We start from the raw sequence: 222731 nt of genomic DNA, 5'->3' as shown, positions 1-222731 counted from the left end.
ACGGAGATTCCTGACCGTGGCGACGGACGTGCGCCGGTACTTGGACACGATGCGGGAGACGGTGCAGACATGGTCCGGCCGGTTCGCGAGATGGGAGGAGGGCACCCTGACCCCCCTGGAAAAGCGGCAGCTGGTGGAGGCGAGCTTCCCCGCGCTGACGCTCGTCAGGGAGCGCATGGAGAAGATGTCCGGGGAGCTGGCCAAGTACCGGCCCCAGTAGCCCCCCGGGGGCGGCGGCCGGCGTTCAGCGCGTGCCCGCCGTGCCCGTCCGCCGGGGGAAGCCGAACGCGTACGTCGCCAGGAACCCGGCCGCGTAGCCCGTCACCAGCCCGCCCGCGTACACCCCCGCCGCCACCGCGAGCCCCCGGTCCCCGGAGAGCAGCGGGAACAGGGCCCAGCCGGACGGGCCGATCGCCGTCGCCCCGGCCTCGGTGCCGAGCATCGCGAACAGGCCGACGAACGCGCCGCCCGCCGCGCCGCCCACGCAGGCCGTCAGGAACGGGCGGCCCAGGGGGAGGGAGACGCCGTAGATGAGGGGTTCGCCGACGCCGAGCAGGCCGGCCGGGAGCGCGGACCTGATCGTCGTACGCAGGGACGTGTCGTGGCGCAGCCGGACGTAGACCGCGACCGCCGCGCCGACCTGGCCCGCGCCCGCCATGGCCAGCAGCGGCAGCAGCACGGTGTGGCCCTGCTGGTCGATGAGGGTGGTGTGCAGGGGGATCAGGGCCTGGTGCAGGCCGAGCATGACCAGGGGCAGGAAGAGGCCGCCGAGGAGCAGGCCGGCCAGGACGCCCGTGGTCGTCAGCAGCCAGGTCGCCGCCGTGCCGACGGCGGACGCGACCTCGCCGGCCGTGTACATCAGGACGTACAGCGTGGTCAGGCCGGCGACCAGGACGGTCAGGGTCGGGGTGAGCAGGACGTCCAGGGTGCCGGGGAGGCGGGCGCGGCACCACTTCTCGACGTACGTGCCGAGCAGCGCCGCCGCCAGCGCGCCGAGCACCCCGCCCTGGCCGGGGGCGAGCGGGGCGCCGAACGCGGTCACCTGGGCGACGCCCGGATACACCACGACGGCGGCGACCGCGCCGCCCAGCACCGGGGTGCCGCCGAACTCGCGGGCCGTGTTGTGCCCGACGAACACCGCGATCAGCGCCATGAAGGCGGCGGACAGGGCGGTGAGGGCGGGGGTGAGGCCGGGCAGCCAGCGCAGGGTGCGCAGGAGGCCGGCGGCGCCCGCGAGCATGCCGCAGCCGATCAGGGCCGGGATGAGCGGGACGAAGACGTTCGCCACGCGCCGCAGGCCGCGCTTCAGCGGGGTGGCGTCGCGCTCCTTCTGCCGCGCCTTCAGCGCCGCGCCGCGCCGGGCGAGGGCGTCGGCCGTGCCGGCCGCACCCCTTTCCACGCCCTCGCTCCCGCCCGGCAGCAGCGCCTCGAACGCCTCCGTCACCCGTCCGACCACCCCCGGCCCCAGCACCACCTGGTACGCCTCCCCGTCCTCCACCACGCCGAGGACGCCGGGCAGCGCCCGCAGTTCGGCGTCCCGCACCCGGGCCCGGTCGGCCAGGACCAGGCGCAGGCGGGTCACGCAGTGGGCGACGGAGACGACGTTGGCGGGGCCGCCGACCAGGGGCAGGAGGGCGGTGGCGGTGGCTCGGGGGTCCTGGTGCACGCCCCGAGCCTGCGCGTCAGCGCGCCGTCGCGGCCAGCGCGGCGCGCAGCCGGCCGCCGGAGTCCTCCAGAAGGCGGGCGGCCGTCGGGCCGTCGACCCCGGCCAGCAGGATCAGCACGGCCTGCTTGACCTCGCCGCCGGCCGCGTCCAGCGCCCGCTCGATCTCCCCGTCCCCGGCGCCGGTGGCCTGCGCGACGATCCGGCGGGAGCGGGCGCGCAGCTTCTCGTTGGAGGCGCGGACGTCGACCATCAGGTTCCCGTACGTCTTGCCGAGCCGGATCATGGTGATCGTCGACAGCATGTTGAGGACCAGCTTCTGGGCCGTGCCCGCCTTCAGCCGGGTGGAGCCGGCGATCAGCTCGGGTCCGGTGACGACCTCGATGCCGTGCTCGGCGGCGGCGGCCAGCGCGCTGCCCTCGTTGCAGGCCAGCCCGACGGTGAGGGCGCCGAGCGCGCGGGCGTGCGCGACGGCGGCGACGGCGTACGGGGTCCGGCCGGAGGCGGAGACGCCGACCACCGTGTCGTCGGGGGCGAGGCCGAGCGCGTCCAGGTCGGCGCGGGCCAGCTCGGCGGAGTCCTCGGCGCCCTCGACGGAGGTGACCAGGGCGTCCGGTCCGCCCGCGATCAGGCCGACGACCTGCCCGGGTGCCGTGTCGAAGGTGGGCGGGCACTCGGAGGCGTCCAGCACGCCGAGCCGCCCGGCGGTCCCGGCCCCGGCGTACACGAGCCGCCCGCCGCGCTCCATCCGTGCGGCGACGGCGTCGACGGCGGCGGCGATCTCGGGCAGCCGCGCGGCGACGGCGGCGGCGACCCCGGCGTCCTCCCCGTTCATGAGCCGGGCGATGTCGAGGGTCGGCAGCCGGTCGATCTCGGCGAGGTCCGGCCGGAACGCCTCGGTGGAGAGGGAGTCCAGCTGGGAACGGAGGTCGGGGGTGGAGGTCATGGAGGCTCGGCTCTTTCTGGTTCCGATGTCGGTCATGTCCCTGGGGGCGCGGGGAACTGCGCGAGCGGCCACAACGGACCCGCGGCCGCCCCCGACGCTCACGTCCTGCGGCGCCCCGACCCGTGCCGGTGGGCCAACGCCTCGTAGGACGCCGACAACGCCGGCCCCGCCGCCTCGTACGTCCGCTGCGCCACCCCCACGAACAGACAGTCCACCACCAGCAACTGCCCCGTCCGGGAGGACATCGCCGCCGGCCGCAGCTCGCTCTCCCGCGCCGTGGACGTCGTCAGTACGTGGTCGGCGTACTGCGCCACCGGCCCGTCCGGCCGCCCCGTGACCGCCACCGTCGTCGCCCCGCGCTCGAAGGCGACCCGCAGCGGCTCGATGACGTCCCCGGTCGAACCGGAGTGCGTGATGGCGACGGCGACGTCCCCGGCGCGCAGCTGCACCGCGTTGGTGACGGCGAGGTGCGGATCGGAGTGCGCGTGGGCTATCAGCCCTATGCGCAGCAGCTTCTGGGTGAGGTCCTGGGCGACCAGCCCCGACGCCCCGATGCCGTACACGTCGGTGCGCCGGGCGGCGGCGAGCGCGGTGACCGCCGCGCCGAGCTGGGCGGTGTCCAGGCCGGCCGCCGTGTCCGCGAGGGTCTGCTGCTCGTCGAGGGCGAGCTTGGCGACGACGTCGGCGATCGGGTCGTCCACCGCGATGTCGGTGGTGATGGCGGGCGCCCGCCCGGACTGCTGCGCGGCGGCGAGCCCGGCGAGGGCGAGCCGCAGATCGCGGTAGCCGGGATAGCCGAGCAGGCGGGCGGTGCGTACGACGGTCGCCTCGCTGGTGCCGGTCAGCTCGGCGAGCCCGGTGACCGTGAGCGCGGCGCAGCCCGCCGGGTCCCGCGCGACGGCCTCGGCGACCCGTTGCATGGAACGGGTCATGGACGGCGCCAGGGTGCGCACCTTGGCCGCGAGCGCGGCGGGCACGGGCGGCACGGGCGGCAGCGGCACGGTCGGCACACCGGTAGTTTCCTTCACCCCGTCAGTCATGGGTGAAAGATATTTTCATTCCGGTGCCGGGGCAAGAGTGCGCACAATGGGTGCATGAACCCCATCAGCCCCCTGGAACAGGCGCTGCACGCCGCCCGCGCCCTGGTCCTCGCCGACCTCGTCGCGGGCGAGGTCGCCGAGGCGGACGTCGTCTCGCTCGTCGAGGAGTCCGTCGTGCAGCGGCGCTGGTGGGTCGAGCAGTGGCCGGACGGCGCACCGTTCGTGGCGGGCCTGGTCGCGCAGGACGTGCAGGACGCGCTGCTGGAGCGGTACGGCCGCTGGCCGCTGTGCCCGGTGTGCGGCTCCGGCGACCCGCACGCCCTGGACATCGAGCCGGAGCTGGGCCCCGACCCGCACTGGGTGTGCTCCGAGGCGGGCGTCAAGGTCGCCGCGGTGGGCTCGCTGGGCACGGCCCTCGGCGGCCCGGGGGCCTCCTCGTGACCGTCTACGTCGATCCGCCGTCCTGGCCCGGCCACGGGCGGATGTGGTCCCACCTGGTCAGCGACGTCTCCTACGACGAACTGCACGCCTTCGCGAGCCGCCTGGACGTGCCCCGCCGGGCCTTCGACCGCGACCACTACGACCTCCCCGCCCACCGGTACGCGGACGCCGTACGGGCCGGCGCGCTGGAGGTGAGCAGCCGCGAGGTGGTGCGGCTGCTGCGCGGGGCGGGGCTGCGCCGCCCCAAGCGCGGCGCGGGCGCGGCCGGGGGCCGGCCGGGTCGGCCCCGCAGCTCGTAGGCGATCAGCCCCGCAGTTCGTAGGCGATCAGCCCCGCAGTTCGTAGGCGAACAGTTCCGCGTCCGCCGGGTCCTCCGTCGGCACCCGGGTGAAACCGGCCCGCTCCAGCACCGCCTGCGAGGCGTGGTTGTCCGGCTCGGTACGGGCGAAGACGCGGTTCACGCCGGGCCGGGCCAGCGCCCACCCCGACAGCGCGCGCAGTGCCTCGGTGGCGTAGCCGTGGCCGCGCGCCGCCTCGACGAGGTCGTAGCCGACCTCCACCCGGCCGTCCTCGTCGGGCACCCCGTGGAAGCCCATCGCGCCGACCGCCAGGCCGTCCGTGCGGCGCACCAGCGCGTACATCCCCCACTCCGGCCGGTGCACGCCCCCTTCGTACGCCTTCACCACCATCCCGGCGCCCTCGCGCGTGCCGTCGACCGGCCGTCCCCCGGCCCAGGGGAAGCCGCCGTCGCCACCGAGGGCGAGGTCGTTCGCGGCGGCCGGGGTGATGCCCTCCAGGACGAGCCGCTCGGCCGGGAGCACCAGGTTGTTGCACCACTTCCAGCCGGTCACCGGGGCCCGGCCCGGCAACTCGCCCCGCCCCGTGGCCCACAGCAGCGTGCGCCAGGCGTCGGTGCCGGGCCGCACGTGCGGGAAGATCCGCGTCAGGACGTACGCGCACAGCTCGGCGGACGGCTCGTACGGCACGCCGAGGCCGGTGGCGATGTCGTGGGTGTGCAGCAGTACTTCGGCGACCCCCATGGCGGCGAAGCCGTCCCGGCCCGCGTCCCGGAAGGGGTACGGGTGGAAGGCGCGGACGTCGCGGGGCGTGGTGCGGACGGTGGCGGCGAGCAGCGCGCCGGTCGTCCGGACGACGTGGAGCAGCCCCTCGTTGCCGGTGCCCTCGTCCAGGGTGATCTCGAAGGGGACGTAGGCGTCGGCGGCCCGCCCGGCCAACTGGCCCGCGTAGGCGATGAGGTCGCCCGCGATGTGCGCCGCTGTCTCCCGGCAGCTCCACTCCAGCCGCCCGGCCCGCACCGCCTCCCAGTCCCGGTCCGCCACCGTGCCCAGTACCGCCACGGCGCCCGCGACGGCCGCCTCGACCTGTTCCCCGCCCAGCTCGCCCGTGTTCCGCATGGCGGGCAGGCTACGGGGCCGGGGGAGCGTCCGGCGACAGCATTTCCAGCTCTCCGGCGAGGTTGTACCGGGCGGTCGCCTCCCACGCGCGCCGCCCGTACGGCGTCCGGAACAGGCTGGGCAGTCCGAGGAGTTGACGCAGGACCGCAGCCCGGCCGGCGCGGAAGGCGTCGTCCGGCACGAAGTGGTACTCCTGGCGGACGGCCGCGGTGTAGGCGGCGTACGCCGCCGGCGGCGCGGCGAGGACCGCCAGGTCGGCGTCGCACAGCACCTGCCCGTTGCGGTCGTCGCCGGCCGGGTCGTGGGTGACGGTCAGCCGGACGAGGCGGGCCACCTCGGCGGTCTTCTCCGGCCCGACCCCGGCCTCGGGCAGGGCGCGCTCGGCGAGGCGGGCGGAGCGTTCCTCGTTGGCCGAGCGCTCGGGCAGGTGGACCGCGTCGTGGAACCAGGCGGCGAGGCGTACGACGGCCAGGTCGTCGGCGTACTCCTGGAGCGTGTCGATGTGGTCCAGGACCGCCGTCAGGTGCTCGACGGTGTGGTAGCGGCGCTGCGGCTCCGACCAGCGGCGCAGCAGCGCGTCGGCGTACCGGTACGGCTCGGGGAGGCAGGCGCCGTCCCGGGCCGGGAGCAGGGCGCGCAGCCAGCGGGCGCGGAGGTCGTCGAGATCGGCCATGCGTCCATTCTCCCGTGACGGTGACGGGAGGCCCCCAGCCCTTGTGGCTGTCCGGCGATTCCCGCCTGCCTCACGGGACGGCCGGCCGACGGCGCGGCCCGTGAACCGGCCGGGGCGCAGGAGCGGGAACTGGTCATCTTCGGGTGAGGTGAGCGGTGTGCGCCGGGGGCGCGCGGGCTCGGGCGCTAATCTGTCCCGTGATTGGACTAGACCTGTAGCCGCGCCGGTGGACGCCGGTGGACGCCGACGAATGGGGCCCCATGAGCAAGCGTGCAGTCCTGGAGGTGATCGCCCTCGACGTCGAGGACGCGGTCGCCGCCCGGGCCGGAGGCGCGGACCGCCTCGAACTGGTCACCGACATGGCGGCCGACGGACTCACCCCGTCGGCCGCGACCGTCGCCGCGGTCCGGGCCGCCGTCGACATCGACGTACGCGTGATGCTGCGGCTCGCGGACGGCTTCGCCGCCGGGACCGCCGAGGACGTGGAGCGGCTGGTGCGAGTCGCGGGGGAGCTGCGGGAGGCGGGGGCCGACCAGTTCGTGCTGGGGTTCCTCGACGCGGACGGGGACGTGGACCTGGCGGCGGTGGAGCGGCTGGCGGCGGTCCTCCAGGGGTGCCGGTGGACGTTCCACCGCGCCATCGACCGCGCCGCCGACCGGGCCGCCCTGCGCAAGCGGCTCGCGGACTTCCCCGGCCTGGACACGTATCTGACGGCCGGGTCGGCCGGCGGGGTCGACGAGGGACGGGACGTGCTGGTCGCCGAGGCGCGGCGGCAGGGCGAGCCCGGCTACGAGCAGCAGCTCCTGGTCGGGGGCGGGCTGCGGCTGGACCACGTGCCGCGGCTGCTGGACGCCGGGATCGACGGGTTCCACATCGGCGGGGCGGCTCGGCCGCGGGGGTGGGACGGTCCGGTCTCGGCGGAGGCGGTCGCGGAGTGGCGGCGGGTGTTGGGGGACTGAGCGTCTCCTGGACGGTGACCGGACTGCCGCTCGGGGGGCGGGTGGCGCGGCCCGCCGCCGGCCGGGTGCCGCCGCGCCCACCCGTGCCGCCCCTGGCGGCACGATCGCCCGCGGCTACGCCGAGAGTTGCCGCGGCAGCGGGGCCGTGTGCGTCACGATCAGCCCCGACACCGCCCGCGTGAGACACACGTACAGCCGCCGCAGTCCCGTCCGCTCGTCCGGCTCCCCGTCCACCACCGCCCGTGGCTCGTCGAGGACCACGTAGTCGTACTCCAGGCCCTTGGCCAGCGAGGCCGGGACCAGGGTCAGCCGGGCGCCCTCCGTGGTCTCCTCACCCGGCGCGAGGTGCCCGACGCCCGCGTCCGTCAGCTCCCGCGCCAGCTCGGGGACCCGGACATCGGCGGCGATGAGCCCGACCGACCCCTCCCGGCGCAGCAGCTCGCGGCAGGCCGCCACCACGTCGGCCGTACCGTCGGCGTCCCGGATCTCGAAGAAGCCGGGGTTCTCCCGGACCGACGCCACCGGCGTCAGCCCCGGCGCGATGTGCGGCAGCAGCCGTGAGGCGTACGCGATCACGTCCGTCGGCACCCGGAAACCGGCCGTCAGCTCCTCCACCACCGCCTCCTCCTTGCCCAGGTGGGCCAGCGCCTCCCGCCAGCTGCGGGTCGCCCACGGCGTGGTGCCCTGCGCCAGGTCGCCGAGGACGGTCGCGGAACCGGTGGTGCAGCGCCGGCCCACCGCCCGGTACTGCATGGGGGAGAGGTCCTGCGCCTCGTCCAGGACGACGTGCCCGAGGGAGTGGGTGCGCTCGATCAGATCCGCCGCCTCGTCGATCAGCACCGCGTCCGCCGCCGACCACTTGGCGGTCTTCACCGACCGGGCCGGCTTCGCCCACAGCACCGCCTTCCGCTCGTCCTCCGTGAGCAGCCCCTCGGCGTGCTCGGCGAGGAACTCCGGCTCCGACAGCAGCCGCAGCACCAGCCTGGCCGGGTCGACGGCCGGCCACACCGCCTTCACGCACGCCTTGACCGCCGCGTTCCGCGCCACCGCGTTCTGCACCCGGTCGTCCGGCGCCTCGCCCGCCCGCTCCATCTGCACCAGCACGGCGTGCGCGATGCGCTGCGGCAGGGCCTCGCGGGCGGCGCCGTACCGGATGCCCCGGTCCAGCAACTCCCGTACCAGCTCCTCCACTTCGTACGCCGCAACCCGCCAGCGCCGCGAGCCGCGCACGACGACGACCGGCTCGGCGGGCATCGAGACGTGCGAGTACAGCGCCCGGCGCAGCACCTCCGCCATCCGGGCGTCGCCCTTGACCACCGCCGTCGCCGCCTCGTCGGTGCCGCGCACCTCGACGTGGGCCACCAGGTCGTCGACGGTGGCCTGCCGGACGGTCAGCTCGCCGAGCGCGGGCAGCACCTGCTCGATGTAGTGCAGGAAGGACCTGTTCGGCCCGATGACGAGGGTGCCGGTGCGGGCGAGCCGCTCGCGGTGCGCGTACAGCAGGTACGCCACCCGGTGCAGGCCGACGGCGGTCTTCCCGGTGCCGGGACCGCCCTGCACGCAGACCGAGCCGGACAGTCCGGCGCGCACGATCTCGTCCTGCTCCGGCTGGATGGTGGCGACGATGTCCCGCATCGGACCGACGCGGGGCCGCTCGATCTCCCGCTGGAGCAGCTTGCTGGTGGCCGCCGCCTCCGCCGGGTCGGTCAGCCGTTCGTCCTCGTACGCGGTGATCTCTCCGCCCGTGTAACCGAACCGGCGGCGCAGTTCGACGTCCTTCGGGTCCTTCCTGGACGCCTGGTAGAACGGCTGCGAGACGGGCGCCCGCCAGTCGATGACCATCGGGTCGCCGTCCGCGTCGTGGACGTGCCGCCGCCCGATGTGCAGTGTCCGATAAGCGGCCTCCGGCCGCGGGCGCTCCCCCTCGGCCCCCTCCGCCCCCTCGGCCCGCTCCGCCCCCGGCGCGTGCGCGTAGTCGAGCCGGCCGAAGAACAGCGGGGTGTCGCTGAGGTCGGCCAGGGCCTTGACCCGGTCCTCGATCTGCCGCTCCAGGACGGCGGCGTTGACCCAGTTCGCGGTGACGTCGCTGATGTCGAGGGACTCGACGTCGGCACGCATGGCGCGCAGGGCCGCACGGGACGCGGCCAGGTGGGCGCGCTCCCGGGCGAGCGGGTCGGACAGGGGGCCGGACAGGGGGTCGTCGTGGACGGACGTGGACAAGGGGGTGCCTCCGGCGGACCTGGGATGGTGGGTGCGGATGCCGGCCGGTTTCCGTCCGGACGGCGGCGCTCCGTGAGGGAGGCGGGAAGAGCGGAGATTGTAGAGGAGCGCTCGGGCCCGGGGCCAACGGATTTCCCGTGCCCCTCAGGGGCCGTCTCCTCCCGCAGACGTACGGCGGGAGGAGACGGGTGGGTCGCAGGGTGGAGGCGACGGGCGGCGGGGTTCGGCCGGAGGGCCGATGTCAACGGCGGCCCGCCACCGCACCATGGACACATGAGCGCAGCAACCGTCTTCCCGACGACAGCCCCGGCACCGGGCCGCACGTCCGCTGCCCCGCACCCGGCCGCCGTCCACCGCCTGACCTACGCCCTGCGCGCCGCCAGGACCTTCGCCGGCGCCGCCTTCGACATCGTGCTCCTCGGCGAGTGCGACGACGAGGAGGCGGGCGTCCGCCGCCGGCGGTGAGCGTCAGCCCTCGGGCAGCAGGATGTCCGCGTCGTCGAAGATCCGGAGCATCACCAGCAGCAGCCGGCCCCGCGACACCATGTACTCCGCGACGATCTGCGAGGTGAGACGGACCTCGCGGTCCTGCTCACCGGGACCCACCGGGCGTGACACCTCGGTGTAGGGGTCGCGGGACAGGATCGAGACCGCCTTGTCGAAGGCGGCCCGGCGGACGGGATCGAGCCGGTCGCGGTCACGGGCCGCCGGCTCGGTGTACAGCACTTCGTAGACGTCCTCGTGAGGCATGGGCGCCCTTTCCGTTCCGTGACCGCCGTCCGTGGCCGCCGAGGCACCAGCGTAGCGATGCGTGAGCCGTCGTGAGCGCCCTCTCCTCACTCCCCCGCCAGCAGCTCGTCCGCGTCCATGATCCGGTACGCGTATCCCTGCTCGGCCAGGAACCGCTGCCGGTGGGCGGCGAAGTCCTGGTCGAGGGTGTCGCGGGCGACCACCGAGTAGAAGTGGGCCTGGTGGCCGTCGGCCTTCGGACGGAGCACCCGGCCGAGGCGCTGCGCCTCCTCCTGCCGCGACCCGAACGTCCCCGACACCTGCACGGCGACCGTCGCCTCCGGCAGGTCGATGGAGAAGTTCGCGACCTTCGACACCACCAGGACGTTGATCTCGCCCTGCCGGAACGCCTCGAACAGCTTCTCCCGCTGCGCGTTCGACGTCTCACCCTTGATCACCGGGGCGCCCAGGTGCTCGCCCAGCTCGTCCAGCTGGTCGATGTACTGGCCGATGACCAGGATCTGCTGCCCGGCGAACCGGCGCACGATCGCCTCGGTCACCTTCCGCTTGGTGGCCGTGGTGGCGCAGAAGCGGTACTTCTCCTCCGTCTCGGCGGTCGCGTACGCCAGCCGCTCCGACTCGGTCAGGTTGACCCGCACCTCCACGCAGTCGGCGGGCGCGATGTACCCCTGCGCCTCGATCTCCTTCCAGGGCGCGTCGAAGCGCTTGGGCCCGATGAGGGAGAACACGTCCGACTCGCGGCCGTCCTCGCGCACGAGGGTCGCGGTCAGGCCGAGCCGGCGCCGTGCCTGGAGGTCGGCGGTGAACTTGAAGACCGGCGCCGGCAGCAGGTGCACCTCGTCGTAGACGATCAGCCCCCAGTCCCGGGAGTCGAACAGCTCCAGGTGCGGGTAGACGCCCTTCCGCCGGGTCGTCAGCACCTGGTACGTGGCGATGGTGACCGGCCGGATCTCCTTCCTGGTCCCGCTGTACTCGCCGATCTCGTCCTCGGTCAGCGAGGTGCGCTTGACCAGCTCGTGCTTCCACTGCCGGGCGGAGACCGTGTTGGTGACCAGGATCAGCGTGGTCGACTTCGCCTGCGCCATCGAACCGGCGCCGACCAGCGTCTTCCCCGCCCCGCAGGGCAGCACGACGACGCCGCTGCCGCCGTGCCAGAAGTTCTCCACCGCCTGCTTCTGGTACGGGCGCAGCGCCCAGCCGTCCTCGGCCAGCTCGATCGGGTGCGCCTCGCCGTCGACGTACCCGGCGAGGTCCTCGGCGGGCCAGCCCAGCTTCAGCAGCGTCTGCTTGATCTGCCCGCGCTCGGAGGGGTGCACGGCGACCGTGTCGGGGTCGATGCGGGCGCCGACCAGCGGGGCGATCCGCTTCGACTTCAGCACCTCCTCCAGGACCGGCCGGTCGGTGGTGGTCAGCACCAGCCCGTGCGCCGGGTGCTTGGACAGGGTGAGGCGCCCGTAGCGGTCCATCGTCTCGGCGATGTCGACGAGCAGCGCGTGCGGCACCGGGTAGCGGCTGTACTCGACGAGCGCGTCGACGACCTGTTCGGCGTCGTGGCCCGCCGCCCGCGCGTTCCACAGGCCCAGCGGCGTCACCCGGTAGGTGTGGATGTGCTCCGGCGCCCGCTCCAGCTCGGCGAAGGGGGCGATGGCACGGCGGCAGTCGCCGGCCAGTTCGTGGTCGACTTCCAGGAGCAGCGTCTTGTCGGACTGGACGATGAGCGGACCATTCACGGGCGGCACCCTTTCGCGCGCGTACGGCCGACGGCGACTGGACGGATCGGCCAAACGTCCAGTGTGCCTGATCGGCCCGGGTGCGCGAGGGGCCGGTGGGCCGGGCGGAGAGAGCGGCCCACCGGTTCACTGGGGCGGACCGGAGTCCCGTCCTACTGGATGTCTTTTCATTCCAACGTGTGGTGTGAATTCCCTTCCCCCGGACGGCCCAGGAAAATAAGCGACCGTGCCCCCTGTGCAGAACACCCCGATGCCGACGCTCGGCTACGCCCTTTTCGCCACCCGCTGGCTACAGGCTCCCCTGTATTTCGGCCTGGTCGCCGCGCAGGGCGTGTACGTCTACAAGTTCTTCAACGAGCTGTGGGCCTTACTCCTGCGCTGCGTGAGCGGGCAGGCCAGCGAGACCTACGTCATGCTCGCCGTGCTCAAGCTGGTCGACGTCGTCATGATCGCCAACCTGCTGATCATGGTCATCGTCGGTGGGTACGAGACCTTCGTCTCGCGTATCGGCCTCCAGGGCCACCGGGACCAGCCGGAATGGCTGTCGCACGTCAATTCCAATGTGCTGAAGGTGAAACTGGCCACCGCCATCGTGGGCATTTCCTCCGTCCACCTTCTCCAGATGTTCGTGGACGTCCACCACACCTCCCGCCACGCGCTGCTGTGGGGCACGGTCATCCACATGGCGTTCATCGTCTCGGCGGCGATCCTGGCGTACATGTCGGGCCCGATGACCCGGCAGGCGGAACGCGCGCACCTGACCGAACGGCGACAGGAGCGGCCCCCGGCGGACACGCCGTCGCCCGGAACGCACGTCGCCCAGCTCTCCGCACCCCCGGTCCCCGCACCCGCACCCGTCCCCGCCCCCTTCCCGGCCCAGCGGCAGGCCGTGGAGGTGCCGCCCGCGCGGGCCGCGGCCGGGGCCGAGGACCGGATCGCGGAGGCCGGCTTCCCGGGGCGCAAGCTGCTGGAGGACTTCGACGAGAGCCACCCCCTCGCCTTCGACCGGGAGGCCGTGGCCCGGCTCGGCAAGCTGGACTTCGTCACCGCCCGGCAGAACGTGGTGTTCGCCGGCCCGCCCGGCACCGGCAAGACGCACCTGGCCGTCGGGCTCGGGGTGCGCGCCTGCCAGGCCGGGCACCGGGTGCTGTTCGCGACCGCCGCCGAGTGGGCCGCCCGGCTCACCGAGGCCCGCACGGCCGGGCGGCTCACCGAGGAACTGACCGCCCTCGACGCCTACCCCCTGCTGATCGTCGACGAGGTCGGCTACACCCCCTTCGACCCGGCGACCACGTCCCTCTTCTTCCGGCTCGTCGCCCACCGCTACGAACGTGGCTCGCTGATCGTGACCGGGGACCGTCCGCCCGCCCGCTGGGACGAGGTCTTCGGCGGCCCCTCCGTCCCGGCGATGGTGGACCGCCTGGTCCACCACGCCGAGCTGGTGCGTCTCGAAGGGGAGAGCTACCGCGCCCGCCGCGCTACCGCAGCGTGGACAGATTGACGGTGTTCACCAGCGGCCCCTCCACGGAGATCAGCTCGCCGTTGGCCAGGGTCTGTCCGCCCGTGCCCCCCAGCGGGAGCGGCAGCGCGGCGGCCTCGGGGACCAGCGCGGCGATCAGCGCGGCGGCGGTGACCAGGGCGGAGAGGGAGACGGCGAGGGCGGAACGGACGGAGACGGCGGTACGGGCCGTGGTGGACAGCTTGTAACCCATAGGACTTCCGGCCTTTCGCGGAGCGAGATCGTCAGTGCGCGGATGCGCGGATGCGCGGGCCGGCCCAGGGGTGGGGCCGGCCCGCTCAGGGAGGGGCGGGACGGGTCAGAGGGTGATGCCACCGCCCAGATCGATACCGACCGCGGCGGCCTCGGCGGCGAACACGGTGAGGAGCGCGGTGGTGGTGGTCAGGACGGCGGCGATACGACGAACGGCACCCATCGGAGATTCCTTCCGGTCTGGTTCAGGACACCCGGTGGCTGCCCGAGCCGGAACCGCCCGATGCGGTTTATGAAAAAAGCTCCCTCCGGGGTGGGAAAACCCCGGCGTGGCGCGCATGAACCGCCGCGTACGCCCGAAAGTGCGCGAAAAGACGGGGCAGGACGCCCGGCCGCGTAAAACGGGAGGGGTCACCCCGCGTCGTCGGCGAGTTCGGCGACCCCCGTGATCCGGTGCAGCGCGAAGGTGCGGACCTCGTCCGCGGTGTGGTCGTACGCCGTCACGAAGCCGCCCTCCACCCGCACCGGGGCGATCACCCGCTGACTGGCGGCGCCCTCGGCGTTCACGTACCCGATCCACACCGCCTCGCCGGTCAGCACGGCCGCCTGCACGGTGGCGAGCGTCTCGGCGGAACCAGTACGGGGCGGCTCCCCGCCCGCCGGCGCCGTACCGGCGTCCGGCTTGCGCGGTGCGGTGGCGGCCAGGTCACCGGCCCGGATGGCCCGGATCGCGGCCGTCAGCAGCGCGTCGTCCGGCACCGGCGGCCCCTCCGGGACCGGCTCGGGCGCCGTGCGCGGCGGGGTGCGGCGGGCGTCGGCGCGGGCGATCAGCACATCGCCCCCGGCGGACTCGGCGGCCGGCGCGAACCCCATCGCGCGCAGCCCCTCCAGCAGCCCCGCCGGGTCGGTCCGCGCGGCCAGCACGGTCGGCGCCAGGCGCCGCAGCCCGAGGCCGGCGGCCCGCTTGTCGGCGAGGATCTCGTCCAGCGTCGCGTCGTCGTCGCAGCGGACGTACGCGGAGGCCGCCCCGACCCGCAGCCGCCCGTGCCGGCGGGCCACGTCGTCGATCAGGTACGTCAGCGGCTGCGGCACCGGTGTACGGGAGTACCGGGCGAGGAAGGAGTGCAGGTCGGCGGCGGTCCGGCCGGAGTCCAGGGCCCGGCGCACCGAACCGGGCGTGAACCGGTAGACGGTCGCCCCGCCCTTGGACTCGACGTCCGCGACCACGTCGAGCAGTTCGGCGAGCGGCCGTCGCAGCGGTCCGGGCGCCACCGCCGTCAGGTCGGCCTGGAGCAGGACGTGGTCCAGCGGCTCGGGCAGCAGCGGAGCGAGCACCCGGGCGGCGGCGGCCGTCGCGGCGGCCTGCTCGGTGGGCGGCAGCGGCTCGGGCGCGGGCGGCGTGCGGTGCCGGAGGTGATGGACGGGAAGCTTGTCACCGGGCCCGCCGTCACCGCTCTCCCGCGCACGCGACTGCGACTGCGGCTGGGGCTGCGGCTGGGGCTGCGGCTGGGGCTGCGGCTGGGGCTGCGACTGGGACTGCGACTGGGGCTGCGACTGGGGCTGCGGCTGCGGCTGGGACGCGGGCGCGGGTACTCCGATCAGCGCCCGCCCCGGTCCCGCCAGCGCCCCCCGCCCGGTCACCCCCAGCAGCTCCGCCTCGGCCAGCGTCCACCGGGCGAGCCGGGCCCGCAGGTCCTCCGGGGAACCCTCGGCCCGTTCGTCCCGCCGCGGCCCCCGCAGCGGACGCTCCCAGCGCAGCCGGGCCAGCACCGACTCCGGGTCCGGCGCGGCCCCCTCGGGCAACCCCGCCAGCAGCGCCAGCACCCGGTGCCGTACCTCCGGCGCCGCCGACCGGTCGAGCCCCGCGCCCAGCGTCGACAGGGCGCGGTCCTTGGCGTCCCGGCTGCCGACCAGGCCGCTGGTGCGGGTCGCGAGCAGCCACGCCTCGGCCAGCCGCGCCCAGCGCTCGGCCCAGGGCAGCTCCCGCCACTCGTCGTAGGCCGGGGTCGCCGCGTACCGCTCGTCGGCCTCGCCGTCGGAGGCCAGCAGCCCGGCCGCGTAGGCCAGTTCGATCCAGAAGGCGGCGACCGGCTCGGGGACGTCCAGGGCGACCGCCGTCCGCTTCAGGTCGCGCACGCTCAGCCCGCCCGCGCGCAGCACGGCCGGGCCGCCCTCGGCCCAGTCCTTCAGCAGCTCGTCGACGGTGGCGAGCGCCGCCAGCGCCTGCCCGGCCGCGGCGCCGTCCACCACCTGCGGACGGTACGAGGCGGCGGCCGTCACCGGCGGCGGCACCGGCTCGGGCGTCCGGTGCGCCCGCCCGGACCGCAGCCGCAGGGCGACCTCGCGGGGCAGCACCACGGTGCCCGGCGCGGTCGGCAGCAGCAGACCCCGGTCGAGGAGCCAGCGCAGATGGGGCGCCGGGTCATGGGTGACCTGCCCGTACGGCGGCCCCCACACCAGCCGCTCCAGCACCTGGACGGACTCCGCCGGGGCCCCGGCGAGCAGCGCCGCCATCCCGTCCCGGTCGGTGAACAGCCCGGTCAGCGCGTCCACCGCGGAGACCGGATCGTGCGTCGAGGGCAGCCCGACGGCGCCGAGGACCTCCTGGAGCCGCCCCGGCGACATCCCCGCCGTGGCCTCCCGCACCGTCGGCCCCAGCCCGGTCGGCGACGGATGCTGCGGCGAGGGCACCAGCAGCTCCCGGGCGGTACGCACCAGCCGCAGCCGGTCGTCACCGCCCCACACCAGCGCCTGCTCCCGCAGCACGGCCAGCGCGCGCGGCAGCGCGGCGGCGACGGACGGGTCGCCGTCGTCCCCGGCCATCAGCCCGGACAGCTCCTCGTACGTCGCCGGATCGGCCGCCACGGCCAGCGCCTCGGCCGTCTGCAGCGTGAACCGGTCCAGCCGCTCCAGCGCCCGCACCACCGAGGCACGGGTGCCCGCCCGGGTGGCGAGCTGGGTGAGATCGGTGGGGACGGGGGTGACGAGGTCGGGGCGGCTGCGCAGGAGGGCGGCCAGGGAGGCGTCGTCCCTGCCGCGAAGGGCCTCCGCGAGGGACCGGAGTGGAGCGGGCTTCTCCTCGGTGCTCATCCGCCCCACGGTAGCGGGTCGCCCCCGGCCCACCGAGCCGTTCCCGGGCGCCCGCCCGGGGCGCGTCCCCGCCCGTTCCCGGGGGTTTCGCCGCCGGTGGGGGCGATTTCGCACCGCCACAACGGGTACGGTCGACCGACGGGGTATCACCAACGCACCGCCCCGGAGGGGTTGTGGGGATCGAGAGCGACCAGGTCGTCTACGAGTATCTGAGCCGCGTCGGTGACGTGGCTCAGCAGCAGCAGTTGCCGTCGGCCACGCGCATGCGTCTCGTCGCCGAACTGCGCAACGAGATCGACAAGCGCCGGTCGCGGACCGTCGTCGACTCCCCGGCGGCCGTCCGCCGCATCCTGGACCGGCTCGGCAGCCCCGACGAGGTGGTCGAGGCGGCCGGCGGCGACAACCGGGCCGCGTCCTGGGAGCCGCCGCCCGCCGTGCCCGTCCAGCCGGACGGCGAAACCCCGCGCAAGGAGCGCCTCAAGGAGCGCCCCGAGCCGGTCCCCAAGGAGCGCCCCAAGGGGCTGCGCCGGGTGGTCCCGCGCCCCCGACCCGCCGACCCGCCGCCCGCGCCCGCCGAGGCGCCCACCCCGCCGCACCTGGCCCAGGCCCACGAGCTGGGCGACAGCACCGCCCCGCGGCCCGACTGGTGGCGGACGGAGAGCGGCCCGTTCGGCGGCGGCGACAGCGTGCCCGGCTTCGTCGGCGGCATCGAGATCCCGGACCTGCTCAAGCCCCCGCCGCCCCGGGAGAAGCCGACGGCGGCACCGGAGAAGACCGAGGCGCGGGCCGCGGAGGCGGCAGCCGAGGGACGCCGGGTGTGGTGGCCGCGCAAGGGCGGCGCGGAGTCCGCCGCCGGACGCCGCCGCCTCTTCCCCGAGGGCAGCCGCCCCAACCCGCTCCTCCTGCTCGCCGCGGTCCTCCTCCTCGTCGGCGCGGTCCTCGGCAACCTGCTGCCGCTGGCCCTCGGCTGGGTCCTCGCGTTCCTCTCCCGCCGCCTCACCCCGGCCCAGGCCAAGTGGGCGGTCCTGGGCCTGCCCGGCCTGGTGGCGGCGGCCGGGGTCGGCTGGCTCTGGGGCCGCACGGAGGGCCGCTGGGGCGACCCGATCGCCGAGGGCCACATGAACGAGGCCCTCACCCAGACCTGGCCGTGGGTCCTGAAGGGAGCGGCCCTCGCCTCGGCGGCGTACCTGCTGTGGAGAGCCCGCCGCACCTAGGGCCTGTCGTTCGGATCACGCCGCAGACGCGGGGCCTGGCACGCGCATCTGCGGCGTTGTCGTCACTCGCCGACGCTCCGCGTCGACTCCCTCCTCCGCCTTGCGGCTGCACGCGCCAGGCCCCGCTCACCGGCATGGCCAAGTCCCGCCGATGCCCTGCGTCCTGATCCAAACGACAGGCCCCAGGGCCTGTCGTCACAATGGACCCCATGACTAGCCCCACCGTCGGCTTCGACCTCGACATGACCCTGATCGACTCGCGCCCCGGCATCCACGCCTGCTACCTGGAGCTCTCGGCGAGAACCGGCACCTACGTCGACGCCGACCTCGCGGTCACCCGCCTCGGTCCGCCCCTGGAGCAGGAACTGGCCCACTGGTTCCCGGCGGAGCGGCTCGCCGCCACCGCCGACCTCTACCGCTCGCTGTACCCGGAGTACGCCATCGCCGCCACCCCCGCCCTGGCCGGCGCGCCGGAGGCGATCGCGGCGGTGCGGCGGGCCGGCGGGCGGGCGATCGTCGTCACCGCCAAGTACGAGCCCAACGCCAAGCTCCACCTGGAGCACCTCGGCATAGAACCGGACGCGGTCATCGGCGACCTGTGGGCGGAGCAGAAGGCCGTCGCGCTGCGCGAGCACGGCGCCGACGTCTACGTGGGCGACCACCTCGGGGACATCCGGGGCGCCCGCGCCGCCGACGCGTACTCCGTCGCCGTCGCCACCGGCCCGTACGGCGTCGACGAACTGCGCGCGGCCGGCGCCGACACCGTACTGGCCGACCTCACACAGTTCCCGGCCTGGCTGGACTCCTACCGGGAGGGTTCCGCCGCGGCCCGCGCCTGACGCCGCCCCGCCGCGATCGACCGGAGCACCCCCGCCCCGGCGATCAGGAAGCCGAGCCCCATGAACATGCTCAGTCCGAACATGTACGTGGGGAACGGCGTCGTGCCGAGGAACAGCGGGGCCACCGTGACCATCGTGGCCACGGTGCCGACGAAGAAGACGATCGCACCGGCACGGATCAGCCGGTCGCCCGGCGCGGCGGAATTCGTTTGGGTTTGTTCACGCACCCGACCAGGGTAGTTCCCGACCCGAGGGAACGACCGGGGGACGTCTTGTCACCGGCCCGAAGACCATTAGCCTGGATACCGGCGGGTCCCATGACCCGCCCGAGTGCTATCAAGAGCAGTTTTCCGACGAGTACGAGGACGAGGACAGACGTGCCTACCGGCAAAGTCAAGTGGTTCAACACCGAGAAGGGCTTCGGCTTTCTCTCCCGTGACGACGGCGGTGACGTCTTCGTCCATTCCTCGGTCCTCCCCGCCGGAGTCGAGGCCCTGAAGCCGGGCCAGCGCGTCGAGTTCGGTGTGGTCGCCGGCCAGCGCGGTGACCAGGCGCTGTCCCTGACGCTGCTCGACCCGGCCCCGTCCGTCGCGGCGGCCCAGCGCAAGAAGCCGGACGAACTGGCCTCGATCGTCCAGGACCTGACGACGCTCCTGGAGAACATCACGCCGATGCTGGAGCGCGGCCGCTACCCCGAGAAGACGGCCGGCAAGAAGATCGCCGGTCTGCTGCGGGCGGTCGCGGACCAGCTCGACGTCTGACCTGTACGGGCCTTACGGGAAGCGCAGCGCGTCGGGGCCGAGGGCCGGCACCAGTCCCTCGGCCGCCGCCCGGGTCAGCAGCCCGCGGACCGCCGCGTAGCCGTCCTCGCCGAGGCCGGCGGTGAACTCGTTGACGTAGAGCCCGATGTGCTGGTCGGCGACGGCCGGGTCCATCTCCTGGGCGTGCTCCATGACGTACGGGCGGGAGACCTCGGGGTCGTCCCAGGCCGCGCGGACCGAGGTCCGGATCGCGTCGGCCAGCCCGGTCAGCGCCTCGGCGCCCAGCGACCGCTTGGCGATGATCGCGCCGAGCGGGATCGGCAGCCCGGTCGTCGCCTCCCAGTGCTCGCCCATGTCGGCGAGCTTGTGCAGCCCGTAGTTCCGGTACGTGAAGCGCGCCTCATGGATGACGAGGCCCGCGTCGACCTTCCCGTCCCGCACGGCCGGCATGATCTCGTGGAACGGCATGACGACGATCTCGCCGACCCCGCCGGGCACGGTGTCGGCGGCCCAGAGGCGGAACAGCAGGTACGCCGTCGACTTCTCGCTGGGCACCGCGACCGTCCTGCCGCGCAGGTCGGCACCGGCCTCGCGGGTCAGCACCAGCGGGCCGCAGCCCCGGCCCAGCGCCCCGCCGCAGGGCAGCAGGGCGTACTCGTCGAGGACGTACGGCAGCACGGCGTACGACACCTTCAGCACGTCGTACTCGCCGCGCTCGGCCATGCCGTTGGTGAGGTCGATGTCGGCGAAGGTGACGTCGAGGGCGGGGGCGCCGGGGACGCGGCCGTGGGCCAGGGCGTCGAAGACGAAGGTGTCGTTGGGGCAGGGGGAGTACGCGATCTGCAACGTGTCACTGCTCATGGGGGTTCCAACTCTGCGAAAGGGGGTGGAGCTTCCCGAAGGCGTCCGTCAGGGCCGCCAGCGCGTCGCCGATGCGCCAGGCGGCGCGGTCGCGGGGGCCGACGGGGTTGGAGACCGCGCGCAGTTCCAGCACGGGCGTGCCGTGCGCGGCGGCGGCCTCCGCGACGCCGAAGCCCTCCATGGCCTCGGCGAGGGCCCGCGGGTGGCGGGCGCGGAGCAGGCCGGCGCGGGCGGCGGTGCCGGTGACCGTGGAGCCGGTCAGGACGGTGCCGGGGCGGGCGCCGGTCGCGGCGGCGACCGTACGGACCAGGGCGGGCGGCGGGCGGTGGGTGACCGTGCCGAAGCCGAGGTCGGTGACCGGCAGGAAGCCGTCGGCGGTCTCGGCGCCCAGGTCGGCGGCGGTGATCTCGTCGGCGACGACGAGCGAGCCGACCGGCGCGTGCGGGGCGAACCCGCCGGCGATGCCGGCCGAGACGGCCAGGGCGTAGGGGCGGCCCGCCAGGGCGGCGGCGGTCAGCGCGGTGGCGGTGGAGGCGGCGGCGAGGGCGGGGCCGACGCCGGCGGCGAGCAGGTCCCAGCCCCCGGCCACGTGGTGCAGGGCAGCCGCGCCGGGCAGGGGCGTCTCCCGGACCGGGCCGGGAAACGCCCGGGCCACCGCGTCCCGTTCGGCGGGGACCGCGGTGGCCACCAGGATGCGTACGGCGGACGTGGTCAGTCGTCCTTCTTCAGCTCGAAGGCCCACACGCCGGTGAACGTCTGGCCGCCCTCCTTGCCGTTGCCGGCCACGACGGCGACCTTGGTGGAGTCGCCCTGCGCGCCGTACTGGGCGTTGAAGAACACGCTGCCCGGGACCGTGCGGTAGGTCTTCTTGCTGTCCTCGGTCAGCGGCTGACCGTTCATCAGGATCGTCCAGCGCTTGTCGGCGATGTCCGGGTCCACCCCGAAGCGCACCGTCTCGTCCGGGTCCACCGTGATCGTCTCGATGTCCTCGGACTGGAGGCACTTGGTCAGGTCGGCGGTCTTCAGGGCTTCGTCGCCCTCGCCGCCACAGGTGGCCTCGGAACTGATCGAGTCGCTGCCGACGGTGATGGTCGACATCGGCGTCGGCTTGTCGCAGGCCGACAGGACGAGCAGTCCGGCGGATACGGCGCCGGCGGCGGCGACGGCACGGCGGCGTCGCACAGCGCGGTGTCCGAGAGCGGCTGCGCCGCGGGGCAACGTGGTCATGGGCGAAGGTTATCGGGCCCTTGTCACCAGCCGCCCACCTGGGTACGGCGTGCCGTCCCCGCCGGTACGGCCCGCCGCGCTCACGCCACTCTCGACCGCCGGCCCCCGTACCGGGCCGAGTCGACCAGACCCCGTACGGTGCCCAGCCAGCCGGCGCCGACGATCGCGGCGCCCACCGCCAGGCCGAGGGTGCCGTTGAGCGGCAGGGCGATGCCGACCGCGCCGCCCACCACCCAGGCCATCTGGAGCAGCGTCTCGGCGCGGGCGAACGCGGAGGTGCGCACCAGCTCCGGCACGTCCCGCTGGATCAGCGCGTCCAGGGACAGCTTGGCCAGCGCCTGCGCGAACCCGGCGACCGCCGCCAGACACGCCACCAGTACCGCGCCGAAGAACACGGCGGTCACCGCCGCCGCGGCCAGCACACCCGCCAGGACGGTCACGATGATGATCTCCGGCGCGCGGGAGCGCAGCCAGGCTCCCACCGCCGTGCCCAGCGCGTTGCCGGCGCCCGCCGCGACGCCCACGATGCCCAGCGACACCGCCGCGCTCTGGCCGGTCATCGGGTGCTCGCGCAGCAGGAACGCCAGGAAGAAGATCAGGAAGCCGCTCAGACAGCGGACGGCGGCGTTGGCGGCCAGCGCGTGGGTGACGGCGGCGCCGACCGTGCGCAGCCCGGGGCGCTTGACCGGCCGCCGGTGCGGGCCGTGCAGATGGGCGCTGTCGGCGGCGAGCAGCGCGGTGGCCTCGCCCTTGGCCGAGTCGACCTCGCGGGGCAGCGTGAAGGAGAGGACGGTGCCCGCGGCGAAGATGACGAAGGCGCCGTACAGCGGCCAGCGCGGGCCGATCTGCTGGAGGCCGGCGCCGATGGGGGCGGCGACGCCGGTGGCGAGCAGGCCGCCGAGGGTGACCCGGGAGTTCGCCTTCACCAGCGAGAAGGCGGGCGGCAGCAGCCGGGGCACGACGGCGCTCCTGACCACGCCGTACGCCTTGGAGGCGACCAGCACGCCGAGCGCCGCCGGGTACAGCCCGATGCCGCCGCTGATCACCGCCCCCGACAGCACCAGGGCGAGCAGCGCGCGGGCCGCCATCGCGGTGGCCATCGCCGCCCGGCGGCCGTGCGGGACGCGGTCCAGGAGCGGGCCGATCACCGGGGCGAGGAGGGTGAAGGGGGCCATGGTGATGGCGAGGTAGAGGGCGACCCGGCCCCGCGCCTCGTCGGTCGGTACCGAGAAGAAGACCGTGGAGGCGAGGGCGACGGTGATCATGACGTCGCCGGCGCCGTTCACGCCGTGCAGCTCGATCAGCTTGCCCAGCCCCGACTCGCCCGCGCCGTGCGCGTGCGTCACCCGCCGGATGCCCCGGGCCGGCCCCGTCACCGGCAGGTGCAGCGCGCGCCCCACCGCGCGGAAACGCCCGGGACCGCGTCCCCGGCCCCCGTCCTTCACGTCCGTCCGTTCCGTGCGTGCGGCTGCCACCCCGTCATAGTGCCCCGCGAGACGGGGGAGTAGAGCTGTCATCGGGCGGATGGAGCTGATCGGGTCGGGCGGGGCGGCCGGGGCGGGGAGCGGGCGGCGGGCGGGCGATGGGCGGGCGGCGGGCGGGCGGCGGGCGGGAAACTCCCGCCGGTGTCCCCCGTCGGTGTAGGCCCAGCGAAGCTGAGCAGGTAGCGTGCGTAGCGCGTCGTGGCGAACGTTCTCGGCCGCGCGCCTCACAGTCATCCCGCAGAATGGATGACGTAGGTGCGCCCGAGCGCGTCGGGCGCGGACGTCGACGCGGTCCCCGGGTCCGCTCCGTCCGTCCCCCGCCGGCAGTGGCGCACCCGTGAGACGGCGTATGGAGAGAAGCGATACCTGTGAGCGCAGCGACAACGCGAAGCCGCACCCCTGACCGCCTCTGCGCCGAGGCCGTCGACCTCGCCAGGGCGGCGGCCGAGGAGGCCGCGGCGCCCGGCGTGGTCGGCGAACACGCCGGGATGGTCGCGGAGGGTGATCGCGTTGTCACGCACTACTTCGCGTGCATGGAGCTCGGGTACCGCGGCTGGCGCTGGGCGGTGACGGTGGCGCGGGCCTCCCGCGCCAAGATCGTGACGGTGGACGAGGCGGCGCTGCTGCCCGGCCCGGACGCCGTCCTCGCCCCCGAGTGGGTGCCGTGGAGCGAGCGGCTGCGCCCCGGCGACCTGGGCCCCGGCGATCTGCTGCCCACCGACGCGGAGGACCTGCGCCTGGAGCCGGGCTGGTCCGGCGAGGACGAGCCGCCGCCGAACTCCGCCGTCTCCGAGCAGGTGGCCGAGCTGGTGGAGGCGGAGGACGCCGAGGTCACCGGCGGTTCCCCGGCCGAGCAGGCGGTCACCCCGCCGCGCGGCACGATCGCGGCGGTCGCCGACGAGCTGGGGCTGCGCCGGGCGCGGGTGCTGTCGCGCTACGGGCTGCACACGGCCGCCGACCGCTGGGAAGAGGCGTTCGGCTCGAAGACGCCGATGGCGCAGGCGGCGCCCGCGGCCTGCGTGTCCTGCGGGTTCCTGCTGCGGATCGGCGGCTCGCTCGGCCAGGCGTTCGGGGTCTGCGCGAACGAGTTCTCGCCGGCGGACGGGCGGGTGGTGTCGCTGGCGTACGGGTGCGGGGGGCACTCCGAGGCCGCGGTCATGCCGAAGCCGCCGCAGCCGGCCGCGCCGGTGATCGACGAGACGCGGGTGGACCCCTTCCCGCTGCGGCCGACGGCCGACGCCGGGTCGGTGCCGGTCGCGGACGACGTGGCGTCGGCGGATCTGGGGCATTCGTAGCGGCGGGGCCGCGCCACCGGACCGACGTCGGCCTGAACGGCCTCGTCCTCGAACGCCGGACGGGCTGGAGAATGCCGGCCGGCGTCAAAAGGGGCCCGTCCGCGCTGGTGACCGCCGGGGTCACGAGCCCCCCGTCCGCGCTCAAGGGTGACGCCCCGCATCGGCGGGTGATCCGCGCGGTACCTTCGGACTCACGTCGTTGAGGGCCCCATGAGGAGAGATGAACGTGAGCAAGTTCGTGCGGCCCGCTGCCGAGGGCGCGGACCCGTTCGGTACGGCACGGCTGCGGCGCGGGGTGCTGGACGCCTGGGCGGCGAGCCCGGCCCGGTTCCGGGAGGACGCCAACGCCGAGGAGGACCTCGTCCTCGGCGGCTACCGCGACCGCCTCGTCGTGGAGCTCGCGCAGAACGCCGCCGACGCCGCCGCCCGCGCCGGGGTGCCGGGCCGGCTGCGGCTCACCCTGCGGGACGGCGTGCTGGTCGCCGCCAACACCGGCGCCCCGCTGGACGCGGCCGGCGTCGAGTCGCTGTCCACCCTGCGCGCCTCCGCCAAGCGGGACACCGCCGAGGGTGCCGTGGGCCGCTTCGGCGTCGGCTTCGCGGCCGTGCTGGCCGTCACCGACGAGCCCGCCGTCGTCGGCCGGCACGGCGGGGTGCGCTGGTCGCTGGCCGAGTCCCGGGAGCTGGCCGCCGACGTCGCCCGGCACAGCCCCGGCCTCGGCGACGAGATCCGCCGCCGGGACGGCCACGTACCGCTGCTGCGGCTGCCGCTGCCCGCCGAGGGCACCGCCCCCGACCCGTACGACACGGTCGTCATCCTGCCGCTGCGCGACACCGCCGCCGCCGATCTCGCCGAGCGGCTGCTGGACGCCGTGGACGACGCGCTGCTGCTGGCCCTGCCCGGCCTGGAGGAGGTCGTCGTCGAGCGGGCGGACGAGGACGTCGTGCGCACCCTGCGCCGCCGCCGCGACGGTGACGTGACCGTCGTCGAGGACTCCCGGGAGGGCGTCACCCGCTGGCGTACCGCCACCGCGTACGGGCCCCTCACCCCCGACCTGCTCGCCGACCGCCCGGTCGAGGAGCGGCTGCGCCCGCACTGGTCGGTGACGTGGGCCGTGCCCGTGGACGACGAGGGCGCCCCCGTCCGGCCCCGGACCAGCCCGGTGCTGCACGCGCCCACCCCCAGCGACGAGCCCCTCGGTGTCCCCGCCCTGCTCATCGCGTCGTTCCCGCTGGACTCCACCCGCCGGCACGCGGCGCCCGGCCCGCTCACCGACTTCCTGGTGCAGCGCGCGGCGGACGCCTACGCCGGTCTGCTCGCCGACTGGACCCCGGTCACCGCCGGGATCATCGGCCTGGTCCCCGGCGCGCTGGGCAAGGGCGAGCTGGACGGCACCCTGCGGCAGGCGGTCCTCGACCGGCTGCCCCGCACCGCCTTCCTGCCGCCCGCCGCCGTGCCGGGCGAGGACGACGACCCCGAGCTGCCCCGCTCGCTGCGGCCCCGGGACGCCGAGGTGGTCGAGGGGGCCGGCGCGGACACCGTACGGGTCCTGGCGGAGGTGCTGCCGACCCTGCTGCCCGCCGGTCTTGAGCGTCGGGTGGAGCTGCGCACGCTGGGCGTGGCCCGGCTGCCGCTGACCGACGCCATCGACCGGCTGGCCGGTCTGGAGAAGGAGCCCGGCTGGTGGCGGCGGCTCTACGACAGCCTGGCCGGGATCGATCCGGACCGGCTCTCCGGGCTGCCGGTGCCGCTCGCCGACCGCCGTACGGTCATCGGGCCGCGGCAGGTGCTGCTGCCCACGCCGGACGCCGCCGCCCTCGATCCGGAGGTGCTCGCGCGGCTCGGGCTGAAGGTCGCCCACCCGGACGCCGCCCACCCCCTGCTGGAGAAGCTGGGCGCGCTCCCGGCCTCCCCGCGCGCGGTGCTCACCACCCCGCAGGTGCGGGCCGCCGTCGCCGCCTCCCTGGACGACGACTCCGCGGCCGACTGGGAGGAGGACGCCCTCGACGCCGAGGAACTGGCCGACACCGTCCTGGGCCTGGTCCGCGACGCCGGTCTGGAGCCCGGCGACGAGCCGTGGCTCGGCGCCCTCGCGCTGCCCGACGAGGACGGCGAGCTGTCCCCGGCCGGTGAACTGGTCTTCCCCGGCGGGCCGTTCGCCCGCGTCATGCGGGAGGACGAGGTCGCGGCGGTGGACGCGGACCTCGCGGACCGGTGGGGCCCGGAGCCGCTGGCCGCCTGCGGGGTGCTCGTCGGCTTCGCCCTCGTCCGCGCCACCGACGTCGTCCTCGACCCGGACGAACTGGAGCCCCGGGAAGGGGACTTCGCCGAACCGGACGACGCCGGTCTGCTGGACGCCGTCGACGTGTGGTGCGAGGACATCCTCGACCGCTTCCCCGACACCCCCGTCCCGCCGGTCGCCACCGAGATCGTCGCCGTGCGCGACCTGGACCTGGTCGACGACGACAAGTGGCCCGAGGCGCTCGCCCTGCTCTCCCGGCCGCCGCTGCGCGACGCCCTGGTCCAGCCGGTGCGGATGCTGCTGCCCGACGGCACCCACGAGACCGTACGGCCGTACACGGCGTGGTGGCTGCGCGGCCACCCGGTGCTCGGCGGACGCCGCCCGGCCGGGCTGCGCGCGGCGGGCGGCGACCCGCTGCTGCGCGGCCTGTACGACGAGGCCGACGCCACCGGATTCGACGACGAGCAGGTGCTGCGGGCGCTCGGCGTACGGACGTCCGTCGCGGCCCTCCTCGACGAGCCGGGCGGCGCGGCCGAGCTGCTCGACCGCCTCGCCGACCCGGAGCGGCCCGTCACCGCCGCCCAGCTGCACGGCCTGTACGGCGCGCTGGCCGGCCTCGACCCCGACCAGGTGACCCTGCCGGACGAGGTGCGCGCGGTCGTCGACGGCGAGGTGCGGGTGGTGGACGCCGCCGACGCGGTGGTCGTCGACTCGCCCGACCTGCTGCCCTTCACCGACGGCGTGCCGCTGCTGCCGGTGCGGCCGGACCGGGCCGCCGAACTGGCCGAGCTGTTCCAGGTACGGCGGCTGAGCGAGTCCGTCACCGGCCGCGTCGACTCCGAGGGCGCCGAGCACGACGTACCGGAGCCGGTGCGGGTGCTGCTGGGTGCCCGGACCCCCGCCTCCTACGTCGAGCACGAGGAACTCGTCGTGGACGGCGTGGAGATCGACTGGCGGCTCACCGACGACGGCGTGCTGCACGCGGCCACGCTGGAGGGGGTCGCCGCCGGGCTCGCCTGGGCGGCGGGGCAGTGGCCGCGCCGCTTCGAGGTGGCCGCGCTCCTGGAGGACCCGTCCCGCACGGAGGAGCTGGCCCGGGACCGCTGGTTCGACTGACCGACGGCCGCGCAGGGAGGCCGTGGTCACATTTTCTTCATCTCCGTACAACCATTCGTTTCCCTTGTTGATCTGATCACGCGAGTCAACAGACTCCACGATCACTCGGGCCCCGGCGTGACACGAGCCGTTGGGGGGCGACGACCGCCGGGGCCCCCTTTCCCACTTGGGGATCGCATGCGTATGCGCGCCACCGTGGCCGCCGTCTCCGGCGCCCTGGCCCTGTCCGCTCTCGCCGTGCCGGCCGCCCAGGCCGACTCGACGGCCGACTCGCTGCTGCAGCGGCCGACCGCCGCCGACGTCTTCGGCGCCGAGGCCCACCGCTCCACCGCCCGTTCGGCCGCCGCCCTGCCCACCATCACCAGCGTGTCGGTGAACGGCGGCGAGGACGTGGTCGTCGGCACCACCAACGCCAAGACCTTCACCGTGTCGGTGACCGCCACGCACGCGAGCGGCATCACCGACGCCTTCGTCGAGCTGTGGCACGGCACCGACTTCGACACCTACGTCGACGGAGCCCTGACGCAGAACCAGGACTACGCCGCCTGCACGGCCGCCAGCGCCACCAAGTCCACCTGCAAGCTCACGATCACGGCCCGTCCCGGCTACGACGACGAGCTGGTCGGGTACCTCTACGACAACGCCCTGGCCGGTTCCTGGAAGGTGAACGTGGCCGTGCTGGCGAACGACGGCAGCGTCTACCAGGACACCGCCTACAAGACCGTCAAGGTCAAGCGGCTGTCCAAGCTGACGGTCAACGCCGCCCCGGAGCCGGTGAAGAAGGGGGCCACCCTCACGGTCACCGGCAAGCTGACCCGCGCCGACTGGGAGGCCGAGAAGTACGCCGGCATCCCCAGCGGTCAGTCGGTGGCGCTCCAGTACCGCAAGGCGAACAGCTCCGCCTACAGCAACGTCAAGGGCATCAAGACCACCTCGGGCGGCGCCCTGAAGACGACCGTCAAGGCCTCGGCCGACGGTTACCACCGCTTCACCTACAAGGGCATCACCAGCACCGCGGCGTCCGTCGCCGCGGGTGACTACGTCGACGTGAAGTGAGAAGGGCACAGCGGATGAGCAAGCGCACCCTCGGGGCGGCCGTCGTCGGCGCCCTGGCCCTGACCGCCCTCGCCGTCCCGGCCGCACAGGCCGCCGGGTCCGGCGACACGAAGATCACCAAGGTGGTCGTCGACGGTGACAACAAGGTGGCCGTCGGCACCTCCGGGCTGAAGACCGTCAAGATCAGCGTCACCGCCTCGGACGACTCCGGTATCGCGGGCGCCTCCGCGTTCACCCTGGAGGGGCCCGACTACGGGTTCTACCTGTCCGGGAAGCCGGCCTGCGCCAAGGTCAGCGCCACTACCTCGACCTGCTCGGCCACGGTGCAGATCGACCCCAAGGTCGACTACCTCTCCAACGCCAACGCCGGTACCTGGTACGTGGACGCGTGGATCGACGCCAAGGACGGCGACTACGTCTGGGAGGAGAAGGCCGGCTCCTTCAAGTTCCAGCGCGCCTCCAAGCTGACGGTCAACGCCACGCCCGAGCCGGTGAAGAAGGGCAAGACCCTCACCGTCACCGGCAAGCTGTCCCGGGCCAACTGGGAGACGCTCACGTACGCGGGCTACAGCGGCCAGTCGGTGAAGCTCCAGTACCGCAAGAAGTCCTCCAGCGCGTACACCACCGTCAAGACGATCAAGTCCAGCTCGACGGGCACGCTGAAGACCACCGTCAAGGCCACGGCGGACGGCTACTACCGCTTCGCCTTCGCGGGCACCTCGACCACCCCGGCGGTCAACGCCACGGGTGACTACGTCGACGTGAAGTAACTCGCCAGCCAGCACCGGCAGTTCACCTCCTGTACGCCAAGGTGAACTGCCGGTGTCGTCTGCACCAAGGCTTCACAGGGCGTACAACCAGTCACTCCCGCCGCGGATCAGACCCTGCGAGTCATCAGACTCCGCTGTCACTCTGTGGGGGATCCAACACATGCGTATACGTGCCACCGTGGCCGCCGTCACCGGCGCCCTGACTCTCTCCGCCCTCGTCGTGCCGGCCGCGCAGGCCGTCTCGACGGACGACGTGGTCCTGCAGAAGCCGAGCGGGGCCGAGGTCTTCGGCGCCGGTGCCGGCGCCTCCGGCCGGTCGGCCTTCAGCACCGCCGCCGCCGCCGAGCCCACCGTCACCAGCGTCTCGGTGAACGGGGGCAAGAACGTGGTCCTCGGCACCACCACGGTGAAGACCTTCACCGTGTCGGTGACCGCCACCCACGCCAGCGGCATCGCCGACGCCTACATCGACCTGTGGCACGGCTCCGACCCGGACACCGACCTCGACGGCTACCTGCCGCCGAACGAGGACTACGCCACCTGCACGGCCGCCAGCGCCACGACGTCCACCTGCAAGCTCACCATCACCGCCCGGCCCGGCCTGGACGACGACGGGATCGGTGAACTTTACGACAACGCCCTGGCCGGTTCCTGGCACGTGAGCGTGGGCGTGCTGGCGAACGACGAGAGCGCCTACTACACCGACTTCTACAAGACCCACAAGGTCCAGCGTCAGTCCAAGCTGACGGTCAACGCCGCCCCGGAGCCGGTGAAGAAGGGGGCCACGCTCACGGTCACCGGCAAGCTGACCCGCGCCGACTGGGAGACCGGCAAGTACGCCGGCATTCCCAGCGGCCAGTCGGTGGCGCTCCAGTTCCGCAACGCGGACAGCTCCGCCTACAGCAACGTCAAGGGCATCAAGACCACCTCGGGCGGCGCTCTGAAGACGACCGTCAAGGCCGCGTCCGACGGCTACCACCGCTTCAACTACAAGGGCATCACCAGCACGGCGGCGTCCGTCGCCACCGGTGACTACGTCGACGTGAAGTAGTCCCCGGCCTCACCCGACGGGAAAGCGGCGGTCGACCAGTCTCCACAGGAGTTCCAGGGCGGCCGCCGCCACCGCCGCGATGCCGACCGCGGCCCACGGCATCACCGTGCCCACCAGCCTCAGCGCGAAGAAGTCCTGGAGCCACGGCACGGCCAGCACCACCAGGAACCCGGCGCCCATCGCCGCCACCAGCCCGACCCGCCACCAGGTGTAGGGGCGGGCGATGATCGCCAGCACCCACAGCGAGATCAGGAACAGCGTCAGCGTCGCGGCGCTGGTCTCCGCCGCCAGCGCGTCCGGCCCGCTGTAGTGGTGCCGCGCCACCAGGTACGTCACGAAGGTCGCCGCCCCGGCCAGCACCCCGCCGGGGATCGCGTACCGCATCACCCGCCGCACGAAGTGGGGCCGCGCCCGCTCCTTGTTGGGGGCCAGGGCGAGGAAGAAGGCCGGGACGCCGATGGTGAGCGTGGACAGCAGGGTGAGGTGGCGGGGCAGGAACGGGTACTCCACCTGCGAGCACACCACCAGGATCGCGAGCAGCACCGAGTAGACCGTCTTGACCAGGAAGAGCGTCGCGACGCGGGTGATGTTGCCGATCACCCGGCGGCCCTCGGCGACCACCGACGGCAGTGTGGCGAAGCTGTTGTTGAGCAGCACGATCTGCGCGACCGCCTTCGTCGCCTCCGACCCCGAGCCCATCGCCACGCCGATGTCGGCGTCCTTGAGGGCGAGGACGTCGTTGACGCCGTCGCCGGTCATCGCGACGGTGTGCCCCCGCGACTGGAGGGCGCCCACCATCTCCCGCTTCTGCCGCGGGGTGACCCGCCCGAACACCGTGTTCTCGTCGATCGCCCCGGCCATCTCGTCCCGCTCGGCCGGCAGCCGGCGCGCGTCGACCGCCGTACCGCCGAGCCCGAGCTTGCCGGCCACCGCGCCCACCGACACGGCGTTGTCGCCGGAGATGACCTTGGCCCGGACGTTCTGCTCGGCGAAGTAGCGCAGGGTGTCGGCGGCGTCCGAGCGCAGCCGCTGCTCCAGCACGACCAGGGCGACCGGCTCGGCGCCCTCGGCCGCCCTCGGGTCGTCCAGGCTCCGCCCGTCGGCCCGGACCAGCAGCAGCACCCGCAGGCCCTGCTCGTTGAGGCGCCCGGTCTCCGCCAGCGCCGGGTCGTCCTCGGCCAGCAGCACGTCCGGGGCGCCCAGCAGCCAGGTCCGGGTGGTGCCGTCCGCCTCCTCGACGCGGGCGCCGCTGTACTTGCGGGCGGAGGAGAAGGGCAGGGTCCCGGTGGAGCGCCAGTCTCCGGCGCCGTCCGGGCAGGCGTCGATGATCGCCTGGAGGGAGGCGTTGGGACGCGGTTCCGAGGCGCCGAGCGCGCCGAGCACCCGCCGTACGTACCCCTCCTCCGCGCCGCCCAGCGGCCGTATCGCGGTGACGTCCATGCCGCCCTCGGTCAGCGTGCCCGTCTTGTCCAGGCAGACCGTGTCGACGCGGGCCAGGCCCTCGATCGCGGGCAGCTCCTGGACCAGGCACTGCTTGCGGCCCAGCCGGATCACGCCGATCGCGAAGGCGACCGAGGTGAGCAGCACCAGGCCCTCGGGGACCATGGGGACGATGCCGCCGACGGTGCGGGCGACGGAGTCGGCGAGGTCGTCGTCCTCGCGGACGAGCTGGCTGATGATCAGGCCGATCGCGGTCGGCACCATCATCCAGGTGACGTACTTCAGGATCGTGGAGATCCCGGAGCGCAGCTCGGAGTGGACCAGGGTGAACCGGGACGCCTCCTCGGCGAGCTGCGCGGCGTACGCCTCCCGCCCGACCTTCGTCGCCCGGTACGCCCCGCCGCCCGCGACCACGAAGCTGCCGGACATCACCTGGTCGCCGGGGCGTTTGACCACCGGGTCGGCCTCACCGGTGAGCAGCGACTCGTCGATCTCCAGCCCGTCGGTGTCGACGCACACGCCGTCGACGACCACCTTGTCCCCGGGGCCGAACTCGATCACGTCGTCCAGCACGATCTCGGAGGTGCCGATCTCGGTGGGCCGCCCGTCGCGCCGTACGGCCGGCCGGGCCTCGCCGATCAGGGCGAGCGAGTCCAGGGTCTTCTTCGCCCGCCACTCCTGCACGATGCCGATGCCGGTGTTGGCGAGGATCACGAAGCCGAACAGGCTGTCCTGGATCGGCGCCACGATCAGCATGATCACCCAGAGCACGCCGATGATCGCGTTGAACCGGGTGAAGACGTTGGCGCGGACGATGTCCAGCGTCGACCGGCTGTTGCGGACCGGCACGTCGTTGACCTGTCCCCGGGCCACCCGTTCGGCGACCTCCGCGGAGGTCAGTCCGGCGGCCGACCCGGGGAGCGGTACCGGGTGCACGGGATCGAGTTCGGCGCCCGCGTCGATGTGCGTCATGCGTTCGACGGTACGTGCGGACGCGGAGCCCCACACGACGGAAGAGCGGAAGTTCCGACCTGGGGAGGACGGCCTGGACGGAAAGTGCTGCCGTGGTACTACGCGGCGCCCTGGGCGCTCCGGTCCGGTGCCCCGCCGGCCGCGCGGGCCCGCTTGATGGCGGCGTCGCGCCTGCGGACGTACCAGATGCCGATCAGGCCGAGCCCGGCGCCGGCCAGGCAGGTCCACACCCACCACAGGTGGCCGTGGTCGTCGAACCAGCCGTAGAAGGGAAGCTGGACCAGGAAGAGGACGAACCAGATGACCGTGCCGCCGGTGATGGTGGCGACCACGGGGCCCTCCAGGGGCTCCGGCGCCTCGTGCTTCGGTGTCCACTTCGCCATGCGCACAGCTTACGAGGGCACGGCCGGGGCGCGTCCGGCACGCGGGTCTACGCGCGGAGATGGCTTTATTTCCCTCATACGTTCATACTGAAACCGTTTGTTCCTGACCGCTTTCATTCGTAGAAAACACCAAGAGGCCGTGTGGGGACCCGCTTGGTGATGAGGTCTCGCATGTCCACCCCGTCCACCCCGGCCCAGCCCCCGTACGGGGCTCTCGACCGCTACTTCAAGATCTCCGAGCGCGGCAGCACGCTCGCCCGCGAGGTCCGGGGCGGATTCGCCACCTTCTTCGCGATGGCCTACATCGTCGTGCTGAACCCGATCATCCTGGGCAGCGCGAAGGACATGTACGGCCATCAGCTGGACAACGGCCAGCTGGTCACCGCGACCGCGCTGACGGCGGCGTTCACCACCCTGCTCATGGGCGTCATCGGCAACGTCCCGATCGCGCTCGCCGCCGGTCTCGGCGTGAACTCGGTCGTCGCCCTCCAGCTCGCCCCGCGGATGTCCTGGCCGGACGCCATGGGCATGGTCGTGCTGGCCGGTTTCGTCGTCATGCTGCTGGTCGCCACCGGTCTGCGCGAGCGCGTCATGTCCGCCGTGCCGCACGGGCTGCGCAAGGCGATCTCCATCGGCATCGGCCTCTTCGTGATGATCGTCGGCCTGGTCGACTCCGGGTTCGTCACCCGTATGCCGGACGCCGCGGGGACCACCGTGCCGCTCCAGCTCGGCGACGGCGGCCACCTGAACGGCTGGCCGGTCCTGATCTTCGCCCTCGGTGTGCTGCTCACGCTGGCGCTGATCGTCCGCAAGGCGCCCGGCGCCATCCTGATCTCGATCGTCGTGATGACGGTCGTCGCGGTGATCGTCAACCTCGTCGCCGACGTCCCCTCCTGGGGCCTGACCGCCCCCGAGTGGCCGGGCAACCCCGTCTCCACCCCGGACTTCGGGCTGGTCGGCGAGGTCAGCCTGTTCGGCGGGTTCGAGAAGGTCGGCGTGCTGACCGGCGTGCTGTTCGTCTTCACCGTGCTGCTGTCGTGCTTCTTCGACGCGATGGGCACGATCATGGGCGTCAGCGACGAGGCGAAGCTGACCGACGCCCAGGGCCAGATGCCGGGCATCAACAAGGTCCTGATGATCGACGGCATCGCGGTCGCCGCCGGTGGTGCCAGCTCCTCGTCGGCCACCACCGCGTTCGTGGAGTCCACGGCGGGCGTCGGCGAGGGCGCCCGGACCGGCTTCGCCAACGTCGTCACCGGTCTGCTGTTCGCCGTCGGTCTCTTCCTCACCCCGATCGCCACGATGGTGCCGTCCCAGGCGGCCACGCCCGCGCTGATCGCGGTCGGCTTCCTGATCCTGGCGGGCTCGATCAAGCAGATCGACTGGGCGGACCACACGATCGCCGTCCCGGCCTTCGTGACGATGCTGATGATGCCGTTCACCTACTCGATCACCAACGGCATCGGCATGGGCTTCATCACCTTCACGGTGCTGCGCCTGGCGGCCGGACGGGGCCGTGAGGTGCCGGCGGCGATGTACGTCGTCTCGGCGGTGTTCGCCTTCTCCTACCTGATGCCGGCCCTCGGCCTCACGTGACCGGCCCGTAGAACCTCTCGGTCTCTTCCACGGCGGACTGGAACCGCTCGTCGAAGTCATCGCGGATGAGCGTCCGGACGACATAGTCCTGGACGCTCATCCCTCTTCTGGCCGCACGGTCCCGGAGCCGTTCGAGCAGCTCCCCGTCCATCCGCAGGCTGAGCACGCTGGTCCCCATGGGGACGAGGGTCACCCCGCGCTGTGGGGTGGCGTACGGCTTTCCGCACTTGCTCACTCGTACGAGTGAAGCGAGGGTGGAACGGGACCAGGGGGAGTGGTCAGGGTCACGGGCGCCCCCGCACGCCCCCGGTGGTCGTTCGCCAGTCTAATGAGTTAAGCTAAGGACATGCCGGACCTCACCCACGGCGACGACGCCGCCGCCGTGAACTCCCTGCGATCCGCCGTGATGCGGCTGTCCCGTCGGCTCAAGCACCAGCGCGTCGACGAGTCACTCAGCCCCACCGAGATGTCGGTGCTCGGCACCCTGTCCACCTGCGGCCGTGCCACCCCGGGCGAACTGGCCCGCAAGGAGCACGTCCAGCCGCCCTCGATGACCCGCATCGTGGCGTTGCTGGAGGCCAAGGGACTGGTCAGCCTGGAACCGCACCCCGAGGACCGGCGCCAGAAGGTCGTGACGCCGACCGAGCAGGCCGTGGTGATGCTCGACGAGAGCCGCCGCAGACGGAACGCGTTCCTGGCCACGCTGGTCGAGGGACTCGACGAGGACGAGTGGGCGAAGCTGCGCGCCGCCGCCCCCGTGCTGGAGAAGCTCGCGCACCTGTAAGCGGCATGGACGAGGAGGCGAACCCTTTTGAGTACGGGACCCGGAGCACACTCCGCCCCCGCACCTGACCCCCACGACGACCCGCCCACCCCCGACACCGACCGCAAGACCTCGATGTTCGCCTCCCTGAAGGTCAGGAACTACCGCCTGTTCTTCATGGGCCAGGTCGTCTCCAACATAGGCACCTGGATGCAGCGCATCGCCCAGGACTGGCTGGTGCTGAGCCTCACCGGCTCCTCCGCCGCCGTCGGCATCACCACCGCCCTCCAGTTCCTGCCGATGCTCCTGTTCGGCCTCTACGGCGGTGTCCTGGTCGACCGCCTGCGCAAGCGCCCCACGCTGCTGGTCACCCAGTCGGCCATGGCCCTGACCGCGCTGGCCCTCGCCGCCCTCACCCTGACCGGGCACGTCCAGGTCTGGCACGTCTACGTCGCCGCCTTCGTCATGGGCCTGGCGACCGTGGTCGACAACCCGGCCCGGCAGTCCTTCGTCTCCGAGCTGGTCGGCCGCGACCAGCTGCAGAACGCGGTCAGCCTGAACTCGGCCAACTTCCAGTCCGCCCGCCTGGTCGGCCCCGCCGTCGCGGGCCTGCTGATCACCGGGGTCGGCACCGGCTGGGCGTTCTTCCTCAACGGCGTCTCGTTCGTCGCCCCGCTCACCGGGCTGCTGCTGATGCGGGCCCGCGAGCTGCACACCGTCGAGCGCACCCCGCGCGGCAAGGGCCAGCTGCGGGAGGGCCTGCACTATGTCGCCGGGCGCCCGGACCTGCTGTGGACCATCGTCCTGGTCGGCTTCATCGGCACCTTCGGCTTCAACTTCCCGGTCTTCCTCTCCGCCTTCGCCGACGACGTCTTCCACTCCGGGGCGGGCACCTACAGCCTCTTCAACACCCTGATGGCGGTCGGCTCGGTGGCCGGCGCCCTGCTCGCCGCCCGGCGCGGCACGGCCCGGCTGCGGCTGCTGATCGCGGCGGCGATGGGCTTCGGCGCGCTGGAGATCGTGGCCGCCACGGCCCCGGAGCTGTGGCTGTTCGCGCTGCTCATGGTTCCGATAGGCCTGTTCAGCATGACGGTGAACGTCACCGCCAACACCAGCATCCAGATGTCCACCGACCCGGCGATGCGGGGCCGGGTGATGTCCCTGTACATGATGGTGTTCCTGGGCGGATCGCCGGTCGGGGCGCCGATCGTCGGCTGGGTCACGGACACCTACGGCGCGCGCGCCGGCCTCGCGGCCGGCGGCACGGTGGCCTTCCTGGCGGCGGCGGTGACCGGCGTGATCCTGGGCCGCCTGGGCAACCTGCGCCTCTCGGTGGGCTGGCACCACGGCCATCCGCAGGTGCGGTTCGTGCCACGCGGCGGCAGGGAGGAGCTGGCACCGGCGGCGTGACGCGTCAGTCCCGGGGGAAGTCGCCGGTCCTCATGACCAGACCGACGGCGGTGTCGGTGAGGTCGACGTCCTCCCCGAACCCGTAGCTGATACGCGCGTGGTACGTGCCGTCCTTGGGCATGGTGTGCAGGTGCCACTCGCCGGTGTACGGGTCGACGATCAGGTAGACCGGTACGCCGGCGGTGGCGTAGGTGTCTTTTTTGGGGCCGTAGTCGTTGGCGGCCGTCTTCCTGGAGATGACTTCGGCGACGAACTCGACGTCCTCGGGACGCCAGTGCCCCTTGTCGTCCTTCTCCGCCCCCTCCGCGAGGGCCACCACGTCGGAGGCGAACCCGTTGAGATACCCCGGGTAGTCCATGCGGACGTCGGACTTGACGCGCTTGCGCGGGTACTTGGCGCGCAGTTGGTCATAGATGTCCGCGATGATGTCCCAGTGGGTGTCCCGCTGCGGCGTCATGAAGATGTGACCCCCGACGATCTCGGTCTTGTAACCCTCGGGGACGGGCAACTTCTCAAGCCACTCGAACATGACGTCCAACGTCAGCTCGGCGCTCTCCTCGGCCATCTCGATCCTGTCTGCGAGGACGGTCATCGTGGCGCTCCTCCCCGGCCGCCGCTCGACAGGGGCAGCCGCGCAGTACAACGATACGCACGGTGACCAGGACACGCCGGGCAGACTGTGACCCATGAGACTCTTCGCCGCCGTGCTGCCGCCCGAGGACGCCGTCCGGGAGCTGGCCGCCGAGGCGGACCGGCTGCGGCGGCTGCCCGGCGCCGAGCGGCTGCGCTGGACCGGCCGCCCCGGCTGGCACTTCACGCTCGCCTTCTACGGGGAGGTCGACGACACCCTCGTACCGGAGCTGTCGGAGCGGCTGGCGCGGGCCGCCCGCCGCACGCGGCCGTTCGCGCTGGCCCTGCGCGGCGGCGGGCAGTTCGGGCGGGGCCGGGCCCTGTGGGCCGGGGCGGAGGGCGAGCTGAGCACCCTGCGGCTGCTGGCGGACCGCGCCGAGGCGGCGGGCCGCAAGGCGGGCGTGGAGATGGGGGAGCACCGCCGGTACACCCCGCACCTCACCGTGGCCCGCGGCCGGGACGCCTACGACGTACGCCCGTACCTGGAGGTCCTCGACGGCTTCGCCGGCCGTACCTGGCAGGTCACCGAGCTGGCCCTGGTCCGCAGCAACCTGCCCGTCTCCGGGGCGCCGGGCGAACGGCCCCGGTACGAGGCCCTCGCGCGTCTGCCGCTCGGCCGCGCCGGTTAGGCTCGTTCCCGTGGACCCGAAAACCCGGAACCGGATCATGGCCGGTGTGCTTGTGCTGATGCTCGTGGTGGTCGCGGTGGCGGCGGCGCTCGGCAACTAGCGCGCGCCCGTGCGCCGCCGTCGCCGTCGTCCTACCAGGCGAAGGCCTCCGGGGAGGGCCCGGGACCGGGGAAGATCTCGTCCAGCCCGGCCAGCAGCTCCCCGGACAGCTCCAGCTCGACGGCGCGCAGCGCGGACGCCAGCTGGCCGGCGGTGCGCGGGCCGACGATCGGGCCGGTCACGCCGGGCCGGGTGAGCAGCCAGGCCAGCGCGGTCTCGCCGGGTTCCAGCCCGTGCTTGTCGAGCAGGTCCTCGTACGCCTGGACACGGGCGCGGGCCGCGGGGTCGGCGAGGGTGTCGGCGGCCCGGCCGCTCGCCCGGCGTCCGCCCGTGGCCTCCTTCTTCAGGACGCCGCCCAGCAGACCGCCGTGCAGCGGCGACCAGGGGATGACGCCGAGCCCGTACTCCTGGGCGGCCGGGATGACCTCCATCTCGGCGCGGCGCTCGGCGAGGTTGTACAGGCACTGCTCGCTGACCAGACCGATGGTGCCGCCGCGGCGGGCGGCCAGTTCGTTGGCCTGGGCGATCTTGTAGCCGGGGAAGTTGGAGGAGCCGGCGTAGAGGATCTTGCCCTGCTGGACCAGGACGTCGACGGCCTGCCAGATCTCCTCGAACGGGGTGTTCCGGTCGACGTGGTGGAACTGGTACAGGTCGATGCGGTCGGTCTTGAGCCGCTTGAGACTGGCGTCGACGGCCCGCCGGATGTTCACGGCGGACAGCTTGTCGTGGTTGGGCCACACCTCGCCGTCGGCGCCCATGTTGCCGTACACCTTGGTGGCGAGGACGGTGCGGTCGCGCCGGTCGCCGCCCTGGGCGAACCAGTTGCCGATGATCTCCTCGGTGCGGCCCTTGTTCTCGCCCCAGCCGTAGACGTTGGCGGTGTCGAAGAAGTTGATGCCCGCGTCCAGCGCGGCGTCCATGATGGCGTGGCTGTCGGCCTCGTCGGTCTGCGGACCGAAGTTCATGGTGCCGAGAACGAGGCGGCTGACCTTGAGGCCGGTGCGTCCGAGCTGCGTGTACTTCATGGTCCCCAAGCCAACGGCTTGGAGTGCGCTCCAGGCAAGCGGGGGCGCGCGGTCAGTCGCGTTCCCGGGGGAAACCGCCGGTCGGGACCTCGGCGGTGGCCGGGGCACGGGCCCGGACACGGCTCACCCGGCGTACGGCCCGCCCAGCCCCCACCCCTGGTGCAGCGCCTCCGCGAACGCCCCGGCGATCTTGCGTTCGCCGCTCTCGCCGGGGTGGGTCCCGTCGTACGTGTCGCTGTCGATGTCGTACGCCGGCGGGACCGACGCCAGCAGCAGGGGGGAGCCGGGTTCGTCGAGGTCGGCGGCGGTCTTGGCGAGCAGGTCGTTGAAGAGGGCGACCTCGGCGCCGAAGGCGGGGTCCTGCCGGGCCCGTATGTTGGGGATGACCGGCAGGAGGACCATGCGGAGGCGGGGGCGGGCGGCCCGTGCCTCGGTCACGAACCGGCGGACGTTCTCCGTGGTCTGCCCGGCGTCGGTGTAGAAGCCGAGGTCGATCAGGCCGAGGGCGACGAGGAGCACGTCCGCGCGGTGCGCCCGGACCGCGTCCCCGATCAGCGGGGCCATGTGCAGCCAGCCCTCGCCCCAGCCGGCCAGGTGGGCCCGGGGGAAGCCGGGGTCGGCGTAGGCGAGGGAGACCGGCGCGTCGGCGGCCTGGTCGTAGAGCGTCTCGCGCGGGCCGACGAAGGTGAACGGACCGTCGTACTCCGCGCTCAGGTGCTGCCACAGCCGGTAGCGCCAGGTGTGGTCGCCCGCGCTCCCGATGGTCTGGGAGTCGCCGACCGGCATGAACCTGAGCATCCGTACATCATGGACGATCGCCGGACCCCTGACGACGTGAGTCCGGCCACCGTCACGAACGCCCGTCCGGGATGGCAGGCTTGGGCCCATGCGCCGATCCCTCGCCCTCCTCGCCGCGACCCTCCTCACGGGCGCGTGCGCCGTGCCCGCCTTCGCCGTCGACGGGGACGAGGGGTTCACCATCACGGACCCCCGGATCACCGAGTCCAGCGGCCTGGCCGCCTCCCGCCTCCACCCCGGCGTCTACTGGACCCACAACGACCAGGACACCGGCCCGTACCTCTACGCGGTGGACGGCTCCACCGGCAAGACGGTCGCCCGCGTCTCCCTCTCCGGCATCGGCACGCCCCGCGACGTCGAGGCGGTCTCCATCGGCCCGGACAACCGGATCTACGTCGGCGACATCGGCGACAACCTCGGCGGCACCTGGCCGCACGTGTGGATCTACGAGCTGCCCGAGCCGACGGAACTGAAGGACCAGACGGTCGAGGCGAAGCAGTACGTCGTCCAGTACGACGACGGCGCGCGGGACGCCGAGTCGATGGTGGTCCACCCGAAGACCGGCCGCGTCTACATCATCGACAAGAACGAGGACGGCGGGCACCTGTACGAGGGCCCGGCACAGCTGTCCACGTCCGGCACGAACGTCTTCACCCGCTCCGCGGCCGTCGACCTGTGGGCCACGGACGCGGCGTTCTCGCCGGACGGCGAGCAGCTCACGGTGCGCGGATATATGGGCGGGCTGTACTACGACTGGAACGACGGGAAGATCAAGCGCGAGGGCCGCATCAGCGTGCCGCTCGGCCAGGGCGAGTCCGTCACCTACACGGTCGACGGCAAGAAGCTGCTGCTCGGCATGGAGGGCGCGGGCAGCGCGGTGAAGGCGCAGGACGCGCCGGGGGGCGGGGGTGCCGGGTCGTCATCGGCGGAGGGGAGTTCGACGGCCTCCGCATCGGACGGGGGCGACGGGGCGGAGGACGGCAAGACGCTGAAGATCGGCGGGGCGGTCGGGCTGCTGGCGGTGCTGGCGCTGGTCTTCGGGGGGCGGCGGCTGTTCCGGCGGTCATGACGGCAGGGGACAGCACAGCTCCGGGCGGGTGCGGTGCGGGGAGCAGGTGATGAGGGTGAGGGAGAGGTAGGCGGGACGTTCGAGGTAGAAGCCGAGCGTCACGTCGCCGCCGGCGGTGAGGCGTTCGGTGGCGGCGGTGACGTGGGCGGTCAGGCGGTCGGGCGAGCGGTACGCCTCGGTGGCGAACCGGGGCGCGTACTCGGTGAGACGGTCGTGCAGCCAGGCTGCTGCGGCCTTGGCCTCGTTCCAGGTGCCGTGGATCAGGGCGGGCGGTTTGAGCAGCCAGTACGCCGGTTCCAGCGGTGGCAGGTCGGAGGTGGGGAACGCCGTGGCCACTTCGCGGTAGCGCTGGATCAGTTCGGGGCGGCTGTCGGGTGGGGGCGGGTCGGGACGCGGTGGGCGGCGGAGGGCTTCTTGGTCGAAGCGGGACTTGGGGCCGGTCCAGAGGTAGGCGTGGTGGTGCACCGGGGTGAGGAGTGAGTGTCAGAGGGGCAGGCCGAAGCGGGTGGGGTCGACGCCGGCGACGGCCAACTCCTCCGTGGTGAACCGCAGGGGCGGAAGGTCGGGGCGCTTGCTGTCTCCGAGGGCCCAGGCGTCCACGCCGATGCGGGCGAGAGTGAGACAGCCTTCACTGCACGGGCCGCCGCATGCCTGGACGAAGGTGGCGGAGGTGATGTCGAGGGCGTAGAGGTCGGGGGTGCGGGGCATGGGAGTGCCTTCCGTCTGGCCCTGGTAGGGGCGGGGGCTGGTCGTCTGGCGATGACCGTAGGAGGGAAGGGCGTGGCACCAGGCCGAATATTCTCGACTATTCTCACGTGGTCACTCTGAATGCATGGACTTTCACTCAGAGTTCCCAGGATGCTGGGCGCGCACGGAATTCGTCGACACCCAGGGGGTGGTTGCGCGTGGCGCGCAGGTTGCGGTTCAACGGGACGGGGAGCGACGGTGACGGGTGTCCGGCCGTACATGAGGACCTGGACAGCGGAGAGGTGATCGTGCAGGGAGCTCCCCTGACCGATGCGGAGGACGTGGCGCAGCTCCAGTGCCTCTCAGAAGGTGAAGTCGCGGTGGTGGTGCCGCGTGAGCTGCTGGTGGACTGGACGCCGAAAGAGCGGACGCGGCAGGTGAGGACGATCGGACTGGAGGAGTTCGGTGGTCTCTTCCGTAAGTTCGAGCACACCGCCTGGCGCCTGGAGACGCGCCGGCGTTACGCGAGCGACGAGGCCGGTGACCGCTGGGAGCGGTTCATCGAGACCGGGTCCGTTGTCGAGGACTGGCCCGCCGACGCGCCGGTGAGGTCTTTTCGCGACACGATCCGCGAGCAGACCGGGCTGGGCAAACGAGTCGAGCGAGTTCGTATCGTGGACGAACCGCCGACCACCGGGCAGCGTTACCTCCTCGACGGCGCCAGGTGGAACATCGCCTCTGGCGAAGACATCCGCAACATGCGGCGTGTCGACGCCGACCGGCTCCGGCTGCCTGCCGAGGACTTCTGGCTGTTCGACAGCCGTCTCATCGCGCTTCTGCGTTTCGATGACGACGATCAGCTCACCCACGTCGACCTGGTCACGGAGCCCGCCGAGGTGGTGCGGTGCTCGATGATCAGGGATGCTGCTTGGCATTACGCCGTGCCGTGGGAGGAGTTCACGGCCGGAATGTAGGCGACAGAGCGGGTAACCGGTGAGCACGGACTATCAGAGAGCGCGTGAGGAACTCGGACGCAGACTGCGTGAGTTGCGCACCGAGCGCCCTGATGGACGGCTCACCGGTGTCCAGCTCGCCCAGCGGCTGGGGTGGCGACAGTCGAAAGTCAGCAAGCTGGAGAACGGCCGACAGACTCCTACGGTCGACGACCTGCGGGCATGGGCAGAGGCCGTGGGCCAGCCAGCCGTCTTTCCGGAACTGCAGGCGAGGCTGAAGGGCTTCGAGAGCCACATCCGTTCCTGGCGCCGTCAGCTCACGGCCGGACACGCCCCTGTCCAGGAAACCTGGAACGCCCTCGTGTCCAACACCACTACCGTGCACGCGCTGAGCAACGCCGCCGTCAACGGCATGCTGCAGACAGCCGACTACGCCCGATGTCTCTTCGAGCGGCATGCCACGCTCCGCAAGACACCGAGAGACACGGAGGACGCGGTGCGGGCCCGCATGAAGCGGCAGGAGTGGCTGTACCGGCCGGGCAGAAGGTTGAACCTGCTCATGCCCGAGAGCGTCCTGTGGGGACGGATCTGTCCACCGGAAGTGCTGGCCGCCCAACTCGACCGGCTGAGCGGCGTGGTGGGCATGGACACCGTGAACCTGGGAATCCTGCCCTTGGACGGCACGCTTCCGCTGGCGATGGGGAACTCGTTCAATGTGCTGGACGAGCGTATGGTCGTCGTCGAGGACTGGCACGCCGAGCTCTGGCTCGACGACGCGGACACGATCGCTCTGTACCGGCGGGTCTGGGACACCTTCGCCGAGTCGGCCGTCTTCGGGGCCGATGCTCAGCAGGTGATCGCCCGGGTGCGCCGGAGTATCAAGGTCTGAGGCGTGCCCCTCAGTCGAGGCAGAACTCGTTGCCCTCGACGTCCTGCATCACCAGGCACGACTCGTTGAACTCGTCGGCGCGCAGCAGGCGGACGCGGGTCGCGCCGAGGGCGGTGAGGCGGGTGCACTCGGCCTCCAGGGCGGCGAGGCGCTCCTCGCCCACGAGGCCGGTGCCGACGCGTACGTCGAGGTGGACGCGGTTCTTGACGACCTTGCCCTCGGGGACGCGCTGGAAGAACAGGCGCGGGCCCACGCCTTCGGGGTCCACGCAGGCGAACGCCGAGCCCTGGCGCTCGGGCGGCAGCGAGCGGTCGAAGGCGTCCCAGCTGTCGAAGCCCGGCGGGGGCGGCGGGACGACGTACCCCAGCACCTCGCACCAGAAGCGGGCGACGCGCTCGGGGTCGGCGCAGTCGAAGGTGACCTGGATCTGCTTGATCGACGTCATCGGGTCACCATAGCGAGGGAGTGGGCCGCTGCCGCGGGCGCCCTGTCCGCCGACCGCCCCCGGGGCGTTACGCCGACGCCTCCGTCAGCATCGCCGTCTCCGCCTCCGTCAGGGTGACCTCGGCGAGCGCCAGCAGCGCCGGGAGCTGCTCCACCGTCCGCGCGGAGGCGGTCGGCGCGATGACGGTCGGGCGGGAGGTGAGCCAGGCGAGGGCGACCGTGGCGACCTCCACCCCGCGCGCGCCGGCGATCTCGTCGAGCACCTTCAGCACCCGTGCGCCCCGTTCGGCGTCCACGAGCTGGGCCACGCGCCGCGCGCGCAGTGAGTCCACCGTCGCCCCCGGCCGGTACTTCCCCGTCAGGAAGCCCGACGCGAGCGCGAAGTACGGCACCGCGGAGAGGCCCGCTTCCTCGGCGACGTCCTGGAGGGCGCCCTCGTAGGTGTCCCGGGAGACCAGGCTGTAGTGCGGCTGGAGGGCGACGTAGCGGGCCAGGCCCTCGCGCTCGGAGAACTCCAGCGAGGCGCGCAGCCGTTCGGCCGAGATGTTGGAGGCCGCGATGTGCCGTACCTTGCCCGCCTTCACCAGCCCGTCCAGCGTGCCGATGATCTCCTCGACGGGCACGTCGGGGTCGTCGTAGTGCGTGTAGTACAGGTCGATGTAGTCGGTCTGGAGCCGCCGCAGCGAGGCGTCGGCCGCCGCCTTGATGTTGTCGGCGGACAGCCCCGGATATGCGGGGTGGCGGCCGACCTTGGTCGCGAGGACCACGTCGGAGCGGTTGCCGCGCGCCGTGAACCACTTGCCGAGGACGGTCTCGGACTCGCCGCCCTTCATGCCGGGGGCGAACGCGGAGTAGCCGTCGGCGCTGTCGACGAAGTTGCCGCCGGCGGTCAGGTAGGCGTCCAGCACGGCGAAGGACGTGGGTTCGTCGGCGGTCCAGCCGAAGACGTTGCCGCCGAGGCAGAGCGGGGCGACCTTGAGGTTGGTTGAGCCCAGGGGGCGAAGAGACATCATTTAACAACGTTAAGGGGATGGCCTCCTCGATTGTCACGCCGACGGGTCGATCCGGCCAATATCTGGCTGATACTCGATCAATATGCCGTCGCGCCCGGTTCGGCCGAGTCGCCGCGCTGTCGCGGAGCAGGCGGAACACGGGTTTCCCGCCTTGCCCGTACGTACTTCGTGTACCGCTCCTGCCGGCATCCCCAGGAGTCGGCCAGTGCCGCCACGAGGGCGAGTCCGCGTCCGCCCTCCTCGTCCGGAGTGGGGGTGTGGAGGCGGGGGAGCCGGTCGAGGTCGGGGTCGGAGACCTCCAGGAGCAACTCCGTTCCGTCGAGGGCGAGTATCACCCGGACCTGAGGGTGGGAGGCGCGGCAGTGGGTGACGGCGTTGGTGACCAGTTCGTTGGCCAGCAGGGTTACGAGTTCGGTCTGTTCGTCGCGGAGGGCGGGGCCTCGTACACGGCCATCCTCTGGGAAGCGGTTGTCGCGCAGCCGTTGGTGAGCGCCGACATCCACCGGGAGCAGCTGACCGCGATCCTTGACGTGGCGCGGCGCAAGAACGTCACCGTTCAGGTCCTTCCGTTCAGCGCTGGCACCCTGGCCGGTTATTCACCGGCTTTCTACTCCTTCAGCTTCGACGAGGAACCCACGGTCCAAGCGGTCGCCATGGACAATCTGCGGGGCACATCGGTCCTGGAGGGGCCGGAAGACCTCGCCGCTTATGCCAATGCCTATGACCTACTACGATCGTCAGCGTTGGCACCGGACGCGAGCGCGAAGCTGATCCGGGGCGTTCTGCGGAACTTGAGGGAAGACACGTCGTGACCGAAGTCATAAGTCCGTTCCGGAAGTCCTCCTACTCGAACCAGGAGAACGCCTGCGTTGAAGTAGCCGACACGGCCGACCTCGGCCGGGCTGTCCGCGACAGCAAGCAGCAGGACGGACCGCTGATCACGATGTCCCGGAAGAGCTGGGGCGCGTTCCTGCGCCAGTTTGCCTGACGCGTCTCAAAAGCCGTTCAGCGCGACGGTCAGGTCGGACACGAACGTTCGCCAGGACGGGATCTCACCGACCGGGCCGTCGCGGTCCAGCAGGCCGAGGAGCCGGTGCCGGTTGCGAGGGAAGCGCTGGTGCAGTTCGGACAGGCGCCGGCCCTTGCAGCCGCTGGCTTTCGCGAGCGTTTCCTTGAGGCGTTGCTTGGGGTCGGAGATCCGCTCCACGGCCCCCGGTTTCGGCAGATCCAGTGGCACGCGGCCACGCGGATTGCCGGCCACCTCTCGGATGGCCTGCTCGTCGAGAAGCAGCCACGCCTCAAGCATGCGTACGGGGACGACCGGGACGTGGGCCAGCCCGGGCCACTCCGCGCGGACGGCCTCCGCGATCTCTGTCCTGCGGACCTCCGGCGGGCCGTTGTCCGCGTCGCGCTGGATGACCGCCAGATCGTAGTGGCCGTCGAGGTCCCTGGTGGTGCGGAGCTTGTCGGCGACGGAGTGCCCTGCGGGCAGCCGCAGCCAGCGCAGGTCAGGCGCGCTCACTGTGACCGGCACGCCCTGGTCGGCCGCGATGCCCTCCACATGGGCCACCAGTCCCTGGTCGCTGCTGCCCTCGCTCAGGAACAGCACCCGCACCGTCATGCCGCACGTCCATCCAGCTCCAGGGTGAGCTGCGCGTCCGGCGGAGCCTCCAGGTAAGGGAGGATGTCCAGCTTGGTGACGTAGTCGCCGGCCGCCTCCGACGCCCGCCAGGTCCCGGCCAAGGGGCGCAGCCGCAGGCGCCGGGTCACCTGGCCGTCGGCCGTCCGATGGGCGGAGGTGTCTGCGAACAGCAGGTCCTGGGCGTCGACGAGTTGGACGACACCAGGTGAGTGGGTGTTGATGAGAACCTGACGGAAAGGGTTCTCGTCGCCCGGAGTTTCCTGCGGGTCGACCGCTAGGTCCCGTACGAGCTCCACCATCGCTGAGAGGTTCGCGGGATGAATGCCGTTCTCCGGTTCCTCCATGCACACCAGACCTCGGATCTCAGGGTCCTCCAGCAGGACGCACAGGGCCAGGAACCGCAACGTTCCCTCGGACAGGCTCCGGGCGGGCAGCACCATCCCGCTGATTTCGTGCAGCCGGATGGTGAGCAGTTCCCGTACGTCGTCCTCCTGCACGTCGAGCGTGCGTACCTGAAGGCCGGACAGATCCGACAGACGGCCGGCCACCTGTGAGTAGAGTCGGGCGGGGTCCTCGGGTGATGTGCGCAGCGCGATGCGGAACAGGGTGCCGGGCAGGTGCAGTCCGTCAGGCCCCATCGACCGGGGCCCGGTGTAGGCGTCCGAGCTGCGCAGCGCGGACGGTTCGAGGGCGAGTCGGCGCCAGGACTGCATCTCGCGGCGGACGGCCAGGATGGTCGGGTCGTCGCTCGTGTTGACCGTCGACACGACGGTGGCACGGGCCCGGGAGGCGGCGGCCGGCCGGGGCTGGCCCCGGCTTCCGCCGTCCTGGTGGATGCGGATCACCGACTCGGCGCCCTCCACCGTGGTCGAGATGTACGAGACGCCCGAACGCCGGCCGGTGACCACCGCGTCTCGGAACCGCGCCTTGGAGTGCGGGAAACGCAGACGTGACCGCGCGTCCCCCTGTTTGATGTGCCGCAGACTCTCGTGCACCAGGGACAGCCGACCGATCTTCTCGGCGCCCTTGGGGGGCTCGTAGCCGAGTTCGAGTTCGTAGCGCAGGAACGATGTCGTCGGCCGGGCAGGGCGGCCGAAGTCGTCCTCGACCTCTTGCGGCGGTACCAGCATCTCCGCCGCGAACCGCATGCGGTGCGTGCCGTCGTCGTACCCGTTCCAGAACAGGTCCCGGGCGTCGCCGTGCCGTTCACCGTGAGTGCCCCGGACCTCCTGGGCCGCCTCCATCAGCGGCCGGTCGGCGAGCAGGCTCAGGAACTGGATGGCGTCGAAGACGTTCGACTTGCCCGTGCCGTTCTCGCCCGCGATGCAGGTGAACGGGCCCAGCTCGACCGTCAGGTCCAGGAGGTTCTTGAACCCGTCGACCTCTAGCCGTGTGAGCATCCGTCCTCCCGGGCGATGCGGCCGGTCGGTCCCTGCACCGGCCGGAACAGTGTCTTCAGCAGCATAGGTGCCGAAAGGGCGCCCGGCGTGCTGCTCTGCCGGGCGCCCTTTCGAGCGGTGTACGCCGAGCAGTCAGAGCTTCTCGATGACGTAGTCGACGCACTTCGTCAGGGCCTCGACGTCCGCCGGGTCGATCGCCGGGAACATCGCGACGCGCAGCTGGTTGCGGCCCAGCTTGCGGTACGGCTCCGTGTCGACGATGCCGTTGGCGCGCAGGGCCTTGGCGACGGCCGCCGCGTCGATGTCGTCGGAGAAGTCGATCGTGCCGATGACCTGGGAGCGCTGGGCCGGGTCCGAGACGAACGGGGTCGCGTACTTCGACTCGTCGGCCCAGGAGTAGAGGCGGGTCGAGGAGTCCTTCGTACGGGACGTGGACCAGGCCAGGCCGCCCTGGCCGTTCAGCCACTCCACCTGCTCGTTCAGCAGGAACAGGGTGGCCAGGGCCGGGGTGTTGTACGTCTGGTTCTTGCGGGAGTTGTCGATGGCCGTGGGGAGGCTGAAGAACTCCGGGATGTGGCGGCCGGACGCGTGGACGCGCTCGGCGCGTTCGATCGCGGCCGGGGAGAAGACGCCGATCCACAGGCCGCCGTCGGAGGCGAAGGACTTCTGCGGGGCGAAGTAGTAGACGTCGGTCTCCGCGATGTCCACCGGGAGGCCGCCGGCGCCGGAGGTGGCGTCGACCAGCACGAGGGAGCCGGCGTCGGCGCCGGGGACGCGCTGGATGGGCATGGCCACGCCGGTCGACGTCTCGTTGTGGGTGTACGCGTAGACGTCGACGCCGGACTCGGCCCGGGGGGACGGGTGCGTACCGGGGTCGGAGGAGACGACCGTCGGGTCCGCCAGCCACGGGGCCAGCTTGGCCGCCTTGGCGAACTTGGAGCTGAACTCGCCGAAGGTCAGGTGCTGCGACTTGTTCTCGATCAGGCCGTGGGTCGCGATGTCCCAGAACGCGGTGGAGCCGCCGTTGCCGAGGACGACCTCGTAGCCCTCGGGGAGGCCGAACAGGTCGCCGATGCCCTCGCGGACCTTGCCGACCAGGTTCTTCACCGGGGCCTGGCGGTGGGAGGTGCCCATGAGGGAGGTGCCGGTGGCGGCGAGGGCGTGCAGCGCCTCTGTCCGCACCTTGGAGGGACCCGCGCCGAAACGTCCGTCCGCGGGCTTGATGTCAGAAGGAATCCGGATCTCAGCCACGTGGCCGAGGGTATCCGGTGCGGGAAACCTGGGCGAAACGTCGTCCGTCGGGTGAGACGGTCACCCGAGGGCGCCTCCCAGCGGGGGCGTCGGGGCGAACTTCACCGGGAGGTCCGTCAGTCCGCGCAGCCACGGGGACTCGCGGCGGCGCAGGGACGAGGCCGGGACCGTCAGGTCGATGTCGGGGAGCCGGTCCAGGACCACCTCGATGCCGGTGCGGGCGATCACCTCGGAGATCTCCTGTGCCGGGAACGGGCAGCGGTGCTCCCCGTGGCTGAAGGAGAAGTGCGCGTTGTTGCCGCCGGTCAGGGACGCCGCGTCGGTACGGACCTGGGGGTCGGAGTTGGCCCCCTGGAGGCCGAGGATCAGCAGGTCACCGGCGTTGATACGGCGTCCGCCCAGGTGGGTGTCGCGGGCGGCGTAGCGGCCCGGCATGTTCTGGGTGGGGGTCTGCTCCCACAGCACCTCGTTCATCGCTTCCGAGACGCTGCTGCGTCCGCCGAACATGGAGGCGGCGAAGCGGTGGTCGGTCAGCATCAGGTGCAGCGAGGTGCCGATCCAGTCGGCGGTGGGCTGGTGGCCCGCCGACATCAGGATCATCAGGTCCTGGACGATCTCCTCGTCGGTGAAGTCCGACCGGCCGGCGATCATGCGGGAGACCACGTCGTCGGCGGGGTCCGCCAGGCGTTCGGCGACCAGGGCCCGGCAGGAGTCGTGCAGGTGCTTCTGGCCCGCCAGCGCCCGGTCGCCCGCGTTGATCATGTCGGTCATCGACGTGACCAGGGCCAGGCCCTCGTGGTCCGACCAGCCGTAGAGGTGCGCCAGGACGCGGACCGGGAGCAGCATGGCGTACTCGTTGATCAGGTCGGCGGTGCCGCGGGTGCAGAAGGCGTCGATCAGCTCGTCCGCGAAGCGCTCGGAGTCGGCGCGCAGGACCGCCGGGTCCACGCCGTCCAGCGCGTCGCTCAGCATGGCCGAGCGGCGGCGGTGGCGTTCGCCGACCGTGTAGAGGATGGAGGGCTGGCCGCGGTTGATGACCGGGCGCAGCGGCCAGTCGTCGGGGACGTTGTCCCACTGGTTCCACAGCTCGGAGTCCCGGCTGAACAGGTCCGGGTCGCCGGTGACCTGGTGCAGCTCGCGGTAGCCGATCACCAGCCAGGCGGGGATGCCGCCGTCCAGGACCACCGGGGCCACGGGACCGTGCTTGCGCCGCATCGCCCGGTACAGCTCGGCCGGTTCCTCGTGGGATCCGGGTCCGCGAAGGGGGAGGGGGCTCACACCAGCTCCTGTGTGGGTCGTGCGGGTTGTGCGGGGGCGGTGGCGGCGGTCTTGGCGTAGCGGGCGTAGACGTGTTCCACCAGGGTGATCAGGATTTCCTTGGCCGACTCGCGGGAGCGCGCGTCGCAGCGCAGCAGCGGGACGTGCGGGTCCAGGTCCAGGGCCTCGCGGATCTGGGCCGGGGCGAAGTCGGGGCCGCCGAAGTCGTTCAGGGCGACGACGAACGGCGTGCCGCTGCGCTCCAGGCGGTCGATGGCGTACCAGGAGTCGTCGATGCGCCGGGTGTCGACCAGGACGACGGCGCCCAGCGTGCCGTAGAAGAGGCGGTCCCAGAGGAACCAGAAACGTTCCTGCCCCGGGGCGCCGAACAAGTACAGGACGTTGCGCGCGTCGAGCGTGATGCGGCCGAAGTCGAAGGCGACCGTGGTGGTCGTCTTGCCGTGCACCCCGGTCAGGTCGTCGACGGAGGCGCCGGCCTGCGTCATCGTCTCCTCGGTGTTGAGGGGCCGGATCTCGCTGACCGAGCGGACCAGGGTCGTCTTGCCGACACCGAAGCCGCCCACGATCACGATCTTGAGGCCGTTGTCGGCGGCGGCGCCGAGCGGCGCGCTCGCTCTAGAGGTTGCGGAGTCCAACGAGCACCTGCTCCAGGATTTCGGGATCGGGTAGGGCTTCCTGACGGGGGTGGCGGGCGCTGACGCGTCCGGTGTCCAGGAGGTCGGTCAGCAGGATCTTGGTGATGCCGACGGGCAGCCGCAGTTCGGCGGCGATCTCCACGACCGCCGTCGGACGCTCGGTCATCCGCAGGATCGCGGCGTGCTCCGACTGCATACCGGGGACCGGGTCGCACTCGGCGACGACGAGCGTGACCAGGTCGAACGGGTTGTCCGAGCCCGTACGGCTGCGCCCGCCGGTGAGGGTGTAGAGGCGGTCGGGAGCGTCGTCCCGGCCGGGCCTGCCGCCGGGCTGCGTCATGACGTGCGGGGCCGGGCGGTCAGGTGCTCGCCGAGTTGCTCGACGAGTTCGCTCATGTTGTGGCCGACGAGCCCGGCGTCCGCGTCCTCGGCGGTGACCACGGCCAAGTGGGCGCCCTCGCCGGCCTCGACGATGAACAGCACCCCGCCGTAGAACTCGGCCATCGCCGACCGGACGCCGCCGGTGCCGTCGCCGAACTCCACGGACGCGCCGTGCGACAGGGACTGGATGCCGGCCGCGATCGCGGCGAGCTGGTCGGCCTGGTCCGCGGTCAGCTCCGGGGTGCGGCACAGTTTGAGGCCGTCCCGGGAGAGCACGAGGGCGTGCCGCGTGCCGGGGGTGCGCTGGAGCAGGCCCTCAATCAGCCACGTGAGCTTGTCGTCGGCGGTCGTCGTGCCGGTCATGAGCGTGGTGTCGCCTTCCGGGTGGGAATTACGGGTGGGAAGGGGTGCCGGGGGCCGCCGTGTCCTCCGGGGCGTCGGGGGTGTCGGCGGGGTCGGCGGGTGGGGTGGTCGAGGTGGCCGGGGCCGCAGGGGCGGCCGGGGCCGGGGTGCCGCGTACGGCCTGGCGGAAGCTGCTGAAGCGGGCTACGCGGGCCATCGACTCCTCGCGGGTCGGAGGGGCGGGCGGCGTGGCGGAGTGCTGCGCCGCGTGCGCGCGTTCGGCTTCGGCGAGGGTGCGTCCGCGGCGGCGGCGGGGGAGTCCGTGCGGGAGCGTGGACTCTTCCGGGGCCGGTGCGGAGGAGAGGGCGGGGGACGAGAAGAGGGCGGCGGAGTCGGAGTGCGCCGGGCGCTCCGTGGTGTCCCGGTGGTCCCTGGCGCTTTGGTGGTCCCCGGCGCCTTGGTGGTTCCTGGCGTCCTCGTGGTTCCTGGCGTCCTTGTGGTTCCTGGCGTCCTCGTGGTCCCTGGCGTCCTTGTGGTCCCTGGCGTCCGGGCCGGTCGTACCGTCGGTGGCCGTGGTGTGCCGCCTCCCGGCGTCCTGGCCGGGGCGGGCCGCCGGGGAGGAACCGTGGCGCTGCGGGAGCCGGGGGGCCGCGGACGCGGTGCCGGCCGTGCCGGTCGCGTCAGCCGTCTCGGCCGTCTCGGCGCCGTCGGCCGGAGCCGTCCGGGCGGACGGGGCCGCCGAACCCTGCCGCGGGAGGGCCGCTGTCGCCGCTCCCGCCCCGGTGCCGCCCGCGGCGGGAGCGGGCAGGGCGCCCGTCGCACCGTCCGCCGGGACCAGCAGGTCCTGCGGGATCAGCATCAGCACGCCCGTGCCGCCCCGGGCCGACGGACGGAACGACACCTTCAGGCCGTACCGCTGGGCCAGCCGCCCCACCACGGTGAGTCCCAGCCGGGTGCCGGTCAGGCCGCCCAGCCCGGCGGTCTTGCCGGACACTGCGCGTTCGGCGCGGCGCAGCTGGACGTCGCCCATGACGAGACCGCTGTCCTCGACGGACACGATGGCGCCGGCCGGGACCTCCTCGACGTAGACGTGGACCTCCGCCGTCGGCGGGGAGAAGTTGGCGGCGTTGTCCAGGATCTCGGCCAGCGCGTGCATCACGCCCTCGGCGGCGTGTCCGGCGACCGCGGTCTCGCTGGTGGAGTGGACGCGGACCCGCTGGTAGCCGCTGATCCGGCCCATCGCGCCGCGCAGGATGGACTCCATGCCGATCGGCCGGGCCCAGCGGCGCCCCGAGCGGGCCCCCGCGAGGACGGCGACGGAGTCGGCGAGCCGTCCGGCCTGGGCGGTGCGGTGGTCGAGCTGGAGGAGGTCGGCGAGTACGTCCTCGTCGGCGTGGCGTTCCTCCATCGCGCGCAGGTCGGCGAGGGTGGCGGTGGCCAGCGCCTGGAGGCGTCCGGCGACGTTGGCGGTGGCCGAGACCGCGGCGGTGCGGCGGGCCTCGGACTCGCGGAGCTTCTTGGTGAGCCGGGCGATCTCCCCGGTCAGCCGGGCCCGTTCCGCGGTGTGCTCCTCGACGAGCCGGTCCCGGTCCGCCTCGTACTCCCCGGTGAGCCGGGCGCGTTCGGCGGCGTGCTCCTCGGTGAGCCGGGCGTGTTCGGCGGCGTGCTCCTCGGTGAGCCGGGCGTGTTCGGCGGCGTGCTCCTCGGTGAGGCGGGTGCGCTCCTGGGCCAGTTCCGCCGTCGCGCGGGCGCGTTCCTGGGCCAGTTCGGCCGTCAGCCGGGTGCGCTCCCGGTCCAGTTCGCCGCTGAGCCGGGCGCGTTCCTGGCGGCCCTCCTCGGCGGTCCGGACGCGCTCCTGGAGCAGCCGCCCCATCTCCTGGTTGACGGACTCCAGCCGGCGGCGGGCCGCTCGGGCCGCCCGGACGCCGTACACGGCCACGGTGACCGCCACGCTCAGCAGCAGGCCGGCCCCGCCGCCGCCCAGCGCGAGCGGGACCCGCGCGCTCTCGGGGGCGGCGACGACCGCCGCGGTCACCGCGAGCCCGGCCGCCACCGCGGTGACCAGGAAGGCGGGCAGGAGACTGGATATGGCGGGGCGTTCGCCGGGAGACGGGGGGGAGGTCATCAGTCGGTTCCTCGGTCGGGTCCGCGGGCGTTCACCGGGCGGGGCGGCGGCCTGCGGGATGGTTCCTCAGGTGGTGTCGTCGGGGGCGTTCCGTGGGGGAAGTGAGGGGGTTTCGTGGTCTGTTTTCGGCAGTCTTCTCCGGTGCCGGACAACACCTTCGGCTACCTGACGGTCACTATAAGAGACTCCGTGATCGCGTTGGGCACATTAGTGTCACGTTCTTAGCATCAGATCACAGGAACAACTACGGCAAACATGCCGGGCGTCAACGCCCCGCCCCCGGTGGCGCGAAGCCGTCCTCCGCCCGGCCGGGCATGCTGAGGGCATGACGGATGCAGCGGAAGCCGGGCCCGGGGTGCGCAGCGCGCTGCGGGCGGCCGTGCGCGGCGAGGTCTCCTTCGACGCGACCGCCCGGGCCCTGACCACCATGGACGCCTCCAACTACCGCCGGGTCCCGCTGGGCGTGGTCGCCCCGCGCGACGCCGACGACGTGGCGGCCGTACTGGAGGTGTGCCGGACCCGGGGCGTGCCGGTCGTGGCGCGCGGCGGCGGCACGTCGATCGCGGGCCAGGCGACCGGGACCGGCGTGGTCCTGGACTTCACCCGGCACATGAACCGGCTGCTCTCCCTCGACCCCGGGGCCCGTACGGCCGTCGTACAGCCCGGCCTCGTCCTGGACCGGCTCCAGGAGGCCGCCGCCCCGCACGGCCTGCGCTTCGGCCCCGACCCCTCCACCCACAGCCGGTGCACGCTCGGCGGCATGATCGGCAACAACTCCTGCGGCTCGCACTCGGTGGCCTGGGGGACGACCGCCGACAACGTCGCCGGGCTGTCGGTCCTCACCGCGCGCGGCGAACGGCTGCGGCCCGGACCGGAGTGGGCCGGGGCGCCCGCCGGCCTGCGCGCGCTGGTGGAGCGCGAGTCGGCGCGGCTGCGCACCGGCTTCCCCGACCTGCCCCGCCGTATCTCCGGCTACGCCCTGGACGCCCTGCTGCCGGAGCGCGGCGCGGACGTCGCCCGCTCCTTCTGCGGCTCCGAGGGCACGCTGGGCGTGCTGACCGAGGCGGTCGTCCGGCTGGTCGAGGCGCCGCCCGCGCGGGCCCTGGCGGTACTCGGGTACGGCGACGAGGGCGCGGCGGCCGAGGCGGCGGCCGGCCTGCTGCCGCTGGGGCCGCTGACGGTGGAGGGGATGGCCGCCGACCTGGTGCCGGACCCGGCCGGACTGCCCAGGGGCGGGGCGTGGCTGTTCGTGGAGACCGGCGGCGCCACCCCGGCCGAGGCCCGCGCGCGGGCCGAGGCGGTGGTCCGGGCCGCCGACGTCGTGGACGCCCGCGTGGTGACCGACCCGGCCGGGCAACGGGCGCTGTGGCGGGTACGGGAGGACGCGTCCGGTACGGCGACCAGGATGCCGGACGGCACCGAGGCCTGGCCCGGCTGGGAGGACTGCGCGGTGCCGCCCGCCCGGCTGGGCGCCTACCTGCGCGACTTCAGGGCGCTGCTGGCGTCCCACGGGCTGCGCGGCACGCCGTACGGGCACTTCGGGGACGGCTGCATCCACGTCCGGATCGACTTCGACCTGCTGACGGACGCCGGCGTCGCCCGCTTCCGGCGCTTCTCCGAGGAGTTGGCCGACCTGGTGGTGGCGCACGGCGGTTCGCTGTCGGGCGAGCACGGCGACGGGCAGGCCCGCGCGGAACTGCTGCCGCGCATGTACGGCGCCGGGACGGTCGCCCTCTTCGAGCGGGCCAAGGCCGTCTGGGACCCGGACGGCCTGCTCAACCCCGGCATGCTGGTGCGCCCGGCCCCCCTCGACGCGGACCTCCGCTTCGCCGTCCTGCCGCGCGAGCCGGTCGACGTCGCCTTCGGCTACCCGGCCGACGGCGGCGACTTCACGGCGGCGGTCCGGCGCTGCGTCGGGGTCGCCAAGTGCCGTACGACGGTGGCGGCGGGCGCGTCCGTGATGTGCCCGTCGTTCCGGGCGACCGGCGAGGAGGAGCACTCGACGCGCGGCCGGGCCCGGCTGCTGCACGAGATGCTCGCCGGCGAGGTGATCACCGACGGCTGGCGCTCCATGGAGGTCCGCGACGCCCTCGACCTGTGCCTGTCCTGCAAGGGCTGCCGCTCGGACTGCCCGGTCGGGGTGGACATGGCCACGTACAAGGCGGAGTTCCTGCACCACCACTACGCGGGCCGGCGCCGCCCCGCCGCCCACTACACGATGGGGTGGCTGCCGGTGTGGCTGCGCTGGGTCTCCCGTACCCGGGGCGCGGCCGCCGTCAACGCGCTCGCCGCCGTGCGCCCGGTGGCCGCGGTCGCCAAGCGGCTGGGCGGTATCGCGGCCGAGCGGGAGATCCCGCGACTGGCCGGTCAGACGTTCAGCCGGTGGTGGCGCGGGCGGCGACGGCCCCCGGGCGACGGCGGTGACCTGGTCGTGCTCTGGCCCGACACGTTCACCGAGCACCTGTCACCGTCCGTGGGACGGGCGGCCGTACGCGTCCTGGAGGCGGCGGGGCTGCGGGTGGCGCTGCCGCCGACGCTGCGGCCGGGGCGCGGGGCGGCCGGCGACGGCCGGACCCGGTCGCCCGCGGCCCTGCTCACGGCCCGGCGCGGCCGGGTCTGCTGCGGACTGACGTACGTCTCCACCGGGCAGCTCGACCGGGCCCGCGCGGTCCTGCGCCGCACCCTCGACCTGATGGAACCGGTGCTCGCGACGGCCGCCCCGGTCGTCGTCCTGGAGCCGAGCTGCGCGGCGGCCCTGCGCGCCGACCTGCCCGAGCTGCTGAACGACGATCCGCGTGCCGCCGCCCTCGCCGGCCGCGTCCTCACCTTCGCCGAGGCGCTGGAACGCCACGCCCCCGACTGGACCCCGCCCGCCCTGAACCGCCCGGTCACCGGCCAGACCCACTGCCACCAGCACGCCGTCCTCGGCGACACGGCCGACCGCCGGCTGCGCGCCGCCGCGGGCCTCACCGGCGAGCCGGCCGGCGGCTGCTGCGGGCTGGCCGGCAACTTCGGCTTCGAGGCGGGCCACTACGAGGTGTCGGTGGCGTGCGCGCGGGACCGCCTGCTGCCCGCGGTGCGCGAGGCACCGGACGGGGCGGTGGTCCTGGCGGACGGCTACTCCTGCCGCACGCAGCTGGAACAACTGGCCGGGACGCGGGGCCGCCATCTGGCGGAGGTGCTGGCGGAGGGACTGGGTCAGGCAGAAAGCGAGGACACTACGGCCAGGGGTGTCATCGACCCGCTCACTTGAGCGACGTGATGACACCCGGAACGCTTCTGTCACCTGCTTTCCGCCGTGCCACCTCACCCTGGCCGGAACAGGGAGCGCGGGCGCCCCGCCCGGCTCAGCAGCTGGTCTCGCCCCGGACCAGCGGACGGCACACCGGCTGGATGTCCTCCGGCAGCTCGTCGGGCCGGCACCAGCGGGCCTCCAGGATCTCGAACGGGTCGATGTGCAGCTCGCCGCCGAGCAGCCGGGCCTCGTAGGCCACCTCCAGTCGGGTGCGGAAGCCGCTGTTCAGCATGACCAGCCGGCCCGCCTCCACGTCGAGGCCGGTCTCCTCCTTGACCTCGCGGACCACGGTCCGCCGGAAGTCCTCGCCCTTGTGCGCGAAACCGCTCGGCAGGCCCCACTGGCGGCCGGGCGGCCACATCCGGTGCCGGAGCAGCAGCACCCGCCCCTCGCCGTCGCGCACGACGCCGGTCACACCGACCACGAACTTCGGGTTCAGCAACCACACCAGGCGGCTCTGCACAGGGCGCAGGGCGCGCCAGAGTCGGGCGAGGAGTCGGCTCACGGGGCCTCCGGGACGAACGGGAACGGAAGGGGAACGGAAGGGGGGTGGAAGAGGGTCGGGAGAGGGGCGGAAGAGGGTCGGAAGAGGGTCGGAAGAGGGTCGGGAGAGGGGTGGACGGGCCGGGAACGCTACCCGGCGCGGGGGGCCGGTCCGCGCGCCGGGCGCGCGTTGACAGCCGCGTACCCGGCCCAGGACAGTTGCATGGCGGGGCCGCACGGCTGACCGAGTCCAGCGCCCTGTACCGCGCAGTACAGTGAGATGGACGCACGTCCGTCCGTCGCCTCCGCCGGTCGCCGTCACCGTCATCACCCGCCACCACCGTCCCCGGAGCCCCCGTGAACACCCCCAGCGCCGAGCCCGGCATACCGACCCAGGCCGCCCCCGCGACAGGCGGCGCGCCCTCGACCGGGGGAGCCCCCGGCCGCCGGGGCGCCCTCGGACCGGTCGGCCTGGTCCTCGCCGGCGGGCTGTCGGTGCAGTTCGGCGGCGCGCTGGCGGTGACCCTGATGCCGAGGGCCGGCGCGCTCGGCATCGTCACGCTGCGGCTGGCCGTCGCCGCCGTGGTGCTGCTCCTGGTCTGCCGGCCCCGGCTGCGCGGCCACTCCCGCGCCGACTGGGGCACGGTGATCGTCTTCGGGGCCACCATGGCCGGCATGAACGGCCTCTTCTACCAGGCGGTCGCCCGTATCCCGCTCGGCCCGGCCGTCACCCTGGAGGTCCTCGGCCCGCTCGCCCTCTCCGTGCTGGCCTCGCGCCGGGTGGTCAACCTGCTCTGGGCCGGGCTGGCCCTCGCCGGGGTGTTCCTGCTCGGCGGCGGGGGCTTCGACGGCCTCGACCCGGCGGGGGCCGCGTTCGCGCTGGGGGCGGGCGTCATGTGGGCGGCGTACATCGTGTTCAGTGCCCGTACCGGCCGCCGCTTCCCGCAGGCCGACGGGCTGGCGCTGGCGATGGCGGTGGGCGCGCTGCTCTTCCTGCCGATGGGCATCGCCGAGTCGGGCGCGAAACTGGCCGACCCGGTGACGCTGAGCCTGGGCGCGGCGGTGGCGCTGCTCTCCTCCGTCCTCCCCTACACCCTGGAACTGCTCGCCCTGCGCCGCCTGCCCGCCTCCACCTTCGCGATCCTCATGAGCCTGGAGCCCGCCCTCGCGGCCGGGGCCGGTTTCCTCGTCCTCGGCCAGGCCCTGTCCGCCACGGAGGCGGCCGCGATCGCCCTCGTCATCGCCGCGAGCCTGGGCGCGGTACGCACCCAGGTGAGCCGGGGCAGACCCCCGGTCCCGGAGGTCTGACGCCGCCCGGCACGTCGAGGCCGGGGCGCGGCCGGTTCCCGGTGGCGGGCCGGTCCACCGCGGGGTGAACCGGTTCCGGAAAACGCTCGTTTCAGCGCGTATACCGGCCGTTCCGCCACCGCGGCTCACGCGGGGGTGGTGGCGACCACGAAATTGCCGACCTCGAAGGTTGCGATGCGCGTCCACGAGACCACCACCCGCCGCGACGGCGCCGAGCCCGGCCGTTCCGCCGCCCGCCCGCCCGTGGGAGCGCCGGCTCCCGGCGCCGCGACGCCCGCACGGGCCCTGCTGGCCCAGCAGGGCGCCGCGGGCAACGCGGCGGTCGTCCAGATGCTCCGGCAGACGGGGCACTCCTGGGCCCAGCACCAGCACCAGCACCAGTCCCCACCTCAGTCCCAGCCCCAGCCCCAGGTCCAGCGCCGGCGCGGCACCGGCGCGTGGCCGGTGCAGCGCATGCTGCGCTACGACCCGGTCAAGATGAACGCCGGGTACGACGCCGACCTGTCCGACCAGTCCGGTTCCGAGCGGGGCCGGAGCCGCCCGCCGGGCCCGCGGGCCGCCCGGCCCGCCTCGACGCCCCGGCAGGTGTCACCGCCCGCGACGTCACCCGCCCAGACGGCCCACGCGGCCGCGTGGAACATCGCGTTCCGTATCTGCGGACCGGCACCGGGAGCGACAGCCCAGGAAGTGGACGCCGTCACGCAGTTCCTGCACAACGCGGCGGCATGGGCCGCTCACGAGGTGAGCACCATCGAGGTCGTACCGCGGTCGAGGGAAGCGGTGGAGTTCGAGCACACGTTCCGCTCCACGTACGCGAGGGTGCTTGAGGAGCAGTTCGCCACCCATGGCTGGGCTGTCGGGACCGCCGTCGAGTCCGCGCGCGAGGCGGCCCGGGACGCGCGTGCCGCCGTGGGCCTCGAAAGGCGGATCTCCGGCGGCCCTGGCATGTCCGGCGTCCCCGACCTGCCCATGAACGAACTGATCGCCCCGCTGCGCACCTTCCTCAGGAAGAGCGTGGCCGACGGCGAGGAGGACTCGTACAAGGTCACGGTCAAGGCCGACCGCGGCCAGCCCTGGACCAGTCCGGGGTTCTACCGCGAGTTCGAGGTGGGGCACGTCTGGATCCAGGTGGAGACCGGCAGGGGAAAGCGCACCTCGTTCGGCTTCTACCCGGAGGCCGGCGCCGGGCCGGTGCAGAGCGTGCCCGGCATGATCCGCTGCCCCGAACCGCACGTCAGGTACACCGACAAGATCTCCGAACGCGTTCCGCTGGAGAATGTCGTCCGCGGGTACATGGTCGCCCACCGGCGGTCCAACGAGCCCTACAACTTCCTGCGCTACAACTGCACCAGCTTCGCGGCCGAGGTGTGGCAGGCCGTGACCGGGCAGGGGCTGCCCCGAGGGCTGGTGGTCTCCAACCCCGCCTCCGCCGGCAGCGGCATCTACGACGCGTACCAGCGGGCGGGCCGGCGCAGGGCGGGAGGCGGCGCCACCGGTCCGTTCCCGTACAGCGACTCCGAGGCGAACCGCGACTGACCCGTCCGGGTGGCGCGGGCCTGCCGACAATCAAAGCAAGCATGCTTGCTTGTTTGTGGCGCCGCTGCCATGCTCCTCTGGCATGGCCGACCCGACGCCCGTCCTCGACGACCTACGCGCCGAAAGCGCCGAACTCGACTGCCTGGTAGCCGAGTCGGCCCCCGCGCAGTGGGCCCTCGCCACCCCCGCCCCCGGCTGGACCATCGCCCACCAGATCGCCCACCTCGCCTGGACGGACCACTCCGCCCGCCTCGCGGTGACCGACCCGGAGGCGTTCCGGCCCCTGGTCGACAAGGCGCTCGCCGCACCCGGCTCCTTCGTGGACGACGGGGCGGCGGACGGCGCCCGCCTCCCGCCCGCCGAACTGCTCACCCGCTGGCGCGACGGACGCGCCGCCCTCGACCGCGCCCTGCGCGCGGCCCCGCCCGGCGCCCGTTTCCCCTGGTACGGGCCGCCCATGTCGGCCGCCTCCCTGGCCACCGCCCGTCTGATGGAGACCTGGGCGCACGGCCTGGACGTCCGCGACGCGCTCGGCGTCCCGCACACCCCCACCGACCGGATCCGGCACATCGCCTTCCTCGGGGTCCGCACCCGCGACTTCGCCCACGGCGTCCACGGGCTCCCCGCCCCCGCCGACGCGTTCCGCGTCGAACTGCGGGCCCCCTCCGGCGAGCGGTGGACCTACGGCCCCGAGGGCGCCGCCCAGCGCGTCACCGGCCCCGCCCTCGACTTCTGCCTGCTGGTCACCCAGCGCGCCCACCGCGCCGACCTGGCCCTGCGCGCCGAGGGCCCGGACGCCGACCGCTGGCTGGATCTCGCCCAGGCGTTCGCCGGACCGCCGGGAGCGGGACGCCCGCCGAAGGGGGACGCCCGGTGACCGCCCTGCGGATCGGCAACGCCTCCGGCTTCTACGGCGACCGCTTCGACGCGATGCGCGAGATGCTCACCGACGGCCCGCTGGACGTCCTGACCGGCGACTACCTCGCCGAACTGACCATGCTGATCCTGGCCCGGGACCGGCTGAAGGACCCCGGCGCCGGCTACGCCCGCACCTTCCCGCGGCAACTGGAGGAGTGCCTCGGCCTCGCCCGTGAACGGGGCGTCAAGGTCGTCACCAACGCCGGCGGACTCAACCCGGCCGGACTCGCCGACGCCGTACGGGAACTGGCCGGCCGGCTCGGCATCCCGGTGCGGGTCGCGCACGTCGAGGGCGACGACCTCACCGCCGGCCACCCCGGCGCGCTGGCCGCCCACGCCTACCTCGGCGGCTTCGGCATCGCCGCGTGCCTGCGGGCCGGCGCCGACGTGGTCGTCACTGGCCGGGTCACCGACGCCGCCCTGGTCACCGGGCCCGCCGCCGCGCACTTCGGCTGGGGACCGGCGGAGTACGACCGGCTCGCGGGGGCGGTCGTCGCCGGGCACGTACTGGAGTGCGGGGCGCAGGCGACCGGCGGCAACTACGCCTTCTTCCGGGACGGCGACGTCCGCCGCCCCGGCTTCCCGCTCGCCGAACTCCACGCCGACGGCTCGTCCGTCGTCACCAAGCACCCCGGCACCGGCGGCTTCGTCGACACCGGCACGGTCACCGCCCAGCTCCTGTACGAGACGGGCGGCGCCCGGTACGCCGGGCCGGACGTCACCGCCCGACTGGACACCGTGACCCTGACGCCGGACGGCCCCGACCGGGTCCGGATCACGGGCGTACGCGGCGAGCCCCCGCCGCCCGCGCTCAAGGTCGGCGTGAACCGCCTGGGCGGCTTCCGGGGCGAGGTCGTCTTCGTCCTCACCGGCCTCGACATCGAGGCCAAGGCGGCCCTCGTCCGAGAACAGCTGGAACCCGCCCTCGGCAAGGTCGCCGACGTCCGCTGGGACCTGGTGCGCACCGACCGGCCCGACGCCCCGACCGAGGAGACGGCGAGCGCCCTGCTGCGGCTCGTCGCCCGCGACGCCGACCAGCGCGCCGTCGGACGGGCGCTCAGCGGGGCGGCGGTGGAGCTGGCCCTCGCCGGCTACCCCGGCTTCCACCTCCTGGCACCGCCCGGGAAGGGCGACCCGTACGGCGTCTTCGAGGACGCGTACGTCCCCCAGGGCGCCGTCGGCCACGTCGCCGTCCTCCCCGACGGACGCCGCGTCCCCGTACCGCCGCCCCCGCACACCGCCGCCCTCACCGGCGTACCGGAGCCGCCGCTGCCCGAACCCCTGCCGCCCGGCCCGGTCAGGAACGCGCCCCTCGGCCGGATCGCCGGCGCCCGCAGCGGCGACAAGGGCGGCGACGCCAACGTCGGCGTCTGGGTCCGCTCCGACGGCGCCTGGCGGTGGCTCGCGCACGAGCTGACCGCCGACCGGTTCCGCGAGCTGATCCCCGAGGCCCGCGACCTGCCGGTCACCCGGCACACACTCCCCGGCCTGCGCGCCCTGAACTTCGTCGTCGAAGGCCTCCTCGGCGAGGGCGCCGCCGCGCGGGCCCGCTTCGACCCGCAGGCCAAGGCGCTCGGCGAATGGCTGCGCGCCCGGCACCTGGACATCCCGGAGGTCCTGCTGTGACGGTCCTCGAATCCGCCCTCGACACCACCGGCCCCGACCACCGCGCGAACCGCGAGACCATGCTCGCCAAGCTGGCCGAACTGGACGCCGAGCACGCCAAAACCCTCGCGGGCGGCGGCGAGAAGTACGTCGCACGGCACCGCGCACGCGGCAGACTCCTCGCCCGCGAGCGCGTCGAACTCCTCCTCGACCCCGACACCCCCTTCCTGGAACTGTCCCCGCTGGCGGCGTGGGGCAGCGAGTACGCCCTCGGCGCCTCCCTCGTCACCGGCATCGGCACGGTCGAGGGCGTGGAGTGCCTGATCACCGCCAACGACCCGACCGTGCGCGGCGGCGCCTCCAACCCCTGGTCGCTGAAGAAGGCCCTGCGCGCCAACGACATCGCCCTGGCCAACCGGCTGCCCTGTATCAGCCTGGTCGAGTCGGGCGGCGCCGACCTCCCCTCCCAGAAGGAGGTCTTCATCCCCGGCGGCGCGGTCTTCCGCGACCTCACCCGGCTGTCGGCGGCCGGCATCCCCACCGTCGCCGTCGTGTTCGGCAACTCCACGGCCGGGGGCGCGTACATCCCCGGCATGTCCGACCACGTGATCATGGTCAAGGAGCGGGCCAAGGTCTTCCTCGGCGGCCCGCCCCTGGTCAAGATGGCCACCGGCGAGGAGAGCGACGACGAGTCCCTGGGCGGCGCCGAGATGCACGCCCGCGTCTCCGGACTCGCCGACCACTTCGCCGTCGACGAACCCGACGCCCTGCGCCGGGCCCGCCGGGTCGTCGCCCGCCTCGGCCACCGCAAGGCCCACCCCGACCCGGGACCGGCCGAGCCGCCGAAGTACGACCCGGAGGAACTCCTCGGCATCGTCCCCGCCGACCTGCGCACCCCCTTCGACCCGCGCGAGGTGATCGCCCGGATCGTCGACGGCTCCGACTTCGACGAGTTCAAAGAGCTGTACGGGACCAGCCTGACCACCGGCTGGGCCACCCTGCACGGCTATCCCCTCGGCATCCTCGCCAACGCGCGAGGGGTCCTGTTCTCGGCGGAGTCGCAGAAGGCCGCCCAGTTCATCCAGCTCGCCAACCAGCGTGACATCCCGCTCCTCTTCCTCCACAACACCACCGGCTACATGGTCGGCGAGGAGTACGAGCAGGGCGGCATCATCAAGCACGGCGCCATGATGATCAACGCGGTCGCCAACTCCCGCGTCCCGCACCTGTCCGTCCTCCTAGGCGCCTCCTACGGCGCCGGCCACTACGGCATGTGCGGCCGCGCCTACGACCCCCGCTTCCTGTTCGCCTGGCCCAGCGCCAAGTCCGCCGTCATGGGCCCGCAGCAGCTCGCCGGCGTGCTCTCCCTCGTCGCCCGCCAGTCGGCCGCCGCGAAGGGACAGCCGTACGACGAGGACGGCGACGCGGCGCTGCGCGTCATGGTGGAGCGGCAGATCGAGTCCGAGTCGCTGCCGATGTTCCTGTCCGGGCGGCTCTACGACGACGGGGTCATCGACCCGCGCGACACCCGCACCGTCCTCGGCCTGTGCCTGTCCGCGATCCACACCGCCCCCTACGAGGGCGCGCGCGGCGGCTTCGGCGTCTTCCGGATGTGAGGAGCCACATGATCACCTCGCTACTGGCCGCCAACCGCGGCGAGATCGCCTGCCGGATCTTCCGCACCTGCCGCGAGGCCGGCGTCCGCACGGTCGCCGTCCACTCCGACGCCGACGAGGGGGCCCTCCACACCCGGCTGGCCGACGCGGCGGTACGGCTGCCGGGGACGGCGTCGGCCGACACCTATCTGCGCGGCGACCTGATCGTGAAGGCCGCGCTCGCCGCCGGCGCCGACGCCGTCCACCCCGGCTACGGCTTCCTCTCCGAGAACGCCGCCTTCGCCCGCGCCGTCACCGACGCCGGCCTGACCTGGATCGGCCCGCCCCCCGACGCCATCGAGGCGATGGCGTCCAAGACCCGCGCCAAGCGACTGATGGGCGTCGAGCCCCTCGGCGAGGTCACCGAGGCCGACCTGCCGGTGCTGGTGAAGGCGGCGGCCGGCGGCGGCGGACGCGGCATGCGGATCGTCCGGAGCCTGGCCGGCCTCGACGCCGCCCTGACCGCCGCCCGCGCCGAGGCGGCGAGCGCCTTCGGGGACGGCGAGGTCTTCGTCGAGCCGTACGTCGAACAGGGCCGCCACGTCGAGGTGCAGCTCCTCGCCGACACCCACGGCACGGTGTGGACGCTCGGCACCCGCGACTGCTCCCTCCAGCGCCGCCACCAGAAGGTGATCGAGGAGGCCCCGGCGCCGGGCCTCACCGACGCCCTGACCCGCGAGCTGTACGAGCGGTCGGTGCGCGCCGCCCGTGCCGTCGGCTACGTGGGCGCCGGCACCGTCGAGTTCCTCGTCGCCCCCGACGGCCGGGCGCACTTCCTGGAGATGAACACCCGCCTCCAGGTCGAACACCCCGTCACCGAGGCCGTCTTCGGCCTCGACCTGGTCGCCCTCCAGCTCCGCGTCGCGGAGGGCCACGCCCTCGCCCCCGAGCCCCCGCGCCCGCGCGGCCACGCCGTCGAGGCCCGCCTGTACGCCGAGGACCCGGCCGCCGACTGGGCCCCGCGGACCGGCCGCCTGCACCGCCTCGCCGTCCCCGGCACCATCCGCCTGGACACCGGCTACAGCGACGGCGACGACATCACCGTCCACTACGACCCGCTGCTCGCCAAGGTGATCGCCCACGCCCCCACCCGAGCGGAGGCGGTCCGCCGCCTGGCCGACGCCCTGGAACGCTCCGTGATCCACGGTCCCCTCACCAACCGCGACCTCCTCGCCCGCTCCCTGCGCCACGACGACTTCACGTCCGCCCGTGTGACCACGGCCTTCTACGACCGGCACCTCCCCGCCCTCACCACCCCCGCCCCCGACCCCCTCGCCCCCCTCGCCGCCGCCCTCGCGGACGCCTCGGGCCGCTCCCGCTTCGGCGGCGCCTGGCGCAACCTGCCCTCCCAGGACCAGGTGAAGCGGTACGCCGTCGAAGGCGAGGAACACGAGGTCCACTACCGCCACACCCGTACCGGCCCGGAAGCCGACGGCGTCCGGGTCGTCCACACCGACCCCCGCCTCGTCGTCCTCGAAACGGACGGCGTACGGCGCCGCTTCGAGGTGGCGTCCTACGGCGACGAGGTCCACGTCAACGCCACCCGCCTCACCGCCCTCCCCCGCTTCCCCGCCCCGGAGCCCGAACATGCTCCCGGCTCCCTCCTGGCCCCCATGCCGGGCACGGTGGTCCGCGTCGCGGAGGGCCTGGCCGAAGGCTCCCCGGTCGAGGCGGGCCAGCCCCTCCTCTGGCTGGAGGCCATGAAGATGGAACACCGCGTCACCGCCCCGGCCACCGGCACCCTGACGTCCCTGCACGCCGTGACGGGACAACAGGTGACGGTGGGTTCTCTGCTGGCGGTAGTGGAGGCGCCCTGAAGAGGCGCGGGACTGCGTCAGTCATGCGGCTCCGCCGCGTGAGCGCGAGCAACCACCACGAAACCCGCACCCGAAGGAGCACAGATGCCCCCCGTCCTCCTCGAATCCGACGAACACAAAGCCCTCCGCCAAGCCGTGGCGACCCTCGGCGAACGCCACGGCCGCGACCACGACCGCGAGTCCCTCTGGCAAGAGGCCGGCAGACTCGGCTACCTGGGCGTCAACCTCCCCGAAGCCTACGGAGGAGGCGGTGGCGGCATCGCGGAACTGTCGATCGTCCTGGAGGAACTCGGCGCGGCGGGCTGCCCGTTGCTCATGCTCGTCGTCTCCCCGGCCATCTGCGGCACCGTCATCGCCCGCTTCGGCACGGACGCCCAGAAACAACGCTGGCTCCCCGGCCTCGCCGACGGCACCCGCACCATGGCCTTCGGCATCACCGAACCCGACGCCGGTTCCAACAGCCACCGCATCACCACCACGGCCCGCAAGGACGGCGGGGACTGGGTCCTCACCGGCCGGAAGGTCTTCGTCTCAGGCGTCGACATCGCCGACGCCACCCTCATAGTCGGCCGCACCGAGACCGTGTCGTCGAAAGAGGGCCGCACCGGCAGGCTCAAGCCCTGCCTGTTCATCGTCCCGAGGGACACCCCCGGCTTCGAGCGCCGCCGGATCGACATGGAACTGCACGCCGTCGAGAAGCAGTTCGAGCTGACCCTCGACGACGTACGCCTGCCCGCCGACGCGCTCGTCGGCGACGAGGACGCCGGCCTCCTCCAGCTCTTCGCCGGCCTCAACCCCGAACGCGTCATGACCGCCGCGTTCGGCATCGGCATGGGCCGCTACGCCCTGACCCGCGCCGTCGAGTACGCCCGTCAACGCACCGTCTGGAACGCCCCCATCGGCGCCCACCAGGCCATCGCCCACCCTCTCGCCCAGGCCCACATCGACCTCGAACTGGCCCGGCTGATGATGGGGAAGGCGGCCCACCTCTACGACGCCGGCGACGACACGGGCGCGGGCGAGGCCGCCAACATGGCCAAGTACGCCGCCGGGGAGGCGTGTGTGAAGGCCGTCGACCAGGCCGTGCACACCCTCGGCGGCAACGGCCTCACCCGCGAGTACGGCCTCGCCTCCCTGGTCACCGCCGCCCGCGTCTCCCGGATCGCCCCGGTCAGCCGCGAAATGATCCTCAACTACGTCTCCCACCAGACCCTGGGCCTGCCCAAGTCGTACTAGCCGGACCGCCGTCCCTGGAGGCACCGTGTCCCCCCTCACCCGCGCACACCTGGACCGCTTCCACCGCCGGGTCGCCTTCCGCGACGGCGTGCCCCGTGCCGCCGCCGGCGGTGAGATCCGGCGCCGAGAGCCGAGGGACCGCCCGTGACCCTGACCGTCCACCCCTGCGCCCGGGGCGTGCGGACCCTCGCCCTGGACGCGCCGCACCGCCGCAACGCCCTGTCCGCCGCGCTGGTGGCGGAACTGTCCGCCGCCCTGACCGCCTGCGGCGAGGACCCCGGCGTCCGGGCCGTCGTCCTCACCCACACCGGCACCGCCTTCAGCGCCGGCGCCGACCTGCGCGACCCGCCCGACCCGAAGGCCCTGACCGGCCTGCTCCGGCAGCTCGTGGAGCTGCCCAAGCCGGTCGTCGCCCGGGTCACCGGCCACGTCCGCGCGGGCGGCCTCGGCCTGCTCGCCGCCTGCGACATCGCCGCCGGGTCCACCACGTCGACGTACGCCTTCACGGAGGTCCGCGTCGGCGTGGCCCCCGCCCTCATATCCCTGCCGCTGCTGCCCCGCACCGACCCCCGCGCGCTCGCCCGTTACTGTCTCACCGGCGAACGCTTCGACGCCGCCGAGGCCGCCCGCGTCGGCCTGCTCACGGCGGCGGGCGACGACGTGGACGCCGTACTGGAACCGGTCCTCGACGGGCTGCGCAAGGCCGCGCCGGGGGCCCTGGCCGAGACCAAACGGCTGCTCACGGCTAGGGTGCTGGAGACCTTCGACCGGGACGCCGACGCGCTCGCCGCGCTGACGGCACGGCTGTTCACCGCCGCCGACGCCCGGGAGGGGATGACGGCCTTCCTCGAACGACGGGATCCCGCATGGGTGCTGTGACCACGACCGGCCCCGACCCTGCCCCGGAACAGAACCGCGCCCCCGCACCGGACCGCGCCCCGAAGCAGGACCGCAGCCGGGCCACCCGGCAGCGGCTGCTGGCCGCCGCCGTGGCCTGCCTCGCCGAACACGGCTGGGCGGGCTCCACGGTCTCGGTCGTCGCGCTGCGCGCCGGTGTCTCCCGCGGTGCCGCACAGCACCACTTCCCCACCCGCGAGGACCTGTTCACCGCCGCCGTCGAGTACGTCGCCGAGGAACGCTCCCTCGCCCTGCGCGCCCTCTTCCCGGAGGGCGCCGGAGACCGCCGTGCCGTGGTCGCCGCCCTCGTCGGCCTCTACACCGGCCCCCTCTTCCGCGCCGCCCTCCACCTCTGGGTCGCCGCCTCCAACGAGGAGCAGCTGCGCGGCCGGGTCACCGAACTGGAGGCACGCGTCGGCCGCGAGGCCCACCGCATCGCCGTCGGCCTCCTGGCCGCCGACGAGACCCGCCCCGGCGTCCGGGAGACCGTCCAGGGCCTGCTCGACATGGCCCGCGGCCTGGGCCTCGCCAACCTCCTCACGGACGACACGGCCCGCCGGGAGCGGGTGGTCGCGCAGTGGGGGGCCCTGCTGGACGCGGCGCTGGACCCGGCACCGCCCGCCACGGCCTGAGCGCCGTCACGGACCGAGCCGCTCCACCCGCCAGCCCCCGCCGTCCCCGCCGTCCCCGCCGTCCCCGGCGGCGACGTACCGGAGCCGGTCGTGCAGCCGGTTCTCCCGGCCCTGCCAGAACTCCACCGTCCGCGGCACCACCCGGAACCCGCCCCAGTGCGGCGGCACCGGCACCTGCTCGCCCTCCGGGTACCGGGCGGCCAGCTCGGCGTAGGCGGCGTCGAGCGCGGCCCGGGAGCCGACCACCGCCGACTGGGTGCTGGCCCACGCCCCGAGCTGCGAGCCGTGCGGCCGGGTCCGGAAGTACGCGGCCGTCTCGTCCCGCCCGGTCCGGGCCGCCGTACCCGTGACGATCACCTGCCGGGCCATCGGGTGCCAGGGGAAGAGCAGCGAGACGTACGGGTTGGCCGCCAGGTCACGGGCCTTGCGCGAGCCGTAGTTGGTGTAGAAGACGAAGCCCCGCTCGTCGAAGTGCTTCAGCAGCACCGTGCGGGAGCTGGGCCGACCCTCGGCGTCGGCCGTCGAGACGACCATGGCGTTCGGCTCGAAGAGGCCGCCGTCCGTCGCCGCCTGCTGGAACCAGCGGGCGAACTGTTCCACGGGCGTGGCGGCCAGCTCGGTCTCCCCGAGCCCCTCGGCCCGGTACTGCTGGCGCATCGAGGCGAGATCCAGCGCGGCGGCGTGTGCGTCGGTCACGTTGTCATCTTGCCGTATCGGTACGGCCGCACGGTGTCCTTCGTCACGCCGTGGCACCCAGTGCCGCAAGCCCTCCCCGGAGGTGGCACTCAGGGATATCGTGCCGCGTACGGGGCATCACAGGGGTGGCCGCCGGGGACCGCGAGCCGGGGACGACGACCGCGGATTCCACGGGGCGGCGAACGCCCCTCACCCCACCAGGACCACGATCACGAGGAGCCGCCTGATGTCCGACTTCGTACCCGGGCTTGAGGGAATCGTCGCGTTCGAGACGGAGATCGCCGAGCCCGACAAGGAGGGCGGCGCCCTGCGCTACCGCGGCGTCGACATCGAGGACCTGGTCGGGCGCGTCTCCTTCGGCAACGTCTGGGGCCTGCTCGTCGACGGCGCCTTCAATCCCGGCCTGCCGCCCGCCGAGCCCTTCCCCATCCCGGTCCACTCCGGCGACATCAGGGTCGACGTGCAGTCCGCGCTCGCCATGCTGGCGCCGGTCTGGGGCCTCGAACCCCTCCTCGACATCGACGCCGAGCAGGCCCGCGCCGACCTCGCCCGCGCCGCCGTGATGGCCCTGTCCTACGTCGCCCAGTCGGCCCGCGGCCAGGGCCTGCCGATGGTCCCGCAGCGTGAGATCGACAAGGCGCGGTCGGTCGTCGAACGCTTCATGATCCGCTGGCGCGGCGAGCCCGACCCCAAGCACGTCGCCGCCGTCGACGCCTACTGGACCTCCGCCGCCGAGCACGGCGTGAACGCCTCCACCTTCACCGCCCGCGTCATCGCCTCCACCGGCGCCGACGTGGCCGCCGCCCTCTCCGGAGCCGTCGGCGCCATGTCGGGCCCGCTGCACGGCGGTGCCCCCTCCCGGGTCCTCGGCATGATCGAGGAGATCGAGCGCACCGGCGACGCCGAGGCGTACGTCAAGCGGGCCCTGGACCAGGGCGAACGCCTGATGGGCTTCGGCCACCGCGTCTACCGCGCCGAGGACCCGCGCGCCCGCGTCCTGCGCCGCACCGCCCGCGAACTGGGCGCCCCGCGCTTCGAGGTCGCCGAGGCCCTGGAGAAGGCGGCCCTCGCCGAACTCCACGCCCGCCGCCCGGACCGCGTACTGGCCACCAACGTCGAGTTCTGGGCGGCCATCGTCCTGGACTTCGCCGAGGTCCCGGCGCACATGTTCACGTCCATGTTCACCTGCGCCCGCACGGCCGGCTGGTCGGCCCACATCCTGGAGCAGAAGCGCACCGGCCGCCTGGTCCGCCCCTCCGCCCGCTACACCGGCCCCGGCCCCCGCGACCCCCGCGAGATCGAGGGCTACGAGTCGCTGTAGCACCGGTGGGGGCCCCGTACACGCAGACGACCCGCGAGTCGGGTTCCTCCGTGGAGGAGCCGGCCGGACGTACCGGCGACTCGCGGGTCGGGTGACTGCTGGAGATTGGGCCGGCTGCGCGCTCGACTCACGCGCTGGTCCGGCACCGCACTGGGTGTGGTGACGGGCCGCTAGCCCGCAGCCACCTCACGCGTCCGGTTTCCATACATCTGCCGAACCACCTCCTCTCTCGTGTGCACCACACATTAGGAAGCGTCCGGCAGGCGCTCAACCCATTTTCCTGTGACGCGTTCCTGTGACGCGTTCCTGTGACGCGGGAGACAGGGCGGGACGGATTTCCGGCGTGCAACGATTCCTGCATTATTGCGAGAACCAGGTGTGCCCTGGGTCACGTTCGAGTTGAATGAAGGCCAGTACCGACTTGAATGAAGGCCAGTAAGAGGCCAGTACCGACACAGCCTGCAGGGGGGTTCGGGTGAGTGCTTCCCGGCACAGTGGGGCCACCGACGAGCTGGGGCCGGACGGGCCCGAGCCGCCCGAGCGGGAGGGCGCGGACCTGCTGGCCGCCCTGCTGGACGGGATGGACGCGGCGCTGTGCGCGTTCGACGCGGACGGCGTCGTCACCCACTGGAACCGTGAGGCCGAGCGCATCCTCGGCTGGACGGCGGCCGAGGCGGTGGGCCGCAAGGGCTTCGCCGGGTGGGCCGTGCGCAGCGCGGACGCCGAGGAGACCGAGGGCCGGCTGCTGGCGGCGATGCGCGCGCCGGGCCGGCAGGTGCACGAGTTCGCGCTGCTGACCAAGGACGGCGGACGGGTGCTGGTGCGCACCCAGTCCGCGGCCGTACGCGGCCCGGACGGCGAGCCCGCCGGGCTGTACTGCGCCTTCAGCGAGGTGCACACCCAGATCGACCTGGAGCGGTCGATCGCGCTGAGCGAGGCCCTGTTCGAGGACGCGAGCTGGGGTGTGGTGCTGGTCGACGCGGACCTGCGCCCGGCCGTCGTCAACGCGCACGCCGCGCGGGCCTTCGGCACGGGGCGTACGTCCGTACTGGGCCGGCCGCTGGGCGATCTGATCGCCCAGGGCGTCGAGGAACTGGAGAGCGCGCTGACCCACGTCCTGGCCCAGGGCGCGCCGCCCGCGCCCGCCGAGCTGTGGGTGAGCGTGCGCACCCCGGACGGGGAGCGGCGGCGGTGCTGGAGCAGCGGGTTCCTGCGGCTGGCGTCGCCGCTGGCGGAGGAGCCGGTGCCGCTCGGCGTGGGCTGGCTGTTCCAGGACGTCACCGAGTCGCGGCAGGCCGAGCAGGAGGCGTCGCTGCTCAGGTTCCGCACCAACCAGCTGCACCGGGCGGCGCGGGCGGCGGCCGAGTGCGAGGACCCGGCCGAGGCGGCCACCGTCCACCTGGACTTCGCGCTGGCCGGGTTCGCCGACCACGCGCTCGTCGATCGGGTGGCGGGCGCCCCGCTCACCGGCACGGAGTCGGCGGAGCCGGTCCGGCTGGTCCGGTTCGCGGCCACCCCCTCCGGCACGCCGGGGCCGAGCGTGCGCGGCGGTGCGGCGGGGCTGCCGGTCCGCTACGACCAGGGGCATCCGGCGGTGCAGTGCGTGCGGCGGGCCGGTCCGGTGCGGGCGAGCGCCGGCACGATGTCCGGCGACCGGGCGCGCGCGTGGGCGCGGGCCCGCCAGTGGCCGGAGGGCACGGTGCACGCCCTGTGCGCGGTGCTGCGCAGCCGCGGGCGCACGCTCGGTGTCGTGACGTTCCTGCGGAGCACCGGCCGCGGCGCCTTCGAACGGTCCGACGTGGCCCACGCGGAGGACGTGTCCCTGCGCATCGCCGCGACGCTGGACCTGGCCGGGGCGGTGGGGGAGCGGGACCAGTAGACCGGCAGGCCCGGTGACCGGCCCGCCGCCGGTTCAGCGGTGGGGGAAGACGCCGGTTCAGTGGTGGTAGAAGATGCGGTCCCCGTACCGCTCCAGGATCCGGTCGTTCCAGTCGTGGCCGCCGTCCACGTTGCCCGAGCGCAGCAGCGGCGGTTCGACGCCGCGGTCGGCGAGGACGGCGGCCGTCGTGGCCAGCAGGGCCTGCATGAGCGCGGCCGTGACCACCGTGGACGCGGGGGCGAACGGCGCAGGGACGGTGTCCAGGGTCAGCTCCGCGTCCCCGACGGCGATCTTGGAGTCGAGCACGACGTCGCAGTGGTCCTTCAGAAAGGTGCCCGAGCGGTGCCGGGGCCGGGTGCCGGTGGCGTACGCGACCGAGGTCACGCCGATGACGCGGATGCCCCGCGCGCGGGCGTGCAGGGCCATCTCCACGGGCAGCGCGTTGCGCCCCGACAGCGAGACGATCACCAGGGCGTCGCCCTCCCGCAGCGGCGAGGAGTCCAGCACGGCCCGGGCGAGGCCGTCCACGCGCTCCAGGGCGGAGCCCAGCGTGGCGGGCCGCACGTCGACGCCCACGACGCCCGGCACCGTCAGCAGGTTCATCAGGGCCAGACCGCCGGCCCGGTAGACGACGTCCTGCGCGGCCAGCGACGAGTGCCCCGCGCCGAAGGCGAACAGCCGGCCGCCCCGCTCCACGGTGTCCGCGAGCAGCGTGCCCGCCGCCTCCACGGCCGCTCCCTCCTCGTCCCGGACCCGGTGCAGCAGATCGACCGCCGCGTCGAGGAACTGGCCGGCCGGCTTGCGGTCGCTCATGCGGAGCCCCTTCGCTGTGGCCTTCGGTGTGGCCTTCGGTGTGGCAGTGGCGCGGTGCGGCGCGCTGTGACGTACGGTGCAGCGCCTCACGGTGCGGTCCGGACCAGCGCGGTGTCAACACGGAGGACACGCGGGCAAGGGCCCGGGCGGTACGCTCGATACCCCGTTCGGCCCTTCTCCTCGGCGCGGCACGGTTGTCAGCGGTATGCGTCAGAATTGATGGCAGGGCCAGCGCACGCGCCGGAGAGCCGTCGAGCCTCCGGAAGATCTCATCAAGGGGCACGTATGTCCGGACTGATCGACACCACGGAGATGTATCTCCGCACCATCCTCGAGCTGGAGGAGGAAGGTGTGGTCCCCATGCGCGCCCGGATCGCGGAGCGGCTCGACCAGAGCGGTCCGACGGTCAGCCAGACGGTGGCGCGGATGGAGCGCGACGGCCTGGTCTCCGTCGCCAGCGACCGGCACCTGGAGCTGACCGACGAGGGCCGCAAGCTCGCCACCCGCGTGATGCGCAAGCACCGGCTCGCGGAGTGCCTGCTCGTCGACGTGATCGGTCTGGAGTGGGAGCAGGTGCACGCCGAGGCGTGCCGCTGGGAGCACGTGATGAGCGAGGCCGTGGAGCGCCGCGTCCTGGAGCTGCTGCGCCACCCCACCGAGTCGCCCTACGGCAACCCGATCCCGGGCCTGGAGGAGCTGGGCGAGACGGACGTCGCCGACCCGTTCCTCGACGCCGGCCTGGTGGCGCTCTCCGACCTGGAACCGGGCGCCGAGGGCAAGTCGGTGATCGTGCGCCGCATCGGCGAGCCCATCCAGACGGACGCCCAGCTGATGTACACGCTGCGCCGGGCGGGCGTGCAGCCCGGTTCGGTGGTGAGCGTGACGGAGTCCGCGGGCGGCGTGCTGGTGGGCAGCGGCGGCGAGGCGGCCGAGCTGGAGTCGGAGGTCGCCTCCCACGTCTTCGTCGCCAAGCGCTGACCCGGCGCCAAGCGCTGACCCGGCGCAGCGCGCCGCTCGGCGCGCCGCAGTGACCGGCGCCGATGTTGCGCCGGGGTTTCCATCCCGTCGAATGCCGAATTCGGTCCGGCCGAACGGCAGCGTCCTCGCGGTTGGCGTGCGAGGCTGTCGCTGAGGCATATGACGAAGGCTCGGGGCCGCGAGGGGCAGTCGCGGTTCGGAGAGGGGGAGGACGTGCCGCGCAGACGACAGAGGGCCCCGGCGCCGTGCGGCGCCGGGGCCTGCCCTCCCCTGTGCTGACCCGGAGCCCCGAGCTCTCAGGGTCATCCCCTCGGACCGTTTTCCCCGAGCGGTCCGCCTCCCGCTGAAGATCTCCCCTCGACAGCGGCGGCCAATCCCCGGAGGGTGTCACTCGAACGAGGGGTATTGCCCGGCAGGACGGTTTTTTCGAATAACCATTCGATACCCTGCGGCGGCAGCACACGCAGGACACGCAGGACGAGTACGACCAGCACGGCAGGCAGATCAGGTCCGAGCGGATCTTGGGGGTGCCAGGACCATGGCGCGGCGTATCGACGTGACCGGGGCGGGCGGCGTACGCCTCGCGGCCTGGGAGTTCGGCGACCCACCCAAGACCGACCCGGCGCCCGGCCCGGCCGCCCCGGGGGTCCTGCTGCTGCACGGCCTGATGGGCCGCGCCTCGCACTGGGCGGCCACCGCCCGCTGGCTCTCCGGGCGCCACCGCGCCGTCGCCCTCGACCAGCGCGGCCACGGCCGCAGCGAGAAGCCCCCGCAGGCGTCCTTCACCCGCGAGGCGTACGTCGAGGACGTCGGCGCCGCGCTCGACCAGCTCGGCCTCGCCCCGGCCGTCCTGATCGGCCACGCCATGGGCGCGCTGACCGCCTGGCAGTTCGCCGCCAAACACCCCGACCTGGTCCGCGGCCTGGTCATCTGCGACATGCGGGCGTCCGCGCTGGGCGCCGCCTCGCAGCAGGAGTGGACCCAGTGGTTCCGGTCCTGGCCGGTCCCCTTCGCCACGCTCGCCGACGTACGCACGTGGTTCGGCGAGGACGACCCCTGGACGGACCGGCCGAACCCGGCCCGCGGCGCCTACTACGCCGAGGTGATGGCGGAGTCGGCGGACGGCTGGCGCCCGGTCTTCGATCCTGAGCAGATGCTCAGCTCCCGCGAGACCTGGATCCACGACGCCCACTGGGACGAGCTGGCCCAGGTCGGCTGCCCCACCCTGGTCGTCCGCGGCCTCGACGGCGAGCTGGGCCGTGCCGAGGCGCAGGAGATGGTCCGGGTGCTGCCGCGGGGCCGGTACGCGGAGGTCGCCGACGCCGGCCACCTGGTCCACTACGACCAGCCGGAGGCCTGGCGCGCGGTCGTCGAACCGTTCCTCGACAGCCTCCAGGACTGAGCGGGCCGGCCGCGCGGCCTCACCCCTTGCTGACGGCCGTCAGGATCTCCGGCAGCCGCCCGGCCGTCAGCGGCGCCGCGAACCTCAGCCCCAGCACGACCAGCACGGCCCCGTACACCGCCCCCACCGGCAGCACCACCCACGTCCACGCGTCCCCGCCCGCGCTGACGCTCAGCCACACCGTCAGCGCGATGACGGGCGCGCACAGCAGGGCGGCGGCCACCATCCCACCGAAGATCGAGACCCAGGCGAGCCCGGCCTGACCGGGGACCACGTTCTTGTAGCCCTCCTGCGGAATGGAGTACGGAAAGCGCGCCGAGGCCCAGGCACCGGCCGCCAGCATCGCGCCGAGCAGCGCCAGGGACAGGCCCAGGGCCTGCGGCAGCCGCGCCCAGTCGTCGAGCAGCGCCGTGGTCAGGACGGTGACGAGAGTGGCGTACGGCAGGCTGATCAGCAGCAGGGCGAAGGTCCGCGCGCGCAGCTCGACGTAGGCGTCCCGGGGCGAGGAGATGGTCATCGCGACCATCCAGAAGGCGGAGGTGTCCTGCCCGAACTGGTTGAACATCTGGAGGCCGAGCATCCCGGCGGCGAAGCAGGCGAAGTAGAGCGAGCCGCTGCCCTGCAGGGCGTTGAAGACCGGCACGATCAGGCCGATCGCCAGGGAGGTCACCCAGGCCGCCTTGGTCTTGGGGTCGCGCCACACGTACCGCAGGCTGCGTTCCATGACGGTGCCCGTGCGCCCCGCGGGCAGCAGCCGCGCCGACCCGGCGGACCCGCGCTCGCGCGTCGTACCGCCGGACGGGAGGGTCGACCCGTCGGGCGTGGTCATCAGCCGGGTCAGGTGCCGCGCCCACACCGCCAGCAGCAGTGCCAGCAGCGCCGCGCACAGCGCGAGCCGCGCCAGCGCCGTCCCGTACGCCCCCTCGCTCGCCGCCCGCACCGCCCCGACCGCCGAGGCGGGCGGCACCCAGCTCAGCACGTCGGAGACGGGCGCGAGTTCCGCGAGTCCGGACGAACCGAGCCGCTGCGCGCCGAAGTTGACGACCTGCGCCCCGACCGCGACGACCAGCCCGCTGAGCACCGCGAGGTCCCGCCCCTTGCGGCTGGTCAGCAGCCGTACGTTGGCGGCGGCGACGGCGCGGGCGAGCGCCACGCACACCAGCAGCGCGAGCACCGCGCCGACGACCCCGACGGCGTACGCCGCCCAGCCGTGCGCCAGCGCGATCACCGAACCGGCCGTCAGGCACAGCGTGAACAGCGGCCCGATGCCCACCAGCGAGGCCGTCAGCAGGGCCCGTACCAGCGGCCGGGGCCGCAGCGGCAGCATCACCAGCCGGGTCGGGTCCAGGGTCTCGTCGCCGCCGGGCCAGAACAGCGGCATCACCGCCCAGCCGACCGCCAGCACCGCCGTCAGCAGGACGACCAGCGCGTCCGCGTGGGCGTGCCCGCGCAGCGCGATCAGGCCGATGAGCTGGAGCGCGGCGAGGAGCAGCACGACGACGGCCGAGGCGACGTAGGCGGCCCGCCGGCCGGCGGACTGCCGCAGCCCGTTGCGCAGCAGCGACAGCTTCAGCCGCACGAAGACGGACGTGACGGACGTGGCGGACGCAGCGGACGGGACAGCGGCGGGGGGCACGGCGGGGGTGGCGGCCGACGCGGGCTCGGCGCTCACCGGGAACCGCCGCCCAGCCAGTCCAGGTCGCTCCCCGCGTCCCGGCCGCCCGCGCCGACCAGTTCCAGGAACGCCCGCTGCAACGAGGGCGCCTGTCCGCGCACCTCGGCGAGCGGCCCGGTGGCCCGGATGCGCCCGGCGGCCAGCACGGCCACCCAGTCGCACAGCGACTCGACCAGCTCCATGACGTGGGAGGAGAAGACGACGGTGGCGCCGGAGGCGGTGTACCGCTCCAGGACGCCCCGGATGGTCTGCGCCGACACCGGGTCGACGCCCTCGAACGGCTCGTCCAGGAACAGCACTTCGGGGTTGTGCAGCAGCGCGGCGGCCAGCCCGATCTTCTTGCGCATCCCGGTCGAGTAGTCGACCACCAGCTTGTGCTGGGCCCCGGCCAGGTCGAGGACGTCGAGGAGCTGGGTGGCCCGCTTGTCCACCTCGCCGCCGGGCAGCCCCCGCAACCGCCCGGTGTAGCCGAGCAGTTCCCGGCCCGACAGCCGCTCGAACAGCCGCAGTCCCTCCGGCAGTACGCCGATCCGGGCCTTCACCTCCACCGGATCGCGCCAGACGTCGTGCCCGACCACCTCGACCGTCCCCTGGTCCGGCCTGAGCAGCCCGGTCACCATCGACAAGGTGGTGGTCTTCCCGGCCCCGTTCGGCCCGACCAGCCCGATGAACTTCCCGGCGGGCAGGTCGAGATCGATCCCCCCGACAGCCACCTGCTGTCCGAACCGCTTCCAGAGCCCTTGTACGCGTACGGCTGAGGTCATACCCCGAACCCTACGGCGGGACGAGCGCCGCGAAAGAGACCGCGGTGAACCCGCACGCGCCGGACGACCGCGCCCGGCGGACGAGCAGCGCTACCGTTCCCGCCCGCACGCGTAGGCGAGCGGCGGCAGCAGTTCCGCCACGTCCGGCAGCCACCGATTGGTCCGGGTCGGCGGGCACGCCCACTGCACGGCCCCCCGCGTCCCGTACCGCGTGGGCGGCGCCGCCACCCACTCCCCTTCGCCCAGTGCCGTCAGATCCAGCGTCACCGGCGACCAGCCCAGGCTCCTGACCAGCTCCGGCACCTTCACGGCGGCCCCCGGCAGGACGAAGAACCGCATCCGCCGGTCCGGGGCCAACGTGACCGGCCCCAGCGTCAGCCGCATCCGTTCCATGCGGGCCAGCGCGAGGAACCCGGCCGTCTCCGGCACGTCGATCGCGTCGAACGCGCGCCCGGTCGGCAGCAGGATCGACGCCGCCGGCTGCTTCTGCCACAGCCGGCGGGCCACGGTCGCGCTGCCGGTCGCCTGGCCCGCCCAGTCCGCGCGCGCCGGGTGCGCGCCGGGGACGGCGCACGCCGGGTCCGCACAGGAGCAGCGTTGCTCCCCGTCGACGGCTTCCAGCCAGGTGCCGGGGAACACGTCCCAGTGGCGCTCCTCGGCGTAGCGAACGGCGGCTTCCAGCAGGGATGCGCCGCGCTGCTGGGGAATCTGTGCGGTCTCGGTGCCGGGGATCGTCTCTTCCACGTGGATCTCAACTCCCGTGCCCACCGCGGGTTACGGCCGGTGCGCGCGCGGGGGAGGAGCACCGGCTCCGCGGTCGGGGCGCATGGGTGCACCTCCGGGGGCGCGCGCGAGGATCCCCGGCGGGAGTTGGGTAGCCAGGGGCAGGGGGACACGGCGACGGCCGTTTACCCGGCAAACCTCGCAAGCCTCGCATTTTCCGCATGTCAGCGGGGCACTGATCTCCACGGCCGGTTCCTTTCGGTCGGCCGCGGAAGTCACGTCAACTCGGTGCACGGGCAGGCACCCGAGCCATGAAGCAGGGGGTACGCCATGGCCGCAAGGCCTCTCGTCGCGCGGCAGCCGAACGAACGGCTGCAGGCGCTCATCCAGGAAGCGGGCTGCTCCAACGCGGGGCTCGCCCGCCGGGTCAACATGTGTGGCGCCGAGCACGGTCTCGACCTGCGGTACGACAAGACGTCGGTGGCCCGCTGGCTGCGCGGACAGCAGCCGCGCGGCCGGGCACCGGCGATCATCGCGGAAGCGCTGGGACGCAAACTCGGCCGGACGGTCACGATCGACGAGATCGGCATGGCCAACGGCAAGAACCTCGCGTCCGGCGTCGGCCTCCAGTTCTCGCCGACGGTACTGGGAGCCATCGAGCAGGTCTGCGAGCTGTGGCGCAGCGACGTGGGGCGGCGGGACTTCCTGTCCGGCTCCTCCGTCGCGGCGTCCGCGCTGGTCGAGCCCAGCCGGGACTGGCTGATCTCGGCGCCCGACGCGCAGGTGGCGCGCGCGGCCGGGCCCCGGGTGGGCCAGTCCGACGTGGCGGCGGTGCGGGCGATGACACAGGCGCTGGTCGACCTGGACCACCAGTACGGCAGCGGGCACGTGCGCCCGGTCGTCGTGCACTACCTCAACAGCGTCGTCTCCGGGCTGCTCGCCGGCTCCTACCGGGAGGCGGTCGGCCGGGACCTGTTCGCGGCGGTCGCCCGGCTGACCGAACTGGCCGGGTACATGGCCGTCGACACCGGCCAGCCCGGCCTCGCCCAGCGCTACTACATCCAGGCGCTGCGGCTCGCCCAGGCGGCCGGCGACCGCGGTTACGGCGGCTATGTGCTCGCCGCGTCGATGAGCCACCTCGCCGCGCAGCTCGGAAACCCGCGGGAGATCGCGCAGTTGGCGCGCGCGGCGCAGGAGGGGGCACGGGGGCGCGTCACACCGCGCGCGGAGTCGATGTTCCACGCCGCGGAGGCCCGCGGGCACGCCCTGCTCGGCGACGCGCGGGCGGCCCAGGACGCGGCGGGCCGGGCGGTGGCCGCGCTGGAGGCCGCCGACCGGGACTCCGGGGACGACCCGGCCTGGATCGCCCACTTCGACGAGGCCTACCTCGCCGACGAGTTGGCGCACTGCCACCGGGACCTGGGACAGGCCGACGCGGCGGCGCGGTACGCCGAGGAGTCCCTGGCCCGCCACCCGAGCAGCCGGGCCCGCAGGCGGGCCATCGGGTACGTCCTGCTGGCCAGCGCCCAGGTGCAGCGGCGGGAGATCGAGGAGGCGTGCGGTACGGGCACCAAGGCGGTCGAACTCCTCGCCACCCTGCGCTCCAACCGGGGCGCCGAGTATCTGGAGGACCTCCAGCAGCGGCTGGAGCCCTACCGGGAGGAGGCGGTGGTACGGGAGTTCGGGGCCCGGGTCGATCTCCAGGCCGCCGCGTGAACACCGGCCCGGACAGCGGGTGAACGGACGGCGAACGAGGGGGCGGACGGGAGCGCGGGACGTCAACGGAGCACAGGGGACCGGTTTTGTAATCGCGGTCACAGGGAAGGAGGTCACGCCCTGTGCGGCGTGGCAGCGGGTTCGGGGGACCCGGTAGCGTGAGCCGACGATTCCGAAGGTCCCCCATTCGTAGGAGTCCCGGTGACACAGAGTGGACAGGGCGAGGAGCCCTCGCAGCGCCCGGCGCGCGAAGGCATCGTGCTGCCCTCCGACGGCGGCGAGCCCCTGTTGCCGGGCATGACGGGCGTAGCCGCCGGTCCGCCGTCCGGCCCGCCCGCCCCGCCCCCGCCCTCCGCCCCCGACGGCGGACAGGCGTGGAACCAGGCGTGGGGCCCCGGCGGGCACCAGGTCCCGCCCGCCGGCCCCGGTTCCTGGGGCGCCCCCGGCGCTCCCGGACAGCAGGCGCCGGGCGCCTGGCCCGACCGGACCCCGCCCGGCCCACCGCCGCAGCCGGGCCCGGGCCCGCTCCCCCCGGAGGGCGCCCAGGCCCCGGCCTACGGCACCCAGCAGGGGTACGGCGCCCAGCCCCCGGCGTACGGCGACCAGCAGCCGGGGTACGGGAGCCGGCCTCAGGCCTACGGTTCCCAGCCCCAGGCCTACGGCGCCCAGCAGCCCCCGTACGCCCCCCAGAGCGCGCAGGGCGCGCACGCCGCGCACGGCGCACCGGGCGGCAGCCCCGCCGCGCCCCTGCCGCCCGCGCACGCCCAGGAGCAGGCCACCCAGTACCTGCCGCCCGTGCCGGCGCAGGCGCTGCCCGCCGCCGACGAGGGCGCCACCCAGTACATACCGCACATACCGCCCGCGCCCGCCGACGAGGGCGCCACCCAGTACCTGCCGCCCGTCGCGCCCGGCGCGCTGCCGCCGGAGCAGCCGGCTCAGCACCACGCCGAGCAGACGCGGTCGCTCGGCGTGGTGAAGCCCGCCGCGCCGGGGCCCGGTCCGCTGCCGCCGCCCGCCACCGGTTCCGACGCGGAGGCCACGCAGTACATCCCGCCCGTGCCCGGCCGGCCCGCGGGAGCGCCCTTCGGCGGCGTACCCGGCGGGACCGGCGCACCCGGCGTGTCCGGCGCACCCGGCGTGTCCGGCGGGGACGCGGGACGGCAGCCGCCCGCAGAGTTCGACAACCTCTTCCGCGGCGCCCCGGCCGCCGACGGCCCGTCCGGCTCCACCCAGCAGATGCCCGTCGTCGGCGGCCCGCAGCCGCCCCGGCCCGGCGCCGCCCCGCACGGCTACGCCCCGCAGGACGCCGGCGGTGGCCGGCGCGGCGGCGGCCGGGGCGGGCGGACCGGCTCCCGGGTGCCGCTGATCGCGGCCGTCGGCGTCGCCATCGCCGTCGTCGGGATCGGCACCGGCGCGCTGCTGGCCGGCGGGGGCGGTGACGACGACGCCGACAAGAACCAGACCGTGTCCGCCACGGCCCCCGCGACCGAGGGCTCCCCGTCGGCGTCCGCCGACCCGGCCCGGGAGCAGGCCGTCGCGCTGGACGCGCTGCTCGCCGACAGCGGCGACAGCCGGCAGACGGTGATCGACGCCGTGGCGGACGTGAAGTCCTGCGACAACCTGTCCCAGGCGGCGCGGAGCCTGCGCGACGCGGCGCAGCAGCGCACCGAACTGGTCACCCGGCTCTCGCAGTTGTCCGTGGACCAGCTGCCGGGCAACGCGGAGCTGACCGCGGCCCTGACCAAGGCGTGGCGGGCGTCGGCGTCGGCCGACGACCACTACGCGGCCTGGGCCGACCAGGCGGCCGGCAAGAAGGGCTGCAAGAAGGGCCAGGCCCGCACCACCGGGCAGACCGCGGCCGGCAACAAGGAGAGCGGCGTCGCCAGCACGGAGAAGGCCAAGGCCGCCAAGCTGTGGAACGTGATCGCGAAGAAGTGGGGCCTGACCGAACGCACCCCGGTGCAGCTCTGAACGACGGCACGGGCGGGCCCCGGGCGCAGGTGCCCGGGGCCCGCCCGGTTCCGGTCCGCCCGGTCCTCGCCGCCTCAGGTCACGTCGGCGTTCCGCAGCGTCTCGACGGTGTCGAGGAAGCCCTGGCGGGCCGACACCAGCCGTCCCTCCCGTACCACCTGGAGGGTGACGTGGGTGTTCACCAGCCGGGGGAAGCCCACGGAGGCCAGTTCGGCGGCGAACGTCCAGTGCAGCGTCGGGGTGAGCCCGCCGGTGTCGATCTTCAGTCCGTCGTCCAGGGCGCCGGTGATGGCGTCGGCGGTCACCTCGCCGTCGCCGAGCGAGGCGACGACCTGCTTGAGCACGGTGTACGCGATCCAGGTGGTCTGCACCCCGGCGTCCGCCGCGTCGACGCGGTTGTCGCCGAAAGCTTTCTCCTTGATCACTTCCTTCATCGGGTCCCAGAGCTTGTCGGTCTCCACCGGGTACCAGCCGGTGACGTACGACCCCTCGTACGGGCTCGACGCGCCACCGGTGGCGTTGACCGTGGACTGGTCGACGCTGCCCAGCACGGTCGCGGTGCGCACCTCGGCGTAGTCGTCGCGGGCCCGCCGGAAGGAGTCCATGAAGGTGTCGGTGCGGTCGCCGAGCACCGGGACCACACAGCCCGGCTCCGTCGACCCGGCCTCGGTGGAGCGCTGCAGCGCCCGGTCGGCCTGGCCGCCGTACTCGGTGGCGTCCTCCGCCGCCCGCTGGTCCTGGGCGCCGGTGTGCCCGCCCGCGGTGAGACCGGAGTCCAGCAGCGGGGCGAGCTGGTCGCCGGCGATGGTGTCGGGCCGGACCAGGGTGACGGGCCCGCAGCCGTCGGCCAGCGCGGCGCCGAGGCCGGCCAGCAGCGCGGGCTGGCCGCCGTTGACGGGGTAGGAGAGCGGGCTGGTGAATTCCTCGCTGGTGATGCCGTAGCCGCCGATGTAGGGGATGCCGGCGCCCTCCAGCACGGGGAGGAAGGAATCGGCGTACTGGCTGTAGGAACCGACGACCGCGACGACGTCCTCCTGGACGGCACGCCGGGCGCACTTGGCGGCGGCCACGCTGTCGTTGTGGTCGTTGCAGGTCAGAACCTTGAGCTGGTGGCCGGAGAGCCCTCCGTGCTCGTTGACCCAGCGCGCGTAGGCCTGGGCGAGGGCGGGCATGCCGGGTTTGTTGGTGGCGTCGGTGTCCTGGGGCGCCCAGGTCATGACGGTGATGGTGTCGTCCCCGGAACCCCCCGTGACCCCGGGGACGACCCCGCAGCCGGCGGCGAGCGACGCGCACGCCGCGAGTGCGCCCAGGGACAGGGAGGTTCTGCTGATGCGTCGCCTGCCGGTCATGAAACCGTACGATTCCGTCACAGGGCTAACCTGGGGGCGCCCTCCGGTCGACGGACGGTGTCCTCGTGGTGAATTGCGGGTGCCTGTGAGGCAAGCATGGAGAGGAACGTACGATCGATGACCGTGCAAGGTTCGGAGAACTCTTCCCGTCGCGGCCGTCGCTCCTCCACCATGGGCGGCATGCCTCTCAACGACATGCCGTGGTGGCGCTGGCGCAGCAACGTGCGGTCGGCGCTGCACATGCTCTCCGACCCCGCCTTCCAGCGGGACGTCTGGCTGGCCGGGACGGACGGGTACGGAGACGTCACCGACGCGGTGTACCGGCTGGTGGAGGACACCTGGCTGGACCACTGGTCCGCGGAGAAGTACGTCGGCACGATCTTCCGGGACTCCCAGGAGGCGGCGCTCGTCGACACCGCGGTCCTGCGGGTCCTGCGGATCATGCACCAGGTCGGGCCGGACGCGCCGGTGGCGGCCTACCTGGAGCACGCGGCCTGGCCGGACGCGGTACGGGCGGCCCGGGACGCGCACGTCCGGCTGGCGGCCAGCGACGGGGACGACCCGGACACGGCGCCGCGCAGCCTGGAGGTGCTGAGCATCATGGTGCGGTCGGCGTGACGCGGTCCGTCTAGCGGGACGGCCGCCGGCCGGGGGGCCGGATATGGGACCCTGTCCGGCATGAACGAGCAGTCCACCCGTCCCGCGGCCCCCGCCGACCAGTACGTCCTCACCCTCTCCTGCCCCGACAAGCAGGGCATCGTGCACGCCGTGTCGAGCTACCTCTTCATGACCGGCTGCAACATCGAGGACAGCCAGCAGTTCGGCGACCACGACACGGGCCTGTTCTTCATGCGGGTCCACTTCTCGGCGGAGGCGCCGGTGACCGTGGACAAGCTGCGGGCCAGCTTCGCGGCGATCGGCGACTCCTTCCAGATGGACTGGGAGATCCACCGGGCCGACGAGAAGATGCGCGTCGTGCTGATGGTCAGCAGGTTCGGGCACTGCCTGAACGACCTGCTGTTCCGCACCCGGATCGGGGCGCTGCCGGTCGAGATCGCCGCGGTCGTCTCCAACCACACCGACTTCGCCGAACTGGTGGCCTCCTACGGCATTCCCTTCCACCACATCCCGGTGACGAAGGACACGAAGGCCCAGGCCGAGGCGCGGCTGCTGGAGGTCGTGCGGGAGGCCGACGTCGAACTGGTCGTCCTCGCCCGGTACATGCAGGTGCTCTCCGACGACCTGTGCAAGCAGCTCAGCGGCCGGATCATCAACATCCACCACTCCTTCCTGCCGAGCTTCAAGGGCGCCAAGCCGTACCACCAGGCGCACGCCAGGGGCGTGAAGCTGATCGGGGCGACGGCGCACTATGTGACGGCGGACCTGGACGAGGGGCCGATCATCGAGCAGGAGGTCGAGCGCGTGGGGCACGACGTCACGCCGGACCAGCTCGTCGCGATCGGGCGGGACGTGGAGTGCCAGGCGCTGGCGCGGGCCGTGAAGTGGCATGCGGAGCGGCGGATTCTTCTGAACGGGCGGCGGACGGTGGTGTTCGCCTAGGGGGGCGGGGGTTCTGATGCGGGTGCGGGTGCGGGTGCGGGTGCGTGGTGGCTGGTCGCGCAGTTCCCCGCGCCCCTGGAGGTACGTTGACTGCACGTGCCTTCAGGGGCGCGAGCGACCACGACGTGCCCGCAGCCGCTCCGCGACGGACCGGCCCCCTACATCCGGCTCAAGCTCGCCGCGGCGAACAGGACGTCCCTGATCGCCTCGCGGTCCCCGGACTGTCCCGCCGCCGCTTCCTCCGGAGGGATCCGGCCCGCGGCCAGGCGGCAGAACTCCACGTCGTCCAGGGCGACGTACGCCACCTCGTGCTCGGCGGAGCCCACCGCCGCCGGCGAGTCCAGCGGGATGTACCACTGCCCGCCGCCCGATCCCTCGATGTCCAGCCGCAGACTGCGCCCCGGCGTCCCCGCCGTCACCAGGTGCCGGTGCGCACCCGGCGCGGCCCTCCCGCTCCGGCGGCGCTCCGCGAGCGCGGTCGGCAGCAGCCGGGCCGCGAGGTCGATCATGCGGTGCAGATGGCGGGCCGAGGGCGGCTCGTAGGGGTAGTTCACCGCCTCGGCGATGTCCTCGGCGTGCACCCAGCACTCGAAGGCCCGGTCCAGCATCGCGTCGCGCAGCGGCAGTTCGCAGTCGCCGTACGCCACCGGCATCCGGCCCGCGCCCGAGTCGCGCCCCGACGCGCCGCCACCGGTGAACGCCGTCGTCCGGATCAGGGCGTGGCTCTGCTCCCGCCAGGGCGCGCGGACCGCACGGGTGGGCGGAAGGTGCGAGGCCCGCCAGTACGCCTCGGTACGGCCCGCCGGGGCCGGAACTCGCGGCGTGATGTCGCCGAGCGGGTCGGCGAGGCCCAGGGCGACCGCGACCAGGCCGTCGACCGCGAGCAGGTGGGCGATGACGCCGGCGACGGTGGTGCGGCGGCTGGCCGTCTCGTCGTCCGAGAACCAGCGCAGCCGCACCGGGGCGTGCCATTCCGCGTCACCGAAGTCCTGGAGCAGGGCGTCCAGGCGGGCGGTCTCGGCGTCGTAGGGCATGGCCCACTCGGGCACCGGGATGCGCGGCGGACGCCGTTCGAGGCAGAGGTCCAGGACCCGGGTGCGCAGGGCCGGGTCGGGGTCGAGGGTGTCCGGGGGCTGGAGCAGCCCGACCGCCTGGCGCAGCCGCCGGCCCTCCTCCGCGCAGGCCCCGCACTCGCCGAGGTGCCGGTCGACGGCGGCGGCCTCCTCCCGGGAACAGGCGGACAGCGCCCAGGCGCCGAGAAGCGACTTCAGCACGGGGTGCTCCAGCGCGAGGGGCGCGGGGCCGGGGTGCGGCAGGGCGGGCAACGGCAGCCCGCTGTCCTCGACGGAGATCCGCGGCAGCGGTATCCGGGGACGGCCGCCCCCGGCTCCCCGCGAGTCGGACCCACCGGCGCCGGGTCCGCCGGCGCCGGGCCCGGCGCCTGGTCCACCCACGCCTGGTCCACCCACGCCTGGTCCACCCACGCCTGGTCCACCCGCTCCGGGTCCGCCGGTTCCTGGCCCACTGGTTCCGGGTCCGCCGGTTCCGGGTTCGTAGGCCCCGCCGCCTTCCCGCGGCCTGGCCGGGCCCTCCGGCTTCTCGGGGCGGCCCTCCGGTTCCTCCGGTACTTCCCGCCCGTCCGGTGCTTCCCGCCTCTCCGGTACTTCCCGCCCCTCCGGTCCGTCGGGCCTGCCCGATCCCGCGGCGGCGTCCGTCCGGTCAGGGCCACCGGCTGCGCCGGGTTTCATCGTCCCGTGGGTCCCTTCACCCGAGTCCGTCAGGCGACGTCCGCCGTACACCCCGTACCGTTCCGCCCCGGCGCTCATGCCGCTCATGCCGCACCTCCGTAGCCGGGCGGGGCCCCGGGCGTGCCGGGGGCCGCCGTGTCGTGGGCGGTGGAGAGGAGCTGGAGGCCCAGCCGGAGGCGGCGGCGGGCCTCGTCCTCGGTGATGCCGAGGTCGACGGCGGTCTGGCGGTAGTCGCGGCGCTGGAAGTAGGCCCGCTCCAGGGCGGACCGCAACGGCGCGGGCATGGACTGGACGATGTAGTCGGCGCGGGCGGCGACCGACGCGTGGCGCACCCTGCGCTCCAGGTCCTCGGCGGTGCCGGGGCCGCCGCGGGCGAGGGCGGCCGTCCCGGCGGCCCGCAGCCGCCGCACGGCCAGCCGGTGCGTCAGCCCGGCGATCCACGTGCGCATCGGTCCCTGCTTGGGGTCGTAGGTGTCCGGGTGCTCCCAGACGTGGGTGAAGACCTCGCGGGTCACGGCGTCGGCGGCGCACTGCTCGTCGAGCACCCGGTGGGCGAGACCGTGCACGAGGGAGGAGAACCGGTCGTACAGCTCGCCGAGCGCGGCGGCCTCGCCGCGCGCGAGCCGCTGCTGCATCTTGCGGTCCCAGCCGAGCGGTGTGTCCTGCGTCGCCATACGGCCCCTTCACCCCCTGCTCGTGTCTGACGGGCCGGCCGGCCGACCGGTCCCGACCGGTGTCCAGCCGGCGGCCATCGCCTTCTCGAATGTAGTCGGCACGTATGACCACGCACGCCCCTTTGCGCCAATGAGAGCCCCCGAAGCGCCCCGGATGGTAAGGGCCCGCGACGGCCGACGGCCGACGGACCGAATGAGATCGGGAGGAACGGAAACCGGCCGCTTCTGACCGTTTCTTGTTTTCCTGGGCGCGTTTGCGGGAACGGCCGGTGGGCAGGCGCGCGCCCAAGAAGCGTAGGCGTGGCTTCCGTTTCGTGCGAGGGAAGGAGGGCTTGGTGGTGGCGTTCCAGGTGAACGGGGACGAGCGGGGCGGATGGACCGTGGTCCAGGTCTCGGGCGAGCTGGACCTGGTGTCGTCGCCGGCGCTGCGCCAGCGGGTGCACGACGCCGTGGCCGAAGGGCGCCACAGTCTGGTCCTCGACCTCTCCGACGTACTGTTCTGCGACTCCAGCGGCGTGGGCGTGCTGATCGCCTCCCGGCGCCTCATACGGTCCTGCCAGGGCCGGCTGCGGCTGATACTGCCGGCCCAGGGTGCCGTCGACGGCTCCCACGTCAACCGGGTCCTCACCGCGCTGGGGGTGCGCAGGCTGTTCGACGTCCACCCCGACCTCGCCTCGGCGACCGGCGACGAACCGCGCCCGCTGTCGGCGTAGCGCCGCCGCACACGTCATCGTTTCGTCACACCGTTGTACCGGTGTTCGCCCGTTCTTGGTGTGGACGTCACTTTTCGGTGCGGGGGTACCCGTCGCCGTCGTACGCTCCGTGCGTGACATTCAAGACATCCCCACCCGACGTAACGACGTAAGGCGGCCGGAGAAGAGATGGTCAGCAGCGAGAACGAGCGCAGGATCGCCGAGCGGTTCGCGACCTTCGACCAGAACGGCAACGGCTGCATCGACCGCGAGGACTTCAGCGAGGCGGCCAAGGCCCTGCTCGACGAGTTCGCCGTCGCGGCCCGTTCCGACAAGGGCCAGGCGCTGTACGGCGGCGCCGAGGCGTTCTGGCAGGGCATGGCCGGTATCGCCGACCGCGACGGCGACCAGCGCATCACCCGCGAGGAGTTCGTCACCGGCGCGGTCAAGCGCCTGCGGGACACCCCGGACCGGTTCGCCGAGATCGCCCGTCCCTTCCTGCACGCGGCCCTCGCCGTCGCCGACACCGACGACGACGGAGCCGTCACGGTCGACGAGGCCGTACGGCTGCTCACCGCCCTCGGGGTCCCCGCGGAGACCGCCCGCCCGGTGGCCGGGGCGCTCGACGCGGACGGCGACGGGAAGGTCGTCGAGGAGGACGTCGTGCCCGCCTTCGCCCGCTACTTCACGGTGGGGGAGTGAGGCGCCCCGCGCATCCCGTCCGGGACGTCGCCGATCGTGGCATCCGGTGATCACGGAGCGTTTTCGCCGGGCTTCGCCCCGGACGTGACCCGTCACGGCCCGCAGTCGGCGACGGGCTCCGGTACCTTGTCCGGAACGCGCGTGGCGCCGGGCGCGAACCGTTTCGGCGCCACCCCCGCGGAGGCTCCGGAACCGGGGGCTTCCGCCGCCTGTTCGACTGCTCGCGGCGAGCGTCGCACAGTATGGCGCACGGGTACTCCTTCGCGCTGGAATATGCCCGAAGCGCTTGTTGACGTGACTTTACGTCAACCATGCTGTCCCACAACGGAATCACGGTCAGTGATCCCGGTCCCGGCCGTAGTTCCGGCCATGCAGAAGCTGGCCACGATCGTGGCCCTCGCGAGGCGCACGTCCAAGTGTCCGCCGGTTCGGATGGTGTGAGCGGTGCAGGTGCTTCAAGTGCAGCTGGAGATCCGGCCCGACCCCGCTGAGGTCGGGCGGGCCCGCAGATGGGCCCGTTCGAGACTGACGGGGGCGGGGATACGGGACGACGAGCCGCTCGCCGAGACCCTGGTCCTGCTCGTCTCCGAACTGGTCACCAACGCGGTCGTGCACACCGGCCGCCCGGCCGTGCTCCGGCTCTGCCTGCCCGAGAAGAAGCCGGAGGCGGCGGAGGACGCCACCGTCCGGCTGGAGGTGGCCGACACCAGCGGGCGCGCCCCGGTGTTCCGCTGCGCGGACGGCGACGCGACCGGCGGCCGGGGGCTGGCCCTGGTCGACGGGCTCGCCGACCGCTGGGGCTGGAGCCGGGACGGCACCGGCAAGCGCATCTGGTGCGAGCTGGACCGCTGCGCCCAGAACGAGGAGTCCGGCGCGGACCGCGCCGCGGCGGCGGAGTTCGAGGGGCTGACGGCGTACGAGGCGGTGTGAAGCCGGGGGAGCGGGACCGTCGCCCTCCGATCCCCGACGCCGGCCCCCAGCCTCCGGCCTCCGGTCCCCGGCCCCGGCCTCCGGTCCCCGGTCCCGGCCCCGGCCTCCGGCCTCCGGTCCCGGTTCCCCGGTCCCCGGCCTCCAGCCTCCGGCCTCCGGTCCCGGTCCCCGGCCCCGGTCCCCGGTCCCAGCCCCGCAGTAGGGGTGCGCCCCGTTGCGCCCGGCCGTGCTCCCGTGCGCTTGAGGAGCGAAACGGGATGTATCCACGCGAACGCCGCCCCGGAATGTTGACGGTATGTGACCGCGCGTTCACCCTGGTGGTCAGCGATTCGCCGCGAGGGGACGGCGAGGGCCCCCCGGCGGGAGTCCTCGGCGAGCGTGGGTCGTGACGCGACGGCGATCCCCTCGCGGCTCCGGGGCCGAGGCGGACCGTCGGGTCGGGCGGCGGTGCGCGGGCGTGGTCTCGGGGTGGGGGCGCCGCACCGCCGCCCGGTCGCGGACGGCCCCCCGGTAGTTGTCCACAGGCTGTGGAGAAAAAGTGGGGGCGGAAGGACCGCGTTGTCCACAGGTCCGGAAATCGGCTGGGGCGTTGTCGGACCCCGGCCCTACCGTCCTGGCATGACCTACCGCGATGTGGCCACCCGGCCGGTGCTGATCTGGGCCTGCACCGCTCTCGGCGCCCGTATGCCGGTGGCCATGGCGCCGCTGGCCCTGGTCTTCCTGGTCCGGGACCGCCCGGGAGGCTACGCGCTGGGCGCGGTCCTGGCCTCGGTGTACGTCATCGGGGAGATCGTCGGGGCTCCGCTGCTCGGCCTGCGGCTGCGGCCCGACCGGGCCCGGCGGCACCTGGCGGCGGGCCTGTTGGCCGGCGCCGCAGGTTTCGCGGGGCTCGGGGTGCTGCCGCAGGCGCCCGCCGCGCCGCTCGCCGCCTTCGCGTTCCTCGCCGGGGCCGCGCCCGCCGCCGCGGCCGGCGGACTGCGCACCCTGCTCACCGCACTGGTCCCGGAGCGGGCCGTCGCCCAGGCGCTCTCCGTCGAGTCGATGCTGATGTCCGGCGTGTGGGCCATCTCCCCGGCGGCCGTCACCGCCCTCGCCCTCGGCGTCGCCCCGCACGTCCCGCTGCTGCTCGCGGCCGGTTCGATGGCCGTCTCCGTCGCCGGGCTGCGGCTGCTGCCCGCCGGCTGGGGCGGCAAGGACACCGGCACCGCCGGGTCGGACCGCGAACCGGCGTGGCGCGTCCTGACCGCCGCCTGGCCGGTGTACGTCACGGGCGCGGCCGGTCTCACCCTCCTCGGCCTCGCCGAGATCGTCCTGCCGGCGCTGCTGGAACAGCGCGGCGTGGGCGTCGGCTGGGCCGGTCCGCTGCTCATGGGCATGGCGGTCGGATCGGGCGCCGGCGCCTTCCTGTACGGGCTGCGCTCCTGGCCGGGGCGGCTGCGCGACCGCAGCGCGGTGCTGCTGTGCGGGACGGCGGCGTGTGTGGTGGGGGTGGCGCTGATACCCGGCCCGGCCGCGATCGCGACGGGCCTGGTCCTCGGCGGCACGCTCCAGTCCTGCGCGCTGCTCACCCGCAACCTCGCCCTGCGCGAGGCCCTGCCACCGGGCGCCCTGGCCGCCGGGTACGCGGTGATGTACGCCGCCGCGGGCGCCGGGTACGCGGCGACGGGCGGCCTCGCCGGTGTCCTGCTGGAGGTGGCCGCCCCGTCCACCGCGATCCTGGCCGGCGTCGGGCTGACCCTCGTCCTCACGGCCGTGGGCTGGTGGGGAGAGGTCCGGCGGGACGCCCGTTCAGCGGGCCGCGGCCCGCTCGCGCGGCCCGGACCCGCTGCGGAACGTCCGCCGGTACGCGGTCGGGGTGACCCCGAGCGTCGCCTGTAGGTGCTGCCGCATCGACTGGGCCGTGCCGAACCCGGCCTCCCGGGCCACCTGGTCCACCGACAGACCGGTCGACTCCAGCAGGTGCCGGGCCCGGTCGACGCGCTGGCGGGTCAGCCACTGGCCAGGACTGACCCCGACCTCCTCGCGGAACCGGCGGGTGAACGTCCGGACCGACATGGCCTCCCGCTCCGCCATGTCCCGCAGCTGGATCGGCTCGTGCAGCCGGTCCAGGGCCCAGGCGCGGGCGGCGGTGGTGGACGCCTGCTGCGGATCGGGCACCGGCCGCTCGATGTACTGCGCCTGCCCGCCGTCGCGGTGCGGCGGCACCACGGTCCGCCGGGCCACGTCGTTGGCGACGGCGGCGCCGTGGTCGCGGCGTACGAGGTGCACGCACAGGTCGATGCCGGCCGCGACCCCGGCCGAGGTCAGCACGTCGCCGTCGTCGACGAACAGCACGTCCGGGTCGACCCGCACCTCGGGGAACAGCCGCTGGAAGTGCTCGGCCGACGCCCAGTGGGTGGTCGCCGGGCGGCCGTCGAGACAACCGGCGGCGGCGAGGACGTAGCCGCCCGTGCAGATGGCGACCAGCCGGGTGCCGGGGCGGATCAGGGCGAAGGCGGCGGCCAGTTCAGCGGTCAGCACACCCTCCTCGTAGACCGGGCCCAGCTCGTAGGAGGCGGGCACGACGACCGTGTCGGCGGTGGCCAGGGCCTCCGGTCCGTGCGCCACGAGGATCTCGAAGTCGGCGTCGGTGAGGACCGGGCCGGGCGGCCGGACCGAGCAGGTGACGACCTCGTACAGCGCGCGGCCGTCGGTGTCCCGGCCCTCGGTGCCGCCGCCCGCGACGCCCCGGGCGCGGCCGAAGATGCGCTGGGGGATGCCCAGTTCGAAGGGGAGCACGCCGTCCAGGGCGAGGACGACGACCCGGTGCGGGCGGCTCGGCGGCCGGTCGGACGTCATGGCCCGATCCTAGCGAACCATGTCCCTCGGGCCACTCGATCCGGCCCCGTCCCATGACGCACTCTGCATGACGTGACCCAGACAACCGACGCCGACGCCGCAGCAGCCGCCGTACCGGGGACCGGGGCCGCCCCGCCCCGCCGCCGGGTGCACCGTGCCTGGTTCGTCGCCGCCGTCACCTTCGTGACAATCGTCGGCGCCGCCGCCTTCCGCTCCGTGCCCGGCATCCTCATCGACCCGCTGCACCAGGAATTCGGCTGGTCCCGCGGCACGATCGGCGCCGCCGTCTCCGTCAACCTCGCGCTCTACGGCCTGACCGCCCCGTTCGCCGCGGCGCTCATGGACCGCTTCGGCATCCGGCGGGTGGTCGCCGTCGCCCTGACGGTGATCGCGCTCGGCTCCGGACTGACCGTCTGGATGCAGTCGGCCTGGCAACTCCTGCTCTGCTGGGGCCTGCTGGTCGGCCTCGGCTCCGGCTCGATGGCGCTGGCCTTCGCCGCCACCGTCACCAACCGCTGGTTCACCACCCGGCGCGGCCTGGTCAGCGGCATCCTCACCGCCGCCTCCGCCTCCGGACAGCTGATCTTCCTGCCGCTGCTGTCCTGGATCGTCGAGCACCACGACTGGCGCCCGGCCGCCGTCACCGTCGCCCTCGCCGCCCTCGCCGTCGTCCCCTTCGTCTGGCTGCTGCTCCACGACCACCCGGCCGACCTCGGGCAGAAGCCGTACGGCGCCGAGGAGTTCGTACCCAAGCCCGCGCCCGTCACCGGGGCCGCGCGCCGCGCCCTCGCCGTCCTCTTCTCCGCCGCGCGCACCGGCCCGTTCTGGCTGCTGGCCGGCACCTTCGCGATCTGCGGCGCCTCCACCAACGGCCTGGTGCAGACCCACTTCGTGCCCGCCGCGCACGACCACGGCATGCCGGTGACGGCGGCCGCTTCGCTGCTCGCCGTCATCGGCGTCTTCGACGTGGTCGGCACCATCGCCTCCGGCTGGTTCACCGACCGCTTCGAGGCCCGCCGTCTGCTCGCCGTCTACTACGCCCTGCGCGGCGTCTCCCTCCTCTTCCTCCCGATGCTCCTCGCCCCCGCCGTCCACCCCCCGATGATCTTCTTCATCGTCTTCTACGGCCTCGACTGGGTCGCCACCGTCCCGCCCACCCTCGCCCTGTGCCGGGAGCGGTTCGGCGACGACAGCGCCATCGTCTTCGGCTGGGTCCTCGCCTCCCACCAGGTCGGTGCCGCCCTGGTCGCCTTCCTCGGCGGCGTCGCCCGCGACGCCTTCGGCTCCTACGACGTGGTCTGGTACGCCTCCGGGGCGCTGTGCGCGGCGGCGGCCCTGATGGCCCTGGTGATCCGCCGCCGCCCGGCCGACGCGGGCGGGCCCGCCCCCGTACTGCCGTAGGGGCGGGCCGGTCACGTGCTGCCGGTCGTCGGTCAGGCGGTCAGGCGGCCTTGTACCCGGCCGTCCTGGCGATCCACGCGATGAAGTCGCCGGCGTCCTCGTTGGCGCCGTGGCCCGCGTCCCAGTAGTAGAGGTGGCTGACCTCGTCGCCCAACTGGTGCGCGGCGGCGGCCAGGTTGGCGGAGACAGCGTGCGAGGTGTCGGAGTCGGCCGCGCCGAGGCGGATCCACCAGTGCTTGGAGCGACCGGCGTTGACCTTGTCGACCAGGTGGTACATCGGGTTCATCAGCCGCAGCTTCTCGGGGATGTCGCTCGCCAGGCGGGCGCTGCTCCCCTTGTCCTCGCGCAGGCTGTAGAGGGTGAAGTGGCGGTACTGCTCGGTGCCCTTGCCGAACTCGTTGTTGATGTCCCCGGCCATCGCGTCGGAGGAGTCGGTGGGGAAGGCGAACAGGTCGAAGGCGGGGGCGTCCTTCTTCCGGGCGCCGACGTGGGTGAGGTAGTCGGCCCAGGTGAAGGTGGCGTTCTTCCCGTCCCAGGTGATGAAGGTGTTCTTCGCCAGGTACGTCTCGCGGTCCGCGTCCGAGAGGGCCGCGAGGTACTTGGCGGCCGACGGCCGCATGTACGTCGTGAGCAGGTACTCGTCGTAGTTGCGGGCGGTGAGCGTGCCGAAGCCGCCCAGGCCGCGCAGCTTCAGGCCGGCCTGGTACTCGGCGAACTGGGACTTCAGCTCCTTCGACACGGTCTGGTCGACCTGCTCGCCGGTGCTGAGCTTGTTGGTGCCCCAGTTCCACTCGTAGGCGCCGTCGGCGTGCTCCAGGTCGGTGATCGGGCACCAGGCGCCGGTCGCGAAGATCGCGTCGGAGGCGTCGGCGGCACCGATCTCCTTGAGGTACTTCTCGTAGACCGGGCTGTCGCCGGACGCGCCGAGCAGCGCGGACAGGGCGCCGCCGGCGCTGGTGCCGGTGGAGAAGATCCGGTCCACGTTGCCGGGGACCCGGCCCTTGTTGGCGCGCAGGTAGCGGACGGCGGCCTTGAGGTCGACGATGGCGGCGGGGGCGGTGCCGTAGTACTCGCCCGCGGAGTTCTTCAGGGTGCGGCCACGGGCGCCCGGCTCCACGACCACGTACCCGGCCGCCAGGCCCAGCTGCGGCAGGCTGACCATTTTGCCGCCGCTGAGCTGGGCGGAGCTGCCGGACTCGGTGCCGCTGGAGGAGGAGGCCGACGCGGAGGGGGCGGCCGAGGCGGACGCGGCGCCGCTCGGGGCGGCCCCGCCGCCGCCCATGCCGCCGCCGCCCACGCCGGTGGCCTCGGCGACCGACGAGGGCATGTAGCCGCCGACGGAGTTCGCGAAGAGGATCGGGGCGCCGGTCGCGTCGACGGTCTTGCCGTCGATCTTCACGGGGAGGCTGATGTTCAGGCTCTGGTACGTCTCGTCGACCGGCTTGGCGACGTAGGTGATCGCCTTCCAGAAGCGGTACGTCACCTCGTGCTCGTCGCCGGCGGCGTCCGTGACGGTCGTGGTCAGCGTGGTGTAGGCGTCCTCGTCGAAGACCAGGGCGCCGGACGCGGAGGAGCCGCCCTTTTTGCTCTCGGCCTGCGCGCTGAGGGCGATGCCGCCCACCGCGGCGACGCCGGCGGTCACGCCGATCCCCATCACGACGCTCCTGCGCTTGACTGCCCTGTGCTTCACGGTGACGCCCTCCTGGGTCTGTACGGGCTTGCGTCTGTGAACGTAAGTCAAGTGCCGACAAGATTGCCAACAATCTGTGCGCGAACCGGCCGATTCACGGGGAACGCACAGTTTCACGGGTGACTCACAGGGGAGCACGGGCGTGATCGTGTGGCCGGTGCACATATCGCGGTGACCGTGTGGACGTACCGGTGTGGAATGACCGCATGTCCCGAACGGCGTCAGGCGGCTGCTGGTCTGCGACACCTCGACGGTGCTCCGGACCGCCGCTCAGGTCCCGGAGTTCACTGTCGCGATCGTCGTGGTGAACTCCACGGTCTACGGCGGCAGCGACGGCTCCGTCGCCACGTACTCCGCGTACTGCGCCGGCGGCAACGAGACCGGGCGCGACCACCACCCGCCCGATGAGCCGGCCGAGCCGGACGCCACGTTGAACACCGACCGCGCCACCCTGGAACGGGGCTGGGCGGTCGCCCTGCCCGCGATGCCCAACCCGACTGCGCGACGGTGGACACCCGGCCGAGCGCGGTCCCCGCCGGAACGGTCGGCTGCGTCGAGGGCGCGCACTACTGCCATTGCCGCTGCTTCCGGCCCGAACGCAACCGCAGAGTGCGGGAGTTGAGCAACCCGTCCTGCCAGGTGTGCCGTCAGCGATCCGGGCCCGGACGAAGGTGGCCAAGAACGTCTGCGCCCTGACTCCGGGCCCGGACGCCGTCCACCGGTATGACGGCTCCGAACTTTCCTGGACCCGGATCGGCGACGCCGCGCACTCCGTCGTCGCCGGCGGCGTGTGGCGGTACCCCGGTTCGCCGCGCCCCGCGCACACCCACCGCGTCCGGTCACGAAACGGCGCGGAGGCGCGCGCCGCGGAGTCCGTGCCGCGCCGTCGGCCGCCGCGGCGACAGCGGGCGGATCCGTCCAGGTCCACCGGCGCCTGTGCTCGTCGGCGCCGGCCTCGGACGCCGGCTCGGGCCCGGGGCCGGACCCGCAGGCTTGGTCACCCGGCGTCGGAGGCGCGGTCGCGCAGCAGGCGCAGTGCGGCGTCCAGGGACCGCGCCAGCCTCTCGACCGACCGGGACGCCTGCATCAGCACGAGGCCCCCTTGCACGACGGACAGGACGGACGCCGCGAGCGGTCGCACATCCGTGTCCGGCGCCAGGTCTCCGTTGCGACGCATGGTGTCGATCCCGCGTTCGAATGCGTCGGTCCAGGCGTCGAACCCGGCCTCGATCAGGTGCGCGGCGACCGGATCGCTCTCCGCCATCTGCGCGACCAGCGAACCCAGGGGGCACCCCCCGGCCCCGCCGCGAGCCGTATGCACCGCGAGCAGATGGGTGCGCCACCGCTGCCAGGACTCCCAGGAGTTCAGCGCGTCGAGCTCGGGCCCCTGGTCGTCCAGGGCCTGTCGCGCCTGCCGTTCCACGACGGCTCTCAGCAGCTCGGTCCGTCCGCCGGGGAAGTAGTGGGCGATCTGACCGTGGCTCGTGGAGCTGGCCGCCCGCACGTCATTGATCCCGACCGATGTGAGACCGCGCTCGTAGATCAGTTTCGCGGCCGCGTCGATGATGCGGGCCCGAGTGGCGGCCCCCTTCGCCGTCCATCCTTCCGAGGCCATGCGGCGCCACCTCCCATGGTCAGCGTGACGAATTTTCTGGTGTTGCCTCACCAGAATCATAGGCGTAGCTTTCTGGGTAGCTTGACCCAGAACTGAGAGGGGCGGTTATGCCCAAGATCGACGTGCACACGCACTTCCTGCCGGAGCCCTACATCGAGACCCTGGTCCGGCACGACATCAACTGGACAGGTGGAGTCGACCTCGCCCCATGGACCCCGGAAGCCCACCTCCGGTTCATGGACGACTGGGGAATCGATGTCGGGGTGCTGTCCTGCCTGGCCGAGACCGGGGTCTACTTCGGGGACCAGCGGGAAGCCAGCGAACTGGCGCGGAACGTCAACGACATCGGCGCCGACGTCGTGCGGCGGCACCCGGAGCGGTTCGGCGTGTTCGGCGCGGTTCCACTGCCGGACGTGGACGCCGCGCTGGCCGAGCTGGACCACATCTACGACGACCTCGGCCTCGACGGGGTGTACCTGGTGTCCCAGGTGGACGGGACCTATGTGGGGGACCCGAAGTGGGAGCCGGTGTACGAGGCGCTCGACAACCGGGGGGCCACCGTCCTCCTCCACCCCGTGGAACCGAAGCAGACACCGGACCTGCCCTGGCAGCACTGGATCGGCGAATACGTCTTCGACACCACACGCGTCTTCATGACCCTCGTCTTCAACGGTGTGCTGGACCGCTACCCCCGGATCAACTGGATCCTCTCGCACGGCGGCGGCACCGTGCCCTACCTCAGCCACCGGCTCGCCGCCGCACCCCGGGTCGTCGAGGCCTACCGCGAGCTCGTTCGCCGTCCGATCCCGGAATACCTGCGCTCGGTGTACTACGACGTGGCGGTGGCCGACTCCCAGGTCCAGATCAACACCATGGCCGACGCCGTCGGCACGGACCGGATGCTCTTCGGCACCGACTGGATCTACGCCGACAAACTGTTCGACCACGCGCGGACCGGAGAGCACGACCTGACGCACCTGCTCGGCGCCCACGCCGCGCGACGCGTCGCGAGCGACAACGCGCTGCGCATCCTCCCCCGCCTCGCGGAACGCCTCGACGCCGGCCAGAGCTGACCCCGGGTCACGGCATCCCGCGCGGATCCGCCACCCGCACCCTCGCCCGGACCGGGGCTGCCGGTCCTCCGACGCCGGCGCGTCCGTCCGCCGGAAGCGAGGGAGCGGACTTAGCGGGGCCGGGCAGGCTGGAAGCTCCCGGCCCCGCCCCCGGGCACGTCGACGGCGAGTCGCCCACGAGAAGTCCCCCGCTGCTCGGGACTCTTCCCCACGACAGGAGGCCCCCTCCATGACCCCGGACCGCACGATCACGCTTCGTGGGCGTCGCACACCAGCGGTACGCCCGATCCTGACAGCGCTCTACGCGGTAGCGGCGGTCGTGGGCGCGGCCCTCGGTACGACCGCGGCCGCTCGGGGCGCCGCTCTCCTCTCGGCGTTCGCCTGCGCGGCACGCCTCGCCCTGGCCGGCCGACGCCCACGCCGCTCGCGCGGTCCGCGAGAGGCCGGGGCCGGCGGCGCGTACCGGGAACGGCCGTCTCGCCCGCTACGGTCATGGGAGCCGTCGGGGCCGCCGGAGTCACCGGAGCCCCCAGAGCCCCCGGAGCCGTCGGGGTCACCGCGGCCGTCGGAGTCGCCGGAGCCGGCCTGAGGGGTCAGGGCCACAGCAAGCCCCTGCTCCAGCCCTCCCCCGACCGCCGGTAGGCCAGCCGTACGTGGCGGCGGTGCGGGTCGCCCTGGAAGAACTCCACCTCGTCGGGGTCCAGCCGGTACAGGGTCCAGGTCGGCGCCGGGGTGTCCGGGGCCCGGCGGGCCCGGTCCCAGGCCGTCGCCGACGCGTGGGCCAGGTCGTCGAGCGAGGCCAGCGGCTCGCTCTGCCGGCCGGTGAGGGCGGCGGCCAGCGCTCCCGTCGAGCGGGCGTGCAGATCGGCCTGGGCCTGTCCGGGCGGCGCGGCGGTGACCGGGCCGCGCACCCGCACCTGGCGGCCGAGGACCGGCCAGTAGAAGGCGAGGGCCGCGTCCGGGCGGGCGGCGAGGTGGCCGCCCTTGCGGCTGCCGGAGTGCGTGGCGAAGGACCAGCCGTCGGCGTCCGCGCCGTGCAGCATCACGATCCGCACGTCCGGCCGGCCCGCCGCGTCCGCCGTCGCCAGCGACACGGTGTGCGGCTCGCGCTCCCCGGCCGCCACCGCCTCGGCGAACCACCGCGTGAACAGCGGCAGCGGCTCGGCGGGCGCGGCGTCCGGGTCGAACGGCGGCAGCTCGGTCACCGCCGGGTCCCAGACCCGCAGCGACCGCAGCAGCGCGTGCGTGTCCGTTTCCACTCAGACCGAGCCGAGGTCGGACGACACCCACCGCTCGGGCCGCAGGTGGACGATCAGCTGCTCCCCGTGGTTCGCCCAGGCGAACTCGACGTAGCCGTCGACCTTCTCGGCCGGCAGGTAGCGGGCCGCGACCTCCCGGAGCCGCTCACGGGTGGCGGGTTCCGTCCCGACGACCGGCCCCTCCACCGAGACGTACCGGATGGTGGGTTCCACCCGGTCGACCAGCAGCGAGAACCGACCGGCCGCCTTGATCAGCTCGTACTTGCGCGACGTGGTCCCGGTCATGATCCATACGTCGCCGCCGGGCGCGTACTGGTACCAGATGGGCACGGTCAGCGGGGCCCGCCCCGCGCCCGCGTCGACCGCCAGCGCGGCGATGTGCGGTTCGGCCAGGAACTGTTCACGCTCGGCACGGGTCAGGGTCATGTCGGTCTCCTCCAGAGACAAGGGAGATGCCGGTTCCAGTCTGCCGGAAACGGCGCACGGCGGCCCACCGGAGTGGACCGCCGTGCGCCGGACAGGGACAAGTGCAGGAAGGTTACTTCGCCGGCTTCTTGCCGGTGATGCCCAGATGGACCAGCAGCGCCAGGCTCGGCTTCAGCTCCGCCTGCTTCACGCCCCAGGAGGAGACGCCCTTCTGGTGAGAGGCCACGGCCGCCAGCATCGCGACCAGGGAACCGGCGATCGCGGCAGGGTTCACGTCCTTGCCGACCTTGCCCTTGGCCTGCAACTCGGCGACGGACTCCGCCAGCGAGCCGTTCACCGAGCTGAGGATCTTCGTGCGCAGCTTGTTGAAGCGCTTGTCGCCCTCGGCGGCAGCGAGGTCGACGACCCGGAGGATGGCGTCGTTCTTCCGCCAGAACTCCAGGAATCCGTCGACGAGTTCCTGCGCGGTCTGCCAGCCGGCCCGGCCCGTCCACGAGCGGCCCTCGGCCAGCGCGGTCAACCCGGAGGCGTCGGCGGCCGTTTGCTCGGCGATCTCCAGGACGGCGCCCTCGACGTCCGGGAAGTACTGGTAGAAGGTCGCGGGCGACGTGCCCGCCCTGCGGGCGACATCGATGACTTTGACGTCGCGGTACGGGGAGGAGCTGAGCATCTCGCTGAGGCAGTCGAGCAGCTTCTGCCGGGTCGCCTGCCCTCGCCGGCCGGCCACCCGCCCGTCGACGGTACGCACTTGTCCTGTCATGCCCGTCAGCTTACCGAGGGGTGATCAGGGCGCGATTCGGCCGACTGCAAATGGGGTGCGGGGGTGCCGGGGGACAGGTGTGCCTGGTCTGCGCGGTGCGCGCGACGCGGTTACTTTGGCGGCATGGCCGAAAATAAGGCATCCGCGCGCGCCGGGGATCACGCCGAGGAGTACACCGAGGGCACCCCCTGCTGGGTGGACGCCCAGCTCCCCGACGTGGCGGCGGGCAAGCGGTTCTACGGCGGGCTCTTCGGGTGGGAGTTCGCGGACGCGGGGGCGGCGGACCGCCCGGTGTGGGCCCGGCTGCGCGGCGCCCCCGTCGCCGCGCTCACGCCCAAGACCGACGGACGGATGCCCACCGTGTGGACGGTCCACTTCGCCACCGCCGACGCCCGTGCCCTGGCCCGCCGGATCGAGGCGGACGGCGGACAGCTCCTCACCCCGCCCCGCCCGGACGACGGCCTCGGCACCACCGCCCTGGCCGCCGACCCGCAGGGTGCCGTCTTCGGCCTCTGGCAGCCGGGCCGCCACGCCGGTTTCGGCAGGCGGCACGAGCCGGGCACCTTCACCTGGGCCGAGCTGTACACCCGGGACACCGAGGCCGCCGACGCCTTCTACGGCGACCTGTTCCACGACGCCCTCTTCGGTCCAGGCGCCGAACCCGACTTCGGCCGGGCGCCGCTGACCGGCGTCTTCCCCGCCGAGATGCCGTCGCACTTCCTCGTCCACTTCCTCGTCGGCGACTGCGAGGCGGCCCTCGGCACGGTGGTCCGGCTCGGCGGACGGGTCCAGGTTCCGCCATTCGAGACGTCCTACGGCGGCGTCGCGGTGGTCACCGACGACCAGGGAGCCTCGTTCGCGCTGCTGCAACGCTGACCCGGTGGCGGAATTTGCCCGGGATTGCCGTGAGACACCCTGATTGGCCGTGGGTTCGCCACCAAGGCTTCGGACAGGAAGAATCGGGGTGCGTGCCGCCGCGGCGGTGTGGTGGTGAGACGCTGCACTTCGGTCGCGTACATATGTGGGTGGCGCGGCTCGTACGGGGAGGTGGCAGGCAAGTGGTGGATCAGCTGACGCAGCACGATCCGCGGCGGATCGGGCCGTTCGAGGTGCTGGGGCGGCTCGGGGCCGGCGGCATGGGGCTGGTCTATCTCGCGCGCTCGGCTTCGGGGCGGCGCGTGGCGATCAAGACCGTGCGGACGGAGCTGGCCGAGGACCAGCTGTTCCGGGTCCGCTTCACCCGCGAGGTCGAGGCGGCCCGCGCGGTGTCCGGGTTCTACACGGCGGCCGTGGTCGACGCGGACCCGCGGGCCGCGGTGCCGTGGCTGGCGACCGCGTACGTGCCGGCGCCCTCGCTGGAAGAGATAGTGAACGAGTGCGGGCCGCTGCCGGCCCAGGCGGTGCGCTGGCTGGCGGCGGGGGTGGCCGAGGCCCTCCAGTCGATCCACGGCGCCGGGCTCGTCCACCGCGACCTCAAGCCCTCCAACGTCCTCGTCGTCGAGGACGGCCCCCGGGTGATCGACTTCGGGATCGCCTCCGGTGTCTCCAACACCCGGCTGACCATGACCAACGTCGCCGTCGGCACCCCCGCCTACATGTCCCCGGAGCAGGCCAAGGACTCGCGCAGCGTCACCGGCGCCAGCGATGTCTTCTCCCTCGGCTCCACCCTGGTCTTCGCCGCCACCGGGCACGCCCCCTACCACGGCGCCAACCCGGTCGAGACGGTCTTCATGCTGCTGCGCGAGGGCCCCGACCTGGACGGGCTGCCCGAGGAACTGCGCCCGCTGATCGAGTCCTGCATGCAGATGGAGGCGCACGGCCGCCCCAGCCCCGCCGACCTCCAGTCCCAGCTCGCCCCGCACCTGTTCGGCTCCGGCTCCGACGACAGCGGTACGGCGTCGGCGTGGCTGCCCGAGCGGGCGGTGAGCCTGATCGAGTCCCGCCGCGGCGGCCGGCCCGCGATCCGCCCCGCGGCCACCGCGGCACGGCCCGCCCCCGCCGCCCGGGTCCCGGCCCCCGTCCCGCCCCCGCCCGCGCACGACCCTGTCGTCCCCGGCCGGCCCGTGCCCGTCCCGGCCGTCCCCGCCCCCGCGGGCGCCCCCGACACCGGCCCGGTGCGGCTGGCCGGCGCGGCCGTGCCCATCGGCCCCGGCCCCCGGGTCGCCGACACCCGCGCCGCCGTGGTCAAGGCGCCGCCCCCGGAGGCCGCCCTGTCCGGTCACTGGGCCAAGCCCCGCCCCGGCGCGGGCGGCGCCGACCCCGTCGTACCCGCCGTACCGCCCGCCCCCGCGGCGCCCCCCGGCGCACCGCCCACCGCGCCGCCGGACCCGGCGGCCTCCGGCTGGCGGCCCTGGCGGTTCCGGATGTCCAACGACGTCTGGGGCACCCCGTCCGTCGCCGGCGACCTGGTCTACGTCACCTCCTTCGAGGTGCACGCCCTGGACGTGGCCACCGGCCGCCGCCGCTTCAAGACCCGGGACGTGGCCTGGTCGAAGGCGGTCGCCGACGGCCGTATCCACGCCTCCGACGGACCCACCCTGTACGCCCTGGACGCCCGGGAGGGCGCCGACCTGTGGCGGATCCAGACGGACGCCTGGGTGTACTCCCTCAAGGCCGAGCGGGGCACTGTCGTCACCGGCACCCGGGGCGGCGGCGTCCAGGCGTGGGAGGCCGCCACCGGACGGAAACTGTGGGAATCCGGCGGCTGCCAGACCGACTTCGAGTCCCCGGAGGCGGGCCCGGCCCTGCACGACGGCACGGTCTACGTCTGGCAGAACGCCCGGCTGCGCGCCCTGGACGCCCGCACCGGCGACGAGCGCTGGTCGTACCCGATCGGCGACGCCGCCTCCTGCGGCGGGGTGCCGGTACGGGTGGGCCGGGCGCCGGACGGCTGCGTGTACGTCTGCGCCGGTACGCGGGTCCTCGCCCTGGACGTGGCGACCGGCCACGTCCGCTGGCACTTCGAGGCCCCGGCGGTCTTCCTCTCCCCGCCGGCCTTCGTGCCCGGCCCGGCCGTCACCGGCGGCGGTGTCTACCTCGCCGACTACCTCGGCACGGTGTACGCCCTGGACGCCGCCGACGGCCGCGACCGCTGGCGGATCGCGACCGAGGCCCGCAGCGCCACCGAGCCGGTGCTGGTCGCCGCGGGCCACGTCCATGTCGGCAGCGGCAAGGGCCTCTACACGCTGGACGCCGTCACCGGCACGCCCAAGTGGCGGTTCCAGGCGGGCGGCGACATCGTGGGCGCCCCGGCGGTGGCCGAGGGCCGCATCCACTTCGGCTCCACCGACCACCTCCTCTACACGCTGAAGGCGGACGACGGCCGGCTGCGCTGGAAACTGGCGACCGGCGGCGAGATCACCGGCACCCCGGTGGTGCGGGACGGCATCGTCTACGCCTGCAGCAAGGACCGGTGCGTGTACGCGCTGGACGCGGAGAAGGGGACGGGGACGGCGCGGAGCGCTTGAGTGTCTGCGCGCCTGGGCGGTACCTGGGCGGTGCCTGAGCGCGAGACCACCGGCCGCCGGGCCGGGACGCGCGGCGGCCGCGGCGGCTCCCCCTCCGTGCCGCCGCGGCCGTTCCCCTGCGCGGGTCTGGGTCAGATCCCGTACGGGTCCCCGTGCGGGCCCGTGTCAGACCTGCTCACCGGTGGCGTGGTTGTCCAGCGGCGCCACGGTGCCGCCCGTCGCGTGGTTGTCCAGCGCGACGGCCTCCCCGCCCGTGGCGTGGTTGTCCTGCGTGGTGGCCTCGGTCTCGGTACCCGTGGCGTGGTTGTCGAGCGGCTTGACCACGAGGTCCTTCTCGGCATCGGCCATGACCTGAACTCCTGTCCATCGATCGGCGAAGCCCGTCCGGCGGCTCCCCCGAGACCGCCGGACGGGCATGTCAGGGTCGTTCACCCTAGCGGCGACGATCACCGCTGATCCGTCTGCCCCCCGACGCGACGGACCGACTACCCGAGCGTGCCGCCGGGCGATAAACGAACGATGAACGCCGCCCCGCCGCCCCGCCGCCCCGCCGCCTCGCCGCTCAGGCGACGGCGGCCGGGCTGAGCAGCAGGCGCACGTCGGCGGCCTCCGGTGAGCCCAGCCGGTCGAAGGTGGTGAGGGCCTCCTGCCAGCAGGCCCGGGCCCGGCCGGTCTGGCCCAGCGCGTCGAGGGCGCGGCCCAGCACGGTCAGCACGTTGCCGCGCCGCCACTCGCCGCCGATGCCGCGCAGCACGGCCAGCGCCTGCTCCGCCAGGGCGGCGGCGCCCGCCGGCTCCCGGCCCGCCAGCCGCGCCTCCGCGAGCCGGAACAGGGTCATGCCCTCCCAGAGCCGCTGCCGGCTGTCGCGGAAGACCACCAGCGCCTCGTTCAGCCGCTCGACGGCGTCGTCCAGGCGGCCCTGCCCGGTGAGCGCCAGCCCCAGGGCGTAGCGGCCGTTGGCGCCGCGCAGGGCGTGCCCGAGCCGGTCGTAGATGGCGATGCCCCGCCGGGCCAGCTCGACCGCACTGGTCACCCGCCCCATGGCCAGGTGGATGCGGGAGAGGTTGCACAGGGCGCTGGCCTCCCCGGCGAGGTTCTCGTCCGCGCGGAAACTCTCGATGGCCTGCCGCAGATACCCCTCGCCCTCGGCGTTGCGCCCCTCGTACAGCGCGATGATGCCCCGGTCGTTGGCGGCCCAGCAGTGCGGTGCCGGGTCCCCGGCGGTCCGGGCCAGCTCCATGGCCAGCCGGGCCTGCTCGTCCGCCTCGCGGAAGCGGCCGGCCACCAGGTGGACGTTGGTCAGCGTGGTCAGCGCCCGGCTCAGCACACCGGGGTCGCCCGCCCGCTGCGCCGCGGCCCGCAGGGCCAGCGCGACCACCTCGTACTGCTTGGCGTTGGCGCCGGACTCGGCCAGGTCCTTGGCCGCCCACAGCAGATCCACGGCCCGCGCCAGGGAGGGCCCGCGCGCGCTCTGCTGCACGCAGGCCAGCAGCACGTGCGCCTCGGCGTACAGCCAGTCCTGGGCCGCGTGCCGGTCGGGGAAGGCCAGCCCCGGGTACGTGGTCGGCGTCAGGTGGTCCACCAGCCGGTCGCCGGGCCGCTCGATCGCGTAGACGCCGGCCGCCGTCGCCAGGTAGAAGTCCAGCAGCCGGGAGAGGGCCGCCGCCCGCTCGCCCGGCGTCCGCTCGTCGCGCTCGGCGCACGCACGCGCGTAGAGCCGCACCAGATCGTGGTACCGGTAGCGGCCCGGCGCCGCCGACTCCAGCAGCGAGGTGTCGACGAGCGACTCCAGCAGGTCCTCGGTCTCCCCGACGGGCAGGTCCAGTACGGCCGCGGCCGCCGCCAGGGAGATGTCCGGCCCGTCCGCCAGCCCCAGCAGCCGGAACGCCCGCGCCTGGTCCGGCTCCAGCTGGCCGTACCCCAGCTCGAAGGTGGCCTTCACGGCGAGGTCGCCGGCCCGCAGTTCGTCCAGCCGGCTGCGCTCGTCGGCGAGTTTGGCCGCCAGCACCGCGACCGCCCAGGTGCGGCGGGCGGCCAGCCGGGAGGCGGCGACCCGGATCGCCAGCGGCAGGAAGCCGCACGCCGCCACCACGTCCAGCGCGGCCTCGCGCTCCGCGGCCACCCGCTCCTCGCCCACGATCCGGGTGAACAGCGCCAGCGCCTCCTCCGGCGCCATGACGTCCAGGTCGACCAGGTGCGCCCCGGCCAGCCCCGCCAGCCGCACCCGGGACGTCACCAGCGCCGCACAGCCCGCCCCGCCCGGCAGCAGCGGACGTACCTGGGCGGCGTCCCGGGCGTTGTCCAGCAGGACCAGCACCCGGCGGCCGTCCAGCACCGAGCGGTACAGCGCCGCCCGTTCCTGGAGCGAGTCGGGAACGGCCGAGTCCGCGGTGCCCAGCGCCCGCAGGAAGGCGCCCAGCACCGTCTCCGGCTCGGCCGGCCGCGCCCCGGTCCCCTGGAGGTCGACGTACAACTGCCCGTCGGGGAACGCCGGCCGGGCCTGATGCGCGACGTGCACCGCCAGCGTGGTCTTGCCGACGCCGCCGATCCCGGCGACGGCCGACAGCGCCATCACCCGGCTCCCGTCCCCGGACGCCGCGCCCAGCACCTCGCTCAGTTCCCGTACGAAGGCGGCCCGGCCGGTGAAGTCCGGCACCGTCGCCGGGAGCTGGGCCGGGCGGAGGGGGGCCGGCACGGGCCGCTCGACCGGTCCGGGGGGCTCCGCCAGGTCCGGGTCGGCCCGCAGGACCCGCCGCTGGAGCTCCTGTAGCTCCGGGCACGGGTCGACGCCCAGCTCCTCCGCCAGCAGACGGCGGGTGTCGGCGTAGACCGCGAGTGCCTCGGCCTGCCGCCCGCTGCGGTACAGCGCCAGCATCAGCAGCTCGCGCAGCCGTTCGCGCAGCGGGTGGGCGGCGGTCAGCGCGGTCAGCTCCGAGACGGCCTCCGCGTGACAGCCCTGCTCCAGGTCCATGTCCAGCCGCGTCTCCAGGAGTTGCAGCCGCCACTCCTCCAGCCGGACCCGCTGCGCCCGCGCGTGCGGGCCCGGTACGCCGGCCAGCGCCTCGCCGTCCCACAGCGCCAGCGCGCGCCGGAGCGCCTGACGGGCGTGGCCCAGGTCGCCGGCGCCGCGCGCCTTCTCCGCCTCGGCCGCCAGGTCCCGCGCCGCGGAGAGGTCCAGCGCCCCGTCGTCCGGGCCGCGTACCGAGTACCCGCCCGACTCGCTGACCAGCACCCCGGCGCCGAGGACCTTGCGCAGCCGGGACGCGTACGTGCGCAGCGCCGCCAGCGCCCGGGGTGGCGGCTGCTCGCCCCACAGGGCGTCGATCAGCTCCGCCGCCGTCGCCGTACGGCCCTCGCGCAGCAGCAGGACGGCGAGCAGGGCGCGTTGCTGGGGCGAGCCGGTGGCCAGCGGTTCGTCACCGCGCCAGGCGCGCACCGGACCGAGCACACCGAACCGCAGGGCGGCCGTCTCCGCAGGGAAAGCCGTCTCCGCCGGGGAAGCCCTCTCCGCCGGGGAAACCGACCGCCGCTGCCCCGGCACTCGCGGCACACCGTCCATCCAGTCCCCCTAGGTATCCCGAGCGATCCCGTCAGTCTGCCCTGTCCGTACCGTCCCCGTCAGCCGGGGGACGCGCGGATCACCGACGGCGCCACACCATGGCACCGAGCCCTCACACAGTCTCCGCAATCGTCCGTTCCGGCAACGAGAACTGACGGGGCGTCCGTTCCCGGAGCGTCGCCCGACGGTCATGTTCGCCGGACAGCCTCAGCGGGAAAGCGAGGATGTGCGAGAGACGGGTGATGCGGTCGTGCGGGTCGTGACCTGGAATCTGTGGTGGCGGTTCGGGCCCTGGGCACAACGGCAGAAGGCGGTCCTCGCCGTGCTGCGGGAGCTGCGCCCCGACGCGGTGGGCCTCCAGGAGGTGTGGGCGGCGGACGACGGCGGCAACCTCGCCGAGTGGCTGGCCGGGGAACTCGGCCTGCACTGGGCCTGGGCGGCCTACGGCGCCCCCGAGCGCTGGCAGCGGCGGATCGGCGACGACCGGGTCGTCATCGGCGCCGCGGTGCTCAGCCGCTGGCCCGTGCTGGAGCAGGCGGCGCTGCGGCTGCCGGCGCCCGCCGCGCTCGACGACGGGCGGATCGCGCTGCGCACCACCCTGGACGCCCCCGGCCACCCGGTCCCGTTCTGCACCGTCCACCTGACCTCTGCGCCGCACGCCTCGGCCGTACGCCACCACCAGGTCACCGCCCTCACCGACTTCGTCGACCGGCGCATCGACCGGCGCGTCGACCGGACCATCGGCCGGCCCGACGACCCCCACGACGACCGCCACGACGACCGCCACGACGGCCGGCCCGACGACCGTCACGACGGCCGGCGCACGCACCGGCACCGGCGTGGCAGCGCGTACCCGCCCGTCCTCACCGGGGACTTCAACGCCGGCCCCGGCACCGACGAGATCCGCCTCCTGACCACCCGGGGCTACACGGACGCCTGGGACCTGGCCGACCCGGCCGCCCCCTCCGCCACCCTGGACCCCGCCAACCCCCACATCACCGGCGACGGCCCGCCCCAGCGCGTCGACTACGTCCGCCCCGGCCCGCCCGGCCCCGGCGGACTGGGCCGGGTCCGGGCGGTGCGGCGCGCGGGCGACGCCCCGGTGGACGGCGTGTGGCCCTCGGACCACTTCGCGGTCGTGGCGGACCTGGAGGGCCCCTGAGCGGCTAACGCTCGCCGAGGAAGACGGGGTTGGTGAACGCCGCCAGCGCCCCCGGCAACGCCCCCGCCGCCACCTCGTGCCGCACCTCGGCCCGCACGTACGCCGCGTACGAGGCGGTCGTCCGCCACTCCACGACCCCCTCGCCCGACACCGGCAGCGGACCGCTGGTGTGCAGCACCCCCTGGTCGGTGACGAACCGGACGGTGCAGCGCGGGGCGCCGCTCACCGCCAGGCGGACGGTGACCGGGGTGTCGTCGGCCACGGACAGCCGCTCCCCGATCCCGGCATGCTCCCCGCGCCCGCCGGACGCGGTGAACGCCAGCGTGACCTTCGCGGACTCGGCGACGTAGGACCGCCCCGCGCGGATGCCCTCCTGGATCGCGCGCCGGGTGAGGTCGTCGGCGAGGACGACGGTCTGCGGCGTCCCGACCGGGTCCGGGTCGCGGTGCGCGTCACTGCTGCCCATCGCCGGGATCCAGACCCGCCCGTCCCGCACGGACGCGACCAGCATGCCGTCCCAGTCGGCCAGCGCCACCTCGTCCTCGGGCGAGTACGACCCGTTCCACACCTCGACCGCGTCCGCCTCGTCGAAGCCGAACTTCCAGTTGCAGCCGATGCAGGTGGCGTGCGGATGGGCCGGCACCACCAGGCCCCCGGCCCGCCGGATCTGCCGCGCGAAGCGCCCGAACCGGTTGTCGCGGGCCCGGTACCGCCAGTCCACGAACGTCCCCGGGTCGGTGCCGACCGCGACCACGTGCCCGTTCCGCGTCGTCACCTCTTCCCCCACCATCACCAGCAGGTCGTCCCCGGCCGCGTCCGCCCAGTGGGCGTGCGCGGAGTGCGTGTTGTGCTCGGAGGAGTTGATGAAGTCGAGGCCCGCCGCCCGCGCCAGCGCCGCGATCTCCGCCGGGGTGCGGCGCCCGTCGGAGTACCAGGAGTGCAGATGGCAGTCCCCCCGGTACCAGGCCCGCCCCCGCCCCTTCGCCCGCTCCGGCGGATACACCGGCCGCACGGCCTCGCCGGGCTCCCCGTGGGTCAGCGTCACCGTGATCTCGTACGACAGCCCCTGCGGGGCCACCGTGTACGGGCCGAGCGCGATGTGCCACGTCCCCGCCCGCACCGGCCCCGGGATGTACCCCGGGGTCGCCTCGTCGGTCCGGACGAAGAACTCCGTACGCGCCCCGCCCGACCAGCCCCGGAAGCCCCGGCCGCCCAGCCCGGTGCCGCGCTCGTCGAAGAGGCCGATGTCGAGCGCGTTGCCCGCGGTGCCGGACGGCACGGCGGGCCTGTCGTAGGAGTAGGAGACCCGGAACTCCCGGACGCCCGACGGTACTTCCACGGGTACGTACACGAAGTCCGGCGACCCGGTGGGCAGGGTGCCCCGGATCGTCTTGGTCTGCCGGCCGTCGGCCGCCGACGCGAAGCTCACGGTCGTGAGCGTGAGCGCGGCGGCGGCGCCCGTCACGAACACGGCGCGTCTGCCGATGCCGTCCTTGATGTCCTCGCACATGCTGCTGCTCCCAGGGGTGGTCCGACAGTCAGGGGTGGTGCGGGAAGTGACGCCTCAACGCTCGTATCAACCCATTAACTGCGGGACACGGGAAGGCGGTCGGCAGCTGAATCAACGGAACAGTGCCGACCGGTCGGTATGGACAGGTGGCCCGGCCCCCGGTACAGATGGTCCATGCGCATCGCCGTGACGATCTTCCTCACCGACGAGACCATCACCCCCGTCCGGCTCGCCCGGGAGCTGGAGCGGCGCGGGTTCGCCGGCCTCTACCTCCCCGAGCACACCCACATCCCCGTCGAACGCGCCACGCCCTACCCGGCCGGCGGCGACCTGCCCCGCGAGTACGGCCGTACCCTCGACCCCTTCGTCGCGCTCGGCCAGGCCGCCGCCGTCACCGACCGCCTCGGCCTGGGCACCGGCATCACCCTCGTCGCCCAGCACGACCCGATCGGCCTGGCCAAACAGGCCGCGACCCTCGACCACCTCTCCGGCGGCCGCCTCACCCTGGGCGTCGGCTTCGGCTGGAACGTGGAGGAGGCGGCGGACCACGGCGTGCGGTGGCCTGCCCGCCGGGCCCTGGTCCGGGACCGGATGGGGGTGATGCGGGCGCTGTGGTCCGCGGAACCCACGGCGTACGAGGGCGAGTTCGCGAGCGTGCGGGCCAGCCACGCCCACCCCAAGCCGGTTCAGCGTCCGGGCCCCCGGGTCCTCGTCGGCGGCGCGGCGGGCCCCCGCCTCTTCGCCGACATCTGCGCGTACGCCGACGGCTGGCTGCCGATCGGCGGGCGCGGCCTGACGGACTCCCTGCCGGCCCTGCGCGCCGAGTGGGCGAAGGCGGGCCGCGACCCCGAGGCCCTGACGGTCGTCCCGTACGCGGTCCGCCCGACCCCGGGCAAGCTGTCCCACTACGCGGACCTGGGCATCGAGGAGGTCGTCCTCCAGCTTCCGCCGGCGGGTGAGGCGGACGTACTGCGGACACTGGACGCGTACGCGGTGTACGTCTAGCCCCGTCGGGGGCGCACGTACCCTCGAAGGATGCCTACCGAGAACTCCCTGCGCCGAGCCCTCAAGCGCGCCCGGGACGGCGTCGCCCTGGACGTCTCCGAGGCCGCCGTCCTCCTCCAGGCCCGCGGCGAGCACCTCGCCGACCTCACCGCCTCCGCCGCCCGGGTCCGCGACGCGGGCCTGGCCGCGGCCGGACGCCCCGGCGTCATCACGTACTCGAAGAGCGTCTTCATCCCCCTCACCCGCCTGTGCCGGGACAAGTGCCACTACTGCACCTTCGTCACCGTCCCCGGCAAGCTCCGCCGCGACGGCCACGGCATGTTCATGTCCCCGGACGAGGTGCTGGACATCGCCCGCAAGGGCGCCGCCCTCGGCTGCAAGGAAGCCCTCATCACCCTCGGCGACAAGCCCGAGGACCGCTGGCCCGAGGCCCGCGAGTGGCTCGACGCGCACGGCTACGACGACACGATCGCCTACGTCCGCGCCATCTCGATCCGCGTCCTGGAGGAGACGGGCCTGCTCCCGCACCTCAACCCGGGCGTCATGACCTGGACCGACTTCCAGCGCCTCAAGCCCGTCGCCCCCTCCATGGGCATGATGCTGGAGACCACCGCGACCCGCCTCTGGTCGGAACCCGGCGGCCCCCACCACGGCTCCCCCGACAAGGAACCGGCCGTCCGGCTGCGCGTCCTGGAGGACGCCGGCCGCTCCTCCGTCCCCTTCACCTCCGGCCTGCTCATCGGCATCGGCGAGACCTACGAGGAGCGCGCCGAGTCCCTCTTCGCCCTCCGCAAGGTCGCGCGCGCCTACCACGGCATCCAGGAACTGATCATCCAGAACTTCCGCGCCAAGCCGGACACCGCGATGCGCGGCATGCCCGACGCGGAACTCGACGAACTGGTCGCCACGGTGGCCGTCGCCCGGCACATCATGGGCCCGAGCGCCTGCCTCCAGGCACCCCCCAACCTCGTCGACGCCGAGTACGAACGCCTCATCGGCGCCGGTATCGACGACTGGGGCGGCGTCTCGCCGCTCACCATCGACCACGTCAACCCCGAACGCCCCTGGCCGCGCATCGAGGAGTTGGCGGCCACGTCCCGCACCGCCGGTTTCGAACTGAGGGAACGTCTCTGCGTCTACCCGGAGTTCGTCCAGCGCGGCGAACCCTGGCTCGACCCGCGCCTGCTCCCGCACGTCCGCGCCCTGGCCGACCCGGAGACCGGACTCGCCCGCCCGGACGCCACGGTCGAGGGCCGCCCCTGGCAGGAACCGGACGAGGTCTTCCAGCCCTCCGGCCGCACCGACCTGCACCGCACCATCGACACCGAGGGCCGCACCGCCGACCGCCGCGACGACTTCGACGAGGTCTACGGCGACTGGTCCGCCCTGCGCGAGGCCGCCGCCCCCGGCATGGCCCCCGAACGCATCGACACCGACGTACGCGCCGCCCTCGCCACCGCCGCCGACGACCCCACCAAGCTCACCGACGACGAGGCCCTCGCCCTCCTCCACGCCGACGGGCCGGCCCTGGACGCCCTGGCCGGCATCGCGGACGACGTGCGCAGGTCGGCGGTCGGCGACGACGTGACGTACATCGTCACCCGCAACATCAACTTCACCAACGTCTGCTACACCGGCTGCCGTTTCTGCGCCTTCGCGCAGCGCCGCACCGACGCCGACGCCTACACCCTCTCCCTGGACCAGGTCGCCGACCGCGCCCAGCAGGCGTGGGAGGTCGGCGCGGTCGAGGTCTGCATGCAGGGCGGCATCCACCCCGACCTGCCCGGCACCGCGTACTTCGACATCGCGCGGGCGGTGAAGGAACGCGTCCCCGGCATGCACGTCCACGCCTTCTCCCCGATGGAGGTCGTCAACGGCGCCACCCGCACCGGCCTGTCCATCCGCGAATGGCTCACCGCGGCCAAGGAGGCCGGCCTGGACTCCATCCCCGGCACTGCCGCCGAGATCCTGGACGACGAGGTCCGCTGGATCCTCACCAAGGGCAAACTCCCCGCGGCCACCTGGATCGAGGTCATCGAAACCGCCCACGACCTGGGCATCCGCTCCTCCTCGACGATGATGTACGGCCATGTCGACCAGCCCCGCCACTGGCTCGGCCACCTGCGCACCCTGGCCGGCATCCAGCAGCGCACCGGCGGCTTCACGGAGTTCGTCACCCTCCCCTTCATCCACACCAACGCGCCCGTCTACCTGGCCGGCATCTCCCGCCCCGGCCCCTCCCTGCGGGACAACCGCGCGGTCACCGCGATGGCCCGCCTCCTCCTGCACCCGTGGGTGCCCAACATCCAGACCAGCTGGGTCAAACTGGGCACGGAGGGTGCGGCGGAGATGCTCCGCTCCGGCGCGAACGACCTGGGCGGCACCCTCATGGAGGAGACCATCTCCCGCATGGCGGGCTCCTCCTACGGCTCGTACAAGTCGGTGAAGGACCTGATCGCGGTCGCCGACGCGGCGGGCCGCCCGGCCAGGCCCCGCACCACGCTCTACGGCGAGGTACCGGAGGAACGGCGACGGGCGGCGTCGGCGTCGGACGGACACCTGCCGGAGCTGTTGCCGGTGCTGGACTGAGACCGGTGCTGGGGCTGGGGCCGGTGCTGGACTGAGGCCGGTACTGCGGCGCCGCTCGGACCGGGGCGGTGCCGCGCCCACCGTTCACTCGTTCACAGTACGATGATCCGACCCTGGTGTATCCCTGATGTAGGGGGATCCAGGACCTGATCCTGTAGCTGAGGAGATGCCTGCCCGTGCCTGCCCGACTGCCTTCGTGGGCGTGGGTCACCGGTCTGACCGCGGGCGCGGTCGTGGCGGTGGCCGCCCTGGCCGTACAGGCGGACAGCGGGCCGCACCCGACCGCCACCACGGCGGCCGCCCGGCCCACCGCCTCGGCCTCGGCGTCCGCCAAGCCCTCCCCCGAGGAGTCGGCGCCGCCCGCCGTGCCGGACGGCTCCGGCACCGGGCGGCGCATCGTCTACGCCCTCGGCGACAAGCGGGTCTGGCTGGTCGACGCCAGCGACGCCACCCGGCGCACCTTCACCGTCTGGCCCGGCACGGTCAGCCCCGACCCGGGCAGCTACACCATCGGCAGCCGGACCGAGGCGACGACCGGCTCCGACGGCGTCGAGGTCGAGAACATCGTCTACTTCGCCCTCGCGGACGGCATATCCGTCGGCTTCTCCAACGCCGTCGACGGCTCCTCGCCCCCGCCGGCCGCCTCCGGTGCCAAGACCGGAGGCGTACGGCTGCACAAGGCGGACGGCGACGCGCTGTGGAAGTTCGGCACGAAGGGGACGACGGTCACCGTGGTGAAGTGACCTCGTTCCCCGCGAAGTGGTCGACGAGCAGCACGAGTCCGCTGAGCAGGAAGACCCGGGTCGCCGCGTCCAGCCCGTTCCAGTCCCCGGACTGCCACATGGCGAACCACTCGCCGCCGATGCCGATGAACCCGGCCCCGAAGAGCAGCATCACCATCAGCAGCCCGTAGACGGAGAATCTCCGCGCCCGTACGTGATCCCGCCGTGCCCACAGCCAGGTCCCGTAGACCAGTACGAGGGCGGCGGCCGTCTCCCAGACGATGATCAGTACGTACGCGGTGTCCTGTATCCACCGCGTGGTGATCGCCCGCCACATCAGGTCCTCGTCCTTGAACGTGGTGTCCATCGCCAGCACATGACGGACGAACTGCTGATTGGTGCCGAAGTCGGTGATGTTGCCGAAGGCGACGAGTGCCATGTAGAGGGCGACGGTTCCGGTGAGGACGGTCGCGGCGAGCGGCAACGCGCGTGAAGTGGTGGTTGTCATGTCACCACCCTGCCCCACTCGCTCTTGCGGAAGCGCGCGGCGTGTCCGGTGGGCGTCGGGGCCACTCGCTTCTTGGTCAGTGTCGTGCTTCCGCGGGCCGCGTCAAGGGCGCTCCGCTGGCGCTGCGCGTCGCCTTCGGCGATGGGCCTGCGGCCCACCCTTGACCCGGCCCGCTCCAGCACGGGTGAGAAGCGAGCGAGCGGCCCGGGGAAAGCGGTCCCCCTCCCGGCAACGGGCCCAGCCGCTCCCTTGTCCCTCGCCCGGCGTGAGGGGAGCGCGGCAGCACCTCACATGCACGCCGGGCCGTCTCGGCGGCCACCGGCCCGTACGGGGTGTGCGGGGTGTGCGGGGTACCTCTCCTGAAAATGGATGACACTTCGGGCCGAAGTGTCATCCATTTTCAGCACCCCTACCCGGAGGACCGCCGCCACGCCCCCCAGCCCGCACCCCGTACGGAGGGATGGCCGCCGAAACGGCCCGGCGTGCCGGCGAGGCGCGAGCGGGCATCCGCCAGCCGGGTATCAGGTAACCGGTCGGGGGACTTGCGGGCGGCCCCCACGGCCACGAGTCAACGGCGCAACGCTCAGTCGCCCCTCGTGCACACCTCTACACGTTTCCCACCCTGCACCCCGTCTCTGTTCGATTACAGTGCTGGGCGTCGTAGGTACAGACGATGACCGGGGAGGCCTGGGTGGGCGCGACGACCGGTGCCGTCTGGGGGCGCGTCGAGCAGCAGGACTTCCGGAGCCGGGTGCGCGGCGCCCTGCTCGGGGCCGCCCTGGGGGACGCGCTGGGCGCACCCGTCGACGGCATGGGACTGGCGGAGATCCGGGAGACGTACGGGGCCGAGGGGCTCGGCGACCTCGCCGCCGCCTACGGCAGACGCGGTGCCGTCACGCACCTCACCCAGCTCACCCTGTTCTCCGTCGACGGGCTGATCCGGGCCCAGGTCCGCCGGGACACCGGCGCCTGGCACCCGCCGACCGACCTGCACCGCGCGTACCGCCGCTGGCTCGCCACCCAGCGCGACTGGGGACCGGACGAGCGCCGCAAGGAGGACGGCTGGCTGGCGCGCGAGGAGTGGCTGTACGCCCGGCGGGACCCGCCCCGGTCGCTGCTGCTCGGGTTCGGAGACACGACGATGGGGACGCCGGACGCGCCGAAGAACCCCGCTGAGCGCGGCGCCGAGGCCGCCGCCCGCTCCGCGCCGTTCGGGCTGCTGGTCGGCTGGGAGCCGCAACTCGTCGTCCAGCTGGCCGTGGAGTGCGCCGCGCAGACCCACGGTCACCCCACGGGCTGCCTGGCGGCGGGCGCGTACGCCGTGGTCGTGCACGGGGTGACCCGGGGCGACAGCCTGGACGGCGCCGTACAGCGCGCGCTGGCGCTGCTCGCCGCCCGGCCCGGCCACCAGCCCGTGTCGGACGCGTTGCAGCACGCGCTCGGCGCGGTGCGCCAGGGACTGCCGACCCCCGCGCGGGTGACCGAACTGAGCGGTGCGGGAACGGCGGAGGGGGTGGTGGCCGCCGCCGTGTACTGCGCCCTGGTGGGCGAGGACGTCCGGCACGGGCTGCGGCTCGCCGTCAACCACGGTGGTTCGTCGGCGGCCACGGGCGCCCTCGCCGGTGGCCTGCTGGGCGCGCTGCACGGCGAGACGGCGCTCCCGCCGGCCTGGCTGGCCGAACTGGAGGGACGCCCCACGATCCTGGAACTGGCCGACGACTTCGCCATGGAGATGACCCAGGGACCGGCCCTGCACGGCCCGGCGGGCTCCGCCCCGGGCTGGCTGGCCCGTTACCCGAGGGCCTGACCGGTCCCGCCCGGGTTTCCTGTGGGCGGTTCACTCCTGCAAGATGACTGCGGTCATCGCATTGATCGCATCGTCGTACGCACGATGCCCACCACACTCACGGATCGCCCGGGGGAGAGCACCACCATGTCCGAACAGCCCCAGCAGCCGCCCCAGCCGCAACAGCCTCCCCAGCCGCCGCAACAGCAGCCCGGCTACGGGTACCCGGGGCCCGGCGCGTACCCGGGTGATCCGCAGACGGGACCGCAGGGCGCTCCGCAGGGCGGCCCCTACCAGGGCTACCAGCAGCAGGCCGGCTACGCCCAGCAGGGCTACCCGCAGGGCGGCTACCCGCCCCCGCCGGGCGGCGGTTACCCGGGTTACCCCGGCTACCCCGGTCAGCCCGGTTACACCGGCGACCCCCACGCCCCGTACGGGTACGACCGGTTCGGCCGCCCCTACTCCGACAAGTCGAAGATCATCGCCGGTGTGCTCCAGCTCATGCTCGGCACCCTCGGCGTCGGCCGCTTCTACATCGGCCACGTCGGCCTGGGCCTCGCCCAGCTCTTCACCTGCGGCGGCCTCGGCATCTGGGCGCTGATCGACGGCATCATCATGCTGACCGGCGACAACACCACCGACTCCAACGGCCGGGTCCTGCGCGGTGGCTGACCTGGTGCGCCGTAACCCGGCCCTCGCCCCCCTCGCCGTCCTGGCGGCGGGGGCGGCCGGTGCCGCGTACCTCTACACCACCAACCCGCACGAGCCGGGCCACCTCCTGCCGCAGTGCCCGTTCCGCCTCGTCACCGGCTGGCTCTGCCCCGCCTGCGGCGGCACCCGCATGGTGTACGACCTGATGCACGGCCACTTCGCGGCGGCCTGGGCGGACAACCGGCTTCTGCTGCTCGCCTCGCCCTTCGCCCTGGCGTTGCTGGGCCGTTGGGCCTGGGAGGGGCTGCGCGGACGGCACTGGCAGCCACGGGCCGGCCGGCTGACCCAGGCGCTGATCCTGACGGTCGCCGTCGCCTGGACGGTCGTACGCAACGTCGTCCAGCCCGGGTAGGCGTCGGCGCCGGTATTGGTCACAGAACCAAAACGATAGTCCTACCCCACTCCCGCCGACCTCATGCGTCTCCTTATGCTCACGGCTCACAGGGGGGACGGCCGGTGCGGCGGCAACGCGTGCACGGGCGTGATCGAACACGGCTGAGGATGCGGCGACTGGCTCGCGTACCGGCGTGCCTCCTGCGCGCCGGAACGCCCCGTTCCGGTGTCTCGTGGAAACCCCAGGAGCAGTAACTCATGACCGTCCCCACCCCCGAGGCTCCCTACGGCGTCGACCCCAAGGGGCGCCCGTACTCGGACAAGTCCAAGATCGTGGCGGGCCTCCTCCAGATCTTCCTCGGCGGCCTCGGTATCGGCCGCTTCTACGTCGGCTCCGTCGGCGTCGGCGTGGCCCAGCTGCTCACCTGTGGTGGCCTCGGCATCTGGGCGCTGATCGACGGAATCCTCTTCCTGACGAGCAGCGACCGCACCGACAAGCAGGGCCGCGTGCTGCGCGGCTGAGCACGGCGGCATCGTCAGGGCGAGGGCCCCGCTTCCGACACGGAAACGGGGCCCTCGCCCTGTGCGGGCCGGTCTCTCACGGGACCTGGTCAGTCCTTGACGCGCGGCCGGGGCCCGAGGGCGCCGTCCACCCCGCCCGCCGGGGCCGGCACGGCCGCCGCCGCTCCGGCGGACCCGTCCCCGTCGGTGTTCACGGTCTCGATGATGGCGAGCCGTTCCGGGGTGTCCTCCGGCTTGAGGAAGCCGATCAGGACGTACAGCACCAGGGAGACGGCCAGCGGGATGGACACCTGGTACTGGAGCGGTACGCCGCCCTCCACGTTCCAGTTGATCGGGTAGTTGACCAGCCAGAACGCCAGCAGTCCCAGCCCCCAGCTGGTGAGTGCCGCCGTCGGGCCCGAGCGGCGGAAGGGCCGCAGCAGACCGAGCATCATCGGGATGGCGATCGGGCCCATGAGCCCGGCCACCCACTTGATCACGACGGTGATGATGTCCTTGAGGGTGGGGGAGTTGACCTGGGTGGCCACCGCCATGGACAGGGCGAGGAAGACGACGGTCGTCACCCGGGCGGCCAGCAGCCCGGACCGCTGGTTCCATCCCCGCGCCCGGGCCGACAGCACCGGCGCCACGTCCCGGGTGAAGACGGCGGCGATGGCGTTGGCGTCCGAGGAGCACATGGCCATGGTGTGCGAGAAGAAGCCGACGATGACCAGGCCGAGCAGACCGTGCGGGAGGAGCTGTTCGGTCATCAGGGCGTAGGAGTCGGAGCCGTCCGGTTTCTGTGACTCGACCAGCAGCGGTGACATCCACATCGGGAAGAAGAGCACCAGCGGCCACACCAGCCACAGCACCGCCGACAGCCGCGCCGACCGCTCCGCCTCGTGGGCGTCGCGGGTCGCCATGTAGCGCTGCGCCTGGTTGAGCATGCCGCCGTTGTACTCGAAGAGCTTGATGAAGAGGAAGGCGAGGAGGAACACCGTCCCGTACGGGCCGACCAGCGGTTTCTCATGGCCCTGGAGGGCGGGTTCGTCCCAGACGCCGAAGAAGCCGCCGTGGTCGCCGAGTTCCATGACGACCGCCACGAACATCGCGACGCCGGCCAGCAGCTGGATGATGAACTGGCCCAGTTCGGTCAGCGCGTCGGCCCACAGGCCGCCGATCGTGCAGTAGATGCCGGTGATCACACCCGTGATCAGGATGCCCTGGTTGAGGGAGATGCCGGTGAAGACCGAGAGCAGCGTGGCGATGGCCGCCCACTTCGCGCCGACGTCCACGATCTTGAGCAGCATGCCGGACCAGGCCAGGGCCTGCTGGGTCGGCAGGTTGTACCGGTTCTTCAGGTACTCCAGCGGGGAGGCCACATGGAGCCGGGAACGGAGCCGGTTGATCCGGGGCGCGAACAGCTTCGACCCGATGGCGATGCCGAGCGCGATGGGGAAGGACCAGGTCACGAAGGACGTGACCCCGTAGGTGTAGGCGATGCCCGCGTAGCCGGTGAACATCACCGCGCTGTAGCCCGACATGTGGTGGGAGATGCCGGAGAGCCACCAGGGCATCTTGCCGCCCGCCGTGAAGAAGTCGCTGACGCTGTCCACGCGCTTGTGCGACCAGACGCCGATGGCGACCATCACGGCGAAGTAGCCGATGAGCACGGCCCAGTCGAGACCGTTCATGTCCCCCCTTCCAGGGTTGTTCCGCATGGTGAACGGCCCGCTCATCGTGAGTGCGGTGCGGTGGGCATGACAAGGAAGCGAAGAGTCAAGAGGAAGCAAAGAAGTTCGGCTTGGTGACCCGCGTTCATTGATGTGAACGGCGGGTCGGGTCACGGGCGGGGCCCCGTCGCGGGAGTGCGGACGGCGGGCCGCAACGGCGGGCCCGGAGGCCCCTGCGGCCAACCGAGTGATGGTCGATTAGCGTCTACGGGAAAGCGAGACGTCCCGTACGAATCACACACGAATGGATTGCCGCAGTGGCTTTCGCCGAGCTGAGCCCGCACCGCCCCGTGCTGCGCGACAAGTCCACGCAGGATCCCCCGACCTGGTACGAGCGCAACCGCGTCCCCCTCATCGTTCTGGCGTGCTCCCTGCCGCTGTACGGCGTGTGGGGAGCGGTGTTCGCGACCGGCGGCGGCGACCTGGCGGCGCAGGTCGCGTGGGCCGAGTTCGCGAGGATGTACCCGGGCTACGCCTACAACCTGTTCTGGTACGGCGGACTGCACACCGCGAACTACAGCCTCATATCGCCGTACCTGATGGCCGCCCTCGGCGTGGTGCCCGTCACCCTGCTGTCGGGACTCGCGGCGTCGTGGTGCGCCGGTGCGCTGGTCCAGCGCACGGGGGTGCGCAAGCCGCTGTGGCCCGCGCTGGCGGTGATGTTCTCGCTGTGGTGCCAGGTGGTGTCCGGACGCTCCACCTTCATGCTCGGCACCGCCTTCGCCATGGGCGCCGTGCTCGCCGTGGTCAGCGGGCGCGGCGGCCGGTACCTCACGGCGGCGGCGCTGGCCACGACGCTGGCCACGATGGGCAGCCCGGTCGCCGGACTGTTCCTCGTCGTCGTGGGAGCCGCCTTCCTGCTGACGCGCGAGTGGGGCCGTGCCCTCGCCCTCCTCCTGCCGCCGGTCGCCGTGGTCGCCACGACCACGCTGCTCTTCCCGTTCGAGGGCGAGCAGCCCATGGCGCTCGGGCGCGTCTGGCCGCCCGTCCTGCTGTGCGCGGTGGTCGTCCTGGCGGCCCCGAGCGCCTGGCGGCTGCTGCGGTACGGCGCCGCCGTCTACGCCCTCGGGGTGGTGCTCTGCTACCTGATCGCCTCGCCGATCGGCACGAACGTCGAGCGGCTCACGGAACTGGCGGCGCCCGCCGCCCTGCTCGCCATCGTGATGCACCGGTGGGACGGCGCGGCGGACGGGGACGGCACGCCGTCCGCCCTGCGCTCGCTGGTCCGGCTCACGCCCCGGTGGCGCAGAGTGGGCTGCGCGGTGGCCCTCGGCCTGTCCCTGGTCTGGCTGTCCGGCAAGACGACCGCCGACATAGTCACCAACACCAAGGTGCCCGAGTGGGCCGTCAAGACCGACGGTGTCGTCAACGAACTCGAACGCCTCGACGCCTGGCGGACGAGGGTCGAGGTGGTACCGGCCCGCGACCACCGCGAGGCCGCCATCCTCGCGCCGTACGTCAACATGGCCCGCGGCTGGAACCGCCAGGCCGACGTGGAACGCGGCCGCCTCTTCTACGAGGGACACGGCGGGACGGAGGTGCCCGAGGGCACCTTCACCTCCCGGGCCTACCGCGCCTGGCTCTCCGAGTGGGCCGTCGGCTTCGTCGTCCTCGTCAACGGCGAGCCGGACGGCCCCGCGGAGCTGGAGCACGCGCTGGTGAGCCGCGAACCGGACTACCTGGACCTCGTGTGGCAGGACGCCAACTGGAAGATCTACCGGGTGAAGGACGCCACCCCGCTCGTCGACGCGCCCGCCTCGGTGGTGAGTTCCGACGGCGCCAACCTCGTCGTCCACATGCCGCGACCCGGCACGGTCACCGTCCGCGTCGCCCACTCCCCCTGGCTGTGGGCGGACAACGGCTGCCTGACCGCCGAGGGGGAGTTCACCCGGCTGACCGTCCGGGAGGCCGGTGACGTACGGATCAGCTCCCTGTACGGCGGACCGTCCCGCGAGAAGCCGCTGGAGTGCGAGGAGACGGAACGCTGACGAGCGCCCTGTTCCGGTCGGGGGACCGGAACAGGGCGCTCGTAGTGGGGGAGGGGGAACGAGTCAGGAGACGCGCGTCAGCCTGTTCGCGAAGGCGGGCTCCAGGAGGTCTTCCCCGAGGGCGACCGGCACCTTGACGGTGCTGCTCTTGCCGTCGCCCACGGTGAGCGTGCCCACCTCGGTGCCGGCCTTGGCCGTATGCGGCACCGAACCGTCGCTCGGCTCGTCCAGCTCCAGCTTCACGGTCAGCCCCGACCAGCCGACGGCGGAGACGTCCTTGGTGGCGACCACCGGGGTGGTACCGCCCAGACCGTCGTCGACCTGCCCGACGACAGCGCCCTTCTTCACTATGGTCTTCGCGGTGAGCGCGTCCTGCCCCGCCTCGATCAGCCCCCGCACGACGGCGGTGACCTCGTCGATGTTGGCGGTGCCGTTCTGCCCGAACTGACCGAGGGCCGCGCCGATGATCGTCTGGGTCTTGCCGTCGACCGTCTTCTCCGCGGCGAAGAGGATGTTGCCGCCCGCCGCGGTGGTGGTGCCGGTCTTGATGCCGATGGCCACGGTCGGGACGAGCCCGAAGAAGTTGTTCTGCTGGTCGCCGTTGAGGTCGACGTAGCTGGGCTGCCGGGAGATCTCCTTGAAGACCGGGTCCTCCATCGCGGCGCGGCCCAGCTTCACCAGGTCCTCGGCGGTGGAGACGGTCGTCTTGTCCAGGCCGCTGGGGTCGGTGTACGTGGTGTTCTTCATCCCCAGCTCCTTGGCGGTCTTGTTCATCTTCGCGACGAACTCGTCCTCGGAGCTGCTGCCGGTGTCCCAGCGGGCCAGCAGCTTGGCGATGTTGTTGGCGGACGGCAGCATGACCGCCTGCAGCGCCTCGTACTCGGTGATCTTCTGGCCCTCGGTGACCTTCACCACCGACTCGCTCTCGGCCTTGCCGGTCTCGTAGTGCTTCTGCGCGGCCGCGTCGACCGGGATCTCCGGGCCCTTCTCGCCCGTCTTCAGCGGGTGGTCGCGCAGGATCAGGTAGACGGTCATGACCTTGGCGATGCTGGCGATCGGGACCGGCTTCTGGTCGCCGGACGTGCCGAAGCTGCCGATGCCGTTGACGTCCATGGCCGCCTGTCCCTGGGTGGGCCAGGGCATGGAGGGCTCGTCGCCCCCGAAGGCGACGGTCTCCTGCGCGGTCAGCTGGAGGGTGGGGGTGGGCAGCGGGCGCACGGCCTGTACGACCGCGAACACGATCACCAGCAGCAGGACCAGCGGCGTCCAGATCTTGACCCGCCGCCAGGCCGTGCGCAGCGGCGTCTCCGGCGGCGGCGGGGTGTTGGTCAGCTCCGCCAGCAGGTCCAGCGGCGGCTTCGGCGGCAGCGGCTGCTGACGGGTGCGCTCGAAGCCCTCGGCGGCGGGGGCGGGGGTGGGGGCGGGAGTGGGAGTGGGGGCCGGAGTCTCCGGGGTGGCCTGCGGGCCTGCCTGCGACGGCTTGCGGACCGCCGGGTCGTCCAGCGGCTTGAGCGCGACGAACTTGCTGGTCCGCTCGGCGGGGGACTCGCCCTTGTCCGGGCTCTCCGCCGCGGTTTCCTTGGCCTCCTGGGTCTCCTTGGCCGCCTTCGGGGCGCCGCCCAGCTTCAGCATGGTGGTGGGCTGGTCGACGGGGGGCGCGGCGGGGCGGGGGGCCTTGAAGACGGCGGTGGGCTGGTCGGGGGACTCGGCCTCGCCGTCGGCGTTTGCATCTGCGTCGGGGCCACGGTCGTCGGCGTCGGCGTCTGCGTCCGCCGCGCTGCCGCCACGGGCGTCGGCGTCGGTGGCCTCGTCGGTGGCCTCGTCGGTGGCCTCGTCGGCGGCCTCGTCGGACCGGGCGCCGTCGGTGTCGCCCGTCTCCTCGGCGGAGCCGACCGCGTCGAGGCCCTTCTCACGGCCCTGTGCGCCCTCGGACGCGCCGGAGCCCGCCCCGGGGCGGTCGTCGGCGTCCTCGGGCGCCCTGAGGGCCTCCTGGGCGTCTTCCTCGCCCTCCTGGGCACCCTTCCCGCCGTCGGCCGTGCTCCCGGCGTCCGCGTCCCCGGGGGCCGCCGGCCGTACCCAGGAGGCCACCGCGTTCGGCAGCCGCCCGTCACCGTCCGCGGCTTCCGAGGCGCCCTCGGCCTCCGAGCCGGCGACCGCGCCCACCTCCGGGTCGGTCCCGGTGCCGGTGCCCGAGCCGGTCTCCGCGTCCGCATCCGCGTCCGTGCCCGAGCCGGTCTCCGCGTCCGCGTCCGTGCCCGAGTCCGTGTCCGCCTCGGCCTCCCTGGCCGACCGCACCCGCGTCGCCGTATCGACGCCACCGCCCGCCGCGGCGCTCCGCGTCTCCGGTTCCCGCGTCACCGCCAGCCGCGGATCACGCGCCTCGTCGGCCTCCGTCCGGGCCTCGGGAACCGGACCCACGCTCCCCGACGTCTGTTCTGCCGACGACTCGCGCTGCTTCGACCTGTCGGGGGACTCGCCCGCCACCGATGCCTCCTCCATGCGCCGCACGCCCCGCGTGCGCGTACCGAACCGTGAACCGCCGCCCGGGACCCCGCCCTCAGGCGCTGTCCGAACCATGTACCAGTGTCCTGTGTACGGGCTTGACCGAAGCGGTAGACGAGAACGACATACCTGCCGGTTCCCTTACGAAGCGGTCACGCACCCTCGACAGACCAATGTGAGAGGGGTCACCCTGTCTGTCATCCACGCGGGGAGGCATGGATGGGCAGGAGCCGCAGAACACTTCCGGAGGAGCTTCTGCTGCTGGCATTGGACCCGGCCACGGGTACCACTGCGCAGCCGCAGTCGCTCGACCTCGGTCTGGCCGGAGCGCAGCTCGTCGAGCTGGCGCTGGCCGGACGGATAGCCCCAGACGGGGATCGTATCGCCGTGGTGGCACCACGGCCGACTGGAGATCCGACCTTGGACTGCGCGTTGGAGCTGCTGCGAAGGCGCGGCGCTCCGGTACGGGCCGTCCACTGGATCGGCGGGCCCCGGCTGGGGCTCCGCCAGACGTACCTTTCGCATCTGGAGCGGTGCGGCATGGTGCATGCCGTGGCGGGTCAGATGTGCGGGGTGCTGCCGACGACGCGCTACCAGGCGACGGACACGGCGATCAGCCGGGAGATCAGGGCCCGGCTGGACTCCGCGATCCGCACCGGCGTACCGCCGGACCCGCGGACCGCGGCGCTCGCCGCGCTGGCGCACGCGGTCGGGCTCGGCAAGCACCTCTATCCCGGGAACGAGGGGCGGTCCTCCCGCTCCCGCCTCCGGGATCTGATCCGGCACGACCCGATGGGCGGCCTCGTGGCACACGCCGTGATGGACGTCCAGAACGGCGTCGCGGCCCAGCCGCGCCGCAGCCCGGCCCCGGCCGGCCGCCAGGCCGCCCCCGGAGCCAGGCCCGTACCGGAGCCGGCCCGTGGCGTTCCGGCGCAACCGCGCCGCGGCTCCATGGCGCGCGCCGCGGCCCACTGAGCCGGGCACCACCGCACGACAGCACCACCCGCACGACAGCACCACCCGAACGACAGCACCACCCGCACGACAGCACCACCCGAACGACAGCACCGCCGCGCCACCGCACCACAGAACCACCGGGTCACCGCACCAGCGCACCACCGCACCACAGTGCCACCGCACCACCCGCACCCCGAGCCGCCGCACGACAGTCCCCGAGACCGGTCCGGGAGCCGCTGGCCGCGCGGGGCGACAGGACCGACGTCCGGACGACGACCCGGTCCCGCCGCCCCGCGCGGCCGCATGCGCGTTCCGCCGCGCGCACGGGTGGCCTTCCGAACTGGCGTGTACGCGGCGCATATCGACCGTTTCCCAGCGGTAGCAAGCACCTTGGTGGCAGTCTGCTCAACAGCAGATACGCAAAGTGGCAAGTCAAGTACCAAGTACGAGGCACGCAGCCGGAGGTGCACGTCCCGTGGCGTCCAATGTGAATCCCACCGTCCGGCGGCGCCGGCTCGGCCAGGAACTGCGCCGGCTCCGCGAGGTGAAGGGCATGACGGCGGAGGAGGTCGCGGAGCGGCTGCTGGTGTCGCAGTCGAAGATCAGCCGCCTGGAGAACGGCCGGCGCAGCATCAGCCAGCGTGACGTCCGGGACCTGTGCGGGGTGTACGAGGTCGAGGACCAGCGCATCGTCGATTCGCTGATGCAGATGGCGAAGGACTCCCGCCAGCAGGGCTGGTGGCACGCCTTCGGCGACATCCCGTACAGCGTCTACATCGGCCTGGAGACCGACGCCGAGTCGCTGCGCGTCTACGAACCGCAGATCATCACCGGCCTGCTCCAGACCCGTACGTACGCCGAGGCGCTCATCCAGGGCGCGCTGCCGGAGACCCCCGCCGCCGACGTCGAGAAACGGGTGAACGTCCGCATACGGCGTCAGGAGCGCATCACCTCCGAGAACGGTCCGCTGCGGCTGTGGGTGGTCCTGGACGAGGCGTGTCTGCGCCGCGTCGTCGGCAACCGCCAGGTGATGCGCGAGCAGTTGGAGCACGTCGCGGAGATGTCCCAGCAGCCCCACATCACGGTGCAGGTGCTGCCGTTCGACGTCGGCGCGCACCCCGGGGTCAACGGCCAGTACTCGATCCTGGAGTTCGCCGACGCCGCCGACTCCAGCGTGGTCTACATCGAGGGCGTGACCAGCGACCTGTACCTGGAGAAGGCGCACGATGTGCAGAAGTACACGGTGATGTACGAGCACTTGAGGGCGCAGGCGCTGAACGTGGACGAGTCCCGCAGGCGCATCGAGGACGTGGCGAAGGAGTACGCCCGCTGAGCCTGCGACCCGCGGAGCGGCGGGGATCTTACACCCTTGGGACCGTGAACTGGAGACGCACCTGGAACATGCCATCCGGTCGGGTGAACGGCTGCTCCGTTTGAGGAGGACGGCGAGTAGCGTCGATCGCGCCAACGATCAGAACTCGCAATCGGAGCAGAACATGGCAATTCTCCAGGGCGCCACCGACGCATGGACCAAGTCCTCCTACTCCGGAGGCAACGGCGCCTGCGTCGAGGTGAAGTCCCCCGTCGTGACGGCGATGCTGGTCCGCGACTCCAAGGTCCCGGCCGGTCCGGCGCTGGCCTTCCCCTCGAACGCCTGGTCGGCCTTCGTGGCGTCGGTCAAGCAGTAACCGCGCTCGTACGCCCGCGGAGCCCTCTCGACCAGTGCGCCGACCTTGCCGAGAGGGCTCGGCCGTACCCAGGAGGGGTCGCGCCGTCGGGGCGCGGGGACGGCCGTGTCACGGACGTATCGCTTGAAACGAGATCAGCCGACCGTGCAGGAGACGGTCGGCCAGGTCCAGTTGCCGTTGTGCTGGATGGTGACGCCGAAGGTGTTGCCGTTGCCGTTCGGGCGGGCGGTGAGGGTCTGGGCGTCGGGGTAACTGGTGCTGGTGTTCCAGGTGGAGAGGACCTTGGCGGGTGAGGGGACCTTCATGGTGACGGTCCAGTCGCTGCTTCCGGAGACGGTGACGTCGAGGTTGTACCGGTCGCTCCACTGCTGCCCGGCGGACAGCGTGGCACTGCACCCGGTCCCACCGCCGCCGCCACCGCCCCCGCCGCCGTCGGACGGTGCCACGGCACGCCCGGTCTGCGGGGAGATCATCCCAGCGCACAGTCCGCGGGCGGCGAGGCCCTGGGCGATCCGGGGGATCGCCGCGCGCGTGTTGGCGGACCAGTCGTGCATGAGGATGACCTGACCGTTGGTGAGCCGGCCCGCCGCCTGGACGATGGCGTCGGTACTGGCGCCGTTCCAGTCCTGTGAGTCGACGTCCCAGATGACCTGGGTCAGCCCGTACTTGGCCGCCACCGACCGCACGGTCGCGTTGGTCTCGCCGTACGGCGGCCGGAACAGGACCGGCGTCCCGCCGCCCGCGCCGGCGATCGCCTGCTGGGTCCGGGCCAGCTCGGAGTCGACCTGGGCCTGGCTGAGCTGGGTCAGGTGCGGGTGGGTGTAGCTGTGGTTGCCGACCCACATGCCGGCGTCGACCTGCGCCTTGACCTGGGCCGGGTTGGCGGCGGCGTACTGGCCCTGGTTGAACATGGTGGCCCGCAGCCCGTTCTGCCGGAGCGTGTCGAGCAGGGCGGGCGTGCTGCCGGACGGGCCGTCGTCGAAGGTCAGCCCGACGTACCCGGTACAGGCCGCGGCCCGCGCCGGAGCGGCGGTGGCCCGGTCGGCGGCCTGGGCGGTGGTCTGGGCCGTGAGGGTGGCCGCGGCGGCCGTCGCGACGACGACGAGCCTGGTCACCAGGGAACGCGCGGAACGGGCGAGGTGCGGTCTGCTGCTCATCGAGGTCCCCCGGTGCCCTGGGCGTCGGTCCAGAAGGAGTGGTAGTACCCGTTGTTCGTGCCGGTCTGGTTCGTGGTGACGACCGCGTCGGCGTGCGCGATGCCGGGCGCGGCGATGGCGGCCGGTACCGGGGCGCACGGGGCGCTGACGAACAGCCGGAAGCGGTGTCCGCGGTGTGTCGGGTGTGCGGGTGGGATGTCCATGGCGGGCAGTGTTGAGGTGCTCTCGTCAACTGTCAATGGTTTCGGTAGCGAGTCCGAAACATTCGGGAGGTCGACGGGAGGGCCCTGTGGCTGTGTCTGTCAGGGCTGCGTGAAGAGAGACCCGCAGGGTGGTGGCTTGATCGACCGAGGGTTCCATGCCTGGTTCCCTCACCCGGAGTCGAATCATTCGGGACACTTTCCGAATCCACGTTCCCCCAGATGCAGGAAAGCTACAGCGGTCGCTGTAGACATTCGCGGATCACAGGGTTAACGTATGTGCTGTAGCCAGAAGTCAGGGAGGCGTGGCAGACACGAACTGCCCGCATGCAGTACCAACGCAGGACCGCAGTACTACCAAGAAGCCGGCCCCGGAACGGAAGGTGGTCCCACGGTCACGCACGCAAAAGGCAGGCCGGTACCGCAGTAACCCGGCCGGTGGTGTTACAAATCCCTCGGGGCCTTGGTGCCGTACGGCACCAAGGCCCCTCGACGCGTGCTCGACGCATGCCCCCACCGAACGCCCGTACAGGTTCCTCAGAGGTGCAGATGACCGCAGACACACCGCTCGACCGAATCGACGACGACGACTACCCCGCCTACACCATGGGACGGGCGGCGGAGATGCTCGGCACCACGCCGGCCTTCCTGCGCGCCCTCGGCGAAGCCCGGCTGATCACGCCGCTGCGCTCGGAGGGCGGACACCGTCGCTACTCCCGCTACCAGCTGCGCATCGCCGCGCGCGCCCGCGAGATGGTCGACCAGGGCACCGCCATCGAGGCGGCCTGCCGCATCATCATCCTGGAGGACCAGCTCGAAGAGGCCCGGCGTATCAACGAGGAGCTGCGCCGCGGTGAGGCCGGAGCCGGCCGTACGACGGACGCCTGACGCGGGGGAGTGGTCTCAGCGGGTGAGGACGAGGACGCCCAGGGCGTTGCCGTCGGCGTCGACCACGGGCAGGGCGCCCAGCCGCCGGTCCCGCATCGCCCGCTCGGCCTCGGCCACCGTGCTCAGCGGCGAGGCGAAGGGCGCGTCCTCGACGACGACGTCCCGCAGACGGACCCGGTCCGTGTAGCCGCGACCGTCCCGTACGGCGGTCAGCCGCGCCCGGGAGACCAGGTCCGTGAACCGGCCGTCCTCGTCACGCACGACGAGGTGCCCCGTGCGGGCGGCGGCCATGACGGACAGGGCCACTTCGACGGTCATGTCGGCCCACACCTGTGGCCCGGCCCCGTCCATGGCATCGGCGGCCGTCCGGCGCCCGGCGTGGGCGCACGGCGTGCGGGGATGCGTCTGGACCAGCGTCAAAAGGTGCCTCCTGGAGAGATGGATCAGCTTGCCTGGCTACGGGCGCCGCGGCGCCCGGCGCTGCTAGGCCGCCGCGCCGGGGGCCGGCCGCCGTGCGGACGACGTGCGCCGGGTTGCCGGAGCCGGGCGGCGCCGGCCGCGTGAACCGGGGCCGCGCTTGGGGCGTTCGGACGCTGCCGGCGCGGTGATGACGACCGGGACGCCGGAGGGTGCCTGGGCGCCGGTGATCCGGTGCAGGGCCTCCGCGCCGGCCCGGACCTGGGTGGTCTGCGGAACGATGCCGGCCGTCGCCATCAGCCGGCTCATGGCGCGGCGCTGGTGCGGGGTGACCAGGGTGACGACACTGCCGGACTCGCCGGCCCGGGCCGTACGGCCGCCGCGGTGCAGGTAGTCCTTGTGGTCGGTCGGCGGGTCGACGTTGACCACCAGGTCGAGGCTGTCGACGTGGATGCCGCGCGCGGCGACGTTGGTCGCCACCAGCACGGTGACGTGCCCGCTCTTGAACTGCGCCAGCGTACGGGTGCGCTGCGGCTGTGACTTGCCGCCGTGCAGGGCGGCGGCCCGTACCCCGCTGTTCAGGAGGTGCGCCGTGAGGTGGTCGACGGCGTGCTTGGTGTCCAGGAACATGATCACGCGGCCGTCGCGTGCGGCGATCTCGGTGGTGGCCGCGTGCTTGTCGGCGCCGTGGACGTGCAGGACGTGGTGCTCCATCGTCGTCACCGCCCCGGCCGACGGATCGACGGAGTGCACGACGGGGTCGCTCAGGTAACGGCGTACGAGCAGGTCGACGTTGCGGTCGAGGGTGGCGGAGAACAGCATGCGCTGACCGTCCCGGCGCACCTGGTCGAGCAGGGCGGTGACCTGCGGCATGAAGCCCATGTCGGCCATCTGGTCCGCCTCGTCCAGGACCGTGACGGCGACCTGGTCCAGCCGGCAGTCGCCGCGCTCGATGAGGTCCTTGAGGCGTCCGGGGGTGGCGACGACGACCTCGGCACCGCCGCGCAGCGCGGTCGCCTGCCTGCCGATCGACATCCCTCCCACGACGGTGGCCAGCCGCAGCCGCACCGCCCGGGCGTACGGCGTCAGCGCGTCGGTGACCTGCTGCGCCAGCTCCCGCGTCGGTACGAGGACCAGGCCCAGCGGCTGCCGGGGCTCGGCGCGCTGCCCGGCGGTACGGGCGAGCAGGGCCAGCCCGAAGGCGAGGGTCTTGCCGGAGCCGGTGCGTCCGCGGCCGAGTACGTCACGCCCGGCGAGGGAGTTCGGCAGCGTCGCGGCCTGGATCGGGAACGGCACGGTGACGCCCTCCGACCCGAGCGCGCCCAGCAGCCCGGCGGGCATGTCGAGGTCGGCGAAACTCGCCGCGGCGGGCAACGCCGGGGTGATCGTCTCGGGCAGCGCGAACTCGCCCTGGCGTGCGGCGGGCCGGCGGCTCGGGGCCGGTGAACGGAACCGGTGGGTGGGGCGTGTGCGGTTCATACGGAACCTTCCTTGACGGTATGCGGCACATATCAAGGAATTCCGCACGGCCCGGGAACAGGCAGCAAGAATTGCGAGAACGAGCCGAATGCGGGTGTCATGCGGATGCGGTGAGGAAAAACGTAAGCAGCTGGGGCCCGCACCCCGAAGGATGCGGGCCCCAGCTACGGAATGCGCGACAGAATGCGCGCAGGCGTCAGGCGAGGACGATGTTCTCGGCCGTCGGGCCCTTCTGGCCCTGCGCGATGTCGAAGCTCACCTTCTGGCCCTCAAGCAGCTCACGGAAGCCCTGGGCAGAGATGTTCGAGTAGTGGGCGAACACGTCGGCGCCGCCACCGTCCTGCTCGATGAAGCCGAAGCCCTTTTCCGCGTTGAACCACTTCACGGTGCCAGTAGCCATGTTGTTACTCCTTCAGGGTGGGTCGGAATCCGCACTGCGCGAAAACCACGTCGCCGCGATGATCACCCCGCCCGGAAAAAGTACCGGCGTCACATGGAATTCGGGAACCACGACTGCAACTGAGGACGACAGTAGCACGTTGCGGCGGACCGTGCGTGTTGAGTAATTACGCTCGGCCCGCCGCCGTATTAAAGTTGCCCGCGAAATTCGGCAAACTCTCCTCTCGCGGGTACAGAAATCACACCTTGAGCTTGACCGCTTCGATCCACTGGTCGTTCTTGTGGGCGCCGACGTAGGTGAAGGTCAGACCGTCCGTGTCGTTCCCGGGTTTGTCGCAGTGCATGTTGGTCCAGGTGTCGTCGTGGACGTAGGAGCTCTGGCAGATGGTGTCGTTGCCGTTGTCGACGTAGATGCCGAACCCCAGCAGGTTCGGAGCGTCAGCCGCGGTACTGCCGATGTAGAGGTCCTCGCCGTCGGCGGCGGCCGTCACCGGGCCGTTGTACGTCCCTTCGTTGTCGGCCGACCCGGGGTTGGGGACGAAGTCGTTGCCGCCGGTGCCGTTGACTCCGTACCCGGCGACGTTGACGGCCGTGATCGTCCCCGAGCCCGGGGTGCCCACCTCCGCGTAGTCGCACGCGACGTCGCTCCAGCCCGTGCCCCGCACGTGGACCCGGTAGCAGATGTGCCGTCCACCCGGGTCGTCCGCGGCCAGTCGCTGGACGGCGGTCGCCGCCGTCTCCTCCGCCGCCTCGGTCTCCTCCGCCTCGGAACCGCCGCCCCCGCCCCCGGACCCCGACCCGGCTCCGTCGCCGCCCGCATCCGCCTCCTGCGTCGCCGTCGCGGCCGGGGGCGCCATGGCCTCGGCGGACGGGGCTTTCGGTGCCTGGGCGGTCGACGAGGGATCGGCGGGCGGCAGCGTGCCGGCGACGGTGTCCTGGGACATCTCGGTGGCGGCGGTGCGGACCTGGGGCTTGTAGGCGATCCAGATCAGCACGAACGCGATCGCCAGCGCCAGGAAGACGCTGAGGAAGCCCGCCAGCCAGCGCGGCAGGAAACTCCGCTGCACGTACACGCCCTCGACGTCCAGCGGCGCCACCCCCGACCGCTGCACCGCCAGGGTGTAGGGGCGCTGCTCGGACGAGCCGAACCAGCTGATCTGCCGCGGTTTCAGCGTCGTCTTCACGAACGCCGCGCGGCCCGGCTCGATCTGCACATTGCTGGGGTGTATCTCGTACGACAGCTGATCACCGTTGTCGCTGCCGCTCAACGACGCCGTCAGCTTCGTATTGCCCAGGTTGTCCACGGCCAGTCGCGGCTTCCCCCGGAACCGGCCCTTGACCGTCGGCGGCAGCAGCTCCGCCCGTACCTCCGAGAACGGGGTGATGGTGAGGTTCCCCTCGGGAACCGTCGTCGCGTCCGGGTGCTCCGTCGGCGTGATCCGCACCCCGTACGGATTGGGCCCCGCCGTCGCGTCCGGCGTGCGCGGCGGGGAGAACGTCAGCTCCACCGTCCCGGTCGTACCCGGATACAGCCGCAGCGAAGGCGGCTCCACGGCGGTCCAGGGCGCGAGGGGACCCACCGCTTCAAAGCGGTACTCGTCCACCACGTCACCGGTGTTGCGCAGTCGCAGCCGTACTGTCGTACTACCACCCGGGTCCACAGTTGCGGAGGCGGGCTCGAGGGAAGTCCACAGGCTCACTCGCGGACTTTAAACGCGGCGATGGCGCCGAGTCAGCAGGCCAGGGGGCACGGTGGGTGCCCGAAAAGGCGAGACCGGTTGCCCCCGCTCCACGACGGGACCGGAGCCGTGCGGTCGGAAGACGTCGTCGCGGGTCCCTTGTCACCCTCGGCCCGGCACGACCCCGGCGCTCGCGCGTGCGCGTGGCTGCGCGCGGTGGGCGGTCATCGCCTGTCGCCGCTCGTCCGGGCAGGCCGGGAAGGCCGGGAAGACCGAAGGCACCCGGTACCGGTCGGGGCCGTACCGTTCGACGAGGTGGAGCTGGGCCAGTTCGTCCAGGAGCGCGTCCGCGGTCCGTTCCGGCACGCCCAGGACGGCCGCCGCGTCCGCCGGGCACACCGGGAGACCGGCGCCCCGCGCCAGCGCCTTGTGGAGGGTGGCCGCCGCGTCGGTCAGCCCGCGCAGCGACCAGGACATGACCACGCCCAGGTCGGTGATGTCCTCGCCGAGCCGGAACACGCTCAACGGATCGCACTCGCCGCGGATCTCGTCCACGAGCCGCGCCAGGGGCACCCCGGGGCGCAGCGCCACCCGTTCGGCGAGGATGCGCAGGGCGAGCGGCAGGCCACCGCAGAGCGCGACGAGTTCGCGCAGCGAGTCCGGCCCGGCCCGGTGCCCGGGCAGCAGCGCCCGCAGCAGTACGGCGGCCTGTTCGGGGCCGAGCGGGGGCAGGGTCAGGCGCCGGGCACCGTTCCTGACGACCAGGCCCCGCAGCTGGTTGCGGCTGGTCACCAGGGTGGTGCCGGTACGGCCGGGGAGCAGCGGACGGACCTGCTCGGGGCAGAGCGCGTTGTCCAGTACGAGCAGGACCCGTCGCCCGGCGAGCGTGCTGCGCAGCAGCGCGCTGCGCTCGTGCGCATCGGCGGGCACCTCGTCCTGGGCCGTCCCGAGACCCACCAGCAGGGCGTGGAGCGCGTCGGCCACGCTCATCGGCGGCCGGCCGCTGAACCCGTCGAGGTCCAGATAGACCTGACCGTCGGGGAACCGCTCCTGCCGGCTGTTGGCCCAGTGGACCGCGAGAGCCGTCTTGCCGACTCCCGCCGGACCGTCCAGCAGCAGCACCCGCCGGGTGCGGTCCGCCGGGAGCCCGTTCCCGTCCAGCAGTTCCCGGTCGAGGGCGGCCAGTTCGTCGGCGCGCCCGACGAAGGGCGCGTCTCCCGCCGGGAGTTGCCGGGGCACGTACCGGCCCGGGGCGCCGGACGGTGCCGCGGGGCGTGCCGCGGCCACCGGCGCGGCGTCGCCGGCCAGCATCCGCTGATGCAGTGCGCGCAGTTCGAGGCCAGGGTCGACGCCGAGCCGCTCACCGAGCAGCCGCCTGCACCGCTCGTACTCGCGCAACGCCTCCGCGGGCCGCCCCGACCGGTGGAGCGCGAGGATCAGCTGGGCCCAGAACCGCTCCTGGAGCGGATCGGCGGCGAGGGTCTCGCGCAGCTGCGGAATGTGGTCGGCCGGGTCCTCCCGGTCCAGCCCGATCGCGATCCTGCGGTGGACGGCCCGCAGCCGCAGTTCCTCCAGGGAGGGCACGATGTCCTGGTGCAGCGACGGCGCGTCGATCCCGGCCAGGGCCGGGCCCCGCCACAGCGCCAGCGCCCCGTCCAGCGCCGCCGCCTCCGCGTCCGGCCCCGCCGCCGCTCCCAGCGCCGTCGCCCCGCGGGCCCTGTCGCGGAACTCGGTGCTGTCGACGCTCACCCGGTCCGCGCTCAGCCGGTACCCGCCCCGCTCCCCTTCGATCACCGACCGGGCATCGTCGTGGGAGCCGTCCAGCACCCGGCGCAGCCGCTTGACGTGCCCCCGGATCGTCGTCCGCGCGGCCGCCGGCGGATCGTCCCCCCACAGCCGCTCCATGATCTCTTCCACCGGCACCACCGCCCCGTGACGCAGAGCCAGGGCGGCCAGCAGGGTCCGCGGTCGCCCCGCCGGTACTGTCAGCCGCTCCGCTCCGTACGTGACGTCCAGCGCGCCGAGCAGTCGTACGACGATCCTGTGCACGTAGCCGTCCCCCTCTTGTCCCCACGGCGCGACCGGTCGGCGGCCCCGCGTGCCCCGACGGAGTCGGTGGTCAGCACCGTCGTCGGGGGTGACATCAGGAAATGTACCTTTCGTTCCCGGACCGGAGTGACGGCCGTTCGACCGACATGTCGCAAACTGCCCTTTCTTCCGGGGTGTCGCGGACCGCATCATGAACAGCGGTGATCACTGACTCTGCTGACTCTTCCGCCCCCCTCGATTCCTCCGCCCCCCTCGCCCGCGCGGCGGAGCGGGCCGCGGCGGAGTCCGGGGCAGGGCCCATGGAGCTGGAATTCCTCGGCTTCACCCGGACGATGTCGGGCTGGCTGCGGCTCGTCGTGGTGAGCGCGTGCGCCGTACTCGCCGTGGCGGCCATGCCGGTGGCCGGCATACCGCTCACGGCGGTGTTCGCCGCCGTGACGATCGCGTGGTCCGTGGCCTACTTCAGGTGGGTCCGGTCGGGCCGGAACATACGCCTGCTCACCGCGGTGGACCTCACCCTGGTCACCGGACTGTGCCTCACCCAGGCGTACACCGTCCCCGCGAGCCAGGACCGGCACGGCGACACCTGGATCCTCGTCACGGTCAGCATCGTGGCCGTCGGCTACCAGATGACCCACCCGGGCGTGGCCGGCGCGCTGGCCGCGCTGCTGGTGGCCGGCGCCGACCTCGCGGGAGTCGTCCTGGACCGCCCCGCGACCTGGGGTGCCGCCCTGCCCAACGTGCTGTGGCTGCTCGTCCAGTCCGCGCTGTCCCACACCTTCTACCGGCTCCTGCTGCGGCGCAGCCGTGCCGCCGACTCCGCGGCCGCGTCGGCGGCCGCCGCCCGGCTCGGCTGGCAGGTGGCGGAAGCCCGGCGCACCGCCGAGCGGGAACACCTGGCCACGTTGCACGACACCGCCTGCGCCACCCTGCTCATGGCATCCGTGCCCGGCTCACGGATCCGGCCGGAGGTGCTGCGGGCACAGGCCCGGAGGGATCTGGAGCGGCTCGCTCCCGAGCGGCGGCGGATGGACGACGTCGTCCTCACGGAGCTGCTCGCCGAGGAGATCGCGTCCCACGCCCTGCGGGTCCTGGTCCGCGGCGACGCCGGACTCGGGCCCGTCTGGTGGCCGGCCGCCGCCGCGCTGCGCGACAGCGTGGGCGAGTCCCTGCGCAACGTGGCCCGGCACGCGGGCGTGCGGACGGCCGAGGTGAGCGTACGCCGGGTCGGCCACCGCGCGGTCGTCATCGTCCAGGACCGGGGCAGGGGCTTCGACCCGGCGGCGGTGCCCGCCCACCGGCAGGGGCTGGCCAGGTCCGTCATCGGGCGCATGCACACCGTCGGTGGGCGGGCCACCGTGGAGTCGCGCCCCGGCGAGGGCACCGTCGTACGTCTGGAGTGGCCCCGTGGCTGACCTGCCGGACGGAGGACCGAGCGAAGGAATGGCCGGAGGAATGGCTGAAGGAACGGCCGGAGGAACGGCCGGAGGAATGGCTGGAGGAACGGCCGGAAGATCCGGGAGAGCGGCCGGAGGAGACCCTGGGGCGGCGATCGGGCGGGTCGAGCCCCTGGCGCGGCAGATCGACGTCCGCATGCGCGACGGCCTGTACCTGGCGAGCCTGCTCACGGTCGGCGCCGTCCACTGCGGCCTGGCGCTGCCCGTGCTCCTCGGCAACCTGGACACCTATCACCGTCCCGCGCTCCACCTGGCCTCCTTCGCCCTGCTCAGCGCGGTCCTGGTGGCGGAGACCACGCAGCAGCTGCGGAGACGGCGCCGCTCCCGGCCCTGGGTGTGGACGATGGTCACCGCCACCTTCGCCGCGTCCCTGACCGCGACCAGCCAGATGCCCGCCGAGTCGTTCGGCGGCGCGCACTGGTCGTTCCTGGAAGTGGGCTGGTTCGGTGTCGTCCTGCTGCTCGACCGGCCCCGCGTGCTGACCTGGCTGTTCCTGGCCTGCCACCTGGCCGCCACCGCAGCGCAGTTGCTGCTGGCCGGTGTGCCGTCCCGGTCGGCGGCGGCCGGGACGGCCGTGAGCGTCCTCGCCATCTGCACGTTCCAGACGGCGGCGGCACTGACGGTGCGGCTGCTGTCGGACCGGGCCACCCGGGCCGGCGCCACCCTGCGGGAGCAGGAGCGGCTGCGTACGGCGGCGGCGGTGGCGGCGCACATCCACGCCGACCAGCGGGCCCGCTACCGCGACCTGGACACGACCGTGCTGCCGCTGATCACCGGGCTGGCCGACGGGTCACTCGATCCGCGCGAGGAGTCGGTGCGGCGCCGGTGCGCGCTGGAGGCCGCCCGGCTGCGCCGCCTGTTCGCGGAGCACGACTACGCCGCCGACCCGCTCGTCCACGAACTGCGGGCCTGCATCGACGTCGCCGAGCGCAACGGTGTCAGCGTGCACCTGGCCGTGCGGGGCGACCCGGTCGAGGTGCCCAGGCCGGTACGGCAGGAGCTGACGGAGCCGGTGATCGCGGCGCTGGCGGCGGCCCGGCGCACCGCCCGGACGACCGTGGTGCGCGGTGCCGGGCAGGTGCGGGTCGGCGTGGTCATCGACCGGCCGGAGGCCCAGCCGGCCCGGGCGGCGGGGCAGTGGGTGCGGACCCGCGCGGTCAGTGACGGGGGCCGCCTGTGGGTGGAGTCCGTCTACACCGTGTCCGGAGCCGGAGCCGGAGCCGGAGCCGGAGCCGGAGCCGACGACGGGACCGGAACCGATGACGGCACGAGCGCCGCCACCACCGCTCAGAGCTCCTCCAGCGAGATCAGCCCGTCCTGAACCGCCTTCGCGACCAGGTTGGCCTTGGTGGTCGCGGGACGGCCGACGTTGGCGTACTTGATGCGCACCCGGTCCAGATACGTGTTCACCGTCCGCACGGAGATGCCGAGGCTCTCCGCGACCATCGCCTTCGACTCCGACTGGAACCATTCGAGCAGCACTTCGATCTCGCGGGCGGCCAGGCGCGGACGCTCGCGCCGGGTGTCACTGCCCAGCGCCCCGGCCAGCGCCGGAGGCGTGTACGGAACCCCGGCCGCCGCGGCCAGGGTGGCCTGGAGCAGGTGCTCCTCGCCCTCCGCCTTGGTGAGGTACGTGAACGCGCCGATGTCCAGGCAGGTGAGCGCGGCCTGCGCGCTGTCCTGCATGGTGTAGACGATCACCTGGCGCTGCCGCGCGACGAGGTGGCGCAGTTCGGCGTAGGCGGACACGCCCGTGCCGAGCTGGAGGTCGAGGATCACCACGTCCGCCTCCGCGCCGGGGCCGGTGGTCGCGGCGGCCAGGGTCGCCCCCTTGGCCACCACCCGTACCTCGGGATCGACGGAGGCCGCGTACCAGGATTCGATCCCCGCCAGCACCACCGGGTGATCGTCGATCAGGACGACGCTGACCGAACGGACTGACGTCACGGGGCCTGCCTCCCTGTCGTGCCGCGCCGGGCGATCCGCGCCGGGCGATCCGTACCGCCCCGACCCTACAAGCGGGGCGGGATGCCATGGGCGTCTTCCGGTCGTGGCCCGGCCCCGTGCCAGTAGCCGATGAGCGCGGCGTACTCGGGTGCGGTGGCGAGGAGTTCGTCATGGCTGCCGACGGTCAGCGCGTCCTGCCCGACGAGGACGATCCGGTCGGCGCGCAGTGCCGAGCTGATGCGGTGCGCCACCACGATCAGGGTCCCGGGCCGGGCGCGGAACGCCCGCTCGGCCCGTTCCTCGGCGGCCCGGTCCAGATGGCAGGTGGCCTCGTCCAGGATCACCACCCGCGCCTCCGACACGTACACCCGGGCCAGCGTGATCAGCTGCCGCTCGCCCTGGGACAGCGGCCCCGCCCCGGTGACCGGCCCGTCGTAGCCGCCGAGCCGGCGCACGGTCCGAGCCAGGCCGAGCGCCGCCACCGCCTCGTCCAGCAGTTCGTCCCCGGCCCGCGGGGCCAGCTGCGTGAGGTTCTCGCGGAGGGTGCCGGTGAACACGTACGACTGCTGCGGTACGACGGCGACCCGGCGGCGCAGCTCCGCCTCGGCGAGCGCCGGCATCGGCGTCCCCCCGAGCGTCACGGCGCCGCTCCCGGGTGTTTCCAGCCCGGCGATGAGCATCGCCAGGGTGGACTTGCCGATGCCGCTCGGCCCCACGACCGCCAGGTGCGCGCCGTCGGGGATGTCCAGCGTGACGCGCGTGAACAGCGGCTGGGCGAAGGGCCCGTAGGCGAAGGACACGTCCTTCAGGGCGATGCCGGTGCCGGTCACCGGGGCGGTGCCCGCCGCCGGGCGCGGCGGCAGGTCGAGGAAGGCGGCCAGTCTGCGCAGGGTCACCGACAGCTGCAGCCCCATGTTGCCGACGGTCTGCACCAGGGCCCGCAGCGCAGGCTCGACGCCCTGGAGCAGGTACACCATGGCGCCGACCAGCGCCCCCGGCGTCAGCAGCCCCGTCCGCACGGCCCAGCCCGACGCCAGTACGACGACCGCGAACGGCAGCCGCGCGCCCAGCGCCACGACGGCGATCCGGCCCGCCCCGGCACGGGCGCCGGCCACCACCGCCGCCGCCTCGGCGTCCACCCGGACGCCCACCGCCCGCCCCGCGGTCTCCCAGGCGCCGCAGGCGACGACGTCCCGGACGCCGGTGAGCTGCGGCCCGGCCCGCCGCGCCAGCTCCTCCTGGGCCCGCAGCAGCGCGACATGACGGCGCCTGAGCAGCGGCGTCAGCAGCGCCATCAGGGCACCGGCCGCCAGCACAGCGCCGCCCGTGGCGGCGGCGAGCAGCGGGTGCAGGGCGAACAGGCCGATCAACGCGGCGACGACGCTGAACGCGACCGTGCGCAGCGACAGCAGCAGACCGCCGGAGATCTGGCGCACCGACTCCACCTGGCGGGTCACCCGGGCGACGGTCGACACGTCGGCCGCCGCGTGCTCCGTGTACACGGCGCGGTACAGCCCGGCCCGCACCACCCGCCGGGTCAGTTCGTCCCGCAGCGACTCCACGACGGCGGCCGCGTGCGGTATCGCCTGCCGCGTGCCCAGCGTGCCGGCGATCAGGGCCGCCCCGTACGCCAGCAGGAGCAGCAGCCCCTCGAAGGGCCGCCCGGCCAGGAAGCCGTGGTCGAGGGCCGACGCCACCAGCGTGCCCGAGAACAGCACCGGAAGGGTCTCCACGAAGGACCACGCGGCCAGCGCGCCCAGGTTCCGCCGGTGGGAGCGCAGTACCGGCACCACGGTGCGCCGGATCGGGGAAGGGGCGGGACGCGCCGGGTCGCCGGACACTCAGACCTCCGTACGTTCCTGGCCGGCGCCGAACACCGCCCGGTAGGCGGGGTCGGCCAGCAGCCGCTGGTGGGGTCCGACCGCCCGGACCCGTCCGTCCTGGAGCCAGGCGACGAGATCGGCGGCGGCGGCGGTGGTGATCCGGTGGGCCACGACCAGGCGGGTGGTGCCGCGCAGCGCCTCGTCCAGGGCCCGGCCGATCTCGTTCTCGGTGGCCGTGTCGAGACTGGAGGTGGCATCGTCGAAGATCACGACCCGGGCGCCCCGGGCCACCGCGCGGGCCAGCCCCAGCCGCTGCGACTCCCCGCCCGACAACCGCAGTTCCTCGACCGGCGTCTCGTAGCGCAGCGGCAGGCGGCTGATGAAGCCGTCGGCTCGGCTCGCCCGTGCGGCGGCCCGGACGGCGGCGGCGCTCACGGGCCGGTCGCCGTAACCGATCACCCCGGCCACCGTGTCGCCGAGCAGGTGCGGGCGCTCGAAGGCGTAGGCGATGGCGGCGCGCACCTCGGCCCGGTCGACGTCCGCGAGGTCGGTGCCGTCCAGCCGTACCAGCCCCTCGTCGGGCGCCAGGGCGGCCCCGGCGACCAGCGCCAGCGTCGTCTTGCCCGCTCCCGAGGCGCCGACCAGGGCCAGCGTGCGGCCGGCGGGCACGTCGAGGCAGACCCGGTCCAGTACGGCTCTGCTCCCGGCCCGCACGGTGACCCCGCGCAGTGCCAGCGCGCCCTCCCCCGGCGGCAGCGCCCCGTGTCCCGCCCGGGGCAGCGGGGCGGCGAACACCTCGGTCAGCCGCTCGGCGGAGCCCCGTACCCGGCCCAGCTCCGCGAAGACGCCGACCTGGGACAGCAGCCGCATGGCGAACGCCAGGTAGAGCTGCGCGGCGAGCAGTTGGCCCGGGGTGAGCCGCCCGGCCACCACCCCGTACCCCGCGGTCGCCAGCACCCCGATCTGCAGCGCGGGCGCCAGCAGCGACAAGTACCAGCCCGCCCTGCGCTGCGCCTCCCAGAACCCCGTCCCCGCCTCGCGCACCCGGGGCAGCGGCACCAGGACCCGTTCCACCTCCCGGTCCAGGGTGGCCGACGCCCGGATGGTGCGGGCGCCGGCGACCGCGTCGACGAACCGGTCGGACAGCTCGCCGTGCGCCCGCTGGTACGCGCCGGTCAGTGTCGTGGTGCGGCGGATGAGGACCCGGGCGAGCAGCGCGACGACCGGGACGCCGAGGACGAAGACGAGGACCAGCCGCCAGTCGATGAGGAACAGCGCGACCAGCCCCCCGACGGCGGTGACGGCCGCGAAGAGCGCCTGGAGGAGGTGGGGCGCGGCGGCTCCGGCCTCCGCGGTGCTCTCGGTCGAACGGTTCAGCAGATCGCCCGGCGTGAACCGGTCCGCGCCGGACAGGCCGAGCCGGAAGATCCTGGCGAAGGTGTCGTGCCGCAGCCGCGCCGTCGTGACGGCCCCCATCCGGGCCTCGGTGATCCGCGCGCCGGCCTCCGTGGCGGTCAGGGCCCCCAGCAGCGCGCAGACGAGCACGAAGGGGGCGGTGCCCGTGGCCCGGTCGAGCACCACGTCGACGGCGCCCGACAGGGCGTACGGGAGCAGCAGACCCAAGGCCGTCTCGCACAGGTACAACGCGCCGAGGGCGGTGAAGAGGCCCTTGTCCCGCCCCACCGCCGAGGCCAGCAGCCGGTCACTGTCGCGCATCGGGCTCCCCCCCCCCGTCCCTCGATCGCCGACGGGTGCGGCGAGCCACTCGCCTCGGCGAGTCCGCACCGCACCCGTCGGTCCCCTTCAGCGGCCGGCCGGTCAGCCGGTGTTCTGGTTCTGGAAGAAGAAGTAGGCCTCGTCGGCCCCGCTCCGGAAGAATCCGGTCTCCTCCGCGAACTCCCCGAGCTCGACGAGCGCGGGCACCTCGTAGATGTCCTTTTCCATGGTGGTCACCTCCTTCGGGAACTCAGCTGCGCGTGGCGGCGGTGGACGTCAGATCCAGGTGTCGAAGAACCAGGTGATCTCGTCCCCGTTGCGGATACCGAAGACTCCGGTCTCCTCCTGGAAGGAACCGAGTTCGACCACGGCGGGCACCTCGTACGTCTCCTTCTCCATGTTTCTCACCTCCTTCCGTTTCGGCTGGTGTGCGATACCGCCGGGGTTCCGGCGGAAGCCTCGATGACGATGAGCCGGTTGTAGTACGCGGCGTCGGTGGCCTCGTCGACCATCCGGCCCTCGGCCTCCACCCAGGCGTGCGCGGCGAAGGGCGGAGCCTTGAGCACCCCCACGCACCAGGTGGGCCACACCGACCGGGTCCGGCACAGCAGTGCCGTCGCGATCGACCGCGTCAGACAGGCGCGCGAGCCGCAGCACCGCGGGCTGACCGTGAGCACGGTGTCCCTGGCCAGGGACGTCTCCGCCACGGTCGCCGGGCGGGCGCCGCGCCGGACGCGGAGCAGCACGGCCCGGATCCGCCGGGGCCGCTGCCGGGCCAGCACCCGGGCGACCCCCACGGCCGCCCGGGTGACCAGGCGCCGGCGCAACGGCACCGCGACCGGGCCGGCGGGCAGGACGGGGATGCTCATCGGGCCACCAGCCCGGCCGAGCGCAGCGACCCGATCAGCGCGTCGACGTCCTCGCGGGCCCGCTCCGGGGTGACCTCGTAGCGGTCGGTGAGCGCGGTGACGGCCTCGTCGACCGAGTCGCCGCGCGCGAGGGCGGAGACCACCAGGGCGGCGGACGAGGTGAGCTGCCAGTAGCGGCCGGTGCGCTCGTCCAGGACGACCAGCCCGAACTCGGTCTCGGTGGAGGACACGTGGTCATGAAGCCGCAAGCCCATGGCTTGCCTCCTCACTGTTGTGGTGGGTGTGGCCGGCCAGGTGGTTCCGGGCGAACACCGCGCAGTTGACGGTCGCGTCGATCGACGCGTCACGCGTCCCCATGTGCTGGGGCGACTCGCCGGACGCGAACGCGGAGAAGTCGATGATTCCGCGGGAGGTGAGCGGAGACCGCTCGACGATGTCGAGAATGACCGGCCAGTGGTCCCGAAGTCCCCGGGCCGCCTGGGCACTTCCCCCCATTTTCGAACTGCGCCGCAAGAACGCGTCGGGAAGGGAACCCCGCATGGCCGCCTTGATGAGCGGTTTGAATTCCATCGGCGTGTAACGATCTTCATGCCGTACCGCGAAACACGCCTCGACGACCCGGTCGTCGAAGAACGGCGCTTCGAACGGCATTCCGAGGGTCGCGGCGAACTGCTGCGTGCCGCGCACGATCCGGCTGCCGTCCCGCACCATCGCCAGCTCCGCGTGCCGGGCCCGGTCGGGCCCGAGGGGTTCGGCGTGCGCGGCCCGGTCCCGCAGCCGGGCGGACAGGGCCGCCGCCGCGTCCTGGCTCAGCCAGCGGGGCAGCGAGACCCGCTGGTCCCACTCCATCCGCAGGTCCGTCCCCACCTCACGGACCCGCCGGGCCTCGTTCAGGGTCCGCCGCAGCCACCGGCCGTAACTCTCCGAGCTGAGCAGCTCCCTCAGGACCGGCAGGAACGGGCGGTCATCGAGCGCCTTCGTGGTCCTGATGCGCCGGAGCGCGAGCAGGGGACGGCGGCGGAACAGCGTGTGGTCCCACACCGGCAGCCCGTGCAGCAGATGGTCGCCGCCGAGCCCGTTGAGATACATCCCGGCGCCGCGCGCGGCGGCCCGCTCGATGCTGTGGGCGATGCGGGGCGCGGTCAGATACGCCTGCGACGGCTCGTCGAGCCGCTGGCCGATGTCCTCCATGCCCTCGAAGAACTGCGGCATGTCGTCCAGCCGGCCCACGTGATGCCGTACGCCCGGCATGCTCGGCAGGGCACGCCGGGCCCAGAGCAGGTCCTCCCGGCCGCCCGGGTCGTCGTTGTACATCGTCGTCGCGACGACGTCGGCGGGGCCCCGGGCCGCGAACCAGCACAGCGGCGTCGAGTCCAGACCGCCCGACAGGTCGCAGTGCACCGTGCCGCCGGCCCTGGTCCGTACGTCCACCGCGGCTTCGAGCGCGGCCCGCAGCCGCTCGGCGCCGGCCCCGCGGCCCAGCTCCGGCTCCGGGCGCCGCCACCAGACAGTGGTGCGGGCCCGCCGGCCGTCGCCGTACACCAGCAGTGCCGACCCCGGCGGTACGGCGGACACGCCCCGCCACATCGGCTCCTCGGCCAGCGGATGCGGGAGCACCCGCAGCAGCCGGAGCGCGAGCGCGGTGTCGTCGAGCGGGAATCCGCCGAGGTCCGCGAGGACGTCCGCCCGGTCACTGATCACCCGTACGCCGTCGATCACGGCGTGGAACACCCGGCGCAGCCCGCTCGCGGAACCCTGCACCCGCAGCCGGTCACCGTCCGCCGCGAGCAGATGGAAACTGCCGGCCAGGGCAGGCGCCAGACCGTCCAGCGCGTCCACACCGGCCGCACGCCCCAGAGCGCCCCGCACCGACTCCTCGGTCGCGGACGACACCCCGACGACCGCGGCCCGGACACGGCCCAGCCGGACCGTCACCCGCTGTGCGTCCGGCACCCGGGCGAACAGCAGCGGCCGGCCCGACGCGTGACGGGCGACCAGGTGCGCGTCCGCCGGGAGCCGCCGGGCGATGCGCCCGGCACCCTCACAGTCCGGAAGTGCGACGAAGAACCAGCCGTCCACGATGACAAGACCTCCTGCCTGCCCCGCGGTCCTGCTCGCCGCGGTGGCGATGCATTCATCGTGCGGGCCGGCCGTGGTACTGCCGTGGCACTGCTGTGGCACCTCTGTGCTACGTCCCTGACCTGGGCGGACGTGGGCGTTCCTGGAGGTGCGGCGGTACCACTGCCGGCGACGGTGTCGCCCGGCTGGTGAGAACGGCGAGCGTGCCGCCCTCCGCGCCGGCCGCCGCGAGCGAGAGGTACCCGGACCCCTGTTCACCGGGACGGATCGACATCACTTCGAGGCCGCCCAGGGTGGGGAGGCGGACGTAGGGGCACGGGTGCGGCACGGCGCCTGAAACGGCTAGCGGGCATGTCCGCGGGCGGTGTACACAGAGCGGCCGGCCGTGCTCATTCGGCGGGAAGCGAGTCCAGGAGCTTCTGCACGGTCTCCAGGTCACTGCCGTCGGCCGCGTCGCCGAGCGCGAGGGCCTGACGGAGGCAGCGGCGGGCTTCCTCAGTGTCCCTGAGTTCGATCAGGGCTTCCCCCAGACGCAGCAGCGTCTCACCCTCCCTGTGCGGAACACCGATGCGCTTGAACTCGGCCCGGGCTCGGCGATAGTGGACCACGGCCTCGCGCCACTGTCCCAGCGCGGCCCAGTCCTCGCCGAGAGCCTCCAGCGCAGCCGCCAGGAAATAGTCGGCGGCGTGGCCGGTCACCGGGCAGTCGGGCTCGTCGAGGAAGGTGATGACGCGCTCGTGCTGAGCCACGGCTTCCGCACTCCGGCCGAGGCGACGCAGGAGACCTCCGTAGAAGCCCATGGCGTCCAGCCATCCCACGTGGTCGTCGGCGGCTTCGAACAGGTCCGCGGCACGACGGGCTTTGTCGAAGCCCTCCTGGACTTCTCCCAGCTGCCGGTGAGGCCATACCGCGTGAAGCAGTGCCCAGCCCTGCTGAGAGAGGTCCTGGGCCAGGCGGGCGCATTCGAGTGCTTCATCGGCCCGTTCGATGCCTGCCCGGTAATTGTGCTCACAGGCGCTCAGGACAACGGAGTAGTAGTTCAGATGCGCGGCCTGCCGGCGGGGATCGGCGAGCGCGGCGGCGGCTTCGCTGGAGAGGCGGAAGACCTCGGGCCAGTGCCCCAGATAGAGCGTCACGTGATAGGCCCACCCCATGGCATCGGCGGTCTCCACCACCCGGGTGTGCTCGCCTCGGCGGGCGGCCCTGCGCAGCGCGGCGAGCCAGGCGGCGGCCTCGTTCTCCAACCAGGCCCGGGCCTGCTCCTCGCTGTCCAGCGGGTCCAGCCCCTGCCAGGTGGACGGCGGTTTCCCGTACTCGGGCAAGTACCAGCGGCCGGCGACCACGGCGGTCTCCAGCAGCCAGGAGTGCAGCCGGTCCTCGGCCGCTTCCCTTTCGTCGGGTGCCTCGTCCCGGGACAGACGGGCGCGGGCGAAGAGCTTGAGCAGATCATGCAGTTGGTAACGGCCGACGTAGGTCGTCCGCAGAAGACCGGCCTCGACCAGCTCCTCCATCACGTCCTCCGCCTCGAAGACGCCGGTCGCGGTCAACGCCGCGCCGTACGAGGTGGTCATGTCCGGCCCCGGGACCAGGCTCAGCAGGCGCAGCATCCGTGCGGCCTGGCCGGTCAGCTGCCGGTAGGACAGCTCGAAGGCCGCCTCCACCCGCACGTCACCCGCCGCGAGGGCACCGAGCCTGCGTTCTTCGTCGGCCAGGCGACGGACAAGCTGGTCCACCGGCCACCCGGAGCGGACCGTCAGCCAGTTACCGGCCACTCGCATCGCCAACGGCAGGCACCCGCAGAGCTGTGCCACCCGCGCCACGGCCTCGGCTTCCGCATCGGCCCGCTCCGCACCGATGATCTTGCGCAGCAACTCGACCGCTTCGGGCTGCGTCATCTCCGACAGCGGCAGCCGGTCGACGTCCTCCAACCCCGACAGGGGCCGCCTGCTCGTGACCAGGACCAGACTCCGTCCGGCCGCAGGCAGCAGCGGACGCACCTGGGCCTCGTCCCGAGCGTTGTCCAACACCACCAGGCACCGGAGATCAGCAAGCAGGGCCCGCAACAGGCCCGCATGACCCTGCTGATCCTCCTCGGCCAGCCGTCGGCCGGACACTCCCAGAGCCGTCAGCAGCTTCGGCAGTGCCTCACCGGGGTCGACGGCACCCTCCACGCCGTGCAGATCCACCACAAAACAGCCATCGGGAAACTCCGGCGCCAGATCCGCTGCCGCCTTGAGCGCCAGCGTCGTCTTCCCGCAACCCGGAGAACCGGAAATGACCGACACCGACACCGACGCCCTCGCGCCGGAGCTCGCCCGTTCCGCGGCTTCCCGCAGGCGTGCCAGCTCCGCGTCACGCCCAGTGAAGTCACCCACCGACCGCGGCGGCACCGCCACCCCCGCCGCCACCACCGCACGCGTGGGGCGCCCCGCCCGCGCAGCGGCCAACATCGCTTCCCGCTCGGTATCCGTCAGCCCCAGCCCCTCCGCCAGGGCCACCACCGTGCGCCGCTGGGGAACCCGGCTACGCCCCCGCTCCATATCGCCGATGGCCCGGACGCTCACCCCTGACGCCTCCGACAACTCCTCCATCGTCAAGCGGCTCTCCTGTCGCAGGCCACGCAGAACAGCACCGAACGGTCTCATATCGAGCAAGTCACCCCATCCCTGGTCCTGGCGCTGGCAGACTACGGTGCCTCCCTCCGGACCGCCCGCTTGATCACTACTCGATACGCCGTCCCGTCGCAACGCCCAGGGCGACCGGCCGGCGCCGAGGGGCACAGCGGAGGGATCAGGGTCGACGGCGAGGCGGGGCTGGTGTCGGTGCTGATCCGGCACACTGCGGGTTGGATGCATGCTGCGGGCGATGGCCAAGTCCGCTGTGCGGGGCTTCGCCGATCTCGACGGCGTGCTGTCCCCGCTGCTTGCAACTGGAGGCAGTGTTGAAACGAGGCTGGGGCCTTCCTGGAGGGGATTGTGCTCAGCCACTCGAGCCTGCTCGGGCGGTTCACGGCCTCCAACGAACACGGTGGTTCGGTCGTGGGGCAGGTCAGCGGCTGGCGCGAATCATCACGTGGAGGACTGGCGAGGCCGGTGACGGCCGGCTTTGCCCGATGTCCTCGTACCCCCACGACTTGTAGAGCGCGTGGACCTTTCCGTCTCCAGCAGCCGGGTTGACCATGAGAGTGACGAAGGACTCGTCGCGTGTGGCGAGGAGGGCGTCGTGGATGCGGCGAGCGGTGCCGGTTTTCCGCCAGGGCGGTCGGACGCCGATCTCCTTTAGGGCCACGGCCGGATGCTCGGTGTACTTGTCCGCCGGCGTCGGGCTGGCGCGCTGCCAGTACCGGTCCCCGTACTCGATACCAGGTCGTGGAGCGGGGCGGGAGGCCGCTGCCGCCGCCGCAGGACGTGGAGGACTACTACCGAACTGGAGTGTGAGCACGGCCGGCCCCCGTCGTCTGCCCCTTGCGGGCGGGCGGCGGGGGCCGTTTCGTCATGCCCGGAGTGCGGCGAGCACCTGCGCGGTGTCGGCCAGCCCGTCCAGCACCAGCTCCGCGCCCGCGGCCTCCAGCTCGGCCGCCGACGTCTTGCCGGTGGCGACCGCGACGACGCGGACGCCGGCCTCATGTCCGCCCGCGACATCTGCAGGCGTGTCCCCCAGGAAAACGGCCTCGGACGCCGCACCGCCCGCGTGCTGCAGGGCGAGACGCAGCAGCTCGGGACGGCCCTCACCGTCCTCCCCATAGGCCCCATCGTCCAGGCGCAGGTAGGCGTCGAGGCCGAAGGCCGCCAGCTTCACTCCGGCGGCCTGACGGACGTTGCCGGTGACCACCGACTGCCGCACGCCCCGCTCCTCCAGCGCAGCGAGAGCGGCAGCAGCCCCGGGTAGCGCGTGCCCGCGCTCGCGCAGCTCAGACGCCCGGCGAACGTGCACGGCGCCGAGCGCGTCAGCGAACCGGGTGAACAGCTCGTCGTTGTACGTGATGCCGTGCAGGCGTGCGGTCTCCCGCAGAATCACCCGCTCTGTGGACCCCGTCACCGACGCCTGCTCCCGCAGTGCGACTCCTGTCACCTGCTCGAAGGCGGCGGCCCACAGCTCGCGGCCGAGTCCGCCCGTCGCCATCAGCGTATGGTCGATGTCCCACAGCACCAGCTTCGGCACCGGCGTCTCCTCTCTCCACGAACAACGGGGTCCCCACGCATCGGGCACCCTACGCTCAGAGACAGGAGCAAGGAGTGGGCGCATGGTTGCAGCAGACCTCCTCATCGGGGACCGCATCAAGCACTACCGCGGCGGACGCCGACAGGACGCCATCGCTGGCCTGGTCGGCATCTCACCGGACTACCTGTCGCAGATCGAACGCGGAATCAAGGTGCCGAGCCTGCCGATCCTGTACGCCCTGGCGCAGGAGTTGGGCGTCCCCGCCGCCGCGCTGCTGTCCGAGCAGCCGCCCGCCGAGCAGGAACCCACGGACACGGCCGAGGCCGCTGTGGGCCGGGCGCTCCTCGGCTACGGCCCGGCCCGCAGCGCAGCGCCCGTTGTCGCAGCCGTACTCAGGGAGCGGGTCGAGGCCGCGTGGAAGAGCTGGCAGACCAGCGGCACCCGGTTCAGTGACGCCGCCGAGACGCTGCCCGGCCTCGTTGCCGACGTTGAACACGCGGTGCGCGCTGCCCGCGCGGGTAACGACCCGGCCGAGCGGCGGGCCGTCCTGCGGGCGGCGGCCGATCTGTATTGCCTGCTCCGCTCGTACTTGCGGCGCACTGGCCGCGTCGACCTCGCCACCCTCGCCGCCGACCGGGCAGTACGCGCTGCCGAGGACGCCGACGATCCGCTTCGGATCGCTGCCGCGCAGTGGAACTTGGGCCACGTCCTGCTCGCGGCCGGCCAGCCCGCAGAGGCCGAGGAGTTGGCGCTCCGCGCCGCCGAGCGGGTGGAGGTGGAGACGATGCCGGAGGTCGAGCGCACGGCGATGGGCGGCGCGCTCCACCTCGTCGCAGTGGTGGGGGCCGCGCGCCGACGCCGGTGGTGGGAGGCCCGGGAGCGGCTGACCCGGTATGCGGCGCCTGCGGCCCGGAAGGTGCCCGACAGCACGAACATCGGCTGGACCGTGTTCGGGCCGACGAACGTGGCGCTACACGCCTTGTCCATCGACATGGAGGCCGGTGAGACCGGCGAGGCGCTGCACACGGCGGACGCCACCGATACCAGCCCGCTGCCCTCACTGGAGCGCGAGTTCACGTTCAACTTGGAGGTCGCGGCCTGCCACAGCCAACGCCGGGACGATGCGGCGGCCCTGCTGGCCCTGCTCGGCCTGGAGGCGATCGCCCCTGAGGACCTCGCGCGGACCCCGCTCGCACGGCAGCTCGTGCTCACGGTCATCCGCCGGGCGCGGGCGATGCACGCCCGACAGGCGGAGCAGATGGCAGCTCGGATCGGCCTGGTCTGAGCGAGCCGCTGGTTCACCCGAGCTGACAGCTCGGGTGAAATCGCAGGAGCGTACCTACGGTCAGGGGTGGGACAGAGCACACCGACCGTGGAGGCACCAGCTATGCCGAGCGACCCCGCGCAGCAGTACGACGCGGACCAAGCCGTCCGCTGGTGCGGATGGTGCCGCCACTACCGCACCGACTGCCTCCGCGTCTCCCTCCAAGGCGGCGCCACCGTTCCCACCGCACCCACCCTCTACGCCTGCCAGCCCTGCCGCGAGGTACACCGCCTCGCCCCGGCCGCGACCCGGGAGTCGACGCCATGACCGCGCTCGTCGGCCTCACCCCCGCCCAGGTCGCGTTCCTCGCCCTGGCCGACCACTGCATGGCCTGTCCCGTCTGCTGGCCGGCCGACCTACGCCCAGCGTCCGAGCGGGACCGGTGTGAGACCGCCGAGCAGCTGGCTCGGGCGCACTCCCGCCTGCTCTGGAGGGAAGGCCCGTGATGACCACGCACCGCTGGCGCTCGCTGCCCGTCCCGTACATCACCCCGTGGAGCGCCGAGACCGTCACCAGCGCACCCCTCACCATCCGCCACGGCCGCCTCGCCTACGAGCACGAAGGGCCCTACGACAGGCACGACGGCGTGCTCTGGGTACGCGTGGCCTACGCCCAAGGCGCCGGGCGACCGCACTTTCCCGGCGTACACGCGTGGCGGCAGCGGCAGGCCATCATGCACGACCTCTGCCAGATCTGCGCCGAGCCCGCCCAACTCGCGGACGGCCGGTTCCTGTTCCTCCTCGCCGCCCCCACCGGCCGCCCGATCCAGGAGGGCGAGACGACCGCGGTCCCGCCGATCCATCCGCAGTGCGCGCGCCTCGCCGTGCGTCACTGCCCGCACCTCCGCGACGGCTGGGCCGCGGCCCTCGTCACGGGCACCCCGTCGTGGGGCGTGGCCGGCATCCGGTACGCGCCCGGGTCACTGGTGCCGCTGCCGGGTCCGGACCCGCAGCACCCGGACGACCTGGCCCGCGTGCCCTATGAGGACGACGCCGGCCTCCGGTGGGTGCTTGCGGCCCGGGAGATCATCGAACTGCTCGCCGTGGAGCCGGTGACCGACCTGGACGCGCTCGCCGCCAAGTATCCGTTACCCCACTGACCCCCGCTGGCGCTGCTACGCCGATGGCGGCGCCAGCGGGAAGGACGGCCGCCCCTGTTACCCCGTCAGGGGCGGCCGTCACTGCACGAGGTCGGCGAGCGGGATGTCGAGGGCGTCGGCGATGAGCAGCAGATCGTCCAGGTCGGGCACGCTGTGAGCGTTCTCCCACCGGCTGATCGTCTTGTTGTCCCGGCCGACACGTTCGCCGAGCTGGATCTGCGAGAGGCCGACGAGTGTGCGGGTGGCCCGGATGCACTCCCCGATCTGCCGGCGACGGGCTGGCGCCCAGTCCGGCTTGGGGTCGAGTGGCACTCGCCCAAGCTGTAATTGCATGGAGTCCAGTCACCCGAACGGGTGGACGCGGAGCATGATCGCTGGGGATGTGGATTCCATGTGGATTCCTGCCAATGGAACGGCCCCCCGTTCGAATAGAACGGGGGGCCTTACCCCTTCTGACCTGCTGCGCAGTCTGTGCCCCCGGCAGGATTCGAACCTGCGACACCCGCTTTAGGAGAGCGGTGCTCTATCCCCTGAGCTACGAAGGCCTGGGCCGCTGCTGTGGGCGGCCCAGGACAGGGTATCGGATGGGGGCGGGAACGTGCGGGGCGGTGGACGGCGTTGTCGTGGCGGGGGAAGGGGCCCTCCGGCGGTGGCCGGGTGGGGTCAGGTCGGGGACACGGTGCGGAAGCGGCCCGCCGTGCGCAGGTCGGTCTCGATCGCGGTGGCCGTTTCGCGCAGGGCGGGCAGGAGTTCCTCGACGCAGGACTCGGGGGTGCCGCGGGCCGCGTGGAGGGTGACGTCGATCGCGGCGACCGTGTGGCCGTCGCGGTCGCGCACCGGTACCGCGAGGGAGCGCAGGCCCGCTTCCAGCTCGCCGTCGGTCAGGGCGTAGCCCTGGGGGGCGTCGGTGAGCAGGACGCGGCCGAGGGCGGTCGCGGGGGCCGGGAGGCGGGTGCCGACGGTGATGTGGGCGCTCAGGACGCGGCTGGTGGCGGCGCGGGCCGTGTACTGGATCTCCTCGCCGGAGCCGGACAGGACGGCCATCGACGTCGACTCGTGGACGCGGGCGGCGAGCGCCTCCAGGTGGGGCCGGGCGATCTGGGGGAGGGAGAGGCGGGAGAGGGGAGGGAAGCCGAGGGAGAGGGTTCGGGGGGTGAGGGTGAAGGTGCGGTCCGTGGGCGATGAAGGGGTGATCAGACCCGCATACTCGTGTGTGATCAGGGCGCGGCGGGCCGTCGCCCGGGACAGTCCCGTCGCCTTCGCGACGTCCGTGAGGGTCAGGGCGGAGCGGCCCTCGCCGAACGCGGTCAGTACGGTCAGGCCGCGGGCCAGGGACTCCACGAAGCCTCGGCCCAGTTCCAGTTTGGACGCGCCGGTCCATACCGCCAGGCCGGCCGGGACCGGGCCCGGCCGCGGCGGCGGGGCGGTGCGCAGGGTGTCCTCCATCGAGGACACCGCCGACAGCAGGGCCGGCAGCAGGTCGTCGCGCAGGCCCGTGGCGGTGTGCCTGCTGGTGTGGCTGACCACGCTCGCCACACAGGCCACCCGGCCGGTACGGGGGTCCCGTACCGGTGCCGAGACCGCGACCAGGCCCGGTTCGATCAACTGGTCGTCCAGCGCCCAGCCGTCGGCCGCCGCCCGGGCCGTACGGCGGGTGAAGTCCTCGTCGGGGGCGGGGTGGGGGAGGGGCGGGACCGCCGGGAAGGCGGTGTCGTGCGGGTCGCTCGCGCGGCGGGTGCGCCAGTGGTGCCAGTCCGCGGATGTCCACTCCGTCGCGAACAGGGGGCCCGGCGCGGTGCGTTCGGCGGGGAGCAGGTCGCCGATGCGGAAGCTGAGGGACATCGCCCGGCGGCGGGTGGCCTGGTGGATGAAGCGGACGGCGTCGCGGTCGGCGACGGCCAGGGAGACCGACTCGTCCAGCTCGTCGGCGAGGGCGTCGGCCCGCCGGGAGAGGAGGGCGGGCAGGCGCAGGGCGGCCAGGTAGGCGTTGCCCAGTTCGGCCAGGCGCGGGGCCAGGGTCACGTCGCGGCCGTCCAGGCGGACGTAGTCCATGCGGGCCAGAGTGGCGGTGACGCGGTCGACGGTGGAGCGGGCGAGGCCGGTGGCGCGTTCCAGCGCGCTGAGGCTGAGCGTGCCGTCCGCCTCGGTGAGCGCGCGCAGTACGGCGATTCCGCGCAGTAGGGGGGTGACCGCCTCCGCCGGTTCGGCCGGTCCGGCCGGGTCGGCGGCGGGGGTGCCGTGCGTGGCGTTGGTGGTCCTGGCGGGCATCGGGTCTCCGTACGGCGGTCTGGGCAGGCCTACCGTATGCCGCCCGCCGTACGGCGCTCCCCGGCGTCCGCTCTCAGCGTCGCGTCACCCGTACCCGGTGGTCGCCCTTGAGGTCCGCGCCCGCCACCGTCACCTTCACCCCGTGCCTCGGGTCCTCGAACGTCTCGCCGGGGGTGAACGTCGCGTCCGAGAGTTCGGCGTGGACGTTGGGGCTGCGGGTGCAGCCGCCGCTGTCCCGGCGGGAGTCGTACACCTTGACCGGGCCCATGCCGGTGTCCACGTCGGCGTCGACCTTGTAGATCAGGACGCCCGGCCGGCACACCGACTCGTCGTTGCCCTCGCGGGTGCGCAGTTCGACGGCGTAGCCCGAGCGGGCGTCCAGGGGGACGAAGACCAGTTTGGTGCCGCCCGCGCGGGCCAGCGGGGTGAGCGTGTACTCCCGGGTGCCCGGCGCCGACGCGCAGTGCACCTGGGCGGCGTCCAGCCAGCCCAGCTTCCACTTGTGCCAGCCGACCAGGTCGTTGTTGGCGCCCCAGTCCTCGCTCATGATGTCCCAGTGGCCGACCGCGCCGCCGCCCTCCTGGGTGTAGAGGTCGGGCAGGCCGAAGACGTGGCCGTTCTCGTGGGGGAGGACGCGGTAGCCGGTCTTGCCGTAGGAGCCGGAGCCGTCGTCCTGGCGGGAGTAGACGAAGGACGCGTTGGCGACCGGGACGCCGTCGGCGACCGGGGCCTCCTGGTTGCCGGCGAAGGTGACGGACAGGACGGTGTCCAGGGCGGAGGGGCCCGCGTTGGGGGTGACCAGGATGTTCAGGAGGTCGTAGGCGCGGAAGTCGACCCGCGGGTCGGCCGTCGCCACGATGTCCTCGACCAGGTCGCGGTAGGCGGGGTCGAAGGGGGCGCCGCGCTCTATGCCGTACTCGGTGAACGGTTTCGGCATGCGCAGCCAGTCGCGGACCGGGGCCTCGGGGCGGTAGTCGAGACGGCCGTAGGAACTGGTGCGGAACCACTGGCGGGTCTGCGGGAAGAACTCCCCGTAACGGTCGAGGGCCCTGCCCTTCCCGGGGGCGTCGGAGAAGTCGACCATCAGGTTGAGGGCGCGGACGGTGCCGGTGGAGCGGGAGTAGCCGGGGGCGGTCGGCACGCCCTCCGACATCTGGATCTCGGGTCCGCCGGTGATCATGCAGGGGCCGTGCGCGGAGGAGCGGGAGAGGGAGGCCGGGGCGGCGCCGGCGGCGGACGGGCCCGGCGGGAGGGGGCCGGTGCCGGCGGAGGTGCTGACGGCCAGGGTCAGGGCGGTGACGGACAGGAGGGCGGCCACGCGGCGGGGGCGTATCCGACGGCGCTGCGGCTGCATCCAGTCCTCCCGGGGCACGGCAGCCGCCGGTCTCCGGCTGCACCCTTTGGCTCACCCTGTGCCGGAGGAGACGGGGGCGCGCGCTGGAGGAGACCGATCGTGGGTTTCCCGCCGGTAGGGGGTGGAGGGAGGGGGCGGGAGGGCAGTAGAGAGGGGTTCCGGGGCGGGCCGCGGTGGGGGGATGGATGCGAGCCGGGGTGGAGGAGTTGGTGCGGGGCGCGGTGGGGGAGTTGGTGTGGGGCGCGGGGGAGGAGTAGGTGTGGGACCGGAGCGGGCCGGGCGTGTGACGCAGGTCACGACATATTGCCGTGGGCGGGGAAATAACCGGGGATCGTTTCCCCGTTTAGACCTGTGTCCGCGCGAAACGGGGACTGGCTCCCCGGTTCGCTACTGAGCACTCGCTACGAGTGTCAGCCACACGTCATGAAGGAGTACGCCGTGCAGACCGCGACCCCCGTGCAGCGCAAGGTGGCCCGGCCGCGTGCCGACGCCCTGCGCAACCGGGAGCGGATCGTCACCGCCGCCCAGGAGATGTTCGTCGAGCACGGCCCCGACGTGCCGCTCGACGAGGTCGCCCGCCGGGCCGGTGTCGGCAATGCCACGGTGTACCGCAACTTCCCCGACCGCGACGCCCTCGTCCGCGAGGTCGTCTGCTCGGTCATGGACCGCATGGCGGGGGCGGCCGAGGTCGCGCTCGCCCGGGGCGGCGACGCCTTCGAGGCGCTGGAGCGCTTCGTGCACGTCGTCGCCGACCAGCGGACCGGCGCCCTGTGCCCGATGGTCTCCGCCACGTTCGACCGGTACCACCCCGACCTGGAGGCCGCCCGCCGACGGGTCGAGGGGCTCGTCGGCCAGATGATGGACCGGGCCAGGGCGGCCGGTCAGCTACGGGACGACGTGGGCGTCGGTGACCTGCTGGTGGCCGTGGCCCAGCTCAGCCGGCCGCCGGCCGGTACGCGGTGCCTGGGCGGCGACCGCTTCACCCACCGTTTTCTCCAGCTGTTCCTGGACGGGTTGCGGGCTCCCGCCCGCTCCGCCCTGCCGGGTGCGGCCATCACCGTGGAGGATCTGCGCCGGCCCTGCGAATAGTCCCGTACGCGTCGCCTCATCCGTCCGAGCACTTCCGCACTTCCGTCCGAGAGCATCTCTCACCGGTCCGGCGTCCGGTTCCGAACCCGGTCCGGGCGCCGGCTCCGAAGGCCGGCGGCCGTGAGCGTGGACGGGCCGTGATCCGGCCCTGACCGCTCCCGCCCCGGCGTTTCCCATCGGCGTCGACACCGGTGTCGACGCCGCCGCCGGTGTCGCCGTCACCGTCGATGTCGTCACCGGCTCAGCCTTTCCGTATTCGCTCCGTTTCCGTTTCGCTTTTCGTTCCGGTCTCTGTTCCGTTTCGTTCCGGTTTCATTCCGTTTTTCCGTTACGACGTCCCGAAGTGGGTACCTCCATGTCCGAAGCAGCCGTCAAGGCTCCCGGCGTCCCCGACGCCAATCGCTGGAAAGCGCTCGTCTTCATCGCGCTCGCCCAGCTGATGGTCGTTCTCGACTCGACCATCGTGAACATCGCCCTGCCCTCCGCCCAGCAGGACCTCGGCATCTCCGACGGCAACCGGCAGTGGGTCGTCACGGCCTACGCGCTCGCCTTCGGCGGACTGCTGCTGTTCGGCGGCCGGATAGCCGACCTGTGGGGCCGCAAGCGCACCTTCGTCGTCGGGCTGATCGGCTTCGCGCTGGCCTCCGCGCTGGGCGGCGCCGCCACCAACGAGGCGATGATGTTCGGCGCCCGCGCCCTCCAGGGTGCCTTCGGCGCGCTGCTCGCGCCCGCCGCGCTCTCCCTGCTCGCCGTGACCTTCACGGACGCCAAGGAGCGCGCCAAGGCGTTCGGCATCTACGGTGCCATCGCCGGTGGTGGCGCGGCCGTCGGTCTGATCCTCGGCGGGTTCCTCACCGAGTACCTGGACTGGCGCTGGACGTTCTTCGTCAACATCCCGTTCGCGGTGGTCGCCGCGGCCGGTGCCTGGCTGGTCGTCCACGAGCCGGCGGGCAGCCGCAACCGCTCCACGCTCGACGTCCCCGGCGTCATCCTGTCCACCCTGGGCCTGGTCGCCCTGGTCTACGGCTTCACCCGCGCCGAGTCCGAGGGCTGGAGCGAGGCCACCACGGTCGGCATGTTCGTCGCCGCCGCCGTCCTGCTGATCGCCTTCGTGCTCGTCGAGTCCAAGGTGAAGGCCCCGCTGCTGCCGCTGCGCGTGGTCGCCGACCGCAACCGCGGCGGTATCTACCTCTCCCTCGGCCTCGCCATCATCGGCATGTTCGGCCTGTTCCTCTTCCTCACCTACTACCTCCAGATCGTCAAGGGCTACTCGCCGGTCAAGACCGGCTTCGCCTTCATGCCGATGGTCGTGGGCATGATCACGGGCTCCACCCAGATCGGCACCCGTCTGATGACCCGGGTCGCACCCCGGTTCCTGATGGGCCCCGGCTTCCTGGTCGGCGCGGTCGGCATGCTGCTGCTGACCCAGCTGGAGACCGACACGTCCTACGCCGCGGTGCTGCTGCCCGGCATGCTGCTCCTGGGCCTCGGCATGGGTACGGCGTTCATGCCGGCCATGTCCATGGCCACCCAGGGCGTGCGTCCGCAGGACGCCGGTGTCGCCTCCGCGATGGTCAACACCTCCCAGCAGGTGGGCGGCGCGATCGGTACGGCCCTGCTGAACACGATCGCCGCCTCGGCCACCACCACCTACGTCGCCGACCACATCGGCGGTGCCTCCGGCCGGGCCCAGCAGCAGCTGGTCCAGCTCCAGGGGCAGGTGCAGGGGTACACCAGCGCGATCTGGTTCGCCGTCGGCATCCTGGTCGCGGCGGGCGTGATCGCCCTGACCTTCGTCAACGCCGGCCGTCCGGGCGGGGGCGCCGTCGCCTCCTCCGGTGAGGGCGCCGAGGACGAGCTGCCGGTGCCGGTCATCGCCCACTGACGCCTGGACGCCGTACCCCTTCGGGCACCACCCGGTACCACCCGTACGTACGGGGAGGGGACGCCTCGTACGTACGGTCCCGGCGGACCTGTCCCGGCCGCGCGCTCAGCGCAGCCAGGGCAGGTCCGCGCCCGCTTCGGCGGGCTGGAGTCCCTCGGCGACGATCCGCATGATCTCGCCGAGGGACTCCTGCTGTTCGGGGGTGAGCCGGTCGAACACGGCCTGGCGGACGGCGGCCACATGACCCGGCGCGGTCCGCTCCAGTACCGCGTACCCCTCGTCGGTGAGCACCGCGAACTGGCCGCGCTTGTCGGAGGGGCAGTCCTCGCGGCGGACCCAGCCGTTCTTCTCCAGCCGCGCCACCGCGTGCGAGAGCCGGGACCGGGTGATCTTCGCGGACCGGGCCAGCTCCGTCATCCGCAGCCGCCGCCGCGGCGACTCGCCGAGCTTGACCAGCAGCCCGTAGTACACGTGCGGCATCCCCGCGTCCCGCTGGAGCTGGCGGTCGAGATGGTCCTCCAGGAGGGTGGCCGCCTCGATGTACGAACGCCAGACGAGCTGCTCTCCGGGGCTGAGCCAGCGCGGTTCGCCGGCGGATGCGGGGATGGATGCCGTGTTCATGAGTCCACTGTACGAGCCCGCTTCTTGAAGCTTAAACAAATGCGGCGTACGCTTCCCCGTGGACAAGCTTGATACTTCAAGTATGTGTGAGGGAGCCGCCGCCATGACCGCCGCCACCCGGGAGCGCATGCCCGCCCTCTACCTCAGCCACGGCGCCCCGCCCCTCGCCGACGACCCGGTCTGGCCCGGCCAGCTGGCCGCCTGGTCCGCCGCGCTGCCGCGCCCGAAGGCGATCCTGGTCGTCTCCGCCCACTGGGAGGAGGCCCCGCTCGCCCTCGGTGCGGTCGAGACCGTCCCCCTCGTCTACGACTTCTGGGGCTTTCCCGAGCACTACTACCAGGTGCGTTACGCCGCTCCGGGCGCCCCCGCGCTCGCCGAGTCCGTCCGCAAGCTGCTGCGCGCCCCCGGCACGCCCGTGCAGGACGTCCCGGACCGGGGCCTGGACCACGGCGCCTACGTCCCGCTCGTCGAGATGTACCCGGACGCCGACCTGCCCGTCCTCCAGATCTCCCTGCCGACCCTCGACCCGGTCCGGCTGATGGAGACCGGGCGGCGGCTGGCGCCCCTGCGCGACGAGGGCGTGCTGATCCTCGGCTCCGGCTTCTTCACCCACAACCTGGCCGCCCTGCGGCAGGCCGGCACCCCGGCCTGGTCCGCCGAGTTCGACGACTGGGGGCGGCGCGCGCTGGACGCCGGTGACGTGGACGCCCTGCTCGACTTCGGGCACAAGTCCCCGGCGGGCCGGCTGGCCCACCCGCGCACCGAGCACTTCGCCCCGCTGTTCGTGACGCTGGGCGCGGCGGACGCGGCCGGCGAGCTGGGCACCCAGCGGTCGGTGATCGACGGGTTCTGGATGGGGCTGGCGAAGCGGTCCGTGCAGTTCGGGTGAGTGACCGGGGGGGGCTACAGCTCCTTCTCGTACCAGGCCACGTCCCAGTACCGTCCGAACTTGCGGCCCACCTCCCGGTACGTGCCGACGTGCCGGAAGCCGAAGCGCCGGTGCAGCCGGGCCGACGCCTCGTTGGGCTGGGCGATGCCCGCGTAGGCGCGGTGCACGTCCTCGCCGGCCAGGGCCTCGAAGAGGCTCTCGTAGAGCAGGGTGCCGATGCCCCGGCGGCCGGCCCCCGGCGCCACGTACACCGTGGTCTCCACGGAGGTGGCGTACGCGGGCTTGGGGCGCAGAGGGTTCGATGTGGCGTACCCCAGGATCCGCTGTGAGTCCGCGTCCGTGGCAACCATCAGGCGATGCGGCCCGTCTACAGGGTGGGAGAGCAGCCACGGGCGGCGCTCCTGCGGGGTGAAGACCCGGGTGTCGAAGGTGACGGCCGTCTCACTCACGTAGTGGTTGTAGAGATCGGTGAGGGCTCCGAGGTCCCCCTCGACCCCCGGCCTGACCTGGACCTCCGCACCCTCTGACGACATCACGCCTCCTCGTGTGGCGGCACAGGGTACTGCATGATCAGAAAAATCGGGTGACGGGTTGGGAATTCTGTCCGGATTCCAGTCGTTGTTTCCATCGGATGCAGGGCACCCGACCAGAGTCCGGAAGCACCACCGAGCCGGTCCGGGAGGGCGCCCGGAGTCCTGAGAACCACCCGCTGACCCCACCATCGCAAGGGAGCACGCATGGCAACCCGTGCCGTCGCCCGTCGTAAGTCCGCCAACGGCGAGACGAGCGACGCGGCAACCAGCGTCCGCGCCAACGGCGGCGAGCTCGCCGACCGCGATCTGGTCGGCATGTACCTCGACGAGATCGCGCGTACACCGCTGCTCGACGCCGCCAAGGAGGTCGAGCTGTCCCAGACCATCGAAGCGGGTGTGTTCGCACGACAGGTTCTTGAAGGTTACGAGGAGACCGGGGCGGACGCCAGTCGTGCGGAGCTCCAGGCGCTGGTCGACGAGGGGGAGCGGGCGAAGGACGTCTTCATCCGGTCCAACCTCCGCCTGGTCGTCGCCGTCGCCCGCCGCTACCCCCGCAGCGGCCTGCCGCTCCTCGACCTGATCCAGGAGGGCAACGCCGGCCTGGTCCGCGCGGTCGAGAAGTTCGACTACCGCAAGGGGTTCAAGTTCTCCACGTACGCCACGTGGTGGATCCGGCAGGCCATCACCCGGTCGATCGCCGACCAGTCCCGCACCATCCGGCTCCCCGTCCACCTGGTGGAGGAGCTGGGCCGCATCCGCCGCGTGCAGCGCGAGTTCGCCCGTGAGCACGGCCGCGAGCCGGAGCACGCCGAGATCGCCGCCGAGCTGGGCTCCACGCCGGAGCGCGTCACCGACGTGCTCGACTGGGCCCGCGACCCGGTCTCGCTGAACATGCCGGTGGACGACGAGGGCGAGACCCAGTTCGGCGACCTGCTGGAGGACTCCTCCGCCGTGTCGCCCGAGCAGTCCGTGCTGACCCTGCTGCGCAGCGAGGAGCTGGACGACCTGATCGGCCGCCTCGACCCGCGCACGGCCTCCATCATCAAGATGCGGTACGGCATCGAGGACGGCCGGGAGCGTACGCTGACGGAGGTCGGCAAGGAGCACGGACTGACTCGTGAGCGCATCCGGCAGATCGAGAAGCACGCGCTGCTGGAGCTGAAGAAGCTGGCCCGTGACACCGGCTTCGAGGCGGCGGCGTAAACCCGGCGTACGCCGGGGGTGCGAGACCGCGTGAAGGCGGCGAAGATGGCTGTGTAACGCTGCTTCAAACGACAGGTCCTGGGAACAAGCATTCAGGGACCAGTAGTTCGGACCCTTCGCAGGATCCGCTTCGTACCCGGCGTCCGCACCCAGTTCGTACCTGTCGGCCCAGGCCTTCGGTCAGGGCCAGGGCCGGTTCCCCGGCCCCCGAGACCACGTCCCGCCGCACTCCCCCCGGCGCCGGGACGTCCCCAGCCGGGCTCGGCGCTCTCCCCCCGGGCGTCCGAGCCCGGCTCTTCTCTGTTCCGGCCCGCCGGACACGCCTGGAGGGCGGGGCACCCCGGACCTGAACCCCGGGGTGGCCCGCCGGATGGCAGATTCTGCCACAGAGGCATAAATTGACGAAGGTGAGCAGCACCACCCCCGATCCCCGCCGGCCCGCCGGGCCCGTGCCGGCCGCCGTTCCCGCCTCCGGCTCCGCCTCTGGTTCCGCCTCTGGTTCCGCTTCTGGTTCCGCTTCTGGTTCCGCCTCGCGTGCCGGGTCCGCCCCGGCCGCCCTGTCGCTGACCGAGCGGCGCAAGGCCGAGACGCGGATGGAGATCGCGGGGGCCGCAGCCCGGCTCTTCGTACGGCAGGGGCTGCGCGCCACCCGCGCCGAGGACATCGCCCAGGCCGCCGGGGTCGCGCCGCGCACCTTCTACCGCTACTTCGCCACCAAGGAGGAGGCCGTGGCCCCGCTCTACGCGGCGGGAGCCCACCTCTGGGCGGAGGCGGTACGGGACGCCCCCGCGCGACTGTCCCCGCCGGAGGCCCTCGACCACGCGACACGGCACATGCTGACGCCCGGCGCCGAGGTGTCGGCCGCCTCCTGGGAGTGGACGCGCGCGCTGATCCGGCTGGCCGGGACCAGCCCGGCCCTGCGGAAGGTGTGGGCGGAGGTCTGCCACACCTCCGAATGCCCTCTCGCCCAGGTGCTGGCCGCCCGCGTGGCCCGCGGTGACGACAACGTCGCCGCGCGTCTGGTGGCCTCGCACCGGCTGAGGTTCCCGGCCGCCGTGGCGGTGGCGGCCGTACGGGTGGCCGTGGAGCAGTGGGCCGCCGACGAACAGCCGGGCAACGCCGGCCGAAGCCCCCTCGACGTGGCGCTGCGCCACCTGGAGACGCTGCACGGCTTTCCGTGGGAGACGCTCACGGAGACGGCGGGCTGAGCGGCGTACCCGCTGCCCCAGGTGCCCGCTGCCCTTGCGTCCCGCCCCTCCTTGCGTCCCGGCTGCCTTTGCGGCCCTGCCGTCCCTGAGCCCCGCCGTCCCTGAGCCCCCGTCGGCCCTGCGCCCCGCAGCCGGTGCGGAACGCAGAAGCCATGCTCGCGCGAGCCTGATCGCGCCCGGCCATGCCCGGACGTGCCCGAACATGCCCGAACCTGTTTACTTTCCGGATCGCCAGACATAACCTTCCCTCCGAAACCACACGTTCGGGCATGATCGGAGGCAGACAGGCATGTACGCACCGGAGCGGCAGCAGGAGATCCTCCGGCTGGCCCGGGACGGCGGCCGGGTGGACGTGGTGTCGCTGGCGGAGGAGTTCCAGGTGACGGCGGAGACCATCCGCCGGGACCTGAAGGCCCTGGACCGGGCCGGGCTGCTCCGCCGGGTGCACGGCGGCGCGATCCCCGCCGGGCGCCTCGACTTCGAACCGGACCTCGCCGAGCGCGAGACCACCGCCGCCGACGAGAAGGACCGCATCGCCCAGGCCGCCCTCGCGGAACTGCCGGCCGACGGCACCGTGATCCTGGACGCCGGTTCCACGGTGGCCCGGCTGGCCGCCGCCGTACCGCCCGAGGCGTCGCTGACCGTCGTCACGCACAGCCTGCCCACCGCCGCCCGCCTCGCCGACCACCCCGGCATCCAGCTCCACCTGGTCGGCGGACGCGTCCGGCACCGCACCCGCGCCGCCGTCGACGCCTGGGCACTGCGCGCGTACGGCGAGATCCGCGCCGACGTCGCCCTGGTCGCCGCCAACGGCTTCTCCGCCGAGCACGGCCTGACCACCCCCGACCTCGCCGAGGCCGCCGTCAAGCGGGCCGCCGTCGCCGCCGCCCGCCGCGTGGTGCTGCTCGCCGACTCCACCAAGTACGGGCAGGAGCACTTCGCCCGCTTCGGCGGCCTGCCGGACGTGGACCTGCTGATCACCGACAGCGGGCTGAGCCCGGACGACGCCGCCGCCATCGAACGCGGCGGCACGGAAGTGGTACGCGCATGATCCTCACCGTCACCCCCAACCCGTCCCTGGACCGCACCTACGAGGTCCCCTCCCTCGACCGGGGCGAGGTCGTCCGCGCCACCGGCGAACGCGTCGACCCCGGCGGCAAGGGCGTCAACGTCTCCCGCGCGGTCACCGCCGCCGGCCGTCGCACCGTCGCCGTCCTGCCGCTCGGCGGGGCACCCGGCGCCCTCGTCGCCGACCTGCTGCACGCCCAGGGCATCGAGGTCGCGGCCGTACCGGTCGCCGGGGCCACCCGTTCCAACATCGCCCTCGCCGAGGCGGACGGCGTCCTCACCAAGATCAACGCGCCCGGTCCCGAACTCACGGACGCCGAACGCGAACTCCTCCTGGAGACCGTACGGAGCCAGTCCCGCGACGCCGACTGGATCGCCTGCTGCGGCAGCCTGCCGCGCGGCCTCTCCCCCTCCTGGTACGCCGAACTGGTCGCCCGCGCCCACACCGCCGGCGTCCGGATCGCCCTGGACACCTCCGGACCGGCGCTGCTGCGCGCCCTGCCCGAGCGGCCCGACGTGGTCAAGCCCAACGCCGGGGAACTGTCACAGGCCGTCGGCCGGCCGCTGGCCACCGTCGGGGACGCGGTCAAGGCCGCCGAGGAACTGCGCGGGCTGGGCGCTCGGGCGGTCCTGGCGAGCCTCGGCGCCGACGGCCAGCTGCTCGTGTCCGAGGCGGGCACCTGGTTCGGCACCGCCCCGGTGGCCGCCGTCCGCAGCAACGTCGGCGCCGGTGACGCCTCACTCGCCGGGTTCCTGACCGCGGGCGGCACCGGACCCGAGGCGCTGGCCTCGGCGGTCGCGCACGGCGCGGCGGCCGTCGGCCTGCCCGGCAGCGTGATGCCGGCCCCCACCGACCTGGACCCGGCGGCCGTCACGGTCACGGCCGACGTGCCGGTGGACCGCCCCCTGAAGGAACCGGTGTCATGACACCCGCGAAGGAGCCCGCGATGAGCGACCTGATCAACGCCGACCTGGTCGACCTCGACCTCGACCGGTCCGCCGACAGCAAGGAGACGGCGGCCCGCTCGCTCGCCGAGCGGATGACGGCACTGGGCCGGGTCACCGACCTGGACGGCTTCCTCGCCGACGTGGCCGCCCGCGAGGCGCAGATGCCGACCGGCCTCGACGGCGGCATCGGCATCCCGCACTGCCGCAGCGCGCACGTCACCGAGCCGACACTCGCCTTCGGGCGCAGCGCCCGGGGCATCGACTTCGGGGCGGCGGACGGACCGGCCGACCTGATCTTCCTGATCGCCGCGCCGGCCGGTGCCGACGACGCCCACCTGACGATCCTGTCCTCGCTCGCCCGGCAACTGATGAACACCGAGTTCACGGACGCCCTGCGAGCGGCACGGGACGCGGACGCGGCGGCGGCACTGATCCGGGGGGAGGAGACGCCGCAGGTCTCCGCGCCGGAAGCGCCGTCCGCGCCGGAAGCGCCGTCCGCGCCGGAAGCGCCGTCCGTGGCGGAAGCGCCGTCCGTGGCGGAATCACCCTCCGCGCCGGCAGATCCCTCCGCACCGGCAGAGCCCTCCGCGACGCCGACGGCCGAGACCCCCTTCCGTATCGTCGCCGTCACCTCCTGCCCCACCGGCATCGCCCACACCTACATGGCGGCCGAGGCGCTGGAGAACGCCGCCCGAGACGCCGGAGTCGAACTCGTCGTCGAGACCCAGGGCTCGGCCGGTTTCACCCGCCTCGACCCCGCGCTGATCGAGGCCGCCGACGGCGTCATCCTCGCCCACGACGTGGCCGTACGCGACAAGGCCCGGTTCGCCGGGAAGGCCACCGTCGACACCGGCGTCAAGGCGGCCGTCAACCGGCCCGCCGAACTGATCGCCGAGGTCCGCGCCAAGGCCGCCCGCGGCGAGGTCACCTCGGGTACGACACCCGTCGAACGCACCGGCGACAGCCACGAGGGCTACGGCAGCAAGCTCCGCAAGTGGCTGATGTCCGGCGTCAGTTACATGGTCCCCTTCGTCGCCGCCGGCGGCCTCCTCATCGCCCTCGGCTTCGCGCTCGGCGGCTACGAGATCAACAAGGCCCCCTCGGTCATGGACCACTTCCTGTGGACCCAGGCCGACAGCTGGGCGGCGCTGCTGTTCCAGATCGGCAACGTGGCCTTCGGCTTCCTCGTCCCCGTACTCGCCGGATACATCGCCTACGGCATGGCCGACCGGCCCGGCCTCGTCCCCGGCTTCGTCGGCGGTTCCATCTCGCTGACCATCGAGGCGGGCTTCCTCGGCGGACTGGCGGCCGGACTCCTCTCCGGCGCCGTCGTCCTGGCGATCCAGCGGGTACGCATCCCGGCCCCGCTGCGCGGCATCATGCCGGTGGTGGTCATCCCGCTGATCTCCTCGGCGGTCGTCGGGTTCCTGATGTTCGTGGTGATCGGCAAGCCCATCGCCTCCGCGCAGCGGGCGATGACCGACTGGCTCGGCGGACTGTCCGGCACCAACGCCGTCCTGCTGGGCGCCCTGCTCGGCCTGATGATGTGCTTCGACCTCGGCGGCCCCGTCAACAAGGTCGCCTACACCTTCGCCACCGCCGGCATCGCGGTCGCCGACCCCAGCGACTCCGCGATGAAGATCATGGCGGCGGCGATGGCGGCCGGCATGGTCCCGCCGCTGGCGATGGCCCTGGCGACGACCGTGCGCGGCAAGCTGTTCGACGCCACCGAGCGGGAGAACGGCAAGGCCGCCTGGGTGCTGGGCGCGTCCTTCATCTCGGAGGGCGCCATCCCGTTCGCCGCCGCCGACCCGCTGCGGGTCATCCCGTCCTCCATGGTGGGCGGCGCGCTCACCGGCGCCCTGTCGATGACCTTCGACGCCACCCTGCGCGCCCCGCACGGCGGCATCTTCGTGGTCCCGCTGATCGGCAGCCCGCTGCTGTACCTGGTCGCGGTCGCGGCGGGCGTCTGCGTCACCACCGCCCTGGTGGTCCTGCTGAAGGGCCTGCGCACCCGGACACCGGGCGCCCCGGCCGCCGCGGCACCCGACGGCACCGCGCCGTCGGCACCCGCGGCGGAGGCGGAGGCGAAGACGACGCAGGCGCCGGCGCGGGCGTGACGCACTCCGCCAGGAGGACACGGCAGGACGCGGCACAGGGCTAGGCAGGACGCGGCGCAGGGCTAGACCAGGACGCGGCGCAGGGCTCGGCAGGTCCACCGGGCGGGCGGTGACGGCGAGGACGACGGCGAGACACCGCCCGCCCGCCGGGCCGCGTCAGGACAGCCGCGCCGCCCGCCGCTCCATCGCACGCCGGGCGGCGTCCTCACTGACGTACACCTCGCACATGTGCCGCCCGTCGGGCGTCGCCGTGTGCTCGACCTCCCACAGGGAGACCTCCTCGCCGCCCCGCAGCAGGAACGCGTGCTCGTAGAGCGAGAACGGCAGCCCGGCGCGGCCCGCGCGGCTCGGGCGGCCGAACGCCTGCGTGATCCGGTGCGCGCACGCCGCCGCCAGCCGCTCGGCGGTGTCGGCGCCGGGCCGGTCCGCGTTCTCCGCGCGGCGCAGCAACCGGCGCGCGTGGTCCGCCGAACCCTCGGACAGATAGCCGAGCCGCGGAACGGGCACCGGGGACAGCTCCACCTGCACCACCACCGGCAGCTCGAACTCCGCCGTGTCCGGCGGCAGCGGGAGCCGGGCCGTGGCGGTGCGCAGTTCCTCCTCGTCGACGTAGACCTCGTGCTGCGCCGCACCGCCCGGGGTGGTGTTGTGGACCAGCTCCCAGAGGGTGAGCGCCGAGCCGTCGGCGAGCAGCCAGGTGTGCCGGTACGTCTCACGGTGCAGCCCCGCGCTGTGGTGCGCGGAGTGCAGCGCGGCGTCGTGCGCCAGCGCGCACTCCAGTGCGCCGAGCGTGTCGTCGGGCAGCTCGAACGAGTTCAGGGCGCGGCCGAGCAGTCGCGCGAGGTGCTCCTGAGGAGACTCGGGCGACTCGGGTGGTTCGTACGCTGCGGTCTCGTACGGAACGCTCAAGGTCTCTCCCGGCGTTGCTGCATGTCACCTGGTGAGTGCATACCGTAGCCCCTCGGTCGGACATCGTGTCCAGGAACCGGGAAAACGTACGCATGAAAAACACGCGGCCCGCGCGAAAAGTTCCCGCGCGGGGCCGCGTACGCTCAAAATCCGCTGCTCAGACGGCGCTTCCGGCGATCCACTCGCTCCACGCCATGTTCCAGCCGTTGAGTCCGTTGTCCGGTGCGACCGTCTTGTCCGCCGAGTTCTTGACGATCACGACGTCCCCGAGGAGCGAGTTGTCGTAGAACCACGCGGCCTCGGTGTCGCCCTGCGCGCCCTGTACGTCGGCCAGACCGACGCAGCCGTGGCTGGTGCCCTGGCTGCCGAAGGGCGGATTGCTCCTGCTGTACCAGTAGTTGCCGTGGACGAAGGTCCCGGAGGTCGTCAGCCGCATCGCGTGCGGCACGTCCGGGATGTTGTACTCGTTGCCCAGCCCGACCGTCTGGCTGTCCATCTGCGTCTCCTCGAACTTCTCGGAGATCACCATCTGCCCGTTGTAAGTGGTGTGTTCCGGGCTGCCCGCCGAGATCGGGACCGTCCTGACAGTGCTGCCGTCGCGCACGACCGTCATGGTCTGGGCCGCGGCGTCGACCGTGGAGACCTGGGAGCGGCCGACGGTGAAGGTGAACGTCTTCTTCTGCACCCCGTGGATGCCGTCGGCGCCCTCGACCCCGTCCAGGTCGATCCTGGTCGTCACCTTCGAACCGGCCTTCCAGTACTTCTCGGGCCGGAAGTCCAGCCGCTGGGCGTCGAACCAGTGCCCGACCACCTTCTGCCCGCTGCTGGAGGTGACCTTGATGCCCGCCTGCACCGCCTTCTTGTCGGTGATCGCCTTGTCGAACGTGAACGACACCGGCATGCCGACGCCCACCGTCGTCCCGCCGTCCGGCGTGTACGTGCCGATGAAGCTGTTCTTCTCGGAGACGGTCGTGAAGGTCGAGTCGGCGGACAGCTTCTTGCCGTCGTCCGCCTTCGCCGTCGCCGTGATCCGGTACTTCGTCCCGCGCTCCAACCGCTCCTTCGGCTTCCAGCTCGCCCCGTCCCCGGCCACGGCCCCCGGCACCTCCGCACCCGACTCCACCGCCGTCATGCGTACGTCGGTCAGTGTGCCGTCGCTGACCTCGACGCCGGTGCTGTTGATCGACGCGCCGGTCGAGCCGTCCTTCGCCGAGATGGCGATCCCGGCGCTCGCCTTCTTGGCGTCGGTGTCGGTGTCGGCGCTGGCGTCGCCGCCGCAGGCGGTGAGGGCGAGAGCGCCGACCATCAGGACGGCACTGGCCCCCAGTGCGCGCCGCCGCGTTGCTATGTCCGGCGTTGTCACGGGCTGCTCCAGGTTCGTGTGAAGTACGCGATCCGCTCCAGTACGTGGGAGAAGAGCCGCCCCGGGCCGATGGGGTTCCCGCCGTTCCCGACGGAGGTCACCGCGTGACAGAACCGCGACAATGTGGCGGAGCCGACGCCCCGTCGACGCGGACACCGGCCGTCGTGTGCCGATGAGTCCGCGCCCGGGACATTGACGTCAATGTCAAACTTCAGCGTAACGACCATGACAGCGACCCGACCGAACAGACAGCGAACCACCGCCCAGGGCACCGCACTGGCCACCGGCGCGGGCACGGGCATCGGAGCCGCCGTCACCCGGCGCCTGGCCGCACAGGGCCGGAGCCTGGTCATGGTCGCGCGTGACGGCGCCCGCCTGGAAGACACGGCACGAAGGCTGCGCGCCGAGTACGGGACCGGTGTACTGACCGTGCCGCTGGACCTGACGCGCGAGGACGGCCCCGCCCGCTTGGCCGAGCGGCTGAAGAGCGCGGGAGCCGACGGGGACACCCTGGTCAACAATGCCGGTGCCGCCCTGGTCGGACCGGTCGCCGAGGCAGACCCGGAGAACCTGCGCGCGCTGGTCGGCTTGAACGCCACGGCCGTAGCGGAACTGACCGCGCTCTTCCTGCCCGCCATGTTGAGCCGCGGCCGGAGCGATCGTGAACATCGCCAGCATTGCCGCCTACGCGCCCGCGCCCTACAACGCTGCTTACGCGGCGTCCAAGGCCTTCGTGCTCTCCTTCACCCAGGCGCTCCGGCAGGAGACCCGAGGCACCGGAGTACGGGTGGTCGCGGTCGGCCCCGGCGCGGTCGGGACACCGATGAACGGCAGCCGGGTCCCCGGGAAACGGCAGCCCGAGCAGGTCGCGGACACCGTCATGACCGCTCTGCGCGGCCGTGCCCCCACGGTGGTCGACGGGCGGGCCTTCGCCCTTCAGGCCCTCGTGTTCCACCGCTTCCTCACGCCCCGGACAGCGGCCCACATCACCGGCGAGTTCTTCGGCAGGGCAGCCCGAGCAGGACGTGCCCGGAACGGCTGACCCACGGGTGGGGTCCTGGCCCGGCGGCTGAAGAGGGGGGCGCGGCGGGAGGCGCCCCACGGGCCCGAGGGTTCCCCTCTCCCGGGGGCCCTCTTCTCCGGGGCCCCTCCCCCCTCCCCCCTCCCCCCTCCCTCTCCCTCCCCCCCCGGTATCACCCGCCGTACAGCTCCCGGTACGACGGCCACGTGCCGCCCGCGCCGTCCACCGGGTCGGCCGCGCGCACGGCCCGTACGATGGCGCGCGTCACCATGTCCGCGCCGGCCGCCAGCAGTTCGTTCAGGGCGAGCGGCTGCCCGGGGTCCAGCGGACGCTCCCCGGTCGCCATGGCGAACACCGTGTCCCCGTCGTTGAGCAGGTGCACCGGACGTACGGCCCGTGCGATGCCGTCGTGCGCGGTGCCGGCCAGCTTCTGGGCCTGTGCCTTGGACAGGCCGGCGTCCGTGGCGACGACGGCGAGCGTGGTGTTCAGCGGAGGCAGGGTGTTCCTCTCCGCCGCCTCGGCCAGGCGCCGCCGCGCGGCCTCCCGCACCTCCGCCGCCGGATACTCCACACGTCCGTCCAGCAGTTCCCCGTACAGCACCCCTCTCTCCGGATCCAGCGCCGATCCCGCCGCGTTGGCCACCACCAGGGCCGCCACCGTGAACCCCGAGCCCACGACGGTGCTCGCCGTGCCGACCCCGCCCTTCAGCAGACCGAGCGCGGCGCCCGTACCGGCCCCCACGCACCCTTCGGCCACGGCGGCCCCCGGCGCGCTCGCGGCAGCCGCCTCCACCGCCGCCCGGCCGGTCGCCGCGTCCGGCCTGGCCCGGAAATCGCCCCCACGCCCCAGGTCGAAGACACAGGCGGCCGGCACGACCGGCACCACGTGCGAGGGGTCCGGCCCGACGCGCACGCCCCGTCCCCGCTCCTCCAGCCAGGCCATCACGCCCGACGCGGCGTCCAGGCCGTAGGCGCTGCCGCCGGTCAGGACGAGGGCCTCCACCTTCTGCACCACGTTGCGCGGATCGAGCGCGTCGGTCTCCTTGGTACCGGGCCCGCCACCGCGTACGTCCACCGCGGTGACCGCACCGCCCTCCGGCGCGAGCACGACCGTCGTGCCCGTGAGCCACCCGTCACCGGTCCGCGTCGCGTGGCCCACCCGCACACCGGCGACGTCCGTCAATGCGTCAACTGTCATGACGCCAGTGTGGTCCAGCGCGGGCGCCGTACCCTGGACCCATGAACACCGCCCCCGACCCCGCCCCCGAGCCGCGCGCGCCGAAGCCGGCGTTGATCTTCGACGACCCGCTGGACCAGCAGTCCTCGGACGACACCGACCGCGGGTGGGGCGACCGGCCGGCCGACGGGGACCCGGCGGGCGATCTGAAGCGCTTCCTGGACGAGAAGCCGCCGCACCACCTCTGAGCCCCCGGTCCGGCCCGCGGCGACCGCCGCACCGACGACCGGCGCAGCCGTGCGACCGGCCTACCGCTGGTCGTGCCCCGACCCGCGCTGTGCGATCAGCGCGTCCCGGATCTCCTTCAGCACCTCCAGCTCGGTCACCTCGATGACCTCCTGCGTGCCTTCCTTGGCCTTGCGGCGGGCCTCCACCCGGGCCAGGTACTTCGACATGGGCAGGACCATCAGGAAGTAGACGACGGCCGCGGTGATCACGAAGGTGAGCGTGGCGCCGAGGACGGAGCCCCACATGATCGGGATACCGCTGGTGACCGTGCCGTCGTCCGCCACCTTGCAGGGGGCCTTGAGACACGAGCTGTAGTGCTCCAGGCTCTTGGTGCCGAATGCCCCGACGAGCGGGTTGATGACCCCCTTCACCACCGAGTTCACGATGTTGGTGAAGGCGGCGCCGATGACCACCGCGACGGCCAGGTCGATGACGTTCCCGCGCATCAGGAAGGCCTTGAAGCCCTGCCAGACACTCGGATTCTTCTCGCTCACCTCGGGCGCACTCCTTGCATGAACAGCCTGCGGAACAAAACGCTCCGCAACCTACGTCAGCATTGGGTCGCCCTGTCCAATCGGGCCGCCAGAACAAGGGGCCCGACGCGGTCGGCGGCGCCGGACTCAGCACAGGGTCACCGCCAGCCGGGACTCGGCGCCCGCGCCGACCAGCCGGGCCGCCGTGTCGCGCGGCACCGAGAGCACCACCAGCGCCCCGCCGGCTCCACCCACCCCGCCAGTACCGCCCGGGTCCAGGAGCTCCGGCACCTCGGTCACCCGCACACCCCGGGCGATCACCGAGGCCGCACCGCCCGCACCACCGCTCGCGGCACCATCCGCACCCCCGGACCCGGACCCACCCCCGGTGCCGGCGCCGGTCGCCACGACGTCGACGCGGTCGCCGGGCCGGAGCAGCCGCACCGTCTCCCCATCGGCGATCCGCACCGGCGCCGACACCATCCGCGGGACGGGACGCTGCGACGGCTGACCGGTCACCGGGTGCCCCCGCGCACGCCGGCCGTCACGGGTGTCGGCGGACGTGTGCGGGCCCGCCGCGACCAGGGCCGCGGCGGTGACGGCCAGCCCGGCGGCCACGGCACGCCGCCGGTGCCGCAGCAGCCGCTGCGCCTGATGGCGTCCGCCGCGCACCCGTACCGGCGCGAAGTGCGGCACCGCGCACGTGGGCGGGGCGTCCGTCCCCGGTGGACGGGGAGCGGGAGAGGAGGGAGCCGAGGGGGACGAAGAGTGCGAAGAAGACCAAGACGGAGAAGAAGACCAAGAAGGAGAGGAAGAGGGGAAGCGGTTGTAGGAGTCGTAGGAGTTGTAGGACACGGTGACCACCACCTGCGTCGAGGGACCGGCTTGCGGACACCACGATGAGGCCTCGCGGCACCGCTCGCCGCGGCCCGTGTACTACCGACCGGTTGTGGATAACTCGCTCACCCGAAGGGGGCGTTCCGTAACCACCCGACGAGCTCGCCGCCCCGGCGTCACGGCAGCACGAGCCTCACGGCAGCACGATCCCCGGATCCATCCCGCTCAGGGCCCGCCGGCACGCACAGTCCCGCGCCCCGTCGGCCGGCAGCGCGGCCACCGTGTCGAACAGGACACCCCGCAGCCGGTCCACGTTGGCGGCGAACACCCGCAGTACCTCGTCGTGCGAGACGCCCTCGCCGGTCTCGGCGCCCGCGTCGAGGTCGGTGACGAGGGTCAGCGACGTGTAGCAGAGCTCCAGCTCACGGGCGAGCGCGGCCTCCGGGTGGCCGGTCATGCCCACCACCGACCAGCCCTGCGCCCGGTGCCACAGCGATTCGGCGCGGGTCCCGAAGCGCGGCCCCTCGACCACCACGAGGGTGCCGCCGTCCACCGGCTCCCAGTCCCGTCCGCGCGCCGCCTTCAGCGCGGCGGACCGCCCGGCGGGACAGTACGGGTCGGCCAGCGACACGTGCACCACGTTCGGGAGGGTGCCGTCGGGCAGCGGCAGCCCGTCGAAGTACGTCGAGATCCTCGACTTGGTCCGGTCGACGAACTGGTCGGGCACGAGCAGCGTCCCGGGCCCGTACTCGGGGCGCAGCCCGCCGACCGCGCAGGGGCCGAGGACCTGGCGCACGCCGACCGAGCGCAGGGCCCACAGATTGGCGCGGTAGTTGATCCGGTGCGGCGGCAGATGGTGGCCGCGGCCGTGCCGGGGGAGGAAGGCGACCCGCCGGCCGGCGACCTCGCCGACGAAGAGGGAGTCGCTGGGCGCCCCGTAGGGGGTGTCCACCCGGACCTCGGTCACGTCGTCGAGGAACGAGTAGAAACCGGAGCCGCCGATCACGCCGATCTCGGCGTTCGCCTTGTTCGCCTGGTTCGCCATGGACCGCACCCTAGCCCGCACCCGCGCCCCGCCTACGCCGAAGACCCCCGCACCCGCGCCCCGCCTGCGGCGGCGAAGCCCCCCGCCCCCCGCCAACGCCGAAGACCCCGCCGTCGGACGACGGCAGGGCCTTGCGCGGAAAGGGGCCTCAGGCGGCGGAGCTGCTGCTGGACGAGGTGCTCGTGCCCGACGACTTGGAGTCGGAGGACGACGAGGACGACTTCGTGTCGGAGGACGTCGACTTGGCGGCCGACGCCGGGGAGCTGCTGGACGACGAGCCGCGGCTGTCGTTGCGGTAGAAGCCGGAGCCCTTGAAGACGATGCCGACGGCCGAGAAGACCTTCTTCAGGCGCCCGCCGCAGGCGGGACACTCGGTGAGGGCGTCGTCGGTGAACTTCTGCACCGCCTCGAGGCCCTCGCCGCACTCGGTGCACTGGTACTGGTACGTCGGCACTGTCTTCCTCCTGGCACTCTCACTCGATGAGTGCTAACGACGATCCATAGTGACGTATTCCTCGGGATCAGTCCACTGCGGCGGGCTCGCGGTGACCGACGCCACGTGCCACGGTCCGCCCGGACGGCCGAGCCGTCAGCCGGGACCGCAGCGCCACGAGGGTCGCCAGGGCGAGCACCGTGCCCCCCATCGGCACCAGGAACCCGGCGCCTTCCCAGGCCTTGTCCTCCAGTTGCCCGGCGACCGTGACGGCGGCCGCCTGGCCGAGCGCGACCGCGCCGGTCAGCCAGGTGAACGCCTCGGTGCGCGCCCCGGCCGGGACCAGGGACTCGACGAGGGTGTAGCCGGTGATCAGGGTGGGCGCGATGCACATGCCGACGAGCAGGCCGAGGCCCGCGAGGAGCGGCACGGACTGCGCGGCCCACAGGCCGGAGGCGGTCAGGGCCAGGGCGGTGTAGCCGACGAGGAGGCGCCGCCGCGGGGCCGCCTTCCAGGCGACGGCGCCGCAGACGACGCCGGAGAGCATGTTGCCCGCGGCGAAGGTGCCGTACAGGGCGCCGTTCAGACCGGGCTCGCCGATCGACTCGGTGAACGCGGCCAGCGCGACCTGCATGCCGCCGAAGACGGAACCGATGCCCAGGAAGGCCACGGCCAGCACCCGCACCCCGGGGACGCGCAGCGCCGGAACGTGCTCCACGCGCGCGTGCCCGCCGTCCTGTCCCGCATCCTGCCCGGCGGCGCCGTCCGTGCCGACGGGTGGCTGGGTGCGCTTCTGCGCGGCGAAGAGCAGGCCGCCCAGCAGGGTCAGCGCGGCCTCCGTGACCAGCCCCGCGGCCGGGTGCAGGGCCGTGCACAGGGCGGTGGCCAGCAGCGGGCCGACGACGAAGGTGAGTTCGTCGGTGACGGACTCGAAGGCCGCCGCGGTGGACATCAGCGGCGACCCCTTGAGCCGTACGCCCCAGCGGGCGCGGACCATGGGCCCGACCTGCGGCACCGAGGCGCCGGTGGGCACCGCCGCCGCGAACAGCGCCCACAGCGGCGCGTCCGCCAGTGCCAGCCCCGTCAGGGCCAGGCCCGACAGCACGTGGACCAGGACGCCGGGGACGAGGACCGCGCGCTGCCCGTGACGGTCGGCGAGCCGCCCGCTGTAGGGGGCGAACAGCGCCATGGAGACGCCGGTGACGGCCGCGGCGGCGCCCGCGGCCCCGTAGGAGCCGGTGGTGTGCTGGACGAGGAGGACGATGGAGATCGTCAGCATCGCGAAGGGCTGGCGGGCGGCGAAGCCGGGGACCAGGAAGGTCCAGGCGCCGCGGGTGCGCAGCAGTTGCCCGTATCCCGGGCGCCGCTTCGTCTCTCGCGTCGTCTGCGACTCGGTGACCGTGGGTGCCACGGCCCGTGCCTTTCTGCCGCCTGGTGGCGCGGTCCCCCGCGACAAGGGCGGGTACGGGCGCCGAGAGCTGTCCTCTTGCGCGGACTGCGGTAGATACCGGAGCCGTCGAACAGGTGCAGCCCGGCCGCCATACGGTCGCGCCAGCTCTGCGTCAGGCAGAGTTGGTTCGATCAGGTGACCGCCCCATTGTATACAGCGGTCGCGGCCGGACATCTCCCGGAAACGAACGGCGTCCAGGGCCTCAGCCGGTACGTTCCTCCGCCCCGTCCGTCCCCAGCCACCCGGCGAGCTTGCCGCCCCGGCCCACCGCGCGCAGCCGCTTCTCGGCGGCGTCCCGTACCGGGTCGGTGGCGACGACCAGCAGTTCGTCCCCGAGCCGCAGCACCGTCGAGGGCAGCGGCACGAAGGAGGTGCCGTCGCGTACGACGAGGGTGACGGCGGCCCCGGCCGGCAGCCGCAGCTCGGCCACCTCCACGCCGCTCATCCTCGACCCCTCGGGGATCGCCACGGAGAGCAGGTGCCCGCGCAGCCGCTCCAGGGGCGCCGACTCGATGCCGAGGTCGGCCGCTCCGGAGCCGCCGCCCAGGCTGAGCTTGCGGGCCAGCCACGGCAGCGTCGGCCCCTGGACCAGGGTGTAGACGACGACCAGGACGAAGACGATGTTGAAGATCCGCCGGCTGCCGTCGACGCCCTGCACCATGGGGATGGTGGCCAGCACGATGGGCACCGCGCCGCGCAGTCCCGCCCAGGACATCAGGGTCTGCTCCTGCCACGGCACCCGGAACGGCAGCAGGCACAGCACGACGCTCAGCGGCCTGGCCACCATGGTCAGCACCAGGCCGATGACGAGGGCGGGCAGGATGTCGTCGCCCAGTTCGTGCGGGGTGACCAGCAGGCCGAGCAGGACGAACATGCCGATCTGGGCGATCCAGCCGAGCCCGTCGGCGAACCCGCGGGTGGCCGGCCAGTGCGGCAGCTTGGCGTTGCCCATCACCATGGAGGCCAGGTAGACGGCGAGGAAGCCGCTGCCGTGCGCCAGGGCACCGGCCGCGTAGGCGGTGACGGCGATCGCCATCACGGCGATCGGGTAGAGGCCGGAGGCGGGCAGCGCGACGTGTCTGAGCCCCCAGGAGCCCAGCCAGCCGACCGCGAGCCCGATGGCCGCGCCGATGGCCAGCTCCAGGGCGATCTCGCCGACCAGCACGTACCAGTGCTCCATGGGGCCGGCCGTGGAGAAGGCGACCACCAGGATGACCACCGGGGCGTCGTTGAAGCCCGACTCGGCCTCCAGGGTGCCCGTTATGCGGGAGGGCAGGGGGATGCGGCGCAGCACGGAGAAGACGGCCGCGGCGTCCGTCGAGGACACCACCGCCCCGATGATCAGTGCCTGCCGCCACTCCAGCCCCGTCAGGTAGTGGGCGCCCGCCGCGGTGACGCCGACGCTCACCGCGACGCCGGCCAGGGCCAGCGCGGAGGCGGCCGGCAGGGCGGGTCTCACCTCCTTCCACTTCGTGCCGAGGCCGCCCTCGGCCAGGATCACGACCAGGGCGGCGTATCCGATGACCTGGGTCAGCTCGGCGTTGTCGAACTTGACGTCGCCGATGCCGTCCTGGCCCATGGCGATGCCGATCGCCAGGTAGACGAGCAGGCTCGGCAGCCCGCTGCGCGAGGAGATCCGGACCGCCGCGACGGCGATGAGCAGGACGAGCGAGCAGACGAGCAGGAGCTGGTTGAGGTGGTGGACAGTCAGGGGCCGTTCCTTCCGGCAGATGATGCGAACGTGACCGGCATGGAAAACATGACGGGTGGTGCGAATATGGTGCAGATATTGACGGATGTTGCAGATGTGCCCGATGCCGCGAAGGTGACGGATGCTGCGAGTGTGACGACGCGGCGGACGGGTCGACGCCTGCGGACAGGTCCATCGAAGCCAACTACTTCGTTACCTTACCTAACTCTTGACGCTTTCTTGACGCGGACCTTGGCATGATCGAACGCCCGTCCACGCCTGTTCCCGACTCCGCGTCAAGGCCGGGCGAGCCCTGCGCCTATGGTTGCTCCAGCGTTCATTCAGTAGGAAGCGCAGCAGACAGCGCAGTAGAAAAGCAGCGCAGTAGAAAGCACAGCCCGCCCCTGCCGCTCGTGTTAGGACAGCAAGGACAGCGATGCCCCCCACCAACACCGCCTCTTCGGGCCACCGGCCCGCCAAGTCCGCGAGGAAGAAGGGGCGCAGAGCCAAACTGATGGTCCTCGTGCTGGTGCTGGCCGTCATCGGTGGCCTCGCCTACGGGGCGTACTGGTCGATCAGCACCGTCCGCGCCTCCTTCCCGCAGACCAAGGGATCGATCACACTGGACGGCCTGTCGGGGCCCGTCGACGTCAAGCGCGACGCCTACGGCATCCCGCAGATCTACGCCTCCTCCGACGCGGACCTGTTCATGGCGCAGGGCTACGTGCAGGCGCAGGACCGGTTCTACGAGATGGACGTGCGCCGGCACATGACCTCGGGGCGCCTGTCGGAGATGTTCGGCAAGGGCCAGGTCGAGAACGACGAGTTCCTGCGCACGCTGGGCTGGGACCGGGTGGCGGAGAAGGAGTACGAGGAGACGCTCTCCGACTCCACCAAGGAGTACCTCCAGGCGTACGCCAAGGGGGTCAACGCCTATCTGAAGGGCAAGGACGGCGCGGACATCTCCCTGGAGTACGCCGCCCTGGGCTTCACCAACGACTACCAGCCCGAGGAGTGGACCCCGGTCGACTCCGTCGCGTGGCTCAAGGCGATGGCCTGGGACCTGCGCGGCAACATGCAGGACGAGATCGACCGCGCCCTGATGACCAGCCGCCTGGGCCCCGAGCAGATCGCCGACCTGTACCCGGACTACCCGTACGACCGCAACAAGGCGATCGTCCAGGAGGGCCAGTACGACGAGTTGACGGGTGCCTTCGCGGGCGGCGACAGCGGTACGAGCGACAGCTCGGGCACGGCGGACACCTCCGGCACGGCGGACACCTCCGGCACGGCGGACACCTCCGGCACGGCCGGCACGGCCGTCTCCGACGCCACGGGCACGGCCACGGGTACCGCCACCGGCACCTCCGGCACCCCGGTGCTGGAGAGCCAGCTCTCCGGCCTCCAGGACGTCCTCGACGACCTGCCCACCGCCGTCGGCGTGAACGGCGACGGCATCGGCTCCAACTCCTGGGTCGTCTCCGGCGAGCACACCATCACCGGCAAGCCGCTGCTGGCCAACGACCCGCACCTGTCCCCGGCGCTGCCCTCGGTCTGGTACCAGATGGGCCTGCACTGCCGCAGCGTGTCGGCCAAGTGCCAGTACGACGTCACCGGCTACACCTTCGCGGGCATGCCCGGGGTGATAATCGGACACAACCAGGAGATCGCCTGGGGCCTGACCAACTCCGGGATCGACGCCACCGACCTCTACCTGGAGAAGATCACCGGCGACGGCTACCAGTACGGCGGCAAGGTGGTCCCCTTCGAGACGCGCGAGGAGACCATCAAGGTCGCCGGCGGCACGTCGAAGAAGATCGTCGTCCGCGAGACCAACAACGGGCCCCTGCTCTCCGACCGTGACGACCAACTGGTCAAGACCGGCAAGAAGGCCACCGTCGACGCCGCCGCGCCCGACCGCGGCGACGGCTACGGCGTCGCCCTGCGCTGGACCGCACTGGAAGCCGGCACCACCATGGACGCCGTCTTCGAGATGGACCGCGCGGGGGACTGGAGCGAGTTCCGCGCCGCGGCGGCCAAGTTCGACGTGCCCTCGCAGAACCTGGTCTACGCCGACACCGAGGGCAACATCGGCTACACCCTGCCCGGCCGGATCCCGGTCCGCGCCGACGGCCACGACGGCTCCCTCCCGGCACCGGGCTGGGACCCCGACTACGACTGGACCGGCAAGTACGTCGAGGACGACGAACTGCCCTACGAGTACAACCCCGACCGCGGCTACATCGTCACCGCCAACCAGGCCGTCGTCGACGAGGACGCGTACCCGTACACCCTCACCACGGACTGGGGCTACGGCACCCGCAGCCAGCGGATCACCTCCCTGATCGAGGCGAAGATCAAGGACGGCGGCAAGGTCTCCACCGACGACATGCGCCAGATGCAGCTGGACAACAGCAGCGAGATCGCCAAGCTGCTGGTGCCCACGCTGCTGAAGATCGACGTCGAGGACGAGGACGTCCGCGAGGCGCAGAAGCTCCTGGAGGGCTGGGACTACACCCAGGACGCCGACTCGGCCGCCGCCGCCTACTTCAACGCCACCTGGCGCAACATCGTCAAGCTGGCCTTCGGCAACAAGCTGCCCAAGGAGCTGCGGGTCAAGGGCCAGTGCCTGTGGGTCGACCCGGTCAACACCACCGGCCCCGCCGACGAGACGCAGAAGGTCCGCGAGTGCGGCCAGCGCGAGGCGGACCAGGCCCAGCCGGACGGCGGCGACCGCTGGTTCGAGGTGGTCCGCACGCTGATGGACGACACCGACAGCGACTGGTGGACGACGCCCGACAACGGCACCCGCGAGGGCGCCGACCACAACCGCGACGACCTGTTCAAGCGCGCCATGGTCGACGCCCGCTGGGAGCTGACCGCCAAGCTCGGCAAGGACATCGACACCTGGAGCTGGGGCCGGCTGCACCGCCTGTTCCTGAAGAACCAGACCCTGGGCACCGACGGCCCGAGCTTCCTGAAGTACGCCCTCAACCGCGGCCCCTGGGAGCTGAGCGGCGGCGAGGCGGCCGTCAACGCCACCGGCTGGAACGCGGCCGGCGGCTACGGAGTGCTCTGGGTGCCGTCCATGCGGATGGTGGTCAACCTCGACGACCTCGACAAGTCGCGGTGGATCAACCTCACCGGCGCCTCCGGGCACGCCTTCAGCGCCCACTACACCGACCAGACCGAGAAGTGGGCCGAGGGCGAGCTGCTGCCCTGGTCGTTCTCGCGGAAGGCGGTCGACAAGAGCACGAGCGACACCCTGGTGCTCAAGCCGTAGCGACCGGCGAGCACGGAAACGGCCTCCACGCGCGCGTGGAGGCCGTTTCCGTGCTCAGGGGCGCTCAGCCTCAGGGACGCTCAGCAAAACCGCCGTACCCCCTCCGGCGTGACCACCGCGTCCACCGGCCGGTCGTGCGGCTCCCGCGGGACCCGGTCGACGACCTCACCGCCGTACAGCAGCACCACCAGCACCGGCCGCGCCCCTCCCCGCGCCCCTCCCCGCTCCGCTCCCGACCGCTCCAGCCGCGCCAGCACCCGGTCGTACGAGCCGCCGCCGCGTCCCAGCCGCATGCCGCGCCCGTCGACCGCCAGGCCCGGCAGCAGCACCACGTCGGCCTCCGTCACCGCCTGCGGACCCAGCCGCCGCCCGGCGGGCTCCAGCAGCTCCATCCGCCCCCCGTGCCGCACGCGCGTCAGCGAGCCCTCCCCGGCGGACGCCCCCGTGTACGTGCCCCAGTCCAGGTCACCGTCGGGCAGCAGGACGGGCAACAGCACGCGCACCCCCCGCGCGCACAGCGCGTCGAGCAGCGCGCGGGTGCCCGGCTCGGCACCCACCGAGACGTACGCCGCCACCGTGCGCGCCCGCGCCAGCTCCGGCAGCCCGAGCGCCTGCCCCGCCAACGCCTGCGCCGTCACCCGCAGCTCACCGGCCGTCAATCTGTTCCTCGCCGCGACGACTTCGCGCCGCAACGTGCGCTTGTCAGGCTCGTCAGCGCGTCCGGTCCCGGTCAAGGTCGCTCCCGTACTGTTCCAATATGCTCATATGAGCACGATCGCTCCGCAGGTGCTGATTCCCTGCGAAGGCAGCGGATATGGTGGCGGGCATGACTCAGTCGCACCCCAGGATCAGCAAGGCTGTCATTCCAGCAGCAGGTCTGGGCACCCGGTTCCTGCCGGCCACCAAGGCCACTCCCAAGGAGATGCTGCCGGTCGTGGACAAGCCGGCGATCCAGTACGTGGTCGAGGAGGCCGTCGCCGCCGGTCTCGACGACGTCCTCATGGTGACGGGCCGCAACAAGCGCCCCCTGGAGGACCACTTCGACCGCAACTACGAGCTGGAGTCGGCCCTGCAGAAGAAGGGCGACGCGGACCGGCTGGCCAAGGTGCAGGAGTCCAGCGACCTCGCGATGATCCACTACGTCCGCCAGGGCGACCCCAAGGGCCTCGGCCACGCCGTCCTCGCCGCCGCCCCGCACGTCGGCGACGAGCCCTTCGCGGTCCTCCTCGGCGACGACCTGATCGACCCGCGCGACCCCCTGCTCCAGCGCATGATCGAGGTCCAGGGGCAGTACGGCGGCAGCGTCATCGCCCTCATGGAGGTCGCCCCCGAGCAGATCCACCTCTACGGCTGCGCCGCCGTCGACACCACCGAGGACGGCGACGTCGTCAAGGTCAGCGGCCTGGTCGAGAAGCCCGACCCGGCCGACGCCCCCTCGAACTACGCCGTCATCGGCCGCTACGTCCTCGACCCGCACGTCTTCGACATACTGCGCCGGACCGAGCCCGGCCGCGGCGGCGAGATCCAGCTCACCGACGCCCTCCAGCAGCTCGCCACCGACGAGAAGGTCGGCGGCCCCGTGCACGGCGTCGTCTTCAAGGGCCGCCGCTATGACACCGGCGACCGCGGCGACTACCTGCGTGCCATTGTCAGACTCGCATGCGAACGTGAAGACCTGGGCCCGGACTTCCGGACCTGGCTTCGCAGTTACGTAGCCGAGGAGATGTAACGACGTTGAGCAGCCCCGCGCCCCGCACCACCGGCCACGGCGGTCACAGCGGCCACGACGGTCCCGCCGAGGACCGGCTGTGGTCGGTGGAGGACCACCTGGAGGACATCCTCGCCACGGTCCGGCCCCTGGAACCCATCGAGCTGAACCTCCTCGACGCCCAGGGCTGCGTCCTGGTCGAGGACGTCACGGTGCCGGTCTCCCTGCCACCGTTCGACAACAGCTCCATGGACGGGTACGCGGTGCGGGTCGCGGACGTCGCGGGCGCGAGCGAGGAGTTCCCGGCCTGCCTGGAGGTGGTCGGGGACGTCGCCGCGGGCGCCGCCGAGCAGCTCACCGTCGGCCCCGGGCAGGCCGCCCGCATCATGACCGGCGCCCCGCTGCCGCCCGGCGCCGAGACCGTCGTCCCCGTCGAGTGGACCGACGGCGGACTCGGCCAGGGCCCGGTCACCGGGATGCGCGCCCGCAGCGCGGCCCCCGAGGGCGCCGCGGGCCAGGTGTACGTGTACCGCCCGGCCGAGGCCCGCGCGCACGTCCGCGCGGCGGGCAGCGACGTCAGGGCCGGCGACCGCGCCCTGGCGGCCGGCACCGTCCTCGGCCCGCCCCAGCTCGGCCTGCTCGCCGCGATCGGCCGGGGCAGGGTCCGGGTCCGCCCCCGCCCCCGCGTGGTCGTCCTGTCCACCGGCAGCGAACTCGTCCAGCCCGACGAACAGCTGACCCACGGCCAGATCTACGACTCCAACAGCTTCGCCCTCACCGCCGCCGCCCGCGACGCCGGAGCCATCGCCTACCGCGTCGGCGCCGTCGCCGACGACGCCGAGACCCTGCGCTCCACCATCGAGGACCAGCTCGTCCGCGCCGACCTGATGGTCACCACCGGCGGCGTCAGCGTCGGTGCCTACGACGTCGTCAAGGAAGCCCTCGCCCACGTCGCCGACGAGGACGAGCCGGGCAGCGGCGTCGAGTTCCGCAAACTCGCCATGCAGCCCGGCAAACCCCAGGGCTTCGGCTCCGTCGGCCCCGACCACACCCCGCTGCTCGCCCTGCCGGGCAACCCGGTGTCGTCGTACGTCTCCTTCGAGCTGTTCGTCCGCCCCGCGATCCGCACCCTCATGGGCCTCCCGGACGTCCACCGCCCCCGCACCACGGCGACCCTCACCGCGGAGAAGGCCCTGACCTCCCCGAAGGGCCGCCGCCAGTTCCTGCGCGGCACGTGCGCCGACGGCTCGGTCACCCCGGTCGGCGGCGCCGGTTCGCACCTGGTGGCCGCGCTCGCCCACGCCGACGCGCTGATCGTCGTACCCGAGGACGTGGAGAGCGTCGAGCCCGGCACCGAGGTCGAGGTCGTCCTGCTCGGCTGAGCGCGTCGGCGGCGGTCCTGCCCGGGTGCGCCGACCGGCATGGGAGTACCGTGTCGCGCACAACTGGCCCCGCGCGGCGCACCGCGCCGGGCCCGGACCGGGAGCGCCACACAGCATGAGCACGCAGGACCGACTCACCCACCTCGACGAGGCGGGCGCCGCCCGTATGGTCGACGTCTCCCAGAAGGACGTCACCGCCCGCACCGCCCGCGCCAGCGGACGGGTGCTGGTCGCCCCCGAGGTCGTCGAGCTGCTGCGCGGCGCGGGCGTCCCCAAGGGCGACGCCCTGGCCACCGCGCGGATCGCGGGCATCATGGGTGCCAAGCGCACCCCCGACCTGATCCCGCTGTGCCACCCGTTGTCGGTGTCGGGTGTGACACTGGACCTGTCGGTCGCGGACGACGCCGTGGAGATCGTCGCCACCGTGAAGACGACGGACCGCACGGGCGTCGAGATGGAGGCGCTCACCGCGGTCTCCGTCGCCGCGCTCACCGTGATCGACATGGTGAAGGCGGTCGACAAGGGAGCGGTCATCACGGACGTACGGGTGGAGGAGAAGACGGGCGGCAAGTCGGGCGACTGGAGCCGGGCATGACATCCGGTACCGGATACCGCGCCCTGGTCGTCACCGCGTCCAACCGAGCCGCCGCCGGGATCTACGAGGACAAGGGCGGCCCGCTGATCGCCGAGGGCCTCGCCCGCCTCGGCTTCGCCGTCGACGGCCCCCGGGTCGTCCCCGACGGCGACCCGGTCGAGGCCGCCCTGCGCGCGGGCGTCGACGCCGGGTACGACGTGATCGTCACCACCGGCGGGACGGGCCTGTCGCCCACCGACCGCACCCCCGAGGCGACCCGCGCGGTGATCGGCCACGAGGTGCCGGGCATCGCGGAGGCGATCCGGGCGTACGGACGGGACAAGGTGCCCACGGCGGCGCTCTCGCGCGGCCTGGCCGGGGTGGCGGGCAGCACGCTCGTCGTCAACCTGCCCGGGTCCACCGGCGGAGTGAAGGACGGACTGGCCGTACTGGAACCCCTGCTGCGCCACGCCGTCGACCAGATCCGCGGCGGCGACCATCCCAGACCGAACAGCAGCCCGAACGGCGGGGGTGCGAGCTGAACAGCCCCTCCTGGCCCGCGGAGCTGGTGGACGGCGACATCGTCCTGCGGCCCATAAAACTGCGTGACCAGCGGGCCTGGCGCGAGGTCAACCGGCGCAACCGGGACTGGCTGCGGCCCTGGGAGGCCACCATCCCGCCGCCCGGCCCGGGCGGACCGCTCGCCCACCGGCCGACCTACCGCCAGATGGTGCGCCATCTGCGCTCCGAGGCGAACGCGGGCCGGATGCTGCCGTTCGTCATCGAGTACCAGGGCCGGCTGGTGGGGCAGCTGACCGTCGCCGGCATCACCTGGGGGTCGATGTGCTCCGGGCACGTCGGCTACTGGGTGGACGAGGCGGTGGCCGGCCGCGGGGTGATGCCGACCGCCGTGGCACTCGCCGTCGACCACTGTTTCCACACCGTCGGCCTGCACCGCATCGAGGTCTGCATTCGTCCCGAGAACGGCCCCAGCCGCCGGGTCGTGGAGAAACTCGGATTCCGCGAAGAGGGTCTGCGGCCGCGCTATCTGCACATCGACGGCGCCTGGCGCGACCACCTCGTCTTCGCGCTGACCGCGGAGGAGGTGCCGGGGGGCCTGCTGCGACGCTGGCGTCGCAGCAGGGCGACTCAGGACACGTCCGGAATTGAATAAACGTTCGAATTAAGCTCACCCGGACCCGTGAATTGTCATCAGTCCGAAAAAAATTTTGAAATATCAGCCAGATCGTGCGACACACCGGCTCAATTGGCGGATGCCCTCGCGCACATCCCTCTACCGTGTGAGGCGTGAGCAGCAGCGGCCTCATCTACGCAGTCATTGTCGGGGCCTGGGCCGCCTACTTGGTGCCGATGTGGCTCCGTAGGCAGGACGAGCTGAACGAGGCCCGTCCGACGGAACGCTTCAGCACCGCCATCCGGCTCCTGTCCGGACGGGCGGGCATGGAGCGCCGGTACGCCAAGGACCTGCGGGCGCGCTCCGCCGAAGAGGGGGAGCCCGACGCCGGCGACCCGGACGCCGTCACCGACTCGGTGGACGTCCGGGCCTTCGCCGTGTCCCGGACCAGGACGGAGGTCCGCCCGCCGGCCCGGCAGTCCCCGGAACCGCAGTCCCCGGCCCCGCAGTCCCCGGAGCAGGCGGCCCCCGGGCGTCCCGCCCGGCGCGACGCGGGCGACCGGGCGGCGGCCCAGGCCGCGGCGGCCCGTGCCCGGCGTACCAAGGTGCTGGCCCGTCGGCGGCGGACCACCGTGGTGCTCTTCCTCGCCTTCACGCTCGGCGCGATGGTCGCCGCGGTGGGCGGGCTCGCGTTCCTGTGGGCGCCCGCCGTGCCCGCCGTGCTGCTCAGCGCGTACATCGCCTACCTCCGGGCCCAGGAGCGGCGCCGCTTCGCCTTCCAGATGGACCGCCGCCGCGCCGAGGTCGCCGCGCAGCGGCTGCGGGAACGCGGCACCCGGCCCCGCAGGCGGGCCACGGCCGACGCCGGCGCCGATCCCGACACCGAGGAGCCGCACGAGGCCCCCGGCACCGAGGCCGGCCCCGGTCTGTCGACGCTGGCCGCGGACCGGCGGGCACTGGTCGAGCAGACCGACCACGCCGAGTGGGTCGACCAGCAGCGCGAGCGGCAGCGGCGCCCCGGGCAGGGTGAGAGCTGGGACCCGGTGCCGGTGCCGCTGCCGACGTACGTGACCGCGCCGGTCGCCCCCCGGGCCACGGCCGGTGTGGACCTCAGCGCGCCCGACGCGTGGAGTTCCGCGCGCTCCAGCGCCGCCGCCCCGGACCGGCAGGAGGAGGCCGGCGGCGCCGCGGCCTCCGACGCCGAGCCGGACGCCGCGTCCGGCCGTGCCGATTCGCCCGCCGATTCGCCCGCCGAGTCCCCCGCCGAGGACCGGCAGCAGAGCCCGGTCCGCCGCGGCGGACGCCGCGCCGTGTCCGCCCGCCGGTCCCGGGAGCGGGGCCGCACCCCGCTGTTCGACCAGTACGAGGACGGCGACCGCCCCAAGGCCGCCAACGAGTAGCCCACCGGGCTCTCCCGCTGCTCCGGAACGGATTTTTGAGCAGGCCGGGAGGGGTGCTAGAGTTTCACTCGTTGCAAGGGCCTGTGGCGCAGTCCGGTAGCGCACCTCGTTCGCATCGAGGGGGCCAGGGGTTCAAATCCCCTCAGGTCCACTGCAAGAGCTGTTCGCGGGTTAGCCCGGGAACGGTTCGCGAGATCCCGATCAGACGGTCACCGTCGGGTCGGGATCTTGTCGTTTCAGGCGTAGTTGGTACGCAAGCCTGCCCACCTGCTCGCTGGGGCGACGCCCTTCGGGGTGGCGGGTCGGGATCAGCGGTGGAAATACGGGCATGGCGCGGGGGCCGCGGGCGTGGGGCCGTGCGCCTGCGGCCTCGTGGCCCGCCGATCTTCGGATGTGGTTTGGGCGGCCGGTCACGGGCCGCGGCTTATGGCACCGCCAGTGGGCTCGGACGTTCCCGGAACCGCCGGGTAGGGGATGAGGTCTTCGTCGGCCTCCAGGTCCAGAACCGTGCGGGCGCTGTCCTTGCTGGCCCTGCGGAAGCGCTCCAGCTCGATGATGTCTCGACCATCACCGTGTTCGCCGCCAGGGGGCTCTGGGTGACCCTCCCGCGAGGTTGCCGCTTTTCGCGGGCGTGCAGGGCCGCGTCGACCGACTTGAGTCGTCCGTCCCCCCCCTTCGATGTGGGACCGCGGCGTCTGGTGGGCCAGCGCCCAGGACGTGCTCTGCCGGGGCAAGTCCTGCCGCATGCGCGGCAACACGTGTGCCCGCACGGTGACGGAGGGCTGGTCGCAGTACTCGGGCCGTATACCGAAGGGCACTTCCGGCACCGTGACCGTCGGCCGACCCGCGGGGTGGACCCTACGGCTGCGTGGATCCTCCAAGTCGATGACGGCCGGCACCTGTGTGTTCTCGCGCCAGTCGCGCTGTGTCCCGCTCCGTGGCCCAGGCGCAGTCGCGCTTCGTCGCGGGGCGGGAGCAGTGCTCGTTGCCCCGCTCGTCCACCGTGGCCTTGCGGACGAGCGCGTAGGACTCGACCTGCGTCCGGGGACGGAAGAGGCGCCCCGCTCCGGCGATGACGCCCTGGTGGTGGCCCGCGGAACCGATCTGGTCGTTGGTCAGGTCGACCACGGCATGAACCCGGGGGCGCGCAAGGGCCGGTGGGAGTCCTGGGGGTGGATCTAGGTGTAGGCGCGGTCGGCTGCGGCGAAGCCGCGCACGTGGGTCAAGCGGGGGAGGATCATGCTGACGCAGTGGGCATGACGCCCCATGTCCCTCTGCGGCGTGTGCAGGACCACGCCGAGGGTCAGCTGCGGGTGGGCCTTGGGTCAGGGGCATGGTCCACCGTCGCTGATCGTGACGCCGGTCCGGTCAGCCCGTGCAACAGCAGATCCGTGAGGGTGTCGATGACGCGCTGGTCGTCTTCACCGCCGGGGGGCGTGAGCACGGCGTAGTTGAGGGTGACGAGCATCGCGCCCATCGCCGCCGCGATGAACTCGGGGTCGCCGGGCAGCTGGTGTCCGCGCTCGACCAGGTACTCCAGATGCTCCCGAATGGTCCCTGTCTGCTCGCGCAGGTCGCGCCAGGCCCGGCCCGTGCCGGGGTCGTCGGCCACCATCGCCTGAAACAGTGCGAGCGTGACCGGGCGGTTCTGCCGCATCACCGTCCACGCGACACCGATGTGATCGCGCAGCTGGTCGCGGTCGGTCAGGTCGTGATCGCGGGGATGCTCCAGGCCGACCATGCGCTCGTCGATCACAGCCTCCATCTCGGTGAGGAGCGCCTGGAGCAGCTCCTCCTTGCCGGCGAAGTGCTCATAGAACGAGCCGGTCGAGCGTCCGGCCGCGGCGGTGATGTCGGTGATCTTCGTATTGAGGTAGCCGCGATCGCTGAACAGGCCCCGCGCCGCGTCCAGCAGCGCGGCACGAGTCTGGGCCGCCCGGACTTTTCGACTGGCGGTGCTCGCCTGCGACATGTCGTCCTCCATCGGCTGTTGACAGACGTCAGCGTATCGGAACACACTTACGCTGAATCAGTATTCAGTGAAAGTGGATTCAGGGAGACGTCATGCGGATGATCGTGATCGGTGGCGGGATAGCCGGACCCGCCACAGCCCTCGCACTGCAGCGGATCGGCCACGAGGTGACCGTGTACGAGGCATACGATGTTCCGCCCGAGGACGTCGGCGCCCACCTCGGCTTAGCCGTCAACGGCCTGCGCGCGCTGGAGAAGCTGGGCTGCCTGCGCGACGTACAGGCGGCCGGGCACCCCGTCGAACGGATGCGGTTCTACACGGCGGGCGGCCACCTTCTGGGCGACGCGCCACGCCTTCGGCGCGAAGCCGACTCGATGCGCAGCGTCGCGCTCCATCGCGGACAGCTCGTGGCGATCCTGCGGCGGGCGGCGCTCGACGCGGGCGCGAAGATCGTCACCGGCGAACGCCTGGTGGGCGCGACGGAGTCGGCGAGCAGCGTGGTGGCCGAATTCGCCTCCGGCCGGCGTGACACCGCGGAGCTGCTCGTGGGCGCCGACGGCATCTGGTCAACCGTGCGCGGGCTGATCGACTCGTCCGCGCCGCGCGCGGAGTACGCGGGGCTCTACGGGGTAGCCGGAATCGCCAACATGACGGGTCTTGAGACCGGCATCTGGAACCTTGCCTACGCGCGCAGCGGTGCCTTCGTATACACCACCATTGACGAGAACACCCAGTGGTGGGCGGCTCAGATCGGGGAGCCGGTCAAGCCCGACCTGCGAGGCATCGACGACGCGCAATGGATACGGCGCGTCACCGAGCTGTTCCCGGAGGCGATGCCGCGGGCCATCATCGGAGCCGCGACATCGATCGTCGCCTCCGGCTACCTGAACGTCTGCGACACGGTCCGGACGTGGCACAGCGGGCGCATGGTCCTGGTCGGCGACGCCGCCCACCCTGTCGGCGTCGGACACGGCGCCTCGGTGTCGATCGAGGACGCGCTGGAGCTCGCGGCGGCGCTGAGCGGCGCCCCGACCGTCCCAGCGGCACTCAAGGCCTACGACGCGGTACGCCGCCCACGCATGGACAAGCTGCTCAAACATGGGAACAACGCCCGTGAGACCAAGCGGCCCAGCACCGTGAAGCGACAGATCAACGCGGCGAAGATGCGCGTACTCCTCCCCTTCTTCGAACGGGTGCAGGGATACCTGTACGACTATGAGCCGCCTTCCCTGTCCGCCGTAGGCGGATCACAGTCCGCCACGCGCTAGACGGCCTGTAGGCCCGACGCCTCGCTCGTGAAGTGGGGGTGGACGCTCACGCCCGTCCGGTGGTGGCGGGTGCGGTCGACGGGTGGAGCGGGACAGCGCAGAGAACGGCTCTGGCCCCCGTCCGGAAGTGACCGTGCGTCGTCCAGCCCCTGAACGCGCAGCTCGCGGAACGGCTATGAGCACGAGAAGCATGACGCCCCGTCCCCCCGTCCGAGGGAGCCCAACCCGGTGTGGCGCCGCATCGAGGACGATGCGGCGCCACACCCATCGAGAAGGAGGAGCAGTTGCTGAAATCGCGGGTGAGGAAGAACCTGGCCGTCGGGCTGGTGATCACGGTCGTCATCGCGGCGCTGTCGGTGGTTGTCGCGGACGACGGCAGCAAGGTGGAGGAGTTCAGGAAGTCGTTGATAGTGGGCTTATCGGTGACGGGGGCGGTGACAGGGGGTACCTGGCTGCTGCAGCGGAGGCGTTCGGCACCGTGACCGGCGTCCGAGCACCGGCCCTGTGGTTGCCGGCGCCGCACGGGCGTGGGCAAGGCGGTGGGGGAGAGCCTGCGCGACGCCTCCGTCGGCGCAGGTCAGAACCACCCGCGAACGGTCCACCGCGATGACTGTTCTTGAGTTGTCTCAAGGGCGGCCGGCAGAAGGTTCTGTCCGATCGTGATGATCGGACGGGATCTTCGTCGTTTGCGAGGCATCGTCGTGTCGGGAAACGGTGCGGGGCGACCCCCCCCGCAGACCGGCGGGAGCTGGACAGCGTCAGCGGCCCGGTGGCGGAGGCCGCGCGGCGGGCGGGGCTCACCAGGGTGGCGCCGGCGAGGAGCGGGGCGCCCGATCGGACGGAGCCTGAGAGAGTGGGAGGTATGGATGTCGAACGCAGGAACAATGTGACGGTCACCGGGAACCCTCAAGGGCGGACGGTGGTGCTCGCGCACGGGTTCGGCTGCGATCAGAACATGTGGCGGCTGACGGTGCCCGCCCTGGCGGACGACTACCGGGTGGTGCTGTTCGACTACGTGGGTTCCGGCCGCTCGGATCTGTCCGCGTTCTCACAGCAGCGCTACGCGGCGCTGGACGGCTACGCCCGTGACGCGGTCGAGGTGTGCGAGGCGCTCGACCTGCGCGACGCCGTGTTCGTGGGGCACTCGGTGAGCGCGATGATCGGGGTGCTGGCCGCCGGAATGGCGCCGGAGCGGATCGGGGCGCTGGTCATGGTGACGCCGTCGCCGCGCTACATCGACGAGGAGGGCTACCGGGGCGGGTTCAGCGCCGAGGACATCGGCGAACTGCTGGCCTCCCTGGAGGCGAACTACCTGGGCTGGTCGGCGACGATGGCGCCCCTGATCATGGGCAACGCGGACCGGCCCGAGCTGGGCGAGGAACTGACGAACAGCTTCTGCGCCACGGACCCGGCCATGGCGCGCGTCTTCGCCCAGGCCACGTTCCTGTCGGACTCGCGGGACGACCTGAAGGGTGTGAGCGTGCCGACGCTGGTGCTCGAGTGCCTCCAGGACGTCATCGCCCCCCGGGAGGTCGGTGCGTTCGTCCACCGGACGATACCCGGGTCGAAGCTGGTCACGCTCGACGCCACGGGGCACTGCCCACACCTGTCCGCGCCGGAGGCGACCAACGCGGCGATAACCGACTTCCTGGCGCGTCTGCAGTGATGTGCCGCGCCGGGCAGCAGCCGGACCCGTACGACGCCGACGACGCACAGCCGGCGGGTGTGGTGTTCGCCTCGCTCCTGGAGGACAGCGCCGAGGAACTGTACGAGAGCGCGCCGTGCGGCTACCTGTCGACGCTGATGGACGGCACCATCGCCAAGATCAACGCGACTCTGCTCGGCTGGCTGGGCCTCGGGCGGGAGGCCGTGGTGGGCCGCATGCGGTTCACCGACCTGCTGACCGTGGGCGGCAAGCTGTACCACGAGACGCACTTCGCGCCGCTGCTGCGGATGCAGGGTGAGGTCAGCGGGGTAGCCCTGGAGATCAGACAGTCCGGCGGCGGCCGGATACCGGTGCTGGTCTCCTCCGTGGTCAAGCACGGCAGTACCGGTGAGTCCCTGCTGATCCGCAGCACCGTCTTCGACGCCCGGCAGCGCCGCGCCTACGAAGAGGAACTGCTGCGAGCCCGTAAGGAGGCGGAAGGGGCACGCGCCGAGGCGGAGGCCGACCGGGCCCGGTTGCAGGACGCCCTCGCCGTGCTCCAGCAGTCGTTGCTGCCAGCCACCCTGCCGTCGGTACCGGGGGCGGAGGCGGCCGTGCACTACCGCACCGCGTCCCCGGACCGGCTCGGCGGCGACTTCTACGACCTCTTCCCCATCGACGGCAGACGTTTCGCCTTCTTCCTCGGCGACGTGTGCGGCAAGGGGCCCCAGGCCGCCGCGGTCACCTCGCTGACCCGTTACACCCTGCGCGCCGCCGCCGTGGCCGACCCCGACCCCGTCTCCGCCCTGACGACGCTCAACCAGGTGCTCCACGAGCGCTACACCGGCGACGACCCGCGCTACTGCACCGTCATCTTCGGCACCCTCGACCCCGACCCCCGCACCGGCCGCGTCACCGTCCGTCTCGCCTCCGGCGGTCACCCCCCGGCCCTGGTCCTGCGTGCCGACGGCACCGCCGACTTCCTGCCGACCCCCGGCGGTCTCCTCGTCGGTGTCCTGCCCGACGCCACCTTCACCACCGCCACGGCCCTCCTCGGCCCCGGCGACACCCTGGTGCTGTACACCGACGGCCTCACCGAAGCCCGTACCGGTGAGGACCGCGCCGACCTCTACGGCGACGAGGCTCTGCTCGACTTCGCCCGGGGCCGCGCCGGCCAGTCCCCGAAGGCCGTGATCCAGGCCCTGACCGACCTGCTGGAAACCTTCGGTGACGGCCTCGACGACGACACCGCCCTGCTCGCTCTGGGCGTCCCCGCCCGCGCCCCCCGGACCTGAGTCACCGCATGAACCCGCTGCGCATCACCGCCCGAAACGTTCCCGACGGTCCCGTTCTGGAGATCGTCGGCGATCTCGACCACGCCACCGCCGGCCGACTGCGCGAACTGCTCGCGACCCTCACCCTCCGGCCGGGACAGCGCCTGGTGCTGGATCTGACCGGGATGGAGTTCTGCGACTCCAGCGGCATCACCGCCCTGATCGTCGCCCACCACCACGCGCGGGCCGCCCGGGCCGGCATCGCGTTGGCCGGGGTGCCCGACCACACCCTGCGGGTGCTGCGCATCGTGGGCCTGGACCAGATCTTCGCGCTGCCCGACGGCACCGCCGCCGACGGCCCCGACCCGTCCGGGCGTCCCGCTGGGTCAGCCTGAAATGATCGATGCGAGATGAACGCCGAGGACACCGTCCCGGCCTGTCACGGCGCGGGCCGGCGCGGGGTGCGGCCGTGCGGGGTGAAGCAGCCGGCGCCGCGCAGGAGAACCGGCCTGTCCGTGCCGGCGGAGGAGGACTGAGGCCGGTCCGGCCGGGCAGTCACACGCGGGCCGGCGCGGGCCGTGAGGTCCGGAGAGGCCGTGGCGGTCCTTCGCTGCCGCTCCGCTGCCGCGGCCGATCGCGGTGGCCGGGGCCGCTGTCCCAACCGGCTTCCGATCCGCCGTCACCGCACGTCGCCGTTACCGCATGCCGTTGCTGCCGGCCAGGCGGGGCATCTGCTCGCCGGACCCGTGCGCGCGGTCGGTCTCGTCCCGTACCAGGAGGGACAGCAGGGACGCCACGGTCAGGCCCGCTTCCGCCGGATGACGCAGCACCTTGTCCGGCTGGACGCGATAGGTGTTGGTGCGGCCGTCGCGGGTGTGGGAGAGGTAACCGTCCTGCTCCAGGTCGGAGATGATCCGCTGGACGGCGCGCTCGGTCAGCCGGCAGTGGGCGGCGATGTCGCGGATCCGGACGTTGGGGTTGTCGGCGATGACCGCCAGTACGCGGGCGTGGTTGGTGACGAACGTCCATCCGGAGTGGGATTCAGGCACTGGAACCATGCCCAGCATTTTAGGGACGGCTTTTGCCGGACGCCTAATACATGACATAGTTTTCACGTAATGCAGGACCGTCATGTTTCGGGGAGTGCAGGAGGTACCCCAGCGTGTCAGTGAACGAAGAGGCGGCCAGGTGCGTGCGCCGGGACGACGGAAGCCGGCCGCGGGCGGCGGACGGGACCACGGTGGCGCAGTACGCGTGGCGCGGTGCCCGGGTCGTCGGTGCGCGAGGCGCCTACGACGCGTCCTCGATCGCACCCCTGGCGGAGGCGCTGGCCGCCGCGGCCGGGAAGAGTCCGAGGGTGGTCCTGGAGGCCTCGGGCATCACCTTCGCGGACTCCACCCTGCTGAACCTGCTGATCCTCACCCGCCAGACGGCGGACCTGCGTGTGGCCGCGCCGTCGTGGCAGGTGCGGCGGCTGCTGCAGCTGACCGGGGTCGACACCGTTCTCACCGTGCGGGAGACGGTGGAGGAGGCCGCCACCTGCTGACCGCCCGGCGTCCGGCCTGCCGCGGCCCGAGCCGGCCCGGCTCCGCGCGCGGGAGTGGATCCGCCGAGGAGGGGCATTCGTCGACGTGCTGCTGCTCAAGTGCCCAAGGTTTCGCGGTGCGCCCCGTACGGGGCATGTGAGGGAGAGGTATCACCATGATCGTTCCGGCGGAGAAGGAACTGCGCACGGTGCTGGCCCGGTTCGCCCAGGCGCGCATCGACCACGATGTGTGCCCCACCGGCCGCACGAGCAAGGCTCTTGAGGACGCCACGTACACGTTGTGCGTCATGACCGGGGCCCGCACCGCCGAGCAGGCGCTGCGCGTGGCGGACACGCTGCTTGAGCAGTACGCCGGCCGTACGGGGGTCTCCCGCGAGACCGAGACACTGGCGGCGTAGGGCGGCGGAGCAGGCGCGGCGCGGCACCGGGGACGTCGCGTCGCCCCGGAGCCGCGGGTGCCGAGGGGAGACGTCGTCCCCGCGCGACTACGGGCGTCGTCCTCGCGGACGTCCGGCGGAGGCGGCCGCGCGCGTCATGCGCGCCGCCGGCACCACCGCGAAGAGCACCGCAGTCAGGACGCAGGCGCCCGTCGCCGCGCCGAGGGCGGGCCACGGGAGCACCGGGGCGGACGGGGCCGACAGCAGGGACAGGGCGCCGGTCATCGTGAGCAGGTTCAGGGCCGCCACCAGGACGCCGAGCAGCGCGCCGGCGGCGGCCACCGTCAGCGCCTCCGCCGCGACCAGGCGCAGGACCTGGGGCGCGGTGGCTCCGGTCAGACGCAGGGCGGTCAGTTCGCGGCGCCGGCCGGCCGTCGCCATGACCTGGGTGCCGGCCAGGGCGATGGCCGCGTAGACCAGGGCGATGCCCAGGACCAGCAGGAAACCGAGCCGGGTCGTGCCGTCGGAGCGGGGCGCGGTGGCCGCCAGCCAGGCGGCGGCGGTGCGGACCCGGGCGTCCGAGGACCGCACCGCCTCCCGCAGTCCCGCCGCCACGGTGTCCCGGTCGGCGCCGTCCGCCACCGTCACCTCCACCCGGTCCACCGGGGCGCGTGGCGCGTTGGCCGGGGTGACGTACACGCCGCTGTCGCCCGTGCCGGTGGCCAGGACGGCGGCGACACGGAGCGTCCGGCGGGTGCCGTCGCCGAGGAGGACCGGAATCCGCTCGCCCACGGTGTGCCGTTCCCACTCCTCGTTGACGACGATCGAGTCGTCGTCCAGGCCGGTGAGCCGGCCGGCCGTCACCGGGAGCCGGGTGGTGGCGGCCAGCGCCCGCGGCTCGGCCGCCCGGGCGGCGGACCGGACCAGGGCCACGCCCTCCTCCACGACGTACACCGCGCCGGTCGCCGTCGCCGAGACCGCCGCCGTGCCGGGCACCGCCCGCAGCCGCCGTACCGCCGCCTCGTCCAGGTCCGCGGCCGTCACCACGAAGTCGGCCGTCGTCCGGGCCCGCGCCTCGGCCGCCCCCGCCGCGTCCAGGGTGGCCGTCGCCCCGAGCAGTGAGCCCGTCAGCGCCACCGTCACCAGGACCGGCGCCGCGACGGACGCGGCCCGGCGGACGCCCGCCGCCGCGTTCTGCCGTACGAGGACGCCGCCCGCGCCCGGCAGCCGCGACGCCGGCCAGGCGACCAGCCGGATCAGGGGGCGTACGAGGACGGGGGAGAGCAGGGCCACCGCCGTGATCAGCAGCATCGGGCGGCTGATGTACGTCTTGCGGTGCAGCAGCTCGCCCGGGTCGGTCAGCAGCGCCCACGCGGCCGTCCCGGCGGCCGTCGCCAGCAGCGCCGTACCACCCAGCAGACGGCCCCGGGTGAGGGCGCCGTCATCCACCGACGCCTCGCGCAGCGCCTCGGCCGGCCGGGTCCGCCCCGCCCGCCAGGACGCCGCCGTCACCCCGCACAGCGCCACCGTCAGTCCCGTCCAGAACGCCGCGTGATACGGCCAGGTGTGGTCCCCGATCGCGAACCAGTCCGGCGCGAGGCCCCCCGCCACGGTGTGTGCCGCCAGGTGCGGGGCGGCGTACCCGCCCAGCGCGCAGCCCGTCGCCGAGGCGGCCACGCCGGCCAGCAGCGCCTCCGCGGTCACCGTCCGCCGGACCTGGCCCGGCGTCGCGCCCGCCAGCCGCAGCAGCCCGAACTCCCGGCGCCGCTGCGCCACCGTGAACGCGGACGTCGACGCCACCACGAACACGGACACGAAGGCGGCCACCCCGCCCGCCGTCCCGAACAGGGAGTTCAGCGCGGTCACGGCCGTCGCGTCCCGGCCGGGGGCCGGGTCCGCCAGGCGCCGCGCGTCCCCGGTCAGCACCTGGGCCCGGCCGTCCACGGCGCGGCGTACGTCGGCCGGGTCCGCGTCCACCACCAACTGGTCGCTCACCGGGGCCAGCCGCGCGGCGCGGGCGTCGGGGTAGAAGACGGCGTCCTCGGAGCCGGGGCCGGTGACCGTCCCGACGACGCGCACGGGGCCGTGTCCGGTGCGCAGCCGGTCGCCGGGCGCGGCCCAGCGGCCCGTGGTCACGACCTCGTCGGCGGCGCGGGGTGCGCGGCCCGCGCTCAGCTCGTACGGGGCGAAGGCGGCCGTCGACCAGGGGTGGCCCACCAGGGAGGCCGGCCCGCCCTCGGCCCGGACCGGGAAGGAGCGGTCCTCGGTGACCTCGCCCAGCGCGCGCAGGGCGGCGACCGTGCGGGACGGTACGGGACGCGGGCGGTCCAGCGCCGCGGTCCGCACGCCGATCGGGGTCGGCACGCGGAGGGTGTCCTCGCCGCGCACCACCACCGGCGCGGCGGCGAACCGCTGCGGGGCGCGGTCGGGGGCGTCCGCCGCGGCGGCCAGGGCCAGACCCATCACGGTGAGCAGCGCGACGCCGAGCGCCAGGGCGACGAAGCCGCCGGTGAAGGCGGTCCAGCGGGTGCGCAGGGTGCGCAGGGCGAGGGTCAGCACGGGACGGCCTCCGCGTCGCGCGTCTCCAGGGAGGTCGTACGAGCCGCGATCTCCCCGGCCGGTGCGCCCGCCAGCTCGCCGTGCACCCGCCCGCCCACCAGGAACACCACCCGGTCCGCGTACGCGGCGGCCACCGGGTCGTGCGTCACCATGACCAGCGTGCGGCCGTCGGCGTCCACCATCTCCCGCAGCAGCGCCAGGACCTGACGGCCCGTCGTCGGGTCGAGCGCGCCGGTCGGTTCGTCGGCGAACAGCACCTCGGGGCGGGTGATCAGGGCGCGGGCCAGCGCGATCCGCTGCTGCTGGCCGCCGGACAGCTCCGACGGCCGGTGCCGTGCCCGGTCCGTGAGACCGACCCGGCGCAGCGCCTCCCGCACCTCGGACCGCTGCGGGCGGCGGCCGGCCAGGCGCAGCGGCAGGGCGACGTTCTGCTCGGCGGTCAGCGACGGCAGCAGGTTGAACGCCTGGAACACGAACCCGATCCGCTCCCGGCGCAGCAGCGTCAGCCGCCGCTCGCTCAGCCCCGTCAGCTCCGTCCCGCCGAGCCGCACCGAACCGGAGGTGGGCCGGTCCAGGCCCGCCGCGCACTGCAGCAGCGTCGACTTGCCCGAGCCGGACGGGCCCATCACGGCGGTGAAGGTGCCGGCGGGGAAGGCGAGGGAGACGCCGTCCAGCGCCCGCACCCCGCCGTCCCCTGATCCGTACCGTCTGCTCACGTCCCGCACGTCGATCGCGTCGCTTGCCATGTCATCGCCCTTCCTCGCTGGTCAGGGCTCTACGAAACCCCTGGAGCACGGGCCCGGTCAGTGCGGCGAGGGCGAGTCTCGGGGTAGGGCCAGGCATACCCTCCACGCTCCGGTCACGGTGATGGTGAGGGCGGGCCGGCCGCCCGTACGGTGAGCCGCATGACGATGTGGGGGGCGCTCGCGAGGCGCGGATACCTGGGGTCGGGGTGGCCCTGGCGGGCGGTCGCGTACCTGGTCAGCGGGGCGTTGTCCGGGGCGGTCGTGCTGGTGGTGATCGTCGGCGGGGTGGTGGTCGGGGGAGCCCTGGCCGTCGTACTCCTCGGAATCCCGGTGCTGGGGCTGACCGCGCTGTCCGGGATACCCGTGGCCGCCGTCGAGCGCCGGCGGCTGTGGCTGGCGGGGGTGGGGCCGGTGCCCGCCGGGCAGCACCGGGTGCCCGGCCGGCCGGGACTGCCCGCGTGGCTGACCACCCGGATACGGGAGGCGGCGACCTGGCGGGAGCTGGCGTACGCGCTGCTGCTCGGCGTCGTCCTGTGGCCGCTGGACGCGGCGGCCGTCCTGACCTGCGCGGTCCTGCCCCTCTCGATGGTCGCCGCGCCCGCGCTGGTCGCCGCCGACGGCGAGGCGAAGGTGCTGAAGGTCTGGCTCGTGGACACCTGGCCGGCCGCCTCGGCGGCCGCCGTGCTGGGGCTGGTGCTGCTGGCCGCCGGGGCCTACGCCCTGGGGGTGCTGGCGGGGGCGCGGGCCGAGCTGGCGCGGGCGCTGCTGTCGTCGCGGGGCGGCGACCGGGTCACCGAACTCGTCCGGTCCCGGGCCCGGCTGGTCGACGCCTTCGAGGCGGAGCGCCGGCGCATCGAACGGGACCTGCACGACGGGGCCCAGCAGCGGCTGGTCGCCCTCGGGATGGCCCTGGGCCTCGCCCGCCTCGACGCCCCGCCCGGCACTTCCCTCGCCGAGCAGCTCGCCCGCGCCCACCGGGAGGCCGAGCTGGCCCTGGCCGACCTGCGCGAACTCATCCACGGCATCCACCCCAAGGTGCTGGCCGACTACGGGCTCGACGCCGCCGTGGCCGACGCCGCCGACCGCAGCCCCGTACCGGTGGACCTGGAGCTGTCCGTTCCCGGGCGGCTGCCGCGGCCCGTCGAGAGCGCGGCGTACTTCGTGGTGTGCGAGGCGCTGGCCAACGTGGCCAAGCACAGCGGCGCGGGGCGGGCGGCGGTGCGCGGCGGATACGCGGACGGGCGCCTGGCGCTGGAGGTCGCCGACGACGGGCGCGGCGGCGCGGACCCGGACGGCGGCAGCGGACTGACCGGGCTCGCGGACCGGGTGTCGGTCCTCGCTGGCACACTTTCCCTGTCCAGCCCGCCGGGCGGACCGACCCTGCTGCGAGTGGAGATCCCTTGCCGGCCGACAGACCCTTGCGGATAGTCCTCGCCGAGGACAGCGTGCTGCTGCGGGAGGGGCTCATCGGCCTGCTCACCCGCTTCGGGCACGAGGTCGTCGCGGCGGTCGGTGACGCGGACGCCCTGGTCACCGCGGTCGGGGAGCACGGGCCGGACGTGGTGGTGACGGACGTACGGATGCCGCCGGGGCTGCACGACGAGGGGCTGCGGGCCGCCGTGACGCTGCGTGCGGAGCGGTCCGGACTGCCGGTGCTGGTGCTCAGCCAGTACGTGCAGCGCGCCTACGCCGCCGAGTTGCTGGACTCCGGTGACGGCACCGGCGTCGGCTATCTCCTCAAGGACCGGATCGGCCAGGTCGAGGAGTTCGTGGACGCCCTGACGCGCGTCGCGGCCGGCGGCACGGTCGTCGACCCCGAGGTGGTACGGCAGTTGCTGCGCCGCCGCCGGGACCCGCTGGCCAGGCTCACTCCGCGCGAACGGGAGGTGCTGGCGCTGGTCGCGGAGGGCAGGTCCAACGGGGCGGTCGCCCGGGCGCTGGTGGTGTCCGAGGCGGCCGTCGGCAAGCACATCGGGTCCATCCTGACCAAGCTGGACCTGCCGCCGGCCGACGACAGCCACCGGCGGGTGCTGGCGGTGCTGGCGTTTCTGCGGGCCTAGAGCTTCTTGGCGTAACAGAGGCTCTCCTCGTGGAAACGGTAGTAGCCGAAGCTCTCGCACCGCTCGTACCCGCTGGACAGATACAGCGCCACGGCCTCCGGCTGCTTGGTCCCGGTCTCCAGCACCATGCGCTTCCGGCCCGCCGCGCGGGCGTCCGCCTCCAGCGCGGCCAGGACGCGGCGGGCCAGCCCACGGCCGCGCATCTGCTCGATCACGAACATCCGCTTCAGCTCGGCGTCCCCGTCCCGGTAGTTCTCCTCGTTGGCCTCCTGGGAGCGCCAGCCGCCCGTCGCCACCGGGACGTCGCCCTCGTCGTACGCGATGAGGTAGAGGCCGTTCGGCGGCGCGAAGTGCGAGGGTTCCAGGTAGGTGGCGTCGCCGTCGTCGCCGTAGCGGAGGGCGTACTCGGCCTGGACCTCGTCGTTGAGCTTCACGGCGTCGGGGTGGTCGAAGGGGACGGGGCGTATCTCCATTTTTCCTACCGTATGTATGTGCAAGGGGGGAGGTGGGACGCCGTCCAGTGTGCCTCACGCCGGGGAGCCGTCCGGGGCCTGTTGATGTCGGCGGCCGGAGCCGTTTCACTCGACGCCGGAGTACATGCCCGTACTCCCTGCCGGACGGCGAAGGAGCGGACCGTGGATCGACGAAGGCTGCTGGGCACGGCGGTGACCGTGGCCGGTGCGGCGCTGATACCGGGCAGGGCCGTGGCGGCCGGGGACGGTCTGGCCGCGCGGGTGCGGCCCTGCCTCGACCGCGCGTTGGCCGCCGGCGCGCCGAGCGCGGTGATCGGTGTCATCAGTGGTGGCCGCCGGTACGTGGCCGGGGCCGCTCAGGACGGCCCCGTCCCCGAGGGCAGAACGGTGTTCCAGCTCGGCTCCATCGGCAAGACGCTGACCGCCACGGCGCTGGCGCGCGCGGTGGGTGCGGGCACGGTCCGCCTGGACACGCCGCTCCGCCTGCCGTCCGGGTTCACCGTCCCCCGCGGAAAGACACGGCGGATCACCTTGCGCGACCTGGCGACGCACTCCTCGGGCCTGCCCCGCCTGCCCGCCAACCTCCTGGCCGGGGCGGACCCGTACGACCCGTACGCGCACTACACGCTGGCGGACCTGGCCACCGGTCTGCCCCAGACCCCCCTGGACAACGAGCCGGGCAGCGCGTACGCGTACTCCAACCTGGGCTTCGGGCTGCTCGGCCAGGCACTGGCGTTCGACGGCGTGGACGCGATGCTGTGGCGCCGGGTGGCCGCACCGCTGGGCCTGTCGGACACGACCACGACCCTGCGGCCGGACATGGCTGCCCGCAAGGCCGTCGGCCACCTGGCCGGGGAAGAGGTTCCCGACTGGCGCGACCGCGTCCTCAGCGGCGCGGGCACCTCGATGTACAGCACCGCCGACGACATGCTCCGCTACCTGGGCGCCCAGCTGCGGCCGGAGCGCTCGCCGCTGCGGGACGCGATCGAGCTGACGCAGCGCGACCACTTCACCGATCCCGCCACGGGCGTGCGGCTGGGGCTCGGCTGGCACTTCGGCGCGCTGTCCGACGGCCGGACGGTGACCTGGCACAACGGCGGCACGTACGGCTTCAGCACGTGTGCGGCGTTCGACCGGGCCGGTGGGACGGCGGTGGTGATGATGGTGAACACCTACAGCGACACCACGCGCCCGTTCGACACCCTCGTCTTCGCCCTGCTCGACGAGCTGGCCGGCTCCTGAGCCCACCGCCGGGGCGGCCCAGTACCCTGCCCCCATGCTCACCGTCACCTCCGTCAACGTCAACGGCCTCCGCGCCGCCGCCAGGAAGGGCTTCGTCGAGTGGCTCGGCGCCACCTCCGCCGATGTGCTGTGCCTCCAGGAGGTGCGGGCCGAGCCGCAGCAGCTGCCCGAGGGCGTCCGGGAGCCCGAGGGGTGGTACGTCACGCACGCGCCCGCCGCGGCCAAGGGGCGGGCCGGCGTCTCCCTCTACACGCGCCGTGAGCCCGACCGGGTGCGGGTCGGGTTCGGGTCGTCGGAGTTCGACGGCAGCGGGCGGTACGTGGAGGCCGACCTGCCCGGTGTGACGGTCGCCTCCCTGTACCTGCCGTCCGGCGAGGTCGGGACCGAGCGGCAGGACGAGAAGGTCCGTTTCATGGGGGAGTTCCTCGCCTACCTCAAGGAGCTGCGCGAGCGGGCCGCCGCCGACGGGCGGGAGGTCGTCGTCTGCGGGGACTGGAACATCGCCCACCAGGAGGCCGACCTCAAGAACTGGCGCGCGAACCGGAAGAACTCCGGGTTCCTGCCGGAGGAGCGGGAGTGGCTGAGCAGGGTGCTCGACCCGGCCGAGGGCGGGTACGTCGACGTCGTGCGGGCGCTGCACCCGGAGGGTGAGGGGCCGTACTCGTGGTGGTCCTACCGGGGGCGGGCCTTCGACAACGACGCCGGGTGGCGCATCGACTACCACGTGTCGACCCCTGGCCTGGCCGCCCGCGCGGTCAAGGGCTTCGTCGAGCGGGCCGCCGCTCACGAGGAGCGGTGGTCGGACCACGCGCCGGTGACGGTGGTGTACGACACCCCCTGGTCAGGAGGGTGAGGACGAGCTTGCCCCTCAGGTGGCCGCCGTCGAGCAGCCGGTCGCGTCGGCGACGCGCTCGAACGGGAACGTCTCCTGCGCAGGGACCCGGAGCCTGCCCCGTTCGACCAGGTCGACGCGGCCCCGCAGGGCGACCGGATCGGGGTCGGCCGCGATGCCGCTGAAGCGCGGCCCGGCCGCCTCGCATCCGGCGGCCGGCTCCACGAACTCACCCCGCTCGGGGCGACGTTGATCGGTCCGGTCCACACGCTGACCGAGTGGGTGAGGGCGCGGACGGCGGCGCAGTGCTCGACGCGTTCGACGCCGCCGGTCCCGGTCCGGTCGCCCACCCGGCACCGTAGGGCGTCGCGTCGGGAGCGAGCGTGACGACGAGCCCGCTGCCCACCGGGCGGATTCGAGCCCTCAGGCGGGCAGCCTCGTGTCGACGACGAAGCTGATCTCGACGACCTGGCCGGGCAGGGTCAGTTCGGTGACGCCCACGACCGTGCTGGCAGGGCGGTGATCGCCGAAGTACCCGAGGTTGCCCTCGGCCGCCGCCGCCGCGTTGCGGCCCAGGTCCACCACGTACACGGTCTGCGAGACGACCTGGTTGCGGGTGGCGCCGTAGTGGTCCAGGACCCGGTCCATGTTGACGTAGGTCCGCGCGAGTTGGGCGGCGAAGTCGCCCGCGTGAAGGAACTCGCCCGCCTCGTCGAACGCGAGCTGTCCGGAGACGTGGATCAGCTCGCCGGACCTGATCGCCTGCGCGTAGCCGAAGTCGCTCTCGGCCGGCACGTCGTACTGGAAGACATCAATGGTGGCCACGGTGTTCGCCCTTTCCCGGACTGCTCTCTTGTGGTTACTCGGGAACTGTAAGAGAGTGAGGGCTTACCTGGAAGAACGCACTTTTCGGTGACTGAGGAACCTCATGGTGACCAAGCAACTGCTCAAGGGCCTGCCCGAGGACGCCGATCTTCGGCGCGCGGACTCCCTGGCCCGGGAGATCTTCTCGGACGTCGCCAACAAGTGGGCGCTCCTGATCATCGAGGCGCTCGGTGAACGCACCCTGCGCTTCGGCGAGTTGCGGAACGAGGTCGAGGGCGTCAGCCACAAGATGCTCACCCAGAACCTGCGCATGCTGGAGCGCAACGGCCTGGTCGACCGGAAGGTGCACCCCACCGTGCCGCCGCGGGTCGAGTACACCCTCACCGAGCCGGGCCGGGGCCTGCTCGCCGCCGTCGACGCCATATGCGGCTGGACCCACCAGCACCTCGGTCACATCGAGAGCGCCCGCGGCCGTTTCGACGCCTGAGGGGGCGCCGGGCCGGCGGCCGGTTCAGGCGCGTGGCGCGGAACCGCGCGCCCCCTTCCGCAGCCGCCGGTCCAGCGCCAGTGACAGTTCCGCCTCCACCACGCTGCGCGCCAGTGGCCGCAGTCGGGGCAGGTCGTCCTCGGACGCGTGGTGCAGGACCAGGTCGGCGAAGAGGCCGGCCAGGGCCTCGGCGTGGGTGCGGACGCGGCGGCCGGCGGCCAGGACCTCCGCGAGCGGGACGCCCTCGCGGACCAGGGCGGTGGACGCGTCCAGCAGGCGGCGGCTGATGTGGACGATCTCGTCGCCGTCGGTGCCCAGGTAGCCGAGGTCCATCGCGGCGGCGAGGTTCTCCGGAGTGTCCTGGCCCTGGAAGCGGTCGGCGAGTTCCTCGGGGGTGAGGCGGACCGGGGTCTCCTCGGTGGGCTCGCCGAGGCCGAGCAGGTCGCCGACGTCGCGGCCGTGGTCGAAGGCGTCGGCCAGTTCCGCGATGCCGTTGAGGGTGTGGCCGCGTTCCAGGAGCGCCGAGATGGTGCGCAGGCGGGCCAGGTGGTGGTCGTCGTACCAGGCGATGCGGCCCTCGCGGCGGGGCGGCGGGAGCAGTCTGCGTTCGCGGTAGAAGCGCAGGGTGCGCACTGTGATGCCGGCCAGCCGGGCCAGTTCCTCCATGCGGTATTCGCGCTTGTCCGTCACGCCCTGACCTTACGGCGTACCGACGGTAACTTTCTTTTTCCCGACCCCTACCCATGAGTAGCGGGCTGCTCTACGCTCCCCATTGCGCCAGTGTTCACTGGCAGAGTCTACGGCGGTGCGTGGAGGCGTCGGGATGACCGAGCACGAGCATGTACGGGTCGCGGTGGTCGGGTCCGGGTTCGGCGGGCTGGGTGCCGCCGTACGGCTGCGCCGGGAGGGGATCACGGACTTCGTGATCCTGGAACGGGCGGGCGAGGTCGGCGGGACCTGGCGGGACAACAGTTATCCGGGGTGCGCGTGCGACGTGCCGTCCCACCTGTACTCGTTCTCCTTCGCGCCCAATCCGGAGTGGCCGCGCACCTTCTCCGGGCAGCGCCACATCCGCGCCTACCTGGAGCACGTCGCCGACACCTTCGGGCTGCGCCCGCACCTCCGCCTCCACTCGGAGGTGAAGCGGATGACCTGGGACGCCCGGGAGGTGCGGTGGGAGATCGAGACGGCGAGCGGGCGGCTCACCGCCGACGTCGTCGTCTCCGCCACCGGACCGCTGTCCGACCCGAAGATCCCGGACATCCCGGGACTGGACTCCTTCCCCGGCAAGGTCTTCCACTCCGCCCGCTGGGACCACGACCACGACCTCACCGGCAAGCGCGTCGCCGTCATCGGCACCGGCGCCTCCGCCATCCAGTTCGTGCCCGCCATCCAGCCCAGGGCCGCCCGGCTGACGCTGTTCCAGCGCACCCCCGCCTGGGTCATGCCCCGCGTGGACCGGCCGATCAGCGGCGCCGAGCGCTTCCTGCACCGGACGCTCCCCGTCACCACGCGACTGCGCCGGGGCCTGCTGTGGGGCATCCGGGAACTCCAGGTGCAGGCGTTCACCAAACACCCCGAGGAACTCGGGTTCGTCGAACTGCTCGCCAAGCGGAACATGGCCCGCGCCGTCAAGGACCCGGCCCTGCGCGCCAAGCTGACCCCCGACTACCGCATCGGCTGCAAGCGCATCCTGCTGTCCAACGACTACTATCCGGCGCTCGCCCGGCCGAACACGGAGGTCGTCGCGAGCGGGCTGAGCGAGGTGCGCGGCTCCACCCTCGTCGCCGCCGACGGTACCGAGACCGAGGCCGACGTCATCATCTTCGGGACCGGTTTCCACGTCACCGACATGCCGATCGCGGAGCGCGTCGTCGGCGCGGACGGGCACACCCTCGCGCAGAGCTGGAAGAGCGGCATGGAGGCGCTGCGCGGCTCCTCGGCGGCCGGGTTCCCGAACTTCCTCACCGTCATCGGGCCCAACACCGGCCTCGCGAACACGTCCATGATCCTCATGATCGAGTCCCAGCTGAACTACCTCGCCGACTATCTGCGGCAGTTGCGCGTGCTGGGCGGGCGGGCCGCCCTCGACGCCCGGCCCGCCGCCGTCGACGCCTGGAACCGGCGGGTGCAGGAGCGGATGAAGCGGACGGTGTGGAACACCGGCGGCTGCACGAGCTGGTACCTGGACGCCAGCGGCCGCAACACCACCATCTGGCCCGGTACGACCACCGAGTTCCGGCGCGCGACCCGGCGCGTGGATCTCGCGGAGTACGACGTCCTGCGGCCGGCCGCGAGCCAGGCGCCGGCCGGGCGGAGCGCGGAGGTGGGCGCGTGAGCCGGATGTCCGCCGTCGCCGCCGGCCCGTACGCGCCGCCCGTCCCGGTCCGTGAACTGACCGCCGTGTCCGCCGACGGCGCCCGGCTGCACGTAGAGGTGCACGGCGGGCCCCAGGGAGCCCCCGCCGTCGTCCTCGCCCACGGCTGGACCTGCTCGACCGCCTTCTGGGCCGCGCAGATACGGGCCCTGGCCGCCGACGGGCACCGGGTCATCGCCTACGACCAGCGCGGGCACGGCCGCAGCCCGGCGAGCCCCGCCTGCACCACCGACGCCCTCGCCGACGACCTCGAAGCCGTACTGGACGCCACCCTCGCCCCCGGCGAACGGGCCGTCGTCGCCGGGCACTCCATGGGCGGCATGACCGTCCTGGCGGCCGGCGCCCGCCCCGCGGTGCGCGAGCACGTGGCCGCCGCCCTGCTGTGCAGCACGGGCGCCGCGCGGCTGGTCGCCTCCGCGACGGTGCTGCCGCTGCCGGCGGGACCGGTACGGACCTGGCTGACCCGGCGCGTACTCGGCTCCCGCGCGCCGCTCGGACCGGTCACGCCCGCCGCCCGGCGCGTCCTCAAGTACGGGACGATGGGCCCGGACGCGGCCCCGCACATGGTGGAGGCGTGCGCCCGGATCGTGCACGCCTGCCCGCGCGGGGTGCGGCACGCCTGGTCCCGGGTGCTGGACCGGCTCGACCTGGAGCACGGCATACGGGAGTTGACGGTGCCGGTCGAGGTGGTCGTCGGCACCGCCGACCGGCTGACCCCGCCGGTGCACGCCCGGACGCTGGCCGCCGCGCTGCCCCGCCCCGCCGGCCTCACCGAACTGCCCGGGGTCGGTCACATGACGCCCCTGGAGGCCCCGGACCTCGTCACCGCGAAGATACGCACACTCGCCGAGACCCACATACCCGCAGCCGCGAAGGAGAGCGCATGAGCACGGTGAGCCTGGAGGGACGCGTCGCTGTCGTCACCGGAGCGGCGCGCGGCGTCGGAGAACTGCTGGCCCGCAAGCTGTCCGTGCGCGGGGTGCGGGTGGCGCTGGTCGGGCTGGAGCCGGACGGGCTGAAGCAGGTCGCCGCCCGGCTGCACGGGGAGAGCGAGATCTGGCACGCCGACGTCACCGACCACGAGGTGATGGCCCGGGTCGCCGGCGAGGTGAAGGAACGGTTCGGCCGCGTCGACATCGTCGTCGCCAACGCCGGTGTCGCCACCGGCGGCCCGTTCGTCGACTCCGACCCCGTCTCCTGGCGGCGGGTCGTCGAGGTCAACCTGATCGGCTCGGCGGTGACCGGCCGCGCCTTCCTGCCGGCGCTCCTGGAGACCCGTGGCTACCTGCTCCAGATCGCGTCGCTGGCCGCGCTCACGCCCGCCCCGATGATGTCCGCGTACTGCGCCTCCAAGTCGGGCGTGGAGGCGTACGCGCACGCCCTGCGCGCCGAGGTCGGGCACCGCGGCGTGAAGGTCGGCGTCGGCTACCTCTCCTGGACCGACACCGACATGGTGCGCGGCGCCGACCAGGACGACGTGATGCGGGAGCTGCGCCAGCGGCTGCCCTGGCCGTCGAACAAGACGTACCCGCTGGGCCCGGCGGTCGACCGGCTCGTCGAGGGCATCGAAGGGCGCCGGACGCATGTCTACGGGCAGTGGTGGCTGCGCGGCATGCAGGGCGTGCGCGGCTACCTCCCCGGGCTCATCGGCACCCTCGGGCAGCGGGAGATGCGGCGGGTCGGCGACCGGCTCTCCGGCGTCGGAAAGGGCCTGGTCGGAGCGGGTGGCGCGGCCGACGAACAGCAGCGCGCCACGCTCCGTGACTGATCGACATGCGCACGGTCACCGCCCGTGTGAATCTGATCGGGCCCGGCCAACACCGTCGTCGGCCGGGTCCGATCTCACCCAGGAGTGAACCCACATGGGTATGAAGGACCAGTTCCAGGAGAAGGCCGAGCGGATGCAGCAGCAGGGCCGGCAGAAGGCCGAGCAGGCCCGCGACCGGATGCAGGACCGTGCGGGTCGTCGGGACGACGACGAAGGCATGGACCAGCCGCTGCACCAGGAGCCGTCGGAGCGTTCCCGCCGGGAGCGCGACGTCTGACCCGCCGCTGACGGCCGCAGGGGCGCCCCCCGTTCGCGGGGGGCGCCCCCCGTCACGTCCCGTTCTGGTCCCGGTCCCCCCGGTTCCGGGGCGGCAGCGGCGGGCGGGAGCGGTCCGGTACGTCGTGGAGGCCGGGCGGGGTGGCCGGCGGCTCGGTCTCCAGCAGCCGCAGGGCCAGCCGGACCGCCTCGTCCAGCACCGGGTAGCGGCCCTCGGCCCAGTCCAGCGGGGTGCGCAGGGCCGGCACGTCGGGGTCGACGCCCCGGTTCTCCACCGACCAGCCGTACGCGTCGAACCAGGCCGCGTTCATCGGCACCGTGATCACCGTGCCGTCGCCCAGGCGGTGCCGGCCGGTCATGCCGACCACCCCGCCCCAGGTCCGCTGCCCGACCACCGGCCCCAGCCCCAGCAGCTTGAACGCCGCCGTGATCATGTCGCCGTCCGAGGAGGTCGCCTCGTCCGCCAGCGCGACGACCGGCCCGCGCGGCGCGTTGGAGGCGTACGACACCGGCTGCGCGTTCCTGGTCAGGTCCCAGCCCAGGATGGTGCGGCTCAGCGTCTCCACCACCAGCTCGCTGATGTGCCCGCCCGCGTTGCCGCGCACGTCCACGATCAGCGCGGGCCGGGACACCTCCATGCGCAGATCCCGGTTGAACTGCGCCCAGCCCGAGCCGCCCATGTCCGGGATGTGCAGATAGCCGCACCGCCCGCCGCTCAACTCCCGTACCACCTCCCGGCGTTTGGCCACCCAGTCCTGGTAGCGCAGCGGCCGGTCGTCGACGAGCGGGACGACGGCGACCCGGCGGGCGGGGCCGTCCTCGGCCGGTACGAAGGTCAGCTCGACCGTCGTGCCGCCCGCACCCGCCAGCAGGGGGAAGGGCCCGGCGGCCGGGTCCACGGGGCGGCCGTCGACATGGGTGAGGGCCGCGCCCTCGCGGATGCCGGTGCCGGCCAGCGGGGAGCGGGCCTTGGAGTCGGAGGAGTCGCCGGGCAGCACCCGCCGCACGGTCCAGCGGCCGTCCCGGCAGGTGAAGTCGGCGCCCAGCAGGCCCTGGAGGCGCTGGTAGTGCGCCGGGCCCTCGTTGCGGCGGGCGGCGGCGACATAGGCGTGCGAGGTGCCCAGCTCGCCCAGGACCTCGCGCAGCAGGTCGGCGAAGTCGTCCGGGGTGGCGACCCGCTCCACCAGCGGGCGGTACTGGTCCAGCACCGCGTCCCAGTCGATGCCGCACATCCCCGGTTCCCAGAAGAAGGCGCGGGTCAGCCGCCCGGCCTCCGCGTACGCCTGCCGCCACTCGGCGCCCGGGTCCACCTGGTGCAGGATGCGGCGGGCGTCGATCCAGGTGGTCGAGTCGCCGTCGCCGGGCTCGGTGGCGGGTACGGCGCGCAGGTCGCCCTCGTCCAGGACGACGAGCCGGGTGCCGTCGCCGCTGACGGAGAACCAGTCCAGGTGGTCGACGAGTTCGGACTTGCGTGCCTTGGCGAGGCTGAAGTGCTCCAGCGTGGGCCGCTCGCTGGGGTCGTTCGGGTTGGCGAAGGTCTCGCCGAGCGCGCCGGAGATCGGCCAGCGCAGCCAGACCAGGCCGCCGCCGTCCACCGGGTGCAGCGCGGAGTACTTGGACGCGGTGACCGGGAACGGCGTCACCCGGCTCGCCAGCCCCTCCACCTCGACGGTCACCGCGCCGCCCTCGCCGGTGCCCTCCTCGGCGGGGTCCAGTCCGCCGGCGGCGGGGCGGCCCTCCGGGTTCAGCGCGAAGGGGGACGGGGTGGCCGAGGAGAGCGGGACCAGGTAGGGGCGGCAGCCCAGCGGGAAGGAGAGGTCGCCGGTGTGGACGTCGTACACCGGGTCGAAGCCGCGCCAGGACAGGAAGGCGAGGTAGCGGCCGTCGCGGGTGAAGACGGGGTTCTCGTCCTCGAAGCGGCCGTCGGTGACGTCGATGACGACGGGGCCGTCCGCCCGGCCGCCGATCCGGGCCATCTTGATCTGCCTCAGGGTGCGGCCGATGCCGGGGTGGGACCAGGTCAGCCAGCACCCGTCCGGGGAGAAGGCGAGGTCGCGCACGGGGCCGTTGACGGAGCGGATCAGCTCGGTGAGGCCGTGGGTTCCGGTGCGGGTCTCGGCGTCGGTCTCCGTGCGGGGTGCCGTGCCGGAGGCGGTGCCGGTCTCCACGCCGGTCACCGCGTCCGCCCCCGCCCCCGTCCCGCCCTCCGCCTCCGCGTCGGTGTCGGAGACGTCGAGGAGCAGGAGGCGGCCGTCGTGGGTGGCGAGGGCCAGGCGCTGGCCCTGGGGGTCGGAGACCGTCTCCAGGACGCGGCCGAGCCGCCCGGAGGCCAGTCGCCTCGGTGCCCGCCCCCCGGTGGCGCGCGGCAGGTGGGCGATCTCGACGGCGTCCTCGCCCTCGGCGTCCGTGACGTAGGCGACCCGCCCGCTGGCGCCGAGCATCTCCGGCAGCCGCACCCGCACCCCCGGGGTGTCGGCGAGGGTACGGGCCGGACCGTCCCGGTGGGTGAGCCAGTACAGGCTGCCGCGCACCACCACCGCGCTGGCCCGCCCCGTCTCGTCCACGGAGACGCCGGCCACGTGCTGGGCGGCGGGCACCTGGTACGTACGCCGTCCCGCCCGCGCACCGTCCAGCCGTACGTCGAGCCGGCGCGGCACCGCGTCCGGCGCGAGGTCGTCGACGATCCACAGCTCACCCGCGCACTGGTAGACCACGCGGGTGCCGTCGCTCGCCGCGTGCCGGGCGTAGAAGGCGTCGTGGTCGGTGTGGCGGCGCAGACCGGAGCCGTCGTACGCGCACGAGTACAGGTTGCCGACGCCCTCGTGGTCGGAGAGGAAGGCGATCCGGCCGCCGACGAACATGGGGCAGTGCAGATGGCCGTCCAGGCCCTCCAGCAGCCGCTGGCCGTGCAGCCACAGGCGGCCGGTGGCGCCGCCCCGGTAGCGCTTCCAGGCGGCGGGTTCGTGCGGCGGGGTGCCGGTGAGCAGGAGGGTCCTGCGCTCGCCGTCGATCTCGGCGGCCTGGAGGCCGGAGACCGGTCCCCAGGGCAGTTTGCGGCCGGGATCGCCGTCGCAGGAGATCTTGTACGCCCAGGTCAGGTGGGAGAACGGCTCGCCCTGCGAGGTGACGGCGAGCACGGCGGACCCGCCGTCCTCGTCCGGCGGTGCCCAGCCGCACACCCGGGTGTCCAGCGAGCCCCAGTGGGTGAGCTGCCGCCCCGGCCCGCCCGTCACGGGCACCAGGTGCACCTCCGGCAGGAGGCTGCGCCAGCTCGTGTACGCGATGTGGCGGCCGTCGGGCGAGAAGCGGGGGTGGGAGACCTTGGTGCGGTCGACGGTGAGCCGCCGGGCGTGGCCCGGGTCGGCCGGCGACGCCAGCCAGAGGTCGTCCTCGGCCACGAAGCACAGCAGGTCGGCGTGGAGGTGCGGAAAACGCAGATAGCTCACCCTGTCCATGCTTTTCCGGGGACCGTGGCGCAGCAACTCGTGACGGGCGCCGGCAGGGGCCTTACAGGGAACTGACAACCGTGACCGAGGACACGTACGAAACCGTTTCGTTTCGCTAGTGGGGATGGGTTATCTTCGACACATAAGCAGAGTGTGTTGTTCATGACCGTGACCGTCACGGAGGAGGGGGTGAGGGAGATGGCCGAGGTCGCGACGGCGCGCCGCAGCCGGATCACTCCCGAGCGCGAGGCCGAGCTGTACGGGGCCGTGCTCGACCTCCTCCGCGAAGTCGGCTACGACGCCCTCACCATGGACGCCGTGGCCGCCCGTACCCGGTCCAGCAAGGCGACGCTCTACCGCCAGTGGGGCGGCAAGGCCGAGCTGGTCGTCAAGGCCATCCGGCACAACAAGCCGGGGAAGGTCGCCGACATCGACACCGGGTCGATCCGCGGTGACCTGCACACCCTGCTGACCCGCGAGGACGACTGCGCCATGGAACAGAACTCCGCGCTGCTGCGGGGCGTAGCCATGGCCCTGCACCGCAACCCGGACCTGCGCCAGGCGTTCCGGGACCAGCTGATCGAACCCGAGATGGCCGAGTTCCGGCGTGTGCTGCAACGCGCCGTCGACCGGGGGGAGATCAGACCGGACTGCCCGGCCCTGGACTTCCTCATCCACATGATGGTCGGCGGTTACGCCACGACCGTACTGCTGGACGAACAGCCACCCACCCGGGCGTTCCTCGCCTCCTACATCGACGCCGTGATCCTCCCCGCCCTCGGCGTCTCCGCCTCCTGACACCTCCCCTTCCGCAAGCCCCCACCTGACGTCACCGCTCACGTCGCCGGGCTGATCACCCCTGCCCTGAATCACTCCACGACATGACCGGGAGTACGCCCTCGTGGCCACGTTCCTCTACAAACTCGGCCGCCTCGCCTTCCGGCGACGGCATTTCGTCGCCCTGATCTGGGTCGCGCTGCTCGCCGTCGCCGGTATCGGCGCGGCCAGCGCCCCATCCGCCGGCAACTCCTCCTTCTCCATCCCGGGCACCGAGGCCCAGAAGGCCTTCGACCTGCTGGAACAGCGCTTCCCCGGCCAGAGCGCCGACGGGGCGACCGCACGCGTCGTCTTCAAGGCACCCGACGGCCAGAAGATGACGGACGCCGAGAACAAGGCGACCGTCCTCAAGACCGTCGACGAACTCTCCGACGGCTCCGAGGTCGCCTCCGTCGCCGACCCCTACGAGGGCAACACCGTCAGCGAGGACGGCACCGTCGCCTATACGTCGGTGACGTACGACGTCTCCGGCATGGAACTGGAGGAGTCCAGCAAGGAGGCCCTGGAGGACGCCGCCCAGCAGGCGCGGGACGCCGGGCTGACCGTCGAGATCGGCGGTGACGCGCTCCAGGCCGTTCCGGAGACCGGCTCGACGGAGATCATCGGCATCGCGGTCGCCGCCGTCGTCCTCGTCATCACCTTCGGTTCCCTGGTCGCGGCCGGACTGCCGCTGCTGACCGCGCTCATCGGCGTCGGCATCGGTGTCTCCTCCATCACCGCCCTGGCCAGCGCCCTGGAACTGGGCTCCACCACCTCCATCCTGGCGATGATGATCGGCCTCGCGGTCGGCATCGACTACGCCCTGTTCATCGTCTCCCGCTACCGGGCCGAACTCGCCGAGGGACGCGAACGCGAGGAGGCGGCCGGCCGGGCCGTCGGCACCGCCGGCTCGGCGGTGGTCTTCGCGGGCCTCACCGTCGTCATCGCCCTGGTCGGCCTGGCGGTCGTCAACATCCCGATGCTGACCAAGATGGGCGTCGCGGCGGCCGGCACGGTCGCCATCGCGGTCCTGATCGCGCTGACCATGGTCCCGGCACTGCTCGGTTACGCCGGCCGCAGGGTCAAGCCGGCCGGCGCCAAGAGCAGGTTCCTGGGCGGCGCCCGCGCCGAGCGCGACCAGCAGCGGGGCAAGCCCAACATGGGCACCCGCTGGGCCCGCTTCGTCGTCCGCCGCCCGGTCGCCGTCCTCCTCCTGGGCATCGTCGGCCTCGGCGCGGCGGCCGTCCCGGCGGGCTCCCTCGAACTGGGCCTGGGCGACGACGGCTCCCAGCCGACCTCCACCACCCAGCGCCGCGCCTACGACCTGCTGTCCGAGGGCTTCGGGCCCGGCTTCAACGGTCCGCTGATGGTCGTGGTGGACGCCAAGGGCAGCGACGACGCGCAGGGCGCGTTCACCGAGGTGTCCGACGAGATCAAGCAGCTCGACGGCGTCGTCACGGTGACGCCCGCGGCGCCGAACAAGGCGGGCGACACGGCGACCATCACCGTGATCCCCGACTTCAAGCCGTCCTCCGTCGAAACCGAGGACCTGGTGCACGGCATCCGCGACGCGGGGGCCGACGTCGAGGCGGACACCGGAGCGCAGACCCTGGTCACCGGCTCCACGGCGATGAACATCGACGTCAGCGAGAAGCTGAACGACGCGCTGATCCCGTACCTGGTCCTGGTCGTCGGCCTGGCCTTCCTCCTCCTGATCGTGGTCTTCCGCTCCGTCCTGGTCCCGCTGAAGGCGGCCCTCGGCTTCCTGCTGAGCGTGCTGGCGGCGCTGGGCGCCGTGGTCGCGGTCTTCCAGTGGGGCTGGCTGGCCGGCCTGCTGGGCGTCGAGGAGACCGGCCCGGTCATGTCGATGATGCCGATCTTCATGGTGGGCGTGGTCTTCGGCCTGGCCATGGACTACGAGGTCTTCCTCGTGACCCGCATGCGGGAGGCGTACGTCCACGGAGAGCGGCCCAGCGAGGCGATCGTCACCGGCTTCAAGCACGGCGCACGGGTCGTCACCGCCGCCGCGGTCATCATGATGGCGGTCTTCGCGGGCTTCATCGGCTCCAGCGAGTCCATGGTCAAGATGATCGGCTTCGGCCTCGCGATCGCGGTCTTCTTCGACGCGTTCGTCGTCCGCATGGCCATCGTCCCCGCGGTACTCGCCCTGCTCGGCAAGGGCGCCTGGTGGCTGCCGAAGTGGCTGGACCGCGCGCTGCCCAACGTGGACGTCGAGGGCGAGGGCCTGAAGGCCCTGTCCGACGGCCGCAAGGACCCCGACGAGGACAAGGAACTGGCACGCGCCTGATGCGATGCCGCGTGGCTGAGTGACCAGCCGGTGAGGGCTCCGTGGGGACGGGTGGCGCTCACCGGCTTCCTCGTACGTGCGTACGTGCGTACGTGCGTACGTACGTCGCGAAGTGGCCCCGACGCCCGCCGGACAACCCGGTCGCCCGTCCCGCCCGTCACTCGCTACCGTGCCGCCATGACGACGACCGACGACACCCCCGACGCCCATCCCCGCTTCGCCGCCGCCCTCCGCGACATGGGGCTCGACGACCTCAACGGCCGGGTCCGGCGCTTCCCGGAAGCCACCCGCACCGCCGCCGAGGCCGCCGCGGCGATCGGCTGCGAGCTGAGCCAGATCTGCAAGTCGCTGATCTTCGCGGCGGACGGCGTCCCCGTGCTGGTCCTCATGGACGGCGCCTCCCGCGTCGACGTGGACCGGGTCCGCGAGGAACTCGGCGCCGAGAAGGTCACCCGCGCCCAGGCCGACGTCGTACGGGAGACCACCGGGTACGCCATCGGCGGCGTCCCGCCCTTCGGGCACCGCACCCGCACCCGCGTCCTCGCCGACCGCTCCCTGCTCGCCCACGAGACGGTCTGGGCCGCCGCCGGCACCCCGTACACCGTCTTCCCCATTCCCCCGCAGGACCTCGTCACCCATGCCGGAGCGACCCTCGTGGACGTGCGCGAACACTCCCGTCGGTAGCACCCTGGAAAGAGGGGTCCACGGAGGTGAACGTCATGATGCCCACACCGGTCGGATGGCATGTTGAGGTCGAGTTCACGGAGGACGATCGGCATACGCGGGCGGTCGCGATGGTGCGGCTGTCGGACGGTACGGAGGTACGGGCGCACGGGCATGCCAGCAGGCACCGCGCCGACGCCCGGCAGCCCCGGGTCGGTGAGGAGGTCGCCGCGGCGCGGGCGCTGAACGAGCTGGCGATGCGGCTGCTCGACAAGGCGCACGGGGAGATCGACGAGGCGTCGGGGAGGGTGTCCCACCCGATCCACGTCTGAGCGCCAGGGGCCGGGAGCCGGCGCCCGGGTCCGGAAGCCGGCGTCCGGGCCCGGAAGTCAGCGCCCGGCGTCCAGCGCCACCCGTACCGCCCGGACCAGGGCCTGTGCCCGCGGGTCCGCCGTCACGGTCTTGCGGAAGCCGTTGGTGACATAGCCGAAGGCGATGCCCGATTCCGGGTCGGCGAAGCCGAGCGCGCCGCCGCGGCCGGGATGCCCGAAGGAGCCGGGGGCGAGGAACGGGGACGCGCTGCCGTGCAGCATGTAGCCCAGGCCGAAACGGGTGCCGACGACGAGGACCCGGTCCGGGCCCGCCGACTCCTGTGTCCGGGCCGCCGCCAGCGTCCGCGGAGCGAAGAGCCGGACGCCGTCGACCTCGCCGGTCAGCGCGGCGTAGAAACGGGCCAGCGCGTCGGCCGTCGCGATGCCGTTGGTGGCGGGCAGCGCCGCCGCCCGGTACGCCGGGTCGTTCTGGTCGGGGAACGGCGTGATCGCGCCGAAGGCGCGGCGGGTGAGGGAGCCGGGATCGTCGTAGGCGGCGGTGACGGAGCGTTTGGGGCGCATGCGCAGGCCCCCGGACGGCGGTTCCACGTCCTCGACGCGGCCGGTCCGGCCCGCGCGGCCGGCCGCCTCCTCGTGTGCCGGGAGTCCGAGCCACAGGTCCAGGCCGAGGGGGCGGGCGATCTCGTCGGCGATCCACTCGCCGGTGCCGCGGCCGGTCACCCGGCGGACCAGCCCGTCCAGCAGCCAGCCGTAGGTGAGCGCGTGATAGCCGTGGTCGGTGCCGGGTTCCCAGACGGGGGCCTGGGCGGCGACCGCCTCGGTCCCGGGCAGCGGATCGAGCGCCTGGGCGGGGGTGAGGGGACGGTCGAGGACGGGGAGGCCGGCCCGGTGGGCGAGTACGTGCCGGACCAGGACGCCCTCCTTGCCGTGCGCCTTGAACTCCGGCCAGTACGTGTGCACCGGGGCGTCCAGGTCCAGTGCGCCGCGCTGGTGCAGCAGCAGCGGTACGGCGGCGGCGACGCCCTTGGTGGCCGAGCGGATCACCTGGGCGGTGCCCCGCTGCCAGGGCTCGGTGCCGTCGAGGTCACGGGTGCCGGCCCACAGGTCGACGACCTTGCGGCCGTCGCGGTAGACGGCGACGGCGGCGCCCCGGTCGCCGAGGGCGGTGAAGTTCCGTACGAACGCGTCCCTGACCGGTTCGAACTCCTCGGTCACTGTGCCGCATACGGCCTCGACCACGTCCACCGCCATGTCCACGCTCCTCGTCCCTTTCCGCCGCCACTCGCCCGCAACGGTGCGTGCAACACGCACCGTTCACGGGCGATTCCTCATGTGGCCGTTGTCACGCCGTCGTCACCGAGCGGGGGTCGAAACCGAAGGGGAGTTCCAGGCGGTGCGCGCGCATCAGGGCCTCGTCGGAGAGCAGGTCCGCGGTCGGGCCGTCCGCCGCGATCACGCCGTCGCTGAGGATCAGCGAGCGTGGGCAGAGCTGGAGGGCGTAGGGCAGGTCGTGGGTGACCATCAGGACGGTCACGTCCAGGGAGAGCAGGATGTCGGCGAGTTCGCGGCGGGAGGCCGGGTCCAGGTTGGAGGAGGGTTCGTCCAGGACGAGGATCTCCGGTTCCATCGCCAGCACCGTGGCCACCGCCACCCGGCGCCGCTGGCCGAAGGACAGGTGGTGCGGGGGACGGTCCTGGAAGCCGTCCATGCCGACCCGGGCCAGCGCCCGGTCCACCCGTTCCTCCAGTGCGGCCCCCTTCACCCCGGCCGCCGCCGGTCCGAACGCCACGTCCTGACGGACCGTCGGCATGAAGAGCTGGTCGTCGGGGTCCTGGAAGACGATGCCGACCCGGCGCCGGATCTCGGCCATGTGCTCCGTGCCCACGGGCAGCCCGGCCACCGTCACCGTGCCCGCGCCGCCGGTCAGGATGCCGTTGAGGTGGAGCACGAGGGTCGTCTTGCCGGCGCCGTTGGGGCCGAGCAGCGCGACCCGTTCGCCGCGCGCGATCGAGAAGTCGACGCCGAAGAGGGCCTGGTGCCCGTCGGGGTAGGCGAAGGCGAGGCCGGAGACCTCCAGGGAAGCAGTCACAGCACCCATCCCAGCAGACAGACCAGCAGCGCGGTGCACGGGAGGGCCAGCGCGTACGACCACTGCGCCCGGGAGGCGCTCACCTCGTCGATGACCGGCATCGCACCGGCGTAGCCGCGGCTGACCATCGCCAGGTGGACGCGTTCGCCCCGCTCGTAGGAGCGGATGAACAGCGCCCCGGCGGATTTCGCCAGTACGCCCCAGTGCCGTACCCCGCTCGCCTCGAAGCCGCGCGACTCGCGGGCGATCCGCATCCGCCGCATCTCGTCGGTGACGACGTCGCCGTAGCGGATCATGAAGGACGCGATCTGGACGAGGAGGGGCGGCAGCCTCAGACGCTGGAGGCCCAGCAGGAGGGCGCGGAGTTCGGTGGTGGAGGCCAGGAGCACGGACGTGGCGACGCCCAGGGTGCCCTTGGCCAGGACGTTCCAGGCGCCCCACAGGCCGTTCACGCTCAGGGACAGGCCCAGTACGCCGATCCGGTCGCCCTCGGCCACGAACGGCATGAGGACCGCGAAGGCGACGAACGGCACCTCGATCAGCAGCCGCTTCAGCAGGAAGCCGGCCGGGACGCGGGCCGCGCAGGCGACCGAGGCGAGCAGCAGCGCGTAGAGCCCGAACGCCCACATCGCCTCGCGCGGCGTCGACACGACGACGACCACGAAGCCGAAGGCCGCGGTGAGCTTGGTGTGCGGCGGCAGGGCGTGCACGGGGGAGTCCCCGTGCCGGTAGAGCCGGTGGGCGTGGCCCGCGCCCATCTCAGACGCCCGGTCCGGTCGGCGAGGTGTCCTCGGCTCGGCGCCGGCGGACCGCCCAGAACACCGTGCTGCCCGCGACGACCGTGACGCCGACGCCGATCACGCCCGCGAGGCCGCCGGAGAGCCGGGCGTCGGTGATGTCCTTGACGCCGTAGTCGGCGAGCGGCGAGCCGGCGGCGGCGTGCTCCTCGGCCTTGGCGTCGATGCCCTGGTCGGCGGCGACCTTCTCCAGGCCGTCGGGGGAGGCGGAGGCGTAGAAGCTGACGAACCCGGCCAGGACGACGGAGACCGCCAGGCCGGTGAGCCAGACCGTGCGGCGGGAGCCGGTCGCCGCCACCGGGGCGGGCTCGGCGGCGGGGGCGTCGACCAGTTCGCCGCCGACCCGCAGCTTCAGTCGCCGCTGGAGCCCGCGCGCCCCGTGCACCAGGTCCGGGCGTACGGCGATGACGGCGCCGACGGTCAGCGCGGTGATGACGGCCTCACCGACGCCGATCAGGACGTGCACGCCGATCATGGCGGTGGCGACCTTGCCGATCGAGACGTCGGTGGTGCCGCCGATCCAGTAGAGGAGGGTGAAGGCGACGGCGGCGGCCGGGACGGAGAGCAGCGCCGCGACGAACGAGGCGACGGTCACCGAGCGCCGGGTGCGCGGCGCCACCTTCACCAGACCCCGGAAGACGGCGTAGGCGACGACCGTCGTGACGATCGCCATGTCGGTGATGTTGACGCCCAGCGCGGTCAGGCCGCCGTCCGCGAAGAGGATGCCCTGCATGAGGAGGACGACGGAGACGCAGAGGACCCCGGTGCGGGGGCCGACGAGGATCGCCGCCAGGGCCCCGCCGAGGAGGTGTCCGCTGGTTCCCGCGGCGACGGGGAAGTTCAGCATCTGCACGGCGAAGATGAACGCCGCGACGAGGCCGGCCAGCGGGGCCGTGCGTTCGTCGAGTTCGCGGCGCGCGCCACGCAGGCTGACCGCTATGGCGCCGGCGGCGACGACTCCGGTGACCGCGGAGACCGGGGCGTTGATGAATCCGTCAGGTACGTGCACCTTCCGATGATAAGGAGCAGTTGCGACATGTATGCAAGAGCGAGGTAAAGGCTTGTCTCACATCGTGCGTTCCGCCCAAAAGGCGTGATACGGGAAATATGGGACATTGGAGAGGGGCCGAGGGCGAAGGAGCCGGTCGATGTCGGTGATCGAACAGTACGCACGGGGCCAGGTGCTCACCGACGCGGACGTACCCGACGAGGGTGACGGCCGCTGCGTACCGGTGGTGCTGCGCTACGACCCCGAGGACGACCCCCGGTCGGTACGGATCGGGCTGCCCG

The 222731-nt window shown here is 73.2% G+C and carries 206 protein-coding genes, 2 tRNA genes and 4 pseudogenes (2 of these 212 running past the window's edge); 109 read left to right on the top strand and 103 right to left on the bottom strand.

Annotated features, from left to right (window positions below):
• Window positions 1-220, top strand: partial view of a hypothetical protein gene (locus ACZ3IG_RS20155; RefSeq protein ID WP_467433674.1) — the end only. 1478 nt of this gene lie to the left of the window's left edge; the window shows 220 of its 1698 coding nt (coding positions 1479-1698); the start codon falls outside the window, past its left edge; its stop codon occupies window positions 218-220.
• 24 nt (window positions 221-244) lie between these two features.
• On the opposite strand, the gene ACZ3IG_RS20150 is transcribed toward ACZ3IG_RS20155, so the two are convergent.
• The 3 genes from ACZ3IG_RS20150 to ACZ3IG_RS20140 form a co-directional block, all read right to left on the bottom strand.
• Entirely contained in the window at window positions 245-1666 is a 1422-nt protein-coding gene (locus ACZ3IG_RS20150) for a PTS transporter subunit EIIC (protein ID WP_467433672.1), read from the bottom strand.
• Between the two features lie 16 nt (window positions 1667-1682).
• Window positions 1683-2609: an N-acetylmuramic acid 6-phosphate etherase gene (gene murQ, locus ACZ3IG_RS20145; protein WP_467433670.1), complete on the bottom strand. Its 927-nt coding sequence runs from the start codon at window positions 2607-2609 to the stop codon at window positions 1683-1685.
• Window positions 2610-2707: 98 nt separating this feature from the next.
• Window positions 2708-3649 (bottom strand): MurR/RpiR family transcriptional regulator, encoded by a 942-nt coding sequence (locus ACZ3IG_RS20140; RefSeq protein ID WP_467433668.1) that lies wholly within the window; start codon window positions 3647-3649, stop codon window positions 2708-2710.
• Between the two features lie 54 nt (window positions 3650-3703).
• On the opposite strand from ACZ3IG_RS20140, the gene ACZ3IG_RS20135 reads away from it, so the two are divergent.
• Both ACZ3IG_RS20135 and ACZ3IG_RS20130 read left to right on the top strand, forming a co-directional pair.
• Complete coding sequence (locus ACZ3IG_RS20135) at window positions 3704-4090, top strand: hypothetical protein (protein ID WP_467433666.1); 387 nt, start codon at window positions 3704-3706, stop codon at window positions 4088-4090.
• Window positions 4087-4389: a DUF4031 domain-containing protein gene (locus ACZ3IG_RS20130; protein ID WP_467433665.1), complete on the top strand. Its 303-nt coding sequence runs from the start codon at window positions 4087-4089 to the stop codon at window positions 4387-4389. Before ACZ3IG_RS20135 ends, ACZ3IG_RS20130 begins: the two co-directional genes overlap by 4 nt.
• Before the next feature lie 27 nt (window positions 4390-4416).
• Here the strand turns inward: ACZ3IG_RS20130 and ACZ3IG_RS20125 are convergent, their stop codons facing one another.
• Both ACZ3IG_RS20125 and ACZ3IG_RS20120 read right to left on the bottom strand, forming a co-directional pair.
• Entirely contained in the window at window positions 4417-5505 is a 1089-nt protein-coding gene (locus ACZ3IG_RS20125; protein WP_467433663.1) for a GNAT family N-acetyltransferase, read from the bottom strand.
• A 10-nt stretch (window positions 5506-5515) separates the two neighbouring features.
• Window positions 5516-6178: an HD domain-containing protein gene (locus ACZ3IG_RS20120; RefSeq protein WP_467433662.1), complete on the bottom strand. Its 663-nt coding sequence runs from the start codon at window positions 6176-6178 to the stop codon at window positions 5516-5518.
• A gap of 260 nt (window positions 6179-6438) precedes the next feature.
• Here ACZ3IG_RS20120 and ACZ3IG_RS20115 point away from each other — a divergent pair, with 260 nt between their 5' ends.
• Complete coding sequence (locus ACZ3IG_RS20115; RefSeq protein ID WP_467433661.1) at window positions 6439-7137, top strand: copper homeostasis protein CutC; 699 nt, start codon at window positions 6439-6441, stop codon at window positions 7135-7137.
• A 114-nt stretch (window positions 7138-7251) separates the two neighbouring features.
• Here the strand turns inward: ACZ3IG_RS20115 and ACZ3IG_RS20110 are convergent, their stop codons facing one another.
• Window positions 7252-9357, bottom strand: a complete 2106-nt coding sequence (locus ACZ3IG_RS20110) for a HelD family protein (RefSeq protein WP_467433659.1) — start codon at window positions 9355-9357, stop codon at window positions 7252-7254.
• Window positions 9358-9630: 273 nt separating this feature from the next.
• Between ACZ3IG_RS20110 and ACZ3IG_RS20105 the strand changes: the two genes are divergently transcribed.
• A complete protein-coding gene (locus ACZ3IG_RS20105; RefSeq protein ID WP_467433657.1) occupies window positions 9631-9822 on the top strand; it encodes a hypothetical protein in 192 nt (63 codons plus the stop codon).
• A gap of 3 nt (window positions 9823-9825) precedes the next feature.
• Here the strand turns inward: ACZ3IG_RS20105 and ACZ3IG_RS20100 are convergent, their stop codons facing one another.
• Window positions 9826-10107, bottom strand: coding sequence for a hypothetical protein (locus tag ACZ3IG_RS20100; RefSeq protein ID WP_467433655.1), 282 nt, complete (start codon window positions 10105-10107; stop codon window positions 9826-9828).
• Between the two features lie 86 nt (window positions 10108-10193).
• Window positions 10194-11837: a DNA repair helicase XPB gene (locus ACZ3IG_RS20095; protein WP_467433653.1), complete on the bottom strand. Its 1644-nt coding sequence runs from the start codon at window positions 11835-11837 to the stop codon at window positions 10194-10196.
• Window positions 11838-12087: 250 nt separating this feature from the next.
• On the opposite strand from ACZ3IG_RS20095, the gene istB reads away from it, so the two are divergent.
• Entirely contained in the window at window positions 12088-13338 is a 1251-nt protein-coding gene (istB, locus tag ACZ3IG_RS20090) for an IS21-like element helper ATPase IstB (RefSeq protein WP_467433724.1), read from the top strand.
• On the opposite strand, the gene ACZ3IG_RS20085 is transcribed toward istB, so the two are convergent.
• Together ACZ3IG_RS20085 and ACZ3IG_RS20080 are read right to left on the bottom strand one after the other, a co-directional pair.
• A complete protein-coding gene (locus ACZ3IG_RS20085) occupies window positions 13316-13549 on the bottom strand; it encodes a hypothetical protein (protein ID WP_467433650.1) in 234 nt (77 codons plus the stop codon). The genes istB and ACZ3IG_RS20085 overlap by 23 nt on opposite strands.
• Before the next feature lie 410 nt (window positions 13550-13959).
• Window positions 13960-16638 (bottom strand): helicase-associated domain-containing protein, encoded by a 2679-nt coding sequence (locus tag ACZ3IG_RS20080; protein ID WP_467433649.1) that lies wholly within the window; start codon window positions 16636-16638, stop codon window positions 13960-13962.
• A 173-nt stretch (window positions 16639-16811) separates the two neighbouring features.
• On the opposite strand from ACZ3IG_RS20080, the gene ACZ3IG_RS20075 reads away from it, so the two are divergent.
• Together ACZ3IG_RS20075 and ACZ3IG_RS20070 are read left to right on the top strand one after the other, a co-directional pair.
• Window positions 16812-17852 (top strand): hypothetical protein, encoded by a 1041-nt coding sequence (locus ACZ3IG_RS20075; RefSeq protein ID WP_467433647.1) that lies wholly within the window; start codon window positions 16812-16814, stop codon window positions 17850-17852.
• A gap of 209 nt (window positions 17853-18061) precedes the next feature.
• A complete protein-coding gene (locus ACZ3IG_RS20070; protein ID WP_467433645.1) occupies window positions 18062-18691 on the top strand; it encodes an HAD family hydrolase in 630 nt (209 codons plus the stop codon).
• Here ACZ3IG_RS20070 and ACZ3IG_RS20065 read toward each other — a convergent pair.
• Window positions 18658-18918, bottom strand: a complete 261-nt coding sequence (locus ACZ3IG_RS20065; protein WP_467433643.1) for a hypothetical protein — start codon at window positions 18916-18918, stop codon at window positions 18658-18660. The genes ACZ3IG_RS20070 and ACZ3IG_RS20065 overlap by 34 nt on opposite strands.
• Window positions 18919-19068: 150 nt before the next feature.
• On the opposite strand from ACZ3IG_RS20065, the gene ACZ3IG_RS20060 reads away from it, so the two are divergent.
• Window positions 19069-19452: a cold-shock protein gene (locus tag ACZ3IG_RS20060; RefSeq protein ID WP_467433640.1), complete on the top strand. Its 384-nt coding sequence runs from the start codon at window positions 19069-19071 to the stop codon at window positions 19450-19452.
• Window positions 19453-19464: 12 nt separating this feature from the next.
• Here ACZ3IG_RS20060 and ACZ3IG_RS20055 read toward each other — a convergent pair whose 3' ends face one another.
• The 4 genes from ACZ3IG_RS20055 to ACZ3IG_RS20040 all read right to left on the bottom strand — a co-directional run bounded on the left by ACZ3IG_RS20055 (window position 19465) and on the right by ACZ3IG_RS20040 (window position 23015).
• The gene (locus ACZ3IG_RS20055; protein ID WP_467433639.1) at window positions 19465-20313 is read right to left on the bottom strand and encodes a 1,4-dihydroxy-6-naphthoate synthase; all 849 of its coding nucleotides are present in this window, start codon (window positions 20311-20313) and stop codon (window positions 19465-19467) included.
• Window positions 20303-21055: a futalosine hydrolase gene (locus ACZ3IG_RS20050; RefSeq protein ID WP_467433636.1), complete on the bottom strand. Its 753-nt coding sequence runs from the start codon at window positions 21053-21055 to the stop codon at window positions 20303-20305. The genes ACZ3IG_RS20055 and ACZ3IG_RS20050 overlap by 11 nt, the downstream gene beginning before the upstream one ends.
• Window positions 21025-21540 (bottom strand): DUF2771 domain-containing protein, encoded by a 516-nt coding sequence (locus tag ACZ3IG_RS20045; RefSeq protein ID WP_467433635.1) that lies wholly within the window; start codon window positions 21538-21540, stop codon window positions 21025-21027. The genes ACZ3IG_RS20050 and ACZ3IG_RS20045 overlap by 31 nt, the downstream gene beginning before the upstream one ends.
• An 80-nt stretch (window positions 21541-21620) precedes the next feature.
• Entirely contained in the window at window positions 21621-23015 is a 1395-nt protein-coding gene (locus ACZ3IG_RS20040; RefSeq protein WP_467433633.1) for an MFS transporter, read from the bottom strand.
• A gap of 377 nt (window positions 23016-23392) precedes the next feature.
• On the opposite strand from ACZ3IG_RS20040, the gene ACZ3IG_RS20035 reads away from it, so the two are divergent.
• From ACZ3IG_RS20035 to ACZ3IG_RS20015, 5 genes are all read left to right on the top strand, one after another.
• Window positions 23393-24319, top strand: coding sequence for a DUF3027 domain-containing protein (locus tag ACZ3IG_RS20035; protein WP_467433631.1), 927 nt, complete (start codon window positions 23393-23395; stop codon window positions 24317-24319).
• A gap of 226 nt (window positions 24320-24545) precedes the next feature.
• Window positions 24546-27677 (top strand): sacsin N-terminal ATP-binding-like domain-containing protein, encoded by a 3132-nt coding sequence (locus tag ACZ3IG_RS20030; RefSeq protein WP_467433628.1) that lies wholly within the window; start codon window positions 24546-24548, stop codon window positions 27675-27677.
• Between the two features lie 177 nt (window positions 27678-27854).
• Entirely contained in the window at window positions 27855-28733 is an 879-nt protein-coding gene (locus ACZ3IG_RS20025; RefSeq protein WP_467433627.1) for a calcium-binding protein, read from the top strand.
• A gap of 14 nt (window positions 28734-28747) precedes the next feature.
• A complete protein-coding gene (locus tag ACZ3IG_RS20020; RefSeq protein WP_467433625.1) occupies window positions 28748-29503 on the top strand; it encodes a calcium-binding protein in 756 nt (251 codons plus the stop codon).
• A gap of 160 nt (window positions 29504-29663) precedes the next feature.
• Window positions 29664-30554: a calcium-binding protein gene (locus ACZ3IG_RS20015; RefSeq protein ID WP_467433623.1), complete on the top strand. Its 891-nt coding sequence runs from the start codon at window positions 29664-29666 to the stop codon at window positions 30552-30554.
• A gap of 9 nt (window positions 30555-30563) precedes the next feature.
• Here ACZ3IG_RS20015 and ACZ3IG_RS20010 read toward each other — a convergent pair whose 3' ends face one another.
• The gene (locus tag ACZ3IG_RS20010) at window positions 30564-32966 is read right to left on the bottom strand and encodes an HAD-IC family P-type ATPase (RefSeq protein ID WP_467433620.1); all 2403 of its coding nucleotides are present in this window, start codon (window positions 32964-32966) and stop codon (window positions 30564-30566) included.
• Window positions 32967-33064: 98 nt separating this feature from the next.
• Window positions 33065-33349 (bottom strand): DUF2530 domain-containing protein, encoded by a 285-nt coding sequence (locus ACZ3IG_RS20005; protein ID WP_467433618.1) that lies wholly within the window; start codon window positions 33347-33349, stop codon window positions 33065-33067.
• Window positions 33350-33520: 171 nt separating this feature from the next.
• Here ACZ3IG_RS20005 and ACZ3IG_RS20000 point away from each other — a divergent pair, with 171 nt between their 5' ends.
• The gene (locus tag ACZ3IG_RS20000; protein WP_467433616.1) at window positions 33521-34945 is read left to right on the top strand and encodes an NCS2 family permease; all 1425 of its coding nucleotides are present in this window, start codon (window positions 33521-33523) and stop codon (window positions 34943-34945) included.
• Here the strand turns inward: ACZ3IG_RS20000 and ACZ3IG_RS19995 are convergent.
• Window positions 34938-35123, bottom strand: a complete 186-nt coding sequence (locus tag ACZ3IG_RS19995) for a ribbon-helix-helix protein, CopG family (protein WP_467433722.1) — start codon at window positions 35121-35123, stop codon at window positions 34938-34940. The genes ACZ3IG_RS20000 and ACZ3IG_RS19995 overlap by 8 nt on opposite strands.
• A gap of 168 nt (window positions 35124-35291) precedes the next feature.
• Here ACZ3IG_RS19995 and ACZ3IG_RS19990 point away from each other — a divergent pair, with 168 nt between their 5' ends.
• Both ACZ3IG_RS19990 and ACZ3IG_RS19985 read left to right on the top strand, forming a co-directional pair.
• Entirely contained in the window at window positions 35292-35729 is a 438-nt protein-coding gene (locus ACZ3IG_RS19990) for a MarR family winged helix-turn-helix transcriptional regulator (RefSeq protein WP_467433615.1), read from the top strand.
• Window positions 35730-35756: 27 nt separating this feature from the next.
• Window positions 35757-37118, top strand: coding sequence for an MFS transporter (locus tag ACZ3IG_RS19985; protein ID WP_467433613.1), 1362 nt, complete (start codon window positions 35757-35759; stop codon window positions 37116-37118).
• Between the two features lie 4 nt (window positions 37119-37122).
• Here ACZ3IG_RS19985 and ACZ3IG_RS19980 read toward each other — a convergent pair whose 3' ends face one another.
• A complete protein-coding gene (locus ACZ3IG_RS19980) occupies window positions 37123-37710 on the bottom strand; it encodes a Uma2 family endonuclease (protein WP_467433611.1) in 588 nt (195 codons plus the stop codon).
• A gap of 94 nt (window positions 37711-37804) precedes the next feature.
• On the opposite strand from ACZ3IG_RS19980, the gene thpR reads away from it, so the two are divergent.
• The gene (thpR, locus tag ACZ3IG_RS19975; RefSeq protein ID WP_467433609.1) at window positions 37805-38377 is read left to right on the top strand and encodes an RNA 2',3'-cyclic phosphodiesterase; all 573 of its coding nucleotides are present in this window, start codon (window positions 37805-37807) and stop codon (window positions 38375-38377) included.
• Between the two features lie 131 nt (window positions 38378-38508).
• Here the strand turns inward: thpR and ACZ3IG_RS19970 are convergent, their stop codons facing one another.
• Both ACZ3IG_RS19970 and ACZ3IG_RS19965 read right to left on the bottom strand, forming a co-directional pair.
• Entirely contained in the window at window positions 38509-39501 is a 993-nt protein-coding gene (locus tag ACZ3IG_RS19970; RefSeq protein ID WP_467433607.1) for an aldo/keto reductase, read from the bottom strand.
• 123 nt (window positions 39502-39624) lie between these two features.
• Window positions 39625-40299 carry an SGNH/GDSL hydrolase family protein gene (locus ACZ3IG_RS19965; protein ID WP_467433605.1) on the bottom strand — a complete coding sequence of 225 codons (675 nt, stop codon included), beginning with the start codon at window positions 40297-40299 and terminating at the stop codon, window positions 39625-39627.
• An 88-nt stretch (window positions 40300-40387) separates the two neighbouring features.
• Between ACZ3IG_RS19965 and ACZ3IG_RS19960 the strand changes: the two genes are divergently transcribed.
• A complete protein-coding gene (locus ACZ3IG_RS19960) occupies window positions 40388-41368 on the top strand; it encodes a WD40 repeat domain-containing protein (protein ID WP_467433603.1) in 981 nt (326 codons plus the stop codon).
• On the opposite strand, the gene ACZ3IG_RS19955 is transcribed toward ACZ3IG_RS19960, so the two are convergent.
• Both ACZ3IG_RS19955 and ACZ3IG_RS19950 read right to left on the bottom strand, forming a co-directional pair.
• Window positions 41363-41833, bottom strand: a complete 471-nt coding sequence (locus ACZ3IG_RS19955; protein ID WP_467433601.1) for a hypothetical protein — start codon at window positions 41831-41833, stop codon at window positions 41363-41365. The two genes, ACZ3IG_RS19960 and ACZ3IG_RS19955, sit on opposite strands and share 6 nt — an antisense overlap.
• Before the next feature lie 18 nt (window positions 41834-41851).
• Window positions 41852-42076, bottom strand: coding sequence for a DUF397 domain-containing protein (locus ACZ3IG_RS19950; RefSeq protein WP_467433600.1), 225 nt, complete (start codon window positions 42074-42076; stop codon window positions 41852-41854).
• 197 nt (window positions 42077-42273) lie between these two features.
• Between ACZ3IG_RS19950 and ACZ3IG_RS19945 the strand changes: the two genes are divergently transcribed.
• Entirely contained in the window at window positions 42274-43029 is a 756-nt protein-coding gene (locus ACZ3IG_RS19945; protein ID WP_467433597.1) for a DUF6879 family protein, read from the top strand.
• Between the two features lie 19 nt (window positions 43030-43048).
• On the top strand, window positions 43049-43897 hold the full coding sequence (locus tag ACZ3IG_RS19940) for a helix-turn-helix domain-containing protein (RefSeq protein ID WP_467433596.1): 849 nt from the start codon (window positions 43049-43051) through the stop codon (window positions 43895-43897).
• 10 nt (window positions 43898-43907) lie between these two features.
• Here ACZ3IG_RS19940 and ACZ3IG_RS19935 read toward each other — a convergent pair whose 3' ends face one another.
• From ACZ3IG_RS19935 to ACZ3IG_RS19925, 3 genes are all read right to left on the bottom strand, one after another.
• Window positions 43908-44342, bottom strand: coding sequence for a VOC family protein (locus ACZ3IG_RS19935; protein ID WP_467433595.1), 435 nt, complete (start codon window positions 44340-44342; stop codon window positions 43908-43910).
• A 67-nt stretch (window positions 44343-44409) separates the two neighbouring features.
• Window positions 44410-45354 (bottom strand): aldo/keto reductase, encoded by a 945-nt coding sequence (locus tag ACZ3IG_RS19930; protein ID WP_467433593.1) that lies wholly within the window; start codon window positions 45352-45354, stop codon window positions 44410-44412.
• Between the two features lie 77 nt (window positions 45355-45431).
• Window positions 45432-45740, bottom strand: coding sequence for an ATP-binding protein (locus tag ACZ3IG_RS19925; RefSeq protein WP_467433721.1), 309 nt, complete (start codon window positions 45738-45740; stop codon window positions 45432-45434).
• Between ACZ3IG_RS19925 and ACZ3IG_RS19920 the strand changes: the two genes are divergently transcribed.
• Together ACZ3IG_RS19920 and ACZ3IG_RS19915 are read left to right on the top strand one after the other, a co-directional pair.
• Window positions 45717-46166, top strand: coding sequence for a DUF5753 domain-containing protein (locus tag ACZ3IG_RS19920; RefSeq protein WP_467433592.1), 450 nt, complete (start codon window positions 45717-45719; stop codon window positions 46164-46166). The genes ACZ3IG_RS19925 and ACZ3IG_RS19920 overlap by 24 nt on opposite strands.
• Entirely contained in the window at window positions 46163-46342 is a 180-nt protein-coding gene (locus ACZ3IG_RS19915) for a DUF397 domain-containing protein (protein WP_467433591.1), read from the top strand. Before ACZ3IG_RS19920 ends, ACZ3IG_RS19915 begins: the two co-directional genes overlap by 4 nt.
• A 6-nt stretch (window positions 46343-46348) precedes the next feature.
• On the opposite strand, the gene ACZ3IG_RS19910 is transcribed toward ACZ3IG_RS19915, so the two are convergent.
• From ACZ3IG_RS19910 to ACZ3IG_RS19875, 8 genes are all read right to left on the bottom strand, one after another.
• Window positions 46349-46975 (bottom strand): hypothetical protein, encoded by a 627-nt coding sequence (locus tag ACZ3IG_RS19910; protein ID WP_467433590.1) that lies wholly within the window; start codon window positions 46973-46975, stop codon window positions 46349-46351.
• On the bottom strand, window positions 46972-48396 hold the full coding sequence (locus tag ACZ3IG_RS19905; protein WP_467433588.1) for an AAA family ATPase: 1425 nt from the start codon (window positions 48394-48396) through the stop codon (window positions 46972-46974). The genes ACZ3IG_RS19910 and ACZ3IG_RS19905 overlap by 4 nt, the downstream gene beginning before the upstream one ends.
• 132 nt (window positions 48397-48528) lie before the next feature.
• Complete coding sequence (gene serC, locus ACZ3IG_RS19900) at window positions 48529-49647, bottom strand: phosphoserine transaminase (RefSeq protein ID WP_467433587.1); 1119 nt, start codon at window positions 49645-49647, stop codon at window positions 48529-48531.
• Between the two features lie 60 nt (window positions 49648-49707).
• Window positions 49708-50925 (bottom strand): cytochrome P450, encoded by a 1218-nt coding sequence (locus ACZ3IG_RS19895; protein WP_467433586.1) that lies wholly within the window; start codon window positions 50923-50925, stop codon window positions 49708-49710.
• Complete coding sequence (locus ACZ3IG_RS19890; protein ID WP_467433585.1) at window positions 50922-51560, bottom strand: GTP-binding protein; 639 nt, start codon at window positions 51558-51560, stop codon at window positions 50922-50924. The genes ACZ3IG_RS19895 and ACZ3IG_RS19890 overlap by 4 nt, the downstream gene beginning before the upstream one ends.
• Entirely contained in the window at window positions 51541-51900 is a 360-nt protein-coding gene (locus ACZ3IG_RS19885) for a DUF742 domain-containing protein (RefSeq protein WP_215166801.1), read from the bottom strand. The genes ACZ3IG_RS19890 and ACZ3IG_RS19885 overlap by 20 nt, the downstream gene beginning before the upstream one ends.
• On the bottom strand, window positions 51897-52304 hold the full coding sequence (locus ACZ3IG_RS19880) for a roadblock/LC7 domain-containing protein (RefSeq protein ID WP_403537439.1): 408 nt from the start codon (window positions 52302-52304) through the stop codon (window positions 51897-51899). The genes ACZ3IG_RS19885 and ACZ3IG_RS19880 overlap by 4 nt, the downstream gene beginning before the upstream one ends.
• Window positions 52305-52332: 28 nt before the next feature.
• Window positions 52333-54408, bottom strand: a complete 2076-nt coding sequence (locus tag ACZ3IG_RS19875) for a sensor histidine kinase (protein WP_467433582.1) — start codon at window positions 54406-54408, stop codon at window positions 52333-52335.
• 325 nt (window positions 54409-54733) lie between these two features.
• Here ACZ3IG_RS19875 and ACZ3IG_RS19870 point away from each other — a divergent pair, with 325 nt between their 5' ends.
• On the top strand, window positions 54734-57661 hold the full coding sequence (locus ACZ3IG_RS19870; RefSeq protein ID WP_467433581.1) for an FAD-binding and (Fe-S)-binding domain-containing protein: 2928 nt from the start codon (window positions 54734-54736) through the stop codon (window positions 57659-57661).
• A gap of 94 nt (window positions 57662-57755) precedes the next feature.
• On the opposite strand, the gene ACZ3IG_RS19865 is transcribed toward ACZ3IG_RS19870, so the two are convergent.
• Window positions 57756-58208, bottom strand: a complete 453-nt coding sequence (locus ACZ3IG_RS19865) for an NUDIX hydrolase (RefSeq protein WP_467433578.1) — start codon at window positions 58206-58208, stop codon at window positions 57756-57758.
• Between the two features lie 335 nt (window positions 58209-58543).
• On the opposite strand from ACZ3IG_RS19865, the gene ACZ3IG_RS19860 reads away from it, so the two are divergent.
• The 10 genes from ACZ3IG_RS19860 (at window position 58544) to ACZ3IG_RS19815 (ending at window position 69790) form a co-directional block, all read left to right on the top strand.
• Complete coding sequence (locus tag ACZ3IG_RS19860; RefSeq protein WP_467433577.1) at window positions 58544-59494, top strand: EamA family transporter; 951 nt, start codon at window positions 58544-58546, stop codon at window positions 59492-59494.
• Between the two features lie 174 nt (window positions 59495-59668).
• Window positions 59669-61030, top strand: a complete 1362-nt coding sequence (locus ACZ3IG_RS19855) for a hypothetical protein (RefSeq protein ID WP_467433576.1) — start codon at window positions 59669-59671, stop codon at window positions 61028-61030.
• Window positions 61031-61112: 82 nt separating this feature from the next.
• Complete coding sequence (locus tag ACZ3IG_RS19850) at window positions 61113-61907, top strand: TIGR03084 family metal-binding protein (RefSeq protein WP_467433573.1); 795 nt, start codon at window positions 61113-61115, stop codon at window positions 61905-61907.
• On the top strand, window positions 61904-63574 hold the full coding sequence (locus tag ACZ3IG_RS19845; protein WP_467433571.1) for an acyclic terpene utilization AtuA family protein: 1671 nt from the start codon (window positions 61904-61906) through the stop codon (window positions 63572-63574). Before ACZ3IG_RS19850 ends, ACZ3IG_RS19845 begins: the two co-directional genes overlap by 4 nt.
• A complete protein-coding gene (locus ACZ3IG_RS19840) occupies window positions 63571-65169 on the top strand; it encodes an acyl-CoA carboxylase subunit beta (protein ID WP_467433569.1) in 1599 nt (532 codons plus the stop codon). The genes ACZ3IG_RS19845 and ACZ3IG_RS19840 overlap by 4 nt, the downstream gene beginning before the upstream one ends.
• A gap of 8 nt (window positions 65170-65177) precedes the next feature.
• Window positions 65178-67025, top strand: a complete 1848-nt coding sequence (locus ACZ3IG_RS19835) for an acetyl/propionyl/methylcrotonyl-CoA carboxylase subunit alpha (protein ID WP_467433568.1) — start codon at window positions 65178-65180, stop codon at window positions 67023-67025.
• Window positions 67026-67109: 84 nt separating this feature from the next.
• The gene (locus ACZ3IG_RS19830; RefSeq protein ID WP_467433566.1) at window positions 67110-68261 is read left to right on the top strand and encodes an acyl-CoA dehydrogenase family protein; all 1152 of its coding nucleotides are present in this window, start codon (window positions 67110-67112) and stop codon (window positions 68259-68261) included.
• A 25-nt stretch (window positions 68262-68286) separates the two neighbouring features.
• Window positions 68287-68409 carry a hypothetical protein gene (locus ACZ3IG_RS19825; protein WP_467433564.1) on the top strand — a complete coding sequence of 41 codons (123 nt, stop codon included), beginning with the start codon at window positions 68287-68289 and terminating at the stop codon, window positions 68407-68409.
• Window positions 68406-69140: an enoyl-CoA hydratase family protein gene (locus ACZ3IG_RS19820; RefSeq protein ID WP_467433562.1), complete on the top strand. Its 735-nt coding sequence runs from the start codon at window positions 68406-68408 to the stop codon at window positions 69138-69140. The genes ACZ3IG_RS19825 and ACZ3IG_RS19820 overlap by 4 nt, the downstream gene beginning before the upstream one ends.
• Window positions 69128-69790, top strand: coding sequence for a TetR/AcrR family transcriptional regulator (locus ACZ3IG_RS19815; RefSeq protein ID WP_467433561.1), 663 nt, complete (start codon window positions 69128-69130; stop codon window positions 69788-69790). Before ACZ3IG_RS19820 ends, ACZ3IG_RS19815 begins: the two co-directional genes overlap by 13 nt.
• 6 nt (window positions 69791-69796) lie before the next feature.
• On the opposite strand, the gene pdxH is transcribed toward ACZ3IG_RS19815, so the two are convergent.
• Complete coding sequence (pdxH, locus tag ACZ3IG_RS19810) at window positions 69797-70447, bottom strand: pyridoxamine 5'-phosphate oxidase (protein ID WP_467433719.1); 651 nt, start codon at window positions 70445-70447, stop codon at window positions 69797-69799.
• Between the two features lie 265 nt (window positions 70448-70712).
• Here pdxH and ACZ3IG_RS19805 point away from each other — a divergent pair, with 265 nt between their 5' ends.
• On the top strand, window positions 70713-71807 hold the full coding sequence (locus ACZ3IG_RS19805) for a citrate synthase 2 (protein ID WP_467433560.1): 1095 nt from the start codon (window positions 70713-70715) through the stop codon (window positions 71805-71807).
• A gap of 475 nt (window positions 71808-72282) precedes the next feature.
• Window positions 72283-73686: a PAS domain-containing protein gene (locus ACZ3IG_RS19800; RefSeq protein WP_467433559.1), complete on the top strand. Its 1404-nt coding sequence runs from the start codon at window positions 72283-72285 to the stop codon at window positions 73684-73686.
• A gap of 57 nt (window positions 73687-73743) precedes the next feature.
• Here the strand turns inward: ACZ3IG_RS19800 and ACZ3IG_RS19795 are convergent, their stop codons facing one another.
• Window positions 73744-74499 carry an SIS domain-containing protein gene (locus ACZ3IG_RS19795; protein ID WP_467433558.1) on the bottom strand — a complete coding sequence of 252 codons (756 nt, stop codon included), beginning with the start codon at window positions 74497-74499 and terminating at the stop codon, window positions 73744-73746.
• 285 nt (window positions 74500-74784) lie between these two features.
• Between ACZ3IG_RS19795 and ACZ3IG_RS19790 the strand changes: the two genes are divergently transcribed.
• Together ACZ3IG_RS19790 and ACZ3IG_RS19785 are read left to right on the top strand one after the other, a co-directional pair.
• Window positions 74785-75477 carry a metal-dependent transcriptional regulator gene (locus tag ACZ3IG_RS19790; RefSeq protein WP_467433557.1) on the top strand — a complete coding sequence of 231 codons (693 nt, stop codon included), beginning with the start codon at window positions 74785-74787 and terminating at the stop codon, window positions 75475-75477.
• A gap of 538 nt (window positions 75478-76015) precedes the next feature.
• Window positions 76016-76879 (top strand): alpha/beta fold hydrolase, encoded by an 864-nt coding sequence (locus tag ACZ3IG_RS19785; RefSeq protein ID WP_467433555.1) that lies wholly within the window; start codon window positions 76016-76018, stop codon window positions 76877-76879.
• Between the two features lie 19 nt (window positions 76880-76898).
• Here the strand turns inward: ACZ3IG_RS19785 and ACZ3IG_RS19780 are convergent, their stop codons facing one another.
• From ACZ3IG_RS19780 to ACZ3IG_RS19770, 3 genes are all read right to left on the bottom strand, one after another.
• Entirely contained in the window at window positions 76899-78515 is a 1617-nt protein-coding gene (locus tag ACZ3IG_RS19780; protein ID WP_467433717.1) for a transporter, read from the bottom strand.
• Between the two features lie 32 nt (window positions 78516-78547).
• Complete coding sequence (locus ACZ3IG_RS19775; RefSeq protein WP_467433554.1) at window positions 78548-79318, bottom strand: ABC transporter ATP-binding protein; 771 nt, start codon at window positions 79316-79318, stop codon at window positions 78548-78550.
• Between the two features lie 90 nt (window positions 79319-79408).
• The gene (locus tag ACZ3IG_RS19770; RefSeq protein WP_467433552.1) at window positions 79409-80062 is read right to left on the bottom strand and encodes a bifunctional DNA primase/polymerase; all 654 of its coding nucleotides are present in this window, start codon (window positions 80060-80062) and stop codon (window positions 79409-79411) included.
• A 309-nt stretch (window positions 80063-80371) separates the two neighbouring features.
• Between ACZ3IG_RS19770 and ACZ3IG_RS19765 the strand changes: the two genes are divergently transcribed.
• Both ACZ3IG_RS19765 and ACZ3IG_RS19760 read left to right on the top strand, forming a co-directional pair.
• Window positions 80372-81757 carry a transcriptional regulator gene (locus tag ACZ3IG_RS19765; RefSeq protein WP_467433550.1) on the top strand — a complete coding sequence of 462 codons (1386 nt, stop codon included), beginning with the start codon at window positions 80372-80374 and terminating at the stop codon, window positions 81755-81757.
• A 201-nt stretch (window positions 81758-81958) separates the two neighbouring features.
• On the top strand, window positions 81959-83728 hold the full coding sequence (locus ACZ3IG_RS19760) for a hypothetical protein (protein ID WP_467433549.1): 1770 nt from the start codon (window positions 81959-81961) through the stop codon (window positions 83726-83728).
• A gap of 74 nt (window positions 83729-83802) precedes the next feature.
• Here the strand turns inward: ACZ3IG_RS19760 and ACZ3IG_RS19755 are convergent, their stop codons facing one another.
• The gene (locus tag ACZ3IG_RS19755) at window positions 83803-85077 is read right to left on the bottom strand and encodes an ABC transporter substrate-binding protein (protein WP_467433547.1); all 1275 of its coding nucleotides are present in this window, start codon (window positions 85075-85077) and stop codon (window positions 83803-83805) included.
• 117 nt (window positions 85078-85194) lie between these two features.
• Between ACZ3IG_RS19755 and ACZ3IG_RS19750 the strand changes: the two genes are divergently transcribed.
• Window positions 85195-85695 (top strand): SCO4402 family protein, encoded by a 501-nt coding sequence (locus tag ACZ3IG_RS19750; RefSeq protein ID WP_467433544.1) that lies wholly within the window; start codon window positions 85195-85197, stop codon window positions 85693-85695.
• Between the two features lie 60 nt (window positions 85696-85755).
• A complete protein-coding gene (purU, locus tag ACZ3IG_RS19745) occupies window positions 85756-86637 on the top strand; it encodes a formyltetrahydrofolate deformylase (RefSeq protein ID WP_467433542.1) in 882 nt (293 codons plus the stop codon).
• Window positions 86638-86795: 158 nt separating this feature from the next.
• Here the strand turns inward: purU and ACZ3IG_RS19740 are convergent, their stop codons facing one another.
• Together ACZ3IG_RS19740 and ACZ3IG_RS19735 are read right to left on the bottom strand one after the other, a co-directional pair.
• The gene (locus ACZ3IG_RS19740; protein ID WP_467433715.1) at window positions 86796-88385 is read right to left on the bottom strand and encodes a zf-HC2 domain-containing protein; all 1590 of its coding nucleotides are present in this window, start codon (window positions 88383-88385) and stop codon (window positions 86796-86798) included.
• A gap of 83 nt (window positions 88386-88468) precedes the next feature.
• Window positions 88469-89059, bottom strand: coding sequence for an RNA polymerase sigma factor (locus ACZ3IG_RS19735; protein WP_467433541.1), 591 nt, complete (start codon window positions 89057-89059; stop codon window positions 88469-88471).
• Window positions 89060-89391: 332 nt separating this feature from the next.
• On the opposite strand from ACZ3IG_RS19735, the gene ACZ3IG_RS19730 reads away from it, so the two are divergent.
• From ACZ3IG_RS19730 to ACZ3IG_RS19715, 4 genes are all read left to right on the top strand, one after another.
• Window positions 89392-89772: an STAS domain-containing protein gene (locus ACZ3IG_RS19730; protein ID WP_467433539.1), complete on the top strand. Its 381-nt coding sequence runs from the start codon at window positions 89392-89394 to the stop codon at window positions 89770-89772.
• Window positions 89773-89940: 168 nt separating this feature from the next.
• Window positions 89941-90453, top strand: coding sequence for an EF-hand domain-containing protein (locus tag ACZ3IG_RS19725; protein WP_467433538.1), 513 nt, complete (start codon window positions 89941-89943; stop codon window positions 90451-90453).
• Between the two features lie 459 nt (window positions 90454-90912).
• Window positions 90913-91383 (top strand): ATP-binding protein, encoded by a 471-nt coding sequence (locus ACZ3IG_RS19720; RefSeq protein WP_467433713.1) that lies wholly within the window; start codon window positions 90913-90915, stop codon window positions 91381-91383.
• Between the two features lie 618 nt (window positions 91384-92001).
• Window positions 92002-93261 (top strand): MFS transporter, encoded by a 1260-nt coding sequence (locus ACZ3IG_RS19715; RefSeq protein WP_467433536.1) that lies wholly within the window; start codon window positions 92002-92004, stop codon window positions 93259-93261.
• Here ACZ3IG_RS19715 and ACZ3IG_RS19710 read toward each other — a convergent pair.
• Window positions 93172-94221, bottom strand: a complete 1050-nt coding sequence (locus tag ACZ3IG_RS19710; protein WP_467433533.1) for a GlxA family transcriptional regulator — start codon at window positions 94219-94221, stop codon at window positions 93172-93174. The two genes, ACZ3IG_RS19715 and ACZ3IG_RS19710, sit on opposite strands and share 90 nt — an antisense overlap.
• 72 nt (window positions 94222-94293) lie before the next feature.
• On the opposite strand from ACZ3IG_RS19710, the gene ACZ3IG_RS19705 reads away from it, so the two are divergent.
• The gene (locus tag ACZ3IG_RS19705) at window positions 94294-95622 is read left to right on the top strand and encodes an MFS transporter (protein ID WP_467433532.1); all 1329 of its coding nucleotides are present in this window, start codon (window positions 94294-94296) and stop codon (window positions 95620-95622) included.
• 40 nt (window positions 95623-95662) lie between these two features.
• On the opposite strand, the gene ACZ3IG_RS19700 is transcribed toward ACZ3IG_RS19705, so the two are convergent.
• Window positions 95663-97276: a subtype B tannase gene (locus ACZ3IG_RS19700; RefSeq protein WP_467433711.1), complete on the bottom strand. Its 1614-nt coding sequence runs from the start codon at window positions 97274-97276 to the stop codon at window positions 95663-95665.
• Window positions 97277-98309: 1033 nt separating this feature from the next.
• The gene (locus ACZ3IG_RS19695) at window positions 98310-98927 is read right to left on the bottom strand and encodes a TetR/AcrR family transcriptional regulator (RefSeq protein ID WP_467433530.1); all 618 of its coding nucleotides are present in this window, start codon (window positions 98925-98927) and stop codon (window positions 98310-98312) included.
• A 107-nt stretch (window positions 98928-99034) separates the two neighbouring features.
• Between ACZ3IG_RS19695 and ACZ3IG_RS19690 the strand changes: the two genes are divergently transcribed.
• Window positions 99035-100000, top strand: a complete 966-nt coding sequence (locus ACZ3IG_RS19690; protein WP_467433529.1) for an amidohydrolase family protein — start codon at window positions 99035-99037, stop codon at window positions 99998-100000.
• Between the two features lie 593 nt (window positions 100001-100593).
• On the opposite strand, the gene ACZ3IG_RS19685 is transcribed toward ACZ3IG_RS19690, so the two are convergent.
• The 3 genes from ACZ3IG_RS19685 to ACZ3IG_RS19675 all read right to left on the bottom strand — a co-directional run bounded on the left by ACZ3IG_RS19685 (window position 100594) and on the right by ACZ3IG_RS19675 (window position 102445).
• The gene (locus ACZ3IG_RS19685; RefSeq protein ID WP_467433528.1) at window positions 100594-101259 is read right to left on the bottom strand and encodes a pyridoxine/pyridoxamine 5'-phosphate oxidase; all 666 of its coding nucleotides are present in this window, start codon (window positions 101257-101259) and stop codon (window positions 100594-100596) included.
• Window positions 101260-101685: a pyridoxamine 5'-phosphate oxidase family protein gene (locus tag ACZ3IG_RS19680; RefSeq protein WP_467433525.1), complete on the bottom strand. Its 426-nt coding sequence runs from the start codon at window positions 101683-101685 to the stop codon at window positions 101260-101262.
• Between the two features lie 112 nt (window positions 101686-101797).
• Window positions 101798-102445 (bottom strand): TetR family transcriptional regulator, encoded by a 648-nt coding sequence (locus ACZ3IG_RS19675; RefSeq protein WP_467433523.1) that lies wholly within the window; start codon window positions 102443-102445, stop codon window positions 101798-101800.
• A gap of 123 nt (window positions 102446-102568) precedes the next feature.
• On the opposite strand from ACZ3IG_RS19675, the gene kbpA reads away from it, so the two are divergent.
• Both kbpA and afsK read left to right on the top strand, forming a co-directional pair.
• The gene (kbpA, locus tag ACZ3IG_RS19670; RefSeq protein ID WP_467433521.1) at window positions 102569-103321 is read left to right on the top strand and encodes an AfsK-binding protein KbpA; all 753 of its coding nucleotides are present in this window, start codon (window positions 102569-102571) and stop codon (window positions 103319-103321) included.
• A 182-nt stretch (window positions 103322-103503) separates the two neighbouring features.
• Window positions 103504-105912: a protein serine/threonine kinase AfsK gene (gene afsK / locus ACZ3IG_RS19665; protein WP_467433520.1), complete on the top strand. Its 2409-nt coding sequence runs from the start codon at window positions 103504-103506 to the stop codon at window positions 105910-105912.
• Window positions 105913-106077: 165 nt separating this feature from the next.
• Here afsK and ACZ3IG_RS19660 read toward each other — a convergent pair whose 3' ends face one another.
• Window positions 106078-106260, bottom strand: a complete 183-nt coding sequence (locus ACZ3IG_RS19660; protein ID WP_467433517.1) for a hypothetical protein — start codon at window positions 106258-106260, stop codon at window positions 106078-106080.
• 214 nt (window positions 106261-106474) lie between these two features.
• The gene (afsR, locus tag ACZ3IG_RS19655) at window positions 106475-109471 is read right to left on the bottom strand and encodes an SARP-family global regulator AfsR (protein ID WP_467433515.1); all 2997 of its coding nucleotides are present in this window, start codon (window positions 109469-109471) and stop codon (window positions 106475-106477) included.
• 250 nt (window positions 109472-109721) lie between these two features.
• Between afsR and ACZ3IG_RS19650 the strand changes: the two genes are divergently transcribed.
• Entirely contained in the window at window positions 109722-110633 is a 912-nt protein-coding gene (locus ACZ3IG_RS19650) for an endonuclease/exonuclease/phosphatase family protein (protein ID WP_467433513.1), read from the top strand.
• A 4-nt stretch (window positions 110634-110637) separates the two neighbouring features.
• Here ACZ3IG_RS19650 and ACZ3IG_RS19645 read toward each other — a convergent pair whose 3' ends face one another.
• Window positions 110638-112143, bottom strand: a complete 1506-nt coding sequence (locus tag ACZ3IG_RS19645) for a CehA/McbA family metallohydrolase (RefSeq protein ID WP_467433511.1) — start codon at window positions 112141-112143, stop codon at window positions 110638-110640.
• A 174-nt stretch (window positions 112144-112317) separates the two neighbouring features.
• Here ACZ3IG_RS19645 and ACZ3IG_RS19640 point away from each other — a divergent pair, with 174 nt between their 5' ends.
• From ACZ3IG_RS19640 to ACZ3IG_RS19630, 3 genes are all read left to right on the top strand, one after another.
• Complete coding sequence (locus tag ACZ3IG_RS19640; RefSeq protein WP_467433510.1) at window positions 112318-113148, top strand: LLM class F420-dependent oxidoreductase; 831 nt, start codon at window positions 112318-112320, stop codon at window positions 113146-113148.
• 30 nt (window positions 113149-113178) lie between these two features.
• A complete protein-coding gene (locus ACZ3IG_RS19635; protein WP_467433509.1) occupies window positions 113179-115737 on the top strand; it encodes a bifunctional FO biosynthesis protein CofGH in 2559 nt (852 codons plus the stop codon).
• A gap of 176 nt (window positions 115738-115913) precedes the next feature.
• Window positions 115914-116480 carry a hypothetical protein gene (locus tag ACZ3IG_RS19630; protein ID WP_467433508.1) on the top strand — a complete coding sequence of 189 codons (567 nt, stop codon included), beginning with the start codon at window positions 115914-115916 and terminating at the stop codon, window positions 116478-116480.
• Here the strand turns inward: ACZ3IG_RS19630 and ACZ3IG_RS19625 are convergent.
• Window positions 116464-116967 carry a DUF2165 domain-containing protein gene (locus ACZ3IG_RS19625; protein WP_467433506.1) on the bottom strand — a complete coding sequence of 168 codons (504 nt, stop codon included), beginning with the start codon at window positions 116965-116967 and terminating at the stop codon, window positions 116464-116466. The two genes, ACZ3IG_RS19630 and ACZ3IG_RS19625, sit on opposite strands and share 17 nt — an antisense overlap.
• A gap of 691 nt (window positions 116968-117658) precedes the next feature.
• Between ACZ3IG_RS19625 and ACZ3IG_RS19620 the strand changes: the two genes are divergently transcribed.
• From ACZ3IG_RS19620 to ACZ3IG_RS19605, 4 genes are all read left to right on the top strand, one after another.
• On the top strand, window positions 117659-118774 hold the full coding sequence (locus ACZ3IG_RS19620; RefSeq protein ID WP_467433709.1) for an ADP-ribosylglycohydrolase family protein: 1116 nt from the start codon (window positions 117659-117661) through the stop codon (window positions 118772-118774).
• A 126-nt stretch (window positions 118775-118900) separates the two neighbouring features.
• A complete protein-coding gene (locus ACZ3IG_RS19615; protein ID WP_467433504.1) occupies window positions 118901-119425 on the top strand; it encodes a TM2 domain-containing protein in 525 nt (174 codons plus the stop codon).
• Window positions 119418-119816: a DUF2752 domain-containing protein gene (locus ACZ3IG_RS19610; protein ID WP_467433502.1), complete on the top strand. Its 399-nt coding sequence runs from the start codon at window positions 119418-119420 to the stop codon at window positions 119814-119816. The genes ACZ3IG_RS19615 and ACZ3IG_RS19610 overlap by 8 nt, the downstream gene beginning before the upstream one ends.
• Window positions 119817-120055: 239 nt before the next feature.
• Window positions 120056-120319 carry a TM2 domain-containing protein gene (locus ACZ3IG_RS19605; protein ID WP_215173649.1) on the top strand — a complete coding sequence of 88 codons (264 nt, stop codon included), beginning with the start codon at window positions 120056-120058 and terminating at the stop codon, window positions 120317-120319.
• An 89-nt stretch (window positions 120320-120408) separates the two neighbouring features.
• On the opposite strand, the gene ACZ3IG_RS19600 is transcribed toward ACZ3IG_RS19605, so the two are convergent.
• Complete coding sequence (locus tag ACZ3IG_RS19600) at window positions 120409-121992, bottom strand: sodium:solute symporter family protein (protein ID WP_467433500.1); 1584 nt, start codon at window positions 121990-121992, stop codon at window positions 120409-120411.
• Window positions 121993-122288: 296 nt separating this feature from the next.
• On the opposite strand from ACZ3IG_RS19600, the gene ACZ3IG_RS19595 reads away from it, so the two are divergent.
• Window positions 122289-124019 carry a hypothetical protein gene (locus tag ACZ3IG_RS19595; protein WP_467433499.1) on the top strand — a complete coding sequence of 577 codons (1731 nt, stop codon included), beginning with the start codon at window positions 122289-122291 and terminating at the stop codon, window positions 124017-124019.
• Between the two features lie 63 nt (window positions 124020-124082).
• On the opposite strand, the gene ACZ3IG_RS19590 is transcribed toward ACZ3IG_RS19595, so the two are convergent.
• Window positions 124083-126503 carry a D-alanyl-D-alanine carboxypeptidase gene (locus tag ACZ3IG_RS19590; RefSeq protein WP_467433497.1) on the bottom strand — a complete coding sequence of 807 codons (2421 nt, stop codon included), beginning with the start codon at window positions 126501-126503 and terminating at the stop codon, window positions 124083-124085.
• A 237-nt stretch (window positions 126504-126740) separates the two neighbouring features.
• On the opposite strand from ACZ3IG_RS19590, the gene ACZ3IG_RS19585 reads away from it, so the two are divergent.
• The 3 genes from ACZ3IG_RS19585 to ACZ3IG_RS19575 all read left to right on the top strand — a co-directional run bounded on the left by ACZ3IG_RS19585 (window position 126741) and on the right by ACZ3IG_RS19575 (window position 129166).
• Window positions 126741-127496 carry a GOLPH3/VPS74 family protein gene (locus ACZ3IG_RS19585; protein WP_467433496.1) on the top strand — a complete coding sequence of 252 codons (756 nt, stop codon included), beginning with the start codon at window positions 126741-126743 and terminating at the stop codon, window positions 127494-127496.
• Between the two features lie 457 nt (window positions 127497-127953).
• The gene (locus ACZ3IG_RS19580; protein ID WP_437087093.1) at window positions 127954-128811 is read left to right on the top strand and encodes a helix-turn-helix domain-containing protein; all 858 of its coding nucleotides are present in this window, start codon (window positions 127954-127956) and stop codon (window positions 128809-128811) included.
• A gap of 163 nt (window positions 128812-128974) precedes the next feature.
• Entirely contained in the window at window positions 128975-129166 is a 192-nt protein-coding gene (locus tag ACZ3IG_RS19575) for a DUF397 domain-containing protein (protein WP_403537357.1), read from the top strand.
• 134 nt (window positions 129167-129300) lie between these two features.
• Here the strand turns inward: ACZ3IG_RS19575 and ACZ3IG_RS19570 are convergent, their stop codons facing one another.
• Entirely contained in the window at window positions 129301-130323 is a 1023-nt protein-coding gene (locus ACZ3IG_RS19570) for a polysaccharide deacetylase family protein (protein ID WP_467433494.1), read from the bottom strand.
• On the bottom strand, window positions 130320-130526 hold the full coding sequence (locus ACZ3IG_RS19565; protein WP_467433492.1) for a hypothetical protein: 207 nt from the start codon (window positions 130524-130526) through the stop codon (window positions 130320-130322). The genes ACZ3IG_RS19570 and ACZ3IG_RS19565 overlap by 4 nt, the downstream gene beginning before the upstream one ends.
• Before the next feature lie 546 nt (window positions 130527-131072).
• Here ACZ3IG_RS19565 and ACZ3IG_RS19560 point away from each other — a divergent pair.
• Window positions 131073-131411 (top strand): MerR family transcriptional regulator, encoded by a 339-nt coding sequence (locus ACZ3IG_RS19560; protein ID WP_467433490.1) that lies wholly within the window; start codon window positions 131073-131075, stop codon window positions 131409-131411.
• Window positions 131412-131426: 15 nt separating this feature from the next.
• Here ACZ3IG_RS19560 and ACZ3IG_RS19555 read toward each other — a convergent pair whose 3' ends face one another.
• From ACZ3IG_RS19555 to ACZ3IG_RS19535, 5 genes are all read right to left on the bottom strand, one after another.
• The gene (locus ACZ3IG_RS19555; RefSeq protein ID WP_467433488.1) at window positions 131427-131831 is read right to left on the bottom strand and encodes a CBS domain-containing protein; all 405 of its coding nucleotides are present in this window, start codon (window positions 131829-131831) and stop codon (window positions 131427-131429) included.
• 63 nt (window positions 131832-131894) lie between these two features.
• Window positions 131895-133307 (bottom strand): DEAD/DEAH box helicase, encoded by a 1413-nt coding sequence (locus tag ACZ3IG_RS19550; protein WP_467433486.1) that lies wholly within the window; start codon window positions 133305-133307, stop codon window positions 131895-131897.
• 196 nt (window positions 133308-133503) lie between these two features.
• Entirely contained in the window at window positions 133504-133707 is a 204-nt protein-coding gene (locus ACZ3IG_RS19545) for a cold-shock protein (RefSeq protein ID WP_073934532.1), read from the bottom strand.
• Window positions 133708-133945: 238 nt separating this feature from the next.
• Window positions 133946-135406 carry a COG1470 family protein gene (locus ACZ3IG_RS19540; RefSeq protein WP_467433484.1) on the bottom strand — a complete coding sequence of 487 codons (1461 nt, stop codon included), beginning with the start codon at window positions 135404-135406 and terminating at the stop codon, window positions 133946-133948.
• A 141-nt stretch (window positions 135407-135547) separates the two neighbouring features.
• The gene (locus tag ACZ3IG_RS19535) at window positions 135548-137434 is read right to left on the bottom strand and encodes an AfsR/SARP family transcriptional regulator (protein WP_467433482.1); all 1887 of its coding nucleotides are present in this window, start codon (window positions 137432-137434) and stop codon (window positions 135548-135550) included.
• Between the two features lie 299 nt (window positions 137435-137733).
• Here ACZ3IG_RS19535 and ACZ3IG_RS19530 point away from each other — a divergent pair, with 299 nt between their 5' ends.
• Window positions 137734-138849 carry a sensor histidine kinase gene (locus ACZ3IG_RS19530; RefSeq protein WP_467433481.1) on the top strand — a complete coding sequence of 372 codons (1116 nt, stop codon included), beginning with the start codon at window positions 137734-137736 and terminating at the stop codon, window positions 138847-138849.
• A gap of 178 nt (window positions 138850-139027) precedes the next feature.
• Window positions 139028-140212, top strand: coding sequence for a hypothetical protein (locus tag ACZ3IG_RS19525; protein WP_467433480.1), 1185 nt, complete (start codon window positions 139028-139030; stop codon window positions 140210-140212).
• Here the strand turns inward: ACZ3IG_RS19525 and ACZ3IG_RS19520 are convergent.
• From ACZ3IG_RS19520 to ACZ3IG_RS19470, 11 genes and pseudogenes are all read right to left on the bottom strand, one after another.
• Entirely contained in the window at window positions 140179-140838 is a 660-nt protein-coding gene (locus ACZ3IG_RS19520; protein WP_467433479.1) for a DNA-binding response regulator, read from the bottom strand. The genes ACZ3IG_RS19525 and ACZ3IG_RS19520 overlap by 34 nt on opposite strands.
• Before the next feature lie 65 nt (window positions 140839-140903).
• Window positions 140904-142679 (bottom strand): ATP-binding cassette domain-containing protein, encoded by a 1776-nt coding sequence (locus ACZ3IG_RS19515; protein WP_467433477.1) that lies wholly within the window; start codon window positions 142677-142679, stop codon window positions 140904-140906.
• The gene (locus ACZ3IG_RS19510) at window positions 142680-144377 is read right to left on the bottom strand and encodes an ABC transporter ATP-binding protein (protein WP_467433476.1); all 1698 of its coding nucleotides are present in this window, start codon (window positions 144375-144377) and stop codon (window positions 142680-142682) included.
• Window positions 144378-144479: 102 nt separating this feature from the next.
• A complete protein-coding gene (locus tag ACZ3IG_RS19505; protein WP_403537336.1) occupies window positions 144480-144605 on the bottom strand; it encodes a keywimysin-related RiPP in 126 nt (41 codons plus the stop codon).
• 48 nt (window positions 144606-144653) lie between these two features.
• Window positions 144654-144776, bottom strand: a complete 123-nt coding sequence (locus tag ACZ3IG_RS19500; RefSeq protein WP_437087117.1) for a keywimysin-related RiPP — start codon at window positions 144774-144776, stop codon at window positions 144654-144656.
• A gap of 5 nt (window positions 144777-144781) precedes the next feature.
• The gene (locus ACZ3IG_RS19495) at window positions 144782-145246 is read right to left on the bottom strand and encodes a lasso peptide biosynthesis B2 protein (RefSeq protein ID WP_467433475.1); all 465 of its coding nucleotides are present in this window, start codon (window positions 145244-145246) and stop codon (window positions 144782-144784) included.
• Window positions 145243-145476, bottom strand: coding sequence for a lasso peptide biosynthesis PqqD family chaperone (locus ACZ3IG_RS19490; protein ID WP_467433474.1), 234 nt, complete (start codon window positions 145474-145476; stop codon window positions 145243-145245). The genes ACZ3IG_RS19495 and ACZ3IG_RS19490 overlap by 4 nt, the downstream gene beginning before the upstream one ends.
• Before the next feature lie 4 nt (window positions 145477-145480).
• Entirely contained in the window at window positions 145481-147325 is a 1845-nt protein-coding gene (locus tag ACZ3IG_RS19485) for an asparagine synthase-related protein (protein WP_467433471.1), read from the bottom strand.
• Window positions 147326-147714: 389 nt separating this feature from the next.
• A complete protein-coding gene (locus ACZ3IG_RS19480; protein WP_467433706.1) occupies window positions 147715-149970 on the bottom strand; it encodes a helix-turn-helix domain-containing protein in 2256 nt (751 codons plus the stop codon).
• 403 nt (window positions 149971-150373) lie between these two features.
• Window positions 150374-150685: pseudogene (locus tag ACZ3IG_RS19475) on the bottom strand (N-acetyltransferase); the annotation flags it as partial.
• 132 nt (window positions 150686-150817) lie between these two features.
• Complete coding sequence (locus ACZ3IG_RS19470) at window positions 150818-151486, bottom strand: HAD family hydrolase (RefSeq protein WP_467433470.1); 669 nt, start codon at window positions 151484-151486, stop codon at window positions 150818-150820.
• An 82-nt stretch (window positions 151487-151568) separates the two neighbouring features.
• On the opposite strand from ACZ3IG_RS19470, the gene ACZ3IG_RS19465 reads away from it, so the two are divergent.
• The 4 genes from ACZ3IG_RS19465 to ACZ3IG_RS19450 all read left to right on the top strand — a co-directional run bounded on the left by ACZ3IG_RS19465 (window position 151569) and on the right by ACZ3IG_RS19450 (window position 153909).
• On the top strand, window positions 151569-152771 hold the full coding sequence (locus tag ACZ3IG_RS19465) for a helix-turn-helix domain-containing protein (RefSeq protein WP_467433469.1): 1203 nt from the start codon (window positions 151569-151571) through the stop codon (window positions 152769-152771).
• 102 nt (window positions 152772-152873) lie between these two features.
• On the top strand, window positions 152874-153077 hold the full coding sequence (locus ACZ3IG_RS19460; protein WP_467433467.1) for a hypothetical protein: 204 nt from the start codon (window positions 152874-152876) through the stop codon (window positions 153075-153077).
• On the top strand, window positions 153074-153256 hold the full coding sequence (locus ACZ3IG_RS19455; protein ID WP_467433466.1) for a hypothetical protein: 183 nt from the start codon (window positions 153074-153076) through the stop codon (window positions 153254-153256). Before ACZ3IG_RS19460 ends, ACZ3IG_RS19455 begins: the two co-directional genes overlap by 4 nt.
• Entirely contained in the window at window positions 153256-153909 is a 654-nt protein-coding gene (locus ACZ3IG_RS19450) for a hypothetical protein (RefSeq protein ID WP_467433464.1), read from the top strand. Before ACZ3IG_RS19455 ends, ACZ3IG_RS19450 begins: the two co-directional genes overlap by 1 nt.
• A gap of 78 nt (window positions 153910-153987) precedes the next feature.
• On the opposite strand, the gene ACZ3IG_RS19445 is transcribed toward ACZ3IG_RS19450, so the two are convergent.
• From ACZ3IG_RS19445 to ACZ3IG_RS19430, 4 genes are all read right to left on the bottom strand, one after another.
• Complete coding sequence (locus ACZ3IG_RS19445) at window positions 153988-154221, bottom strand: helix-turn-helix domain-containing protein (protein WP_467433462.1); 234 nt, start codon at window positions 154219-154221, stop codon at window positions 153988-153990.
• A 160-nt stretch (window positions 154222-154381) separates the two neighbouring features.
• A tRNA-Arg gene (locus ACZ3IG_RS19440) sits at window positions 154382-154454 on the bottom strand.
• Between the two features lie 118 nt (window positions 154455-154572).
• Window positions 154573-156177 carry an IclR family transcriptional regulator domain-containing protein gene (locus ACZ3IG_RS19435; RefSeq protein ID WP_467433460.1) on the bottom strand — a complete coding sequence of 535 codons (1605 nt, stop codon included), beginning with the start codon at window positions 156175-156177 and terminating at the stop codon, window positions 154573-154575.
• A gap of 73 nt (window positions 156178-156250) precedes the next feature.
• Window positions 156251-157531 carry a M6 family metalloprotease domain-containing protein gene (locus ACZ3IG_RS19430; RefSeq protein ID WP_467433459.1) on the bottom strand — a complete coding sequence of 427 codons (1281 nt, stop codon included), beginning with the start codon at window positions 157529-157531 and terminating at the stop codon, window positions 156251-156253.
• Window positions 157532-157969: 438 nt separating this feature from the next.
• Here ACZ3IG_RS19430 and ACZ3IG_RS19425 point away from each other — a divergent pair, with 438 nt between their 5' ends.
• Together ACZ3IG_RS19425 and ACZ3IG_RS19420 are read left to right on the top strand one after the other, a co-directional pair.
• A complete protein-coding gene (locus ACZ3IG_RS19425) occupies window positions 157970-158620 on the top strand; it encodes a TetR/AcrR family transcriptional regulator (protein WP_467433458.1) in 651 nt (216 codons plus the stop codon).
• A 355-nt stretch (window positions 158621-158975) separates the two neighbouring features.
• Entirely contained in the window at window positions 158976-160505 is a 1530-nt protein-coding gene (locus ACZ3IG_RS19420; protein ID WP_467433456.1) for an MFS transporter, read from the top strand.
• 105 nt (window positions 160506-160610) lie between these two features.
• Here the strand turns inward: ACZ3IG_RS19420 and ACZ3IG_RS19415 are convergent, their stop codons facing one another.
• Window positions 160611-161126, bottom strand: a complete 516-nt coding sequence (locus ACZ3IG_RS19415; RefSeq protein ID WP_467433453.1) for a MarR family winged helix-turn-helix transcriptional regulator — start codon at window positions 161124-161126, stop codon at window positions 160611-160613.
• A 103-nt stretch (window positions 161127-161229) separates the two neighbouring features.
• Between ACZ3IG_RS19415 and ACZ3IG_RS19410 the strand changes: the two genes are divergently transcribed.
• Entirely contained in the window at window positions 161230-162015 is a 786-nt protein-coding gene (locus ACZ3IG_RS19410; protein WP_467433452.1) for a dioxygenase family protein, read from the top strand.
• A gap of 14 nt (window positions 162016-162029) precedes the next feature.
• On the opposite strand, the gene ACZ3IG_RS19405 is transcribed toward ACZ3IG_RS19410, so the two are convergent.
• The gene (locus tag ACZ3IG_RS19405; RefSeq protein ID WP_467433451.1) at window positions 162030-162548 is read right to left on the bottom strand and encodes a GNAT family N-acetyltransferase; all 519 of its coding nucleotides are present in this window, start codon (window positions 162546-162548) and stop codon (window positions 162030-162032) included.
• 204 nt (window positions 162549-162752) lie between these two features.
• On the opposite strand from ACZ3IG_RS19405, the gene ACZ3IG_RS19400 reads away from it, so the two are divergent.
• The 5 genes from ACZ3IG_RS19400 (at window position 162753) to ACZ3IG_RS19380 (ending at window position 169095) form a co-directional block, all read left to right on the top strand.
• Window positions 162753-163751: a sigma-70 family RNA polymerase sigma factor gene (locus ACZ3IG_RS19400; protein ID WP_467433449.1), complete on the top strand. Its 999-nt coding sequence runs from the start codon at window positions 162753-162755 to the stop codon at window positions 163749-163751.
• Window positions 163752-164344: 593 nt separating this feature from the next.
• Window positions 164345-164959, top strand: a complete 615-nt coding sequence (locus tag ACZ3IG_RS19395; RefSeq protein WP_467433704.1) for a TetR/AcrR family transcriptional regulator — start codon at window positions 164345-164347, stop codon at window positions 164957-164959.
• A 289-nt stretch (window positions 164960-165248) separates the two neighbouring features.
• Window positions 165249-166010 (top strand): DeoR/GlpR family DNA-binding transcription regulator, encoded by a 762-nt coding sequence (locus ACZ3IG_RS19390; protein ID WP_467433447.1) that lies wholly within the window; start codon window positions 165249-165251, stop codon window positions 166008-166010.
• Window positions 166007-166954, top strand: coding sequence for a 1-phosphofructokinase (pfkB, locus tag ACZ3IG_RS19385; protein ID WP_467433445.1), 948 nt, complete (start codon window positions 166007-166009; stop codon window positions 166952-166954). The genes ACZ3IG_RS19390 and pfkB overlap by 4 nt, the downstream gene beginning before the upstream one ends.
• A gap of 20 nt (window positions 166955-166974) precedes the next feature.
• Window positions 166975-169095, top strand: coding sequence for a PTS fructose transporter subunit IIABC (locus tag ACZ3IG_RS19380; RefSeq protein ID WP_467433702.1), 2121 nt, complete (start codon window positions 166975-166977; stop codon window positions 169093-169095).
• Window positions 169096-169251: 156 nt separating this feature from the next.
• On the opposite strand, the gene ACZ3IG_RS19375 is transcribed toward ACZ3IG_RS19380, so the two are convergent.
• Both ACZ3IG_RS19375 and ACZ3IG_RS19370 read right to left on the bottom strand, forming a co-directional pair.
• On the bottom strand, window positions 169252-170004 hold the full coding sequence (locus ACZ3IG_RS19375) for a DUF6227 family protein (RefSeq protein WP_467433444.1): 753 nt from the start codon (window positions 170002-170004) through the stop codon (window positions 169252-169254).
• Between the two features lie 157 nt (window positions 170005-170161).
• A complete protein-coding gene (locus tag ACZ3IG_RS19370) occupies window positions 170162-171367 on the bottom strand; it encodes a L,D-transpeptidase (RefSeq protein ID WP_467433442.1) in 1206 nt (401 codons plus the stop codon).
• A 201-nt stretch (window positions 171368-171568) separates the two neighbouring features.
• Here ACZ3IG_RS19370 and ACZ3IG_RS19365 point away from each other — a divergent pair.
• A pseudogene (locus ACZ3IG_RS19365) lies at window positions 171569-172175 on the top strand (SDR family NAD(P)-dependent oxidoreductase); the annotation flags it as partial.
• Between the two features lie 385 nt (window positions 172176-172560).
• Here ACZ3IG_RS19365 and ACZ3IG_RS19360 read toward each other — a convergent pair.
• Window positions 172561-173586, bottom strand: a complete 1026-nt coding sequence (locus ACZ3IG_RS19360) for a P1 family peptidase (RefSeq protein WP_467433441.1) — start codon at window positions 173584-173586, stop codon at window positions 172561-172563.
• A 41-nt stretch (window positions 173587-173627) separates the two neighbouring features.
• Here ACZ3IG_RS19360 and ACZ3IG_RS19355 point away from each other — a divergent pair, with 41 nt between their 5' ends.
• Complete coding sequence (locus tag ACZ3IG_RS19355; RefSeq protein WP_467433439.1) at window positions 173628-173813, top strand: hypothetical protein; 186 nt, start codon at window positions 173628-173630, stop codon at window positions 173811-173813.
• Between the two features lie 60 nt (window positions 173814-173873).
• Here the strand turns inward: ACZ3IG_RS19355 and mscL are convergent, their stop codons facing one another.
• The 6 genes from mscL to ACZ3IG_RS19325 all read right to left on the bottom strand — a co-directional run bounded on the left by mscL (window position 173874) and on the right by ACZ3IG_RS19325 (window position 179826).
• Window positions 173874-174347 (bottom strand): large conductance mechanosensitive channel protein MscL, encoded by a 474-nt coding sequence (gene mscL, locus ACZ3IG_RS19350; protein ID WP_467433438.1) that lies wholly within the window; start codon window positions 174345-174347, stop codon window positions 173874-173876.
• A gap of 126 nt (window positions 174348-174473) precedes the next feature.
• Window positions 174474-175022 carry a hypothetical protein gene (locus ACZ3IG_RS19345; RefSeq protein ID WP_467433436.1) on the bottom strand — a complete coding sequence of 183 codons (549 nt, stop codon included), beginning with the start codon at window positions 175020-175022 and terminating at the stop codon, window positions 174474-174476.
• A 334-nt stretch (window positions 175023-175356) separates the two neighbouring features.
• Window positions 175357-176208 carry an S-methyl-5'-thioadenosine phosphorylase gene (locus ACZ3IG_RS19340; RefSeq protein ID WP_467433435.1) on the bottom strand — a complete coding sequence of 284 codons (852 nt, stop codon included), beginning with the start codon at window positions 176206-176208 and terminating at the stop codon, window positions 175357-175359.
• A gap of 148 nt (window positions 176209-176356) precedes the next feature.
• Window positions 176357-176662, bottom strand: coding sequence for an FmdB family zinc ribbon protein (locus ACZ3IG_RS19335; protein WP_467433434.1), 306 nt, complete (start codon window positions 176660-176662; stop codon window positions 176357-176359).
• A gap of 67 nt (window positions 176663-176729) precedes the next feature.
• Window positions 176730-178052 (bottom strand): MFS transporter, encoded by a 1323-nt coding sequence (locus ACZ3IG_RS19330; RefSeq protein ID WP_467433433.1) that lies wholly within the window; start codon window positions 178050-178052, stop codon window positions 176730-176732.
• Between the two features lie 241 nt (window positions 178053-178293).
• On the bottom strand, window positions 178294-179826 hold the full coding sequence (locus ACZ3IG_RS19325) for a potassium/proton antiporter (protein WP_467433701.1): 1533 nt from the start codon (window positions 179824-179826) through the stop codon (window positions 178294-178296).
• A 391-nt stretch (window positions 179827-180217) separates the two neighbouring features.
• Between ACZ3IG_RS19325 and ACZ3IG_RS19320 the strand changes: the two genes are divergently transcribed.
• On the top strand, window positions 180218-183064 hold the full coding sequence (locus ACZ3IG_RS19320; protein WP_467433431.1) for a penicillin acylase family protein: 2847 nt from the start codon (window positions 180218-180220) through the stop codon (window positions 183062-183064).
• Between the two features lie 80 nt (window positions 183065-183144).
• Here ACZ3IG_RS19320 and ACZ3IG_RS19315 read toward each other — a convergent pair whose 3' ends face one another.
• Window positions 183145-183798, bottom strand: a complete 654-nt coding sequence (locus ACZ3IG_RS19315) for a 5-formyltetrahydrofolate cyclo-ligase (RefSeq protein ID WP_467433430.1) — start codon at window positions 183796-183798, stop codon at window positions 183145-183147.
• A 92-nt stretch (window positions 183799-183890) separates the two neighbouring features.
• On the opposite strand from ACZ3IG_RS19315, the gene galU reads away from it, so the two are divergent.
• The 7 genes from galU (at window position 183891) to ACZ3IG_RS19280 (ending at window position 189414) form a co-directional block, all read left to right on the top strand.
• Window positions 183891-184793, top strand: a complete 903-nt coding sequence (gene galU, locus ACZ3IG_RS19310; RefSeq protein WP_215166186.1) for a UTP--glucose-1-phosphate uridylyltransferase GalU — start codon at window positions 183891-183893, stop codon at window positions 184791-184793.
• A 5-nt stretch (window positions 184794-184798) separates the two neighbouring features.
• Window positions 184799-186154, top strand: a complete 1356-nt coding sequence (gene glp, locus ACZ3IG_RS19305; protein ID WP_467433428.1) for a molybdotransferase-like divisome protein Glp — start codon at window positions 184799-184801, stop codon at window positions 186152-186154.
• Window positions 186155-186269: 115 nt separating this feature from the next.
• On the top strand, window positions 186270-186749 hold the full coding sequence (gene moaC, locus ACZ3IG_RS19300; RefSeq protein ID WP_403537239.1) for a cyclic pyranopterin monophosphate synthase MoaC: 480 nt from the start codon (window positions 186270-186272) through the stop codon (window positions 186747-186749).
• Window positions 186746-187270 (top strand): MogA/MoaB family molybdenum cofactor biosynthesis protein, encoded by a 525-nt coding sequence (locus ACZ3IG_RS19295; RefSeq protein WP_403537236.1) that lies wholly within the window; start codon window positions 186746-186748, stop codon window positions 187268-187270. The genes moaC and ACZ3IG_RS19295 overlap by 4 nt, the downstream gene beginning before the upstream one ends.
• Window positions 187271-187296: 26 nt before the next feature.
• On the top strand, window positions 187297-187902 hold the full coding sequence (locus ACZ3IG_RS19290) for a GNAT family N-acetyltransferase (protein ID WP_467433426.1): 606 nt from the start codon (window positions 187297-187299) through the stop codon (window positions 187900-187902).
• Between the two features lie 134 nt (window positions 187903-188036).
• Window positions 188037-189263 carry a divisome protein SepX/GlpR gene (gene sepX / locus ACZ3IG_RS19285; protein ID WP_467433423.1) on the top strand — a complete coding sequence of 409 codons (1227 nt, stop codon included), beginning with the start codon at window positions 188037-188039 and terminating at the stop codon, window positions 189261-189263.
• 77 nt (window positions 189264-189340) lie between these two features.
• Window positions 189341-189414: transfer RNA gene (locus ACZ3IG_RS19280), tRNA-Ala, on the top strand.
• Between the two features lie 707 nt (window positions 189415-190121).
• Here ACZ3IG_RS19280 and ACZ3IG_RS19275 read toward each other — a convergent pair.
• Complete coding sequence (locus ACZ3IG_RS19275; protein WP_467433422.1) at window positions 190122-190391, bottom strand: hypothetical protein; 270 nt, start codon at window positions 190389-190391, stop codon at window positions 190122-190124.
• 175 nt (window positions 190392-190566) lie between these two features.
• On the bottom strand, window positions 190567-191235 hold the full coding sequence (locus tag ACZ3IG_RS19270; protein ID WP_467433421.1) for a TetR/AcrR family transcriptional regulator: 669 nt from the start codon (window positions 191233-191235) through the stop codon (window positions 190567-190569).
• Window positions 191236-191327: 92 nt separating this feature from the next.
• Here ACZ3IG_RS19270 and ACZ3IG_RS19265 point away from each other — a divergent pair, with 92 nt between their 5' ends.
• From ACZ3IG_RS19265 to ACZ3IG_RS19245, 5 genes are all read left to right on the top strand, one after another.
• A complete protein-coding gene (locus ACZ3IG_RS19265) occupies window positions 191328-192503 on the top strand; it encodes an FAD-dependent oxidoreductase (RefSeq protein ID WP_467433419.1) in 1176 nt (391 codons plus the stop codon).
• Window positions 192504-192733: 230 nt separating this feature from the next.
• A complete protein-coding gene (locus tag ACZ3IG_RS19260; RefSeq protein ID WP_467433418.1) occupies window positions 192734-192985 on the top strand; it encodes a hypothetical protein in 252 nt (83 codons plus the stop codon).
• Between the two features lie 380 nt (window positions 192986-193365).
• Complete coding sequence (locus ACZ3IG_RS19255) at window positions 193366-194169, top strand: alpha/beta fold hydrolase (RefSeq protein ID WP_467433417.1); 804 nt, start codon at window positions 193366-193368, stop codon at window positions 194167-194169.
• Entirely contained in the window at window positions 194169-195443 is a 1275-nt protein-coding gene (locus tag ACZ3IG_RS19250) for a PP2C family protein-serine/threonine phosphatase (protein ID WP_467433416.1), read from the top strand. Before ACZ3IG_RS19255 ends, ACZ3IG_RS19250 begins: the two co-directional genes overlap by 1 nt.
• An 8-nt stretch (window positions 195444-195451) precedes the next feature.
• The gene (locus tag ACZ3IG_RS19245) at window positions 195452-195817 is read left to right on the top strand and encodes an STAS domain-containing protein (RefSeq protein WP_467433415.1); all 366 of its coding nucleotides are present in this window, start codon (window positions 195452-195454) and stop codon (window positions 195815-195817) included.
• 300 nt (window positions 195818-196117) lie between these two features.
• Here ACZ3IG_RS19245 and ACZ3IG_RS19240 read toward each other — a convergent pair whose 3' ends face one another.
• The gene (locus ACZ3IG_RS19240; protein ID WP_467433414.1) at window positions 196118-196480 is read right to left on the bottom strand and encodes a helix-turn-helix transcriptional regulator; all 363 of its coding nucleotides are present in this window, start codon (window positions 196478-196480) and stop codon (window positions 196118-196120) included.
• A 104-nt stretch (window positions 196481-196584) separates the two neighbouring features.
• Between ACZ3IG_RS19240 and ACZ3IG_RS19235 the strand changes: the two genes are divergently transcribed.
• Together ACZ3IG_RS19235 and ACZ3IG_RS19230 are read left to right on the top strand one after the other, a co-directional pair.
• Window positions 196585-196968 carry an STAS domain-containing protein gene (locus ACZ3IG_RS19235; RefSeq protein ID WP_467433413.1) on the top strand — a complete coding sequence of 128 codons (384 nt, stop codon included), beginning with the start codon at window positions 196585-196587 and terminating at the stop codon, window positions 196966-196968.
• A 155-nt stretch (window positions 196969-197123) separates the two neighbouring features.
• The gene (locus tag ACZ3IG_RS19230) at window positions 197124-197366 is read left to right on the top strand and encodes a DUF5133 domain-containing protein (RefSeq protein WP_467433410.1); all 243 of its coding nucleotides are present in this window, start codon (window positions 197124-197126) and stop codon (window positions 197364-197366) included.
• A gap of 87 nt (window positions 197367-197453) precedes the next feature.
• Here ACZ3IG_RS19230 and ACZ3IG_RS19225 read toward each other — a convergent pair whose 3' ends face one another.
• Both ACZ3IG_RS19225 and ACZ3IG_RS19220 read right to left on the bottom strand, forming a co-directional pair.
• Complete coding sequence (locus tag ACZ3IG_RS19225; protein ID WP_467433409.1) at window positions 197454-199904, bottom strand: ABC transporter permease; 2451 nt, start codon at window positions 199902-199904, stop codon at window positions 197454-197456.
• On the bottom strand, window positions 199898-200650 hold the full coding sequence (locus ACZ3IG_RS19220) for an ABC transporter ATP-binding protein (RefSeq protein WP_467433408.1): 753 nt from the start codon (window positions 200648-200650) through the stop codon (window positions 199898-199900). Before ACZ3IG_RS19220 ends, ACZ3IG_RS19225 begins: the two co-directional genes overlap by 7 nt.
• 165 nt (window positions 200651-200815) lie before the next feature.
• Here ACZ3IG_RS19220 and ACZ3IG_RS19215 point away from each other — a divergent pair, with 165 nt between their 5' ends.
• Both ACZ3IG_RS19215 and ACZ3IG_RS19210 read left to right on the top strand, forming a co-directional pair.
• The gene (locus ACZ3IG_RS19215; protein WP_467433698.1) at window positions 200816-202078 is read left to right on the top strand and encodes a sensor histidine kinase; all 1263 of its coding nucleotides are present in this window, start codon (window positions 200816-200818) and stop codon (window positions 202076-202078) included.
• Window positions 202051-202710: a response regulator transcription factor gene (locus ACZ3IG_RS19210; protein WP_467433407.1), complete on the top strand. Its 660-nt coding sequence runs from the start codon at window positions 202051-202053 to the stop codon at window positions 202708-202710. The genes ACZ3IG_RS19215 and ACZ3IG_RS19210 overlap by 28 nt, the downstream gene beginning before the upstream one ends.
• Here the strand turns inward: ACZ3IG_RS19210 and ACZ3IG_RS19205 are convergent.
• Window positions 202707-203183 carry a GNAT family N-acetyltransferase gene (locus tag ACZ3IG_RS19205; protein WP_467433406.1) on the bottom strand — a complete coding sequence of 159 codons (477 nt, stop codon included), beginning with the start codon at window positions 203181-203183 and terminating at the stop codon, window positions 202707-202709. The genes ACZ3IG_RS19210 and ACZ3IG_RS19205 overlap by 4 nt on opposite strands.
• Before the next feature lie 162 nt (window positions 203184-203345).
• Here ACZ3IG_RS19205 and ACZ3IG_RS19200 point away from each other — a divergent pair, with 162 nt between their 5' ends.
• Entirely contained in the window at window positions 203346-204425 is a 1080-nt protein-coding gene (locus ACZ3IG_RS19200; protein WP_467433405.1) for a serine hydrolase domain-containing protein, read from the top strand.
• A 34-nt stretch (window positions 204426-204459) separates the two neighbouring features.
• On the top strand, window positions 204460-205278 hold the full coding sequence (locus tag ACZ3IG_RS19195) for an exodeoxyribonuclease III (RefSeq protein WP_467433404.1): 819 nt from the start codon (window positions 204460-204462) through the stop codon (window positions 205276-205278).
• Here ACZ3IG_RS19195 and ACZ3IG_RS19190 read toward each other — a convergent pair.
• Window positions 205271-205458 (bottom strand): annotated as a pseudogene (locus ACZ3IG_RS19190) (zinc-binding dehydrogenase); the annotation flags it as partial. The gene ACZ3IG_RS19195 and the pseudogene ACZ3IG_RS19190 overlap by 8 nt on opposite strands.
• A gap of 21 nt (window positions 205459-205479) precedes the next feature.
• Between ACZ3IG_RS19190 and ACZ3IG_RS19185 the strand changes: the two are divergent.
• Window positions 205480-205619: pseudogene (locus tag ACZ3IG_RS19185) on the top strand (winged helix-turn-helix transcriptional regulator); the annotation flags it as partial.
• A 61-nt stretch (window positions 205620-205680) separates the two neighbouring features.
• Here ACZ3IG_RS19185 and ACZ3IG_RS19180 read toward each other — a convergent pair.
• Window positions 205681-206082 carry a RidA family protein gene (locus ACZ3IG_RS19180; RefSeq protein WP_467433402.1) on the bottom strand — a complete coding sequence of 134 codons (402 nt, stop codon included), beginning with the start codon at window positions 206080-206082 and terminating at the stop codon, window positions 205681-205683.
• A gap of 103 nt (window positions 206083-206185) precedes the next feature.
• On the opposite strand from ACZ3IG_RS19180, the gene ACZ3IG_RS19175 reads away from it, so the two are divergent.
• Window positions 206186-206569 carry a winged helix-turn-helix transcriptional regulator gene (locus ACZ3IG_RS19175; RefSeq protein WP_467433401.1) on the top strand — a complete coding sequence of 128 codons (384 nt, stop codon included), beginning with the start codon at window positions 206186-206188 and terminating at the stop codon, window positions 206567-206569.
• A 24-nt stretch (window positions 206570-206593) separates the two neighbouring features.
• On the opposite strand, the gene ACZ3IG_RS19170 is transcribed toward ACZ3IG_RS19175, so the two are convergent.
• Window positions 206594-207259 (bottom strand): MerR family transcriptional regulator, encoded by a 666-nt coding sequence (locus tag ACZ3IG_RS19170; RefSeq protein ID WP_467433399.1) that lies wholly within the window; start codon window positions 207257-207259, stop codon window positions 206594-206596.
• A gap of 133 nt (window positions 207260-207392) precedes the next feature.
• Here ACZ3IG_RS19170 and ACZ3IG_RS19165 point away from each other — a divergent pair, with 133 nt between their 5' ends.
• The 4 genes from ACZ3IG_RS19165 (at window position 207393) to ACZ3IG_RS19150 (ending at window position 210991) form a co-directional block, all read left to right on the top strand.
• A complete protein-coding gene (locus ACZ3IG_RS19165; protein WP_467433398.1) occupies window positions 207393-208907 on the top strand; it encodes a flavin-containing monooxygenase in 1515 nt (504 codons plus the stop codon).
• Window positions 208904-209833 (top strand): alpha/beta fold hydrolase, encoded by a 930-nt coding sequence (locus ACZ3IG_RS19160; protein ID WP_467433397.1) that lies wholly within the window; start codon window positions 208904-208906, stop codon window positions 209831-209833. The genes ACZ3IG_RS19165 and ACZ3IG_RS19160 overlap by 4 nt, the downstream gene beginning before the upstream one ends.
• The gene (locus ACZ3IG_RS19155) at window positions 209830-210714 is read left to right on the top strand and encodes an SDR family oxidoreductase (RefSeq protein WP_467433396.1); all 885 of its coding nucleotides are present in this window, start codon (window positions 209830-209832) and stop codon (window positions 210712-210714) included. Before ACZ3IG_RS19160 ends, ACZ3IG_RS19155 begins: the two co-directional genes overlap by 4 nt.
• A 94-nt stretch (window positions 210715-210808) precedes the next feature.
• Window positions 210809-210991 carry a hypothetical protein gene (locus ACZ3IG_RS19150; protein WP_467433394.1) on the top strand — a complete coding sequence of 61 codons (183 nt, stop codon included), beginning with the start codon at window positions 210809-210811 and terminating at the stop codon, window positions 210989-210991.
• Between the two features lie 52 nt (window positions 210992-211043).
• On the opposite strand, the gene ACZ3IG_RS19145 is transcribed toward ACZ3IG_RS19150, so the two are convergent.
• Complete coding sequence (locus ACZ3IG_RS19145; protein WP_467433392.1) at window positions 211044-214445, bottom strand: S41 family peptidase; 3402 nt, start codon at window positions 214443-214445, stop codon at window positions 211044-211046.
• A gap of 189 nt (window positions 214446-214634) precedes the next feature.
• Here ACZ3IG_RS19145 and ACZ3IG_RS19140 point away from each other — a divergent pair, with 189 nt between their 5' ends.
• The 4 genes from ACZ3IG_RS19140 (at window position 214635) to ACZ3IG_RS19125 (ending at window position 218555) form a co-directional block, all read left to right on the top strand.
• Complete coding sequence (locus ACZ3IG_RS19140; RefSeq protein ID WP_467433697.1) at window positions 214635-215234, top strand: TetR/AcrR family transcriptional regulator; 600 nt, start codon at window positions 214635-214637, stop codon at window positions 215232-215234.
• Window positions 215235-215337: 103 nt separating this feature from the next.
• On the top strand, window positions 215338-217560 hold the full coding sequence (locus tag ACZ3IG_RS19135) for an MMPL family transporter (RefSeq protein ID WP_467433390.1): 2223 nt from the start codon (window positions 215338-215340) through the stop codon (window positions 217558-217560).
• 177 nt (window positions 217561-217737) lie between these two features.
• Complete coding sequence (locus ACZ3IG_RS19130; protein ID WP_467433389.1) at window positions 217738-218244, top strand: YbaK/EbsC family protein; 507 nt, start codon at window positions 217738-217740, stop codon at window positions 218242-218244.
• A gap of 35 nt (window positions 218245-218279) precedes the next feature.
• Window positions 218280-218555, top strand: coding sequence for a DUF1876 domain-containing protein (locus tag ACZ3IG_RS19125; protein ID WP_403537150.1), 276 nt, complete (start codon window positions 218280-218282; stop codon window positions 218553-218555).
• 57 nt (window positions 218556-218612) lie between these two features.
• Here the strand turns inward: ACZ3IG_RS19125 and ACZ3IG_RS19120 are convergent, their stop codons facing one another.
• The 4 genes from ACZ3IG_RS19120 to ACZ3IG_RS19105 form a co-directional block, all read right to left on the bottom strand.
• Complete coding sequence (locus tag ACZ3IG_RS19120) at window positions 218613-219806, bottom strand: serine hydrolase domain-containing protein (RefSeq protein WP_467433387.1); 1194 nt, start codon at window positions 219804-219806, stop codon at window positions 218613-218615.
• A gap of 91 nt (window positions 219807-219897) precedes the next feature.
• Complete coding sequence (locus ACZ3IG_RS19115; RefSeq protein WP_467433386.1) at window positions 219898-220653, bottom strand: energy-coupling factor ABC transporter ATP-binding protein; 756 nt, start codon at window positions 220651-220653, stop codon at window positions 219898-219900.
• Window positions 220641-221402: a cobalt ECF transporter T component CbiQ gene (gene cbiQ, locus ACZ3IG_RS19110; RefSeq protein ID WP_467433384.1), complete on the bottom strand. Its 762-nt coding sequence runs from the start codon at window positions 221400-221402 to the stop codon at window positions 220641-220643. Before cbiQ ends, ACZ3IG_RS19115 begins: the two co-directional genes overlap by 13 nt.
• 1 nt (window position 221403) lies before the next feature.
• Window positions 221404-222450: an energy-coupling factor ABC transporter permease gene (locus ACZ3IG_RS19105; protein WP_467433383.1), complete on the bottom strand. Its 1047-nt coding sequence runs from the start codon at window positions 222448-222450 to the stop codon at window positions 221404-221406.
• Between the two features lie 139 nt (window positions 222451-222589).
• Here ACZ3IG_RS19105 and ACZ3IG_RS19100 point away from each other — a divergent pair, with 139 nt between their 5' ends.
• Window positions 222590-222731 carry the 5' end (the start) of an SsgA family sporulation/cell division regulator gene (locus ACZ3IG_RS19100; protein ID WP_467433381.1) on the top strand. 230 nt of this gene lie beyond the right edge of the window, so the window shows 142 of its 372 coding nt (coding positions 1-142); the start codon lies at window positions 222590-222592; its stop codon lies beyond the right edge, outside the window.

The sequence above is a fragment of the Streptomyces sp. NPDC016677 genome (genome assembly GCF_055562815.1).
This window is presented reverse-complemented; position numbering and strand designations above follow the sequence as displayed.

What these genes read in the sequence shown, in the direction of transcription:
- ACZ3IG_RS19625 (WP_467433506.1), bottom strand. Translation starts at nt 116,967, where the DNA reads ATGACAACCACCACTTCACGCGCGTTGCCGCTCGCCGCGACCGTCCTC.
- ACZ3IG_RS19775 (WP_467433554.1), bottom strand. Translation starts at nt 79,318, where the DNA reads ATGACCTCAGCCGTACGCGTACAAGGGCTCTGGAAGCGGTTCGGACAG.
- murQ (WP_467433670.1), bottom strand. Translation starts at nt 2,609, where the DNA reads ATGACCTCCACCCCCGACCTCCGTTCCCAGCTGGACTCCCTCTCCACC.
- ACZ3IG_RS19710 (WP_467433533.1), bottom strand. Translation starts at nt 94,221, where the DNA reads ATGACGTCCGACCGGCCGCCGAGCCGCCCGCACCGGGTCGTCGTCCTC.
- ACZ3IG_RS19830 (WP_467433566.1), top strand. Translation starts at nt 67,110, where the DNA reads ATGCCCCCCGTCCTCCTCGAATCCGACGAACACAAAGCCCTCCGCCAA.
- ACZ3IG_RS20055 (WP_467433639.1), bottom strand. Translation starts at nt 20,313, where the DNA reads ATGAGCAGTGACACGTTGCAGATCGCGTACTCCCCCTGCCCCAACGAC.
- ACZ3IG_RS19990 (WP_467433615.1), top strand. Translation starts at nt 35,292, where the DNA reads ATGCCGGACCTCACCCACGGCGACGACGCCGCCGCCGTGAACTCCCTG.
- ACZ3IG_RS19405 (WP_467433451.1), bottom strand. Translation starts at nt 162,548, where the DNA reads ATGTCGTCAGAGGGTGCGGAGGTCCAGGTCAGGCCGGGGGTCGAGGGG.
- ACZ3IG_RS19340 (WP_467433435.1), bottom strand. Translation starts at nt 176,208, where the DNA reads ATGGCGAACCAGGCGAACAAGGCGAACGCCGAGATCGGCGTGATCGGC.
- ACZ3IG_RS19460 (WP_467433467.1), top strand. Translation starts at nt 152,874, where the DNA reads ATGCCGAGCGACCCCGCGCAGCAGTACGACGCGGACCAAGCCGTCCGC.
- ACZ3IG_RS19120 (WP_467433387.1), bottom strand. Translation starts at nt 219,806, where the DNA reads ATGGCGGTGGACGTGGTCGAGGCCGTATGCGGCACAGTGACCGAGGAG.
- ACZ3IG_RS19265 (WP_467433419.1), top strand. Translation starts at nt 191,328, where the DNA reads ATGCGGATGATCGTGATCGGTGGCGGGATAGCCGGACCCGCCACAGCC.
- ACZ3IG_RS19970 (WP_467433607.1), bottom strand. Translation starts at nt 39,501, where the DNA reads ATGAAGTACACGCAGCTCGGACGCACCGGCCTCAAGGTCAGCCGCCTC.
- afsR (WP_467433515.1), bottom strand. Translation starts at nt 109,471, where the DNA reads ATGGACGGTGTGCCGCGAGTGCCGGGGCAGCGGCGGTCGGTTTCCCCG.
- ACZ3IG_RS19600 (WP_467433500.1), bottom strand. Translation starts at nt 121,992, where the DNA reads ATGAACGGTCTCGACTGGGCCGTGCTCATCGGCTACTTCGCCGTGATG.
- ACZ3IG_RS19695 (WP_467433530.1), bottom strand. Translation starts at nt 98,927, where the DNA reads ATGGCCTCGGAAGGATGGACGGCGAAGGGGGCCGCCACTCGGGCCCGC.
- ACZ3IG_RS20120 (WP_467433662.1), bottom strand. Translation starts at nt 6,178, where the DNA reads ATGGCCGATCTCGACGACCTCCGCGCCCGCTGGCTGCGCGCCCTGCTC.
- purU (WP_467433542.1), top strand. Translation starts at nt 85,756, where the DNA reads ATGAACGAGCAGTCCACCCGTCCCGCGGCCCCCGCCGACCAGTACGTC.
- thpR (WP_467433609.1), top strand. Translation starts at nt 37,805, where the DNA reads ATGAGACTCTTCGCCGCCGTGCTGCCGCCCGAGGACGCCGTCCGGGAG.
- pfkB (WP_467433445.1), top strand. Translation starts at nt 166,007, where the DNA reads ATGATCCTCACCGTCACCCCCAACCCGTCCCTGGACCGCACCTACGAG.
- ACZ3IG_RS19400 (WP_467433449.1), top strand. Translation starts at nt 162,753, where the DNA reads ATGGCAACCCGTGCCGTCGCCCGTCGTAAGTCCGCCAACGGCGAGACG.
- ACZ3IG_RS19155 (WP_467433396.1), top strand. Translation starts at nt 209,830, where the DNA reads ATGAGCACGGTGAGCCTGGAGGGACGCGTCGCTGTCGTCACCGGAGCG.
- ACZ3IG_RS20070 (WP_467433645.1), top strand. Translation starts at nt 18,062, where the DNA reads ATGACTAGCCCCACCGTCGGCTTCGACCTCGACATGACCCTGATCGAC.
- ACZ3IG_RS19465 (WP_467433469.1), top strand. Translation starts at nt 151,569, where the DNA reads ATGGTTGCAGCAGACCTCCTCATCGGGGACCGCATCAAGCACTACCGC.
- ACZ3IG_RS19645 (WP_467433511.1), bottom strand. Translation starts at nt 112,143, where the DNA reads ATGTGCGAGGACATCAAGGACGGCATCGGCAGACGCGCCGTGTTCGTG.
- ACZ3IG_RS19505 (WP_403537336.1), bottom strand. Translation starts at nt 144,605, where the DNA reads ATGGAAAAGGACATCTACGAGGTGCCCGCGCTCGTCGAGCTCGGGGAG.
- cbiQ (WP_467433384.1), bottom strand. Translation starts at nt 221,402, where the DNA reads ATGGGCGCGGGCCACGCCCACCGGCTCTACCGGCACGGGGACTCCCCC.
- ACZ3IG_RS19870 (WP_467433581.1), top strand. Translation starts at nt 54,734, where the DNA reads ATGACGGATGCAGCGGAAGCCGGGCCCGGGGTGCGCAGCGCGCTGCGG.
- ACZ3IG_RS19380 (WP_467433702.1), top strand. Translation starts at nt 166,975, where the DNA reads ATGAGCGACCTGATCAACGCCGACCTGGTCGACCTCGACCTCGACCGG.
- ACZ3IG_RS19960 (WP_467433603.1), top strand. Translation starts at nt 40,388, where the DNA reads ATGCGCCGATCCCTCGCCCTCCTCGCCGCGACCCTCCTCACGGGCGCG.
- ACZ3IG_RS19735 (WP_467433541.1), bottom strand. Translation starts at nt 89,059, where the DNA reads ATGGCGACGCAGGACACACCGCTCGGCTGGGACCGCAAGATGCAGCAG.
- ACZ3IG_RS19880 (WP_403537439.1), bottom strand. Translation starts at nt 52,304, where the DNA reads ATGACCGGCACGACGACCGCCGACGACAAGCTCACGTGGCTGATTGAG.
- ACZ3IG_RS19295 (WP_403537236.1), top strand. Translation starts at nt 186,746, where the DNA reads ATGACATCCGGTACCGGATACCGCGCCCTGGTCGTCACCGCGTCCAAC.
- ACZ3IG_RS19220 (WP_467433408.1), bottom strand. Translation starts at nt 200,650, where the DNA reads ATGGCAAGCGACGCGATCGACGTGCGGGACGTGAGCAGACGGTACGGA.
- ACZ3IG_RS19790 (WP_467433557.1), top strand. Translation starts at nt 74,785, where the DNA reads ATGTCCGGACTGATCGACACCACGGAGATGTATCTCCGCACCATCCTC.
- ACZ3IG_RS19270 (WP_467433421.1), bottom strand. Translation starts at nt 191,235, where the DNA reads ATGTCGCAGGCGAGCACCGCCAGTCGAAAAGTCCGGGCGGCCCAGACT.
- ACZ3IG_RS19215 (WP_467433698.1), top strand. Translation starts at nt 200,816, where the DNA reads ATGTGGGGGGCGCTCGCGAGGCGCGGATACCTGGGGTCGGGGTGGCCC.
- ACZ3IG_RS19125 (WP_403537150.1), top strand. Translation starts at nt 218,280, where the DNA reads ATGATGCCCACACCGGTCGGATGGCATGTTGAGGTCGAGTTCACGGAG.
- ACZ3IG_RS19140 (WP_467433697.1), top strand. Translation starts at nt 214,635, where the DNA reads ATGGCCGAGGTCGCGACGGCGCGCCGCAGCCGGATCACTCCCGAGCGC.
- ACZ3IG_RS19175 (WP_467433401.1), top strand. Translation starts at nt 206,186, where the DNA reads ATGGTGACCAAGCAACTGCTCAAGGGCCTGCCCGAGGACGCCGATCTT.
- ACZ3IG_RS19355 (WP_467433439.1), top strand. Translation starts at nt 173,628, where the DNA reads ATGAACACCGCCCCCGACCCCGCCCCCGAGCCGCGCGCGCCGAAGCCG.
- ACZ3IG_RS19935 (WP_467433595.1), bottom strand. Translation starts at nt 44,342, where the DNA reads ATGACGTCGATCAAGCAGATCCAGGTCACCTTCGACTGCGCCGACCCC.
- ACZ3IG_RS19550 (WP_467433486.1), bottom strand. Translation starts at nt 133,307, where the DNA reads ATGAACCGCACACGCCCCACCCACCGGTTCCGTTCACCGGCCCCGAGC.
- ACZ3IG_RS19640 (WP_467433510.1), top strand. Translation starts at nt 112,318, where the DNA reads ATGCGCATCGCCGTGACGATCTTCCTCACCGACGAGACCATCACCCCC.
- ACZ3IG_RS20010 (WP_467433620.1), bottom strand. Translation starts at nt 32,966, where the DNA reads ATGACGCACATCGACGCGGGCGCCGAACTCGATCCCGTGCACCCGGTA.
- ACZ3IG_RS20085 (WP_467433650.1), bottom strand. Translation starts at nt 13,549, where the DNA reads ATGGGTTACAAGCTGTCCACCACGGCCCGTACCGCCGTCTCCGTCCGT.
- ACZ3IG_RS20100 (WP_467433655.1), bottom strand. Translation starts at nt 10,107, where the DNA reads ATGCCTCACGAGGACGTCTACGAAGTGCTGTACACCGAGCCGGCGGCC.
- ACZ3IG_RS20105 (WP_467433657.1), top strand. Translation starts at nt 9,631, where the DNA reads ATGAGCGCAGCAACCGTCTTCCCGACGACAGCCCCGGCACCGGGCCGC.
- ACZ3IG_RS19750 (WP_467433544.1), top strand. Translation starts at nt 85,195, where the DNA reads ATGACCGTGCAAGGTTCGGAGAACTCTTCCCGTCGCGGCCGTCGCTCC.
- ACZ3IG_RS19455 (WP_467433466.1), top strand. Translation starts at nt 153,074, where the DNA reads ATGACCGCGCTCGTCGGCCTCACCCCCGCCCAGGTCGCGTTCCTCGCC.
- ACZ3IG_RS20005 (WP_467433618.1), bottom strand. Translation starts at nt 33,349, where the DNA reads ATGGCGAAGTGGACACCGAAGCACGAGGCGCCGGAGCCCCTGGAGGGC.
- ACZ3IG_RS19165 (WP_467433398.1), top strand. Translation starts at nt 207,393, where the DNA reads ATGACCGAGCACGAGCATGTACGGGTCGCGGTGGTCGGGTCCGGGTTC.
- ACZ3IG_RS19530 (WP_467433481.1), top strand. Translation starts at nt 137,734, where the DNA reads ATGGAGCTGGAATTCCTCGGCTTCACCCGGACGATGTCGGGCTGGCTG.
- ACZ3IG_RS19230 (WP_467433410.1), top strand. Translation starts at nt 197,124, where the DNA reads ATGATCGTTCCGGCGGAGAAGGAACTGCGCACGGTGCTGGCCCGGTTC.
- ACZ3IG_RS19245 (WP_467433415.1), top strand. Translation starts at nt 195,452, where the DNA reads ATGAACCCGCTGCGCATCACCGCCCGAAACGTTCCCGACGGTCCCGTT.
- ACZ3IG_RS20115 (WP_467433661.1), top strand. Translation starts at nt 6,439, where the DNA reads ATGAGCAAGCGTGCAGTCCTGGAGGTGATCGCCCTCGACGTCGAGGAC.
- ACZ3IG_RS20000 (WP_467433616.1), top strand. Translation starts at nt 33,521, where the DNA reads ATGTCCACCCCGTCCACCCCGGCCCAGCCCCCGTACGGGGCTCTCGAC.
- ACZ3IG_RS19930 (WP_467433593.1), bottom strand. Translation starts at nt 45,354, where the DNA reads ATGATGTCTCTTCGCCCCCTGGGCTCAACCAACCTCAAGGTCGCCCCG.
- ACZ3IG_RS19410 (WP_467433452.1), top strand. Translation starts at nt 161,230, where the DNA reads ATGACCGCCGCCACCCGGGAGCGCATGCCCGCCCTCTACCTCAGCCAC.
- ACZ3IG_RS19320 (WP_467433431.1), top strand. Translation starts at nt 180,218, where the DNA reads ATGCCCCCCACCAACACCGCCTCTTCGGGCCACCGGCCCGCCAAGTCC.
- pdxH (WP_467433719.1), bottom strand. Translation starts at nt 70,447, where the DNA reads ATGCGCCAGCAGTACCGGGCCGAGGGGCTCGGGGAGACCGAGCTGGCC.
- ACZ3IG_RS19805 (WP_467433560.1), top strand. Translation starts at nt 70,713, where the DNA reads ATGTCCGACTTCGTACCCGGGCTTGAGGGAATCGTCGCGTTCGAGACG.
- ACZ3IG_RS20135 (WP_467433666.1), top strand. Translation starts at nt 3,704, where the DNA reads ATGAACCCCATCAGCCCCCTGGAACAGGCGCTGCACGCCGCCCGCGCC.
- ACZ3IG_RS20125 (WP_467433663.1), bottom strand. Translation starts at nt 5,505, where the DNA reads ATGCGGAACACGGGCGAGCTGGGCGGGGAACAGGTCGAGGCGGCCGTC.
- ACZ3IG_RS19885 (WP_215166801.1), bottom strand. Translation starts at nt 51,900, where the DNA reads ATGACGCAGCCCGGCGGCAGGCCCGGCCGGGACGACGCTCCCGACCGC.
- ACZ3IG_RS19415 (WP_467433453.1), bottom strand. Translation starts at nt 161,126, where the DNA reads ATGAACACGGCATCCATCCCCGCATCCGCCGGCGAACCGCGCTGGCTC.
- ACZ3IG_RS19680 (WP_467433525.1), bottom strand. Translation starts at nt 101,685, where the DNA reads ATGACCCTGACCCGTGCCGAGCGTGAACAGTTCCTGGCCGAACCGCAC.
- ACZ3IG_RS19905 (WP_467433588.1), bottom strand. Translation starts at nt 48,396, where the DNA reads ATGCTCACACGGCTAGAGGTCGACGGGTTCAAGAACCTCCTGGACCTG.
- ACZ3IG_RS19755 (WP_467433547.1), bottom strand. Translation starts at nt 85,077, where the DNA reads ATGACCGGCAGGCGACGCATCAGCAGAACCTCCCTGTCCCTGGGCGCA.
- ACZ3IG_RS19740 (WP_467433715.1), bottom strand. Translation starts at nt 88,385, where the DNA reads ATGAAACCCGGCGCAGCCGGTGGCCCTGACCGGACGGACGCCGCCGCG.
- ACZ3IG_RS19435 (WP_467433460.1), bottom strand. Translation starts at nt 156,177, where the DNA reads ATGCCCGCCAGGACCACCAACGCCACGCACGGCACCCCCGCCGCCGAC.
- ACZ3IG_RS19570 (WP_467433494.1), bottom strand. Translation starts at nt 130,323, where the DNA reads ATGAGCAGCAGACCGCACCTCGCCCGTTCCGCGCGTTCCCTGGTGACC.
- ACZ3IG_RS19450 (WP_467433464.1), top strand. Translation starts at nt 153,256, where the DNA reads ATGACCACGCACCGCTGGCGCTCGCTGCCCGTCCCGTACATCACCCCG.
- ACZ3IG_RS19700 (WP_467433711.1), bottom strand. Translation starts at nt 97,276, where the DNA reads ATGGGGATCGGCGTGACCGCCGGCGTCGCCGCGGTGGGCGGCATCGCC.
- ACZ3IG_RS20140 (WP_467433668.1), bottom strand. Translation starts at nt 3,649, where the DNA reads ATGACTGACGGGGTGAAGGAAACTACCGGTGTGCCGACCGTGCCGCTG.
- ACZ3IG_RS19240 (WP_467433414.1), bottom strand. Translation starts at nt 196,480, where the DNA reads ATGGTTCCAGTGCCTGAATCCCACTCCGGATGGACGTTCGTCACCAAC.
- ACZ3IG_RS19765 (WP_467433550.1), top strand. Translation starts at nt 80,372, where the DNA reads ATGGCCGCAAGGCCTCTCGTCGCGCGGCAGCCGAACGAACGGCTGCAG.
- ACZ3IG_RS19950 (WP_467433600.1), bottom strand. Translation starts at nt 42,076, where the DNA reads ATGCCCCGCACCCCCGACCTCTACGCCCTCGACATCACCTCCGCCACC.
- ACZ3IG_RS19390 (WP_467433447.1), top strand. Translation starts at nt 165,249, where the DNA reads ATGTACGCACCGGAGCGGCAGCAGGAGATCCTCCGGCTGGCCCGGGAC.
- ACZ3IG_RS19495 (WP_467433475.1), bottom strand. Translation starts at nt 145,246, where the DNA reads ATGAGCATCCCCGTCCTGCCCGCCGGCCCGGTCGCGGTGCCGTTGCGC.
- ACZ3IG_RS20020 (WP_467433625.1), top strand. Translation starts at nt 28,748, where the DNA reads ATGAGCAAGCGCACCCTCGGGGCGGCCGTCGTCGGCGCCCTGGCCCTG.
- ACZ3IG_RS19615 (WP_467433504.1), top strand. Translation starts at nt 118,901, where the DNA reads ATGTCCGAACAGCCCCAGCAGCCGCCCCAGCCGCAACAGCCTCCCCAG.
- ACZ3IG_RS19715 (WP_467433536.1), top strand. Translation starts at nt 92,002, where the DNA reads ATGACCTACCGCGATGTGGCCACCCGGCCGGTGCTGATCTGGGCCTGC.
- ACZ3IG_RS19585 (WP_467433496.1), top strand. Translation starts at nt 126,741, where the DNA reads ATGGGCAGGAGCCGCAGAACACTTCCGGAGGAGCTTCTGCTGCTGGCA.
- ACZ3IG_RS19815 (WP_467433561.1), top strand. Translation starts at nt 69,128, where the DNA reads ATGGGTGCTGTGACCACGACCGGCCCCGACCCTGCCCCGGAACAGAAC.
- galU (WP_215166186.1), top strand. Translation starts at nt 183,891, where the DNA reads ATGACTCAGTCGCACCCCAGGATCAGCAAGGCTGTCATTCCAGCAGCA.
- ACZ3IG_RS19875 (WP_467433582.1), bottom strand. Translation starts at nt 54,408, where the DNA reads ATGACCTCCCCCCCGTCTCCCGGCGAACGCCCCGCCATATCCAGTCTC.
- ACZ3IG_RS20025 (WP_467433627.1), top strand. Translation starts at nt 27,855, where the DNA reads ATGCGTATGCGCGCCACCGTGGCCGCCGTCTCCGGCGCCCTGGCCCTG.
- ACZ3IG_RS19675 (WP_467433523.1), bottom strand. Translation starts at nt 102,445, where the DNA reads ATGACAGGACAAGTGCGTACCGTCGACGGGCGGGTGGCCGGCCGGCGA.
- ACZ3IG_RS19500 (WP_437087117.1), bottom strand. Translation starts at nt 144,776, where the DNA reads ATGGAGAAGGAGACGTACGAGGTGCCCGCCGTGGTCGAACTCGGTTCC.
- ACZ3IG_RS19635 (WP_467433509.1), top strand. Translation starts at nt 113,179, where the DNA reads ATGCCTACCGAGAACTCCCTGCGCCGAGCCCTCAAGCGCGCCCGGGAC.
- ACZ3IG_RS19545 (WP_073934532.1), bottom strand. Translation starts at nt 133,707, where the DNA reads ATGGCTACTGGCACCGTGAAGTGGTTCAACGCGGAAAAGGGCTTCGGC.
- istB (WP_467433724.1), top strand. Translation starts at nt 12,088, where the DNA reads ATGCCGACGCTCGGCTACGCCCTTTTCGCCACCCGCTGGCTACAGGCT.
- ACZ3IG_RS19605 (WP_215173649.1), top strand. Translation starts at nt 120,056, where the DNA reads ATGACCGTCCCCACCCCCGAGGCTCCCTACGGCGTCGACCCCAAGGGG.
- ACZ3IG_RS19965 (WP_467433605.1), bottom strand. Translation starts at nt 40,299, where the DNA reads ATGCTCAGGTTCATGCCGGTCGGCGACTCCCAGACCATCGGGAGCGCG.
- ACZ3IG_RS19145 (WP_467433392.1), bottom strand. Translation starts at nt 214,445, where the DNA reads ATGGACAGGGTGAGCTATCTGCGTTTTCCGCACCTCCACGCCGACCTG.
- ACZ3IG_RS19430 (WP_467433459.1), bottom strand. Translation starts at nt 157,531, where the DNA reads ATGCAGCCGCAGCGCCGTCGGATACGCCCCCGCCGCGTGGCCGCCCTC.
- ACZ3IG_RS20015 (WP_467433623.1), top strand. Translation starts at nt 29,664, where the DNA reads ATGCGTATACGTGCCACCGTGGCCGCCGTCACCGGCGCCCTGACTCTC.
- ACZ3IG_RS19690 (WP_467433529.1), top strand. Translation starts at nt 99,035, where the DNA reads ATGCCCAAGATCGACGTGCACACGCACTTCCTGCCGGAGCCCTACATC.
- ACZ3IG_RS19395 (WP_467433704.1), top strand. Translation starts at nt 164,345, where the DNA reads ATGGAGATCGCGGGGGCCGCAGCCCGGCTCTTCGTACGGCAGGGGCTG.
- ACZ3IG_RS19785 (WP_467433555.1), top strand. Translation starts at nt 76,016, where the DNA reads ATGGCGCGGCGTATCGACGTGACCGGGGCGGGCGGCGTACGCCTCGCG.
- ACZ3IG_RS20080 (WP_467433649.1), bottom strand. Translation starts at nt 16,638, where the DNA reads ATGAGCACCGAGGAGAAGCCCGCTCCACTCCGGTCCCTCGCGGAGGCC.
- ACZ3IG_RS19995 (WP_467433722.1), bottom strand. Translation starts at nt 35,123, where the DNA reads ATGGGGACCAGCGTGCTCAGCCTGCGGATGGACGGGGAGCTGCTCGAA.
- ACZ3IG_RS19250 (WP_467433416.1), top strand. Translation starts at nt 194,169, where the DNA reads ATGTGCCGCGCCGGGCAGCAGCCGGACCCGTACGACGCCGACGACGCA.
- ACZ3IG_RS20045 (WP_467433635.1), bottom strand. Translation starts at nt 21,540, where the DNA reads ATGACCACGTTGCCCCGCGGCGCAGCCGCTCTCGGACACCGCGCTGTG.
- kbpA (WP_467433521.1), top strand. Translation starts at nt 102,569, where the DNA reads ATGGCCGAAAATAAGGCATCCGCGCGCGCCGGGGATCACGCCGAGGAG.
- ACZ3IG_RS19660 (WP_467433517.1), bottom strand. Translation starts at nt 106,260, where the DNA reads ATGGCCGATGCCGAGAAGGACCTCGTGGTCAAGCCGCTCGACAACCAC.
- ACZ3IG_RS19795 (WP_467433558.1), bottom strand. Translation starts at nt 74,499, where the DNA reads ATGAGCGACCGCAAGCCGGCCGGCCAGTTCCTCGACGCGGCGGTCGAT.
- ACZ3IG_RS19560 (WP_467433490.1), top strand. Translation starts at nt 131,073, where the DNA reads ATGACCGCAGACACACCGCTCGACCGAATCGACGACGACGACTACCCC.
- ACZ3IG_RS19525 (WP_467433480.1), top strand. Translation starts at nt 139,028, where the DNA reads ATGCGCGACGGCCTGTACCTGGCGAGCCTGCTCACGGTCGGCGCCGTC.
- ACZ3IG_RS19255 (WP_467433417.1), top strand. Translation starts at nt 193,366, where the DNA reads ATGGATGTCGAACGCAGGAACAATGTGACGGTCACCGGGAACCCTCAA.
- ACZ3IG_RS19725 (WP_467433538.1), top strand. Translation starts at nt 89,941, where the DNA reads ATGGTCAGCAGCGAGAACGAGCGCAGGATCGCCGAGCGGTTCGCGACC.
- ACZ3IG_RS19130 (WP_467433389.1), top strand. Translation starts at nt 217,738, where the DNA reads ATGACGACGACCGACGACACCCCCGACGCCCATCCCCGCTTCGCCGCC.
- ACZ3IG_RS19480 (WP_467433706.1), bottom strand. Translation starts at nt 149,970, where the DNA reads ATGAGACCGTTCGGTGCTGTTCTGCGTGGCCTGCGACAGGAGAGCCGC.
- ACZ3IG_RS19205 (WP_467433406.1), bottom strand. Translation starts at nt 203,183, where the DNA reads ATGGAGATACGCCCCGTCCCCTTCGACCACCCCGACGCCGTGAAGCTC.
- ACZ3IG_RS19910 (WP_467433590.1), bottom strand. Translation starts at nt 46,975, where the DNA reads ATGACGGTGCGGGTGCTGTTCCTGAGCGAGGGCAGCAGCGACCAGGGA.
- ACZ3IG_RS19360 (WP_467433441.1), bottom strand. Translation starts at nt 173,586, where the DNA reads ATGACAGTTGACGCATTGACGGACGTCGCCGGTGTGCGGGTGGGCCAC.
- ACZ3IG_RS19855 (WP_467433576.1), top strand. Translation starts at nt 59,669, where the DNA reads ATGCGCGTCCACGAGACCACCACCCGCCGCGACGGCGCCGAGCCCGGC.
- ACZ3IG_RS19575 (WP_403537357.1), top strand. Translation starts at nt 128,975, where the DNA reads ATGGCAATTCTCCAGGGCGCCACCGACGCATGGACCAAGTCCTCCTAC.
- ACZ3IG_RS19835 (WP_467433568.1), top strand. Translation starts at nt 65,178, where the DNA reads ATGATCACCTCGCTACTGGCCGCCAACCGCGGCGAGATCGCCTGCCGG.
- moaC (WP_403537239.1), top strand. Translation starts at nt 186,270, where the DNA reads ATGAGCACGCAGGACCGACTCACCCACCTCGACGAGGCGGGCGCCGCC.
- ACZ3IG_RS19195 (WP_467433404.1), top strand. Translation starts at nt 204,460, where the DNA reads ATGCTCACCGTCACCTCCGTCAACGTCAACGGCCTCCGCGCCGCCGCC.
- ACZ3IG_RS19115 (WP_467433386.1), bottom strand. Translation starts at nt 220,653, where the DNA reads ATGGGTGCTGTGACTGCTTCCCTGGAGGTCTCCGGCCTCGCCTTCGCC.
- ACZ3IG_RS19565 (WP_467433492.1), bottom strand. Translation starts at nt 130,526, where the DNA reads ATGGACATCCCACCCGCACACCCGACACACCGCGGACACCGCTTCCGG.
- ACZ3IG_RS19150 (WP_467433394.1), top strand. Translation starts at nt 210,809, where the DNA reads ATGGGTATGAAGGACCAGTTCCAGGAGAAGGCCGAGCGGATGCAGCAG.
- ACZ3IG_RS19510 (WP_467433476.1), bottom strand. Translation starts at nt 144,377, where the DNA reads ATGCGCGACAGTGACCGGCTGCTGGCCTCGGCGGTGGGGCGGGACAAG.
- ACZ3IG_RS19850 (WP_467433573.1), top strand. Translation starts at nt 61,113, where the DNA reads ATGGCCGACCCGACGCCCGTCCTCGACGACCTACGCGCCGAAAGCGCC.
- ACZ3IG_RS19980 (WP_467433611.1), bottom strand. Translation starts at nt 37,710, where the DNA reads ATGACCGTCCTCGCAGACAGGATCGAGATGGCCGAGGAGAGCGCCGAG.
- ACZ3IG_RS19420 (WP_467433456.1), top strand. Translation starts at nt 158,976, where the DNA reads ATGTCCGAAGCAGCCGTCAAGGCTCCCGGCGTCCCCGACGCCAATCGC.